This is a genomic window from Methylobacterium sp. Leaf104, from assembly GCF_001422885.1.
GTDB lineage: Bacteria > Pseudomonadota > Alphaproteobacteria > Rhizobiales > Beijerinckiaceae > Methylobacterium.
Window position 1 is genome coordinate 1 of sequence record NZ_LMMZ01000037.1, and the last position, 230,686, is coordinate 230,686.

The window sequence follows — 230,686 nt, forward strand, 5'->3', positions numbered from 1 at the left end:
CGTCTCGCCGGATTGGATGGTCGTCCGGGCCTCCGAGAACGCGTTTCCCTCCGGGCGTGAGGTTGGTTCGGTGTCACGGCAAGAAACCTCGCGAGACAAGGGCTCGCAAGACAAGAGCGTGCAGGACAAGGCCTCGCCGGGCCTGGGGCCGGCGGCGTCGGTGTCGTCCTCGGAGGCGACGGCGATCCTGGACGGTCTGGCGGAGCCTGCGGCGCTGCGGCGGCTGCCCGAGAGCGCGCTGCAGGCGGTGGCGGACGCGGTGCGCACCGAGATGATCGACGCGGTCTCGGTCACGGGCGGGCATCTGGGCTCGGGCCTGGGCGTGGTCGAGCTGACCGTGGCGCTCCACCACGTGTTCGACACCCCCGACGACCGCATCGTCTGGGACGTCGGCCACCAGGCCTACCCGCACAAGATCCTCACCGGCCGGCGCGACCGCATCCGGACCCTGCGCCAGCCCGGCGGGCTGTCGGGCTTCACCAAGCGCTCGGAGAGCGTCTACGACCCCTTCGGGGCGGCCCATTCCTCCACCTCGATCTCGGCGGCGCTGGGCATGGCGGTGGCGCGCGACCTCGACGAGGCGGCGGCCAAGGCGCAGGGCGCGCCGGCGCCCAAGCGGCGCAACATGGTGGCGGTGATCGGCGACGGCTCGATGTCGGCGGGCATGGCCTACGAGGCCATGAACAATGCCGGCGCCCTGCACTCGCGCCTGATCGTCATCCTCAACGACAACGACATGTCGATCGCGCCGCCCGTGGGCGCCATGTCGGCCTACTTCGCGCGGCTGGCCTCGGGGGGCACCTACCAGTCCCTGCGCGAGACCGCCAAGCAGCTGGGCAAGCTCCTGCCCAAGGGCCTCTACCAGCGCGCGGCCGCGGCCGAGGAATACGCCCGCTCCCTGGTGGTGGGCTCGGGCACGATGTTCGAGGAGATGGGCTTCCACTATGTCGGGCCCGTCGACGGGCACAACCTCGACCACCTGCTGCCGGTGCTCAAGAACGTGCGCGACTCCGAGCAGGGTCCGATCCTGCTGCACGTCGTGACCCAGAAGGGCAAGGGCTACGCCCCCGCCGAGGCGAGCGCCGACCGCTACCACGGGGTGGTCAAGTTCGACGTGCTCTCGGGCGTGCAGGCCAAGGCCAAGCCGAACGCGCCGGCCTACACCCGGGTGTTCGGCGAGAGCCTGATCAAGGCGGCGGATGCCGACGACAAGGTGGTGGCGATCACGGCGGCGATGCCGGGGGGCACGGGCATCGACCTGTTCGGCAAGGCGCATCCGGAGCGCACCTTCGACGTGGGCATCGCCGAGCAGCACGCGGTGACCTTCGCGGGCGGGCTGGCGACGGAAGGCTACAGGCCGTTCGTGGCGATCTACTCGACCTTCCTGCAGCGGGCCTACGACCAGGTGGTGCACGACGTGGCGCTGCAGAACCTGCCCGTGCGCTTCTGCATGGACCGGGCCGGGCTGGTGGGGGCGGACGGGGCGACGCATGCGGGCGCCTTCGACCTGGCCTACCTGTGTTGCCTGCCGAACATGACGGTGATGGCGGCGTCCGACGAGGCCGAGCTGGTGCACATGGTGGCCACCGCGCACGCGCACGACAGCGGCCCGATCGCGCTGCGCTACCCGCGCGGCGAGGGCGTGGGGGTGGACCTGCCCGAGCGCGGGGTCGCGCTGGCGATCGGCCGGGGCCGGATGGTGCGCGCGCCGGAAGGCGCGCGGGTGGCGCTGCTGGCGCTGGGCACGCGGCTGTCGGAGGCGCTGAAGGCGGCCGATGCGCTGGAGGCGGAGGGGATCGCCGTGAGCGTGGCGGATGCGCGCTTCGCCAAGCCGCTGGACGAGGCGCTGATCCTGGACCTGGCCGGCCGCCACGAGGTCCTGGTGACGCTGGAGGAGGGCTCGGTGGGGGGCTTCGGGGCGATGGTGCTGCACCTGCTGGCCGAGCGGGGCGCGCTGGATGCGGGCCGGGTCCGGGTGCGCACGCTGACGCTGCCGGACAGCTACCAGGACCACAACACCCCGGACGCCATGTACGCCGAGGCCGGCCTCGACGCCGCCGGCATCCTCAAGACCGTCAAGGCCGCACTCCCCGAACGGAAGGCNCAGGACCACAACACCCCGGACGCCATGTACGCCGAGGCCGGCCTCGACGCCGCCGGCATCCTCAAGACCGTCAAGGCCGCACTCCCCGAACGGAAGGCCGGCCAGTCGGGACGCCTGCGCCTCGCCTGAGCCGCCGTTCGGACGCGCGAGCCATCCGGGCTTTGCAGCCCGGGTGTGGCTCCGCTGCGCTTGTCCGGCGGCGGTTTCGATGACAAAAGCGCGCCATTCATGGGTCCGAAGTCCGCTTCGGGCCCCGCGCGCGCATTCGATCCTCAGACCCTTACGAGAGAAATGCCACAGGCGACCCCTTCCGGCCCGTTCGATGCCGGCCCGGTCCTGATCACGGGCGCGAGCGGTTTCCTGGGAGCGGCCCTGGTCGACGTCTTCCGCAAGGCCGGCTTCCCGGTCCGGATCATGGTCCGGGCCACCTCCCCGCGCACCAACCTGACCTGGACGGACGTCGAGATCGTCGAGGGCGACATGCGCGACCGCGCCGCCGTGGCGCGCGCGCTCCAGGGCCAGCGCTATCTCGTCCATGCCGCCGCGGATTACCGGCTCTGGGCACCGGACCCGGAGGAGATCGTCGCCACGAATCGCGACGGCGCCGTGATCCTGATGGAGGAGGCCCTGCGGGCCGGGATCGAGCGCGTCGTCTATACGTCGAGCGTCGCCACCATCAAGCCGCACGACGACGGCACGCCGGCCGACGAGACCCGGCCCCTCACCCCCGCCACGGCCATCGGCGCCTACAAGCGCAGCAAGGTCGTGTCCGAGCGCGTGGTCGAGGAGATGGCGGCCCGCAACGGCCTGCCCGTCGTCATCGTCAATCCCTCGACGCCGATCGGGCCGCGCGACGTCAAGCCGACCCCGACCGGGCGCATCATCCTGGAGGCCGCGCTCGGCCGGATGCCGGCCTTCGTCGATACCGGCCTCAACCTCGCCCATGTGGACGACGTCGCCGCCGGGCACCTGCTGGCCCTGCGTCACGGCCGCACCGGCGAGCGCTACATCCTCGGCGGCGAGAACGTCCTGCTCTCGCAGATGCTGGCCGACATCGCCGGCATGGTCGGCTGCAAGCCCCCGACGGTGAACCTGCCGCGGGCGGTGGTCTACCCGATCGCCTTCGTCTCCGAGCAGATCGCCCGCTTCACCGGCAAGGCGCCCTTCGCCACGATCGACGGCATCCGCATGTCCCGCTACCGGATGTTCTTCTCCGACGCGAAGGCGCGCGCCGAACTCGGCTACACCGCCCGGCCCTACGCGCAAGGCCTCTCCGACGCGATCGCCTGGTTCCGCCAGGAAGGACGCCTGCGATGAGCACGACGATTCAGACGGCCACCGAGGCGCGCACCGGCAAGGGCTATCGCGACGAGAACTTCCCCGTCGCGTCGCACCTGATCCACCCGAAGCATCGCGGCGCGATCCTGGCGTTCTACGACTTCGTCCGCGCGGGCGACGACGTCGCGGACCATACCGGCCTGGCGCCGGAACGGAAGATCGAGCTCCTCGACGCCCTGGCCGACGACCTGACCGGTAGCAGGCCGACGGATTCGGCCGCCGAGCCCCTGCGCCGGGAGCTGGCGGCGCGCGGGCTCGCGCCGACCCACGCCCTCGAACTCCTCGACGCCTTCCGCCTCGACGCCCGCAAGAGCCGCTACGCCGACTGGGACGAGCTGATCGCCTATTGCCGCCTCTCGGCGATGCCGGTCGGGCGCTACGTCCTCGACGTCCATGGCGAGGACCGCGCTGTGGTCTGGGGGCCGTCGGACGCGATCTGCGCCGCCCTCCAGATCATCAACCACCTTCAGGATTGCGGGAAGGACTTCAAGGCGATCGACCGGGTCTACATCCCGCAGGACGTCCTCGACCGGCACGGCGCCGCAATCTCGGAACTGGGGGCCGACAAGGCCTCGCCGGCCCTGCGCGGCGTGATCGCCGAGCTGGCCGAGCGCACCATGGGACTCCTCGACGAGGGGGCGGTCCTGCCCGACCTCATCGCGGATCTGCGCCTCAGCCTGGAGATCGCCGCCATCCACCGTCTCGCCGTCGTGCTGTGCAAGGGCCTGATGGCGCGCGATCCCTTGAGCGAGAAGGTGCATCACGGCAAGGCCGCCTTCGCCCTCACGGCTTTCGGCGGGATCGCCGCGACCCTGGCCCGCCGGCCCCTGCGCGCCCGGACCCTCCGGGCCCAGGCCTCCAAGGCGGCCTCGAAGGTGGCGCAGGGAGCCCGTCCATGAGCGCCACGATGTCTCCGGCGACCGAGACCGACGCCGCGGCAGTCGATGCGCTGCCGGCCAAGTCATCGTCCTTCTACACCGCGATGCGGCTGCTGCCGCCCGACCGCCGGGCGGCGATGTACGCGGTCTACGCCTTCTGCCGGGCGGTCGACGACGTCGCCGACGATGGCGGCCCAGCCCCCGTGCGGGCGGCCGAACTCGACCGCTGGCGCGCCGACATCGACGAGCTCTATGCCGGCCGCCCCGCGCCGCGGGTGCAGGATCTCGTCGTGCCGATCCGCCGCTACGGCCTCCTGCGCGAGGACTTCCAGGCGGTGATCGACGGCATGGCGATGGATGCCTTCGAGGACATCGTCGCGCCCGACGAGGCCACCCTCGACCTCTACTGCGACCGGGTCGCCAGCGCGGTCGGTCGCCTGTCCGTGCGGATCTTCGGCGTGGCGGAGCAGGAGGGCATCGCCCTCGCCTATCACGAGGGCCGCGCGCTGCAGCTCACCAATATCCTGCGCGACATCGACGAGGATGCCGAGCGCAACCGCCTCTACCTGCCCCGCGAGAAGCTGGCCGCCATCGGGCTGACCGCGCCGACGCCGCAGGCCGCCATCGACCATCCGCGGATCGGCGAGGTCTGCGTCGCCGTGGCCCGCGAGGCCGAGGCCCATTACCGCGCCACCTGGGACATCATCGCCAAGTGCCCGCGCAGGGTGACGAAGGCGCCGCGCCTCATGGCGGCGGCCTACCGGCTCTACCTCGACGCCGTTCTGGCCCGTGGCTGGGAGAAGCCCCGCGTCCGGGTCAAGCCGGGCAAGCTCGCCCTGCTGGGCGTCGTCCTGCGGCACGGGATCGTGTGATGGCCGGAACGGTTCACGTCATCGGCGCCGGCCTCGCCGGGCTGTCCGCCGCCGTCGCGCTGGTGGAGCGCGGCGCGCGCGTCATCGTGCACGAGGCGGCCAAGCAGGCCGGCGGCCGTTGCCGTTCGTACTACGATCCGACCCTCGGGCTCACCATCGACAACGGCAACCACCTGCTGCTCTCGGGGAACACCTCCGCACTCGCGTTCATGCGCACGATCGGTGCGCCCGAGAGTGCGCTGTCCGGACCGGCCGAGGCCGCCTTCCCCTTCGCCGACCTGAAGACCGGCGAGCGCTGGACCCTGCGCCCCAATGCCGGCCGCGTGCCCTGGTGGGTCCTGCAGGCGTCGCGCCGGGTGCCCGGCACCACGGCCCGCGACTACCTCGCGCCCCTGGGCATCCTGAAGGCCGCTGCCGGCAAGGCGCCGGGCCAGGGCGGCACCATCGGCGAGAGCATGGCTTGCGAGGGCACGCTCTACGACCGCCTGTGGCACCCGGTGCTGCTCGCCGCGCTCAACACGGACCCGCGGGAAAGCGACAACGGTCTCGCCGCCACGATTCTGCGCGAGACGCTGGGCGCCGGCGGCAAGGCCTGCCGTCCCCTCGTCGCCGTCGGAGGCCTGTCCGCGGCCTTCGTCGATCCAGCGGTGGATTTCCTCGCGCGCCGCGGCGCGGAGCTGCGCCTCGGCCATAGGCTGCGCAGCCTCACCTTCGGCGACGGCCGCATCGCGGGCCTGGTCTTCGGCGACGAATCGATCGACCTCGCACCGGCGGACGCGGTGGTCCTCGCCCTGCCGCCCTGGGTCGCCTGCGACCTGCTGCCGGGTCTGCCGGCGCCGCAGAGCCATCGCTCCATCGTCAACGCACATTTCGCCGTGATCCCCCCGCCGGGATCGCCGTTACTTCTCGGCGTGGTGAACGGAATGACGGAATGGCTATTTGCCTATCCGGATCGTCTGTCCGTGACCATCAGCGGCGCCGATCGGCTCTTGGATGTGCCGCGTGAAGATTTGGGACGTCAGATCTGGTCCGAGATCGTGACTTTGACCGGACTTGCGCCGGAACTGCCAAGCTGGCAGATCGTCAAGGAGAAGCGGGCGACCTTCGCGGCAACGCCCGCCGAGGCCGCGCGGCGCTCCGGCGCCGTGACGGCCCATGAGAATCTCGTCCTGGCAGGCGACTGGACCGCGACCGGCCTGCCTTCGACGATCGAGGGAGCGATCCGTTCCGGAACGACCGCCGTCCAGGCCCTCGCCAAGAGGACCGGAACGTGCGGACAGGCACGAGCGCGCGGCGCGGCGTGAGGTATGGCGGCCGCCTGCGCGGCCGGTGAGGCGAGGACGATGCGGGAAGCATTCAGGAAGGTCGAGGCGCTGCAGCGCCCCAAGACTCAGGAGATCTCGCTCGAGGACGTCGAGCGTGGCGTCGTGCGCGCGACCCAGGCGCTGACGGCGCTGTCGCATGCCGACGGCCACCTCTGCTTCGAGCTCGAGGCCGACGCGACGATCCCGTCCGAATACATCATGTTCCACCAGTTCCGCGCCACCGAGATCGCGCCGGAGCTGGAGACCAAGATCGGCAACTACCTGCGCCGGACGCAGGGCAAGCACGGCGGCTGGGCGCTCGTCCATGACGGTCCGTTCGACATGAGCGCCAGCGTCAAGGCCTACTTCGCCCTCAAGATGAGCGGCGATTCGATCGAGGCCCCGCACATGCGCCGGGCGCGCGAGGCGATCCTGTCCCGCGGCGGTGCGGCCAACTCGAACGTGTTCACCCGCTTCCTGCTCGCCCTCTTCGGCGAGGTGCCGTGGCGTGCGGTGCCGGTGATGCCGGTCGAGATCATGCACCTGCCGAAGTGGTTCCCCTTCCACCTCGACAAGGTCTCCTACTGGGCGCGCTGCGTGATCGTGCCGATGCTGGTGATCCAGGCGCGGAAGCCGCTCGCCCGCAATCCGCGCGGCATCGGCATCCCGGAGCTGTTCGTGGCGCCGCCCCAGACCGTGCGCACCTGGCCCGGCAGCCCCCACGCGACCTGGCCCTGGACGCCGATCTTCGGCGCCATCGACCGGATGCTGCAGGTCACGCAGGACTATTTCCCGAAGAAGCGCCGCGCGCGGGCGATGGACAAGGCCGTGGCCTGGGTCAGCGAGCGCCTGAACGGCGATGACGGCCTCGGCGCGATCTTCCCCGCCATGGTCAACACCGTGCTGATGTACGACGTGCTCGGCTATCCGCCCGACCATCCCCAGGTACGGATCGCCTGCGAGGCGATCGAGAAGCTCGTGGTGGTCAAGGAGCACGAGGCCTACGTGCAGCCCTGCCTGTCCCCGGTCTGGGACACGGCGCTGGCCGGCCATGCCCTCCTCGAGGCCGGCGGCCCGGAGGCCGAGCATCAGGCCCGGCGCGGTCTCGACTGGCTGAAGCCGCTCCAGGTCCTCGACATCAAGGGCGACTGGGCCGCGGGCCGGCCGAACGTGCGGCCCGGCGGCTGGGCCTTCCAGTACGCCAACCCGCACTTCCCCGACCTCGACGACACCGCCGTGGTGGTGATGGCGATGGACCGGGCCTCGCACCAGCACGGCCTCGTGGCCGACGTGCCGGATTACGGCGCCTCCATCGCCCGGGCCCGCGAATGGGTCGAGGGGCTGCAGTCGAGCGACGGCGGCTGGGCGGCCTTCGATGCCGACAACAACCACCATTACCTGAACCACATCCCGTTCTCGGACCACGGCGCCCTGCTCGATCCGCCGACGGCCGACGTCACCGCCCGCGTCGTCTCGATGCTGGCGCAGCTCGGCGAGACCCGCGAGAGCTCCAAGGCCCTCGACCGCGGCGTCACCTACCTCCTGAACGACCAGGAGGAGGACGGCTCGTGGTACGGCCGCTGGGGCATGAACTTCATCTACGGCACCTGGTCGGTGCTCTGTGCCCTGAACGCGGCCGGCGTCGATCCGGCCTCGCCGGAGATCCGCAAGGCCGTCGCCTGGCTGATCCGCATCCAGAATCCGGATGGCGGCTGGGGCGAGGATGCCTCGTCCTACAAGATCGACCCGGCCTTCGAGCCGGGCTACTCGACTGCCTCGCAGACGGCCTGGTCCCTGCTCGCCCTGATGGCGGCGGGCGAGGCCGACGATCCGGCGGTGACGCGGGGCATCAACTACCTGACCCGCACCCAGGGCGCCGACGGCTTCTGGGCCGAGGAGCGCTACACCGCGACGGGCTTCCCGCGGGTGTTCTACCTCCGGTATCACGGCTACCCGAAGTTCTTCCCGCTCTGGGCGATGGCGCGCTACCGCAACCTCAAGCGCAGCAACACCCGGAAGGTCGCCTTCGGCATGTGATGCGAAGGCGTCGGGTCTCGGTCGATCGAGCGACGACATGAGCACGGTCACCGCGTCCGGCGCCCTCCCCGTCCTGGCCGTCACCGGCCTCGCCAAGGAGGCGCGCCTCGCCTCGGGTCCCGGGGTCCTCGCGGTCGGGGCGGGGGGCGATCCCGAACGCCTGCGCGCCCGGCTGGCGGCGCGGCCCACGCCCGGCTGCCGGGCCGTCGTCAGCATCGGCATCGCCGGCGGGCTCGATCCGGCGCTGGTCCCAGGGGACGTGCTGGTCGCCACGGCCATCGTCACGCCGGCCCGTCGCTACGGGGCGGATCCGTCCATCGCCGCCGCCTGGATGCGCGCCCTCGCCGGTTCGGGGCCGACGATCCGCGAAGGCGCGCTCGCCGGTGTCGATGCGGCCGTCCTCGACGTGGCGGCCAAGGCGGCCCTTCGCGACGCCACCGGCAGCGCCGGGGTCGACATGGAATCGCACGTCGCGGCCGCCTATGCCGAACGGCACGGCCTGCCCTTCGCCGCCCTGCGCATCGTCTGCGATCCGGCCGACCGCGCGATTCCGGCCTTCGCCGCACAGGCGCTGAAGCCCGATGGCGAGCCCGACATCCGGGCGGTGCTCGTCGCGATCGCGCGCCAGCCGAGCCAGATCCCGGCCCTGATCCGCTTGGCGCGGGATTCGGGGCGCGCCTTCCGGAGCCTGACCCGATGCCGGGCTCGGCTCGGAACCGCCCTCGGCGTTCCGGCCCCGTAACCCTCGCCGCGGCGGACCGAGCCGGAGCGGCGCCTCAGCGTCCGCCCGGTCCTCCACCACCTCCCGGTCCACGCCCGGGGCCGCCGCCGAACCCGCCGGGTCCGTCCGGACCGCGTCCGAACCCGCCGGGGCGCTCGAAACCGCCGGGTCCGCCGCCGAACCCGCCGCCCGGCCGGCCGCGCTCGGCACCCGCCGGCGCGCGCGTGTCGATGTCGAAGCGCGGGGCACCGCCGGGCTGCCCTCCGGGCACGCGGCCGTCCAAGCCACGGCTCTCCGAACCCCGTCCTTCGAAGCCACGGCCGTCGAGCCGCGGCAGCGATCCGCGATCGGTCCCGTTCCGAAGGCCCGGGCGCTCGCTGCCGCGCCCGTCGATCCGAAGGCTCTCGACGTTGAGGCGGCCGTCGCGCGACGGCTCGGCGGTGACGACGGCGCGCACGCTGCCGCGGCGCGGCAATCCGGGATCGGGCCGGCCGGCGACGTCGAGGCCCGAACCGAGCTGGAGGCCCCGCGCATTGCGCCCGACATAGGCCTCGATCGAGACCCGGCGCAGGCCCGGGGCGAAGAGGGCATGTGCCTCCTCCTGTCCGGTCACGGTCAGGCCGGTCCCGGTCGGGTCGCCCGAGACGATGACGCGCCGTCCGGCCGGACCGGCATCGGCGCCGAGGAGGCGGAGAGCGCCGATCATCGGCGTGCCGTCCGGGCCGCGCCGGACGAGGCCGGCGACCCGCGCGGGTCCCTCCGGCCGGCGCTCGACGAGGCTCGCGACGACGACGCCGTCGGGGCGGCGCAAGCCGCTCACCGCGACCCGCTCGCCCAGGGTCCAGCCGTCGCGCTGCGCCGTCGGCAGGGCGACGCGCTGGCCGAGCACCGTCAGGCCGCCCGGCCTCACGGCCTCGACGGGTCCGACGACCTCGCTGGTGACATCGATGCGGCGGGTGGAGAGCGCACTGCCGGCCTCCAGGGCGACGACGCGGACCACGTGCCCGATCCGCAGGTCACCGGCCGATGCCGGTCGCCCGTCGATCCGGACGAGGACGTCCTTCGGGTAGGCGATGCGCAGGTCGTTGACGATGATCGATCCGAACTTGCGGATCGTCCCGATCACGCCGGTACCGCCGAGGCCGCGGTCGCCCTCCCCGTCCTGTCCGTCGCCGGGCGGCTGGCTCGGGCGCGCGCCGGTGCCGCCGATGCCCTGGTCGCGGATCGGCGGGAGCGGGTCGGCGCGCGCGGCCAGGGCGAAGGGTGCCGAGGCGAGCAGGCGCAGGGCGTCGCGGCGGTTGGGTGCGCGCATGGAGGCGGCCCTCACGCCTTCGCCGCTGCGGGCGGCGCATCCTCGGCATAGATGTAGACGCCGAAATTCCAGCGATGGGTCCCGCCGGAATCGGTCTCGCAGGCCGCATGGGCCTCGCGGTTGACCTGCTGCAGCGCCTCCATGGCGATCTCGCGGGCGCGGGCCTCCAAGCGCTCGGCCAGATCCTTCGAGAGACCGTCGTAATGGACGGCCCGCTCGAGGAAGCGCGGGCTCGGTTCGGTGATGTTGGCGACGCTGGCGGCGATGTGGTCGTGCAGGTTGCGCCCGAAGTAATAGAGCTGCGATTCCCCGCCGCCCTTCGGCACGTAGGCCGCCTCGGCGAGCACGATGTGGCCGTCGGCATCGGCGACGACGAGCCCGCGGTCGAGCCACTCGTCGAGGACGGCGCGCGGGCGCAGGTCGCGGGTGACCGCGGTGACGAGCTCCTCGAAGGACGGCCCTTTCCCCTCGCCCGCCCGCGCCAGCGGCCGGGGCTGGCCCTGCGCATCCGTGAAGGCCGGGTCGGCCAGCCAGCGCGCGATGATCCGGCTGGTCCGTGACACCGAGGACGGGACGGCGCTGACCGGCGCTCCGGCCCCGCGAAGGCGGCTGACCTCCTTGCGGTGGATGCCCGTCAGGAGACTGACGCGGCTGTCGGTCTGCTCCTTTCCCGGCAGCGCGAAATCGTACTCGGCGACGTTGACGTAGAGTTCGCGCAGGAGGGTCGTGAGGGCCGGAAACGTGATGCCACGCGCCACGAACAGGCGGACGAGCGGCCGCAGGAGACGCGCGACGGGGGCATGCAGGTTCGCACCCTCGGAGGGAGTCTCGAAAGAATCGGCCATCCCGGGAGCATAGCCATCGCCCCGTGGGAGACAATCCCACGCGGTGCGGTCCGACACCCGATCTCGAAGACCTCGGATTGACGTGGGAAAATTGCCCACGTACGAGATCCAGGCCTGTTTCCCCCCCGGAGCACTGCCATGGCCAAGCTGAGGCCCTTTCATCCCGCCGAGCCTCTGCCGCCCCTGAACACGGCCGCCCTGGCTCGACAGCCCGTGCCGCCGAGACGGACCGTTGCGATGATCGCGCGCGGGCTCGTAGTGGTCGCGGGTCTGAGCCTGCCCGCGATCGGGCTGCGCTATGCCGGCCGCGAAGCGCCCATCGACGGGACGATCGTTGCGGATGCCACGAAAGTCGTCGGGATCTCCGCGCCGCGCCTCCGCACCGCCGACCGGATGGCTTCGATTTCCGACGCGTCGAGCACCCGATGAAAGCCGGCAGCGCGACGCGGCCGGCGAACCGCCGCGTGCTCTTTCAGGCCGAGGACCGGCCGGGTCTGCTCATCGACCTGCTCCTCTGTGCCGTCCCGGCGGTCGCCACGGTCGTCCTCCTGATCCTCGCCCTCTGAGGACGATCGGCCCGCCCGGCCGGTGTGCGACGTCTCGGACGGTCGCGCCCCGAACGTCCTCGCCCCTCCTTGAAGCCGCACCCGATGTACAGAGCCGATCCGCGCCTGAGCCCATCCCTGAAAGCCTGTCTGCCCCGTCGCCGCCGCACGCTCCGCCATGCGATCGACGGACTCGGGAAGATGCTCGTCGCCTGGTTGATCGGTGCGGTGCGGAAAGCGGTGCCACGCTCATGAAGCGTTAACCGACGCGGCCCATCCTGTGCGTGGGACAATTACCCACACTCAGGATAGTGGCGATGTCGTCGATCTCAGCCTCGCAGGCCCCGGTCTTTCCGTCCCCCCAAATGCGGGCGCATGACCGCATCGCGGCGCAGACCGCCTCCGGTTCGATCAGCAGCACCGATCAGACCGCGTTGGACACGGCGGTCGATACGATCGACGCCGCTCTGAAAAGCTCGGACGGGGCCGGTGCGGCGGGACAGGCGCGCCTCGCTCCGGAGGACATGAAGACGCGGATCGACGACCTCATCGGCCAGCAGGTCCAGAGCGGGAGCCTGACGAGCGAGCAGGCCAGGACCCTGAAGTCGGTCCTCGGCGGCGAGTCCGGTGGATCGTCCGTCGCGGGCGTCGGGGGCCGAAGCGGCGGCCACCATCACGGTGGTCCGCCGCCGGTCGACGACGATCAAGCCTCGGCCGGTGCCCAGACCGACGCCACCGACGCCTCCGCCCAGAGCACCAACGATCTTCTCACGACCTTCGTGAAGCAGCTCCAGTCGCGCCAGGACCAGACGAGCCCCTACGGCTCCGGCGGCGCCCGCACGAACACGGCCTCCGCCAGCGCATTGCTGATGAACTTCAAGGTCTGAACCGGAGCCCGGAGGCGCCGTGCGCCGGTCCGGGAAGTCGAATTTCGACGCCCGGGACATAGGAGGCCACGGCCGACGGGGATCAGGCTGAACGCTGGGAGCCGTCGAAAAGGTCTCGCCGATGCTATCGGGGGGCAAGGCACCGGCGAGACCCGGTCGCACCGCTGGCGATCCGACCCCGCAGAGCCGTGAAGCAGTCTCGCCTGCCGCGCATTCACACACATCAAGTCTCGAGACAGTCGGCGACGATGCCGTCCATCCTCCGGCACGGTCTCAGCCGACAGGACGGGTTTCGGAGAGTTGCCGGGCGATCCAGGCCTGCGCCTCGTCGAGATCCGCGAAGATCGGCGCATGCGGATCGTCGACACGTCCGAATCCCGCCTCCAGGAACCAATGCCCAGCCTCGGAATCATGCTCGCTGGAGAGTTGGACGAGCACGGCGACGAGCAGACCATCCTCGAACACCAGCCGGCTCTCGCGGTCGCTGCTGCCCGTCGCGACCTGAACGGGCTGTAGTTTCATGATCATGCTGCGGCCCGCGATCCCAGGTGCAGGTATTTCGAGTCGAATTCCGCTATCGATTTCAAACGCTGACGGTCGAGGATCGTCAGGGTCCTGCCCTTGAGTTCAATCACGCCTTGGCGCCTGAGTTCCTGAAGCGACCGATTGACGTGCACGTTCGAGAGGCCGACCGTGTCGGCGAGATCGAGCTGCGTCACCGGAAATTCGTAGGAATTCTCGCTGGCGCATCCGACCACCTGAAGCCGCACCAGGAGCTCGCAGAACAGATGGGCGATGCGCTCGATCGCCGATCGGCAGCCGACGTTGACGAGCCACTCGCGTAGGGTCGCCTCGTCCACGAGCGTGCCGAGGCGCAGGGACCTGGCGATGGCCGGGTGCTCGTCCATGAGCCGCCTGACGACGTCGAAGGGGATGCGCACCACCCGGCAGGCCGACAGGGTGGTGATGGTGTGGTCCATCCGGGCGAGCAGCGCCACGTCGAGATCGCAGGCGTCGCCGGGGACGAGGTAGGCCGTGATCTGCCGCGCCCCGTTGGCGCGGTGCTTCTGCCGACAGGCCAGGCCCTCCATGATCAGGATCACGCCGTCCGGCGGATCTCCTTCACGGACCAGGTCGACGCGCGGCCCGATGAGGTGAGCGTTGGCGCTGATCCGTTGCAGCACCGCCCGATCGGCATCCGACAAGGGATTGAACCCTTCGAGCTTGCGGATCAGCGCATTGGACGGGTCGAAGAGCGGAGTCGGGGAATGAGACGACAAGACGGTGTCCGTGATGCTGGCAACGGTCATCGGATCGCGCTCGCCCTCGCGTCGAGGTGCAGCGATCTGCGGTCAGGCGGCGTGGGGGCGCCGCCTGTCGTCGGGCGACGGCGAGCGGAAGCGCACGCGGCCGGCGGGCAGGCCATCGAAGGTGCCCGTGAGCCGATGCCGGTGGCCCGGATGGAGGCGACTTCCCGGCGTCGCCCGGGATGGAGACCGCGGACGGGCGGCGGGAGCCCCGCCTGTCCAGCAAGATACGTCGGTTCGTCGATCCGACGAGATCATGTCGTTCTGCTCACGATACCTGCACGGGACTGCCAACGGCAAACTGCGTTCGTTTATCCCGACGCTTCAGCAGTTGTAATCACCGCAACCAATTTTGTATGATTTCAAACAGTTAACCTATGTTTATCTGCGGCTACTGCTGCGTCTAGATGGTCGGTGGGCGCATTACCATCTTCGATTGATCGAGTGCTCGACCTTCGTTATGGCCTCGCTCGGGCGGGAGAGTCTTGGTTCTCTGACCCGAGAGAACGAGGCTCGACCACCGCGAATGCAGATCTCGCCGCGTAACCGATTGTTGCGAACGCTGTCGTCCGACGATCTGACGTTGCTTCAGCCACACCTTCGACGCGTGGACCTTCCGGCCCGGCAGGTCCTCATCCATTCCGGTGCGCCGTTGGAGCGGGCCTACTTCGTCGAGTCCGGCCTGGTCTCCCTCATCATGCAGATCGGCGTCACCCGGCTCGAAGTCGGGATGATCGGCCCGGAAGGTTTCGTCGGAGGCTCGACGGTCATTCTCGGATCGCGGAGCTCACCCTACGAGCACGTTGTCCAGATCGGCGGCTCGGCCCTCGCCATCGAGCTTCCGGATCTTCAGGAGGCGATGGAGCACAGTGCGTCCCTGCGGAGGCAGATGCTGCGCTTCATTCAATCCGAACTGTTCCAGGCCCGGCAAACCGCCTTCGTGAATGCCAACTTCGGCATCGAGACGCGCCTCGCGCGCTGGCTGCTGATGTGCCACGACCGGGTCGAGGGCGACGATCTCCTGCTCACCCACGAGGTGCTGGCGGTGATGCTGGGCGTGCAGCGCTCGGGCGTGACCCTCGCGGTCCAGAACCTCGAAGGGGCCGGCTACATCCGCGCCCGCCGCGGCCGGATCACGATCACGGATCGCACTCGGCTGCAGGCGGCGGCCGGCGGAAGCTACGGGGTCGCGGAGGCGGCCTACCGGCACCTGGTCGAGGACGATTGAGCGAGCCGCCTGCGACCCCGCGATCCGGAACGAAGCCCGATCGGCGCGCATCGCTGAACGGAACCGGCCCGCGGCGGCGGAGCGGCGGACGTCAGGCCGAGGGCTCGGCGAGGCGGGTCCGGTGCCGGTCGAGGGCGGCGCGCAGGCTCGGCAGAAACGGGGATTGGCTGTCCCAGCGGTCGACCGCGTCCTGGAGGCGGTCGAGGGCCTCGACCTGGGCGGACAGCCCCGGCGCCTGGGACAGATAGGCCCAGATGGCGTCCTCCGCTTCGCCGATGTCGACCGGCTGTTCGGCCACCAGGAGACCCTGGAAGCGCCGGAGGGTGTGCTCGAGATCGGCCATGACGACTGCTCCGGATCTGTCCTGTTGGCGAACGGCGACGACGGACACGGCCGATCGCGTGCGGGCCGCTGGTCCCGCGCCGGTCCTCGTTGCATCGGCGGCGCGCCCCACCGCCGAGTGGCCTTGCCGCCGCGGGACCGGATCCGGCCACCCTCGTGGCCGTGCCGGTCTCCTGGCCCGACCGGGGAAGCGGCTGTGGGATCGAGGATGCCGGGTCAACCGGTCCGGGCGCCTCCCTGTTCAGCCGGAAAACCGGGGCGCCGTCCGGGCGAGGCTTGACCGGTTCGTGGCTCTTGATCGATTTTTGAGCATCGGGCCGTCCGTTCGATCGGTGGACTCGGGTCCGCGGCATCGAGGTGGACGGCGGCGAGAACGGCGTTCGGGCTTGGCCCGATCCGTGCCAAGGTGGGGCGAGCCGCACGGGAAACGGACGCGAAGAGGATGGGTGCCTTGTTGAAGTCCACGGTCAAAGCGTTCGTCTCGGCCACGGCCCTCGCCGGGCTGATCGGCCTCTCCGGCACGGTGGCGGCCGACGCGGCGAACGTCTTCCGGTTTGCCTTCCAGGGCGACATCAAGTCCCTCGATCCCTACTCTTTAAAGGAGAGCTTCACAATCGGCATGCACGGCGCGGTGTTCGACTCGCTCATCACCCGCGACAAGAACCTGAAGCTCGCGCCGATGCTGGCGGAATCCTGGGAGAATCCGGAGCCGACGCGCTGGCGCTTCCATCTCCGCAAGGGCGTGAAGTTCCACGACGGCTCGGACTTCACCGCCGACGACGTGATCTTCTCGGCCAACCGCGTGCGCGCGCCGGGCTCGAACTTCACCACCAACGTCCCGTCGGATGCCGAATGGGTGAAGGTTGACGACCACACCGTCGACATGAAGCTCAAGAGCCCCAATCCCATCGCCCTGTACCAGTTCTCGACCTGGTACATCATGTCGAAGTCCTGGGCCGAGAAGAACGGCGCCGTCGCCCCGACCCTGCCGAGCGCGACCTCCACCAGCTACGCCGCCCTGCACGAGAACGGCACCGGGCCGTTCGTCGTCACCGAGCACCAACCCGGCGTGCGCACGGTGTTCAAGAAGAACCCCAATTACTGGGGAAAGGTCGAATCCAACCTCGACGAGGCGGTCTTCACCACGATCCAGAACGACGCCACCCGCGTCGCCGCCCTGATCTCCGGCGAGGTCGACTGGATCGACCCCGTGCCCCTGCAGGACGCCCAGCGCGTCAACGGGAGCGGCACCGCCACGGTGATGGCCGGCCCGGAGCTGCGCACCATCTTCCTCGGCATGGACCAGTCCCGCGACGAGCTGAAGGACTCGAACGTCAAGGGCAAGAACCCGTTCAAGGACGTCCGCGTGCGCGAGGCCTTCTACCGGGCCATCGACGAGGAGACGATCGCCAAGCGCGTCATGCGCGGGCAGGCCGTGCCCTCCGCCCTGCTGATCGCGCCGGTGCTGTTCCCCCGCGCCTCCGAGTTCAAGCGCCCCGAATACGATCCGAAGCGCGCCAAGGCGCTCCTCACCGAGGCCGGCTACCCGGACGGCTTCTCGCTGGGCATGGACTGCCCGAACGACCGCTACGTCAACGACGAGGCGATCTGCCAGGCGGTGGTCTCGATGCTGGCCCGGGTCGGCGTGAAGGTGAACCTCAACGCCCAGCCCAAGGCCAAGTACTTCGCCAAGGTGCTGGCGCCGTCCTACGACACCTCCTTCTACCTCGTCGGCTGGACCCCCTCCTCCCAGGATTCGCACAACATCCTGTTCGAGATCGCCGGCTGCCGGAACGGGTCCAAGCCCGGCCGCGGCAACTGGAACCTCGGCAATTACTGCAACCCGAAGGTCGACGCGCTGGCCGATTCCGTCGAGGCCGAGAGCGACCAGACCAAGCGCAACGCCGAGATCAAGGAGGGCTTCGACACCATCCAGGCCGATTGGGGCTTCATCCCGCTCCACCAGCAGGCCCTGGCCTGGGGCGTGTCGAAGAAGGTCACCCTGGTCCAGCGGCCGGACAACATGCTGATGCTGTACTGGGTCTCGAAGCAGCCGTGACACCCATGGCCTGTCGGTTTCAGGACGAAGCACCGACCCCTGCCCCCGCAGGGCGGGGAAAGGGCGATCACAGCCGCTGGTCTGTCCGCCGAGAGGGCTCCTGGAGCACCCCGTCGTCCCGGGACCGCGTCGCGGAGCCCGGGCTCCGGAAACGAAGGTGGTGCAGGACTCTACACCGTCCGCGGATCTGGATGGCACGCCGCTGGCGCGCCTCTGCGGGTCCGGGCTCGCCTGCGGCGCTCCGGAATGACGGCGCGCCACCTTCTACGATCGCTCGGCGTGCCGATCTCGGCGCTGTGCACGATCGGATCGCCCATCCATGATCGCCTTCGTCCTGCAGCGCCTGCTCCAGTCCATCGCGGTGCTGTTCGCGGTCGGGCTGATCGCCTTCTCGATGTTCCGCTTCGCCGGCGATCCGGTGAACCAGATCGTGGGCGTCGACACGCCCTATGCCGAGCGCGTCGCGATCCGGAAGGATCTCGGCCTCGACGATCCCGTGGCCGTCCAGTTCCTGCGCTATGCCGGCAACGTGGTCCGGGGCGAGTTCGGCACCTCCTACCAGTTCCGCCAGCCGGTCTCCGCGCTGCTGGCCGAGCGCATGCCCGCCACCCTCGAACTCGCGCTCTGCGCCACGCTGTTCGCGCTCACCGTCGGCATCCTGATGGGTGTCTACTGCGCCCTGAGGCGGGACACCTGGCTCGCCAAGATCTTCCTCGCCATCTCCCTCGTCGGCATCAGTCTGCCGACCTTCCTGATCGGCATCCTGCTGATCTTCCTGTTCTCGGTGACGCTGGGCTGGCTGCCCTCCTTCGGGCGGGGCGACACCGTGCGGCTGGGCTGGTGGACCACCGGCTTCCTCACCGGCTCCGGCCTGCGTGCGCTGATCCTGCCCTCCGTCACCCTCGGGCTGTTCCAGATGACCCTGATCATGCGCCTGGTGCGCGCCGAGATGCTGGAGGTGCTGCGAACCGACTACATCCGCTTCGCCCGGGCCCGGGGCCTGACCACCCGCTCGATCCATCTCGGCCACGCCCTGAAGAACACGCTGGTGCCGGTCATCACCATCGCGGGCCTCCAGCTCGGCTCGGTCATCGCCTTCTCGATCATCACCGAGACGGTGTTCCAGTGGCCGGGCATGGGCCTGCTCTTCGTCCAGGCCGTGCAGAACGTCGATATCCCGATCATGGCGGCCTACCTGCTGCTAGTCGCCGCCATCTTCGTCGTCATCAACCTCGTGGTGGACGTGCTCTACACCATCGTCGATCCGCGCCTGCGCCTCTCCACGGGGCGGGCCTGATGAGCGCTTCCCTGCCGGACGCTCCCCGCGCTTCGCAGACGCCGGCCGGGCGCTCGACGCTGGCCCGCTTCCTCGATTCCGACGTCTATGCCAGCTTCCGGCGCTCCAAGCTGGCCATGGGGGCCTTCGCGGTGACGCTGGTCTTCGTCGTCCTCGCGGTGGCGGCCCCCTGGATCTCGCCCCAGAATCCCTACGACCCGGCCCAGCTCGAGCTGATGAACTCGAACCTGCCCCCGCTCTGGTACGCCGACGGCGTCGCCCCCTTCACCCTCGGCACCGACGACCAGGGCCGCGACGTGCTCTCGGCGGTGTTCTACGGCCTCCGGCTGTCCCTGGTGGTCGGCCTCCTCGGCGTGCTGGTCTCGGGAACGCTCGGCATCCTGCTCGGCCTGGTGGCGGGCTATTTCGGCGGCTTCGTCGATACGCTGATCATGCGCGTCGCCGACGTGCAGCTCACCTTCCCGGCGATCCTCATCGCCCTGGTGGTGGACGGCGTCGCCAAGGCGGCGCTGGGGAGCCAGATGGACACGAACGCCGCCATCGGGCTCATCGTGCTCTCGATCGGACTGTCGTTCTGGGTGCAGTACGCCCGCACCGTCCGCTCCTCCGTGCTGGTGGAGAAGAACAAGGACTACGTGCAGGCCGGTCGGCTCATCGGGCTGTCCTCGCCGGTGATCATGGTCCGGCACGTCCTGCCCAACGTCCTCGGGCCGGTCTTCGTCATCGCCACCATCAACCTGGCGCTCGCGATCATCACCGAGGCGACGCTCTCCTTCCTGGGCACCGGCCTGCCGGACTCGATGCCGTCCCTCGGCACCCTGATCCGCACGGGCAACCGCTTCCTGTTCTCCGGCGAGTGGTGGATCGTCGCCTTCCCGGGCCTGGCGCTCGCCGGACTCGTCCTGGCGATCAACCTGCTCGGGGACTGGCTGCGCGACGCCCTCAACCCGAAACTCCAGTGATCACGCCGGCATGACAGAGCCCGTCCTCTCGGTCCGCAACCTGCGCGTCGCCTTCGCCGGCCGGCGCGGCACCCTCACGGCCATCGACGACGTCTCCTTCGACATCGCCCGGGGCGAGATCCTCGGCGTCGTCGGCGAATCCGGCGCGGGCAAGTCGGTGACCGGCTCGGCCGTCATCGGCCTCATCGACCCGCCCGGCGCCATCGTCGGCGGGCAGATCCTCCTCCGGGGCGAGCGCATCGACACCCTGTCGCCGGAGGCCATGCGGCGCATCCGGGGCCGGCGCATCGGAATGATCTTCCAGGACCCGCTCACGAGCCTCAACCCGCTCTATCGCGTCGGGCGCCAGATCGTGGAGACCATCCGGACCCATACCGACCTGTCCGAGAGGGCGGCGCGCCGGCGGGCCATCGACCTCCTGGCCGAGGTCGGCATTCCGGCGCCCGAACGGCGGATCGACGGCTATCCGCACGAATTCTCCGGCGGCATGCGCCAGCGCGTGGTGATCGCCCTGGCGCTGGCCGCCGAGCCCGAACTGATCATCGCGGACGAGCCGACGACGGCGCTGGACGTCTCGGTCCAGGCCCAGATCATCGCGCTCCTGAAGCGCCTCGGCACCGAGCGCGGCACCGCCGTGATGCTGGTCACTCATGACATGGGGGTGATCGCGGAGGCCGCCGACCGGGTGGCGGTGATGTATTCCGGCCGGATCGCCGAGATCGGCCCCGTGCGGGACGTGGTGCAGAACCCGCTCCACCCCTATGCCAAGGGCCTGATGGGGGCGATCCCGACGCTGGCCCAGGAGACCGACCGGCTGGCCCAGATCCCCGGCGCGATGCCCCGGCTCTCGAGCATTCCGAAGGGCTGCGCCTTCCATCCGCGCTGCCCCTCCACCTTCACCCGCTGCGTGGTGGAGCGGCCCGACCCGATCCCGGTGGGAGCACACCGGGTCGCCTGCCACCTCTACGATCGGTCCGAGGCCTCCGCCGCATGAATGCGCCCGTGATGCCGCCGCCCGCCCCGAGCGCCCGGACGGAGGCTCCCTACGTGGCGATCGACGGCCTGCGCCGCACCTTCGACGTGTCGCGTCCCTGGCTCGCCCGGATGATCGAGCGCCAGCCGCGGCAGATCCTGCGGGCGGTCGACGGCGTCAGCTTCGAGATCCGCCGCGGCGAGACCTTCGCGCTCGTCGGCGAATCCGGTTCGGGCAAGTCGACGGTCGCCCGCATGGTGGTGGGTCTGCTGCCCCCGAGCGCCGGGGACGTGCGCATCACCGGGATCTCCATGACCGACCCGCGGGAGGCCGCGGCCCGCCGCCGACTGCGCCGGCGCATCCAGATGATCTTCCAGGACCCCTACGCGTCGATGAACCCGCGCTGGCGGGTCCGGCGGATCATCGCCGAGCCGATCCGGGCCTTCAACCTGCTCCGGGGCGAGGCCGCCATCGGCGCCCGCGTCGGCGAACTCCTCGGCCTCGTGGGCCTGCATCCCGACGACGGGGTGAAGTATCCGCACGAATTCTCCGGCGGGCAGCGCCAGCGCATCGCCATCGCCCGGGCGCTGGCCTCGGAGGCGGAGTTCCTGGTGGGCGACGAGCCGACCTCGGCCCTCGACGTCTCGGTCCAGGCCCAGATCCTCAACCTGATGCGCGACCTGCAGGACCGCCTCGGGCTGACCTACCTCTTCATCAGCCACAACCTCGCCGTCGTGCGCCACATGGCGAACCGGATCGGGGTGATGTATCTGGGGCGCGTGGTCGAGATCGCAGACGGACGGGAACTCTTCCGTGCTCCGAAACATCCCTACACGCGCATGCTGCTCGATGCGGTTCCGGATATCGGGCTCACCGGGCGCAGGCGCATCCCCGTCTCGGGCGAGATCCCGAACCCCATCGATCCCCCCTCGGGCTGCGCCTTCAATCCGCGTTGCCCCTTCGCGAACGAGCGCTGTCGCAGCGAGGTCCCGGCCCTGGTCGAGGGTGTGGCCTGCCACGCCTTCCAGGAGCGGCGACTGCCGGGCTGAGGGCCGGGGCCGCCCCGAACGCCGGTGCCGGCCCGGGCGCCGGCGGCCTGCAGGCGCGCGTTCCAGAGCAAGAGCATGAGCACAGACCCATCCATCGCCCCAGCCGAACCGGCGCTCGGCGAGGCTTCGACCGACGACATCCTCAGCCTCGGTGCCGTCGACCTCTCGGCCGCGATCCACGCCCGGCGCGTCTCCTGCGTCGCGGTCATGACCGCCTATCTCGACCAGATCGAGCGGCTGAACCCGACGGTCAACGCCATCGTGGCCCTGCGCGACCGGGGCGAGCTCCTGGCCGCTGCCGAGGAACGCGACGGACAGGCGGCGCGCGGCGAGTTCCTCGGACCGCTGCATGGATTTCCCCACGCGGTGAAGGACATCGATGCGGTCAAGGGGCTGCCCTTCACGCAAGGGTCGCCGATCTTCCGCGATCGCATCGCGGCGGCCGATTCGATCATGGTCAAGCGCCTGCGCAAGGCCGGCGCGATCTTCACGGGCCGGACCAACATGCCGGAATTCGGCCTCGGCTCGCAGACCTTCAATCCGGTCTACGGCGCCACCCGGAACGCCTACGATCCGACCAAGACCTCCGGGGGCTCCAGCGGCGGCGCGGCGGTGGCGGTGGCCCTCCACATGCAGCCCGTCGCCGACGGCAGCGACCATGCCGGCTCCCTGCGCAATCCGCCCGCCTTCAACAACCTCTTCGGCCTGCGCACCGGCTACGGCCGCATCCCGATCGAGACCAAGGACGCCTTCACCCCCGGCTTGGGCGTGGCGGGCGGGATCGGGCGTTCGCCGGCGGATATCGGCCTGCTGCTCTCGGTCCAGGCGGGCTACGACGGGCGGGTGCCCTACTCGAACACGCAGGACCCCGCCATCTTCGCCGGGAGCCTCGAGCGCGACTTCACCGGCACCCGGATCGCGTGGTTCGATGATCTCGGCGGCTACCTGCCCTTCGAGCCGGGCGTGCTCGATCTCGATCGCGGCGCCCTCCCGGCCTTCGAGGCGCTGGGGGCCAAGGTCGAGTGGGACCGTCCGCGCTTCGACATGGGCAAGGTCTGGCGCGACTGGCTCACCCTTCGCGCCTGGATGACCGCCTCGAACCTGCGGCCCCTCTACGACGAGCCAGCCTATCGGGCGCTGCTCAAGCCGGAGGCGGTCTGGGAGGTGGAGCGCGGTCTTTCCCTCTCCGCCGACCAGGTCGCCGCCGCGCAGGAGGGCCGCACCGCCTGGTACGAGGCCGTGCGCCGGTTCCAGGAACGCTACGACTTCCTCCTGATGCCCTCGACCCAGGTCTTCCCCTTCGACGTCGAGGAGCATTGGCCGAAGAGCGTCGGTGGCCGGGCGATGGACACCTATCACCGCTGGATGGAGGCGACGATCCCCGTCACCATGAGCGGTCTGCCCGCGCTCAACGTCCCGGCGGGGTTCGACCCGGCCGGGCGCCCCTCCGGCATCCAGATCGTCGGACCCAACAACGGCGAGCGCGCCTGCCTCCAGCTCGGTGCCGCCTACGATGCCGTGACCCGCTGGGTGGACCGGCGCAAGCCCGCGCTCCTGAACCCGTCCTGACCCGCTTCCGAGACCCACGATGACCGACACGCCCGCGCCGCATCACGGCCGCTACGCCTACAGCGCCCTGCCCGACCGGCCGGTCTACGACTGGCCCGGAGGCAAGCGCCTCGCGGTCTATCTCGGGCTCAACCTCGAGGGCTTCGATTTCGGCCGCGGCCTCGGCGCCGAGCTCGCGCCGGGCGGCCCGCAGCCGGACGTGCTCAACTACGCCTGGCGCGACTGGGGCAACCGGGTCGGAGCCTGGCGGATCCGGGACACCCTCGACGCCCTGAGGATGCCCGCGAGCGTGCTGGTCAACAGCCGCCTCTACGCCGATTGCCCCGGCCTCATCGAGGCCTTCCGGGCGCGCGGCGACGAGATCGTCGGGCACGGCCGCACCAACACCGAGCGCCAGGGCGACCGGGACGAGGCCGAGGAGCGGGCCCTCATCGCCGAGGCCACCGCGATCCTGACCGCCCAGGAGGGTCGGCCGCCGAAGGGCTGGCTCGGACCGTGGATCTCGCAGAGCCACCGGACGCCCGACCTCCTCGCCGAGGCGGGCTACCGCTACCTCCTCGACTGGTGCCACGACGACCAGCCGACCTGGTTCGCCACCCGCGACGGCGGCCGCATCCTGGCGGTGCCCTATCCGCAGGAGCTGAACGACATCCCCGCCATCGTGGCCCGCAAGGAGACCGGTCAGCAATTCGCCGACGCCATCGTCGCGGCCTTCGACGAGATGCTGGAGCAGTCGCGCACCGCCCCCCTGGTGATGGGCATCGCCCTCCACCCCTACATCGTCGGCCAGCCCCACCGCCTGCGCCCCCTGCGCCGGGCGCTCGCCCATGTCGCGACCCGCCGCGACGAGATCTGGCTCACCACCGCCGGCGCCATCGCCGATTTCGCGGTGGAGAGCGGCACCGCCCGTTAGCGGGTCGGCGTCGACCGACCGTTCAGACACCGATCAGACTGGCCCGGATAGACAGGCCCCTCGCGTCCCCGTCGCCCCCCCCGAGTCCACCGATGCATGCCGATGCCTTCCTCGCCGCCGCCGAACGCCTGCCGGTCGCGGATCTCGATGCCCTGACGGCCGGCAAGGGCCTCGTCGTCGTCGCGCCCCATCCCGATGACGAGAGCCTCGGCTGCGGCGGCGTCATGGCCGAGGCCCGCGCCCGCGGTCGCGAGGTCCGCGTCGTCATCGTCAGCGACGGCTGCGGCTCGCACACGCACTCGGCGCTCTATCCGCCGGCAAAACTGCGTGACCTGCGCGAAACGGAGACGGTATACGCCGTTGGTATACTGGGCGTTCCGGCGGACGCCGTGACCTTCCTGCGCCTGCCCGATGCCGGCGTCCCGAGCACCGGCCCGATCGCCGAAGGGGCCGCCGCCCGGATCGCCGCGATCGCCCGCGAGGCCGATGCCGGTGCCGTCTGCGTGACCTGGGGTCACGATCCCCACTGCGACCACCAGGCCACCGCCGCCATCGTCCGACTCGCCCAGGCCCAACTCGGCCCGATCCGCACCTTCGCCTACCCGGTCTGGGGCTGGACCCTGCCCGAGGGCACCGAGGTCGGCGCCGGTCCGACCGGCCTGCGCCTCGATGTCGGCGCCCACCGCGCGGCGAAGACCGCCGCGATCGGCGCCCACCGCTCCCAGACCACCGACCTCATCTCCGACGATCCGTCGGGCTTTCGCCTGGAGCCGGCGATGGTCGCCCGCTTCACCGGCCCCTACGAGATCTTCGTCGCCATGGACGCGTCCGCTCCGTGATCGCCGACACCACCCTCATCACCCTGAACAAGGGCCGCGATGCACATCTCGCCCGCCTCCTCGAAGGTGTCGCGCGCGGTCCCCATCCGGAGGCCTGCGTGATCGTCGAGATGGGGGCCGAGCCCGCACCCCTGCCGGATTACGGCTTCCCGATCCGCCGCGTCGTGCTCGACAGCCCCGGGTTGCCTCTCGGGCGAGCTCGCAATGCCGGACGGCACGCCGCTGCGACCGAGCGCCTGATCTTCCTCGACGTGGACTGCATCCCCTCGGCCGATCTGGTGCCGCGCCTGAGCGCCGATCTGGCGGAAGCCGACGGACTGATCTGCTGCGAGATCCGCTACCTCCCGGCCGGCGCGGTCGCCGATGGCTGGACGGAAGGCGGGCTGCGCGCGGCCGGGCACCCCCATCCCGTCCGCCGCTTTCCCAAGGACGGGCTCGCCCGCTCGGACAATCCCGGACTGTTCTGGTCCCTCGCCTTCGGCGTCCGCGCGACGACCTTCGACCGCCTCGGCGGCTTCGACGAAGGGTTCGACGGCTATGGCGCGGAAGACACCGATCTCGCCTTCCGGGCCGATGCCCTCAGCATCCCGGTGCTGTTCAGCGCCGGCGGCCAGGCTTTTCACCAGCACCACCCCGCCTGCGATCCGCCACTGCAACACTTCGCCGACATCGTCCGGAATGCGACCCGCTTTCAAGAGCGGCATGGGCTCTGGCCCATGGACGGCTGGCTCGACGCCTTCGCCGCGCGCGGGCTGATTAACGCGCAGTGGCGCGATGCGCTCGCGGTCCTGCGCCAGCCTCGCGCCGACGAGATCGCGGCAACCCAGGTACCCGCTGACCGGCCTTTTTGAAACCTGACCCGCTTAGCGACGCCGCGCTTCGGCCCGATCGGCCTCCTCGGCGATCAGGGCACTCGTCCGGGCGATCACGCCCGGCTTCGCCAGACCGCCGATCACGGCCGGGTCGAGCCGTAGGGCTGCCGCGATGATGCCCGGCCAGGCTCCGGGCTCGGGCCAGGATTCGTGATGGATCGCTGCGCCCATCGCCGCGAGCGCCCGGGACTTCTCGACCTGTTCGTCGAAGGCCCGCGGTTCTGGCAGGCACACGAAGCGCTTTCCCGCTGCGGCAACCGCCGAAACCACCCCATCCCCGCCGCCGCCAATCACCAACTCGGCTCGCGCGATATGGGGCGCAGGATCCGCGACCCAGCCGTGCACATGCAGATTGTCCGGTGCCACGATGCCGGAGGCGTCGACCGGGCCGAGGACGTGCCAGTGGCGGTCGGGCACAGAGATCGCAGCAGCGGCGAGATCGGACATTCGGCCTCCGGCTCCGCCGCGTCCATAGATGACGAGGATCGATCCATCCGTCTCCGGCGACGTGTCGGCCACCACGTCAGCCGTCAGGAGCCCGGCATAAGACGTCTTGGCGCGCACCCACGTGGGGGTTGCCGCCGAGTCGATTTCGGGCGGGAAGAAGGCGAGCAGGCGTTCGGCACTTCGGAACGCCTCGAGATGCGGAAGATCCGTGCGTGTCCCGGCCAAGCGGACGACCAGGGTCGGCACCGACATCAGCCGCGCAAAGAGTGCGATCTCCACCGAAACGTCGACGACAATCAGCGCCGGGTCCGCCTCGACGATCCAGGCGGCGAGCCGGCCCATCCGAGCGCGAACGTTGTCCGCTCCCAAGGGCGCGTAATGCAGACCCTGTGGGCGCTCCGCCGACCCGTCCTGACCATCGAAACCGGCGCCGACTCGATCATCGGGCAGGGCGAGGATCGATCCGGGCGCCGCGCGCGTATCGAGATCCGAGAGCGTTCCGATCAGCGTCATCGGACGGTTTAGGGCCCGCGCGATCAGGCAGGCTCGCTGCCAGTGACCGGCCCCCTGGTGATGGACGTAGTAGCCGACCGGACGCCGGCTCATGCGACCCGCGCGGCGGGTATGCCTTGGGCCTCGGCAACCATCGCATGGAGCCCCGCGAGGGCCTCGTCGAGAGGGACCGGAACCGCCTCTGGAATCCCCTCACCGACCTGTGCCTCGACCCGCTCGACCAGAGCGATCGCATTCGGGCACGTCTCGAGATCGATCGCGGCAAGATCAAATTCCGAGATGCCGAAATCCCGCAGGGACGCAGCGACGCCGGCCGGATCGGCAAAGCAACTCGCCAAGACCCGACGCCGCTCGATCAGCGCACGCCAATGGGTCGCCGAGGGAAGGGCATAGCTCTCGAGTCCCTTCACCACGCGGGCTCGGCGAAGCATCTCCGTCGCCATCCCACCCGTGACCCGGCCGGTGCCGCGGTCGGAGACCGCGATCGAGACGCGCGGGCAGTGCCGTACGCGCCCACCATGCCAGCGCACCCGCGCGACCAGGGCATTGTCCTCGCCGCAGGGCAGCACCGGAAGCCCTCCCACGCGGCGATAGAGGTCCACATGCAGGGCTAGGCTCGCGGCAACATGATCGCCGTGGCGCGGCGCCGGGTCGTGAGCCGGCGGATCGAAAACCTCTTCGAGGCGGCGCACCGCGACCCAGTACTGCTCGATCCGGGCATGAAGCGCGGCAAGGCGCGGGTCACCCGCCGGCTGTTCACCGTGGAGCACGAGGCGCCCACCGACGATTTCAGCATTTCGCAGTGCCCGGAGGTTCGCCGCTACCCAATCCGGCGGCGCGACCGCATCGGCGTCCGTGCTCAGGAGAACGCCGTCCGCGATCCCATCCTGCTCCAGCCATGCCACTCCCGCGTCGAGGGCACGACGCCGGGCCGTACCGACATGAGCATGGGGGGGTGCAATCTCCGCCTCGATGATCCGGAGCGCGAGGTTCTTAATCTGAGCATTCGACTCCATCGCCCGCAATCTCGCGACCGTCTCGTCGGTGCAGTTGTTGGCGAGCACGACGACGCGCAGTCGGGCGCCATCGTGGATCCCTTCCTGGCGGTCAAGAGACTGGAGCAGGCGCGGTAGCGCATCGGCCTCGTTGCGTGCGGGCACACAGACGACGGCGCGACCGAGGGAGAGATTGGTTTCAGGCATTGCTGACGCGGGCGGCGATCGCGGAGCTGGCGGCGCGCTGCAATTCGAGCGCATAGAGCGCCTCGTATTGATCGGTCATCGCCTCCGCGTTGAACAGGTGCTCGGCCCGGCGCCGGCAATCTGCGCGAGACAGACCGATGGCCTTCGCGACCGCGCGACCGAGATCGGCAACGTCGTCCGCCTCGGCCAGAACGCCGCAGGAGGCATCGAGGATATCGGGGATCGCCCCGCGCCGGAACGCGGCAACCGGCGTTCCGCAGGCTAGAAATTCCGCCAGCACGAGTCCGAACGGCTCCTCCCAGCGCGGCGTGCACAGGGCGACGTGTGCCTCACCGACTTGGCGGGCGAGAGCGTCGTGCCCGAGATGGCCGAGATAGGTGACGTCGGTACCGAGCCGCGGCGCGATCTCGCTGTCCCAATAGGCCGGATTCGAGCGGGGGCCCGCAAACTTGAGCGGTAGGCCGGCGGCCCGGGCTGCGTCGATGGCAAGGTGCGGTCCCTTCTCGGGAACGAGCCGGCCCATCCAGATCGCGTGCGGCTCACCCTTGGGGCTCGCTGCGTACGCGAAGGCCCCGAGGTCGATCCCGTTGCCGATCACCTGCGGATCGCCGATCAGATCGTGCCATTCCCGAGCGAGCGAGGGCGAGACGGCGGCGAAGGTCATATCCCGAGCGCGTGCCCGCACACCTCGTACGAACGGTTCGAAGGGTGGTGTGTGGAGGGCCGTCACCATCGGAACGGCAAGTTCACCGGCACGCAGCAGCGGCAGGAAGTGAAGGCTGTTGTTGTGGACGAAATCGTAGCCGCCGGCCGCAACCGAATCCATGATCCGGACGTAGGCCGCGTGTTCCGCGGCATCGATCCGGGCCTCGGAAACATCGTCGAAGGCGCATCCCGTGGGTGCGCAGACGGTCACGAGCCCGAAGTCGCCGCCGGACCCCTCCGAGGCATAGAGAGTCACGTCATGTCCGCGTGCCTGCAGCGCGGATGCGAGCAGATGCGTGTGCATCTCCAGGCCTCCCGAGTACGGCTGGGCAATCGGGAACTTCAGATGCGCGATGATGGCGATCTTCACAGGATGCAGGACACGAGATTCGAGGGATCGAGGCGTCGGATGGGAAACATCCAAGCCGTGGATTCCTGCATCGCGAGGATGCCGGCACGGGATACATGGCCATCATGAACCACAACGTAGCGTGAACAAACGCCAAGATTCGTATGTGGTGTACCAGACCATTTCACGGCGTTTTGACCGTGAGGTGGCGCGAAGGCGTGCGACAACGCTCTCGCACATGGCCAAAGCCCGCATCAGAGTTTTCCGTTTCTATTAAATTTCCACCGTGCTTAATTCTAAAAATATCAACCCATCGGATACTATAAAGACTCGGAAAATTCGCATTCTATGAGATAATATTCGTATAAAGGCATGTCTTTTCAAATCTATTGCAGACTATAACCTCCTCAAAATGCCTGATTACTGACAGGGGGGGCGTCAATCAAAAATTTTCGTCTATTATGATAAAGTATCGTTATTTCGTAGATAACCCATTACCCGAAGCCCATATATGGACCTGAAAGTATTGCTGTAACTGGATATGAAATCTTCGAAACGGCAATCAAAGGGACATCTTGTGCGTAATCACATCATCTAAAATCATCGCAAGGATTAATTATTGAACAATCGTTGCTCTTTGGCCGGTCATCAGCAAATTTTGGGGCGGCGAGACACACTACCGTAGGGGATTACAAATTCGCGCCAACGCATTATCTCGGAGGATGTCATTCCTGAACGCTTCGCCATAGGGATGGTCAATCTGAAAACTGCGTTTCTCGGGAAATGCATAATTCAGATCGAGTGTTCGACCATCACCCTCAGTCATCCTGACCCAGCCTGCTCTCCACGACTTCGAGCCCATGCTGGTGCGGTGGCAGAGCAGACAGGAGGGCACTCTATGTCCACCGGGCGCGGCCAGAGCGTCGATCTGAAACCGGATATTCCCGTCGCCAAAGTGGTGCAGATCTTTGCAGAAATCGTGTGGCGCAAACGCCCTGTTTGCAATTTGGGCGTAGATTCGAGACTTCGGAGGAAGCCTGCATATCATGGCGCTAGGGGCCGTTTATCTACTGACCGACCGGCCGGACCGCAGCGCGGCCTTGGAGACGCTCATCAAGACGATCGCGCATTGCGAGGTCGTTGCAGCGGGTGATGACGCTTCGCCGAGTGTCCTTCCTCGTGCAATCGTTTCCGATCTCACGTTGAGCCGACGCGAATCTGTGAACCGCCTGCGGAGTTTCCTCCACGTCCGCAAGGCGAGCGATATGCCGGTCGTCTGCCTGCTGCGCTCGACGACCGACCACGACCTACGGCAGGCACGCGATCTCGGCGCCACGATCTGTTTTCCCGCCTACACCGCGCCGCATCTCGTCGTTCAGGCGCTTCAGGCGGAATTGAAGACGGACGAGACGGACGCCATCGCGCAACCTGTCATACGGAACGTGACGCGGGCGAAGGAAGTCCTGAGTGGGCTCTTCGACGGCGTGCGAGGCGGCGGTCCGATCTCCCTGGATCAAGTCGATGCTGGGCTTGATCCGATTCTTGCCGCTGTGAAGGAAGGCGGGCTGACCCAGTGGCTCGAAACTGTCTGGACCCATGACGATGCCACCTACCAGCATTGCCTGCTCGTTGCAGGCGTCGCTGCCCAATTCGTTCTGCATCTCGGTTTTCGTACCGAGGACCGGGAGCATTTCGTGCGCGCCGCCCTGCTGCACGATGTTGGCAAGGCGCAGATCCCGCTCGAGATCCTGAACAAGCCCGGCCGCCTCGATGCCGACGAGATGGTGATCATGCGGCGTCATCCGGTGATTGGTTACGACATCCTCCGCAAAAGTGGTTGCGATACGGCCACCCTCGGTGCCGTGCGTCACCATCACGAAATGCTGGATGGCTCGGGCTATCCGAACGGGCTGGTCGGCGCTGAAATCAGCGACACCGTGCGCCTGCTGACCATTTGCGATATCTACGCCGCTCTCACGGAGCGCCGCTCATACAAGAAGCCGATGCCAGCGCGCGAAGCGATGGCGATCCTCACCGGGATGTCCGGAAAACTCGAGATGAGCCTCGTCCAGCACTTCGGGAACGCGATGCTGGAGCCCAACTCGGCAAGCTGAGACAGTAGAAGCCGGAAGATCCTAAGCGGACCTTCCGGCTCGTAGTCTCGGGGTGAACGCTTTCGCCTACTCCGCTGCGTCGAGGCGTGGACGCTCGATCGCCGAGCGCTCGCGCTTCACGAGCTCCGCCGTGAGGAACGCCACTTCCAGAGCCTGTTCGGCGTTCAGGCGCGGGTCGCAGTAGGTATGGTAGCGGTCCTGCAGGTCCTCAGCCTTCAGGGCACGAGCACCGCCGGTGCACTCGGTGACATCCTTGCCGGTCATCTCCAGGTGAATGCCGCCCGCGACCGTGCCTTCGGCACGATGAACTCCGAAGAATCCCTCGATTTCCTGCATCACGCGCTCGAACGGCCGAGTCTTGTAGCCGCCGGCCGAGATCGTGTTGCCGTGCATCGGGTCACAGACCCAGACCACGTTCCGCCCCTCGCGCTCCACCGCCCGGATCAGGCCAGGCAGGTGGTCGCCCACCTTGTCGGCTCCGAAACGGCAGATCAGCGTCAGACGCCCAGCCTCGTTGGCCGGGTTGAGCTGATCCACAAGGCGGATCAGACCTTCGGCGGTCATGGAGGGACCGCATTTCAGGCCGATCGGATTCTTGATTCCCCGAGCGTATTCCACGTGAGCGTGGTCCGGCTGGCGCGTACGGTCGCCGATCCACAGCATGTGGCCTGATGTGGCGTACCAGTCGCCACTCGTGGAATCGACGCGGGTGAGCGCCTCCTCGTAGCCCAGAAGCAGGGCCTCGTGGCTGGTGTAGAAATCGGTGGTACGGACTTCCTGGTGCGTCTCCGGGTTGATGCCGATGGCACGCATGAAGTCCAGCGTCTCCGTCATCCGCTCGGCACAGTCGGCGTAGCGCGAGGATTGTGGCGAATCCTTCACAAAACCGAGCATCCAGCGATGCGAGTTCTCCAAGTTGGCGTAGCCGCCGGTGGCGAAGGCGCGCAGGAGGTTGAGCGTTGCCGCCGACTGGCGGTACGCCTCGAGCTGGCGGCGCGGATCGGGAACACGCGCCTCTTCGGTGAAGGTGAGGCCGTTGACGATGTCGCCGCGGTAGCTCGGCAGCGTCACGCCCTCCAACGTTTCGGTAGGCGAAGAGCGTGGCTTGGCGAACTGGCCGGCGATGCGACCGACCTTCACCACGGGCGAACCGCCAGCGAAGGTGAGGACCAACGCCATCTGAAGGAAGACGCGGAAGAAATCGCGGATGTTGTCGGCCGAATGCTCGTCGAAGCTCTCGGCGCAGTCGCCGCCCTGGAGCAGGAACGCTTCGCCGGTGGAGACCCGCGCCAGGGCCGATTTCAGCTTGCGCGCCTCACCTGCAAAAACGAGCGGCGGAAAGCTCGTGAGTTGCGACTCGACCAATTCCAGCGCGGCGGCATCCGGATAGGCGGGCACCTGCTGAATCGGCAGATTTCGCCAGGTCTTCGGTGTCCAACGCTCGGCCATAATCGTCTCCGTTCCGCCTTTCGGTCGGCTCCGCGCGGCGGAAAGCCCCACGGAGGAGCGCGGCTTATAGAGCGGTTCTTCGGCGGATGCGAGAGAGGCCGAGGATGTGGCAGGCATACGTGCCATGCTCGGCATATCGGATTGGAAAGTTCGACCGTCGGTCCCAAGAGTAAAGCAGACGCGTTCAGTCTCCGGCCGGGTCTCCGTCCTCGATGGCGATGCCATGCTCCGACAGGATCCAGAAGATCGCCTCCAGATCTTCCGCCGAAACGTCTCGAGGTGGCAGCGCCTCCTCGAGATCCTCGTAGGTTAGACGTCGCTGTCGCTGCGCCTCGGCCTTGGCGAGGAGGACGTCGACCACTCTCCGCATATCTTCCGGCAGTCCATCGTGGCTCGGGCTGCGATCGTTGGAGGCCGGATGCAGCGCCTCGACCAGCATCCGGTCGATGATGGCCTGGCGGCGGTCATGGGCGTCGTCGAAGCGTTCCATGCCTTCGATTATGGGATTTCCGCGCCGGTCGTCGAGGGGATCCGGCGGCGGAAAGCCGAGTTCGTATCAATCGGCAATGGCAATCGGCGTCCCCTTGCGGATCCGCACCGGGATCGCCTTGGCGGCCGGCGTCTTGGCCTGTTCGTCGTAATGCCAGAGTGGAATCAGTGCGTTGAGTTCCGGATAATACCCACCGACGTTGCCCTCCGGAATGCCGTACTTGATCACCCGGAGGCCGTTCACCTCCCGCGAGAATTCATCGTCGGCATCTGCGGAAAGGTCCACGGTTTCGCCATCGGCGATTCCCAGGCGATCCATGTCATTGCCGTTCATGAACAGGATCATTCGAGTGCCCTTCACGCCACGGAAACGGTCGTCATAGCCGTACACGGTCGTGTTGAACTGATCGTTGGAGCGCAGGGTGATCAGGTCGAGCACGTCGCGGCGGTTGCTGCGCATATCGGGATCGGCCTCGAGGCCGCCCGGAACCATGAAGTTGGCCTTGCCGGTTTCCGTCTCCCACTTGCGATCACGGGCGGCGAGCGGCTTGTGCAGGCCGCCGGGCTGGAACATCCGGCCGTTCAAGTCGTGGAACACGTCAGGATAGGTGGCTTCGATGGCGTCGCGGATCCGGGCGTAGTCACCGACCCAACCATCCCAATCGACCCTCGGATTGGACGGCAGCAGGGCTTTCGCCATCTCGGCGACGATCCAAGGCTCGGAGCGCACCTGATCGCTGACGGGTTTGGTCTGTCCACGGGAACCGTGGAAACAGGAGGTCGAATCCTCCATCGAGACAGCCTGCGGTCCGCTCGCTTGGACGTCGACCTCGATGCGACCGAGGCAGGGCAGGATATAGGACACCGCCCCATGCACGAGATGCGACCGATTCAGCTTCGTCGAGATCTGTACCGTGAGGCGCAGGGATCGCCAGGCCTCCTCCACTCGGACGGTATCGGGCACGGCCCTCACGAAATTGCCGCCGAGACCGATGAAGGCTTGGGTCTCTCCGGAAATGATGCCTTCACAGGCCTCGACGGTGTTGCGTCCCTTCGCCCTCGGCGGCTCGAATCCGTAGAGTTCCTTGAGCTTGTCGAGGGGCGCCAGTTCGGGCTTCTCCGTGATGCCGACAGTGCGCTGCCCCTGAACGTTGGAATGCCCCCGCACGGGACAGAGCCCGGCACCGGGGCGACCCACATTGCCGCGCAGCAGCATGAAATTGACGAGCATCTGCACGCCCTCGGTGCCGCGGCGATGCTGGGTGAGGCCCATGCCGTAGACCGCGATCACGGAGCGGGCCCGTGCATAGACCGTCGCGGCCGCTTCCAGCGCTTCGCGGCTCAGTCCCGAACGGGCCTCGATATCCGTCCATTCCTGAGAATCGCAGAATGCGACGAACTCGCGAAATCCGTGGGTGTGCTCCGCGATGAAGTCCACGTCGAGGATGCGCGGACGCCCGACATTCATCGCCTCGCGATCGGCGGCGATCAGCACCTTGCACATGCCGGTGATCGCTGCCAGGTCGCCGCCCGCCCTGACTTGGTGATACTGTGTCGAGATCTCGGTCGAGGTGCGCGTCAGCATCTCGGTGGGCGATTGCGGATTGGTGAAGCGCTCCAGACCTCGCTCCCGCAGGGGGTTGAACGTGATGATCGGAACGCGCCGCTTTCGCGCTTCCTGAAGGGGATGGAGCATGCGGGGTGCGTTCGAGCCGACATTCTGACCGAAGAACAGAATCAGATCAGTCGATTCGAAGTCCTCGAGGATCGTGGTGCCCACTGGCGATCCGATCGACGACTTCAGGCCGACCGAGGTCGGCTCGTGGCACATGTTCGACGAGTCGGGCAGGTTGTTCGTGCCATGCATGCGCGCCATCAGCGCGTAAATGTACGACGTCTCGAGCGAGGCGCGGCCCGAGGTGTAATAGATCACCGCGTTCGGATCGAGGGCGCGCAATTCACGCCCGATCTCCGCGAAGGCATATTCCCACGAAACCGTGACGTAGCGGTCGCTTTCGGCATCGTAACGGAGCGGGTGGGTCAGCCGCCCCTTCTCCTCGAGAGCGTAGTCCGTCCACGTCAGGAGTTCGGTGACGGTGTGGCGCTGAAAGAAATCCGGCCCGACCCGCTTCGCGGTCTGCTCCCAGATCGTGGCCTTGGCGCCGTTTTCACAGTACTCGAACGTATTGGGCTTGGCCGGCTTCGACCACGCACAGGACGTACACATGAAGCCGTCGGGCTTGTTCTGCTTCATGAGCAGCGCCGCGCCGGAGACCGGGATCTGCTCCCGCGTCAGGATCTCCGCAAGAGAGCCCGCCGAACCCCATCCCCCCGCGGGACCGTCATAGGGTTCGATCTTGGGTTCGGCCATCGGCTCGGTCATGCGCGTATCCCGACATCGTGGGTGTCAGGACAGCAATGACGCGCAGAGCCACGGTGTTCCGGACTGCGACCGCGGGACAGCCGCAGTCCGTTTCGCGCGAGCCGATGCGGTAGCCCCTCAGCGCGGAAGGATGCTCGCACCCATCAGGGCCTCGTCGATCGAGCGCGCCGCCTGACGGCCCTCGCGGATCGCCCAGACGACGAGGGATTGTCCGCGGCGCATATCGCCTGCCGCGTAGATCTTCTCGTTCGAAGTCCGATAGTCGAGTTCGTTTGCGGTGACGTTGCCACGCTTGTCCATGGTGACGCCGGATTCCTCGAGCAGGCCCTTGCGGATCGAGCCAGCGAAGCCAATCGCCAGAAAAACGAGGTCGGCAGGCAGCGTGAACTCGCCACCCGGAATCGGCTGGCGCTTCTCGTCGACGCGGGTGCAGACGACACCCGTCAGCTTGCCCTTCTTGCCCTCAAGGCGGAGCGTCGCGGCCTGGAATTCGCGCTCGGCGCCCTCGGCCTGACTGGACGAGGTGCGCATCTTGGTCGGCCAGTAGGGCCAGACCGAGAGCTTGTCCTCGCGCTCCGGGGGACGCGGACGGATATCGAGCTGCGTCACCGACAGGGCGCCCTGACGGAACGAGGTGCCGACGCAATCCGACGCCGTGTCGCCGCCGCCGATGACGACGACGTTCTTGGCGGTGGCCAGAATGGGCGCCTCGCCGTTGCCCGGCATCGGCTCGGCGCCGACGCGGCGGTTGGACTGCACGAGGAACGGCATCGCGTAGTGCACTCCTTCCAGCTCCTGCCCCGGGAGCTGCGGATTGCGCGGATCCTCGGCGCCACCGGCGAACAGCACCGCGTCGAACTCGGCCGTGAGCTCGTCGAGCGGCTTGTTGACCCCGACATTGACGCCGTAGTGGAAGCGGACGCCCTCGCCTTCCATCTGCTTCACGCGCCGATCGATGTGGCGCTTCTCCATCTTGAAGTCAGGGATGCCGTACCGGAGTAGTCCGCCGGCCTTTGGCTCACGCTCGAAGACGTGGACGTCGTGCCCGACCCGGGCAAGCTGCTGCGCCGCCGCCAGTCCGGCCGGCCCGGAGCCGATCACCGCGACCTTCTTGCCTGTCTTGTGTTCGGCCGGCTCGGGCTTGACCCAGCCGTTGTTCCAGGCGCGGTCGGCGATCGCCTGCTCGATGGTCTTGATCGCCACCGGCTGGTTCTCGAGGTTCAGCGTGCAGGCCTCCTCGCAGGGCGCGGGACAGATGCGGCCGGTGAACTCCGGAAAGTTGTTGGTGGAATGGAGGTTGCGGGCCGCCTCCTCCCAGTCGGACTGATAGACGAGCTCGTTCCAGTCCGGGATCTGGTTGTGGACCGGACAGCCGGTCGGACCGTGGCAGAATGGGATGCCGCAATCCATGCAGCGCGCCGCCTGCTTCTTGAGGTCGTGCTCGTCGAGCGGCAACGTGAACTCGCGGAAATGGCGCACACGATCGGCGGCGAGCTGATACTTCTGCTCCTGCCGGTCGAATTCGAGGAAACCCGTGACCTTGCCCATCGTCTGACCGTCTTTCGCGAGTCTGTCTGATCCGTCGCGCGGAAGGCGGCCGGCTCGGCCTGTTCCGCTTCCACCCGTACAGCCCGGCCAATCAGCCGGGCCGCCTCATGCGTCAGCCATTCTGAAATGCTGACCCGTGAAGCGCTTGGATTTTCGAATAATCGGGCGCTGTCACGATAGAATGTCGATCGGCGGCCGCCTACTCGGCCGCCACCGGCATCCGCGCCATCTCCATTTCGCGCAGCGCCCGGCGGTACTCCACCGGCATCACCTTGACGAACTTGGTGCGATAGCCGGCCCAGTCGTCGAGGATCGCCTTGGCACGCGGGGAGCCCGTGTACTTCAGGTGATTGGTGATGAGCTGGGACAGACGCTCCTCGTCGTGGCCCGACATGTCAGCCAGGATGTCGACGCGACCCTTCGTTTCCAAGTCGCCGTCCTGGTGGAAGCGGCGCATGAGGTCGTCCTCCTCCTCGACGGGTTCGAGATCGACCATGGAGAGGTTGCAGCGAGCCGAGAACGAACCGTCCTCGTCGAGGACATAGGCGATGCCGCCCGACATGCCGGCCGCGAAGTTGCGCCCGGTTTCGCCGATCGACACCACCACGCCGCCGGTCATGTACTCGCAGCCATGGTCGCCCATGCCCTCGACCACCGCGATGGCGCCTGAGTTGCGGACGGCGAAACGCTCGCCGGCCGAACCGCGGATGTAGGCCTCGCCCGCGATCGCGCCGTACAGCACGGTGTTGCCGGCCATGATCGTATGCGAGCCGGGGGCCTTCAGCGCGTCCGAGGGACGGATGATCAGCTTGCCTCCCGAGAGCCCCTTGCCGACGTAGTCGTTGGCATGGCCGGTGAGCACCAGGGTCACGCCAGCGGCGAGCCAGGCGCCGAAGCTCTGACCGGCGGTGCCGGACAGCTCCACTCGGATGGTGTCGTCGGGCAGGCCCTCATGGCCGTAACGCTTGGCCACGGCACCGGAGAGCATCGCGCCGGCCGTGCGATCCGAGTTGCGGATCACGTCCCGCACCACCACCGGCTCGCCGCCGTCGAGGGCCGATTGCGCACCTTCGATCAGGCGGCGGTCGAGGACCGTGTCGATCGGGTGCTTCTGCTTCTCGGTGTGACGGATCGCGACGTGCTCGGGCACCTCCGGACGGTGGAAGAGCTTCGAGAAGTCGAGGCCACGTGCCTTCCAGTGGTTGATGACCTCCAGGGTATCGAGAAAGTCGGCCCGGCCGATGAGATCCTCGAGTTTGGTGAAGCCCATCGACGCCATCAACTCGCGCAGTTCCTCTGCCACGAAGAAGAAATAGTTGATCACGTGCTCGGGCGTGCCCTTGAAGCGCTTGCGCAGCACGGGATCCTGCGTCGCGACGCCCACCGGGCAAGTGTTCAGGTGGCACTTGCGCATCATGATGCAGCCGGCCGCGATCAGTGGCGCAGTCGAGAATCCGAACTGGTCGGCGCCGAGCAATGCCGCGATCAGCACGTCGCGGCCCGTGCGGATTCCGCCGTCGGCCTGGAGGACGACGCGCCCGCGCAGGTGGCTCAGCACGAGGGTCTGCTGAGTCTCGGCGAGGCCCGTCTCCCAGGGACCGCCCGCATGCTTGATCGAGGTCAGCGGCGCCGCCCCCGTACCGCCGTCGAAGCCCGAGATCGTGATGTGGTCGGCCCGCGCCTTGGCAACGCCAGTGGCGACGGTGCCGACGCCGACCTCGGAGACGAGCTTCACCGACACGTCGGCGGATGGGTTCACGTTCTTCAGGTCGAAGATCAGCTGCGCCAGATCCTCGATTGAGTAGATGTCGTGGTGCGGCGGTGGCGAGATCAGGCCGACACCGGGGGTCGCGTAGCGAACCTTGGCGATCTTGGCATCGACCTTGTGGCCGGGCAGCTGACCACCCTCGCCGGGCTTGGCGCCCTGCGCGACCTTAATCTGCATCATGTCGGAATTGACGAGATATTCCGTCGTGACGCCGAAGCGGCCCGAGGCGACCTGCTTGATCGCCGAGCGGCGCGAGCGCCCGTCCGCCATCGGCTTGAAGCGCTCCACCTCCTCGCCGCCCTCACCCGAATTGGAGCGGCCGCCGAACGAGTTCACCGCGATGGCGAGTGTCTCGTGCGCCTCTTTCGAGATCGAGCCGTAGGACATCGCGCCGGTCGCGAAACGCTTGACGATGTCCGCGGCCGGCTCGACGGACTCGATGTCCACAGGTGCATGGCCGAGTTCGGCGGCCTGCTTGATGCGGAACAGGCCACGGATCGTCTTGAGGTGGTTCTCCTGCTCGTTCACCAGGCGGGCATATTCCCGGTAGCGCTCGGGCAGGCCGAGACGCACCGCGTGCTGCAGCGTCGCCACCGAATCCGGTGTCCAGGTGTGGCTCTCGCCGCGCAGGCGGTAGGCGTATTCGCCGCCGACATCGAGAGCGGTGCGGTAGATCGGCGAGTCGCCGAAAGCATCCGAATGCCGCCGCGCGGTCTCCTGCGCGACCTCGGCCATGCCGATGCCCTCGATGGTCGTCGCCGTGCCGAAGAAGTCGCGGGCCACGAAGGACGAGTTCAGGCCGATCGCGTCGAAGATCTGAGCACCGCAATAGGACTGGTAGGTCGAAATGCCCATCTTGGACATGACCTTGAGCAGGCCCTTATCGATCGACTTGATGTAGCGGTAGACGATCTCGTCCGGGGTCAGGTCCGGCGGGAATTCGTCCTTCATCGCGATGAGCGTCTCGAAGGCGAGGTACGGATTGATCGCCTCGGCCCCGTAGCCGGCCAGACATGCGAAGTGATGGACCTCGCGCGGCTCGCCCGATTCGACCACGAGGCCGACCGAGGTCCGGAGCCCCTTGCGGATAAGATAATTATGCACGGCAGCGGTCGCGAGAAGCGCGGGGATCGCGATGCGATCAGGTCCGATGCCGCGATCCGACAGGATGATGATGTTGTAGCCGCCGCGCACCGCGACCTCGGCCCGGTCACAGAGTCGGTCGACTGCCCCCTCCATGGCGGCCGCCCCGGTCTCGGCCGGGAAGGTCATGTCGAGGGTCTTGGTGTCGAAGCGGTCCTCGAAATGGGAGATCGAGCGGATCTTCTCGAGGTCGCCGTTCGTCAGGATCGGCTGGCGAACCTCCAGGCGCTTCTTGCGAGAGGCACCTTCCATGTCGAGCAGGTTCGGACGCGGGCCGATGAACGAGACGAGGCTCATCACGGCCTCCTCGCGGATCGGATCGATCGGCGGGTTCGTGACCTGCGCGAAGTTCTGCTTGAAATAGGAATAGAGCGACTTCGGCTTGTCCGAAAGCGCCGAGAGTGGCGTGTCGGTGCCCATGGAGCCGACCGCTTCCTGGCCGGTCACGGCCATGGGCGCCATCAGGAGCTTGAGGTCTTCCTGGCTGTAGCCGAAGGCCTGCTGACGATCGAGAAGTGAGACGTCCGAGCGCGAGGCGCGCGGGATCACCGGCTTCAAATCTTCGAGCACGATCTGCGTGTTCTTGACCCATTCCGCATAGGGATGCGCGGCGGCGAGTTCGCTCTTGATCTCCTCGTCGGAGACGATGCGCCCCTTCTCCAGGTCGATGAGAAGCATCCTGCCCGGCTGAAGGCGCCAGGATTCGACGATCCTCTCGTCCGGGATCGGCAGGACGCCCATCTCGGAAGCCAGCACCACGAGGCCGTCGTCGGTCACGAGGTAGCGCGCAGGGCGCAGGCCGTTCCGGTCGAGGGTGGCGCCGATCTGGCGGCCGTCAGTGAAGCAAACGGCGGCCGGGCCGTCCCACGGCTCCATCAGGGCGGCATGATACTCGTAGAAGGCGCGGCGCTCCTCGCTCATCAGCGGGTTGCCGGCCCAGGCCTCCGGGATGAGCATCATCATCGCGTGAGCGAGCGAGTAGCCGCCCTGAACGAGGAATTCGAGGGCGTTATCGAAGCACGCGGTGTCGGACTGGCCCTCGTAGGAGATTGGCCAGAGCTTGGAGATGTCGTTGCCGAACAGGTCCGAATCGACGCTCGCCTGACGCGCCGCCATCCAGTTGACGTTGCCCCGAAGGGTGTTGATCTCGCCGTTATGCGCAACCATCCGGTAGGGGTGCGACAGGCGCCAGGTCGGGAAGGTGTTGGTGGCGAAGCGCTGGTGAACGAGCGCGAGGCCCGAGACGAAGCGCTCGTCCTGCAGGTCGCGATAGTATTCGCCGAGCTGATCGACCAGAACCATGCCCTTGTAGACGATGGTCCGGGTCGAGAGCGAGACGGGATAGTAGGTGTTCGTGCGCTCGTCCTTCAGCCCGTAGACCTTGTTCGAGATGACCTTGCGGGCAGTGAACAGCCGACGCTCGAAGGCATCCTCGTCCGCCACCGTCGCCGGGCGACCGATGAAGATCTGCCGGTGGCAGGGTTCGGTCTCCTTGACCATCACGCCGAGATCGCTCGGATCCACCGGCACGTCGCGCCAGCCGAGGAACGGCAGGCCCTCGTCGGCGAGCGCCTTCTCGACGATCTCCTCCACGAGCCGGCGTGCCTCTTCGTCCTTCGGCATGAAGAACTGGCCGACGCCGTAATGGCCGGGCTCCGGCAGGGCGATGCCGAGGGCCTCGCACTCGGCCTCGAAGAAGGCGTGCGGGATCTGGACGAGGATGCCGCAGCCGTCGCCCATCTTCGGATCGGCGCCGACGGCGCCGCGATGGTCGAGATTCTTCAGGATCTGCAGGCCCTGCTGGACGATGGCGTGCGTGCGCCGGTCGTGCATGTCGGCGACGAAGCCGACACCGCAGGCGTCGCTCTCACGGGCCGGGTCGTAGAGGCCCTGGGCTTTCGGCAGGGCCGCGTCGCGCACGATCATCGGCGCCGTGCCGTCACGGGTGGCGGGAACCGACGCCTGGAGCGCCCCGAACTCAGACAATGCGACCACGTCCACCATCTCTCGCCTCCGACCTGCCCGCATGCGAGCATGTTTCATGCCCAGGAGCCAAGGGGCCTCCGGGTTTCGCGTCTCTCGACAGCGTCGGCTCTAAGCGGGGACTTCGGTCAGAAGCGCCCGCTCCTCGCGGGCTCGACGCCGGCTTGGTCTCAAGCCGTGCGGGCCCGGATCGCCGTAATGGCGACCGGCTTCGAATCTCGTTTGGTCGCCGGCAACGTCACCTGAGCGAGATCCTCACAGCCATCCACGCAGGCGGCCTGCGGGAAATGGGACAGCCTTGCTGTCCTACCGACGGAAAGTGACAGATTTTAACCGCTCCAGCAAGGGCGTGCCACGACGCACATCGTGGATTTTGCGTTCGATGCGTCTTCCGGTCGACGCCCTGTTGACGCAGAAACTTTCGCGGGCAGCCGTATGGCCTTCGACGCGCCCGCCCATTTCGCCGCATCCGCCCCGCAATCTCGCCCCATTCCCACGCTCTACAAAGCCTCGCCGAGCACAAGCGGCATGCGGGATCTACAAGACCCGGCGGATCGTGACCGGGGGACCTGCGTCAACAGCTGGCCCCCGGACCGACCCCTCATTCGGAACCTGATATCCATGGATCTGTGTCGCAGGACGCTCATGCGCGCATTCCCATCACGCAATGCCTTATCCGCAGGCCCGCTGGCACTGCTGATATCCCTATCGACCTTCGCTTCCAGCCCTGCACAGGCACAATACGCCTACGAAGCGGATCTCTTCATGCCGCCGCGCGCCGTCGTCTGGCGCCTGAACGAGCGCGGCTTCACCGAGGTGACGCGCCCCCGCTTCGATGGGCGGGCGTATGTCGTCGAAGCTTCGAACCCCTACGGTGAGCGCGTGCGCCTGTTTGTGGATGCCCGGGATGGCCGTGTCCTGGGGCGCCAGCGCCTCGAAGGACCGCCTCCGGAGATGCCGGCTCGCGTTGCACGGCGGGCGCCGGGCTATGGTTGGACCGAGGAAGATGCGGTGCCGCGCCGACCGATCCGCGAGGCCGAGCGGATGGTTCCGCCCGCCGACATCCCCTTCCCGCAGGTGCAGTCCCGCCGTGCGTCTCCAAATTTCGGAGGCCAGCCCGAACTCGTTCCGCGACCTGACCCGCGACCGCGTACGACGACAAACCGCACGGAGCCGACCGACCGGAATCCGATGGGCCTTAATCCCGATGCTCGGGGGCCAGAGGCGCGCCCGAAGGCCGAGACACCGCGCAAAATCGTTCGCTTGAACCCGGCGCCGAAGCCGTCGGCTCCATCGGTCACGCCGGATGCCCCTAAGCTCTCCGACGTGCCCGCCGTGGCTGCACAACCGGAGGCAAAGTCGGGGGCAGCCAGCGCCGGGATCGCACCGTCTCAGCCGATGACGCCGGTTACCTCCGGCACAAGTACGACGGCGGCCGCCGTGCAACCGGCGCCGGACAAAGCGGCTCAGAACTGGAAGGATGTTCCCGCGGACGCCAAGCGTTCCGTCCGCGTGATCGGCGGGGCCACGATCGTGCCTGGCACGACCGCGAAGGACGGCGAGAAGAACTGAGCCCAGTCCACCGAGACGGAACTAAGGCTTGGGCGGATCATCCGGCCAGGCCTTTGCCGTTTCCGGCGATCAGCCGGCGTCGCTGGCGCCCGCTCCCTGCAGGTGTGGATCGCGGGTCCCGGCGCGGACGGGGCTGTCGGCCGTCGGCGTGTCCTGCAGCGCCTTGAGCGCGAGGGGGTCAAGACCGCTCTCCGGGCTCGGGCCGTAGGACTCGAGGGCGCTGCGCATCTTCGGCGTCCAGAACGCCACAATGTGCTTGTGGATGCCGGCCACGGCTTCCTCGTCCGGATAGGAGCGGAAGAAGGTGGCGATCTGGTTGGCCATCCGGACCAGTTTCTCGTCGGAGGTGAGGGCGCTCATGGGTGCGAAAACTCTGTCGAGGGAACGGGATATGTGCGCAGCGTCAGGGCTGCGCCGGCAGGTCGAGGCGTTCGCGGCCGGTAAAGACCGTCAGGGTGTCTGAGCGGGCGATGGCGCAGAGTGTCATGCCATGGAGGCGCGCCCGGTCGATGGCGAGAGAGGTCGGGGCGGAGATCGCCACCAGCACCGTGGCGCCGAGGCTCGCCGCCTTCTCGACCATCTCGAACGAGCACCGGCTGGTGATGACCACGAAGCCATCCGCCGGATCGGTTTTGCGCCGGATCAGGGCGCCGATCAGCTTGTCGAGGCCGTTATGGCGTCCGACATCCTCGCGTAGCGCCACGAGAGTGCCGTCGAGGTCTGCCCAGGCCGCAGCATGGACCGCTCGCGTTTCGGCGTTCAGGAGCTGCGCGTCCCCCATGGCGAGCAGCGCCCGCTGGATCGCCGCGATGCCGACTCGTCGAGCCCCGTGCAGCGGCGCTTCCGCCTTCGGCAGGGAGGCGAGGTCGTCGATCCCACAGATGCCGCACCCGGTGCGACCCGATATGGCGCGCTTTCGAGCCAGGTGCTCGCGCAGGCGTCCCGGCACGAGGTCGACCAGCAGTCGCATGCCGCCCTCCGCCGCAGCCGCCTCGACCTGAACCGAGCGGATCTCGTCGGCCGCAGCGATGATGCCCTCGGTGAGGCTGAACCCGTAGGCGAAATCCACGAGGTCAGCGGGCGTCGTCATCATCACGGCATAGGGCACCGTTCCGTAGACGAGGTTGACCGGCATTTCGACCGCGAGGGGCCGTGTGCCGTTGCGCGGCTCCGGATCGTCATAGGCGACGATCAACGTCGGGACGCGCCGGGCGGTCTCGACCGCCGCGTCCCCTTCGGGTCGGCTCAGAACGTCGTGCTCACTCGGCCGCATTCAGCTGGGTCGCAATCCGGGTCAACGAGAAATCTTCCTCGAAGAACCGCGCCTGCCAATCGGAGGGGCGGTTCGTCCGCCGGACCTGCACCGCCGTGACCTTGTACTCGGGACAGTTGGTGGCCCAGTCCGAGTAGTCGGTGGTGATCACGTTGGCGCCGGTCTTGGCGTGGTGGAAGGTCGTATACACCACACCAGGCTGCATGCGCTCGGACACGACGGCCTTCAGAGCGATATCGCCCGAGCGGCTCTCCAGGGCGACGAGATCGCCGTCGACGATGCCGCGCACCTCCGCGTCGAAGGGGTGGATCTCCAGCACGTCTTCCTCGTGCCAGCGCGAATTCTCGGTACGGCGGGTCTGCGCGCCGACATTGTACTGCGACAGGATTCGACCCGTGGTGAGGATGAGCGGGAAGCGTGGTCCCGTACGTTCCTCCGTGGGCACGTACTCCGTGATCATGAACTTGCCGAGGCCGCGCACGAAGCGGTCCACGTGCATCATCGGCGTGCCGGCAGGGGCGGCATCGTTGCACGGCCACTGGATCGAGCCGAGTTCGTCGAGCTTGGCGAAGCTGACGCCGGAGAAGCTCGGAGTCAGCGATGCGATCTCGTCCATGATCTCGCTCGGGTGGCTGTAGTTCATAGCATAGCCGAGTGCGTTGGAGAGCAGCATCGTGCCCTCCCAGTCGCCGACGCCGGAGAGCGGCGGCATGACCTTGCGCACGCGGGAGATGCGGCGCTCCGCGTTGGTGAAGGTGCCGTCCTTCTCCAGGAACGAGGCGCCGGGGAGGAAGACGTGGGCGTACTTGGCCGTCTCGTTCAGGAAGATGTCCTGGATGACGATGCACTCCATCGCCATCAGGCCGGCGGTGACGTGATGCGTATCCGGGTCGGACTGAGCGATGTCCTCGCCCTGAATGTACATGCCCTTGAAGGCGCCATCGACGGCTTCGTCGAGCATATTGGTGATGCGCAGGCCCGGATGCTGATCGAGCGACACGCCCCAGAGCGCCTCGAAGGTCTCGCGGGTGGCATCGTCCGAGACGTGGCGGTAGCCCGGCAGCTCGTGGGGGAACGAGCCCATGTCGCAGGAGCCCTGGACGTTGTTCTGGCCGCGCAGCGGGTTCACGCCGGCGCCCAGCATGCCGATGTTGCCCGTCGCCATGGCGATGTTGGCCATGCCCATCACCATGGTCGAGCCCTGGCTGTGTTCTGTGACGCCGAGTCCGTAATAGATGCCGGCGGCGCCGCCCTTCGCGTAGAGGCGGGCGGCGGCCCGCAATTCGGCCGGATCGATGCCCGTATAGGTCGCTTGCGCCTCCGGCGAATGGCGCTCGTCGGCGACGAAGCGGGCCCAGGCCTCGAAGTCGCCGAGATCACAGCGCTCGCGGACATAGGCCTCGTCGACCAAGCCTTCCGTGACGATGACGTGGGCCATCGAATTGATGAAGGCGACGTTCGAGCCTGGCTTCAGCGGCAGGTGGAAGTCGGCCTTGATATGGGGCGACTTCACGAGGTCGATCTTGCGCGGGTCGGCGACGATGAGCTTGGCGCCCTCGCGTAGGCGCTTCTTCATGCGCGACGCGAAGACCGGGTGGCCATCGGTAGGGTTGGCGCCGATGACGAGGATCACGTCGGAATGCGCCACGGAGGCGAAGTCCTGCGTGCCGGCCGAGGTACCGAGCGTCGACATCAGGCCATAGCCCGTGGGCGAGTGGCAGACGCGAGCGCAGGTGTCGACGTTGTTGTTGCCGAAGGCCGCACGCACCAGCTTCTGGACGAGGTAGGCCTCCTCATTGGTGCAGCGGGACGAGGTGATCCCGCCGACGGAGTCCTTGCCGTACTTCGCCTGGATGCGCTTGAACTCGGAGGCGGCGCGGTCGATCGCCTCCTCCCAGGTCACCTCGCGCCAGGGATCGGTGATCTTTTCACGGATCATCGGCTTGGTGATGCGATCCTTGTGCGTGGCGTAACCATAGGCGAAGCGGCCCTTGACGCAGGAATGGCCCTCGTTCGCCTTGCCTCCCTTGTAGGGCACCATGCGGACGATGCGGGTGCCCTGCATCTCGGCCTTGAATGAGCAGCCCACACCGCAATAGGCGCAGGTGGTGATCTCCGAGTGATCCGGCTGACCGTGCTCGATGATCGATTTCTCCTGGAGGGTCGCGGTCGGGCAGGCCTGCACGCAGGCGCCGCAGGACACGCACTCGGAGTCGAAGAAGTCGGTCGGACCGGCGGCGACGCGGCTGTCGAAGCCGCGGCCCGAGATGGTCAGGGCGAATGTGCCCTGCGTCTCCTCGCAGGCGCGCACGCAGCGATTGCACACGATGCACTTCGACGGATCGTAGGTGAAGTACGGGTTCGAGGTGTCCTTGGGCAGATACTGCTCGGAGGTCGGCTTGACGTGGTTGGCCCCGTCATAGCCGTAGCGGACGTCGCGCAGGCCGACCGCGCCGGCCATGTCCTGCAATTCGCAGTCGCCGTTGGCGGCGCAGGTCAGGCAGTCGAGGGGGTGGTCGGAGATGTAGAGCTCCATCACGCCCTTGCGGAGCTTGGCGAGCTTGTCCGTCTGGGTCGAGACCACCATGCCGTTCTCGGCCGGCGTGGTGCAGGAAGCCGGCGTGCCGCGCCGTCCCTCGATCTCTACGAGGCACAGGCGACAGGAGCCGAAGGCTTCCAACGAGTCGGTCGCGCAGAGCTTGGGGATCTGCGTGCCGGCATGCATCGCCGCGGCCATCACCGAGGTGCCGGCCGGCACCGTCACGCTCATGCCGTCGATCGTGAGCGTCACGGTCTGGTCCGAGACGCGGATCGGGGTGCCGTAGTCGATCTCTTTGATGAGGGCCATGGGTCGCGCCTCCTTACTCAGCCGCGACGGACATCGGCCCGCGCTGCTGGAAATCCTCGGGGAAGTGGGTGATCGCGCTCATGACGGGCATTGGCGTCAGGCCGCCCATCGCGCAGAGCGAGCCGTCCGTCATCACGTCGCAGAGGTCGGCGACCACGGCGAGATTCTCTGTCGGGCGGATGCCGGCGATGACCTTGTCCATGGTCTCGACACCACGGGTCGCGCCGATCCGGCACGGCGTGCACTTGCCGCACGATTCGACCGCGCAGAATTCAAAGGCGAAGCGCGCCTGCTTGGCCATGTCCACGGTGTCGTCGAAGACGACGATTCCACCGTGGCCGACCAAGCCCTTGTTGGCCGCCATCGCCTCGTAATCCAGGGGCGTGTCGAGGAGGTGGTCGGGGAAGTACGCGCCGAGCGGGCCGCCCACCTGCACTGCGCGAACGGGACGGCCGCTCTGTGTGCCACCGCCGAAATCCTCAATGATTTCGCGCAGCGTGATTCCGAAGGCGTACTCGATCAGCCCACCGCGCTTGATGTTGCCGGCGAGCTGGATCGCGAGTGTGCCGAGGGAGCGCCCCATGCCGTACTCAGCATAGGCCTTCGCGCCGTGTTCCAGGATGTAGGGTACCGCCGTGAAGGTCATCACGTTGTTCACCAGCGTCGGCTGCCCCAGAAATCCCTTCAGCGCAGGGATCGGCGGCTTGGCCCGGACGATGCCGCGGCGGCCTTCCAGGCTCTCCAGGAGCGACGTCTCCTCGCCACAGATATAGGCGCCGGCTCCAAGGCGGACTTCGAGATGGAAGGCCCTGCCCGAGCCCATGACGTTGTTGCCGAGGAAACCAGCCTGGGTTCCGTTGGCGATCGCTTCCTTCAGGGTCGCGAACGCTTGCGGGTATTCCGAGCGCAGGTAGATGTAGCCACGCGTGGCACCCGTCGCGATGCCCGCGATGGTCATGCCCTCGATGAGGTTGAAGGGGTCGCCCTCCATCATCATCCGATCGGCGAAGGTGCCGGAATCTCCCTCGTCGGCATTGCAGACCACATATTTCTGCTCCGCCTGCGCGAGCATCACCGTGTTCCACTTGATGCCGGCCGGGAAACCGGCGCCGCCGCGGCCGCGCAGGCCGGATTCGCGGACTTCCGCGACGATGCCGGCGGCATCGAGCTTCAAGGCGGCTTCGAGGCCCTTGTATCCGCCATGCTCCCGGTAATCCTCCACCGAGATCGGATCGACCACGCCGCAGCGCTGGAAGGTCAGTCGATGCTGGCGGGCGAGATAGGGAATTTCCTCCGGACGACCGAGACGGAGGGGATGCGCGCCGCCCTCCACGAGGCCAGCATCGAGCAAGCTGTCGATGGCGGCGGGCGTCACCGGCCCGTAGGCAATGCGACCCTCCGTCGTTGCGACCTCGATCATCGGTTCGAGCCACAGCAGGCCGCGAGAACCGGTGCGCACGATGGTGACGTCGAGGCCGCGGCGCTCGGCGCCGGCAAACAACGCGCGGGCGACCCGGTTCGCGCCAAGCCCAAGGGCGACTGCGTCGCGCGGAACAGTGATCGTGATGCTCACGACTTCATCTCCGTCAGGGCGGCTTCGAGAGAATCGGCGGTGAGCCGCGCCAGCGGCTCGTCGTTGACGAGGGCACCGGGGCCATTGGCACAGAGGCCGAGGCAGTAGACGGGCTCTACGGTGATCTCACCGTCGGGAGTGGTTTCGTGCCAGTCGACTCCGAGGCGCGAGAGAATCTGCGCGTGCAGCGCGTCGGAGCCCATGGCTTGGCACGCCTCGGCCCGGCAGAGCTTCACCTGATGGCGTCCCGAAGGTGAGCGACGGAAGTCGTGGTAGAAGGTGATGCACCCGTGGACTTCGGCACGCGAAAGATTCAGCGCATCGGCGATGAGCGGAACGGCGCCCTCGTCGACATAGCCAAAGGTCTCCTGGAGCGCGTGGAGAATGGGAAGGGTCGCGCCCTCGAGGTGGACGTGTTCGGCGATGATCCCGGCGGCGCGTGGCTCGCTCCAGGGCTCGTTCGGCACCATTGTTCCTACCCGACTAAGATTGTTCTCATTCCAGGGTGGTATATCGCCAACCTCTGATCAATCGCGCTGATCGGTGGAGTGACAGCGCTTTTTTGTTGGAACGACATGCTGCGACGCAAAAAAGCATGGTGACGGTGTCGCGATTTGCCGCGCACCCAAATTTTTCTCAAAGCGCATCGATCGTCTGCGCGATGCTGGCGGCCACGTTCCGTGCCTCAATGATGAGCCCGGCGCACAGCGGCGTCATCGGCTCACGCTCTGGGACCACGAGGCCGACCAGGTGGCTCAGATCCGGCTCGACGATGGGTACAGCACGGACGCGGTCGTTCAGACGGAAGGTGTCGGCGAGGACCGCCGGCATGATGCTCGCCCACTTCGCCGTACGCACATGGGTGAGCAGCACAATCATCGAATTCGATTCGAGTAGCGGTGCGGATATGGTTCCCGCATTGAGCAACTGCCGATCGATGATCCGCCTGTTCTGCATGTCCGGCGTCAGAAGGCAGAGCGGGAGACTCGCGATCTCGTCCCAGGTCACCGCATCCCGCTCGCCGAACACGCCGTCGATCGCCGTCAACAGGCGATACCGCTCCCGATAGAGCGGCACGGCGGTCAGCCGACCGAGGGGCTCGTTCTCCAGGTAGGTGATGCCGGCGTCGATCTCGAGGTCGGTGATGAGCCGCCCGATTTCGCCCGAGGTGGTGGATTGGACGGAGAAACGCACGTTGGGATGACGCGCCCGGAACGGCGTCGTCAGCGCGGCGACGATCGGGGTAGCCGTCGGAATCGCGGCGAGCCGAAGGGTACCGGACAGGCCGCGCCGCAGACTCGAGACCTCTTCCCGCATCGCACGGGCATCTCCGACGATGCGCCGCGCCCAGTCGAGGACGCGTTCGCCCTCAGGCGTGAAGCCCTGGAAACGCGAGCCCCGTTGCACGAGAAGCACACCAAGGCGCTCCTCCAGTTGTTTCACGCCAGCGGACAACGTCTGCTGCGAGACGTTGCAGGCCTGGGCAGCCCGCCCGAAATGTCGCTCGCGCGCGAGAGCCAGGATGAATTCCAGTCGATCGATCACAAGCGGGCCTCCACCAGCGGAGATCCTGTTGGATCGCGCCTTCGCTGGCATTATGAATTCCGACGGATGAATGGGCCCGCCTGCGACATTTCGATAGACGGTCAAATGCCCGAGTCGAGGCCTCGGGCCCGTATGATGCGACGCTGTTGCGGTTGCGCACCTCACGGCCTTGTGGTCTGACACGCCAATCGGCGAGACGTGGGTTCAGCCCCGCGGATGGCCAGCGATCCGCGAAATGCACTTGCGATTTAGAATAAACCCAGCAAGACGCGCGGCATCGGCGATCACAATCACGGGGAGCCACGAGAGGCACATGCGGACGACGCAGGCGCAACACCGGTCATCATGGGGGCTTGCCGCGCTCGGCGCGTTCCTCGTTTCTTCGTCTTCGGCTCTCGCGGCCGGTATCGGTCAGCCCGTGCCGTGGCAGATGGACCGTCAGGTCGCCGTCACGGAAAACGCCCGGGACATCCATTCGTTCGAGCACGGCATGCACTGGCTGTCGTTCGGCATCTCGCTGTTCGTGCTCGGCCTGATCCTCTACTGCGTCTTCCGTTTCAGCGAGAAGGCGAACCCGACGCCCTCGAAGACCACCCACAACACCATGATCGAGGTCGCCTGGACAATCGTCCCGGTGCTGATCCTCGTCGCGGTTGCGATTCCGTCGTTCCGTCTGCTGCGGACGCAGCTCTCCGATCCGAAGGCCGACGTCCTCGTGAAGGTCATCGGCCATGCCTGGTACTGGTCCTATGAGTACCCGGCCGTCGAGAACGGCGGAGGCTTCACCTTCGACGCCAATCTCGACGAGGACAAGCAGCCGAAACTGCTCGGCACCGACAACGACATGGTCGTCCCGGTGAACAAGATCGTGAAGATCCAGGTCACCGCCGCGGACGTCATGCACTCCTGGGCGATGCCGTCCTTCGGCTTCAAGATCGATGCCGTGCCGGGCCGCCTGAACCAGTTCTGGTTCAAGGCTGAGCGCGAGGGCACCTACCATGGCCAGTGCTCCGAGCTCTGCGGCGCCCGTCACGCCTACATGCCGATCACGGTTCAGGTCGTGAGCGAAGTGGCGTACGCCAAGTGGCTCGCGGAAGGTAAGACCAAGTTCGCCCGCATCGACGACCCTTCGAAGTTCGCCGACGCCCGGTAAGGGCGCGGATTCCGGGACCGAGCCCTCGAGCGGCGCTCGATCCCACCATCGAGATGATTACGAGAAACCTGGACTAAGGTCTGCATCCATGGCGAACGCCGCTGCACATACGGGGCACCACGACGCCCACGACCACCACATGCCGTCCTTCTTCTCCCGCTGGTTCCTGTCGACGAACCACAAGGACATCGGCACCCTCTACCTGCTGTTCGCTTTCTGCGCGGGCATCATGGGAGCGTTCCTCTCCTTCGGCATCCGCATGGAGATGGAAGAGCCCGGCCTCCAGTACTTCGCCAATCCCGGCACCTACAACGTGTTCGTCACCGGGCACGGCCTCATCATGGTGTTCTTCATGGTGATGCCCGCCCTGATCGGCGGCTTCGGCAACTGGTTCGTGCCCCTCATGATCGGCGCGCCAGACATGGCGTTCCCGCGCATGAACAACATCTCGTTCTGGCTGACGGTCGCGGGCTTCTTCAGCCTCGTCTGCTCGCTGTTCGTCGAGGGCGCCCCCGGCTCCTCCGGCGCCGGCACCGGCTGGACCGTCTACCCGCCGCTGTCGAGTTCCGGCCACCCGGGCCCGGCCGTGGACTTCGCGATCTTCGCCCTCCACCTCTCCGGAGCGGGCTCGATCCTCGGTGCCATCAACTTCATCACCACCATCCTGAACATGCGCGCGCCGGGCATGACCCTGCACAAGATGCCGCTGTTCGCTTGGTCGATGCTGGTGACCGCGTTCCTTCTGCTCCTGTCTCTCCCGGTGCTCGCCGGCGCAATCACGATGCTGCTGACCGACCGCAACTTCGGCACGACCTTCTTCGATCCGGCTGGCGGCGGCGATCCGGTGCTCTATCAGCACCTGTTCTGGTTCTTCGGTCACCCCGAAGTGTACATCATGATCCTGCCGGCCTTCGGCATCGTCTCGCACATCATCTCGACCTTCTCGCGCAAGCCCGTCTTCGGCTACCTCGCCATGGCCTACGCCATGGTCGCGATCGGCGTCGTCGGCTTCGTCGTGTGGGCTCACCACATGTATACGGTCGGCCTGTCGCTGCAGACGCAATCCTACTTCGTCTTCGCCACGATGGTCATCGCGGTTCCCACCGGCGTGAAGATCTTCTCCTGGATCGCGACGATGTGGGGCGGCTCGATCCGCTTCACCGCCGCCATGCACTGGGCGGTCGGTTTCATCTTCCTGTTCACGGTCGGCGGCGTCACCGGCGTCGTGCTGGCGAACTCGGCGGTCGATAAGTACCTGCACGACACCTACTACGTCGTGGCGCACTTCCACTACGTTCTCTCGCTCGGTGCCGTGTTCATCATCTTCGCCGGTGTCTACTACTGGTTCCCGAAGATGACCGGGCACATCATCCCCGAGTGGGCCGGCAAGCTGCACTTCTGGCTCGCCTTCATCGGTGCGAACGTGTTGTTCTTCCCGATGCACTTCCTCGGCCTTGCCGGCATGCCGCGCCGCTACGCGGATTACCCGGAAGCCTTTGCCGGCTGGCACAAGGTCTCCACCTGGGGCGGACATATCTTCGCCCTCGGCATGGTGGTGTTCTTCATCGGCGTCGTCCTGGCGTTCCGCTCCAGCAAGCGCGCCGCCGACAATCCGTGGGGCGAGGGTGCGACCACCCTGGAATGGACGCTGTCCTCTCCTCCGCCCTTCCACCAGTTCGAGACTCTTCCCCGGATCGTCGACGAACCGGGCCACCACTGAGGCCCACCACAGCTTCGAGGATTGCGAGGACCGCGCGAGCGGTCCTCGCTCTTTCCCGGAAACCTCGGCCAAGCTCATGGGAGCGATGCCGCGGCTTCTCGCAAAGGGCGGCGCCACGCGGCGCGATCCGAAGCCCCATCGGACACGAGAACCGTATCAGGAACCCATGACGAGCCTGTCGAACAGCCTGCCCGCTGGCGCCGAGCCGCAAGTTCTGTCGCCGGTCGGCGGCGAGGTGTCGGACTTCTTCGCCTTGCTGAAGCCACGCGTGATGGTGCTGGTCATCTTCACCGCCCTCGTCGGCATGCTTGTCTCCAACGTTCACATCCAGCCGGTGGTCGGTTCGATCTCCCTGCTGATGATCGCCGTCGGCGCGGGTGCCTCGGGCTGCCTGAACATGTGGTGGGACGCCGACATCGACGCGGTGATGACCCGGACCGCGAAGCGACCGATCCCGGACGGCCGCATCCGCCCGAACGAGGCGCTGGCCTTCGGCATCGTGTTGTCGGTGGGATCGGTCCTGGTGCTCGGCCTCGCCTCGAACTGGCTGGCCGCCGGACTCCTCGCCTTCACCATCGTGTTCTACGCCGTCGTCTATTCGATGTGGCTGAAGCGGGCCACGCCCCAGAACATCGTCATCGGCGGCGCGGCAGGCGCCCTTCCTCCGATGGTGGGCCAGGCCGCCGTCACCGGCACCATCGGCATCGAGTCGCTGGTCCTGTTCCTGATCATCTTCATCTGGACACCGCCGCACTTCTGGGCCCTCGCGCTCATCAAGTCCGCCGACTATGCCAAGGCCGGCATCCCGATGATGCCGAACGTGGCCGGGCCGGATTCGACCCGCCGCCAGATCATCGCCTACTCGATTCTCCTGTTTCCCCTCGGCCTCGCACCCGTCGCCCTCGGTTTCGGCGGCTGGCTCTACGCGGTGACCGCACTCCTCGGCGGCCTCGGCATGCTGGCCTTCAGCGTCCACGTCTTTCGCAATCGCGAGGGCGAGCCCGAGCGCAAGGCGGCCATGGGCATGTTCGGGTTCTCGATCCTGCACCTCTTCCTGATGTTCGCGGCCCTGCTGGCGGAGCAGAGCCTCGGCCTCTTCCGAGCGGTGAACCTGTGAGCGATCGACCCGGCCTGCCTGGAAGCCCGCGTCCGCTGACGCCCGAGGAGTCGCAGCGCCGCCGCAAGCGCTCGATTGCCATCGCAGCCGTCCTGTTCGCGCTCGTGACCATCTTCTACGTGCTGACGATCGCGAAACTCGGGCCCCAGGTCCTCAACCGCCCGATCTGATCGCGCCGGACAACGGAGACGCATCTGATGGCCGACCCCAGACATGCCCAGCGTGGACCCGGACGCCGGGCCGGCGTCACGGCCTTCGCCTGCGCAGGCCTCGCCTTCGGTATGATCGGCCTCGCCTTCGCGTCGGTGCCGCTCTACGACATGTTCTGCAAGGCGACCGGCTACGATGGGACGCCGCGCACCGGCCTCGCTCCGACGGTGGCGGCGATCGACGACAGCATGGTCGTCCATTTCGACACCAATGTCGCGTCGAGCCTGCCTTGGCGCTTCCAGGCGGAGTCGCCGAAGGTCGAGGCCCGCCTTGGCGAGACCAAGACCGTTTTCTTCCGCGTGAAGAACACGGGCACCACACCCTCCACCGGCATCGCCACCTTCAACGTCCAGCCGGGGCTGATGGGCAGTTTCTTCGTCAAAGTGCAGTGCTTCTGCTTTAACGAGCAGACCCTGCAGCCGGGCGAGACCATGGATTTCCCGGTAGTGTTCTACATCGACCCCGAGGTCCGCAAGGATTCGAACACGGCGCACCTGTCGGAGATGACGCTCTCCTACACCTACTTCGCCTCTAAGAACGGCCAGCCCACGGCCGCGCTTGCGACAACGGGCGGCACGGGGACGAAGTCGAATTTTTGATGGCGCAAGCGTGACAACAGCACGTGACCCTGGATAAGGGTTGGCCACAACAATCCGGGGCAACCCGGGCGGAACGATGCATTCAGTGGATCGAAGGCCGGTGACGGTCCGAAGGTCGGGGGTAGGAGAAGAGTTCAATGGCCGAGGCGCACGCCAAAAATCACGACTTCCACATTCTCGCCCCGAGTCCCTGGCCGCTGATCGGCGCCTTTTCGGGGTTCCTGATGGCGTTCGGCGCTGTGTTCTGGATGAAGAGCCTCCAGATCGGCACGCTCACTCCCGGTCCCTACATCTTCGGCGCCGGTCTCCTCGGCGTGCTCTACACCATGTTCGCTTGGTGGAAGGACGTCGTGCACGAGGCCAACACGGGCGACCACACTCGCGTCGTGCAGCTGCATCACCGCTACGGCATGATCATGTTCATCGCCTCCGAGGTGATGTTCTTCGTTGCCTGGTTCTGGGCCTACTTCGAGGCGGCGCTGTACACCGCCGATCCAATCCAGGCCTCGCGCGTCGATTTCACGGGCGGCACTTGGCCGCCGAAGGGCATCGAGGCGTTCGACCCCTGGCACCTGCCGCTCCTCAACACCCTGATCCTGCTCACCTCCGGCACGACGATCACCTGGGCGCACCACGCCCTGCTGCATGACGATCGTAAGGGCCTGAAGTACGGCCTCTGGCTGACGATCATCCTCGGCGCCCTGTTCTCCGCCTGTCAAGCCTACGAGTATGCCCACGCCCATTTTGGATTCTCGGGCAGCATCTACTCGTCGACCTTTTTCATGGCGACCGGCTTCCACGGCTTCCACGTCATCATCGGCACGATCTTCCTCGCGATCTGCCTCTACCGCGCCTATCTCGGTCAGTTCACCACCCGCCAGCACCTCGGCTTCGAGTTCGCTGCCTGGTACTGGCACTTCGTCGATGTGGTGTGGCTGTTCCTGTTCGCGTCGATCTACGTCTGGGGCGCTGGAGCAGGTCACGCGGCCCACTGAGCTCGGCCTTCACCGCATGCCAGGATTGAAGGGGGCGGCGCGAGCCGCCCTTTTTCGTGGGCGCGCCTGAAGAGCGCGTGGGTCATTCCCATATGAAACCGAGCGGCGCGGTGCCGTACGAGGAGTTACAGATCTTGGACGCATCGCGGCCGAAGCCTTCCCCCGTCTCCGCCGGCCTTCGCGGTCGCTGTCCGCGCTGCGGCGAGGGCCATATGTTCGACGGCTTCCTCACCTTCCGGCCGTCCTGCGAGGTCTGTGGCCTCGATTATGGCAGCTTCAATTCCGGTGACGGACCCGCCTTCTTCGTGATGTCGATCGTCGGCATCATCGTGGTCGGGCTCGCCCTGTGGATGGAGATCACCTACGAGCCGCCGATCTGGGTCCACGCCCTCGTGGCTGGCACCCTTTCGATCGGGCTCAGCCTGCTGCTGGTGCGTCCCCTGAAGGGAGTCCTCGCAGCCCTTCAATTCACCAACAAGGCCGAGCAGGGACGCTTCCGGTAGCCATGGCTTCGACCCTTCGCCCCGGCGCCTGGCGCAGCATCCTGGCGCCCGGCCTCGTCTCTCTCGTCTGCCTCGCCATTCTCCTTGGGCTCGGAATCTGGCAGCTCGAGCGCAAGGGTGAGAAGGAGGCGCTGATCGCCCGCATCCTAGCACGCGCGAAGGTCGAGCCGCCGGGCACGCTCCCGGTGCCTCAGAACTGGGACCCGGTCCGGGACGAATTCCGCAGGGTCCGCGTCATTGGCAGCTTCCAGCACGAGAAAGAGACGCTGGTCCATGGCCTCGCCGCTGGGGAAGTGCCGGGGCGGGCACTCCAGGGCTACTACCTCCTGACACCGTTCCAGATCCAGGATGGCGGCACCGTCCTCATCAACCGAGGCTTCGTGCCCACGGAGTTGAAGGCGACTGCGAACCGCTTGGCCGGTCAGGTCGCAGGCCTGACCACGGTCACCGGCATTCTGCGCGGCTCCGAGCCGCGCACGATGTTCGTGCCGGCGCCGGACCCCGTCCGCAACGAGTGGTTCAACCGCGACATCGCCGGTATCAGTGCCTCGCGCGGTATCGCCGCCCCCCTACCCTACCTCGTAGAGGCCGATGGAACTCCTAATCCGGGGGGCTGGCCGAAGGGCGGGCAATTGCGCGTCGACCTGCCGAATAACCACCTGCAATATGCTTTCACCTGGTTCGGCATCGCCGCCTGTCTTCTCGGCGTCTTCGGTGTCTTCGCCTGGCGCCGCCTGCATGAGGATCCGGCCGCTGCGCCCTCGTGACGGGAGCGGCTGAAAACTTGCTTCGCCCGGATTGTGGCCCAGTTAACCTTCCGACTAGCGGTCACGATACGGAGTGGGTCCCATGCGCACCGTTATCCTGCTCCTCGCCCTGCTGACGAGCCCGTCGGTCGCGCTGGCTGTCGACACCGCCGCTAGAGACGCCGCGAGAGCCACGGTCGAGCGGCAGATCGACGCCTTCCAGCGGGACGACGCGGCGACTGCCTACGCCCAGGCTGCGCCTGCCATCCAGAGCATGTTCCCCTCGCCCGAGACCTTCATCGCGATGGTCCGGCAAGGCTACGCCGCCGTCTATCGCGCCCGGCGCTACAGCGTGGATCGTATCGAGGAAGCCGGCGACGACGGCCTCGCCCTCGGCGTCACCCTGCAGGACGCCGAGGGCACCGACTGGGCCGCCCTCTACAGCCTTGAGAAGCAGGCGGACGGGGCCTGGCGGATCACCGGATGCCGGCTGGTGAAGGCACCGGGCAGCAACGCCTAAGCCTGCCCAAGCCTTTCGACACGCCCGCCGACATCGTGTAGACGGGGCGCCTTCCCGGAGGCCCCCTTGCTTCACGTTTCGACCCGCGGCGCCGCGGCGCCCCTCAGCTTTTCCGATGCCCTGCTCGCCGGGCTCGCCCGAGACGGCGGCCTCTACGTGCCCGAGACCTGGCCGCAGATCGCCGCGCCGACGATCGCTGGGCTTGCGGGCCTGCGCTACGCCGACGCCGCCAAGACCGTCCTGCGCCCCCTCATCGATGGAGAGATCGCCGACGCGGACCTCGATCGGATAATCGAAGAGGCCTACGCCACCTTCCGGCACCCGGCCGTCTGTCCGCTCACTCAGCTCGACGACAATCTGTTCCTGCTGGAGCTCTTTCACGGCCCGACGCTCGCGTTCAAGGACGTGGCCATGCAGCTGCTCGGGCGGCTGATGGATCACGTCCTGCGGGCGCGCGGCACGCGGGCCACCATCGTGGGCGCCACCTCCGGCGACACCGGCAGCGCCGCAGTCGAAGCCTTCCGCGGCCTCGATCAGGTCGACATCTTCATCCTGTTCCCGGAAGGGCGGGTCTCCGAGGTCCAGCGTCGTCAGATGACCTCCGTGGGCGCGCACAACGTCCACGCCATCGCCATCGACGGCAACTTCGACGATTGCCAGAACATCGTCAAAGCCCTGTTTCAGCACGCCGATTTCGCCGACGACGTGCGGCTGTCGGGCGTGAATTCGATCAACTGGGCCCGGGTCGCCGCCCAAGCGGTCTACTACTTCACCTCCGCGGTGGCGCTCGGTGCGCCGCACCGCCCGGTATCGTTCGCGGTTCCAACGGGAAATTTCGGCGACATTCTCGCCGGCTGGGTCGCTAAGCGCATGGGCCTGGGCATCGAGCGCCTGATGATCGGGACCAACGCCAACGACATCCTGGCACGGACCCTGGAGCACGGCGCCTACGAGGTGCGCGGCGTACAGCCGACCACCTCCCCTTCCATGGACATTCAGATCTCTTCGAACTTCGAGCGCCTGCTGTTCGAGGCCCTCGGCCGTGACTCTTCCAGCCTCGGGCGGCTCATGTCCGGCCTGAAGCAGTCGGGCGGCTTCCACCTCGATCCGACAGTCCTCGAGACCGTTCGGGCGGAATTTGATGCAGCCGCCGTCTTCGAGCCGGAGGTGATGGCCGAAATCGCCCGGACCCACGCGGAGACCGGGCACGTCATCGATCCGCACAGCGCCATCGGGGTGCACGCGGCGCGCACGCTTCTGCGCCAAGATCCGCACACCCCGGTCGTGGCGCTCGCCACTGCGCACGCGGCCAAGTTTCCCGACGCGGTCGCGAAGGCGATCGGCGGTCGACGGCCCGAATTACCGCCGCATCTCGCCGACCTGATGGACCGCAAGGAGACCTTCTCGCGCGTGGCCAACGATCAGGCTGCGGTCGAGACCTTCATCCGTGAGCGCGCCCGCATCACCAAGGGAGCGTGACCGCTCATGAACCAGCATTTCGCCACGCATGGCGCCTCGCCTGATCTCAAGATCACCAAGCTCGACAACGGGGTCACCGTTGTCACCGAGGCGATGCCGGGCGTGGCGACGGCGACCCTGGGCGTCTGGGTCGGCGCCGGTTCGCGCCACGAGCGCGCCGATGAAGGCGGGCTCAGCCATCTCATCGAGCACATGGCCTTCAAAGGTACGAAGACCCGCTCCGCCCGCCGCATCGCCGAGGACATCGAGAATGTCGGTGGCGACATCAATGCAGCCACGAGCGCCGAGGGCACGAGCTACACCGCGCGCGTGCTGGGCGAAGATGCCGGCGTCGCCCTCGACGTCATCGGCGACATCCTCACCGACTCCGTCTTCGATGCCGGCGAACTCGCCCGCGAGAAGAGCGTGATCCTGCAGGAACATGCGGCGATCGAGGATACCCCCGACGACGTCGTCTACGAGGCCTTCACCGAAGCAGCGTTCCCCGATCAGCCGATGGGACGGCCGATCATCGGCACGCCCGAGACCATCAACAGCTTCGACCGCAAAGCGATCGAGGCCTACATCGCACGGGAATACACCCCCGACCGCATCGTGCTCGCCGCAGCCGGCGCCATCGGGCACGACCGCATCGTCGAGTCGGCAGTGCACTACTTCGGCGCCATGAAGCCGAGCCAGGCGCCGGAGACCGTGCCCGGGATCTACGGCGGTGGCGAGAAGCGGCTGCCGAAGAAGCTGGAGCAGGCCAACGTCGTCCTCGGCCTGCCAGGGCTGTCGTTCCGCGACGACGATTATTACGCCCTGCACATCTTCGCGCAGGTGCTCGGCGGGGGCCTGACCTCGCGCCTGTGGCACGAAGTACGCGAGACCCGCGGCCTCGCCTACGAGATCCAGTCCTTCCACTGGGCGTTCTACGATTGCGGCCTGTTCGGCATCGGCGCCGGCACCTCGGGGGGCGACCTCGCGGAACTGATCGACGTGACGCTGGCGACCACCATCCGCGCCGCGGCGGACGCCGACACCATCGAGATCGCCCGCGCCAAGGCGCAGCTGAAGGTGGCTCTGCTCTCCGCTCTGGAGACGCCCGGCGGCCGCATCGAGCGCAATGCCCGGCAGATCCTGGCTTGGGGACGGGTCATCCCGGCGAGCGAGGTCATCGCGAAAGTGGATGCGGTAACCGTGGACGACGTCCGCCTGGCCGGTCAGCGCCTCCTGAAGGGTGCCCCCACCCTGGCCGCCATCGGCCCCATCAAGAAGCTTCCCACCCTCGATCGCATCAAGGCGACGTTGAAGGCGGCCTGAGCTCGGCCGATGCGGCTTGTTTTGGCCGCAAAGGCGGGCGATCGAAATCGCTCGGCGTCACGGTTCAGAAGCGGTGAACGCCATCGTGCAGGGCGGCCCGTCGCCTTGCTCGCTGCGGCCCTCACCGATACGACTGGATGCACAGCTGAGCCGTATCCCTTCGCCTGCCTCCGTCGATCATGCCTCGTCCGGCCGGAACACTCGCCCGTTGCGTAGAATCGCCCTCGTCCTCGCCGCCGTCGTCCCGGCCCTTGTCGCGGCGCTGCTCTCTGCGCTGATCGTCAGCGGTCCGGCGCATGCCGTCGAGGCCGTGCGCGTCACTCTCGATGCGCCCGCCATCGACTTGACGCCGATGATCGAGCGCTATCGTTCGGACGGCGACCTGATTCAGATTTCCACTGCCCCTGGCAAGGACGGCATCGTCCGTCGCATCGTCGTGAAGGCCCGCGAGACCGGAGCCCGGCCCGATTGGATGGTGTTCGCGCTCACGAACGATACCGACGAGCAGGTCGACCGTGTCCTCGTCGCTCCGCACTTCCGCCTCGTCGGCTCGGGCGTGATCTGGCCGGATCTCGGCGGCTCACGCATCGCGGCCATCACGGCGAGTCAGGGCATCCGGCCAGAGCGGGACGAAAATCCGGAAGCGGATCAGTTCGTCATCACGCTCGATCCCGGCGCGACGGTCACCTACGTGGCCGAGTTGCGCGGCCCCAACATCCCCCAGGTCTATCTCTGGGACCAGGAAGCCTACCGCAAGAAATCGACCGGTCTGACGCTCTACAAGGGCATCATCATCGGCATCGCCGGCCTGCTCGCCCTTTTCCTGACGATCATCTTCGTGGTGAAGGGCGCAATCATCTTCCCCGCCGCCGCATCCCTGGCCTGGGCCGTACTGGCCTATGCCTCCATCGATTTCGGCTTCCTGCAACGCGTCTTTCCCATCACCGAAGTGGCCGAACGGGTCTATCGCGCTTCGACCGAAGCGGTCCTCGGCGCGACGCTGCTGGTCTTTCTGTTCGCCTATCTCAACCTCAGCCGCTGGCACGTTCGCTACAGCCACGTGGCGATCATCTGGCTGCTGTTCCTCGCCTGCCTCGTCGGCCTCGCGGTGTTCGACCCGCCGGTCGCCGCGGGCGTTGCCCGGATCTCGATCGCGGCGGTGGCCGGTGTCGGCCTGCTGCTGATCGTCTATCTCGCGGCCCATAACGGCTACGACCGGGCCATCCTGCTGGTTCCGACCTGGTGCTTGCTCCTCGTCTGGGTCGTGGCCGCGGGCTTTGCGATCACGGGGCAGATCGGCAGCGACCTCGTGCAGCCCGCCCTGATCGGCGGCCTCGTCCTCATCGTCATGCTGATCGGCTTCACGGTCATGCAGCACGCCTTCGCGGGCGGCGGGCTGACCCATGCCCTGGTCTCCGATACCGAGCGCCGCGCCCTCGCCCTTACCGGCGCCGGTGACGTGGTGTTCGACTGGGACGTGCCGGGCGACCGAGTCTTCGCCGGCCAGGAGATCGAGGGACAGCTCGGTCTGAAGCGCGGCGCCCTGGAAGGGCCGGCGGCGAATTGGCTCGCCCTCGTCCATCCCTTCGACGTCGAGCGCTACTCAGCGGCCCTGGATACGGTCATTGAAGAGCGCCGCGGCCGCATCGTCCATGACTTCCGTCTGCGTTCCACCGCCGGCCCGTACTACTGGTACCGCCTCAAGGCGAGGCCGGTGATCGGCTCGGACGGCGAGGTGATCCGCGTCGTCGGCACGATCAGCGACGTCACCGAGGTGAAGACGGCCGAGGAGCGTCTGCTCCACGACGCGGTCCATGACAGCCTCACCGGATTGCCGAACCGCGAACTCTTCTACGATCGCCTCGACGCGGCCCTGGCCTTCGCCAGCCAGGATCCGCGCCTGCGCCCGACGACGATCGTCCTCGACATCGATCGGTTCAAGGCGATCAACGACGCCATCGGGCTGTCGGCCGGCGATTCGATCCTGCTGACGCTCTCACGTCGCCTCGGACGCCTGCTCCGACCGCAGGATACTCTGGCCCGGGTTGCCGGCGACGAGTTCGCGCTGATCCTGTTGTCCGAGCGCGAGCCCGACCGCATCCTCGCCTTCGCGGAGATGATCCGCAAAGCCATCGCGACGCCCATCACCTATGCCGATCGTGAAATCTTCCTGACAGTCTCGGTCGGTCTCGCCCTTCACGAGGGCGCCGCCAACCTGAAGCGCGAGGAGGTGTTCAAGAACGCCGAGATGGCCATGATCCAGGCCAAGCGCGGCGGTGGCGATCGTACGGAGGTCTTCCGCGCCACCATGCGCAACGAGCGCAGCGACCGGCTGATGCTGGAGGTCGACCTACGCCGGTCCCTCGATCGTAACGAGATGAAGGTCCTGTTCCAGCCGATCGTTCGCCTGGAAGATCGCACGGTCGCGGGCTTCGAGACCCTCCTGCGCTGGGATCATCCCAAGCTCGGCCGCATCGGACCCGCCACCTTCCTGCCGATCGCGGAAGAAAGCGGCTTCATCGTCAACCTCGGCATCTTCGCCCTCGAGCGCACGGCCCTGGAACTGGCTGCCTGGCAACGGTCCCTCGACGTGGACCCGCCGATCTTCGCCTCCGTCAACGTTTCCTCGCGCCAGCTTCTGCGCCACGATCTGCTGCACGACGTGAAGACAATCCTCGCCCGCTCCGGTGTGATCCCCGGCTCGCTGAAGCTGGAGATGACCGAGAGCCTGGTCATGGAGAATCCCGAATACGCGGCACAGATGCTCCACCGCATCCACGACCTCGGTGCGGGCCTGTCCCTCGACGATTTCGGCACCGGCTACTCGGCGTTGTCCTACCTGCAGCGCTTCCCCTTCGACACGATCAAGATCGATCAGTCATTCGTGCGTCAGATCGCGACGGGGCAGACGGCGATCCTCCGCTCCATCGTGAAGATGGCTCAGGAGCTTGGATTGTCGATCGTCGCCGAAGGCGCCGAGTCGGAAGTCGACACCCAGATCCTGTTCGAGCTGGGCTGCGACTATGCTCAAGGCTTTGCCTTCGGAGAACCGATGTCGATGCTCCAGGCCAGGCAGTTGCTCGGTGCGGCGCCGGAAGCCGCCTGAGAGAGATCGACGGGATGCTCGCATCCTGCGGCATTCGCTTAAACCTCCCTTAACCATGATCCCCCATTCTCAGCCTCGAGTTGATGTGTGGGCGGCAGGGCGCGATGCGCTGGCCGAGGGAGATGGCGTCATGGCGCAGGCAGCGTTGCGGATCGTGGATGACGAGATCGACACCGGCCTCGTCCGGCGTTTGATGGCGCGCCCGCTCCGCACAGCTCCCGAACCGGCGCCGATCGTTCCGGACGCTCCAGTTCGCCCGGTGCCCGCGACCGAAGCGATGCCGGCATCTGCGTCAGGCGAGGTGTCCCGACTGAAGGCCGAGGTCATGGTGATGAAGGCCGTCCTTGGGGCCGAGCGGCGTGAGTCGGAGCGTCTCCGGGCCTGCATCAGCCGCATCGACGGCGCCGAGCCGCTGTCTCCGGAAGCCCAGGCGGTTCGCGACCGCTGGGCGGCTCTCGTCGACCATCTGCTCAACGAACCGCGCTGAGACGTGAGGGTCGTCGCTCGACCCCGCTGAACGCCGCCCGTCCCTTTCCCCACCACTGAAGGACGACCATGAGCGCCCGCTGCTCGCTCGTCGTCAACGGCAAGTCCGTGCGCGTCTCCACCGGGGATACCCCGATGGAGGCCGCCCTCGCCGATGGGATGATCGCTCCCCTGCCCGGCCCTGGAAGCCAGGGTTCCGGCCCTGCGCCACGCCGAGCGCAGAGCCGTGCTCACCGCGGGGAGTCCATCAAGCTCTCGCTGCCTCGAGCGGCGGCGATCGAGCCGCCCTCGCGCCTCGTGCTGCCGAGCCGTCCGACCGCGGTCCAGAAACGGAGCGGTACGGTCACCGAGTTCATCGCGCTCGGGCCGCACACCTTCCAGGTCGTGGTCACGATCACGCGCCGCCTCGCCCTGGAGCCGGGCCACGGCGTCGACGTGACTTTCGAGAACTTTGCGCCCGTCACCTTGAGCCCGACCCTGCGCGTCGATGGATCTGCGGAACTCAACGAGCTGGTCTTTCATATCCATCAGGACCGCGAAGGCTTCGGTCTCGGCCATGAACTGGTCGAGGCGCTGGAGCTCGATCATCCGGTGAAAGTGAAAGGCCCCGTCGGACGCGGCTTCTATCGAGCCGGTGGCGGACGCCTCGTGCTGGTCGCTTCCGAGACGGGCTTTGCCCCGATCTGGTCGATCGCGCATGCCGCGCGGTACATCGAGCCCGCTCGCGAGATCATCCTCATCGTCGGCGCGCGCAATCCCCTGGACCTCTACATGCGCCCGGCTCTCGACTGGCTGCGCGCGACCGGCGTCACCCGGATCGTCACGGTCTCGGACCGGACCCGCCAGCGTCCACCAGAGGTTCGTCCTGGCCCGCTGACCGCTCACCTTCCGTGCCTGCGCAGCACCGATGTCGTCCACGTCGCCGGCGATGCCTCGACGGTGGGCGCCGTCGAGGTCTTGGCGGCCACGACCGGCGCCCGCTGCCATCCCATTCTGATCGACGCAGGCATCTGAAACTTCCCGCCACCCGGCACAGGTCTCAGAACGAAACGAGGCGCATCCCGGCCGACGGGATGCGCCTCGTTTCGCTTGGGGGTTGCCGGCCTTGAGAGACCGGTCCCCATGGCGGGAGCCGAGCGCTCCTGATCAACCGAGACGGACGCGCCAGATCTCCTCGGCATACTCGCGCATGGAGCGGTCGGAGGAGAACCACGCCATCCGTGCGGTGTTGAGGATCGCTGTCCGCCACCAGGCCTTCGGATCGTTCCAGGCCTGGTCCACGGAACGCTGCACTCGCCAGTAATCGTCGAAATCGACGGTCAGGAGATAGCGGTCGTTGTGGCGCAGATCGTCGACGATCGGCCGGAACCGATCGGGCTGCTCGGGCGAGAAACCACCGACTGCGATGAAGTCGAGGGCGGCCTTCAGGCGCGGCGAGGCCGCGATCGCCGCCTCGGCGTAGTTCGGCTCGGCCATTCGGGCCTGCACCCCGGCCGCATCCAGGCCGAAGATGAAGATGTTGTCGGCGCCGACGTGATCCCGGATCTCGATGTTCGCACCATCGAGGGTGCCGATCGTCAGCGCGCCGTTGAGGGCGAGCTTCATGTTGCCAGTGCCCGAGGCTTCCATCCCGGCGGTCGAGATCTGCTCGGATAGGTCGGCGGCCGGGATGATCGCCTCGGCGAGGCTGACCGAGTAGTTCGGCAGGAAGACCACCTTCAGTCGACCAGCCACGTCGGGATCGGAGTTCACGACCTTGGCGACGTCGCAGGCGAGCTTGATGATGAGCTTGGCCTGTACATAGCTCGGCGCCGCCTTGCCGCCGAAGATCTTCACCCGGGGTGTCCAATTGGCTTTCGGATCAGCCTTGATCGCCTGATAGAGGGCGACGGTTTCGATCACGTTCAGCAGCTGGCGTTTGTATTCATGGATGCGCTTGATCTGCACGTCGAAGAGAGCTGACGGATCGATGCTGATCCCGGTGCGGTCTGCGACGACCTGGGCCAGGGCGACCTTCCGGGCGCGCCGCATGGCGGCATAGCGGGACTGGAAATTCGAATCCGAGGCGACCTCGGCCAGCCCAGTGAGCAGTTCGGGCGTGTCGAGCACTTCCGGTCCGACGGCCTCGATGGCGAGGGCCGTGAGCTCGGGATTGGCGTTGTGGAGCCAGCGCCGAAAAGTGATCCCATTGGTCTTGTTGACGATCTTGTCGGTGTCGAGGGCGTGCAGGTCCTTGAACACGGTCGAGCGCATCAGGTCGGTGTGCAGGGCGGAGACACCGTTCACCCGTCGAGCGCCGAGGAAGGCCAGATGGCCCATGCGAACCCGCTTTCCATGGGTCTCGTCGATGAGCGAGACGGCGGCGAGCTTCTCTGCGGAGCCACGGCCCTGCTTGCCCTGCTCCTCCAAGTGCATCCAGTTGATCAAGTAGATGATCTGCATGTGGCGCGGCAGCACCCGTTCCATCAGCTCGACCGGCCACGTCTCCAGCGCCTCGGGCAGGAGCGTGTGGTTGGTGTAGCCCAGCGTGTGGGTGGTGACGTGCCAGGCATCCTCCCAATTGAAGCCGTGATCCTCGAGGAGGAGCCGCATCAACTCCGGCACCGCGATGGCGGGGTGCGTATCGTTCAATTGAATCGCGGCGTGGTCGGGCAGGGAGCGGAGGTCTCCGCGCTCCGCCACGTGACGGCGCACGAGGTCCTGGAGTGATGCCGAGGTGAAGAAGTATTCCTGCCGGAGGCGCAGTTCCTGGCCTTCCATCGACGAATCGCTCGGATAGAGCACCCGCGAGATCGCCTCGGCGCGCGCCCGGCTTGCCACCGCACCGACATGGTCGCCGCCGTTGAAGCGGGCGAGTTCGATCGGGGCCTCGGCCTCGGCCTTCCAGAGACGCAGCGTGTTCACGTGGCGTCCGCGCCAGCCAACCACGGGCACGTCGTGGGCCACGGCCCGCACCGTCTCGGCCGGGTGCCAGTGCCGACGGATCACACCTTCAGAGATCGACGACATGGTGACGTGACCGCCGAAGCCGATGGTGTAGGTCGCCTCGGGCCTTATGAATTCCCAAGGATTTCCCTCGGCGAGCCAGGTCTCCGGGGCCTCCTTCTGCCATCCATCCTCCAGGGACTGCCGAAACAGGCCATGGTCGTAGCGGATACCGTAGCCGATCGCCGGGATCGATAGGCTCGCCATGCTTTCCATGAAGCAGGCGGCAAGACGGCCGAGGCCCCCATTGCCCAGCGCGGCGTCCGGCTCGGCCGCTTCCACGTCGCCCAGTTCGACGCCGAGTTCGCGCAGGGCCGCACGGGTGGTGTCGACGAGGCCGAGATTGTTCATGGCGTCCGAGAGAAGGCGCCCGATCAGGAATTCGAGGGAGAGGTAATAGACACGCTTGTTCGGGATCGACGCGTCACCGTCGAGGCAGGAATCGACGATCCGGTCGCGCAGGGCGAGCGCCGTCGCGGCGAACCAATCGCGCTCGCGGGCGGTCCGGGGCGTCTTGCCGATGGCGTAGGCGAGCTTCACGAGGATGGCCTCTCGCAGATCGGCCACCGCGTCGCCGGAGGGCCTCGCGACCGGCCGGGTCCGTCCCTGCGTGAGGGGCGCGCCCATCCGCCCCGTCACGTCCGGGCCAGCCATGGACGCGGTGATGTCGGCATTGTCTCGTCCGATGAGTTTGTCGTTCAGCACGTCTCAAGTCCCCCTTCTCGGCCGTGAAACTCGGTAGTCGTGTCCGGAATGACAACCCCGGGGTGGTCGTTCCCGTCGCTACACACGTTCCGCGCACGGCCTCGTCCCCGTCGTCGCGTGTCACGATCCGGCGCTGCTCCGCGAACGCGAGATCTCCATGGCTTGGCGTCCAATCCTGGCGCCGGGGCGGTTACTCCGCACTTCACCAATCCTGAGAAATCTCTACTTCTTCAGAGTGCCGTACCTTGCTTGCCTGAGCATGCCCTCACTGAAGTGAATGTCTCTGCCGCTAGACCTGCGTCCAAGATCGGAGCCGGTCCTGTGCTGCCCGACAGTCCCAGCCAAACCGCGCGGGAATGAGACCACACCACGTTCGAATATTGTCTGAACGACATCGTCCGCCGACGGGTCGCGAAACGTGTCGGCAGTCGCTAGGGTCCGCCCGGGACGCGCCCGGGACGCGTCGCCGGAGGGATGGCATGGCAGACACGGTCTGGTGGAAGCGCGGCACGGTCTATCAGGTGTACCCGCGCTCGTTCCAAGACAGCGACGGCGATGGAATAGGGGATCTGCGTGGGATCACCCGCCGGCTCGACTATCTCGCCTGGCTCGGCGTCGATGCCGTCTGGATCTCGCCATTCTATCCCTCGCCGATGGCCGATTTCGGCTACGACGTCGCCGATTACTGTGGCGTCGATCCCCTGTTCGGAACGCTGGCTGATTTCGAGGCGCTCATCGCCGAGGCACATTTTCGCCGGCTCAAGGTCATCCTCGACTTCGTTCCGAACCACACCTCGATCGCTCATCCCTGGTTCGCGGAGAGCCGGGCGTCGCGCACGAACCCGAAGCGCGATTGGTACATCTGGCGCGATCCGGCCCCCGATGGGGGCCCACCCAACAATTGGATCAGCAATTTCGGCGGCCCCGCATGGACCCGCGACGAGGCCACGGGGCAATATTACTATCACGCCTTCCTGCGCGAGCAGCCGGATCTGAACTGGCGCAACCCGGATGTGCGGGCCGCGATGCACGATGCGCTTCGCTTCTGGCTCGACCGCGACGTCGATGGCTTCCGCGTCGACGTGATCTGGCATCTGATGAAGGATGAGGGATTTCGCGACAATCCGGAGAATCCGGGTTTCGGACCTGGACAGGCGGAGATCAATCGCTTCGCTCAGGTCTATTCGGCCGACCGGCCGGAGGTGTTCGACGTCATCGCGGAGATGCGGGCGGTGCTAGCGCCTTACGGCGAGCGCGTACTCATCGGCGAGATCTATCTCCCCGTCGAACGTCTCGTGGCATATTACGGCGCTGACCTCGCAGGCGTCGACCTGCCCTTCAACTTCCAACTCATCCAGACTCCATGGAACGCCCGCTCGGTGGCCGATCTCGTGGTGTCCTACGAGGAGGCCCTGCCCCCGGGCGGATGGCCCAACTGGGTCCTCGGCAATCACGATCAGCCAAGGATCGCCGCGCGGGTCGGCCCCGACCAGGCCGCCATCGCAGCGATGCTGCTCCTCACCCTGCGCGGCACGCCGACACTCTACTACGGCGATGAACTCGGGCTCGCCCAGGTGAGCATTCCACCGGAGCGCGTCCAGGACCCCTGGGAACACAACGAGCCGGGCCACGGGCGCGATCCGGAACGCACGCCGATGCAGTGGGACGATTCTCTGAATGCCGGCTTCAGCACGGCTGAACCCTGGCTTCCTCAGACCACCGACGCCGCCATCCGCAACGTCGAATATCAGCGCGACGACGCACGGTCGCTGCTCACCCTGTATCGTCGCCTGCTGCGCCTGCGCCGGGATCACACCGCACTCGCGACCGGAACGTTCAGAAGTCTGCCCGCCACGACGGATTTCGTCTTTGCCTACGAACGTCAGGACGGTGCCACAAAGCTGCGCATACTGTTGAACTTCAGTGCATTGCAGCAGGTGATCGTCATCACCGATCCGGAGGAAAACCGCTGGTCCGTTCTGCTCTCGACGCATGCGGCTCGCACGGGCGGCGGGGCCGACGCCACGATCATCCTCGAGGGGAATGAGGGTGTGATCCTCATCCAGGCGGCTTAGAGAGCGAGTTTCCGAGGGCACCGACGTGTGGAAAGCGCGCACTTTTGTCCCGCTTCGAGAAAGTTCCTGAACGTGGCTTGAATTGTGCAACGCAACGGAACAAAAGCCGTCTCGCTGCGTTCACGAGGTCGACGTCGATGCTGGGCTCTCGCACTCCGTTCCCGCCCCTCGCTCGACGTGGGAACGTATTCATGAGCCTGTCGGATCAGCCCGATCACTTAGACCTCCATCACAGCACCCGATCCCGTCAACAGCTTCAACCCCGCATCCTCTTCGCCACCCCCGAGATGGCCGACTTCGTGAAAACGGGCGGCCTCGGCGAAGTGGCCGGTTCGCTTCCCCGGGCCCTGCGCCGGCACTACGACGTCCGTGTCCTCATTCCCGGGTATCGGCAGGTCGTCGAGCAATTCGACCACATCACGGTCGTCGCACAACTGCCCGGACAGGCCAGCATTCCTTCCTGCGACCTCGGCCTCGTGGAGACCGGCGACGGGCTCAAAGTCTATGTCATCCTCAATGCCGATCTCTACCAGCGAGACGGCACGCCCTACGGCAATGCCCAGGGCGATTTCGGTGACAACGACATCCGCTTTGCACGCCTGAGCCTCGCCGCCGCAGAGCTCGCACGTGGCATCGACCCGGCCTGGGCGGCGGACCTCCTCCACCTCAACGACTGGCAGGCCGCCCTCGCCCCCGCCTACCTCGCCTGGAGCGGGCTACGGGTGCCGAGCATCCTCACGGTCCACAACCTCGCCTATCAGGGCGTCTTCCCACGTGAGTCCCTCGGGCGCCTCGGCGTTCCGGAGGACGCGTTCCAGATGGACGGGGTCGAGTTCTACGGCCAGCTCTCCTTCCTCAAGGCCGGGCTCTACTACGCCTCGCACGTGACCACGGTGAGCGAGACCTACGCCCGGGAAATCATCTCGCCGGAATCCGGCTGCGGCCTCGACGGGCTGCTGCGCACGCGCGCGGCGCAGGGGCGCCTTGCCGGCATCCTCAACGGCATCGATGAGAGTTGGGATCCGCGCACCGATGCGCATCTGGCCGCTCGCTTCGAGATCGACGACTGGAAGGGCAAGCGGGCCAATGCCGAGACCGTCCGGCGGCAATTCGGCCTAGCGGTTTCGCGCGGTCCACTCTTCGCCGTCGTGTCCCGCCTCGTCCACCAGAAGGGCATCGACCTGAGCATCGGCGCGGCCGAGTCCATCGTGGCCGAGGGGGGCCAATTGGTGGTGATCGGCCAGGGCGAGGGCCGCTTCGAGGGTGCGCTGCGGGACCTCGCCCGGCGTCATCCCGCCTCGGTCGGCGTCCATGTCGGTTTCGAGGAGCGCGATGCCCGCCGGATGTTCGCCGGCAGCGACTTTCTGCTGATGCCGTCGCGCTTCGAGCCCTGTGGCCTCGCTCAAATGTATGCTCAGCGCTTCGGCTCGCTGCCGATTGTCCACCGTACCGGCGGTCTCGCCGACACGGTCGAGGATGGCGTCACCGGCTTCACCTTCGGCGAAGCGTCGGCGCGGGGCTTCTCCAGCGCCATCCGCCGGGCCTTCGAGACCTTCGCGCAGAAGAAGCGCCTGAACGCCATGCGCCGGCACGCCATGTCGCGCTCGTTCGGTTGGGACCAAGCTGCCACCAACTACGCCTCGCTCTATGCCAGGGCTTTCGGCAATACCGCCGGCCTGCGCCTGCGCGCGGCCTGACTTCAGGGATCACAAACGACCCCAAGACGAAAAAAGCCGGTGAGTCGCCCCACCGGCTTTCTTCGTCTTGGGGCCGCCCTCCTTACCGCAGGAGGGCCTGCAGGAAGGAAGGCTTTTCGGAAAAGCTCAGCCCTCGCGAACGAAGATCGTCGTGGCCAGGGGCGGGATCGTCAGCGACACCGAGTAGGGCTGGCCGTGGCTCGCGACGGCTTCAGCCTGGACGCCGCCCATGTTGCCGACATTGGAGCCGCCGTAACGCTCCGCATCCGAATTGATCGCCTCCCGATAGAACCCGGCCGCCGGAACGCCGATGCGGTAGCCCTCGCGGGGAACCGGCGTAAAGTTCGAGACCACGACCGCGATCTCGTCCAGCTCGCGACCCTTGCGGGCCCAGGCGATGACGCTGTTGTCCTGATCGTCGGCGACGAGCCACTGGAAACCACCGGCCTCGGTGTCCCGACTGTGGAGGGCCGGAGTCGACGCGTAGAGATGATTGAGGTCGCGGATCAGATCCTTGACGCCCTGGTGCATGCCGTCTTCCAGCAAGTGCCAGTCGAGGCTCTGGTTGTGGTTCCACTCCTTTTCCTGGCCGAACTCGCAACCCATGAAGAGGAGCTTCTTGCCCGGATGGCCCCACATGAAGCCGTAATAGGCCCGCAGATTCGCGAACTTCTGCCAGCGGTCGCCCGGCATCTTGCCGAGCAGCGACCCCTTCCCGTGCACCACCTCGTCGTGGGACAGCGGCAGGATGAAATTCTCGGAGAAAGCGTAGAGAAGGCCGAACGTCAGGTCGTGGTGGTGATAGCGCCGATGGATCGACTCTTTCGAGACGAAGTTCAGGGTGTCGTGCATCCACCCCATGTTCCATTTGAAGCCGAAACCGAGGCCACCTGTGTAGGTCGGGTGTGAGACGCCCGGCCAAGAGGTGGACTCTTCCGCCACCGTCAGCGTGCCGGGCGCGTGCGCGTAGGTCGCCTCGTTGGTCTTGCGCAGGAATTCGATGGCATCGAGGTTCTCGTTGCCGCCGTAGCGGTTCGGGATCCACTCACCCTGCCGGCGCGAATAGTCGAGATAGAGCATCGACGCGACCGCATCCACGCGCAGGCCGTCGAGGTGGTAATGCTCGAGCCAGAAGCGCGCATTGGCCGCCAGGAAGCTGGACACTTCGGTGCGGCCGAAATTGTAGATGTAGGTGCCCCAATCCTGGTGGAAGCCCTGGCGCGGATCGGCATGTTCGTAGAGATGCGTGCCGTCGAACTGGCCGAGGCCGTGCGCGTCGAGGGGGAAGTGGCCCGGCACCCAGTCCAGCATGACACCGATCCCGGCGGCATGCGCGGCATCCACGAAGGCAGCGAAGTCGTCGGGCGTGCCGAAGCGGCTGGTCGGCGCGAAGAGCGAGACCGGCTGGTAACCCCACGACCCGTCGAAGGGGAACTCCGTGATCGGCAGCATCTCGATATGGGTGAAGCCCATCTCCTTGACGTAGGGGATCAGGCGCTCGCCCAGTTCCCGGTAGGTCAGGTAGCGGTTTCCTTCTTCGGCGACGCGCGCCCAGGAACCCAGATGCACTTCGTAGATCGAGATCGGGATGTGGCGCGGGTCCTTCGCGCCCCGCGTCGCCATCCACTTCTCGTCGTGCCATTCGGGATCGTTCGTGCCCTGAAGCACCGAGGCGGTTTCCGGCGGCTTCTGAGCCGCGAAGGCGACCGGATCGGCCTTGAGGGGCAGGAGCGATCCGTCGGCGCCGCGGATCTCGTACTTGTAATGCGCGCCTGCCTTCAGGCCGGGGATGAACAGCTCCCAGATCCCGCCATTCTGCCAGAGGCGCATGGGATGGCGGCGGCCATCCCAGTTGTTGAAGTCGCCGACGACGCTTACCCGGCGGGCATTGGGTGCCCAGACCGCGAAGCGGAAGCCGTCGATGCCGTCGACCGGACGATGCTGTGCACCGAGGATGCGATAGGTGACGTTGCTGCCGACCTCGCGCAGGTTGTCGATGTCCTCCTGGCGGAGCGAAGAGCCGAAGCTGTAGGGATCGTGGCGCGAGCGCTCAACACCGTCCCAAGTCTCGACGGACAGCTCGTAGAGCGGGCGCCCGTCGCTCGGCACGCGCGCGATGAAGAAGCCGTCCGGATGCCGGCGTTCGAAGGGAACGCGCTGGCCGCCCACGAGCAGACTCGCGGACTTGGCCTCAGGAAGCACGGCGCGGACCTCCCAATGTCCCGGGCCGACCTGATGCGGACCCAGTACGGAGAAAGGGTCTCCGTGGTTCGCCGCCATGATGGCGGCGATCGCATCCGGGTGGAGGGAACCGGTCTCTGGCACCGCGGCCTGAGGCGCCCGGGTGGCAACGGGCGCAACGTCCGCCGATCTGGAGGTGCCGGATGCCGGGCCGGTCCTGCTCGCGAACGTCTCGTCGATGCCCATCATTCAAACGCCTCTCTTGATTTCATCCAGAATGTTGAGAACCCCACGGGCGGGGATTTCGATCCAGTCGGGACGATTGTTGGCTTCGTAATCGACTTCGTAGAGCGCCTTCGTCAGGAGCGAGAGCTTGAGGAGGCGGCTCTCCGTCTCGGGGTCGGTCACGGCGGCCCGGCTCACGGAGACGGCCTCGCGGTAACCGTCGAGGAAGGCCGCATCGATCATGCCGCGCCAGGCGATCGAGGCCCGGCGGGCACGCTCCTCTGAATCCGAGAAGCGCGCTGCGATCCCGCGGGTCACGGTCTCGGCGCCGTAGGCGAAGGAGCGCAGCATCCCTGCCACGTCGCGCAGCGGCGTCGACTTGATCCTGCGCTCATCGGCCGGCCGCGAGGGCTCGCCCTCGAAGTCGACGATGATGAGATCATCCTCGGCCGCGAGCACCTGCCCAAGATGATAATCCCCGTGGATGCGGGTCTTCATCGCCCCGACGGGTGCCCTGGCCGTCAGCGTCTCGATTGCGGTCTCGACCTCGTGACAGCGGCCGGCCAACTCGGTGCTCGCCGCGTTGGAGGCACGGCCCGCGAGGCCGTCCAGGCCGCGGAACGCCCGCTCGGCCTGGCGACGGGTATCGTCGCCGAGGGCATAGAGGTCGGCATGATCGAACGGCTCGGCCGCAAAGGCCGGGTCGTCAGTCTCCACCGCGAAGGCGTTGTGCATCTCGGCCGTGCGCCGTCCGAGCAGGATCGCCCAGCGCAGATGGGTCTCGAAAGCCTCGGCCGGGGACGGCGCCTCGCTCTCGGGCGCCAGCACCACCGTGTCGAAGTCACGACGCAGACCTTCGAGCATGAGGGTCCAGGCATCACCCTGGTTCGGCACGAAGGCCTGAAGCACCGCGAGCGCGGTGCGGGTCCCCTTGGCGTCGACGTGTTCGAGGACGCCGAGGAGGGCCGGCGTGTTGCTGAAATGCGCCGTCTCGGTGAGGAAGCGCCCGACCTCGATCTCCGGATGGACTCCGGTCTGAAGGCGGCGCAGGAGCTTGAGCATCATCTTCGAGCCGATGGCGATCGATGTGTTGCTCTGCTCAGCGTTCAGCGAGCGGACCTCGCTGGCCTCGAACGTGACCTCGCGGTCGAAGGCGGAGGTGGTGGAGAAGACGAGGCGCCCAGTCTCGGTGGCGATTTCGCGGCCCTCGCGCATGCCCTCGATCATCGAGACAGCGAAGTTCGGCGAAGCGGCGGCGCCCAGGAGCAGGCCGGTGCGCGGACCGCGGCGGACGCGGGCGACGGCGTGCTGGAGCATCGCCTCGTCCTCGCGTCCCTCGTCGACGGCGACCGGGACGAAGTAATCCTGGCGCTCGCCCGTGGAGAGGTGGACCGCGACGCGGGGCAGGAGGAACTTCGCCTCGCCGGTGCCATCCTTGAGAGCCGCGCTGTCGGTGACCTGCACCGATTTGATGCGCGAGCCCTTGGCGGCGAACCAGCGGCGGGTGGCGATGAACCGGGGCGCCACCGTGCGCTCGAAGGCAATGCGCTCGCGCCCCGCCATCAGGGTCTCGATCCCACCGGTGAGCACCAGCGTGAACAGCTCCGGCAGCTCCGGCTGCGGGCCGATGCTGCCGGTGTTCGCGGCACTCAGCGAGAACCAGTAGAAGCCGTAGGACGGCAGCGTGAGCAGGTACGGCAGTTCGCCGATGGCCGGGAACTCCGAACCGCCGGTGAGCTCGATCGGCACCGCGCTGCGCAGTTCCGACAGGTCGAGCTGCACCGCCTGCGGAGCGCGGGACAGGTTGGCGACGCAGAGGACGCGCTCGCCCTCGAACTCGCGAATCCAGGCCAGCACCTTCCGGTTCGACGGATACAGGAACTGCATGCCGCCACGACCCAGTGCGACCGAGTTGTTGCGGATCGCGATCATCCGGCGCGTCCAGTTCAGAAGGCTGGTCTGCGACTGGGTCTGCGCTTCGACGTTGATCGCATCGAAGCCGTAGATCGGGTCCTGCACCGAGGGCAGGAACAGCTTCTGCGGGTTGGCCCGGGAAAAGCCGCCGTTGCGGTCGGGCGACCACTGCATCGGCGTGCGCACGCCGTCGCGATCACCGAGGTAGATGTTGTCGCCCATGCCGATTTCGTCGCCGTAGTACAGCACCGGCGTGCCTGGCATCGACAGGACGAGGGACTTCATGAGTTCGATCTTGCGCCGGTCGTTCTCCAGCAGGGGCGCGAGGCGGCGGCGGATGCCGAGGTTGATGCGGGCGCGGCGCTCGGCCGCGTAGAACGACCAAAGGTAGTCACGCTCCTCGGCGGTGACCATCTCGAGCGTCAGCTCGTCGTGGTTGCGCAGGAAGATCGCCCACTGGCAGCCCTCGGGGATCTCTGGGGTCTGGCGCATGATGTCGGTGATCGGGTGCCGGTCCTCCCGGGCGATCGCCATGTACATGCGCGGCATCAGCGGGAAGTGGAATGCCATGTGGCACTCGTCGCCGTCGCCGAAATACTGCGCGGTCTCCTCGGGCCACTGGTTGGCCTCCGCTAGGAGCATCCGGTCGGGATAGCTCGCGTCGAGGGCCGCGCGGATCGCCTTGATGACCGTGTGGGTCTCCGGAAGGTTCTCGCAGTTCGTCCCGTCGCGCTCGATCAAGTAGGGAATCGCGTCGAGGCGCAGGCCGTCGACCCCCATGTCGAGCCAGTAGCGCATCACCTCGATCACGGCCTCGAGCACGGCCGGATTGTCGAAGTTCAGGTCCGGCTGGTGGCTGTAGAACCGGTGCCAGAAATACTGCTTGGCGACCGGGTCCCAGGTCCAGTTCGAGACCTCGGTGTCGAGGAAGATGATGCGCGTGTCCGAGTAGGGCGTGTCGGTGTCCGACCAGACGTAGAAATCGCGCTCCGGCGACCCGGCCGGGGCCTCGCGGGCCCGCTGGAACCAGGGATGCTGGTCCGAGGTGTGATTGATGACGAGCTCGGTGATGACGCGCAGGCCGCGCTCGTGCGCCGCGTCCACGAACTTCCGGAACTCCTCCATCGTACCGTAGGACGGATTGACGTCGCGATAATCGCCGATGTCGTAGCCGTCGTCACGCAGCGGCGAGGGGTAGAACGGCATCAACCAGATGGCCGTGACGCCGAGGTCGCGGACATAGTCGAGCTTCTGCGTCAGGCCCTCGAAATCGCCGATCCCGTCATTGTTGGAGTCGAAGAACGACTTGACGTGGATCTGGTAGATGATGGCGTCACGGTACCATTGCGGATCGCTGCGATCGATCATCGCGTCGTTGCCTCATGCGTCGAGTTCAAGGGCGTGTCCGGGGCATCCGCACCACTCACAGCGATGAGACTGGGGTGTGCGGCGTCCGTCAGCGGGGTAGGCGCCGACAATCGGGCGACACGACGACGGCCCGCCTGGGCCGCCGGGTTTTTTGCTGACACGGGCACGGGGCTTACGCAACCCGGCTCGGAGCGCGAAGGCGCCAGATCACCGTGGAGCGCTCCGCGGGATCGAGGGCGATGCGGTGCGATTTTCCACGCAGTTCGAACTTGTAGCCGAGGAGCAGGTCCTCCACCTCCACCGCGCCGTCGTCCGGCTGGCCGAGCAGCCAGAGCGGAACCTCGTAGGTGCATTCCTGACGGTTGCGCGGGTCCAGGTTGACCAGCACGAAGATGCAATTGTCTCCGTCCGGCGTCACCTTGGCGTAGCCGACGATCTGGTCATTGTAGGCGCCGGTGAAGACGACGTTCCGGAAGTCCCACAGGGCCGGATTGTCGCGCCGGATCTGGTTCAGCTTGATGATGTGCTCGCGGATATTGCCAGGCCGGTGATAGTCCCAGGCCTTCAACTCGTACTTCTCCGAGTTGAGGTACTCCTCCTTGCCCGGATAGGGCTCGGCTTCGCACATCTCGAATCCGTTGTAGATTCCCCAGACGCTCGACAGCGTGGCGGCCAGGGTCGCGCGCACCACGAAGCCCGCCCGTCCGCTGGTCTGAAGGTAGATGGGATTGATGTCCGGCGTGTTGGCGAAGAAGTTCGGCCGATAGTATTCGCCCATCTCGCCAGCGAGTTCGGTCGAATAGGCAATCAAGTCCGCCTTGGTGTCGCGCCACGTGAAGTAAGTATAGCTCTGCTGGTAGCCGGCCTTGGCGAGCTTCTTCATCATCTTCGGGCGCGTGAAAGCCTCGGCGAGGAAGATCACATCGGGGTAGCGCGCGTTGACCTCGGCGATCATCCATTCCCAGAACGGGATCGGCTTTGTGTGCGGGTTGTCGACCCGGAAGATTCGGGCGCCGAGTTCGGCCCAGCCCATGACGATGTCGCGCAACTCAATCCAAAGGGACGGCAATGCGCCGCCGTAGAAATGGACGTTCGAGATGTCCTCGTACTTCTTGGGCGGGTTCTCGGCGAATTTCAGGGTGCCGTCGGGGCGCCACTCGAACCATTCCGGGTGGTTCTTGATCCAGGGATGGTCCGGCGAGCACTGGATCGCGAAATCGAGCGCGACCTCCATGCCATAGGCGTGGCTCGCCGCCACGAGGCGGCGGAAGTCGTCGAGGGTGCCGAGCTCGGGGTGCACCGCCTCATGGCCACCCTCCTCCGAACCGACCGCGTAGACCGAGCCGACATCGCCCGGCAGGGCCTTGAGGGTGTTGTTCTTGCCCTTGCGGTTGGTCTTTCCGACCGGATGGATCGGCGTGAAGTACAGCACGTCGAACCCGAGCTCGCGGATCTCGGGCAGGCGTCGGATCACGTCATCGAAGGTGCCGTGGCGGTTCACGTCCATCGACTGCGAGCGTGGGAAAATCTCGTACCAGGCCGAGAACCGGGCCGCGAGGCGGTCGGCGATCACCGGCACGTTGACGGGGTAGCGCGAGAGGTTGATGCGCGGCGCGTGCCGACGGATCAGGTGGGCATTGGCCGGCTCCAGCATCAGGTCGAGTTGCGCGGCCGAGCCTGTCCCCGCCGCTTCGAGGTCGCCGACGAGGGCGTTCAGACGGGCGGCATCCGGGCCGGTCGCGTTCTCGGACGCGCCGATGACGAAGGTCACGCCCTCGATGGTCTCCAGCCGGACGTCAACGCCGGCCTGGCGCTTCTTCAGGGTGTCACGGACCCAGGACGAATAGCCGTCGCGCCAGGCCTGTATGGTGAACTCGTAGCGGGCATTGCGCAGGAGCGGGAAGTGTCCGCCCCAGCGGTCGTTGTCGACGAAGACCATCCGGTCGGCGCGCCACGCGGTCTCGCCGACCGCCCGGGACAGGATCTCGGCGTCGATGATCTCGTGGCCGTCGCTGAAGATGTCGGCGGTGACGTGGACGCTCTCGCCGACCACGCGCTTGACGGCGGAGCGACCACCGTCGAGTTCCGGCATCACCGCCTCGATCACGACCCGGCCCTCGCCGGTCGGCGTGCTCGGCTTCGGGGCCTCCTTCGCATCGGCACGCTCCGCGGCGAGGATGCGGAATTCGCCGGACGCCAATGCCAGGGCGATCCCTGGGCGAAAATCGATGGGGTCCGCCTGCGGCGTTCGGTCGATGAAGTCGCCGAGCATGCCGCCGGTCCGGGCAAGCAGGGCACCGGGCTCGACAGGAGCCGGGTGCTCGGTCGGATTATAGAGCACGAGCGTGGCGCTGCGGGCCGAGGCGCCGTGCCCGGTGTCGAAGCGCAGGAGCGCGGTGTAGGGCGCGTCGGGCGCCGAGATGCGCGCCTGCGCACCCTCGACATTGGCCGCCGGCAACTCGGCTCGCAGGGCGTTGATCGCCGCGATGGAGGCGGAAATGTCGATGCCCGTGGCGGATTCGCGCGCCTCTGGCGTCGTCTCGACGACGTGCAGGGCGCGCCGATAGCCCCACTCATAGCCGATCGGCATCAGCACGCCGGCCGAAAAGAAGGCCGACAGGGCGTAGCGCGCCGTCAGGTGACGGGCGATGGCGGTCGGATCGCCATCCAGGTCGGCCGCCAGGCGGGCCATGTCATGATTTTCCGGGAAGGCGATCGAGGGCGCGATGACGCGCAGGCGCTCGTACTGATCGAGAGCCCAGCACGCCTTGAGATCCCACCAGGCGAAGCTGTTGAACAGGTAGTCGAAGCCGGCGCCGGCGGTGGATTGTGCCTCCTCGAAGGTGCAGCCGAGCGTTTCGGCCGCGAACAGGCAATCCGGCTCCAACGCCTTCGCGGCACCGATCAGGTCGCGCCAGACCGTGGCCGGCACCTTGTAGGCGGCGTCGCAGCGGAAGCCCTGCACGCCGAGGTCCTGAAGGCGATTGACGTAGCCCGACCAGAAGGCGGTGAGTTCCCGGCGCGAGCCCTCCGAATGGTAGTCGAGTTCGGCAAGGTCGCCCCAGACCGTGCGGATCGACGGATCATCCGGATCGACGGCGTAGGGGCTCTCGATCCGACCCTCGCTATCCTTCACGAACAGGTCGGGGCGCTGTGCGGCCAGCGGACCGTCCATGGCGGTGTGGTTGATGACGAGGTCCGTCATCACGCTGAGGCCCTGCGCGACCGCCGCGGCGCAGAACCGGCGGATCTGCTCGTCGTCCGATGTGCCGTCGTGGTCGCGAAAACGTTCGTCCATGCGGTCCGGGTCGGCCACGGCGTAGAGACTGCGCGAGCCGCCGGTCTGGTGGAAGGGGTTGAGATAGATCCAGTCGAAGCCGAGGGCGGCGATCCGTGGAAGCTCGGCGGTCCAGGCCGAGACGCGGCCCACGAGGAGCGGGAAGAGATTGTAGATGCGCGGCCCTTCGGCCCTGGGCGCGAGGGCGGCGGGAAGCGGCACCTGACCGGCTGCGGTCCGCTGGGCGGCGGTCGTTGCGGGGCTGGGTGCGTTCATGCGTGCTCCATTCTCATTCGTGCTTGCGCGACCGCTGAACCGACGGTGGATCGCGCGAACCCGCATGCGGCGGGTCCAAGGAGACGCGACCGTGACGGGGAAGGTCGATCCCTCCCCCGCGTCGATCGGGTCGGTGCACTCCACATCTCGGGAGCGCATTCGGTCCACCGTCAGCGAATTCGCTTCAGGACGGCATAGGGCAGACGCGCGAAGGCCCGTCCGAGTTCGATCCGGCCATCCTCGCAGACGAGTTCGTCGCCGCTGACGAGATCGGTCCAGGCCGATCCCGGCGCCACCGCGATCCCCGTCCCGGCGAAGGCCTCGCCCGACCAGATGGCATCTCCGACGAGGCCGGAAACGAGGCGCGGCACCGCGACCACGAGATCGCCGTCGCCCGTCGTCGCATCGGAACGTGTGAATGCGATGACATGGTCGGCCCGGCGGCCAGACGCGGGGAGCGCTTGGTAATCGGCATCGGCGTAGAAGCTCGGGCGCGCGGCGCGGTCGGCGAGCAGCTTGGCCAGGGTCGCCTGCTTCACCCGCCCATCCATCCAATGCTCCAGAAGGTCTGCGGCCGGCCTCCCCTCCTCCAGGGCGCGCGCCAGCGCCGGATAGTCCACGGGACGCCGGTTGTCGGGGTCGACGAACGAGAAGTCCCAGAACTCGGTGCCCTGGTAGGTGTCGGGCAGGCCCGGCAGAGTCACCTTGAGCACGGTCCGGCCGAGGCCGGCGATCATGCCCAGTTGGGCGAGACGCTTCGCGAAGGGACGCAACTGCGCCAGGAACGCGGAACCCGGTGCGATCAACTGGGCGAACAGGTCATGGACCGCGCCCTCGTAGCCTTCGTCGACATTGACCCAGCTCGACCGACGCTTGGATTCGCGCAGGGCCTTCTCGGCATAGGCGTCGAGACGACCGCGGAAATCCTCGATCGCGGTCGCGTCATCCGCCTCCAGCAATTCCAGCGGCCAGGCGCCGAGGATGGCCTGGAAAAACATCCACTGATCGTTGGCGTCCGGCACCGGCTCCTTGTCGATGACCGTGAGGTGGGGCTGGGCGAGATTCGTCCAGGTCTCCCAGGCGACGCTCCAATCCTTCGGAATTTCAGAGAGGGCGAGCAGGCGCGAGCGGGCATCCTCGCCGCGCTTGGTGTCGTGGGTCGCGGTCGTGATCATGGCGTTCGGCCAGTCGCGGGCCCGCGCCGCCTGCAGCATATGGAAATGCTCCGCGTCGATGCCGTACTCACCCGGATCGCCCCCGACCTCATTGAGGGCGAGGAGCTCGGCGAAGCGGTAGAACAGCGTATCCTCGAGGCTCTTGGCCATGACCGGGCCGGTGAGCTGCTGGAAGCGGCGACGGAAACGCAGGATCACCTCCGGGTCCGGCCGACCCGGACCCGTCACGTCGATGCGCCCGAGCATGGCATCGGCGGCGAAGTCGTGCACCGAACGATCCGGCAACGCGCTCCAGCGCTTGGCCTTCTTCACGGCCGTCTCGATGAGGCGGATATCCTCGTCCTCGACGTCGCTCTCGTCCAGGTCCCCCGGTAGGTAGCTCCGATAGGTCGGGAAGCGGGCGATGATCTCGATGAGCGCCCTGCGAATGGCGTTGACCGAGAAATCGCGGGTGCGGCGGTCGGCATCCGCGACCGCCTTGAGGTCGGAGGTCATCACCTCCAGCTCGGAGGCGAAGCTGATCTCGAGGATCTCGGCCTTGGCGGCGCGGAGCATGAACTTGTAGGAGTCGTCGAACTGCGTACGGCTCTCGTAGAGCGCACGGATCTCGGCGCGCTTCCCCTTGTCGACGAGGATACCGTCGAGCTGGTTGAGCACGTCATAGCCGGTCGTACCGGCCACGGGCCAGGGCCGCAGGCGCTCCCCGGGTTCGAGGATCTTCTCCACGACCACGTAGAAGCCCGGACCAATCGCGGCCTGGAGCGCACGCGCATAGCCGAGCGGATCGGCGAGGCCGTCGATGTGGTCGATGCGCAGCCCGTCGATCCGCCCGGCCTCAATGTGGCGGAAGATCGTCTCGTGCGAGCGCTGGAACACGTCGGACTTCTCGACGCGCAGTCCCGCCAGGCCGTTCACGTCGAAGAACCGACGGTAGTTGATGTCGCTCGCGGCGATCCGCCAATGGGCGAGGCGGTAGGATTGCTGCTCGAGCAGGCGGTGCAGCGGGCCGAAGCTGTCCGGGTGGCCCTTGGCGCCGTTCAGCAGTTTCAGCGTCAGCCCGATGGCCGCCGCGATGGCCGGCGACGCCTCGACGGCCTCGACGAGGCGCTCCTTCAGCTCCTCGGCCTCGGCCGGAAAGGCCCGGCGACGCTCGTCATTCGTCTCCTCACCCATCAGGCGCAGGCGCTCGGAGATGCCGAGAACCTCCAGGGCGGCGGCGTCCTCGATGTCCCCCAGGGCCGCGAGCGAGCGATTGAGGATCGTCGGGTATTGCAGCGGACAGATCGGGAATTCGTGCTCGTAGTGCCAGATGCTGAAAGCGCCCTTCTCCGGGTCGAATTTCAGCGCCAGCGTCCCCTTCTCCAGGGCCTCGCCGTAGCGGTCGCCGAGGAAGGGCACGACGAGCTTGTTCTTCGCGCCGAGACGCGACCAGTCGATGTCGAAGGCTTCGGCCGACGGCGAGAGGCCGCCCCATTCGAGCACCGAGAGCCACCACGGATTGTCGGCGCCGCCGACGCCCATGTGGTTCGGCACGATGTCGAGGAGGAGCTTGAGGCCAGCTCCGTGGAGCACGTCCGAGAAACGCACGAAGCCGTCCTCGCCGCCCAGCTCCGGATTGATCGTCGAATGATCGACGATGTCGTAGCCGTGGGTCGAGCCGGGCCGGGCCTTCTGGATCGGAGAGGCGTAGACGTGGCTGATGCCGAGCTTCGCCAGATAGGGAACGATCTTCTCCGCATCCGCGAAGGTAAAGTCCTTGTGGAACTGCAGGCGGTAGGTCGACCGAGGCGGAGCTGAGGCGAGGCGGGCGGCACCCGAGCGTGGACCCCGGTCCTCGGCGGCCAGTGAGGCGGCGAGCTTGGCCAGCGGACCGCCCGGGGCAGCGATGCTTTCCAGGGTGCGATCGAGCTTGCGCCGCCAGTTCGGATAGCCCTCCGTCGAGCCCGGGACGTTGGCTTGAGACAACTCGGAGACGACGTCCTCGTACTGAACGGCCGTCAGCATGGACGGCGCCCGCCCGAGATAGCGGGCGGCGGCCTCGAAGGGCGCCGCCTCGGGCGGATCGTAGCTCGGGAGCAGCTGTTCGCCTGCCAGCGCCTCGGTAAGCCGGGCGCGCTCCTCGACGCGCTCGCGGCGCTCCGCATCGGCCCGCTCGGAATCGTAGAGGCCGAGGGCCTGGCGGGTGTCGGTGTCGACGCCCCGCCACCAGCCGACGAAGGTCGGCAGGTCGTGGGTGGTGATGGCCGTCAAGGCATCGCGGGGATAGGCGGCGGGCGGCTTGAAGCGGGCACCCTGCTCGCGCTCGAAGGCGAGGATGCGGTAGCTGAGGATGCCGGCCTGCATCAGCGCATCGGAGAAGCCCTCCGGTGCGGTCCCGAGATCCTCGGCGATGACGAGGCACTTGGCGCGATGGCTCTCCAGACGCAGCACCGCGAGCATCGGCTCGAACGGCATCGCGACGTAGGCGCCTTCCTTCGCCGAACGCCCTACGGGAATCAGGAAGAGGCGAGCGAGCTGGAAGGCGTGGTCGATCCGGATCGCACCGGCATGGCGCATGTTCGCCACCACGAGGGCGCGGAACGCCGCGAGCCCGTCTCGCTCCATCTCGAGCGGGTGGAAGGCGGGCAGGCCCCAATCCTGCCCCTTCGGAGCCAGCAGGTCCGGCGGCGCACCGATGGAGACGCCGTTGGCGAAGCGCTCGGGATGGGACCAGATCTCGGAGCCGCCGCGGTCGGCGCCCACCGCCAGGTCGCGATAGAGCCCGAGGCGCATTCCGGTGCCGAGGGCGGTGTTCGACGCGTCCTCGAGCTGGCGGTCGGCGAGGTACTGCAGCCAGATGTGGTACGTCACCGCCTCGGCATGGGCCTCGGCGAAGGCGCGCACCGCGGGCGTTCCGTTGCGGCGCATCTCCTCGGGCCAGTCGCCGAGCCATTGGGCGCCCTGCGCCTGGAAATGCTCGGCGAGGGCCTCAAAGGTGCCGTGGGCCTCCAGGTCTTCGCCGCCAGCTGCCCGGAAGGCGGCGAAGCCGGCATCCATCCCGTCACGTGCCGCGGATTCCTGCCACAGCGCCCGCAACACCGGCGAGAGCACCGCCCAGACGCCGGCATGCTCGACGAGCTTGGCCTCCCGCAGGGCCTCGACCCGGTCCGCCATGGAGGCCAGGAGATCGGCGGCCTTCGAGCCGACGAAGCCCGGCAGGGCGCCGGGTTCGATGAAGAGGGTCTCGAGGAAGAGCCGCGAGGACGGCGAGTAGGGCGAGATCTTGGTGCGATCGGTGGCAAACAGCGCATGGACCGGGCTGAGACCCAGGAAGGATGCGCCACGCAGGCCCGCATCCCGTGCCGCGCGGCCCGCATCGGCGTAGGAGCCGATCCCGAGGTTGTCAGGCGAACGCAAACCGTAGAGCTGTGCCGCCAGGCCCCAGTCACGGGCTCCCTCGTCGGCATAGGCCCGCGGACGCCAGCAGCGCTGCGGCGCCGAGATCACCCAGGCCTCCGAACGGTGTTCGCCGAGGGCGACCGACAGGCGGTGATAGCCGGGTGTGAGCGGCGGTAGCTCGAATCTGAAGCCCGTGACCGCGACGCGACCCTCGCGATGATGGCCGCGCTCGTCGACGAGACGCCAGGACAGGGTACCGCCGGCACCCGTCGTGCGGATCGGTACGCTGGTGGCGCGGCGTGCCTCGGCCGGCAGCAGCGGCGGGATCAAGCCGCTGCGGACCGCTTCGACCTCGGCGAGGCTTCTCGCGATATCGTCGTCCGTCTCGGTGGGGAAGCCGAGCGCTGCGATCATCCCGCGCCGGACGTCGAGGGCGGTCTCCACGGGCTGCCCGAAGGCGTCGGTGTAGCCGGCGGCAACGCCGAGGAGGTCGGCGAGGCGTTCGAGGTCGCGGCTCATCACTTCACACCCGTCAGGAGGACACCCGTCCAGGACGGGAGCTCGATCGATCCGTTGCCCGACCCACTCGACCAGATGACCTGCCCGTCACCGCGCTCGACGGTGAAATCATCCGCACCCAAATTGGCCACGAAGCGCAGCCAGCCACCCTGGTAAGTCCAGGTACAGTCGACGACGTCGGCGCGCGGCAGGGTCGCCTTGGCGCCGAGATAGGGGGTCTTCGTCAAAGGAATCACGCTCTGGTGACGGATCTGAAGCAGGTTGCGCGTGTCGGCCAGGACGGCACGGTGAGGCGTCTCCGAGCGCTCGGCCCAATCGATCCGGGAATCCGTGAAGGTCTTCGCCTCCGTGGGATCCGGGATCACCGACGTGCCATCGGCGAACGCCGCGAAGCTCTTGAACTCCCGGCGCCGCCCCTCGCGAACGGCCTTGTTCAGCTCCTCGTCCGGTGTGAAATCGACGAAGAACAGGAACGGCGCGGTCGCCGACCATTCCTCGCCCATCCAGAGCATGGGAATCTGCGGACTGAGGAGCAGACCGGCCCGGGCGAGTGCGAGCTTCCGGGGATCGCACAGGGCGCTGAGGCGCTCTCCGAGAGCGCGATTTCCGACCTGATCGTGGTTCTGCAGGAAGGTGACGAAGGCCGAGGGCGGCAAGTGGGCCGATGGCTCCCCGCGCGGATGATTGTCGAGGGTCGGGAATGGCTCGCCCTGATAGGCGAAGCCCTCCGACAGGCAGCGGGCGAGGTGCTCGACCGGCTTGTCGGCGAAGCTCGCGTAATAGCCGGCATCCTCGCCGGTAAGCAGCACGTGCCAGCAATGATGCAGATCGTCCGCCCACTGCGCGCTGTGTTGGATCGCCTGCCCCTGCCGATCGCGTTCGAGCCATCGGGCCTGGTTCGCCTCGTTCTCGAGGACGAGGTGGATGTGGCGCCCGGGCAGGCGCGCGCGGATGGTCTCGGCGAGCTCGCCGATGAAGTGTTTCTCGGAATCGTCGAGGATCGCATGCACCGCGTCGAAGCGAAGTCCGTCGAAGTGGAATTCCTCGAGCCAATACAGGGAATTCTCGATGAAGAAGTCGCGGACCACGCGTCCGCTGGTCTCACCGTCGAAGTTGATCCCGGCGCCCCAGGGAGTCTGGTGACGTTCGGTGAAGAAGGTCTTGGCGTAGGCGTTGAGGTAGTTCCCAGCCGGGCCGAAGTGATTGTAGACGGCGTCGAGGAAGACCATCAGCCCGAGAGCGTGCGCCTTGTCGATCAGTCGCTTCAGGTCGTCCGGTCGGCCGTAGACGCCGTCCGGGGCATAGGGAAGGACGCCGTCGTAGCCCCAGTTGCGGGTGCCCTTGAAGTCGGCCAGCGGCAGGAGTTCGATGGCGGTGACGCCGAGGTCACGCAGATCCTCGAGCTTGCCTTCCAGGGCGGCATAGGTGCCCTCCGGCGTCGCCGTGCCGACATGGAGTTCGTAGAGAACGACCTCTTCCCACGGCCGCCCGTTCCAGTCGCCGTCCGCCCAATCGTAGGCACGAGGATCGACCACTTCACTCAGACCGGAGACATCGTCCGGCTGGAAGCGGGAGGCCGGGTCCGGCACCACGAGATCGCCGTCGATGCGGTAGCCGTAACGCGCGCCGCCGCGCAGGCCTGGGACGGCCAGCCGTCGCCAGCCCTCACCCGCCTCCGGCATCGGATGATCGGTCCCGTCGAGGACAAGTTTCACATCCTTGGCGGTCGGAGCCCAGAAGGCGAACCTGACCCCGTCCTTCGACACTTCGCTGCCGAAGGCCATGCTGTGGGCGCGCCGCATCAAGCCACCATCTTCCGTTTCTCGCGTTCGCCGCGGTCCGTGAGCGTCCGTCGCACCTTGCAGAAGACGGCGCGCACCGTGTTGTTCCCTGCGGCGTCACCGTCGAGGTAAGGCGTGGCTTGGCTGCGACAACCACCGAGCGAAAGAGTTTTGTGCACCGCACAGGGTTGGCGGATCCATGATCGCCGGCCCGACATTTGCCTCGGGCTCGGAAGCCGCATTCGCCGCACTCCGGGATTTGAAATGACCGAGGCAGACGCGTCCCTCGTCCTGGCCAGGGCCAAGCTGAATTTCGCTCGGAAAGGCCACGGCGAACGTTGCTGGGATGCCGACGGCGCCGACACCCGCTTGACGTCCGACTGCACGCTGCTGCCCCTGTCCGAGACGGAGCGCGAGGAGTTCCTCGAACAGGCGCGCCACGAGCTTCGGCAGGAAGCTTCCGCGTCCTGACTGTGCGCCTCGCTCGCGTTCGGAGGGGGCGTGTGGTCAGGCCCTGTAGGCGGAGGCGGGCCTCGCCCGCAGGACGTAGACGGCCTGCGCGTCGAGGCGCACGCCGGCCCCCGGCGGAAAGAGGGCTTGGCCGGCCGGCACCGCGCCGGTCTGCTTGGTGGTGTCGAAGACCAGGGTCCAGGGACCACCGATGATCGGCGCCAAGGTGAAGTCGCAGGGCTCCTCGGCCGCGTTGACGAGGATCAGCAGGCGGTCGGCCTGCGGCAGGTCGTTGCCGATCTGCATGCCGAAGGCCTGACGCTCGGGATCGGACCAGTCGCCATCCGCCATTTCGGTACCGCCCGGCGCGAGCCAGTGGACATCGCGCAAGGGTCCGTTCTCCACCAGCGCGCCGGTCAGGTAATCGCGCCGGCGCAGGGCGGGCTGCTCGCGGCGCAGGCGCGTCAGATTCCCGACGAAGGTGGTGAGGCTGAGATCGGGATCGTTCTCCCAGTCCATCCAACCCGTGGGATTGTCCTGGGCGTACGCGTTGTTGTTGCCACCCTGGCTGCGCGAGCGCTCGTCGCCCATCAGGAGCATCGGCACACCCTGCGCCAGGAACACCGTCGCCAGCAGGTTGCGTTTCTGGCGGGCACGCAGATTGAGGATGACCGGATCGGTCGTCTCGCCCTCGACGCCGTAATTGCGCGAGAGGTTGTGTCCATGACCGTCGCGATTGTCCTCACCGTTGGCCAGATTGTGCTTTTCCTCGTAGGCCACGACGTCGGCCAGGGTGAAGCCGTCATGCGAGGCGGCGAAGTTGATGCTCGACAGCGGCCAGCGGCTGGACGCCGCGAAGATCTCGCGCGAGCCGGACAGCCCCTGGGTGACCTTGGCGAGCGTCCCCCGGTCGCCCCGCCAGAAGCCCCGGATGCTGTCGCGGAACTGGTCGTTCCATTCGCTCCAGCCGCGGGGATAGCCACCGAGCTGGTAGCCGCCCGGGCCGATGTCCCAGGGTTCCGCGATCATCTTCACGTGGGCGAGGACGGGGTCCTGGGCCACGGCCTGAAAGAAGGCGGCCTTCGGGCTGAAATCGTGCGGATTTCGCCCGAGGCTCGTCGCTAGGTCGAACCGGAAGCCCGCGACGCCGTAGGCCGTCACCCAGTGGCGCAGGGAGTCCAGCACCATCTGCATCACCCGCGGATGGTCGAGGTCAAGGGTGTTGCCGCAGCCGGTGCAGTCGATTTCCTCGCGGCGGTTCTCCGGCTTGAGCTTGTAGTAGCTCGCATTGTCGACACCGCGGAACGACAGGGTCGGGCCGGTGTGATCGGCCTCGGCGGTGTGGTTGTAGACGACATCGAGGATTACCTCGATATCCGCGGCGGCGAGTTCGCGGATGGCCGCGCGGAGGCCCCCGATTCCCGACGGCCCCCGATAGCGTGGATCGGCGGCGAAGTAGTTCAGCGGCGAATAGCCCCAGAAATTGACCAGGCCCTTCTCGACGAGGAAGCGGTCGTCGGCGAAGGATTGGATGGGCAGAAGCTCGATGGCGGTCACGCCGAGCTTCAGGAGGTGTTCGATGATGGCCGGATGAGCGAGGGCCGCATAGGTGCCGCGGGCCGCCTCTGGTACGTCGGGATGCGTCTGGGTGAGCGCCTTGACGTGCGCCTCGTAGATCACGGACTGAGACAGGGGCCGGCGGACCGGGCTCACCGCAAGGTCTGGCACCTCCGGCGGCGTGACGATCCCGCGCGGCATGAATGCAGCGCTATCGCGCCGGTCGATCTGGTCGGCTCTTTGCAGGCCCCGCCGGTGACCGTAGAGCGAATCGTGCCAGCGGATTCGACCTTGGATGTCGCGGGCATAGGGATCGAGCAGGAGCTTGGCGGGATTGAACCGGTGCCCCTGCGCCGGATCCCAGGGCCCATGGACGCGGTAGCCGTAGAGTTGGCCCGGGAAGACTCCGCGGAGATAGCCGTGCCAAACGTCGTCCGTGCGGCACGGCAGGCGGATGCGGCGGGTCTCGTGGCGCTCGCCCGGGTCGAACAGGCACAGGTCGACGGCCGTGGCGTTCTCCGAGAACAGCGCGAAGTTTACCCCGCGTCCATCAAAATGCGCGCCGAGCGGCGCCGGTACGCCGTCATCGACGCCGATCATGTGGTCAGAAGCGATCAAGACGCTGGTGCCGTCCCGAAGTTAGGCGCCGCCTGGCGCCGCCGAAAGATCATTCTGCCGCGGCTGCGGTACGGGGCGGCTCGCGTTCGATCGTCCGGAAATTCTCGAGTTCTGCCATGAAGTTGCGCGCCCACCAGTCGACATCCTCACGCGTCATGCGTTCGACCATGGGCTTCCAGCGCTCGAGGCGCTCTCCGCGCGGCATGTAGAGGGCCGTGCGGATCGCCTCGGCGACCTCGAACCGGTCGTAGGGATTGACCAGGAGCGCCTCAGGCAATTGCCGCGCCGCGCCCGCGAACTTCGATAGGACGAGGACGCCGGGATCTTCCTCGGTTTGCGCGACGACGTACTCCTTGGCGACGAGATTCATGCCGTCGCGCATCGGAGTCACGAGGCCGACCCTGGCGGCCCGGTAGAGCCCGGCCAAGACCGGCCGCGGATAGGCCTTGGTGACGTACTGGATCGGCGTCCAATTTGGCTCCCCGAGGGTGCCATTGATATGACCGACGGTCTCGTTCACTTCGCGACTGAGGTCCTCGTATTCCGGGACCTCCGTCCGCGACTTGGGAGTGATCTGGAGGTAGACGACGTTCCCGCGCTGGTCGGGATTCGACGCAAAGAAGCGGTCCACTGCCTCCATGCGCTCGGGCACACCCTTGGAATAGTCCAGGCGGTCGACACCGATGAGGAGCTTGCGGGTGCGCAGGCCCGCCATGGTCTCGCGGACGGTCCGGTTCGAGCCCGCGTTTTCCGCCGCTTCCTTGAAGCCAGCCACATCGATGCCGATCGGGAAGCTGCGGATGCGCGTGCGGCGCCCGTCCACCATCAGTGACCCGCCACCCAGCGGGATCGCCCGCAGCTCGTCGATGAGATTGCGGGTCAGGTTGTGCACGTCCGGGTCGGTCTGCAGGCCGATCAGGTCGTAATCCGCGATGCCGCGCAGGAGATCGCCACTGGCGGGAAGCGTGTTGAAAACGTCGGCCGCCGGCCACGGGATGTGGTGGAAGTAGCCGATCGGGTTCGCGATTCCGAGACCGCGAAGCTCGGAGGCGAGCGGGAGCAGGTGGTAGTCGTGAACCCAGATGATGTCGTCGGGCTCGACGAGGTTCGCTAGGGCGCGGGCGAAGATGCGGTTCACGCGCTGATAGCCGGCGTAATCGGAACGTGAGAACGCGCCGAGCCCGAGCCGATAATGCATGATCGGCCAGAGCGCCCGATTGGCGAAGCCGCTGTAATATTCCCGGTGATCCTGGGGTGACAGATCGACTACAGCGTAACTGATATGGCCCCGATCGATGAGGGTCGGCTCGCTGGACGGGTTCTCGACGACATTCCCGCTCCAGCCGAACCAGAGCCCTTCATAGGCTGTGAAGGCCTCCTTGACGGCCACCGCGAGGCCGCCTGCTGCGACGGCCTTGCCCCCTTCCTCAGGGATAGCAACGCGGTTCGATACGATGACGAGACGTGCCACGAAGCCGGCTCCGGTCCTCACGGGTCTCGCGCAGACGTGCGCTCGACCAGACTGATACATTGGGTGAACGCGCGGAAGCCGAGCGCGATCCGTCGATGCAGCCAAGCGCGTTCGATGGACCCGGGTCAAGACCTGAATGTCCGGGGTTCACGGCAAACAAAGCTCCGCGGAAACCCATTCCGCCCGGTTCCACCACGCCACAATGCACCTTGCGGACCACGCACGATACCTTCGCCTGAAGCCTCTAAGGTCAAGCTTCGGCGTCCTACGCCACGCCAGGTGAACGGCGGCTGACGCGCGACCGATCGGGCCGTGCCGGATGCGCGGTCGGTGCAGGCGGAACCCTGCCTCTCCCGCTGCTGTTTAACCGTCGCAAACGCCAGATCTTTCAATCTCGTGCCGAGGAGTATCACCGTGACCGCAAATCAATCCCCAGGTCCCACGGGCGCGGAGCCGGCGAACCCAACCGCCGACTGGAAGGCCCTGCGCGGCGACGTCGAGGGGATCGCGGACGTGGCGGCCGAGCGCGGCCGCACATTCGTCGAGGCGGCCCGCTCGCATGCGACCGACTACATCGACCAGCGCAAGGGCGATGCCGCCCGTTCCGTCACCGATCTCGCCAAGTCGGTACGGGAATCGAGCAAGACCTTCGAGGCTCAGCCGAACATCCGCGCGTTCTTCGACAGCGCCGCCGACGGCCTCGAGCATCTCGGGACGTCGATCGAGGAGCGCAGCTTCTCCGAGTTCTACGAGGATGCCGAGGCCTTCGCGCGCCGGGCGCCGGTCGCGGTGGCGGTGGCCACCTTCCTCACCGGTTTCGTCGTGGCCCGCTTCATCAAGTCGACGAGCGCTGCACCCCTGACCGACACCTACCCGACCCACAACCGTCTCTAAGGGCCGCTCGATGACCACCGGTCCGCAATCCAGCATCCAGGGCCTGATCGGCGACGCCCTGCGGGAAACGAACGAACTCGCCCGGAAGGAGATCGCCCTCTTCCGCAACGAGATGACGAGCAACGTCCGCGCGCTCTTCATCGGCCTCGGCCTCCTCGTCGGCGCCGCCGTGTTCGGCGTCGTCGCCCTCTTCGTCCTCGTGGATGCCCTGGTGAAATGGCTCGCCACCGTCGTCCACTCGGAGGCGCTGGCCGCCCTGATCGTCGGCGGCGTTCTCCTCGTCGTCGCCGTGGCCCTGGCCCTCATCGGCCGGAACGCCATGTCGCTCTCGACCCTGGCGCCCGTCCGAACGACCCGACAGGTCCGCGAAGACGCCCGTACATTGTCTGAGAGGGTCTCGGGATGACCGAATCTTTGAACGAACTCGAGAAGGACATCGAGGCGAGCCGTGCCCGCCTCGATCAGACCATCGACCAGATCCAGGAGAGGCTGTCGGTCTCCAGCATCGTCGACGAGATGTTGGGCAATGCCCGCCGAACTCCGCTCAGCGGTGCCTATGACGGAGCCCTGGAAGCCGTCCGGCGCAATCCGGTTCCGGTGCTGCTGATCGCGGCGGGCGTAGGTTGGCTCGTCCATCGCATGTCGACGAACAAGACCAACCCGGCGCTTCGGCGGCGCGCGCGTCTCGCCACCGACGCGCTGCCGGTGACGAAGACGGGTGCCGACCGCGTCTACGACCCGGATCTCCCGACCCAGCACCCCGTCAACCACCTCGCGAGCGAGACCCAGATCTGAGCCGCCACGGCCGATCCCAAGAGACTCGATCCGGCCCGCGCGGCCTTCGCCGACCCTCAGGAGTGTCCCATGAGTTCGACCCAGAAGCCCGGTGACGAGCACCGCTCGCTCCCCGACGACATCGCTCTCGCCGCCGGCATGCCGCGTGGTCACCAGACCGAGGGCTCCCTGCACGACGTGCCCAGCCCGGGTTCGCACCACACCGGCACGCAGACCCACAGCATCTACGCGGAGGGGTCGCACGGCTCCTCCGCGACCGACGCAGTCAAAGCACGGGCCGGCGACGTCCGGGACCGGGCCGCCGAGACCGCGAGCGACGTCCGTGACCAGGTCTCCGGCACCGTCCAGAACCTGCGCGATCGCGCCTCGGACGCCTACGACGATGCCCGGAGTTGGGCATCGGACACGCGCGAGGAAGGGCGCCGCCGCGTCAACGACTTGAGCGAGCGCGGCAGCGCTCGCATTCAGGACGGACGGTCCGCCGTCGAGGACTTCGTGTCCGAGAATCCGCTACTCGTCGGCGTCGTCGGCCTCGCTGCCGGTCTGCTCATCGGGGCGCTGCTTCCCCGGACCCGTACGGAGGACGAGAATGTCGGACCCTGGGCGGACGAGGTCCGGGACCAGGGGCTGCGCTACGCCCGCGATGTCACCCATCGCGGCCGCGAATTCGTCGCCAGTGCCCTCGACCCCGAAAATCTGAACGCCGCCGTCCAGCGGGCCACCGGCAGCGACGAGCCGGTCACGGCTTCGCCGGCTTCGGCTCAGAGCCCCGCCTCGAAGCCGCACTGAGCAGCGACACCATCCGAAGCGCCCGGAATCGAGGGGCGGCACGCAATCCGTGCCGCCCCTTTCGTCGTTCCGACGATGTTGCGTTCGGGAAGGTCCCACCACCCTCGACGATGCAAAGCGGAGCCGTTATCGGGTAAGCCATGAAGATTGCCGATTGCGAAATCCTCATCCTGCCGGGCTATGCCGGGTCCGAAGACGAGCACTGGCAGGCGCGCTGGGCAGAACGGCTTTCGACCGGGCGGATCGTTGTCCAGGATGACTGGCTTCATCCCGATGCGAAGGCTTGGCGGGCGCGAATCGTCGAGGCGGTGAACGCGGCGACCAAGCCCGTCATCCTCATCGCCCACAGCCTCGGCGTGGTGGCCGCCGTCCAGGCAGCTCCGGGCTTCACGCTCGGCGCGGTACGCGGCGCACTCCTCGTCGCCTTTCCGGATGTGGAGACGACGCCGAACCTCCCGGCGAGCGTGACCGCCTTCGCGCCAGTTCCACGTGATCCCCTGCCCTTCCCGTCCCTCGTGGTCGCGAGCCGCAACGATCCTTACTGCAGCTACGCCCGCGCCGAGGACTTCGCCTATGCCTGGGGCGCCGTCGTGGTGGATGCCGGGGAATCCGGCCACATCAACGTGGCGAGCGGGCACGGCCCGTGGCCCGAAGGACTGATGCGCCTCGCCGGCTTCATGAAGACCCTCTAGCGTTCAGCCCTTCGCCTCGTCCGCCACGGGCTTCAGAAACTCGCCAGCCACGTCGGACAGGCGCGGGGGCGCTTCCCGCACGAATGGCAGGGGCCGGCACACCGCCATCGCGGCGAGACCGAATCGCGCGGTCATCAGGCCGTTCAGCACACCTTCGCCGAGCTTGGCAGAAACCCGCGCGGCGATGCCGAGTCCGAGCACCTGCTGAATCATGCTCTCGCCGACGGCCATGCCGCCGGTGACCGTGAGATGGGCGAACGCCGCCCGTGCCAGGCGCACGAAGCCGAGGAAGCCCGGCCGGCCCCCATAGATCGTCGCGATCCGACGCAGCAGGCGCACGGCGGCGAAGATCACGAAGGCGACGTCGACGATGGCGCGCGGACTGAGCGCGGTCACCGCCGAGACCTGCTTGGCCGCTGCCGCGATAGCGTTGCGGACCTGTCGATCGAGAGGCACGAGCAGTTCGTGCTCGGCGAGCCCGATGCGGTCGTCGACATCGAGAATCGCATCGCCCAGGGTCGCGAGGCGGCCGCGGCCCGCCGCCAACGCGGTCCGGTCGGCGTAGAGCCCCGTGAGATCGCGGACCACGGCCTGGGCCGCGGAATGGTCGCGCGTCGCGATCGCCTCCATCGCCTTCGCACGGACCCGCTCGATCTGGCGCTCTCGCCAGGTTCCCGAGAGCTCCCGGGCGACGAGGGCCAGGAAGGCGATGCCGGCGACCGCGAGCAGGACCAGTGCGACGGCGCCGAGCCAGGGCGCCGCGCTGAACAGGTCGGCGATCAGGCGTTCCACCGACAGGCCGACGCCGAGGGAGACGAGGCCTCCGAGAGCGACGAGGAGCAGGCTGAGCCAGGGCGCGCGCGCCTTCGGCGCCACCGGCACCGCCACACCGTCGGCGGCATCGACGATCTCGAAGGGCTCCTCGACGATGCGGACCTGGGACGGAGTGGCCGGGGGTGGCGCGACGCCGTCGGCGACTTCCTCCGGAGGTGCGGAGGGAATGCGGAAGGCGCGCGGGCGGTTGGTGGAGCTCATGGATGGGGTTTCCCGGGACGCCTCAGGCGAGCTTGTCGCCGATGAGGAACTGCATGGCGCGGTCGAGACGAATCTGCGGGAGGGCGCCTGGCCGGCCAAGCGCGTCGGCCTTCACCAGCGGCGGCCGAAATCGCGGAAAGCGCAGGGAGCCGGGCGGCACCGCCCCCTCCAGAACCGATTCCGACCGCTGCGGCAGTTCGCCCGGGAAGATCGCGGCCTCGCTGAGGCCGTCGAAGACCTCGTCGCCGACGCGCTCGCCGGATTCGGGCGTGCCCGACACCGCGCGCAGGATCTCGTCGCCGTCGTGCACGGTGGTTTCGCGGGTCGCCCGGACCGAGGCCAGGGCGACGGTGCCGACCCGCGCGCCGGCCGCCTCGGTGCGCCGCATCGCCCGCGAGACGAGGAGGCGCAGCAGCGCGTCGAGGCGGTCGTGGCTGGTCTGGTGCAGGTGGTCCGCCTTGGTGGCAGCGAACAGGATGCGCTCGGCCCGCGGGGCGAACAGCCGGGACAGGATGGTGTTGCGCCCGATGCGGAAGCTGAGGAGAACCGCATCGAGGGCCTCCTCCAACTCGGCCAGCGCCGCCGGCCCGGCATCCACGGCCGCCAGGACGTCCACGAGCACGATCTGGCGGTCGACCCGCTGGAAATGATTGCGGAAGAACGGCTCGACGACCTTCGCCTTGTAGGCTTCGAAGCGGCGCTCCATGAGCCCGGCCAGGCTGTCGGGAGCCAAGGTCTCGGGCAGGTTGTCGAGGGGCGCGAAGGTCAGGGCCGGCGAGCCCGCGAGGTCGCCGGGCATCAGGAAGCGTCCAGGCGGGGTGGTCGCCACCGCCTCGGGGCCGGCGCGCAGGGCCGAGAGGTAGGTCTTGAAGGCGGTGCTGGCGTGCTCGGCGACCACTTCGTCGAGGGGTGCCAGAGGGTCGAGTCCCTTCAGGGTTTCCAGCCACGGCGCCGCCATCGTGCCGCGGCCGCTTCGGCGGGTTCCCGCGATCGTCGCCCGGGACCAGGCGGTGTAGCTCTGGTCGATCAGCGCGAGGTCGAGCAGCCATTCGCCGGGATAGTCGACGACGTCGAGCATCAGGGTACCCGGCCCGGAGCGCCAGCCGCCGGCGCGCTCGTACTCGATGGCGAGGCGGAACTGGCTGATCCGGTCGGTCGAGCGCGGCCAGAGCCGCTGCTCGGTGAGCGCCGCATAGTGTTCCTCGTAGGGAAAGCGCGGGATGTCGTCGTCGGGCTGGGGTACGAGGCGCGCGCGCCGCAGCCGGCCCTCGTGCGCCGGCGCGAAGGCCGGAAGGGCATGGGCCTCGACGAGGTGGTGGATCAGGGCGGTCGTGAAGACGGTCTTGCCCGAACGCGCCAACCCGGTCACGCCGAGCCTCAGGGTCGGCTGGATCAGAAGGTCGCTCGATGCCTCGGCGAAGGCCTTGACCGCGGAACCCGCACGCGCGGCGAAGCTGTTCATGGCAACCTGTTCATGGGACCGGCGAGAGAGGGCGGTGCGGGCGCGCCGCGACGATGCCGCAGAGGTGGCGCCACCGGGACGCCGCCGCAAGGCTCAGAGGTCGAAGCTGGACGATCAGGGTGTCGTGACCGGGCCGCTCAAGGCGGCCAGGGTCGTGGCGTCCAGGCGTGCGATCGCGGCCTCGACCAGCGCCGGTCCCGCGCGCAGGGCGCCGAGTTCCACGCTGGACATCGCCAGCATCACCGGGCGCAGATTCGGCAATGGACGCCCGTCCGGGTCAAACAGCCTGAGATCGTCCTCGACCTTGAGGCCGACGCTCGCGGCGATCCGGGTGGCGTAGTTGCGGATGCGTGTCTCGTCGTTGCCGCAGAACGGCGCCGGCACGCTGAGGTCGAGAAGCGGCAGGTTGGGCAGACCGGACGCGATGGCCGGCAGCGCCGCGGATTCCGCCACGAAGCGCTCCTGCAGGCTCGCCACGGAGCCGGGTTTGGGGAGCGGCGCGCGCTTCTGCGCCGAGGGCGTAGCGCCCAGGACGGCGTTCGGCTCGACGAGCAGCACGGACGGCTTGGCGATCACCGTCGAGGGTTTGACCAGGATCTCGGACGGGCGGACCAGGAGAGCGGATTTGGATGCCGCGGCCGGCACGGGTCTCGATGGGGGCGCAGCCTTCGCCGTTGCGCGAACGGGGTTCGGACGTCCCCGCATGCGTGCGAGGGGAGACCAAGGTTGGATCCGCAGGGGACCGCCCCGTGCGGCGACTGCCGTGCGCGCGACGCCGCCGCGCGGATGGCGGGCGAGGAAGCGCGCCCGCAGCGTTCCGCCGATGCCGTGCGGTGCGACGGTCGGGGAGATCTTCGCGCCCGTCGCGCGGCGCGCCAGCGGCGGAGCCGCACCGCCGATGCGGCACTCGGCCGGAGCCCAGCGCCGCACGATGGCAAGGGCCGAGCGGCGCCCGAACTCGCGATAGTAGCGCCGCAGGAGCTGGGACGCCGCGTCTGCCCCGTCGGCCGCGGTCGCGAAGCCGGTATGCCCCTCGGCATCGGCGCCGATCTCACCGTTCCAGCGTGCTTTCTTGATGCACCAGTAATTGTTGAGCTTGACGCAACGGGCGATGAAGGCCGGCTCGGCGGCGGTGTAGCGGGCGACGAGAGCCAGCGAAGCGGGCCAGAGACCCGCGGCCGCTTCGTAGCGCCAGTTCGACACGGCCCTGGCCTCCGATTGGAAGACCGGGAACGGCGCCGGCGTGCCTTCGAACGCGGTCAGCACCGCGCTCCACTGCGACATGGCCGGCCAAAGGTCCTCGACCGTCCCCTCGAGGCGCGGCAGCAGCGTCGTGAGGACGATGAGTGTGGTCAGGAGCACGGAATCTGCGAAGCTTGATCAGGACCAGGGCAACGGCGACCGGGCGCGAAGGGTTCAATCCGCGATGTCGAGGTCCTTCGGGGCAACGAAGCGCTCCAGCCGACCGGTGCCGGCGGCGACCGAACTCCAGGCGTCGCCCTCGAAATCCAGGACCACCACGGCGGCGGTGGGGAATTCGAGCGCCAACCGGCGGCGGCCGGCCTTCTCGCCGGAGCCGGCCAGACGCATCGCCAGTTCCTGCAGTCCCGGATTGTGACCGATCATCATGAGGCTGCCCGCACTATCCGGCGTCGACCGCACCACGGCGAGCAGGGCCGTCTCCGGCGCCTCGTAGATCGACGGAACGGTCTCGGCCTCGGGTCCCTTCAGGGCCGCCCGTATCGCCTGCCAGGTCTCCCGGGTGCGCAGGGATGGCGAGACCACGACGGCATCCGGCACCAGGCCCTCGGCCGCCAGATAGGCACCCATCTGCGGCGCGGCGCGCTTGCCGCGATTGTTCAGGGGCCGGTCGAGGTCTGCGATGCCGGCGGGACGGTCGGACTTGGCGTGACGCAGGAGGATCAGGCGGCGCATACGGAAACGGACCTTCAGGAAAAACCGACGACGGGATGCGGGGCGTAGGGAGCTTCGAGGGCACTCATTTCTTCGAGCGAGAGCTCGAGGTCGACGGCTGCGACGGCGTCCGTGAGGTGGCTCGGCTTCGACGCGCCGACGATCGGGGCGGTCACGACCGGTTTCTGCAGGACCCAGGCCAGGGCAACCTGGGCCCGCGGCACGCCCCGGGCCGCGGCGATGGCCGAGACCTGCGCGACGATGGCGCGGTCGGCGGCATCGGCCGAGGCGTAGAGGGTCCGGCCGACCTCGTCGCTGTCCTGGCGCACGCTGCGAACCTCCCAATCGCGGGTCAGGCGCCCACGGGCCAGGGGGCTCCAGGGCAGCACCGCGATGTCCTGGTCGAGGCAGAGGGGCAGCATCTCGCGCTCTTCCTCCCGGTGCAGCAGGTTGTAGTGGTTCTGCATGGTGGCGAAGCGTGTCCAGCCGTAGCGGTCGGCGGTGAAGAGCGCCTTGGCGAACTGCCAAGCGTACATCGACGAGGCGCCGATGTAGCGGGCCTTGCCTGCCTTCACCACGTCGTGGAGCGCCTCCAGAGTCACTTCGATCGGCGTCCCGTAATCCCAGCGGTGGATCTGGAAGAGGTCGACATAGTCGGTGCCGAGGCGCTTCAGGCTCGCGTCGATCGACGAAAAGATCGCCTTGCGTGAGAGGCCGCCGGCATTGGGCTGACTCTTCAGGGGGAAGAAGCACTTGGTGGCGAGCACGATCGCATCGCGGTCGGCGTAGTCGCGCAGGGCGCGTCCGACGATCTCCTCACTGGTGCCGTCCGAGTAGGCGTTGGCCGTGTCGAAGAAGTTGATGCCGAGATCGAGCGCCTGCTTGATCAGTGGCCGGCTCTCGTCCTCGCGTAGGGTCCAGGGGTGAGGCCCACGCTCCGGCACCCCGTAGGTCATGCAGCCGAGGCAGAGGGGCGAGACGTCGAGGCCGGTGCGGCCGAGCTTCTTCAGTTGCATCGGGAGCGTTCCGCTGGAGGGCAGCCTGCGCAGTAGACCCGTCCTATCTGGGTCCCGCAGCCGCTCCGGGCCAGGGGCCGAGGCCCGATCGTGCGGCTCAGCCGCCGCGCTGCTCGCGCCGCATCAGGAAGGCCAACTTCTCGAACAGCCCGACATCCTGCTCGTTCTTCAGGAGCGCACCGTGCAGCGGCGGAATGAGCTTGCGGCCGTCCCGCTCGCGCAGGGTCTCGGGCGCGACGTCCTCCGAGACCAGGAGCTTGAGCCAGTCGAGCAGTTCGGAGGTCGAGGGCTTCTTCTTGAGGCCGGGCACCTCGCGGGTCTCGAGGAAGACCCGCAGGGCCTCCTCGACGAGCCGATGCTTGATGCCGGGATAGTGCACCTCGACGATGGCCTTCAGCGTGTCGGCGTCCGGGAACTTGATGTAGTGGAAGAAGCAACGGCGCAGGAACGCGTCCGGGAGCTCCTTCTCGTTGTTCGATGTGATGATGACGATCGGTCGGCGCTCGGCCTGGACCGTCTCGCCTGTCTCATAGACGTGGAACTCCATCCGATCGAGCTCGGTCAGGAGATCGTTCGGGAACTCGATGTCGGCCTTGTCGATCTCGTCGATGAGCAGAACCGGCCGCTCCGGAGCCGTGAAGGCCTCCCAGAGCTTGCCGCGCCGGATGTAGTTGCCGATGTCGGAGACGCGCGGATCGCCGAGCTGGCTGTCGCGCAGGCGCGAGACCGCGTCGTACTCGTAGAGGCCCTGCTGCGCCTTGGTGGTCGACTTGACGTTCCAGGTCAGCAGCGGCGCCCCGAGCCCCTTGGCGATCTCCTCGGCCAGCACCGTCTTGCCGGTACCCGGCTCGCCCTTCACCAGCAGCGGCCGCTCGAGCACGATGGCGGCGTTCACCGCCGTGGTCAGGTCGGAGGTCGCGACGTAGTCGGCGGTGCCGGTGAAACGCATGATGGTCCTCGCGGGGGATGGAGACGCAGGCGTCCGGGGTTGGAGCGCGGCCGGCATCCCCGCAAGGCACCGACCGCGTCGGACTTCGAGCGCTTCGATTACAGCGTCTTCCCGTCGTGCCAGACGCAGTTCGAGGCCAGGATGCCGAGGTTGACGTCCGATTTCTGCGGCTGCGGCAGGGTCTTTCCGTCCATGGCGAGGTCGATCTTGATCTCGACCTGTCCCTTGGCCTCGTTCTGGCGGCGGGAGAAGTAGCAATATTGCTGGAACGGCTGTTCCTCGTTGGCGCGGAAGTTCCAGCCGGTGACGATCTGGCCGTCCATGTAGGGCACCTGCTTGAACACCGTGAAGGTGGTGTTCACCGGGGCCTTCGAAGCCGGGGCCGCGTCGTTGCCGAGCTGGGCCTTCGTCGGGGTCGGCGCCCCGGCCGCCTTCGGCAAACCACCCTCGAGCTTGAGCACGTTGTCGGTGAGCGTGACCTCGCCCTTGGTCTTCAGGGTCACGTCCGACAGGGCGGCCTGCATGGCGGCGGCGATCTTCTCCGCCGCCGAGTCGAACTGGTTCATGTAGGCGTAGCCGTAGGACGCCGCGCCGACACCCAGGCCGGCGAGGAGCACGAAGGCGCCCGCACCGAGGGAGCGGAAGAGGAAGGCGCGCGCGGCGACGATGCGCGCCTCGGCCCGTAGGCGCCCGTTCACGCTCTGGGCGAGGACGACGTTCTCGGGGGTGCCGGGGGTATGGATACTCACGCGCCGCCCCCCGCACTGGCGGCCTGGGCCGGACCGCGCCGATCGATCGGGATCACCGCGCCGCCGGGAGCGACGGTCACCGGAGCGGTGGCCGTCGCCGCTGCGGTCGCCGGCACCGGCGGGGCGACCGCCGGCTCATCCGGCACGCCCCTCGGCTGGCTCAGAGCCATTTCCTGGCGCAGGGCGTCGGTGATCGAGTCGAGCATGTACGGGGTCGCCGCCGGGTCGACGGTGGCGCCGAGGTCGTCCTCGTCCATGAAGGTCTTGCGCACCGAGACCGCGCAGAGGGCGAGGATCGTCGAGGCGAAGGCGGCGCAGAGCGCCGGCACGAACACGAAGATGCGCAGGAAGGCGTGAACCTGCGCCTCGGACACGTCGATCGGATCGACGCCGTAGACCATCGCGGTGAAGGAATGCAGCTGCGAGCGATTCACCGAGTTGCGATAGGCCTGCTCGGCGTCCGCGACCTTGCGCTCGGCCGCACCGCGGTCGAGGTCAGCGCGGGCCTTCCGGGCCTCCTCCAGCATCTTCGTCACCGCGCCGCGATCCGATCCGGCCTTGGCGACGCTGGCGTTCAGGGTCGCGGTACGCGGGTCGGTGACGCACTTCATGTTGGAATAGCGCTGCCCCTTGCTGTTGGTGCCGTAGACGCGCTCGCAGCGCTGCGCCGGCAACCCGGCCAGCTGGCTCGCATTCTCGGCGGCGCGCTTCTCGATCTGGTCGAGTTCGGTCGTGTACTGCGCCACCCGCGCATCCGCCGCGGCGATGCGGTTGTCGATGGTGCCGCGATCGGCCTGCGCGTCCTTGAGGGCGGTCTTCGCCTTGGCGGCGTCCATCAGGCGGGGATGGAACATCATCTCGCCGAGCTGGGACACCGATTTGGTGGTCACGCCGGCCGCGAAGACGATGCCCACGATCGCCAGCATGCGGATGAAGTAGGAGCGCTGCGTCCGGGCCAGGATGCCCAGCGGCACGCGGCACAGCTCCACCGCGGCATAGACCAGCGGTGCCAGGAGCATGAAGTAGAAGGCCTGGGAGTCGCCGTCGCTGTAGACGCCGGCGAAAAGCCAGGCGCCCCACAGCGACGCGCCGATGACCATGAACTCGACGAGATAGGCGATCGAGACGTAGCCCCACTTGATGCGGTAGCCCTTCTCGATGTGCCGCTCCTGCGTCCAGCGCTCGGATTCCCGGCGCCATTCTCGGGCTTCACGTTGCACGTCGCGGTTGGGCGGCGTCTTTCGCATGGGGCACTCGTATCTCGAAACGCGACGCAGCGCGCTTAACCGTCCGTTAAGGCTTTGCCTTATGCGCATATTGTGCCGTTTTTGCGCCGCATCAGGGGTGCTGACCAGCATGGTCTCCCCATCCGAATGGTCGCAGCTCACCATTTTGTTGTTTCCGGGTGTGTGCGCTGTTGCGCCGGAGTGCCACCGGTGCCCATGGTCCGGGACGGACACACACGGGATTGCGCCGCGGCGCCCCGCCTCCGGTCCGGCGCCAGGAGACATCCCGAACCGATGACGGACGTGCACGCCGGATCCTACAAGGAAGCGATTCTGTTCCTCGTCACCGCGGGCGTGGTGGTGCCGCTGTTCCATCGGCTGCGCATCAGCCCGGTCCTGGGCTTCATCGGCGCGGGCGCGCTTCTAGGTCCCTTCGGCCTCGGGCGCTTCGCCGAGACGCATCACTGGGTCTCGACCTTCACCATCGCGAACCGCGCGGAGATCGCCCACCTCGCCGAGTTCGGCGTCATCTTCCTGATGTTCATGATCGGGGTGGAGCTCTCCTGGGAGCGCCTGCGAACGCTGCGCCGCCTCGTCTTCGGGCTCGGCTCGATCCAGGTCCTCGCCTCCTCCGCCGTCATCGGCGCGATCCTGCTATCCCTCTCGGTGCCCCTCGCCGCCGCGATCATCGTCGGCCTCGCCCTCGCCCTGTCCTCCACGGCGATCGTGCTGCCTGTGCTGGCGGACCAGAAGCGGCTCAACACGCCGGCGGGGCGCGCCAGCTTCGCCGTCCTGCTGTTCCAGGACCTCGCGGTCGCCCCCGTCCTGTTCGCGATCGCGGTGCTCGGCCGCAACGACGGCTCGGATGTGGGCGGCGCCCTGGCCCTCGCCCTCGGCCAGGCAGCCGTCGCCATCGTGGTCATCGTCGTGGTCGGGCGCGTGGCGCTCCGGCCGCTGTTCCAGCTGGTGGCCCGGACGCGCTCGCCCGAGCTGTTCATGGCGGCCTGCCTCCTCGTCATCATCGGCACCGCCGTAACGGCCGCCGCCGCCGGCCTGTCGATGACGCTGGGAGCCTTCGTGGCCGGGTTGCTCCTGGCCGAGACCGAGTATCGCCGCGCCATCGAGGCGACGATCGACCCGTTCAAGGGCCTGCTGCTGGGCGTGTTCTTCGTCTCCGTGGGCATGAACCTCGATCCGGCCCAGCTCATGTCGGCGCCGGGCGCGGTGCTGGGGCTGGCCCTGGCGCTGATCCTGATCAAGGGCACCGTCATCGTGCTCGCGGCGCGCTTCCTCAAGCTCTCACGGGCGGTGGCGATCGAGGCGGCCCTGCTGCTGGGACCCGGCGGGGAGTTCGCTTTCGTTCTGATCGGCGGCGCGCTGGCCGGCGGGCTCGTCCCGGAGGAGGTCGGACAGGCGGCCCTGATCGTCACCACCGTGACCATGATCGCGATTCCGGCGCTCGCGGTCCTGGCCCGCCGCATCGGCAAGCGGCTCACCGTCGCGCAACTCGGCCGCGCCCGGGCAGAGCCGGTGCCGGACCGCCAGCAGAACCGCGTCATCATCGCAGGCTACGGCCGGGTCGGACGCCTGGTGGGCGAGATGCTGGTGCGGCACAAGATCCCCTACCTCGCCCTCGATGCGGACGCGGCCCGGGTCTCGGAACATCGCCGCCTCGGAAATCCGGTCTATTTCGGGGATTCGGCCAATCCCGAATTGCTGCGGCGCTGCGACATCGCCAATGCCCGCGCCCTCGTCGTCACCCTGGACAATCCGCGGGCGGTCGAGGCGGTCGTGGAGGCAGCGCGGGCCGAGCGGCGCGACATCACCATTGTGGCGCGGGCGCGCGACGCCCGCCATGCCACCGCCCTCTATGAGATGGGCGTGGACGATGCCGTTCCGGAGACGATCGAGGCTTCGCTCCAGCTCTCCGAGGCCGTCCTCGTCGATGTCGGGGTCCCGATGGGCCTCGTGATCGCCTCGATCCACGAGCGGCGCGACGAGTACCGGGCGATGCTGAAGAAGAAGGAGACCGAAGTCCGCCCGGCCTTCCGTGCCCGCCGGACCGTCGGCAAGGGCGTCGAGACGCGGGAGCCGCCGGCTGCCGCCGACGAGGGCAAATCGGTGGTCAAGAGCGCCTGAGAGGCGTTCCGAAACGCTTCAGAGCAGCCGACCCTGTCCGCGGGACGGCATCACCGGCGCGGTCAGCGGGGCGGAGCCGGAGGGCGTCTGCGCGCCGGAAGCCTTGCCCGGCCCGGACTTGATGCCGGGCGGCGGTTTCGGCGCGGCCGGCTTCAGGGCATCGGGGGGCTTCTTTGCCCGCGGCTTGGCGCGGCGGACGGTGGGATGCGCGGAGGGCTCCATGCCCGGCGCGTAGCTACAGCGGTAGACGATCTCGTCAGGCGGCCCGAGACCGGTGTCGAGCGGGATCGTCACTGTATCGTCGTTGAAGCGCCATTTGCGTGTGCCCTTATCCCAGTAGAGCCAGATCGTCGTCGGGTGGCCCTGGACCGAGAAAATCGCCGCCTTCTTGGACAACGCCCGGATGGTGCGCGGCTCGTACATCCCCTTCGCGCGGTAGGCGTCCGCGAAGGAGGCGGGCTGACGGTCGATGAAGGTGTTGCGCACCACCTGAATCGTCGCGCCCGGTTCGGAGAGGAACCGCTTGAAATCGCTCAACGAGCGCAACGCGAGCGCCATGTCGGTCACTCCTAACTCTACCCGTAGACCATGCGCCCTGACGACTTGTCCTGACTTGCACGAGACCGTGCGGACAAGATGTTCGATTCAGATGACAAGTCCTGTTCGCCGGAATAACGTCCGCATGGCGCTATCAACAGAAAACCGGGGTTATACCCAGTTTAACGTATGTGAACCGGTCCTGCGCCGGTCGCGGACGGCCCCTTGACCCCGATCGCGGCTTCCCGCGTTGTCGCGCCATGCTGCTCCAGTTCTTCTCCGCTCTGCGCGAGGCCAAGGTCCCCGTCACCCTGCGGGAATTCCTGACGCTCCTCGAGGCGCTCGACCGCGACCTCGCCGAGAAGCGCGTGGAGGAATTCTACCTTCTCGCCCGCACCGCCCTGGTGAAGGACGAGCGAAACCTCGACCGGTTCGACCGTGTGTTCGGCACCGTCTTCGAGGGCATCGAGACCCTGGGCCAAGCGACGGAACCGACGGCGATTCCCGAGGAATGGCTGCGCAAGCTCGCCGAGAAGTATCTCTCCGACACCGAGAAGGCGGAGCTCCAGGCGCTCGGCTGGGACAAGCTGTTCGAGACCCTGAAGCAGCGCCTCGCCGAGCAGCGCGAGCGCCACCAGGGGGGGTCGAAATGGATCGGCACCGGCGGGACTTCGCCGTTCGGCGCCTACGGCTACAACCCCGAGGGCATCCGGATCGGCCAGGACGGCAACCGCAACTTCCGCGCGGTGAAGGTCTGGGACAGGCGCGAGTTCAAGGACCTCGACGATACGGTCGAGCTCGGCACCCGGAACATGCGCGTGGCCCTGCGTCGGCTGCGCCGCTTCGCACGCACCGGGGCGGCGGACGAACTCGACCTCGACGGCACGATCCGGGAGACGGCGGCGAAGGGCTACCTCGACGTGAAGCTCCGGCCCGAACGGCGCAACGCCGTGAAGGTGCTGCTGTTCCTCGATGTCGGCGGCTCGATGGACTGGCACGTGGCGCTCGCCGAGGAGCTGTTCTCAGCCGCCCGCTCGGAGTTCAGGCACTTCGAGCACTTCTACTTTCACAACTGCCCCTATGAGCGCGTCTGGCGCGAGAACCGGCGCCGGCACGACGAGACGCTGCCACTCCTCGACCTGCTGCGCACATACCCGCCGGACTATCGCGTGGTGTTCGTGGGCGACGCCTCCATGAGTCCCTACGAGATCGCCATGGCGGGCGGCTCGGTGGAGCACTGGAACGAGGAGCCGGGCGAGGTCTGGCTGCGCCGCATCCTCGATCGATTCCCGAAGGCCGTCTGGCTCAATCCCGTGCCTGCGGAGCACTGGGCCTACACGCAGTCGATCGGGATGGTCCGCCGCCTGATGGGCGAGCGCATGTTCCCGCTCAACCTCGAGGGCATCGACGGCGCCATGCGCGCGCTCGTTCGCTGACGCGCGAAGCGGGTCTCGATGTCCGGAATGAATGGAGCTTCGATGGCGGATTCGCTGCCGCAGGGCGGGTTCGCGCCGCTCGTTCCCGAACTCGATGTCCGCGACCTGGCGCGGAGCCTGACGTTCTGGTGCGACGGGCTCGGCTTCACGATCGCCTATGAACGGTTCGAGAGGGGCTTCGTCTATCTCGAACGCGAGGCCGCTCAGGTAATGCTGAACGTGGTCAATGGAAATTGGACGACCGCGCCCCTCGAGCCGCCCCTCGGCCGGGGCATCAACCTGCAGATCGCGGTGCGGTCGACGGCCGAAATCATCGCGCGCCTCAACGCCCTCGACTGGCCGCTGTTCAGGCCGTTGCACGACGCCTGGTATCGGGCGGGCCGCGAAGAAGTGGGATGCCGGCAGTTCCTCGTGCAGGATCCGGACGGCTACCTCCTCCGCTTCGGCGAAAGCCTCGGCCGTCGTCCGTTCAGCCCTGACGGGCCGGCGTCGTGACGCTGAGGCCGTCGAGCTCGGGCGTGATCCGGATCTGGCAGCACAGGCGCGAGGTCGCGCGCACATCGGAGGCGAAGTCGAGCATGTCCTGCTCCATCGCCTCGGCGGGGCCCACCACCTCGGCCCAGGCCGCATCGACATAGACATGGCAGGTGGCACAGGCGCAGGCGCCGCCGCATTCCGCATCGATGCCCGGGACATTGTTGCGGATCGCCGCTTCCATCACGGTCGATCCCACGTCGCCCTCCACGGTCCTGGCCGTTCCGGCATGGTCGACGTAGGTGATCTTGGGCATCGGGGGCTCCGGGCTCGGACAACGCGTAGAACGGCCGGTTGTGCGGCGCACCGCCTGCCTTGAAGGGGCAGGCCTCCGAATGCAAGCGCGCTCGCCGACCGGGCAAGGATTCTTGCGCTTACGCCGCAGAGGCTCCGCCGTTCCATCGGGCCGCCGCGACGCGACGTCCGAGCCGGCCCGGTCAGGGCTTCTGCGGGAGGGCCGCGAGGGTCTCGGTCACCGCAGCGGCGAGTTCATCGCAGGCGGCGGCGGTACCGGCGCGGAGCGCGTCCTCGACCGCGGCCGACGACAGGGTGACCCTGTCCGCGCCGATCCCGAGGGCCGATCCCTTCAGGGTATGGGCGAGGTCGGCCCGTTCAGCGGTCGGCGCGCCCGCATCGACAATGCCCGGCAACAGGCGCCGACACTGGGCGGCGAAGAGCACGAGCAGTTCGGCGGCGAGCTCGGCATCGCCGAAGGTCTGCCGCGCGAGGTGTTCGGCGTCGAGGAGCGCCGCCCCGGGCACGTCGCGGGAATTCGGATCTGACAAAGCGTCCCCTCGTTCCGGCGGGGGCCATCCAGGCTATCCACAGCTGAGCCCCGCCGCCGTTCGCTTCCGTTTACGCGTTGAGGCATCATGCAGAAAGACGACGGCGCGGTATCGGCCCCGGGCTTGGTAACCATTCCGTTAAGGTTTTTTGGGCACTGCGGCGGGCTCGGGTATCGGAGCTTCGTGCCGAAGTCTAAAGTTCCTTGGTAAATTGGTAAAAGTAACCTTGATCGACGGGCGCGGCCGTGGATCGGGATACGCGTAACGAGGCGTTGTATGGCCACGGAAAAGAAGCTCAAGGATCCGGCCGAGGCGGCTCTGTCGGCGATCGAGCAGGCTCTCAACCTCGACGCTTTCGCTCAGGGCGACGAGGCATCACGGGTGGAACCCCGCCTTCCGGACGTCGGCGACAGCGACCCTCTTCGCGACCCCAGCGGTCGGCTCGCGCCGCCGCGCCTCGACCTCGACCAGCCGCTCGCCTCGGACCTGCCTCCGCCGGACCGCAACCGTCCGCGCCGGGAAGGCGGTCTGCTGCCGCCCGACCGCTCGATGGTCGCCAACGACGACCGCCAGAACATCGGCATCCTGCAGCAGACCCTCCGCATCCGCCCGTCGCGCACGCCCTACCTCGTCGCCGCCGTCGCCGGTGCCCTCTGGATCGGCGGCCTGCTCGCCCTCGCCTGGGTCCAGTCCTCGGGCGACTTGCGCGGTTTCTTCCAGGGCCTGACCGCGATCCAGGGCGCCGTCGCCGCGACCGCACTGGTCGGACCGGTCGTCCTGTTCGCCATCATGGCGATGCTCGCGGTCCGTGCCCAGGAGATGCGCCTCGTCGCGCGCGCCGTGGGCGAGGTCGCGATCCGTCTGGCCGAGCCGGAGAACTTCTCGACCGACGCGGTGCTCACCATGTCGCAGACCGTCCGGCGCGAAGTCGCGGCGGTCGGCGACGGCGTCGAGCGAGCGCTCGCCCGGGCCGGCGAACTGGAGACCCTGGTGCGCGGCGAGATCGCCACCCTCGAGCGGGCCTATTCCGACAACGAAATCCGCATCCGCTCGCTCGTCGACGAGCTCGTCGCCCAGCGCGAGTCGATCATCGCCAATGCCGAGCGCGTGCGCGGCGCCATCACCGGCAGCCACCAGAGCCTGACCGCCGAACTCGACGGAGCGGCCGAGCGGATCGTCTCCGCGGTCAACGGTGCCGGCGACCGGGTCACCAGCGCCCTCGACGCCCGCAGCGAGGCCATTACGTCCGCCCTCGGAGACCGCGGCGACGCGATCACCGCCGCCCTCGGCGAAGCCGGCGACCGCGTGGTCGAGCTGGTCTCCGGCCGCGGCGACGACCTCGTCCAGCGCCTTGCCTCCACCAGCGAGGGCGTGCGCGGCAGCCTCTCGGAGGTCGGCAACGCGCTCACGCAATCCCTCGAAACGCGGGCCGAGGAGGTCACCCGGGCCTTCGAGCGTACCGGCGGCATCCTCACCACCACCCTGGCCGAGAATGCCGGGCAGGTGGCGCGCACCCTCGCCCAGACCGGCTCCGAGGTCATCGAGGCCCTCAACCGCCAGGGCGGCGAAGTCCGCCAGACCTTCGAGCTCTCCGCACGCGGTCTGGAGGAGACCTTCCTGACCCGCGGTTCCGAACTGACGGCCCAGTTCTCCTCCACGGGCGGCGAGATCACCGCGCGCTTCGCCGAGACGGCCGATGCCCTGCGATCCCACTTCGCGGAGACGGGCGCCGCGCTCACGCACGACATCGCCGCTCGCGGCGATGCCCTGCGCAGCGAGATCGAGATTGCCGGCACCGGCGTGTCCGCCCTCATCGAGGCTCGGGCCCGCGAGGCCCAGACCGGTCTCGCCGCGGCCGCCGGCAGCATCATCGAGACCTTCACGGCCCGCGCCGACGGCGTGCGCGATGATCTGATCCGTTCCGTGGACGGGATCGCCTCCGGCCTCGACAGCCAGGGCGGCGTCCTGGCCGAGCGTATCGAGACCGCCGCTTCCCGTTTGCACGAAACGATCACGGTCCATGGCTCCGAGGTCTCGAACCTGTTCGAGACCCGCGGCCGCGACACGCAGGCGGGCCTCGCGCTCGCCGCAAGCACCATCATCGAGAGCTTCGGCGCTCGCGCGGACGCCCTGCGCGAAACCCTGATCGGCTCCGTCGAGGACGCGACCGCCCGCCTCGACGAACGCGGCGGCACCCTGGCCGAGCGCATCGAGGCCGCGGCCAACCATCTTCGGGAGACGATCGACGCCCATGGCGGATCGGTCTCCGAGCGCATCGACGCGTCCGGCCGCGAGGCCCAGGCCGCCCTCGCGCTCGCTGCCACCGCCATCGTGGAGACTTTCGGCAACCGTGCCGGCGGCGTCCGCGATGATCTCCTGCGCTCGGTGGAAGGCCTCGCCAACGGCCTCGACCAGCATGGCGCGGCTCTGGCCGAGCGCATCGAGACGGTGGCAAGCCAGCTGCACCGGACCGTCACGGTCGAGGGTGCGAACCTCGAGGCGACCCTGGGGGCGACCGGCGACCGCGTCGGAGAGCTCGTGCGCATCAGGACGCAGGAAGCGACCGGGACCCTCGAAGGCGCCCTTTCGGCCCTTGGGCACACCTTCGAGACACGAGCCTCGGAGGCCGTGGACAGCCTGCGCGCGACGGCTGCCCACCTCGACGAGCAGATCGGCAGCCGCACGGCGGAGGCCGCCGACACCTTCCGCCGCAGCGCGGAGGAGACCACCGTCGCCCTCGGCGCCAGCACCACGGAGGCCGCGCAGTCGCTGCGTCGCGCTTCCGCCAGCGCCACGGGCGAGCTCGAAGCCCGCACCGTCGAGGCGGTGCAGATCTTCGAGAAGCGTCTCGCCGCCACCTCCGCCGACCTGGCGGCTCGGACCACCGAGGCGGCCGAACTCCTGCGCAACGCCGCCGACGGACTCGGTGGCACGGTCGGCACCAGGGCCCAGGCGTCGATCGAAGCCCTGCGCGGGACCTTGGACGCCGTCAACGACGAACTCGCCCGTCGCGCCGAGGAAGCGGCCGGCACGATCGCCCGCGCGGCCGACGGCCTCGGCGGCGACCTCATCGCCCGCATCCGCGACATCGAGACCGTCTTCGGCGACCACGGCCGGACCCTCGGCGACCTCATCGCCGCCCAGGCTCAGGAGGCTCAGTCGCAGCTGGCCAATACCGGCCGCGACATCGTCCTCGCCGTCACCGCCCAGGGGGCACGCGTCAACGACGCCCTCAACCAGACCGGCGCGAGCTTCGCCGACACCACCGAGACCCGCGTCCAGGCCATCGACCGCGTGCTCAACGACCGCCTCGCGACCCTGCAGGAGACCATCGCCCGCGGTGACATCCTCGCCGAGCGCATCTCCCGCGACACCGCCGCCCTCACCGAATCCGTGACGGGCCGCCTGGAGGAAATGGACCGCGTCATCACGATCCAGGGCAAGGTGGTGGCCGACAGCATCGCCGAGCGAACCCGCGAAGCCCAGGAAGCCGTCGAGAACCAGCTCGGCGCTCTCGAAGAGCGCTCCGCCCGTCGCTCGACGGAGATCGGCGAAACCTTCGCGAATCTGGTCGCCCAGATCGACGGCCATCTCGGCAGCCGTGCCACAGCCCTGAACGAAGCCCTGATCGTCCGCACCGCCGAGATGGCGCGCGTCATGGCCGAGGGCGGTCGCGACCTCGTGCAGTCCCTCGACACCCGCGCCGACACCATGGCCCTCGACATCGCGCAACGCGGCGCCAGCCTGGGCGACGTCCTCGGCGAGCGCTCGGCCGAGATCGCCCGCCGCCTCGACGAGCAGACCCTCGAACTGTCCCGTCGCCTGGACGAGGGCGCCGGGCGCTTCGACGCTGGCGTGCTCGGCCGCCTCGAGGCGATCGGCACCGCTCTCGAGGAACGCAGCCGCCTGATCGAAGAATCCTTCGGCACCCAGGCCTTCGAGGCGATCCGGCTCATCGAAAGCCGCACCCGCGCTGTCGACGAGGATCTGGCCAACCGCACCCGCGAACTCGTCGACATGATCGTCGAGCGCACCGGGGGCGCCAACCAGGCCCTCGACACCCAGGCCGCGGCGATCCGCGAGGCCTTCTCGCAGCGCGCCGACGAATTGGTGCGCCTCATCGACGCCCGCACCACTGCCATGGGCACGGAGCTCGACGAGAAGGGGCGCGCCGTGTTCGGCGCTCTCGGCGGCCGCATCACCGAGCTGGCGCGCCTGTTCGATCTCGGCAGCAACTCCCTCGGTGCGGTGCTGGAGCAGCGCGGCGAGACGATCCTGGGCCGCCTGCGCGAGATGGTCGCCGAGGCCGACCGTCAGCTCAGCGAGGGCGAGGGCCGCCTCGGCACCACCCTGGACCGCCGGACCTCCGACATCAGCTCGCTCCTCGACGAGGGCGTGCGCACGGTCCACCAGCTGCTCGACGACCGCACGGGCGAGATCCGGGCGCTCCTCGACAATCACGCCAGCTCCCTGGGCTCCAATTTCAGCGACCGTCTCGCGCCGCTGCACGACACGCTCGACCAGCGCGGCCGGGCGTTCGTGGACACCATCGCGGCCAGCCTCGGCAGCGCCGCCGAGGCGGTCGAGGCCCGGACGCGGGCCCTGGCCACCCTGTTCGACGAGCGCATCGAGCAGCTCGATGAGGTGGTCGACCGCCGCGGCGGCAGCCTCGCGGATTCGGTCGAAGCCCGGACCCGCGCCCTCGCGGAGACCTTCGACCAGCGGATCGGTGTCCTCGACGAACTCGTGGACACCCGGGGCAAGCGCCTCGCGGACAACCTCGGCGCCCATGCCCAGACTCTGGTCGAGCAGTTCGAGCAGCGGATCGGTACCCTCGACGAGGTCGTCGAGCGCCGGAGCGGCGAGATGGCCCAGGCCGTCGACGACCGCACCCGCGCGCTGGCCAACCTGTTCGACCATCGCATCAACATTCTCGGCCAGCTCGTCGACCATCGCGGCGCACACCTGACCGAGACCCTCGAGAGCCGCACCGACGCCCTGACGACCCTCCTCGATCAGCGCATCGGAGCCCTCGACGAGATCGTCGACGGCCGCGGCAACCACCTGACCCAGTCCCTCGACGCCCGGGCGCAGGGCCTGCGCAGCCTGTTCGACGAGGTGCTGAGCGCCCTGGACGGCGTGATCGACGGCCGCGCCGAAACTCTGACCGACCGGGTCGAGACCCGGACACGCGGTCTCACCTCGCTGTTCGACGAGCGCCTCGGCGCCCTGGACCGGCTCGTTGAGCACCGGACCGGCACGTTGTCCGACGAGGTCGATGCCCGCGCCCAGGCGCTGGTCTCGCTCATCGACACGCGGGTCGGCGCCCTCGACCAGGTGGTCGATGCCCGGGCCGGAATCCTGCGTGAGCAGGCCGAGGCGGTGGCACAGACCTTCGTCACCCTGTTCGAGGACAGGTCCGCAGGCCTCGCCGCGCAGGCGGACGAGCGCACCCGCGCCCTCGTGGCGATCTTCGACGAGCGCCTGCGTGCCCTCGAAGCGCTGGTCGACGGACGCACCGGTACGCTCGCCGACCGCGTCGAGGAGCGCACCCGCGCCCTCGCATCGGTCTTCGATACCCAGCTGCGGACTCTCGACGAGACGGTCGACCACCGCGCCAACGCCCTGGCCAAACAGACCGAAGACCGCGGCAGCGCGCTGGCGGCGATGTTCGACGAGCGCCTCACGGCCCTCGGCGGCCTCGTCGAGGCCAGTGCGGCCGAGTTCGCCCGCACCATCGACACCCAGGGCCATGCGCTCACCGAGGCCGTGGACAGCCGTTCGGCAGCCTTCACGAGCCGCATCGACAACCGGATGAAGGTGTTCGCCACCCTCGTCGCCTCGCGCGGCGATGCCCTCGCCTCGGCCTTCGACGACCGCCAGGACGCTTACGCGTCGCTGGTCGACGAGCGGACGGCCGCCATGCTGGCGGCCTTCGACGAGCGGGTCGACCGGCACGCAGCCCTGGCGCAGGCGCACAGCCAGGCCCTGGCGGCGGCCCTCGATCAGCGCAACGAGGCCGTCGCGGCTCTGCTCGACAGCGGCACCGGCGCCCTGACCGAGGCGTTCGATCGCCGCTCCGCGGCGCTCGCCGGCCTCGTCGAGGCGCGCGGCCAAGCCCTCGCCCGCCGGCTGGCGGAGAGCGCCGAGACCATCACCCGCGCCATCGAGACGGGCGGCGGTGCCCTGGTCGAGACACTGGACGGACGCGGCAACGCGGTCGTCGCCGGCCTGACGGACCAGTCGGAGCGTCTGCGGGAGATCGTGGACGGTCCGGCGGCCCAGCTCGTCGAGGCCCTGACGCTGCGTGGCGACGCCATCGAGCGGGCCCTGCAGGAGAGCGGCGCGCCGCTGGTCGCCGCCATCCGCGAGCGCACCGAGGCCCTCGCGGCCCAGTCCCGCGCTTCCGCCGAGGCGCTGCTGTCGGCCATCGACGGCGGCGCGGCGCGGGCCATCGCGTCGCTCAACGATGCGAATGATCAGATGCGCGGCGACCTCGCCGCCGTCCTTCAGCGGATCGACGGGGCCAACGACGCCCTGCGCGAGCTGCTGGCCGGAACGGGTGAGAATCTCGGAACCATCGAGGCGAGCCTCTCGCAGCGCATCGCCGACATCCGCGACGGTCTGGCGGCGGTGGCCGGTGAGACCGAGCGGGCCAGTGCCGGCGTGTCCGAGCAGGTTCACCTCCTGCGGAGCGTGGCGGAAGGCGCCCTGCGGGAGGCCAGCGAGCTGGCGATCTCCCTCGACGAGCGTGGCCGCGCCCTCGACGAACTCGGTCGCACCCATGCCGGGACCCTGCGCCAGGCCGTCGGGCACCTCGAAGGCGCCGCCGGTCAGCTGCAAGGGGCCGCCGGCCAGATCCAGGGCGCCGAGGCCCGCCTCGCGGATCGCTTGGGTGAGCGCGAGGCCGCCATCGCCAACGTGCTGTCGCGGATCGAGGAGCGCTCCGGCAACCTCGACACGCAGACCGCGCGCTTCGACGCGATGATCGGCGAGACCCTGCGCGCCGCCGAGGAGCGGGCCCGGGCGCTGGGCAACAGCCTGTCCGAGACCGCCACCGGTGCGGGGACGACCGTCGCCAGGGCTTTCGAGGGTCTGCGCGCCAGCGCCGACAGCGAGAGCGGACGTACCGCCGAGGCCGTGCGCAGCGCGATCGAGGCGGCCTCGCAGCAGATGATGGGCGTGCTCGAGACGGCATCCGGCCGCTTCGGAGAATCCGTCTCCAACCTGCGCGAGATGGCGGCCGAGATCCGGCGCGAGCTGGATGCCACCCGGGCCGATCTTCAGCGCGGCGTGCTGGAGATCCCGCGCGAGACGCAGGACGCCACCGGCGAGATGCGACGGGTCGTCTCCGAGCAGCTCAAGGCCCTGAACGAGCTCTCGAGCCTCGTCCAGAGCTCGGGACGCGCAGTGGATGCGGCGGCCCCGAAGGTCTCGGAGCCGAAGCGTCCGGCCACGCCCGCCCCGGCGCAGGCTCCGGCCGCCGCCGCGCCCGCTCCGGCGGTGCCGGCGAAGGCCGCGCCGGCCAAGCCTGCCGCGGCACCGGCGGCGGCCAAGCCCGCCGCTCCGGCCACCCGCCCCGGCACGTCGATGAACCTGGTCTCGGCTCCGGCGGCCCGGACCAATCCCGCCTCGCGTTCCGACGCGCGCGGCGCCGAAGGCCGCGGCTGGCTCTCGGATCTACTGACGCGGGCTTCCATCGACGACGATGCAGAGCCGGCACCGACCACCGCGGCTCCGGCGACGAAGCAGCAGGCGGAGGCACAGAAGAACGCCGCCGAGCGCGGCCGCACCGCACTCGAGACCATCTCCAGCGACATCGCCAAGATGATCGATCATCAGACCGCGGTGGAGCTGTGGGAGCGTTACCGCCGGGGTGAGCCGAACCTGTTCGACCGCCGCATCTACACGGCGCAGGGCCGGCAGACCTTCGAGGAGGTTCGCCGCCGCTACGCCGCCGATGCCGACTTCCGGCGCACGGTGGATCGCTACGTGGGCGAATTCGAGCGCCTGCTCGGCGATGTCTCGAAGAACGACCGCGACTCCTCGCGGGCGGATGCCTACCTCACCTCGGAAACCGGCAAGGTCTACACCATGTTGGCCCATGCCAGCGGACGCTTCGACGGAGCCTAGGCCCCGGAGGAGACCGACGAAACGAACGGACCCCCGCCCTCCCCTCGGACGGCGGGGTTTCTCGTCTGTGCGCTGTCCGGTCAGATCAGGCCGAGGCCGGCGAGTTCGCGGCGCAGGGCCTCGGGCATCTCGGCGAGCCCGCCGGCGGTGCGGGCGTCGAGGTCGGTCGGCGCATCCTCCGCGTTCAGGTAGCGCCAGCCCTGGAACGGGCGGCACGGACGTGGCGAGACGGCGGTCACGTCGGGTCTCAGGACGAGCCGGCAGCGCCCGATTCCATCCGTGTCGGTGAAGGGCGTGATGGCGGCGATGGATTGGCGGCACAGCAGCGTGCCCTTGATCACCCAGTAGATCGAACCGCGCCCGACGATGTCGGCAGCGCGGGTCGGCACCATGCGGGTGGTGTGGACCGGCGCGGGGTCGCGGCCCTCACGCAAGGCGGCATCGCGGTTGCGGGCGATGCGCTCCTCCAGCTCGCCGATGCTGGCGGGGCCGACACAGAGCTTCAGGAGATGCAGGGTTTGGGCGGCGGGCATGGCTGCGTTGTAGCAGCCGCGTCGCGCCCGCGCGCGCCCGCGATCGGCGGCGCGACCCCGCGCCGCTCATGGCCCGGCCTGTCAGGAAAACAGGGCGCGCTTCTCGTCGTCGGAGAGGGCGTCGATCTCCGCGAAGGCCGTCGCGATATCGGTCTGCGCCCGCTCCGAGACCTGCAGGGTGTTTGCCGTCATCATGGCCGGACGATCGTCGACCGGGTCGGTTGTCTCGGGCGCGACCGCCTCGAAACCTGTTTCGGGGTCGGCTTCGGTCTGCATCCCGGAATCCGCGAGGGCCGCCATATCGGCGAGATCCGGGTCATCCGCAGGCGCGGATTCCGCAGCGGCGGGCGCAGCGGACGGCACGTCGACGTCCAGCGCTACGACCTCCGGCTCGGATTCGTCCGGGAACTCAGGGCTCGGCTCGGCAGCGACAATCCCGACGGCGTCGGTCGCTTCGAGAAAGACGATGTCGTCCTCGGCGGACGGATCGTTCGGCACGGGACGCAGGGTCGGCGACAGCGGCGGCACCGGCTCCGCGGACGAGGCGTCCATGTCGATGTAGCGATCGACGTCGCTCTGGCAGAGATCGGCCGGAACCTCGGGCGTGCCCGGGCCGCCGGGGCCCGCCGGGACCGGGTCGAGGGCATCGCCCCAGATCCCCATCATGGCGGCGAGGCGCTCCTCGAGGTAGCGCAGGGTATGGATGATGCGCGCCGTCCGCTGGGCGGTGAGGTCCTGGAAGGAGCAGGCGGTGTAGATGGCGGTGGCGCGGCGATCGAGCTCGTCGCAGATCGCGGCATCGGAGCCGGACTCGCGCAGCGTCCAGGCGGCTTCCTGCACGCTCTCGGCGGCGCTGAGGATCTCGGAGGTGGCGCGCTCGGTCGAGCGCACGATGGCGTCGAGGGCGGCGGAGGCCCCGCCGAGCCGGCTCTGGTCTTGGTCGGGTGCGTTGATGGCCGCGATCTCGGCCTTGGTCCGGGCGATGGCGTGCGCCATGTCCATCACGTCGCCGCGAACCCGCCCGATCTGGCTGCTCTCGCGGTCATTGGTGACCACGCTCTCCAGCCGCGCGATCGCATCGAGGAGGATCCCGGTATCGCTGGTGCGGTTGCGGCGCAGATAGGCATCGAGGAACCAGCGGCCACGCTCGCTTTCGGTCATCGCCGCTTCGATGCGGTCGTATTCCGAGATGTCGACCGACGTCAGCGAATGGGAACTCGACATCAAGCACGTGTCCTTGGCCGTACAGGGGCCGGCATGCGGTAGCCGGGTCCGAGCTCTCTCAGGTTGACAGGATCGTTTTAACGCCGGCTTTACGCAGCTTCCGCCTGACGCGACGTTCTCACAGGCTCTCCTCGTCCCAGTCCGGTCCTTGTGTCTGACACGCTTCCCGCCGTTCCGGAGCCGAACGCGTTTCGGCTATCGGTGCTCTATGCCGTGGTCTTCGTCGAGATCGGCATCGCGATGCCGTTCATGCCGGTCTGGCTCAACGCCCTCGGCCTCGACGCGGCGGTCATCGGTGGCCTGCTCGCCCTGCCGATCGCGATCCGCATCGTGGCCACCGCACCGCTGGTCGGGCTGATCGATCGGGGCGTCGCCGCCCGTCGCATCCTGCTCGTCGGAAGCCTCGTCCTGGCCGGGACCTATCTGCTGATGCCGACGTGCGCCGCCCTGGGATGGCCGCTGCTCGCCCTCCTCATCGCGCTGAACGCCGTCGCGGCCGCGCCCCTGGTCCCAAGCATCGACTACCTGACGCTCGGCGCCGTGCGGCGAAGCCGGCGCCTCGATTATGCGCGCATCCGGATGGCGGGTTCCATCGGCTTCCTCCTCGCGAACTTTGCCGGCGGAGCCGCCCTCGGCGCCCTAGGTGAGCGGCTTGCCGTTCCCCTCCTGCTCACCGTGCTGGCGCTGATCGCCGCCGCCGTGGTGCTCATGGCCCGGGTCGACGCACCACCGGCCCCGCCGCGCCGTCCCGAGCAAGGTCGGCCGCGCCTGCCCGGCGTCCTGTGGCTCTCGATCGCGGCGGCGGCCCTGATCCAGTCGAGCCACGCGGCGATCTACGCCTTCGGCAGCATCCACTGGAGCACCCACGGGATCGCGACGTCGTGGATCGGTACGCTCTGGGCCATCGGCGTCGCCTCCGAAATCCTGCTGTTCGCACGCATCGGCCGCCTGCCCGCGCGCTGGCGTAACCCGTTCGTGCTGCTCGGCATCGGCGGGGGCGCGGCTCTCCTGCGGGCCGTCGGCATGGCCTCCTTCGGGGACCGCCTCGCACCGGTGATCGCCCTGCAGGTGCTGCACGGCCTCACCTTCGGGGCGACGCAGCTCGGCGCCATGGCGGCGGTGTCGCGCTTCGCGCCCGACGGCGCCCGTGGCCGGGCGCAGGGTACCGTCAGCTCGGCGGGTGCCCTCGCCTCGGCCAGCGCGACGCTGATGACGGGCGCCGCCTATCAGGCCGGCGGCGGGCCCCTCGCCTTCGTGCTGATGGCGCCGCTGGCCGCTCTCGGCCTGTGCCTCGTGGCACGCGCCGCGCAGGCCGCCCGCGCTTTCAGCCTTCACAGCACCACGATTGTGGGTCAGGGGGCAGGACAACCCGATTAACCTTGACCGTCCGGTAACCGTGATCGGTGTTACGTGACCGCGGCATGGAGTGCGGCGTCATTGGCTAGAGCCGAGATCAGGACCAGCCCGGAAGCTGCCGACGCCGCGATCCTCGAAGGCGGGCGCGTCGGCCTGTCCGGACGCTGGACCGCCGACCAGGGCGCATCCGTGGAGGTCGCCGCCGCGCGCATCGCCGACAGCGCCGCGGGCACGTCCCTCCTGGTCGACCTGAGCCGGATCGCCCGCCTCGACACCCTCGGCGCCTGGGTGCTGGAGCGGACCCGTGCCGAGATTGAGGCCGCGGGTGGTCGACTGGCCTATGCGGGCGCGACGCCCGAGCACCGCATCCTCCTGAGCGAGGTGAAGCTGCGCGCCGCCGAGCCGCCACCGCCGCGGCGTGGACGCCTCTTCGGCTTTCTCGACGATCTCGGCCGGAGGGTCGTGGGCGCCAAGTCCGACCTCGTCACGGGCCTCGCCTTCTTCGGCGAGGTCGTGACCGCCTGCATCCGGGTCGCCGCCCGGCCCGGTACCTTCCGGGGCACAGCCCTCGTCAATCAGATCGAACAGGTCGCCTTCCGGGGCGTCCCGATCATCGTCCTGATCTCGTTCCTCGTGGGTGGAATCGTCGCCCAGCAGGGAATTTTCCAGCTCCAGCGCTTCGGCGCCCAGAGCTTCGTCGTGAATCTCATCGGGCTCCTCATCCTGCGCGAGCTCGGGGTGCTGCTCACTTCGATCATGGTGGCGGGTCGCTCGGGCTCTGCCTTCACGGCCGAGATCGGCTCGATGCGGATGCGCGAGGAGGTCGACGCCCTGCGGGTCATGGGCCTCGATCCGATCGAGATCCTGATCGTGCCGCGCATCCTCGCCCTGGTGATCGGCCTGCCGATCCTGACCTTCCTCGCTTCGCTGGCGGCCCTGGCCGGCGGCGGCCTCACCGCCGCGCTCTACGGCGGCATGACCGTCGACGCGTTCCTGGCCCGGCTTCAGGCCGCCGTCTCCCTGCACCACGTGGCTGTCGGTTTGATCAAGGCACCGTTCATGGCGCTGATCATCGGCATCATCGCGACGATCGAGGGCTTCGCCGTGGAGGGCTCGGCCGAGTCCCTGGGCCGCCACGTCACGGCCTCAGTCGTCAAGTCTATCTTCATGGTGATCGTCCTCGACGGTTTGTTCGCCGTCTTCTTCGCCGCGATCGACTTCTGAGGATCGCCAGACCGTGTCCGTCCCGCATCTCCAGACGAGCTTGAATCACCCGGCGCCCTCCGCCGCACCGGAGCCGATCATCCGCGTGCGCGACCTCGTCGTCGGCTTCGGCAGCAAGATCGTGATGAAGGGGCTGAACCTCGACATCCGCCGCGGCGAGATCCTCGGCTTCGTCGGCCCCTCCGGCCAGGGCAAATCGGTGCTGACCCGGACGATCCTCGGCCTCGTCCCGAAGCGGGCCGGCACCATCGAGGTGTTCGGGGAGGACGTGGACGGCCTCACGGTGGCCCGGCGGCGCCGGATCGAGCAGCGCTGGGGCGTTCTCTTTCAGCAGGGCGCGCTGTTCTCGGCGCTCACCGTCAAGCAGAACATCCAGATGCCGATGCGTGAGCATCTCAACCTGTCCGAGCGCCTCCTCGACGAGTTCGCCCGCCTGAAGATCGAGATGGTCGGCCTGAAGCCGGATGCGGCCGACAAGCTGCCTTCGGAATTGTCGGGCGGCATGATCAAGCGCGCGGCCCTCGCCCGCTCCCTCGCCCTCGACCCCGAGATCCTGTTCCTCGACGAGCCGACATCGGGCCTCGACCCGATCGGCGCCGGCGAGTTCGACGAGCTCGTCGCGACCCTGAAGCAGACGCTCGGCCTGACCGTCTTCATGGTCACCCACGACCTCGACAGCCTCTACACCGCCTGCGACCGCATCGCCGCCCTCGGCGACGGCCAGATCATCGCGCAGGGAACCATCGAGGAGATGCTGGAGAGCGACCATCCCTGGCTCCGCTCCTACTTCCACGGCAAGCGCGGACGCGCCGTGGTCCCGCAGGGGACCCATCATGCGCCGGCCTGACGTCCTCCGCCCATTGCGTGCGGTCCCGCACCGCGCCCGCCCCCTTCCGCCAAGGTATTGCTGATCCGATGGAGACCCGCGCGAACTACGCCCTGATCGGCGCCTTCACCCTCGCGGTCGTGGTGGCGGCCTTCGGCTTCGTGTTCTGGCTCCAGGGCGGTTCCCGCAGCCAGGTCCGGCAGGCCGTGCGCATCGTGTTCTCGGGCACCGTCGGCGGCCTCGCCAAGGGATCGACCGTGGCCTTCAACGGCATCAAGGTCGGCGAGGTCATGGACGTTCGCCTGCTGCCGCAGGACCCGCGCCGCGTCGTCGCCATCGTGGAGGTCGAGCGCACCACCCCTCTGCGCGCCGATACCCGGGCCCGCCTCGATTCGGCGATGCTGACCGGCGTCTCGACGATCTCGCTGTCGGGCGGCAACGCCGATGCCCCGGCCCTGACGCCCGGCTCGGGCGACCAGATTCCGACGATCTTCGCCGACAGCTCCGACATCCAGGACATGATGGCGGCGGCCAAGCAGATCGCCCAGCGGGCCGACGATGTCCTCCAGCGCCTCGACAAGGTGGTGGCCGGCAACGAGGGCGCGATCACCCGCACCCTGGCCAATGTGGAAGCCTTCTCGAAGACGCTCGCGGAGGCTGGCCCGGCGGTGAGCGGCCTCGTGAGGGCGATCGATGGCGAGAAGCTGAACCGCGTCATCGACAATGCCGAGAGATTCTCCGGCGCCCTCGCCACCGGGAGCCCGGACATCGAGGGCGCCCTCAAGGACGCGCGCTCCCTGGCGGCCAAGCTCAATGCTTCGGCGGATCGCGTCGACGCGGTCCTGAAGGGAGCCGAGGGATTCCTCGGCTCGGCCTCCGGCTCTGCGGGCAGCAGCACGTTCACCGAGGTGCGCGAGGCGGCGATCTCCGTCCGCGACGCCGGACGGGCCTTCCGGACTCTCTCCGAGAATCTCGACAAGCGCACCTCGAACATCGCCACCAGCTTCAACCGCCTGAGCGGCACCGGACGCCGCGAGGTCGAAGCCTTGTCGACCGATGGCCAGCGCACGCTGAACACCCTGAACCGCACGGTGAAGAGCCTGGAGCGCGACCCCTCGCAGGTCATCTTCGGCGGCAAGCCATCGTTGCCAGAATACAACGGTGGTCGCTGAAGCGACCGCCGCACGGGCCAGGGTGCCGCGGCGCACGGCAACGATCCGGACTTGCGTTAGTTTACCGCCACGCTGCGCGGCAGTGCGGCGACGGGTTTCCAAAATGCGTATGACTCTTCACCGGACGGCTCCCGCGCTCGTCGCGATGCTCCTCGCCACCAGCCTCGGCGGCTGCGGCGGCGGTGCGGTGCCGCTCACCTTCGATCTCGCAGCTCTGCCGCCCACCGGGCGGGCCGTCGGCGCGGCGCGCTCGTTCACCGTGGCCGAACCGGTGGGCATCCAGCCCTTCGAGGCCGACCGCATCATCGTGCGCGAGCCGGGAGGCGCCCTGTCCTTTCTCGGCGGCGGCCAGTGGGCCGACCGCCTGCCGCGCCTGATCCAGACGCGGCTGATCCAGAGTCTCGAGAATTCGGGCCGCCTGAAGTCGGTGAGCCGCCCCGGGGACAAGATCGTTTCGGACTACCAGCTGATCAGCGAGATCCGGGCCTTCGACATCGCGGCCGGTTCCGGCGAGGCAGTGGTCGACATCTCCGCCAAGATCATCACCGAAGGTACCGGGAAGATCGTCGCTGCCCGGATCTTCACCGCGCGCGTGCCGGTGCCGAAGGTCGATGCCGGCAGCGCCGCGGTGGGGCTCGACGCCGCGCTGGCGCGCGTGCTCGGCGAGATGGTCGCCTGGGTGAATTCCGGCCGCTGAGCGGCCGGGGCCTCGGCCCTATCGCCGGCCTCATTCCATCACGGCCGCCTTCATGATCACCACCATGATGGCCTTTGCCGGCTCGGGTCCGATGCAGCGCACCGTGTGCGGCCGGTCGCAGCGGTAGCGCAGGGTCTCGCCGGCCCGCGCTCTCTGGACGGTGCCCGCCACCTCGACCTCGAGCAGACCGGATGTGACGGTGAGCGACTCGACGGAGCCGCGCTGATGCGGATCGGAGTCGAGCAGGCCGCCGGGATCGGCGGTCAGGTCGTACCATTGCAGCCACTCGACCGTCTTGATCCAGCCGATGATGGCGAGCCGGACCTTCCCGTCGTCCGAGACCAGGATCGGCGTGTCCGCGCGCGAAGTCTTCTCGATGAACGGCTCTTCGTCGCTGGTGGCGAGCACCCGCTCGATCGAGACGTCGAGGGCCTGGCTCAGGCGCCAGATCGTGGCCAGGGTCGGATTCGTCTCGTTGCGCTCGATCTGGCTGATGATCGACTTGGCCACCCCCGACTGCTCGGCGAGTTCCGACAAAGACAAGTTGTAGGCCTTGCGCAGGCGCTGGATCGTCTTGCCGAGCTGTCCGGAAAGCACCTGCGCCCCGGTGAGTATGTCCCGCTGCCGCCCGCGATCGGGCGTCGTCAACTGGTCGTCCATCTGATCCGACATCCACGCATCCGTTCCATTAACCGGACGCTTGTGCGTTACTTCAAACGCAAACGGCGGATCGGCGCAAGGCGCGGTCAGACCCAGAGGGCATGGAAATGGTGCACCGGGCCGTGCCCCTGCCCGACCGTGACGCCGTCGGCACCCGCGATCGCGGCCGAGACGTAGCGCTTGGCCTGCGTCACCGCCTCGACCATCGGCAGACCTCGGGCAAGGCCAGCCGCCACCGCCGACGAGAGGGTGCAGCCCGTGCCGTGCGTGTTGCGCGTACGGGTGCGCGGGGCGGCGAAGCGCCGGAGCGTGCCGTCGCTGCCCATCAGGTGGTCGACGCTCTCCTCGCCCTCGCCGTGCCCGCCCTTCACCAGCACGGCCCTGGCGCCGATGGCCAGGAGACGTCGGCCCTGCGCCACGGCGCCATTCTCCGTCTCGGCGGTGGGCTCGCCGATCAGGGTCGCGGTCTCGGGCAGGTTCGGCGTGACGAGGTCGGCAAGCGGCAGGAGGTGTCGGCGCAGGGCGTCCACCGCCGTCTCCGAGATCAGCCGATCGCCGGACGTGGCGACCATCACGGGATCGAGCACGATGGGGATCGAGCCCGCATGGCGCGCCAGCCCCCCCGCCACCGCCTCGATCGTGGCGACCTGCGACAGCATCCCGATCTTCACCGCGCCGACGGCGAGATCGGAGAACACGCTGTCGATCTGCGCCGCCACGAAGTCGGCGGGCACGTCGTGGATGGCCTGAACCCCGCGGGTGTTCTGCGCGGTCAGGGCGGTGATCACGCTCGCCCCGTAGACCCGCAGGGCCGCGAACGTCTTCAGGTCGGCCTGGATGCCGGCGCCGCCGCTCGAATCGGATCCCGCGATGGTGACGGCGATGGGGGTCATGGCGTGGCGGTCCTGTCGCTTCCTCGGTCTTGGGGGAAGCTTAGGCCGCGACACCCCGCGCGGCGAGGGCGGAATCGACGCGGAAACGCAGGTCGCGGGCGCGGCCTTCCACCGACTCGCCGGCGAACAGCGAGGAGATCACCGCGATTCCGTCCGCTCCGACCTTGATGACGGCCGCCGCGTTGCTGGCGTCGATGCCGGCGATCGCCCCGAGGGGGAAGGCGGCGCCGCGGGCGAGGCGTCCGCGGAAGAGGATGCGTGCGAGGCCGTCGAGGCCGACCGGCGGGTCGGGATTGTCCTTGCTGGTCGTCGCGAACACGCCGCCGATACAGGCGTAATCGACCGGCAGGCGGTAGAGCTCGTCGGCCTGGGTGCCGGTCTTGAGGGTCAGGCCGATGATCGCTTCCCGGCCGAGGAGACGGCGCGCGTCGGCGGGGTGGAGGTCGCTCTGGCCGAGATGCACCCCCTCGACGCCGGCTGCCAGGGCCAGGTCGACCCGGTCGTTGATGAGGAGCGGCACGCCGGTGCCCGCGAGCGCGGCCTGGATCGCCCGGATTCGGGCCAGGGCCGCGCGGGCATCCGCGATGGACTTTTCCCGGTACTGCAGGAGGGTGCACCCGCCCCGCACCGCCTCCGCCGCCATCGCGGCGAGTCGCCCACCATCGAAGCCGGACACTCCGGTGTCGAGGAGGCCGTAGAGCCGCAGGTCGACGGGCCGCCCCCGGCCGATGGCTTCGTCCCGTCCGATCACGCTGCACTTCCCCCGGTTCGTCACCGTTCGGTCCCAGTGTAGGACCGCGCTCCCGTCATCGGAAGGCCCGTCGCGCCAGACGGAGCCTTCGGAGATTCCTCGCGTTCTTCCCCGGATCCGAATCCGCACGGGCAGGAGCCTCACCTCGCATGGACTTGACGCAGAAGCAGAAGATGCTCGCCGGCGAGGTCTACAATCCCGACGATCCGGAGCTTCACGCCGACAGCCATGCCTGCAAGGCCTGGATGCAGCGCTACAACGCGGCCCTGGCCGAGACGCCGGCGGTCCGGCGTGCGTTGCTGCGCGAGCGGCTCGCCGCCGTCGGCGAAGGCGCGGTGATCCGGCCGCCGTTCCACTGCGACTACGGGCTGCACATCAGTCTCGGCGCCCACGTCTTCCTCAACTTCGGCTGCGTCATCCTCGATTGTGCCCCGGTGAGCATCGGGGACCGCACCCAGATCGGGCCCGGCGTCCAGATCCTCACCCCCGACCATCCGCGCGAGCCGCGCCCGCGCGAGGCCGGGCTTGAATTCGCCCGGCCGATCCTGATCGGCCGCAATGTCTGGATCGGCGGCGGGGCGATCCTTCTGCCCGGCATCACCGTGGGCGATCACGCCATCATCGGGGCCGGCAGCGTCGTCACCCGCGATGTCGCGGAAGGCACCACGGTCGTGGGCAACCCGGCGCGCGCCCTCCCGCGCAGCCAGGTTTGAGGCACCAGCCGAACCCGGATGTGGGACGAATTCGCCGGCACGGCTTTTCCGCGTTCATCACACCGTCGCGATGTGCCATGAGCAGGTGACAGTCGAACCGGATGAAACGGATAGCGGGCGGGGATCGGGGCGCGTGACCACGGCGGAGGAGATCCAGCGGCATGCGGAGGGTGCGCTCTCCAATCCGTCCGCCGTCGGACTCGTGGCCGTGATCATCGCGGCCACCGACGGCGAGCCGCGGGCGCTGACCGTCCAGGTCGGCAGCCAGGCCAAGGGCCGCTCGGACGGCCTGCCAGCGGGTCCCCTGGTGCCCGAGCACCCGACCCTGGAGCGCGGCCTGCGCGCCTGGGTGGAGCGCCAGACCCACCAGCGCCTGGGCTATGTCGAGCAGCTCTACACCTTCGGCGACCGCGACCGGCAGGGCGACGATGCCGGCGGCCTGCATTCCCTGTCGGTGGCCTATCTCGCCCTGGTGCGCGAGGTGCGCACGGGCGGCCTCGCGGAAGCCTCCTGGCGCAACTGGTACCGCTACCTTCCCTGGGAGGATTGGCGGGAGGGCCGGCCCGAATCGCTCGGCGAGATCGAGACGAAGCTCCTGGCCTGGGCCGAGCAGGCGACCGATCCGAAGCTGCGCCGCCGGCGCGAGGACCGCCTCGGCCTGACCTTCGGGCTATGCGGCGGGGCCTGGAACGAGGAACGGGTGCTGGAGCGCTACGAACTGCTGTTCGAGGCAGGCCTGATACCGGAGGCGCAGGGCCAGTGCGGCGAGGCCAGCGAGTCGGATCTCGCGATCACGGGCCAGCCCATGGCCCTCGATCATCGCCGGGTTCTGGCCACCGCCATCGGTCGCCTGCGCGGCAAGATCAAGTACCGCCCCGTCGTCTTCGAACTGATGCCGCCGACCTTCACGCTGTTCCAGCTCCAGCGCACGGTGGAAGCCCTGTCCGGCACCAACCTGCACAAGCAGAATTTCCGCCGCCTCGTGGCGCAGCAGGGATTGGTGGAGGAAACCGACGACGTGACCAGCGGGGCGACAGGTCGGCCAGCACGCCTCGTGCGTTTCCGGCGGGAGGTGCTGCTGGAGCGGCCGGCCCCGGGCTTCCGCCTGCGACCCGCTCGCCGGCCGGCCTGACGCCACCGCCTGGGGCGAATGACGTTTGCGCCGCAGCGTAATTTTCGCATCGCAAAAACGTTATGCTCAAACCCTGCATATCTGGACAAGGCGATCCGGGCCGCCTACGTTAGTCGGCACAATGCTCAGATTGAGCATAAGTGAGGACGCGTCAATGTCGGCGACCAGTCTCCCGATCGGCCCGGCTTTCCGGGGGCTTCCCGCGGGCTTTCCCCTTCCCGAGATCTACGAGCGCGTGAGCCGTCACGTGCCGGCGATCGAGTGGCCGGCCCTGGCCGAGGATGTCGCTGCCATCCTCGCGCTGAAGAAGGCGCGCAATGCCGTCATCCTGGCCCACAATTACCAGGCACCGGAGATCTTCCACACGGTGGCCGACATCGTCGGAGACAGCCTCGCGCTGGCTCGCGAGGCGGTGACGGTCGATGCCGACGTGATCGTGCTCGCCGGCGTCCACTTCATGGCCGAGACGGCCAAGCTCCTGAACCCCGGCAAGACCGTGCTGATCCCGGACAGCCGGGCCGGCTGCTCGCTCGCCGACTCGATCACCGCAGCGGACGTGCGCGGCCTGCGGGAGACGTATCCGGGCGTTCCGATCGTGACCTACGTCAACACCTCCGCGGCGGTGAAGGCGGAATCGGACCTGTGCTGCACCTCCGGCAATGCCGTCGAGGTCGTGCGCTCGCTGAACGCGCCGCGCGTACTGATGATCCCGGACGAGTTCCTGGCTCAGAACGTCCAGGCGATGGTGCCGGAGGTCGAGATCCTCACCTGGGCCGGGCACTGCGAGGTCCACGAGCAGTTCACCCCAGCCGACATTCGCGACGTCCGGGAGAGCTATCCGGGCGTCACCGTCATCACCCACCCGGAATGCCCCCCCGAGGTCGTCGCCGAGGCCGATTTCTCGGGCTCGACCGCGATGATGATGAACTTCGTCCTGGAGAAGCGTCCCAAGCAGGTGGTGCTCGTGACCGAGTGCTCCATGGGCGACAACATCGCGGCGGCCAACCCCGACATCGAGTTCATCAAGCCCTGCAACCTGTGCCCGCACATGAAGCGCATGAGCCTGAAGAACATCCGTCGCGCCCTGGAGACCATGACCCAGGAGGTCACGGTGGAGCCGGAACTCGCCGAGCGCGCCCGGATGGCGGTGGAACGCATGCTCGCGGTACGCACCCGATGAACGCGCACGCTCCGTTCTCCTTCGCGCTTCCGGGGTCGGACCGGATCATCGTGATCGGCGCCGGCATCGCCGGCCTCGCCACGGCCCTGCGCCTCGCGCCGCGTCCCGTCACCCTGGTCACGGCCTCCCCCCTCGGGGTCGGCACGGCGACCGGCTGGGCACAAGGGGGCATCGCCGCCGCCATGGCACACGACGACGCCCCGGCCCTGCACGCCGCCGACACGGTGGCGGCCGGCGCGGGCCTGACCGAGGCCGACGTCGCCCTGCGCGTCTCCACGGCCGGACCTGGCCTGATCGACTGGCTCGTCGGCCTCGCGGCGCCCTTCGACCGGGATGCCGCCGGTGCCCTCGCCCTCGGCCTCGAAGCGGCCCACTCGCGCCGCCGGATCGTCCGGGCCGGGGGGGATTCCACCGGGCGGATGGTGCTGGAGACCCTGGTCCGGGTCGTGGAGCGGACGCCGTCCGTCACGGTCCTCGTCGCCTCGGCCCGCGACCTGATGCGGGACGCCCGCGGCGCCGTGGCCGGCGTGGTCTGCGAGCACGACGGAGCCCGCTTCGCCCTGCCGGGCCGGGCCGTGGTGCTCGCCACCGGCGGGGTCGGAGCGCTCTATGCCTCGACCACCAATCCGCGCGGGGCGACCGGGCGCGGCCTCGCCCTGGCCGCCCGGGCCGGCGCGGTGCTGCGCGACATGGAATTCGTGCAGTTCCACCCCACCGCCATCGCCACGGGCGCCGATCCGATGCCCCTGGCCACCGAGGCCCTGCGCGGCGAGGGGGCACGGCTGATCGACGAGACCGGCGCCCCGGTAATGGCCGGAATCGCCGGCGGCGACCTCGCCCCGCGGGACGTGGTGGCACGCGGCATCTTCCAGGCGCAGGCGCGCGGCGCCCGGGTGTTCCTGGATTGCCGGGGCGAGCTCGGAGCCCGCATGGCCACGCGGTTTCCGACCGTGGCCGGCCTCTGCGCCGGCGGCGGCATCGACCCGAGGATCCAGGCGATTCCGGTCCGGCCGGCGGCGCACTATCACATGGGTGGCGTGAAGGTGGATGGGACCGGCGCCAGCACGGTGCCGGGTTTGTTCGCCTGCGGCGAGGTCGCCTCGACCGGGTTGCACGGCGCCAACCGTCTCGCCAGCAACTCGCTCCTGGAGGCCATGGCCTTCGCGCCGTGGATCGCCGAGGCCGTGTCCGCGGTGCCGGCTCCAGGCTATGCCCGGGCCGAGGCCGCTTCGTCCCGCATCGACGCCGACCGGGAGACCCTGCGGGCCGTGATGGAGCGGCAGGTCGGCGTGGTGCGCGAGGCGGAGGGGCTCGCGGAGGCGGTGCGCCACCTCGCTCCGGCGGCGCGGAGCGGCTGCGACGCCGCACTCACCGGCCTCGCCATCGCGGCCTCGGCGCTGTCGCGACGGGAGAGCCGGGGCGCGCACTGGCGCAGCGACCATCCCGCCCAGGACGTGCCGGCCCACACGGAAGTGGCTTTGTCCGATCTCTGGGCGATGGCCGCGGCGGTCGAACCCGATCAGGCCGTCGCCGCCGCCTGAGTCCAGCGTCTCCGGTCCCGCCCCGAGGGGCGGTACCGGCTCCTCCTCCTCCGCACCGGAAGCTGGACCATGTCCGATCCCTCAGAGCTGCCTCCCCTGCCCCGCCTGATGGTGGAACCGATCGTCCGCGCGGCGCTGCTGGAAGATCTCGGCCGGGCCGGCGACATCACCACCGACGCCATCGTGCCGGCCCGCGCCCGCCTGGAGGGCGTCATCGCCGCCCGTCAGGATGGGGTGATCTCCGGGGTCGACACGGCGGTGATCGCCTTCGGGCTGATCGATCCGAGCGTCGCCGTGACGGTGGAGCGCGGCGATGGCACCCGGGTGAAGCCGGGCGACGTGGTGATCCGCCTCGCCGGGCCGGCCCGGGCCATCCTCACCGCCGAGCGCGTCGCCCTCAACCTCTTGTGCCGCATGTCCGGGGTCGCCACCGCGACCGCTTCCCTCGTCGAGGCGGCTCGGCCCCACGGCAAGGCCCGCATCGTCTGCACCCGCAAGACCACGCCGGGCCTGCGCGCCCTGGAGAAGCACGCGGTGCGCGCCGGGGGCGGCTCGAACCACCGCTACGGTCTCGACGACGCCGTGCTGATCAAGGACAACCACGTCGCCGTGGCCGGCGGTATCGTGCCGGCGATCGAACGGGCACGGGTCTATGCCGGCCACCTCGTGAAGATCGAGGTGGAGGTCGACACACTGGCCCAGCTCGAGCAGGCCCTCTCGGTGAACGCCGACGCCGTGCTCCTCGACAACATGTCCCCGCAACAGCTCGCCGAGGCTGTGGCGATGATCGACGGGCGGGCCATCGCGGAGGCATCGGGACGGATCAACCGCGAAACCGTGGGGGCCGTGGCGGCCTCCGGCGTCGACCTGATCTCGTGCGGCTGGATCACCCATAGTGCGCCGATCATCGACCTCGGCCTCGACGCGGTCTGAGAGCCACCCGAACGGCCAAGGTGACACGGTGTTGCCACGAAATCACGACGCTGCGGCAAGCGTCGTTGCGGTGCGAATTCGGCTTGGCTTTGGAGCGTGAGCGTTTACGTCTTGGGCACACTTCGCACCGTAACGTGCGTCAAGTTTTCCAAGCCGTTTCCACAGAATACGTTCGCCTTTGAGAGGCTCCGATGCGCCGTTTCGCCCCCGCCCTGACCGGGCTCGTCTGCGCGCTGGGCGCGTGGGCTTCGCCCGCCGCCGCCTACGAGATCGACCCACTGACCCGTCAGCCGCTCGATAACGCCCTGGTCATCCGGGTGCGGCCACAGAACGAGCCCGTCGCGCTCCCCACCGCCAACGCCTCCCTGCCTGCCGCCGACCCGATGGCGCCGTCCGCCGCCGTGCCGCAGATGTCGGCGATCCAGCGCGAGGAAGTCGCCTATGCCGGCGGCTATGCCCCGGGCACCATCGTTGTCTCCACCGGCGAACGGCGCCTCTACTACGTGCTCGGCGACGGCAAGGCCCTGCGCTACGGCGTCGGCGTCGGCCGGCCCGGGTTCACCTGGGGTGGCGTGCAGACCATCACCATGAAGCGCGAGTGGCCCGATTGGCGTCCGCCGGCCGAGATGCTGCGCCGCCGTCCCGACCTGCCGCGCTTCATGAAGGGCGGCATCGAGAACCCGCTCGGCGCCCGCGCCATGTACCTCGGCAACTCGATCTACCGCATCCACGGCTCGAACGAGCCGGAGACGATCGGCACCGCCGTGTCCTCGGGCTGTATCCGCATGACCAACGACGACGTGGCCGATCTCTACACCCGCGCCAAGGTCGGTGCGAAGGTCATCGTCCAGCGCTGAACGCGCTCTACGCGTCCTGACTGTTCTCAAGGGGCCGGTGGAAACACCGGCCCCTTTTCGTCTGTGACGTCGGGTCCCGTTACTTCGACACGGCGAAGAAGCGCGACAGGAGCCAGAGCGGCACCACCACGACCGCGCCGGCCAGGATCCAGCGGCCGAAATCGTGGAAGGTGGCGAGGCCGAGGTCGATCAGGGTTCGGACCGCGTCGTAGGCGTGCCAGAACAGCAGACCGGGCGTGAGGCCGAGGGTCGCCATCACGGCACCGACCAGCACCGACAGGAACAGCAGCTTCATGAACACGGTGGTGGGCGAGCCGCCGAGGAAGCGACGCAGGGCCGAGCGCCGGCCCTGGTCGGGGAACGGCGCGCCGGCATAGGGTTGGCCCCCATAGGGCGGCGGGCGGCGCGGGTCGTGGTCGAGCGTCATGGGGGTCCCGGGGCGTGTCCTGAGGTCGTGCAATGCTCGCCTCTCAACCCCGTGAACCCGGCGGAACCGTGACGCAAGCGACACAGTTTGCACGAAAGCCGACACATGCGGGAGCGTTAGGCGTTTTCACCCAGCGGACGGATGGCCCCGTTGCCTGGACCGGCCCATCTTAGGGACGCGATCCCTTCCCCGGACCGACTCGCGCCCCGCAGACTGACCCGTTGATGAAACGAACCGTTCCATGATCGACCACGCCCTGTTCGATCCGGCGATGATCGATCCCGACACGAAGCGCTTGAACGCCGAGATCGTGGCCGCGCACGCCGCACAGGTCGACCCGTGGTCGATCCCGATGACCGAGGTTCGGGCGCGCCGCCGCCAGGGCACGCAGGCCTCGCCGGCCATGCCACGCAGCGCCCGCGCCGAAACCCTCACGATCGACGGCCCCGGCGGCCCTCTGCAGTTGCGCGTGATCCGGCCCGACGCGCGGAAATGGGTCAAGCTGCGCGGCGCCTACCTCCATATCCATCGCGGCGGCTGGGTCTGGGGATCGGCCGACGAGCAGGACCCGTGGCTGGAGCGGATCGCCGACGCCTGCGGCTTCGTGTGCCTGTCGGTGGAGTACCGCCTGGCCCCCGAGCATCCCTACCCGGCCGCCCTCGAGGATTGCGAGGCCGCGGCCCTCTGGCTCGCCGGTCCCGGCCGGGCCGAATTCGGCATCTCGGCCCTGACCATCGGGGGCGAATCGGCCGGCGCGCAGCTCGCCGTGATGGTGCTGCTGCGCCTGCGCGACAGGCACGCCCTGCCCCGCGCTTTCCGGGGCGCAAATCTGAATGCCGGCTTCTTCGACCTGGGCCTGACCCCCAGCGTGCGCAACTGGGGCACCGACCGCCTGGTGGTGAACACCCAGGACCTCACCAACTTCGCCAACGTCTATGTCCGCGAGGGCATCGACCGCCGCCGGCCCGACGTCTCGCCTGTCTATGCCGACCTCAAGGGCCTGCCCCCGGCGCTGTTCACGGTTGGCACCCACGATCCGCTTCTCGACGACACGCTCTACATGTCGGCCCGCTGGGCGGCGGCCGGAAACGGTGGCCACACGGCGATCTATCCGGGCGGCTGCCACATCTTCGTGCGCTATCCCGGGGCGATGTCCGAGCGCGCGCTGGAGCTCATCGACCGCTTCCTGATGGCCCTGGCCTGAGCAAGCGCGCCACCGCATCGCCGCTGCCCGAGCGCTTCGCCGCGTGGTTCTCCGCGCGCGGCTGGGCACCCCGTCCCCACCAGCTCGAGCTTCTCGACATCGTCGGACGCGGAAGCTCGGCCCTCCTCGTAGCGCCCACGGGCGCCGGCAAGACGCTGGCGGGCTTCCTGCCGAGCCTGACCGCCCTGGCGGCGCGGCCTGCCTCGGCGAAGCCGCGCGGATTGCACACGCTCTACGTCTCACCCCTGAAGGCGCTCGCCGTCGACATCGCCCGCAACCTCGACGCACCCATCGCCGAGATGGGCTTGAGCGTGCGCGTCGAGACCCGCACCGGCGACACACCCTCGCACAAGCGCACCCGGCAGATCGCGCGCCCGCCCGACATCCTGCTGACCACGCCGGAACAGCTCGCCCTGCTCATCGCCCATCGCGAGGCGGCGGAGCTCTTCGCCGACCTGTCCTGCGTCGTCCTCGACGAGTTGCACGCCCTCGTCACCTCGAAACGCGGCGACCTCCTCTCCCTGGCGCTCACGCGCCTGCACCGCCTCAGCCCGGGCCTCACGGCGATCGGCCTCTCCGCCACCGTGCGCGAGCCGGACGAGCTGCGCCGGTATCTGGTGCCGCAGCGCGCGAGCCCGGGTCCATCCACGAAGGGATCGACGGTCGCCATGGCGGAGCTCGTCGTGGTCAAGGGCGGCGCGGCGCCCGACCTCCACATGCTCGATACCGGGCTGACCCTGCCGCTGGCCGGTCACACGGCCTGGCAGGCGATGCCAGCGATCTACGACCTGATCGGGCAGCACCGCACGGTGCTGGTCTTCGTCAACACCCGTCTTCAGGCGGAGTACACCTTCCAGGAGCTCTGGCGGATCAACGACGCCAACTATTCCATTGCCCTGCATCACGGCTCGCTCGACGCCACGCAGCGTCGTCGGGTCGAGGCCGCCATGGCGGCGGGCCGGCTGCGGGCGATCGTTTGTACCGCCACCCTGGACCTCGGCATCGACTGGGGCGACGTCGACCTCGTCGTCAATATCGGGGCGCCGAAGGGGGCGAGCCGGATCATGCAGCGCATCGGCCGCGCCAACCACCGCATGGACGAGCCGTCGAAGGCCTACCTGGTCCCGGCCAACCGGTTCGAGATGCTCGAGTGTCAGGCCGCCCTCGACGCCGTCGAGGCCGCCGCTCAGGACACGCCCGATGCACGCCTCGGCGCCCCCGACGTGCTGGCCCAGCATGTCCTCGGCATGGCCTGCGCCGACGCCTTCGATCCGGTTCAGCTCTACGAGGAGATCGTCTCGGCGGCGCCCTACGCGGGGCTGTCCTGGGAGGATTTCGAGGCGGTGGTCGATTACGTCGCCACCGGCGGCTACGCGCTGCGCGCCTACGAACGCTTCGCGAAGATTCTCCGCGGACCGGACGGCCTGTGGCGGGTGCGCGACGCCCGCATCGCCCAGCAATACCGAATGAATGTCGGCACCATCGTGGAATCCGCCAAGGTGAAAGTCCGCCTCGCCCGCGGCGTGCGCGGCAAGCCCGGTGCGATCCTGCCCAAGGGCGGGCGGGTGCTCGGCGAGATCGAGGAGGATTTCGCCGATACCCTGACGCCCGGCGACACCTTCCTGTTCGCCGGCGAAGTCCTGCGCTTCGAGGGCCTGTCCGAGGACGAAGCGCTGGCGACCCGGGCCGGGCCGGGCACCGACCCGGCGATTCCCTCCTATGCGGGCGCCAAGTTCCCACTCTCGACCTTCCTCGCCGCGCGGGTCCGTGCGCTGATCGCCGACCCGTTCGAGTGGGACCGCCTGCCGAAGCAGGTGGCCTCCTACCTCCTGCAGCAGCGCAGCCGCTCGCTCCTGCCGGGCGAGCGCGACCTCCTGGTGGAGACCTTCCCGCGGGCGGGGCGTTACTACATCACCGCCTTCCCCTTCGAGGGGCGGCTCGCGCATCAGACCCTCGGCATGCTGCTCACCCGACGCCTCGAACGGGCTCGGATGCGGCCCCTGGGCTTCGCCGCCAACGATTACGGCATCGCCATCTGGCTCAACCGGGACGTCGGCGAGCGGATCGGCCGCGAGCCGGACTTCCTCGAGACGCTGTTCGCCGAGGACATGCTCGGCGACGACCTCGAGGCTTGGCTGGACGAATCCGCCATGATGAAGCGCACCTTCCGGCAATGCGCCGTGATCGCCGGTCTGATCGAGCGACGCTATCCCGGGCAGGCCAAGACCGGGCGCCAGGTCACGATCTCGACCGATCTGGTCTACGACGTGCTGCGCAAGCACCAACCCGATCACCTCCTCCTGAAGGCGGCGCGCCAGGATGCGGCAACCGGACTCCTCGACGTGAAGCGCCTCGGTATGATGTTGAGGCGCATCCAGGGGCGAATCACCCACAAGGCGCTCGATCGCGTCTCGCCGCTCTCCGTCTCCGTCATGCTCGAGATCGGGCGCGAACGGGTCTACGGCGAGGGCGCCGACGAGATTCTGGCCGAAGCCGAGGCCCAGCTGCTCGAAGAAGCGCTGGCCTGACCGCGTGGTGAAACGCCCTGCCCCGAACGCAGAGGATGCGGTTTTGGCGCTCGGCCAGAGACTTGAGAAATCCACCCGGGCCCCCGGCCTGACCCTTGCCGGCGAAACCCTCGCCCTCGACCTCTGCGGTGGCCTCTGGCTCGCGCAGCACCGCACCCTGATCGTGTCCGACCTCCACCTGGAGAAGGGCTCGGCCTTTGCGGCCCGGTCCGGTCAGTTCCTGCCACCCTACGACACCCGCGAGACCCTGGCCTGCCTGCACGAAGTGATCGCCCGTCTGGACCCGGCCTGCGTGGTCGCGCTGGGCGATTCCTTCCACGATTCGCGCGCCCCCGAGCGCATGGAGCCCGGCGACCGCGCCATGGTGGCTGCCCTGCAGGAGGGGCGCGACTGGGTCTGGATCGCCGGCAACCACGACCACGCGGTGAGCGAGGGCGTCGGCGGACGCTACGCCGAGACCCTGATGGTCGGCGGCCTGACCCTGCGACACGAGCCGACCGTCGACGCCCCCGAGGGCGAGGTCGCCGGTCACCTGCATCCCTGCGGCAAGGTCGCCATGCGGGGCCGCGCGGTGCGCCGGCGCTGCTTCGTCACCGACGGGCGCCGCCTGATCATGCCGGCCTTCGGCGCCTATGCGGGAGGACTCAACGTCCGCAACGCCGCCTTCGAGCCGCTGTTTCCGGCCGGCTTCACGGCCCATCTCCTCGGGGACGGCCGCGTCTTCGCCATCGGAAAGGCGATGCTGAGCAAGGATTGAGGCGGGGCCGGCTCAGGCCGCGATCAGCAGCGAGGCCCCCGCGACCCCGGACAGGGCCAGCCGCAGGCGCCCGAGCCAGACCGGGACGAGGCCGCGCCGCGGCAGATCCTGGTCGACGAGGCCCCAGGCGAGCACGAGAACGCCGAGGATGCGCAGATCCCACGGCATCGGCGCGGCGAGCGCCGCCCAGGCGATCAACGAGGGCAGGATCGCGATGGCGTAGTCGGCTCCCCCAGAATTGCGGGCGGCGGCCGCACCCCAGCGGATCCCGCCGAGGAACGATGCGATGACGGCGCCGTAGGTCGAGAGCACCAGGCGTGGGCTGAGGCCGATGGTGCCGAGGCCGCCATCGGAGCCGCTATAGGCGAGCAGGGCGAAGCCCAGGAACGGAATCAGCCCGGCGACGCCCAGGATCAGGGCGGCCGGTGGAACCGTCGTCACGCGCGCCATCGGCTCTCCGCTCCTCCGGGCCGCCCCGCGGAGGCCGCCTCCGCTTCGGAATGGGTCACCCGACCCGTATGATCCGGGATCCATCCCCCGGACAACGCCGGGACGCCGGGTTCGCTGCACCGCGGAGCGGCGGCAGAAGCTCGCATCTCCGAAGTGCGCGTCCGTCAGATCCGCCGCGCCGGCGGAATGTTGCCCGAGGGCGCCGGTGCCCCGAGCAGGCTCATGGTGTTCTCGGTCGGCAGGGGCGCCGGGATCTCATTGGATGCCGGCTCCGGAACCTTGGGCTTGAACGCCGCGACCTGGGCGCGCGCGGCGGCCAGGGCCTTCACATCGAGCTTGGCGGCCACGTCGTCGCGCTTCTTCGCGGCGTCCTCGTCGCCCTGCGCCGCGGCGGCGGAGAACCAGAGGAAGGACTGTGCGAGATCCTGCTGGACGCCCATGCCGCGGGCGTAGAGCACCGCGAGATTGTACTGGCTGTCGCGGAGGCCGAATTCGGCGGCGCGCTTGAACCAGAGCGAGGCGGTGGCGAAATCGGCCTTGCCGCCGGCAGCCGGATTTTCGGCGTAGATCACCGCGAGGTTGTGCATGGCCCGGGCGTTACCAAGCTCGGCGGCGCGCCCGTACCAGAGCTTGGCCTGGTTCAGGTCGCGGGCGACGCCGACGCCCTTCTCGTAGAGGCTGCCGAGCTTGTACTGCGCCGGCGCGAAGCCGCTCGCCGCGATCTGCTCGAAGATCTTGACCGCCAGCGCGGGATCACGGGCCATTCCGCGGCCTTCGGCGGCCCGCATGCCGAGGTCGTAGGCGGCCGCACCGTCGCCGTCGAGGGCGGCCTGGCGCAGCTTGACCAGGGCGGGCGGCACCACCGCGAGGTCGGCGGAGATGCCGGCCATCGTGGTCACCCGCGGCACCGCGGAGCGGGACGCAGGGGATCCCGCCGCCTTGGCGGGCGCGCTCTCGGCGAGGCTCTGCGTCGTCTGCGGATCGGCGACGGGCGGGGCCGCGGCCTTGCCGTTTTCCGACTGGCTCTCCTGGGACTTGCTCGCGGCATCGGTCCCGGCGGCGACAGGTCCGGCGGGGGTCGAGACGGCGGCGACCGGCTCGGCCGCAGGCGTCTCGGTGCCGGCGCTCCGACGGGCGTTCAGGGCCTGCAGCGCGCCGAGGAGGAGGACCACCGCGGCGAGGCCGAGGAGGAGTGGCTTCCGGCGGCGATCGACGCCGCTCCGGAAGCGCGCGAGGCGACCGGCGCGCCGGCCAGCATCGGCGCCGTCGCGGTTGCCCTCTGCGTCGGAGGCGCCGGTCTGGCCTGCGGCCTCGGCCTGGGCCGCCTGGGCCGCGCGCCGGGCGGCCGCGATGAAGCTGGTCTTGATGTCGCTGTCGGCTGCGCCGGCGTCGCTCGGCTCGATCCGACCCGCGGCGCGATCGCGGCCCGGTCGCCCGGCGCCCGGCTCCAGCGGCAGGTCGGGACCCGAGACCTGGGGGCGCTCGGCCCGCATCGCGTCCGGACGGCGCGAGGGTGCTGTTCCGGCGGGATGCTCGGCACTCGGCTCCCTGGACAGCTCCCGGACGAGATCCTTGTCCCGGACCAGGTCCTTGGCGACATCCCGTTGCATCCGGGGCGTGAGGACGAGCGGAGCATCCGGATCGGTCGGGCCGATGCGTCCCACCAGCCGCTCGAGGGCGGAATAGACGCCCGTCAGCGTCGACTGCATCCGCTGCTCGGAGGCGACCTGATGGGCGCGCAGGTCCGCGAGGCTCGCCCGAAGAAGCGCGACTTCGCCGGTTTCGGCGGCCGCACCCATGGTCTCCGCGACCGCGTTGCGGGCCGCGCGCTCGACGGCGGCCTCCATCGGCGCCTCCGCCCGCAGGGCCGAGACCTGGTCGAGGAGGTCGGTCATGGTGCGCTCGAGCCCGGCCAGCGCCGGGTCGGCATCGCGGGTGTCGATGCGCTCGGCCAGGGCCAGCACCTGCTGCTCCAGGGCGTCGAGACCTTCGTCGCGCGGACCCTCGCCCGTGCCGATCCGGTCGAGCTTGACCGTCAGTTCGTGCAGCATGCCGTGAATGGAGGCGAGGTTCTCGTCTGGCTGCGCCGGCCGGCGCAGGGTCGCGCCGATATCCTCGAGGCGTCCGATCAGGTCTCCGACGGGATTGATGCTGACCCGGTCGACCTTCTCGGACAGGGCATCGATCCGGTGGAGGATGATGTCGGAATCCTGGTGGGCGGCCATCGGCCCTACCCCGCGAAGGGCGTCGAGCTTGGCATCCATCTGCTGGATCTGCTCGCCGATGCCGGCATCGGTGCTCGACCGCAATCCGATCCGGATCTCCTCCAGCAAGGGGCGCAACTCCGCCATGCCCTCACCGGGCATGCCGGTCTGGATCTGCGAGACCTGGTTGCTGATGGCCTGGATGCCGGCGGCGAGGCTCTGGATCCGCTCCGGTCCGGCGAGCGCACCGATCAGGCGACGGATCTCGTCGAGTTCCCGGAACAGGCCGGCCACGACGTCCTGCTCGGCGAGGCCGGACGGCACGCCCTGGAGCGTGCCGTTCATCCTGGCGGCGAGGCGCTCGACATCGGCGGCGACGCGGGCATGCACGTTCTCGGCGACGTCCTCGGCCAGGCGCTCCACCTGGGCCCGGATCGCCTCGATCGGGGCGGCGATGGCCGCGAGGTCGGCCGGGGCCTGCGCCTTCTGGACGCCGGCCGCGAGGGTCTGCATCGCTTTCTCCAGCGCGCCAACGTCGCGGCCGCTGGCGAGGCTGCCGATCGATTCGCGCAGGCGTGTTGTCTCGTTCTGGAGTTCGGCGATGGCGGGCGCGTCGACGGGGCGCGCCGGCGGGGCAGGCTGAGCCGGTGCGGAGGCCGCCGGAGCACCGGCCAGCTCGCGCTGGCGCTGGCGGATCTCGGTGACCGCATCGCGGATCTCGGTGACGGCGGGCCGGCCGCGGCGGCCGAGGGGACGCGGCGTGGCGAGCTGCTCGCCGATCTCCGTCATGCGGCGCTCGATCTCGGCGAGGCGCTGCGCCATCTCGGAGGCCGATTCGGCCTGCGGGAGCGCGGGCGCCGCCGGGACGGGCGCCTCGGACCCGATGCGCTGGTCGATTCCGTCCAGCCGGCGCATCATCTCGGTGAGGGCGGCGTTCTTGCCGGGGCGGACACCGGCGGTCGGCGCGGCGGACCTGACCTCGACCGGGCTCGACGGCGCGGCGGTCTGGGCTGCCTCGGCTGCCGGCGGCCGCGAGGGCGCCGGCGCGGTGGGGGCCTTGTCTCCGCGGGCGTCGGGCTCGACGATCGACGCGATCCAGGTCTCAACCGGAATACCGGCGCGGCGCGCCATGTCCCGCGCCGCTTCGAGCACGTCGGGATCGAAGCCTTCGAGGTCGAGGGTCGCGTTGCGTGTCATCGTCAAACCTGACTCGGCGAAGTCCATGGCTCGATCCGCGCGTGGCCCCGCCACGCGAAAACGAGGGAGGGGTTAACGACGGACCCGTGCTCCCCGACATTTGGTAGTCTTGGTAAACAGGCGGTTAAGGCGCGACCGATTGATGGCTCGTGCATGATTCGCGTGGGGCGCGCCGCGCCCCCCCCTTTCGCCCCTCGCAAAATAGTTTATATGTGAACCATCAGATGCGCCGGCGGTCGGAAGGCCGTCCAGGAACGCAGCCGTTTCCGGGAGATGATGCGCGATGCCAAGCTACAAGGCACCGGTCGAGGACGTCCTGTTCCTGCTGAACGACGTGCTCGGATTCCACCGCTACGACAACCTGCGCGGTTTCTCGGATGCGTCGCCGGACGTGATGGAGGCGGTTCTCAACGAAGGCGCCAAGCTCGCCGAGACCGTGCTCGCGCCGCTCAACCCGGTCGGCGATCGGGAAGGCTGCACCCGGCATCCCGACGGCAGCGTCACGACCCCGAAGGGCTTCAAGGCCGCCTACGACGCCTATGCGGGCGGCGGCTGGATGGGGCTCTCGATGCCCGAGGAATATGGCGGGCAGGCCCTGCCCCACACCCTGAACACGGCGATCCAGGAATTCGCCTCCGGGGCCAACCTCGCGCTCGGCATGTATCCGGGCCTGACCCAGGGGGCGATGGCGGCCCTCGTGGTGCATGGGTCGGACGAGCAGAAGGCCCTTTACCTGCCGAAGATGGTGGAGGGTGCCTGGACCGGCACCATGAACCTCACCGAGCCGCATTGCGGCACGGATCTCGGGCTCCTCAAGACGAAGGCCGTGCCGAACGGCGACGGCTCCTACAGCCTCACCGGCACCAAGATCTTCATCTCGGCCGGCGAGCACGACCTGTCGGAGAACATTATCCATCTGGTGATCGCCCGCATCGAGGGCGCGCCGGCCGGCACCAAGGGCATCTCGCTCTTCGTGGTTCCGAAGTTCCTGGTGAACGCGGACGGCTCGGTCGGCGAGCGCAACCCGGTCTCCTGCGGCTCCCTCGAGCACAAGATGGGCATCCACGGCAACTCGACCTGCGTCATGAACTACGACGGGGCGAAGGGCTGGCTCGTCGGACAGGAGAATCGCGGCCTGAACGCGATGTTCGTGATGATGAACGAGGCCCGCCTCGCGGTCGGCGTTCAGGGTCTCGGCCAGTCCGAGGTCGCCTATCAGAACGCGGTCGCCTACGCCAAGGACCGGCTCCAGGGCCGCGCCCTGACCGGCGCCAAGGCGCCCGAGAAGGCTGCCGACCCGATCATCGTCCATCCCGACGTGCGCCGGACCCTGATGGGCATCCGCGCCTTCAACGAGGCCGCCCGCGCCCTCGTGCTCTGGACCGCGCTCCAGGCCGATATCGGACACCGGTCCGACGATGCGACCGAACGGCAGAATGCCGAGGACCACATGGGCCTGATGACCCCGGTGGTGAAGGGCGTGCTGACCGACCGGGGCTTCGCCAACGCGGTCGAGGCCCAGCAGATGTTCGGCGGCCACGGCTACATCGAGGAATGGGGCATGTCGCAGTTCGTGCGCGATGCCCGCATCGCGATGATCTACGAGGGCGCCAACGGCATCCAGGCCATGGACCTCATCGGCCGCAAGCTGCCCAAGGACGGCGGGCGGGCGATGATGACCTTCCTCGGCGAGGTGCAGACCTTCATCAAGGACCACGGCGAGGACGCGGCGATGAAGCCCTACGTCGCGCCCCTCCAGGCTGGCCTCAACGACCTGCAGGGCGCCACCATGTGGTTCATGCAGAACGCCTTCACGAAGCCCGACAATGCCGGCGCCGGTGCCACCGACTACATGCACCTGCTCGGACTCGTGGCCATGGGCTACATGTGGGCGCGCATCGCCAAGGCCGCCCTGGCGCGGCAGGCGGAAAGCCCGTCCGAGGCGATGGCCGCCAAGCTGGTGGTGGGCCGCTTCTACATGGAGCGCCTCCTGCCCGAGACCGCGACCCGGCTGGTGCGGATCAAGGCCGGATCGGAAACCACGATGGCGCTGAGCGCCGAGGCGTTTTAGACCGTCGCGACGCCCCCTCCTCCCCCTTGCGGGGAGGAGCCGGAGGTGGGGGTGGTCGGGCGACCCTCCGTCGGCCGAGGCTGGCGGCGCCACCCCCACCCCTAACCCCTCCCCGCAACGGGGAGGGGGACTGCCCGCGCCGCCAGGGTCAAGAGAACGAGGACACGCATGCCCGAGGCCTTCATCTACGACCATGTCCGCACCCCGCGGGGCCGCGGCAAGCCCGATGGCTCGCTCCACGAGGTGACGGCCCTGCGCCTCGCCGAGGTGGCGCTCCGCGCCCTCAAGGAGCGCAACGACCTCGACACGCGCCGCGTCGACGACGTGGTCCTCGGCTGCGTCGATCCGGTGGGCGAGGCCGGCGGCGACATCGCCCGGGCGGCGGCCCTGGTGGCCGATTACGGCACGCACGTGCCGGGCGTGCAGATCAACCGCTTCTGCGCCTCGGGCCTCGACGCGGTGAACTTCGCCGCCGCGCAGGTGATGGCCGGCCAGCACGACCTGACGGTGGGCGGCGGCGTCGAATCCATGAGCCGCGTTGGCCTCGGCGCCTCGGGCGGCGCCTGGCCGGTGGATCCGGCCATCGCGATCAAGTCCTACTTCATGCCCCAGGGCGTGTCGGCCGACCTCATCGCCTCGAAATACGGCTTCAGCCGCGACGATTGTGACGCCTACGCCGTCCAGTCGCAGAAGCGCTCGGCCGCCTCCTGGGCCGAGGGCCGCTTCGCCAACGCGGTCGTGCCGGTGCGCGACATCAACGGCATCACGCTGCTGGCCAATGACGAGCACATGCGGCCGTCCACCGACATGCAGTCGCTGGGACAGCTCAAGGCCTCCTTCGTCCAGATGGGCCAGATGGGCGGGTTCGACGCCGTGGCCATCGACGCCCATCCGGACGTGGAGACCGTCAACCACGTCCACCATGCCGGCAACTCGTCGGGCATCGTCGACGGCGCCGCCGCGGTGCTGATCGGCTCGGCCGAGGCTGGCAACGCCGCGGGCCTGAAGCCCCGCGCCCGCATCCGCGCCTTCGCGAATATCGGCTCGGACCCGGCCCTCATGCTCACCGGCCCGGTGGACGTGACGAAGAAGGTCCTGGCGCGGGCCGGCATGAGCCTGGCCGACATCGACCTGTTCGAGGTCAACGAGGCCTTCGCCGCGGTGGTGCTGCGCTTCCAGCAGGCCTTCGACGTCGACCCGGCCAAGATCAACGTCTGCGGCGGCGCCATCGCCATGGGCCATCCGCTGGGCGCCACCGGCGCGATGATCCTCGGCACGGTGCTCGACGAGCTGGAGCGCACCGGCAAGGAGCGCGCCCTGGTCACCCTCTGCATCGGTGCCGGCATGGGCACCGCCACCATCATCGAGCGGGTGTGAGCCTGCGCCGCCTCCCAAACCCCGCGCAAGTGGGGTAGAGGGCGGCGCCCGCCGCCGCCCGGCGCCGGGCTCACAACAAGAATCTCCGAGGACACGCCACGATGACGCGCCTGCTCGCCACCCTCTGCCTGACCACCGCCCTGTGCCTGCCGATCGCCGCCCGCGCCGACGAGGCCGCCGAGCGCATCGCCGTCGCCAAGGATCTGGTGCAGAAGACCACGATCAAGAACCTGGAGGTCGGCTTCACGGGCGCCCTCGAGAAGACCGTGGCGCCGATGAAGGAGGACAAGGCCGAGGCCGTGCGCAAAGAGATCCGCGCCGAGTTCGACAAGCAGCGCGAGACCATGCTCGACGGCCTGTCGAAGGCCTATGCCGAGAAGTTCAGCCTCGACGAGCTGAAGCACCTCTCCGAGATCTACGGCGACAAGACCTACCAGAAGTTCCAGGCGGTCAATGCCGACCCGGCCTCCACCGTGACCACGATCTCGCAGGCCTCCGTGACCAAGCTCCTGAACATGCTGGCCATCGCCTCGGCCGGTGACTCGGCGGCCAATGCGGCCCCGGGCGCACCCGGCGCCCCGATGCCGATGCCGGCGCGCTGAAGCGGACCGGCGGGGATCCCGATGGCCGGCTCAAGCCACATGCGCGCGGGCGTACCCGCCCGCCGGAGAGCCGGTCACCGGGAAGCCGTTCACGTTGGGCAGCGCTTCGAGGTGGGGTTTGGCGAAGTGGTAGCCCTGGAAGAGGGTCGCGCCGAGGCCGCGCAGGGTGTCGAGCTCGGACGCCGTCTCGACGCCCTCGGCGATGACCGCGATGTCCAGGGAGCGGGCGATGCCGATGATGCCCGCGACGATGATCTGGCGGCGCCGGTCGGTGTCGATGCCGCGCAGCAGGTCCATGTCGATCTTGATGAGGTCGGGCTGGAAGTTCGCCAGCAGGCTCAGGCCGGCGAAGCCCGCGCCGAAATCGTCGAGGGCCGTCAGGAAGCCCTGGCGCCGGTACTCGGCGACGATGCGCGAGACGTGGGCGGTGTCGCGGAACTTCTCGTTCTCGGTGAATTCGAACATGATCCGGTCGTGGGCGAAGCCGGCCTTGCGGGCCGCCTCCAGGGACGAGCGGATGCAGGCCGCCGGTTCGTAGACGGCGTTCGGCATGAAGTTGATCGACAGGCGGGTCGCGTCGTCCGTCGGGAACAGGCGTCCGGCGAGTTCGATCGCCTTCACCCGCGCGGCCTGGTCGAAGCGGTAGACGGTTTCCGGCGTCACGCGGCCGAGAATCGAGGCGGCCGATTCGCCACCCGTGCCGCGCACCAGTGCCTCGTAGCCCCAGACACGGTTCGCCGCGAGGTCGAGAATGGGCTGGAACGCCATCGTGAAGGTGAAGTCGAGTTCGGCTCCATCGCGGCAACCCTGGCAGCCGGTCCGTGCGGTCATGGTCGTGTCCTGTCGCAGCAAGGTGCCCCCCGGCATGCCTTGATGCATTCGCAAGGTTTGAGATTGGCTTAACCACGCCAGCCGAAGCCGCCCACCCGCCGCTTATTCGAGGATCAGCGATGAATCTCACCAACTTCCGACTCGAAACCGACGCCGACGGGATTGCGCTGGCGACCTGGGACATGCCCGGCCGCTCCATGAACGTCTTCACCGATGCGGTGATGGACGAACTGAGCCAGGTGGTCGACGCCGTGGTGGCGGACCCCGCCATCAAGGGCTGCGTCATCGTCTCGGGCAAGGACAACTTCTCGGGCGGCGCCGACCTGACCATGCTCCAGGGTCTCGGCCGCGCGTTCGAGGCCCTCAAAGCCGAGCGCGGCGAGGAGGAAGCGATGCGCCACTTCTTCGAGGAGTCGCGCAAGCTCAGCCTCGTCTTCCGCAAGCTCGAGACCTGCGGCAAGCCCTTCGCGGCGGCGGTGAACGGCATCTGCCTCGGCGGGGCGTTCGAGCTCGCCCTCTCTTGCCACTACCGGGTGCTGTCCGACGATCCGAAGACCCGCGTCGGCCTCCCCGAGATCAAGGTCGGCCTGTTCCCGGGCGGTGGCGGCACCCAGCGCGTCGCCCGCCTGATGCAGACTGGCGACGCCCTGCAGATGCTGTTCAAGGGCGAGCAGATCCGTCCGCTGATGGCCAGGAACATGGGCCTCGCCCAGGAGGTCGCCGCCAAGGACGAGATCGTCGCCAAGGCCAAGGCCTGGATCGCGGGCGGCGGCTCGGCCGTGGCACCCTGGGACCAGCCGAAGTTCAAGTCGCCGTCCGGCAAGGTCTACTCGCCCGCCGGCATGATGATCTGGCCGCCGGCCAACGCCATCTACCGGCGCGAGACGCACGACAACTACCCGGCCGCCAAGGCGATCCTGGCCTCCGTCTACGAGGGCCTGCAGCTGCCGATGGACCAGGCCCTTCGGGTCGAGAGCCGGTACTTCGCGCACATCCTGCGGACCAAGGAGGCGGCGGCGATGATCCGCACGCTGTTCCTGTCGATGGGAGAACTTAATAAGGGCGCGCGCCGTCCGAAGGACGTGCCGGCCACCAAGGTCCAGCGGGTCGGCGTCGTCGGCGCCGGCTTCATGGGCGCGGGCGTCGCCTACGTCACGGCCAATGCGGGCATGGATGTCGTGCTCGTCGACCAATCGGTCGAGGCGGCCGAGAAGGGCAAGGCCTACGCCCACAAGCTCGTCACCGACCAGATCAACAAGGGTCGCGCGAAGACCGCCGACCGCGACGCGCTGCTCGGCCGCATCAGCGCGAGTGCCGACTACGCCGACCTCGCCACCTGCGACCTCGTCATCGAGGCGGTATTCGAGGATCCGAAGGTCAAGGCCGAGGTCATCGCCAAGGTCGAGGCCGTGATCCGGCCGGAGACGATCTTCGCCTCCAACACCTCGACCCTGCCGATCACGGGCCTCGCCAAGACCTCGGCCCGGCCGGAGCAGTTCGTCGGCATCCACTTCTTCTCGCCGGTCGAAAAGATGATGCTCGTCGAGATCATCAAGGGCGACCAGACCGGCGACGCGGCGCTGGCCACCGCCCTCGACTATGTCCGCGCGATCAAGAAGACCCCGATCGTCGTCAACGATGCGCGCGGCTTCTTCGCCAACCGCTGTGTCGGCGCCTACCTGCTCGAGGGCCACAAGATGCTCAACGAGGGCATCCCGGCAGCGATGATCGAGAATGCCGGCCGTCAGGCGGGCATGCCGGTCGGCCCCCTCTCGCTGACCGACGAGGTCGCCGTCGATCTCGCCCTGAAGATCGTCAAGGCGACGGAGGCGCAACTCGGGGCCGAGAGCATCGACCCGGCCCAGAAGGCGCTCCTCTCCACCCTCGTCGAGGGCGAGGGCCGGCTCGGCCGCAAGAACAAGCGCGGCTTCTACGACTATCCGGAGGGGGCACCCAAGCGACTGTGGCCCGGCCTCGCCGGCCTCCAGGCGACCAAGGTCGACCCGGACGAAGTGGACTTCGCGGAGCTGAAGCAGCGTCTCCTGGTGGTGCAGGCGCTGGAAGCCGCGCGGACCGTCGGCGAGGGCGTCGTGACCGATCCGCGCGAGGCGGATGTCGGCTCGATCCTCGGCTTCGGCTTCGCGCCCTTCACCGGCGGCGCCCTGTCCTACATCGACTTCATGGGCGTCCAGGCGTTCGTGACGCTGGCGCAGGGCCTGGAAGCCAAGCACGGCCCGCGCTTCGCCGTACCGCAGAACCTCCTCGACATGGCCGCCCGCGGCGGCACGTTCTACGGCGACGCAGCGGTGAAGAAGGCGGCGTAGGGCACGGGTACCGCCCGGCTTTCCCCGGGCGGATCCCATGACGGGTGAGGCGGCGACCGCCTCACCCCACCGATGCCGCAGTCATCCGGGCGCGCAGGACCTCGACATCGTCGTGGTTGCTCGACAGCAGGTCGGTGATGTCACCGGCGAGCAACGCCTTCACGTGGCGGCAGCGGGTGCCGTAGCGGCCCGCCATGCAGGTGCAGCGCAGGTGCGGGCCGCCGGTGCGGTCTTCCAGGGTCACGGCGTAGCGGTTGCCGCTGCTGCCGCGGACCGCGAAGTGCAGGCCCGCCGAAGAGGCTGGGCGTGCGCCCGCGGCGAGACGGGCCCGCTCCGTGAGGGAGCCCGGGCGGCTCCGCGGAGGCATGGCGAGGTCGGGTCCCGCCGGGACCGTGGTGATCGGCAGGTGAAGCGCCCGCGACAGGGCCGGCACGTCCGGCGCACCGGTCTCCCGTACCGCCGCGAGAGCGATCTCCGCGCAGGCATAGGCGTCCTCGCCCGCATCGTGGTGCTCGAAGCGGATCCCGAGCCGCGCCGCGACCTTGCCGAGGCCGCAGCCCTCCTCCGCCGGAAACACCCGCCGGGCGATCTGCAGCGTGCAGAGATAGGAGAAGGCCGGGGGTCGAACCCCGTACGCGGCCAGGGAGGCGCGCAGCACGCCGAGGTCGAAGCCGGCATTGTGCGCCAGGATCAGACCGGAGGCGAGCTCGGGCAGGAACTCCGCCATCACGGCGGAAAAGTCCGGCTGGTTACGCACGTCCGCCGGGAGGATGCCGTGGACCCGGATGTTGCCCGGCGAGAAGCGCAGCTCCGGCGGCCGGATCAGCCGGGATTCCCGCCGGACCACCCGGCCGCCGGCGATCCAGGCGAGCCCGACGGCACAGGCGCTGTCACGCCGCTCGTTGGCGGTCTCGAAATCGAGGGCGATGACGGTCATGCGGGAGTTATGGGCCCTGTCCCGGCCGGACGCGGCCAAGCTCCTGCGGATGCAGAAACCCGACTCTAGGCGTCCGCGAATCCGGGCTCAAGCGCTGGCGACGAGCGCCAGCCATGCCTCCTCGCTGATGACCTCGACGCCGTGCTTCTCCGCGTCCTTCAGCTTGGAGCCCGCACCCGGACCGGCCACGACGAGGTCGGTCTTGACGGAGACCGAGCCGGAGACCTTGGCGCCCAGGCGCTCGGCCGTGGCCTTGGCCTCGGACCGGGTCATCTGTTCGAGGCTGCCGGTGAACACCACGGTCTTTCCCGCGAAGGCCGTGGCGGAGGCCGGCGCCGCCATCGGCTCGGTCTTTACTTCGGCGAGCAGCGCCCGGACCGCGGCGTCGTTGTGCGGCTCGGCGAAGAAGGCGATCAGCGAGTCGGTCGCCACCGGACCGATCTCGCCGTCATCGGCGAAGTGGCGATAGGCGTCGCCCGGCCGCTGCTCGGCCGCCCGCGCGAGACCCGCCGCGATGGCGTCCTCGTCGCCGTAATGGGCGAGCAGGCTGGCGCGCTGGGGCGCCGAGAGGCGCACCCGCCCTTGCTGCGGCTGGGTCTCGCCCTCCTCGTCGTCGCCGGCCTCCGGCTCGCCGCCCGCGCGGGGATAACCGACCGCCAGCAGACGATCGCGGGTGGTCGGACCGATGCGGGACAGCGCGGAGAGTTCGATCCAGTCCGGCCCGGCCTGGTCGCGGGCCGCAGCGGCGACGCCCTCCATCAGGGCGGGCATGTCGGGGAAGCGCTTGGCGAGGGCCTTGGCCGTGGATTCGCCGATCTCCGGGATGCCGAGGGCGAAGAGGAAGCGGTTCAGCGGCAGGCTGCGACGATCCTCCACCGCGGCGAGGAGGTTCTTGATCGCCTTGTCCTCCTCTTCGCCCTTCTTCTTCGTCGGCTTCTTCGGGGCGGGCACGCCCTCGGCCCGCCGCTCGGCGGAGAGCGCCTCGCGCCGCGCCACGATGGCGGCCTTCAGGGGCTCGAACGCGAGGCGGAACAGGTCGGCGGGCTGGCGCACCAGCCCGGCCTCGAACAGCACCTCGATATAGGTCTGGCCAAAGCCCTCCAGGTCGAAGCCGTTGCGCGAGACGAAGTGTTTCAGCCGCTCGACTCCCTGCGCGGGGCAGATCAGGCCGCCGGTGCAGCGGCGCACGGCGTCGGGCGTGCCGGTGCGGGGATTGATCTCGCGCACGGCGCGGCTGCCGCAGGCGGGGCAGTGGGTCGGAAAGGCGTAGGGCTTCGAATCGGCCGGGCGCTTCTCCAGCACCACGTCCATCACCTTCGGGATGACGTCGCCGGCCCGCTGCACCACGACGGTGTCGCCGATCCGGATGTCGCGCCCGTCGCGGATCGGCTCGCCATCGGCCCCGACACCCTGGACGTAGCCCTCGTTGTGCAGGGTCGCGTTCGACACCACGACGCCGCCCACCGTGACCGGACGGAGCCTGGCCAGCGGGTTCAGGGAGCCGGTGCGCCCGACATTGATCTCGATGTCCTCGACGACCGTCAGCGCCTTCTGTGCGGCGAACTTGTGGGCCAGCGCCCAGCGCGGCGAGCGCGAGACGAAGCCGAGGCGGCGCTGCAGCGCCAAGTCGTCGACCTTGTAGACGACGCCGTCGATGTCGTAGCCGAGGTCGGCGCGCTCGGCCTCGATGCTGCGATAATGCGCGATCATCGCCGCGGCGTCGGTGCAGAGCCGGGTGCGGTCGTTGACCGGAAGGCCCCATTCGGAAAACCGCTCCAGCACGCCGTGCTGCGTCCCCTCGAAGGCCGGCACCACCTCACCCCAGGCATAGGCGAAGAACTTGAGCGGCCGCGAGCGGGTGATCTCGGGATCGAGCTGGCGCAGGGAGCCGGCCGCCGCGTTGCGGGGATTGGCGAACAGCGCCTTGCCGGCAGCCTCCTGGCGCGCGTTGATCGCGGCGAAATCCGCGTGGCTGAGGTAGACCTCGCCGCGGACCTCGCAAATCCGAGGTACGTCCGTCCCGGCGAGGCGCTGCGGGATGTCGGACACCGTACGGGCATTGGCGGTGACGTCCTCGCCGACCTCGCCGTCGCCGCGGGTCGCCGCCGTGACGAGGCGCCCATCCTCGTAGCGCAGGGCCAGGGAGAGGCCGTCGATCTTCGGCTCGGCGGTGAAGGCCAGGGGGTCGCCTTCGGGCCGGTTCAGGAAGCGCCGGACGCGGGCGACGAACTCGGCCACCTCGTCGTCCGCGAAGGCGTTGCCCAGCGAGAGCATCGGCACCGCGTGGCGCACCTTGGCGAACTTCTCCGAGGGTTTGGCCCCCACCGAAGCGCTGGCGGCTCCCGTCCCGGCAAGGTCCGGAAACCGCGCCTCGATCTGCTCCAGGCGCCGGCGCAGGGAATCGTACGCCGCATCCGTGATCTCGGGCGCGTCCTCCTGGTGATAGAGCCGGTCGGCCTCGGCGATCCGTTCGGAGAGGTCCGCGTGCTCGGCCCGCGCCGTCTCGGCGGTCATCGTCTCGAGGCTGTCGGCGGTCTCTTCGGGCATGGAGATGCTTCGTGATCGGGGGCGGGCCGGCGTCGGCTTATAGCAATCGAGAACCGTTGCGGCACCGGCCAAGGTTCCGGGCCGCCCGCGGCGCTGCGCGAACCTGTAACCCGCGCGCCGGCCAAGCGAATACACCCCGACACCACGACGCCGCGAAGGCCCCGCGAGTCCGGCTGCGACCCCGCGCCGCCTCACGGATCCGCTCCGGCCCCCATCTTTCGCGACAATCGTCCCACGATCCCGGATCGCCATGCCAGCCCTGCCCGCCTTCTCCGCACCCTGGCGTGACCGCGCCGGACGCGTCTCCGGCCTGAAGCTCGCGACCTTCTTGTTCGCCCTCGCTCCGGGCCTCTGGCTCGCCGGGGCCTACGCGGCCGATGCCCTCGGAGCGAAGCCGATCACGGCGCTGCTGCACGGCACCGGCAAGTGGGCGGTGCGATTCCTGATGCTCTCGCTGGCGGTGACGCCCCTGCGCCGCGTCGCCCATGCGCCGAAGCTCATCCTGGTGCGGCGCATGCTCGGCCTGACGGTTCTGGCCTACGGGCTGATCCACCTGATGCTCTACGTCGTCGACCAGAACTTCGTGCTGACCAAGGTGGTCACCGAGATCGTGTCCCGGATCTATCTCACCATCGGCTTCGTGGCTCTGCTCGGCCTCGTGGTGCTCGGCATCACCTCCACGGACGGGATGATCCGGCGCCTGGGCAAGGCCTGGCCGCGCCTGCATAAGACCGTCTACGTCATCGCGATCCTGGGCCTGATCCACTATTACCTGCAGGCCAAGATCGACGTGTCCGACCCGGTGTTCTGGACCGGCGCCTTCCTGCTGCTGATGGGCCACCGCGCGATGCAGCGCTTCGGCTGGCCGACCAACCCGCTCACCCTGCTGGGCCTCGCGCTTGCCGCCACCCTCCTGACCGCGCTGCTGGAAGCGGCCTGGTACGGCGTCGCGAGCGGCATCCCGGCGAGCCTCGTCCTGTCGGCCAACCTCGATTTTCCGGAGACCATCCGGCCGGCCTGGTGGGTTCTGGCCCTCGGCCTTTCCGTTCCGGTGCTCAATGCCGTCCGGGCCCGGATGGACCGGAGCGGGCGCGGCAAGCCGAAGGGCGCGCCGGCATCGCGCCCCGGCCCGGCAACGGCGCGGGAGGCCGTGGCGGCGCGCTGAGGGCCGGCGCATGCGGGACTTGCTCCGGGCCGCCGGCACGCGCATGAAGCGGCCGGCGTCACGGAGGGGAAAACCCGCATGCGGACACGGATCTCGACGGTGGCAGCCCTCGGCCTCGGCACTCTGGTTTCGGCCGGCGCGGCCCGCGCCGCCTGCACGCTGCCCGAGCCGCCCCCGGCCGCGTCCCGTCCGACCAAGCCGCCGCTCCCGGCCAAGCCCGCCTGCCTCGACGCCAAGGGCGGCTGCCCGGGCTGGGAGGCCTACAGCTACAACGACGCCATCAAGGCCTACAACGAGAAGGCCGCCGCGTTCCGTCCCCTGGCGGAGACCTACGTCAAGGCACTGAATGCCTACGTGAAGGCGAGCAGCGACTACGCGCAATGCGAGGTGAAGACGCTGCAATAGGCAGGCGGCCGGCCGGGTTCGCTTGACCCCTGCCAGGAGCGATGCCACAGCCCGGCGCAGTTTTCCCCACATCGCCAGACTGGACGGCCCGATGCCCGAATCCCTCGACCTCCTCGTTCTCGGCAACGCCATCGTCGACCTCATCGCCCGCACCGAGGAAGAATTCCTGGCGGCGCAGGGCGTGCCGAAGGGGGCGATGCAGCTGATCGACGAGGCGCGGGCCGAGTCGCTCTTCGCCGCCATGGGGCCGGCCACCATCGTGTCAGGCGGTTCCGGTGCCAACACGGCCGTGGGCGCGGCGATGCTCGGCGCGAAGACCGGCTTCGTCGGCAAGGTCCGCGACGACGAGCTCGGCGGCCTCTTCGCCCATGATCTGAAGGCCACCGGCGTCCGCTTCCCGGTCGCCGCCGCGGTCGACGGACCGGCCACCGCCCGCTGCTTCATCCTGGTGACGCCGGACGGCGAGCGCACCATGAACACCTATCTCGGCGCCTGCCAGGGCCTGTCCCCGGCCGATGTCGACGCGGCCACCGTGGCGAGCGCCCGCGTGGTCTACCTCGAAGGCTACCTCTGGGACCCGCCGGCCGCCAAGGACGCGTTCCGCAAGGCCGTGACCATCGCCCACGAGGCCGGCAACGCCGCGGCGCTGACCCTGTCGGACGCGTTCTGCGTCGGACGCTACCGGGACGAGTTCCTCGGCCTGATCCGCGACGGCAGCATCGACATCCTGTTCGCCAACATGGCCGAGTTGCAGAGCCTCTACGAGACCGACGATGCCGAGGCCGCCGTCAAGGCGCTGCGCGACGAGAGCGGGTCCCGCGGCAAGGACCTTCTCGCTCTCGTCACCCGCTCGGCGGACGGCGCCCTCGTGATCCAGGGCGGCGACGTGCAGGCCGTGGCCGCCTCTCCGGTTCACGAACTCGTCGACACCACGGGAGCGGGCGACCTCTTCGCGGCGGGTTTCCTGGCCGGACATGCCCGCGGCCTCGACCACACGGTCAGCGCCCGCCTGGGAGCCCTCGCCGCCGCCGAGGTGATCCAGCACATCGGCGCCCGGCCGCAGCACGATCTCGTGGCCCTCGCCAAGGCGCAGGGCCTGCTCTGACCCCGTCGCCCTGAGCGCCGGTCGTCCGGGCGGCGGATCCCGGACATCCCCGGGATCCGTCCCGCGCACGGACCGGCGATCACAGGCGCAGCAGCACCTTGCCGACGGCCTCGCGCCGCTTGAGGATGCCGAGCGCGGCCTCGTAATCGGCGAGCGGATGGACGCCATGCACCTTCGCGGTCAGGCGGCCCTCCGCCACCCAGGCGAGAAGCTGCTCCTGGTTGGCCCGGTGCGCTTCCGGCTCGCGCTCGACGAACACGCCCCAGTGGACGCCCTGAATGTCAATGCCCTTCAGCAGCGCCAGGTTGAGCGGAATGCGCGGGATGTCGCCGGCCGCGAAACCGATGACGAGGTAGCGCCCCTTCCAGCCCAGGGACCGCAGGGCCGGCTCGGCATAGTCGCCGCCGATCGGATCGTAGATCACGTCGACGCCCTCGCCCTCTGTGAGCGTACGCAGGGCCTCGCGCAGATTCTCCGCGGCGTAGTCCACCGTCATCGTGGCGCCATGGGCCTGCGCCGTCGCCAGCTTCTCGGGTGAGGACGCGCAGGCGATCACGCGGGCCCCCATGATCGCGCCGAGTTCCACGGCCGCGAGACCGACGCCCCCCGAAGCGCCGAGCACCGCCAGGGTCTCGCCGGGCTGCAGCCGGGCCCGGTCGCGCAGGGCGTGCAGCGAGGTGCCGTAGGTGATGGTGAGTCCGGCGGCCTGCTCGTCCGAGACGCCCTCCGGCACGCGGGTCAGGTGCCGGGTGGCGACGGCGATCCGCTCGCGGCAGGTGCCGAACTTCTGGTGGACGATGACGCGGTCTCCGACCGCGAAGCCCTCGGACCCCTCGCCCAGGGCCTCGACCACGCCGCAGGCCTCGCCGCCCGGCGAGAACGGGAGCTCGGGCTTCACCTGGTAGCGACCGGCGATGATCAGGGTGTCGAAGAAGTTGAGGGCCGCGAGCGTGACGCGGACCAGGGCCTCGCCCGGACCGGGCACGGGATCGGGCAGATCCGCGAGTTCGAGATCCTCCGGTCCCCCGAGCCGGGTACACAGCAGCGCCTTCATGCCCAAACCTCCGCCTGATCGTCCTAGCGGCGCTTGCACCGGCCCGGGCGCCCGCGCAAGCGCCGCGGCGTCAGGGACGCTCGTAGAGGCCGGCGAGGCAGCCCTTGGCGCGCACGCGGCCTGACATCGCCTCCAGGAGGGCGCCCCGTCCCGGATGCTCGGGCAGCTCCAGCGCCCGGTCGAGCGCGTAGGCCTGGAACAGGTAGGCGTGCGGGCCGTGACCGGTCGGCGGGTCGGGGGGCAGCCAGCCCGGCTTCAGGAAGCTGTTCTTGCCGAGGTCGAGCCCTGATGCGGCCTGGCTGGCAGCCCCTTCGGCCAGCGGTGCGCCGGGGTCGAGATTCCAGGCGATGAGGTGGACGAGCGGGCTCGGCGTCGGGCTGCCCGCATCCTCGCAGAGGATCACGACCCGCGCCGTGCCGGGCGGCAGGCCGGTCCAGGCCAAGGGCGGCGACGCGCCGGTCCCGTCGGCCGTGAAGCGCGCCGGCATGGGCGTGCCGTCGGTGAAGGCGAGGCTGCTGAGCGAGAGGCCCTCGGGCACCTCGGCGAAGCTGGTCCTGTAAGCGGTCTTTTCGAGCCCGGCCTTCAGGCCGGACAGGGCGGCGCCCACGGCGTGCGGAATCTTTTCGAGCAAGGTCGGTCTCCCACGGGGTACGCCGACCAACCGCGGGCGACCGCGAAGGTTCAGGCCAGCCGCCCGTCGCCGGCCGGGCGCTGCGCCGTGATCATGTAGTTCACCGCGGTGTCGCGGCTCGCTCGCCAGGACCCGTCCAGGGGGTTGAGCACCACCCCGGTCGTGTCGGTGACGGTGAGGCCCCCGGCACTCACCGCGCGGCCGAGTTCGTCGGGGCGCACGAACTTCTCCCAGTCATGGGTGCCCCTGGGCAGCCAGCCGAGGACGTATTCGGCCCCGACGATCGCCAGCGCGAAGGAGCGCAGCGTCCGGTTGAGGGTGGCGGCGAAGAGGAGGCCGCCGGGCTTCACCGCCCGTGCAGCCTGGGCGACGAAGGCCGGCATGTCGACCACGTGCTCCACCACCTCCATGGCGAGCACGATGTCGAAGCGCTCGCCGCCGGCCACGACGTCCTCGATGGTGCGGGCGCGGTAATCCACCGGCACGCCCTCGGCATCGGCATGGGCCTGGGCGACCTCGATGTTGGTCGGCGCCGGGTCGAGTCCGGTCACCCGGGCGCCGAGGCGCGCCAGCGGCTCGGACAGGACGCCGCCGCCGCAGCCGATATCCACCAGGGTCAGGCCCTCCAGGGCGAAGGGCGCGCGGGCGTCCCGCCCGAAATGCCGGCAGGCCGTGTCGCGGATATAGGCGAGGCGGACGGGGTTGAAGCGGTGCAGCACCCGCATCGGCCCGGCCTCGTCCCACCACGTCGCCGCGATGGCCTCGAAGCGGGCGACCTCGTCGCGGTCGATGGAGGCGCCTGTGGGTCCGGTCATCGTCTCGGCATGTCTCGTGCGAAGTTGGCGCGCCCCATTGTTGACACGCCCGGGCGGCCCTTGTACCCGCCGAAGCCCTGTCCGGTACAGCAGCCAAGCGACGCGGACGGCCGTGCGGGCGGGGGAAATCCGTCCGCAGCCCGCCGAATCCCTGGCAAACGCGATGTGTCGCGGACGCGACAGGCTCCGTCTGGTGAGAACATGCCCCGTCTGGTGATGAAGTTCGGCGGTACGTCCGTCGCCAATGTCGAGCGCATCCGCAACGTGGCGGCCCACGTGGCGCGCGAGGTCGCGGCCGGCTACGAGGTGGCCGTCGTGGTCTCGGCCATGTCCGGCAAGACCAACGAACTCGTCGCCTGGGTCAAGGATGCGAACCCGATCTACGACGAGGCCGAGTACGACGCCGTGGTCGCCTCGGGCGAACTCGTCACCGCCGGGCTGCTGGCCATTGCGCTCCAGAAGAACGGCATCAAGGCCCGCTCCTGGCAGGGCTGGCAGATCCCGATCCTGACGTCGGACGCCCATGGCTCCGCCCGCATCGAGGGCATCGACGGCGCCCGCCTCGATGCCGGCTTCCGGCGCGGCGAGGTGGCGGTCATCGCCGGGTTCCAGGGCCTGCACGAGGCCACCGGCCGGGTCACCACCCTGGGCCGCGGCGGCTCGGACACCAGCGCCGTGGCGATCGCGGCCGCCATCGGCGCCGAGCGCTGCGACATCTACACCGACGTCGACGGCGTCTACACCACCGATCCGCGCGTGGTTCAGAAGGCCAAGCGCATGGAGCGCGTGACGTTCGAGGAAATGCTGGAGATGGCGTCCCTGGGCGCCAAGGTCCTGCAGGTCCGCTCGGTCGAGCTCGCCATGGTCCATCGCGTGCCGACCACGGTGCGCTCCTCCTTCGATCCGCCGGACAATGCCCGGCCCGGCACCCTCATCTGCGACGAGGACGACATCGTGGAACAGCAGATCATCACCGGGATCGCCTTCTCCCGGGACGAGGCGCAGATCACGCTTCGTCGCGTGAAGGACAGCCCCGGCATCGCCGCCGCCATCTTCGGCCCCCTGGCGGACGCCAACATCAACGTCGACATGATCATCCAGACCGTGTCGGGCGACCAGTCGACCACCGACATGACCTTCACGGTCCCGTCGGCCGATTACGACCGGGCGCGCAAGATTCTCGACGCGCAGAGCGGCGCGATCGAGTTCGCCCAGATCGAGGGCGCCACCGACGTGGTGAAGGTCTCGGCCATCGGCGTCGGCATGCGCAGCCATGCGGGCGTCGCCGCCAAGGCCTTCCGGGCCCTGGCGCAGAAGGGCATCAACATCCGCGCCATCACCACGTCGGAGATCAAGTTCTCCGTCCTGATCGATGCCGCCTACACGGAGCTTGCCGTTCGCACGCTCCACTCGCTATACGGCCTCGACCAGGCCTGAAGACCCGGAGCGCGCGAACGCCTGCGCGCGAACCGGACACGAGGCCGAAGCCGGATCGAGGAGACCATGCCCGCTGCGCCCGGAGGCCCGCGCCTGCTTCTGCGCCGCCTCCGCGAAGCGATGGCGGAGCCGGTCAGCCCACAGGCCCGTCTCGACCGCATCGTCACGTTGATCGCCGCCAACGTGATCGCCGAGGTGTGCTCGGTCTACGTGCTCAGCGATGACAACATCCTCGAACTGTTTGCAACCGAGGGTCTGAATCGCGAGGCCGTCCACCTGACACGGCTGCGGGCCGACGAGGGCCTCGTCGGTCTCATCGCCAAGACCGCCGAACCGCTGTCGCTCTCCGACGCGCAGTCCCATCCGGCCTTCTCCTATCGCCCGGAGACGGGTGAGGAGGCCTATCACGCATTCCTCGGCGTGCCGCTCCTGCGCGCGGGCAACACCCTCGGCGTGCTGGTCGTCCAGAACAAGACCTACCGGGTCTATTCCGAGGAGGAGATCGAGGCGCTCCAGACCACCGCCATGGTGCTGTCGGAGATGATCGCCTCGGGCGAACTGCAGGCGCTGGCGCCGGGGGCCGGCTCGGCCGCCCGCCGGGCCGTGAGCCAGCGCGGCGTAGCCCTCGCCGACGGCATCGGCCTCGGGCACGTGGTGCTGCACGAGCCGCGCATCGTCATCAAGCAGCTGATCGCCGAGAACGTCGACCGCGAGGTCGAGCGCCTGGAGCAGGCCATCGGCGAGGTCCGCTCGGCCATCGACGACCTCGTCGAGCGCGGCGACAGCATCGGCACGGGCGAATCCCGCGAGGTGCTGGAGACCGTGCGCATGTTCGCGCACGACAAGGGCTGGCTGCGCCGGATGCGCGAGGCCGTGCATTCGGGCCTGACCGCCGAGGCCGCCGTCGAGCGCGTCCAGTCGGACAACCGCGCCCGGATGATGCGCCAGAGCGACCCGTATCTGCGCGACCGCCTGCACGACCTCGACGACCTCGCGAATCGCCTCCTGCGGACGCTGATCGGGGCCGAGGGCAACGGCGCGCAGCGCGTCCTGCCGGAGAACGCGATCCTGGTCGCGCGCTCCATGGGCCCGGCCGCGCTCCTCGATTACGATCGCACGGCGCTCCGCGGCGTCGTGCTGGAGGAAGGTGGTCCGACGAGCCACATCGCCATCGTGGCGCGCGCGCTGGGCATCCCGGCCGTGGGCGAGATCGCCAACGCCACCGCCCTCTGCGATGCCGGGGACGCGATCATCGTCGACGGCGCCACCGGCGAGATCCAGGTCCGGCCCGGCCCGGAGATCGAGGCGGCCTATGCCGAGATGGTGCGCCTGCGCGCCCGGCGGCAGGAGCAGTACCGGGCGCTGCGCGACGTGCCCGCCGTCACCCTCGACGGCACGGCGATCGGCCTCCAGCTCAATGCCGGCCTCCTCATCGACCTGACCCACCTTCACGAGACCGGTGCGGACGGCATCGGCCTGTTCCGCACCGAGCTGCAGTTCATGGTGGCCCAGCGCATGCCCTCGGCCGCCGAGCAGCAGGCGCTCTACGAGGCCGTGTTCGCGGCCACCGGCGACCTGCCCGTCACGATCCGCACCCTCGACATCGGCGGCGACAAGATCCTGCCCTACATGCCGGCCCTCGAGGAGGAGAACCCGGCCCTGGGCTGGCGGGCGATCCGGATCGGCCTCGACCGACCCGCACTCCTGCGCGTGCAGCTGCGCGCGCTGCTCAAGGCGGCCGGCGGGCGCGCCCTGAAGATCATGTTCCCGATGGTGGCGACGGTGGACGAGTTCACGCGCGCCAAGGCCATCGTCGAGCGCGAGAAGGCGCACCTGCGCCGCCACGGCCACGCCCTGCCGAGCGACTGCAAGCTCGGCGTGATGGTCGAGGTGCCCTCGCTCCTGTTCCAGATCGACGAGATCGCCCGGGCCGCCGACTTCCTGTCGGTGGGCTCCAACGACCTGATGCAGTTCCTGTTCGCCGTCGACCGGGAGAACCGCCGCGTCGCCGACCGCTTCGACACCCTGAGCGTGCCGGCCCTGCGCGCCTTCCGCGTCATCGCCGAGCGGGCCGCCGCCGCCGGCTGCCCCGCCACCGTCTGCGGCGAGATCGGCGGGCGCCCATTGGAGGCCATGGCGCTGATCGGCCTCGGATTCCGCCATCTCTCGATGTCGCCGGCCGCCATCGGCCCCGTGAAGGCCATGGTGCTGGGCCTCGATGTCAAGGCGGTGGCGGCGCTGATCGACACCGAACTGGCCCGCGCCGGAGACGGCGCCACCCTCCGCCCGGCCCTCGCGGCCTTCGCGAAGGCCCAGGGTGTGCCAATCTAGATTCGGCATGCCTATCTGAATGGGTCGTGCCGCGGCCCCGTCGTCGACCAGGCCTCCGGCCCGACGAGCCCTTGTTCTGATGAGAGTATCCCACGGGCGATGACCCCAATTCCTGCAGAGCGTCTCGACGCGATCCTGACGCGCCACGACATCGTCACCGCGACGCTGAGCGCCGGCTCGGCCGATTCCGAGACCTTCGTGCAGCTGTCGCGCGAATTGTCGGAGCTGGAGGGGGTCGTCGCCGCGATCCACGCCTACCGCGCGGCGGCGCGGAACCTCGCCGACATCGAGGCGCTGATCGACGAACCGGGCAGCGATTCCGAGATGCGGGCGCTCGCCGCCGACGAGAAGCCGGAGGCCGAGGCCGGGCTGGAGGCGGCCCACCGCGCGCTCCAGCTCATCCTGCTGCCGAAGGATTCCGCCGACGAGAAGAGCGCCATCCTCGAAATCCGCGCCGGAACCGGCGGCGACGAGGCGGCCCTCTTCGCCGGCGACCTCTTCCGCATGTACGGCAAGTACGCCGATACCAAGGGCTGGAAGGTCGAGGTGATCTCCGAGAGCGAGGGCACCGTCGGCGGCTACCGCGAGGTCATCGCCGAGGTGAAGGGCAAGGGCGTGTTCGCCCGCCTCAAGTTCGAGAGCGGCGCCCACCGGGTGCAGCGCGTGCCGGACACCGAGACCCAGGGACGCATCCACACCTCCGCCGCCACCGTGGCGGTGCTGCCGGAGGCGGAGGAGGTCGACATCGTGATCAACGACGCCGACCTGAAGATCGACACGATGCGTTCCCAGGGCGCCGGTGGGCAGCACGTCAACAAGACGGAATCGGCGATCCGCATCACCCACATGCCGAGCGGGATCGTCATCTTCGTCCAGGAGGAGCGCTCACAGCACAAGAACCGCGCCCGGGCGATGTCGCTGCTGCGCTCCAAGCTCTACGACGCAGAGCGCACCGCCAAGGACGCGGTCCGGGCCGCCGACCGCAAGTCGCAGGTCGGCTCCGGCGACCGCTCCGAGCGTATCCGCACCTACAACTTCCCGCAGGCCCGCGTCACCGACCACCGCATCAACCTGACCCTGTACAAGCTCGAGGAGGTCCTGGCCGGCGAGGCTCTGGACGAGCTCGTCGACGCCCTCGTCACCGAGCATCAGGCGGAGCTGCTGGCCGCCGAGGGCATGGCCTGAGCCGGGCGGACGGGCAGGAGCCGATGCGTCTCGACCCGGCGCTCAGCCGCACCGATGCCCTGCGGCGCATCACGGAAGCGCTCGCCGCCCACGGCATTCCGGCGACCGATGCCCGCTTCCTCGTGCTCGACCTCCTGGGGCTCAGCACGACGGACCTGATCCTGCGCGGAAGCACGCCCCTCGGACCGGACGGGGCGGCCCTGCTCGAAGGCGCGGTCGCGCGTCGTATCGCCGGCGAGCCGGTGGCCCGAATCACCGGGGCCTGGGAGTTCTGGGGCCTGCCCTTCGGGCTCGCACCCGAAACCCTGGTCCCGCGCGCCGACACCGAGACCCTGGTGGAGGCCGCCCTCGCCCTCCATCCCGACCGGCGGCACCCGCTGCGGGTGCTCGATCTCGGCACCGGCTCGGGCTGCATCCTCGTGGCGCTGCTGACCGAATTGCCGAACGCCTTCGGCATCGGCCTCGACCGCTCGCACGGCGCCGTCGTGCAGGCCCGCGCCAACGCATCGCGCAACGGCGTCGGGCCGCGGGCTTCCTTCGTCTGTGCGGACTGGACCGCGGGTCTCTCCGGGAGCTTCGACCTCGTGGTCTCGAACCCACCCTACATCGCCAGCGCGACGATCCAGGGTCTCGACGTCGAGGTGCGGGCCCATGACCCGAGGGCGGCCCTCGACGGCGGCGTGGACGGGCTCGATGCCTATCGGCGGATCGTCGAGGCCCTGGCGGACGGGTCCTTTCGCCTCGCCCCGGGCGGTGCCCTCGCCTTCGAGGTCGGGTTCGATCAGGCCGAGGCCGTGGCGCAGCTCGGGTCGCGGGCCGGCCTCGGCTCCTCCGCCATCCATCACGACCTCGCGGGCCATGCCCGTGTGGTGCGCTTCGGCCCGCTCTGAGGGCGGATGGGCGCGAAAATCCCGCGGGAAACCAGAAAAAACCGCGCGCTTCGGATGCAGGCGGACAAAAAAGCGCTTGTTGCCCCCTCGTCGAACCGCTAGTGTCGCAGGCAGATCGCGAACGATCCATTAAGATGGATCGTGGTAAGACGGGTTGCGGCTTTGGTCCGCGACGCTCTTAGACGATCTCCCCACGATCAGGCTGGCGCGCGCGGGCAGAGGCGCAGGAGCTTGGTCAACTTCGTGCCTGAAAACCGAAGGACGCCTGGACGCTCAGAGCGCGCCTTGGTCAACGGACAGAGACGGCAAGCACGGCGAAATCGATCACGGACACACCGGACCCGGATCACGCGGCGCCAGCGACGAGCCTGACTTGAGGCTGCGTCGTGGCCGCCTGGAACCCGCCGCATCATCAGACGCTCCGAGACGAACGAGGGTCAATCGAGACCGATGAGACCAAACCAGAATAGACGGATGCGCGGTCGCAACCGCCCCAAAGGTCCTAATCCGCTCACGCGTTCCTACGAATCCAACGGACCGGACGTCAAGATTCGCGGTACCGCCCAGCACATCGCCGACAAGTATGCCCAGCTCGCGCGCGATGCGCAGGCCAGTGGCGACCCGGTCGCGGCCGAGAACTACTTCCAACACGGCGAGCATTATTTCCGGATCATCTCCGGCGCCCAGGAACAGACCCGTCAGCAGGTCGGGGGCTACGCCCGCGGCTTCGACGACGAGGGTGACGACGACGGCGACGAGGGTCAGAACGCGCCGCAGGGCTACGCCGCCTCGAGCTACGGCGCGAATTCCTACAACGAGGATTACAGCGATCCGGGCCAGCAGCCCCAGCCACCAGCCTACGAGCCCCGGCAGGACGCGCGCCCGGAGGGCCGTCCCGAGGGATACCGCCAGGATTACAATCGCCAGGACGCCAACCGGCAGGATTCGAACCGGCAGGATTCCGGCTCCGACAACAACCGCCAGAACCGCCGCGACCGCTTCGCCAATCGCGGCGACCGCCCGCAGCGCTTCGACAACCCGCGCGACGGCAATCGTCCCGACTACAACAACAACCGTCAGGAGAACCGTCGCGACGACTTCGGTCGCCAAGACGGGAACCGCCAGGACGGAAATCGACAGGACGGAAATCGCCAGGACGCGCCGCGCCAGGACTACAATCGGCAGGATTTCCGGGCGGATCAGAATCGCCAGGACAATTCGCGCCAGGACTATAGCCGGCAAGATCAGCCTCGGCAGGATCAGCCTCGGCAGGACTTCCGTCCGGCTCCGGTCCGCTCCGATGCTCCCCGTTACGAGAACGGACGTGCGGACGGTCCGGCGAACGAGGCGTCGCGGTCCGAGTTCGGCGGTCAGGAAGCCGGCCGCCAGGACGCACCCCGGTCCACCCGCGGGAACGACGCGGCGCCCCGGCGCAGCCGGCGCCGCGACGAGCGGGAAGCGGCTCCGGCCGAGGACGTGGCCGCTCTGCCGGCCTTTCTGATGACGCCGCCGCGTCCGGTCCCGGCGGCCGAGCCGGCCATTCCGTCGGAGCCTCAGGGCGAGACGTCGTCCGCGGCTCAGGACGATGCACCGGCGCCCAAGCCCCGCCGCCGCCGGCGTGCCCGGTTCGAGGGTCCGGAAGGTGCCGTCGGCGCCGATGATCCGACGCCCGTCACCGAGTGAGTTCGGGTTCTCCTCGCGAAACCTCCGGAAGCCGCCCCCAAAGGGCGGCTTCTTCGCGTTTCAGGGTCCGCGCCAGTCGAGGAAGGCTTCGACGCGGTGAACGAGGCGGCGGTGGCGCGCGGCCTCGCCGAAGGGCGCCAGCTCCCAGGTCCAGCACCGGTCGGGCCGCCCGAGGCGGACCCCGTGCAGGAGATCGAGCCGGTCGATCACCTGCCCGCTCCGATCTTCCTCGATCTGCTCCACGTCGGTGAGGAGACAGACGCGGGCGCGCAGGCGCGCGAGGCCGTCGAGATGGGCCTGCACGATCCGGCTTCCGAGATCGGGCGGCACGAAGCCGGGCCGGTCGAGGGGCAGGATGGGCAGTTGCGACAGGAGGTTGGCCGAGACCACGAAGTCGACAGCCTCACCGCCGCACAGGGTCGAGAGCGGATCGCGCCGATCCGGCACGGCCGAGAGGTCGGCGGTGATCAGCCGGACGTTGGCATGCGCCCGGGCCTGGAGCCTGGCCGGCCAGAGATGGACCGCATCCACGAGATGAACCGCTTCGAAGCGCGCCGCGAGCGCGGCGAGCGGGACGTCCTCGAGGAGCCCGGAGCCGAGGACGATCGCGACCCGCCGCCGCCCGAGCCCCTCGCAGGAGGCCAGTATCGCCGCGCGGGCGGCCGCGAGATGCGGCGCCCAGGCGGCGCGGCAGCGCCGCCCCCGGGACATCAGCAGCACGCTCTCGCGCAGGTGGCCGCGGCGGCGATGCGCGAAGGGGACCGGGGTGATGAGGAGGTGCAGGAGTTCGACGAGCATCCGCGTTCCGCACTCAGCGCCGGGGCGGGTTCGGCTCGCCCCCCGGCTGCGCCGACAGGCGCATCACCCGCTGCGCCGTGGTGACGGACAGGGCCTGGAAGGCGGTCTGGATGCCGGCCCACGTCTCTTGCCGGCGCGGGGGTCCGGGCTTCGTCTGCGGGAAGAGCTTCAGGGTTCCGAAGCCGAAACGGATCGCGCGCAGCAGGAACAGGAGCGGATCGTGATCCGCGGCCTCGTAGGCGCGCCGAGCGACCTGCGGCGCCTCCTCCGCGGGGCGTGCGACCTCGGCGAGCGCCGCATCGATCTCGCCGTGCCTGATCAGGCCCTTGATCCGGCGCTCGTCATCCTCGCTCGGGCGCGGCAGCCCCGTCGCGCGTGTCGGAGAGGCCACGACGGCGGAGGTCCTTCCCGCGGGCGCGGCACGCGATTCGAGCATGGCCCTCAGGACCGCATCGACCCGCGCCCGCTCGGCGAGGGCGGAGAAGGATGCTCCGGCATTGCCGGCGACGACCTGCACCGTCTCCGTATCGCCGCGCGCCGCCAGCACGTCGGTGACGAGATCGGATTTGGCGAGGCGCGGGGAGCGCTGCGGTACCGGCCGGGCCACGGCGATGTCCGCGTCGAGGGCCAGATCCCGCACCACGGCGCGCGGCGCGTTGCTCAGGTCCGCCGGGCCGTCCGAGAGGGCGGCCCGCGCCGCGCCGTCGGCCGAACGCGTCAGCGGACGCATCACGGCGTCGAAGGCCTCGACATGCAGTTCGTGCAATCCTTCGGCGCGCTCGGTGAACAGCATCGAGAGACGCCGGAGCATGCGGCCCCCCGGCCCGGACGTGCCGCGCTGCGCCACCTGCTCGATCTCGCGAACGGGACTTTCGATCATCCGCGAGGGGTCCTGCACGAAGCGGCCTGTATCGATGCTGCGGGATACTCTGGGGCGGCAGAATTTAAGAAAAAGCAATCCGCCGGCCGACCGCCGGGAACTCGGCCGCGGCGATCCCGTTGCGGTTGGGCCGTTGCGACCGCAACCCCGCGACCGCAATCCGCCCGGAGCCGCCGTGTCGAACCTCGTCCGCATCATCCTCGCGATCTTCCTGCCGCCGATCGCGGTGCTCCTGACCACCGGGATCGGGCTGCAGTTCCTCCTCAACATCCTGCTGACCCTGATGGGCGTTCTGCCGGGTACCATCCACGCCCTTTGGCTGGTGCTGCGCGATCGCTGAGGGGATGGTAGCCTGCCCCGCGGGTCGATCGTTCATCCCATGATCGCCGCGAGCGGACGGACGGGCACGAGGCCACGATGAGCACACGAGGTTTCACGGGGCGCAAGCCTCCCGAGGCGACCCGCGAGCGCCTGCCCCCGGGCCAGTACCTCACCGAGGACTTTCCCGTTCTCCAGATCGGCCCGAATCCGCGGGTCGACCTCGCGACGTGGTCCTTCACCCTGCGGGAGGGCTCGCGCCCCCTGAAGAGCTGGACCTGGGACGCCTTCAGCGCCCTGCCGCGTACCCGCTGGGGCGGGGACATCCACTGCGTGACGAAGTGGTCGAAGTTCGACACGGCCTGGGAGGGCGTCAGCTTCGACGACCTGCTCGCCGATGCCGGCGTCGCGGCGCCGACCGCGTTTCTCCTCGCCGAGGGCTACGACGACTACACCACCAACGTGCCCGTCGCCGATCTCGCCGGCGGCAAGGGCATGGTCGCGACCCATTACGACGGCGAGCCGATCCCGCCGGACCATGGCGGCCCGGCCCGGCTCCTCGTACCGCCCCTGTATTTCTGGAAGAGCGCCAAGTGGGTGAAGGGTCTGCGCTTCACCCGGCGCGACGAGGGCGGGTTCTGGGAACTGCGCGGCTATCACATGTACGGCGACCCCTGGCGCGAGCAGCGCTTCACCGGTGATTGATCCGGCCGCACGGCCCCTCCCCTGGCAGACGGCCACTCTCACGGCGATCCGGCCGGTGACGAACCGGGTCAAGAGCTACCGCTTCCGGGTCGGCTTCGACCGCCCGGTCCTGGCCGGGCAGCACGTCGACGTCCGGCTCACGGCTCCCGACGGGTATCAGGCCCAGCGCAGCTACTCCATCGCCTCGGCGCCGGACGGCGACGGCACCATCGAGCTGATGATCGAGGGCCTGCCGGACGGGGAGGTCTCGGGCTTCTTCGACGCCGTGGCGGAGGTCGGCGACACGATCGAGTTGCGTGGGCCGATCGGGGGCGCCTTCGTCTGGCGCCCTGAGGATGGCGGTCCCCTGCTCCTGGTCGGCGGCGGTTCGGGCGTGGTGCCCCTCCTGGCGATGCTGCGTCACCGCGCGGCGGCGGCGCCCGGGGTGCCGGCCCTCCTGCTCTACTCGGCGCGCGATCCCGGCGAGACCATCGCCGCCGAGGAGCTGGCCGTGCGCGCCCGGGACGAGCCGAACTTTCAGCTGATTCTGAACTTCACCCGCGCCGGCGGTCGCCGGGTCGATGCGGCGATGATCGCGGAGGCGCTGGAGCGCCTCGGGCCGCCCCGCCATGCCTATCTGTGCGGCGGCAACCCCTTCGTCGGTGCGGTGGCGGACCTGCTCGTCGATGCCGGGCTCGATCCCGCCCGCATCCACACGGAGCGCTTCGGCGGCTGAGCCGTCCCGTCCTTGTCCCGGCATCGGCGTCGGGCCTAGATGGCACGCGCCAGCGGAGGTCGAGAGCGATGGAAGCGAAGTCCAACCGGCATTGCGGGCAATGCCATTGCGGCGGTGTCCGCTTCCGGGCGACGCTGGTCGACGGCCTCGACACGGCGCGCCGCTGCACCTGCTCCTATTGCCGGATGCGCGGCGCCGTCGTCGTGTCGGCCGTGACCGGCGGCGTCGAGATCCTGCAGGGCACCGACCTGTTGACCGGCTATCGCTTCAATACCGGCGTGGCGCAGCACTTCTTCTGCTCGCGCTGCGGGATCTACACCCACCACACGCGCCGCTCGAACCCGAACCAGTACGGCGTCAACGTCGCCTGCCTCGACGGCCTCAGCCCGTTCGATTTCGCCGAGGTCCCGGTGGTCGACGGCGTCAACCACCCGAACGATACGGGCGGATCGAGCCGGCTCGCCGGTACCCTGCGCTTCGTCGCCGAAGGCTAGGGGCGGCCGCATTCCTCAGGCCCCGACCAGGCGGTCGGCGACATCCTCGGCGAGGGACAGGCTGGAGGTCAGGCCCGGGCTCTCGATCCCGAAGAGATGGATCAGGCCGGGAAGCCCGTGCTCGGCCGGGCCGTCGATCCGGAAGTCGGCGGCGGGCTCGCCCGGCCCCGTCAGCTTCGGGCGGATGCCGGCATAATCCGGCGTCAGCACCCCGTCGGGCAGGCCCGGCCAGTAGCGCCGGATCGCGCGGGCGAAATTGTCGGCGCGGGCGGGATCGACCCGATAGTCCAGGGTATCGACCCATTCGACGTCCGGCCCGAAGCGCATCCGGCCGGCGAGATCGAGGGTGAGGTGGATGCCGAGTCCGCCCTCGACCGGTGCCGGATAGATCAGGCGCGAGAAGGCCGGCCGACCGGTGCAGCCGAAATAGCTGCCCTTGGCCAGGACCTGGCGCGGAATGCGCGCGGCGGGATAGCCCTCCACGGCCGCGGCGATGGCCTGGGCTCCGAGGCCGGCGGCGTTGACGACGCCGTCGAAGGGCAGGGCCTCGCCGTTCACCGTGACGCTCCAGCCCTCCCCGGTCCGCGCGATCTCCGTGATCCGGCTGTCGAAGGCGACGGCGCCGCCGGCATCCTCCAGGTCGCCCTGGAGGGCCAGCATCAGGGCATGGCTGTCGACGATGCCGGTGCCGGGCGCGTGCAGGGCGGCGACGCAGGCGAGATGGGGCTCGAGGGCGCGGGCCTCGGCTCCCTCGAGGAGCACCAGGCCCGGGACGCCGTTGGCGTCGCCGCGCACCTTGAGCGCCGCGATGGCTTCGCGCTCGGTTTCGTCGGTGGCGACGATGAGCTTGCCGCAGCGGCGATGGGCGACGCCGTGGCTGTCGCAGAACGCGGCGAGCATCGCCGCCCCCGCGACGCAGTGCCGGGCACGCAGTGAGCCGGCAGGGTAGTACATCCCGCCGTGGATCACCTCGGAATTGCGCGCCGAGATTCCCGTGCCGATGGCGTCCTCGGCCTCGGCCACGACGACCGAGTGGCCGCGGCGCGCGAGCGACCGGGCCACCGCGAGACCGACGATTCCGGCACCGACGACGAGGATGTCCATCACGGGCTGAAGATCAGCACGAGATAGACGAAGAAGACAACCAGGTGGACGGCCCCCTCCAGCACGGTCGTCCGCAGGCCCGAGAAGGTCAGGGTGCTGAGGATGAGGGTGACGACCAGGAGCGTCATCTCGGTCGGAGCGAGGCCGAGCACGACGGTCTGCCCCGAGATCAGCCCGACGGCGAGCACGGCCGGCACCGTGAGGCCGATGGTCGAGGTCGCCGCGCCGAGGCAGAGGTTGATGGCGCGCTGCAGCTCGTTGCGGGCGATGGCCTTCAGGGCGCTGATGCCCTCGGGGGTGAACACGATGGCGGCGATCAGGACGCCGCCCAGTGCGCTCGGCGCCCCCAGGGCCTCGATGCCGTGATCGAGGATCGACGCGAGGCTCTTCGACAGGAGCACGATCGGCAGGATGTTGGCGATGAGGAGGCCGATGTGCTTGAGCACCGTGAGGCCGCGCACGCCGCCCGCTCCCCCGGCCTCGGGTCCGGCGGGCGCGTCGGCATTCGACCGCACCATCTGGCCACCGTCGTGGATGAAGAAGCTGCTGTGCCGGCCCGTCTGGATCATCAGGAAGATCCCGTAGAGCGCCACCGTGAACACCGAGAACGCCACGGCCTGGAGGGTGGTCAGCGTACCGCCGGTGGTCGAGGTGGTAAAGTTCGGGATGATCAGCGCGATGGTGGCCAGGGGGATGATCACCGACAGGAAGGCCGAGGTGCCCTGCAGATTGTAGGATTGCTGGTGGTGCCGCAGCCCGCCGATCAGCAGGCCGAGGCCCACGATCCCGTTGAGGACGATCATCAGGACGGCGAACATCGTGTCGCGCCCGAGGGTCGGCACCGATTTCGGCGAGAGCATCACGGCCGAGACCAGGGCGACCTCGATGAGCACGATCGACAGGGTCAGCACCAGCGTGCCCAGCGGCTCGCCGAGCATGTGCGCCAGTTCCTCCGCCTCGTGGACCACGCCGAAGGCCGCCCACAGGATGACGGAGAACAGCCACAGGAACAGCGCGGTGGCCCAGAGCGGCGAATCGAGGCTTCCGAGCCAGGACGGACCGTAGACGGCGAAGGCGGCGACGCTCGCCCAGGCCACCACAAGACGTAAGATCGCCGCCATCGTTCACCCTGGTTCCGGCCCGAGGGTCACAGCCTCAGCCACCTTCGCTTCTAAGTGGCACAGCCCGTGCGCCCGCACAGTCCAGCAGCGGAACTTAGCTGTGGGAGCCGGCGAGATCGGGGTCGGGCGCCCATCGGTGGACGGGCATGCATCCGCAGTCATGGCGCTGCGCCGCAGTTCCGGCTACAAGAGACACCATCCGTAACCGTTCGAGGCCGGAATCACGTCAGTTCGGAGTTCGTCGCGTCCCGCGCGACACCCTCCCCGGCGGGTCTTCCGCCTGCTTGCCCGCTAAGGCTTCCGTCACAGTGCCCTTCCCCACCCTGCCGGCCCCGCTCGCCCGAGCGCTGACCGCGCGCGACTACGAAGACCCGACGCCCGTCCAGAGCGCCGTCATCGAGGCGGCCGCCCAGGGCCGCGACCTGCTCGTCTCGGCCCAGACCGGCTCGGGCAAGACCGTGGCCTACGGCCTCGCCTTCGCCGAGACCCTGCTCGGCGACGCCGAGCGCTTCGGCCCCGCCGGCGCGCCACTGGCCCTCGTCATCGCCCCGACGCGCGAGCTCGCGCTGCAGGTCGAGCGCGAACTGACCTGGCTCTACGCGGAGACCGGCGCCCGCGTGATCTCCTGCGTCGGCGGCATGGACCCGCGCCGCGAGAGCCGCCAGCTCAACGACGGCGCCCACATCGTCGTCGGGACCCCGGGCCGCCTGCGCGACCACCTGGAGCGGCGCAACCTCGCCACCCAGGACCTGCGCGCCGTCGTCCTCGACGAGGCCGACGAGATGCTCGATCTCGGCTTCCGGGACGACCTCGAATTCATCCTGTCGGTGACCCCGAAGGAGCGGCGCACGCTCCTGTTCTCCGCGACCCTGCCGAAGGCCATCGCGACGCTGGCCGAGCGCTACCAGAACGATGCCCTGCGCATCGCCGTGAAGGGCCAGGAGCGTGGCCACGCCGACATCACCTACAAGGCCATCCGCGTGGTGCCGCGCGAGCTGGAGCACGTGGTGGTCAACACCCTGCGCTTCATGGATGCGCCGACGGCGATCATCTTCTGCAACACCCGCAACGCGGTGCGCCACCTCCAGGCGGTGCTCACCGAGCGCGGCTTCTCGGCCGTGGCGCTCTCGGGCGAGCTCGGCCAGGGCGAGCGCAACGCCGCCCTCCAGGCGCTCCGCGACGGCCGGGCCAAGGTCTGCGTGGCCACCGACGTCGCCGCCCGCGGCATCGACCTGCCCACGGTCAGCCTCGTCATCCATGCCGACCTGCCGCACGATGCCGAAGTGCTGCAGCACCGCTCCGGCCGCACCGGCCGCGCCGGGCGCAAGGGCACCAGCCTCCTGCTGATCCCGGCCTCGAAGCGGCGCCGGGCCGAGCAGATGCTGATGATCGCCAAGGTCTCCTTCGAGTGGGCCGGCCCGCCCACCGCCGACGAGATCCGCCGCCTCGACGGCGAGCGCATGTGGCAGGACCCGATCTTCACCGAGGAGCCGGCCGAGGAAGACGTCGCCATGGCCGAGACCCTGATGGCGCAGCGGACGCCCCAGGAACTCGCCGCGGCCCTGGCCCGGATCTACCGCTCCCGCCTGCCCGCCCCCGAGGACGTCACCGATCCGGGCGCCGGTCCCGAGCGGAAGACGCGCCCGGTCTACGATCCCGCCGACATGGATCGGATCGACGCCCAGGGTCCGGCCGTGTGGTTCCGGCTCAATCTCGGCCGGCGCGACAACGCCGACCCGCGCCGCCTGCTGCCGATGCTGACCCGCCGCGGCAATATCGGTCGCCAGGAGATCGGCGCGATCCGCATCTTCGATCGTGAGACCAAGTTCGAGGTCCGCGGCGGCGCGGCTTCGCGCTTTGCCCAGACCTTCGCCAAGAACGGCTCGCCCGAGATCCAGGTCGAGCCGCTCCTCGACGGGGAGCCGGCGCGCGAGGAGAAGGGACCGAAGGGCCTCAAGAGCCCGCGCGGCGCCCGGCACGAGCGCGAGATTGCCAAGAAGCCGCGCGCCAGCCGGGCGCGCTGAACCGCGGGGAGCGCCCTGCGCGGGCGCTCCTCTCTCAGAAGTGGTCGGGCAGGCTCTTCACCGCGTTGCCGAGCGCCTCGACGCTCTCCGCGATCTTGCGCCCGGCGGGTGCGAAGGACGGCACCTTCACACCGAGGAACTCGGTCTGCTCCGGCTCGGGCTCGGCCTGCGCGACCTGCGCCGCCGCCGCCGCCGCCGCCGGGGGCTTGGCAGCCGCTTTGGCCAAAGCGGGCCTGGCATGGGCCGCGGACACCACGGGCTTGCGCTTCTCGGGCTCGCGCTCCGGCGTCAGGGCGGTGAAGGTGCCGCCGGTGGCCCGAGACCGGGTGGTCTCGTTGGGCAGAGGGGCGATCAGCGCCGCGGTCCGGGTCGCCGGAACCAGCGAGGCCGGACGGGCGGGCGGCAGCACGGACGCGTTCTCGATCTGCGGCAGGCGGGGCGGCTTCGGCGCAGCCGCCAGGACGGCGGGTTTCTGGGCCGGAGTCTCGGCGAGTGTCTCGGTGGGCTTCGCCTCGGGCACCTTCACGTCGGTCGGCGTGGCGGCGGCCCCTCGGGCCACCTGCACCACCGGCGGGGCGATCGCGGCCGGCAGCAGCTCCGCCTTCGCGGCGGCAACCGGAACCGCCGCCCCCTCGGGCGCCGCCGCGACGGTCTTCGGAGCCGCGGGTGCCAGGGCCGGGACACCGTCCCGCAGGTCCGGCCAGTCGGAGGCGCTGTTCCCGAGGCCGGAGCCGGCGGCCGTCGCCTTGGCCAGGGTCGGCCGGGTGAATTGCGGACCCGCGAGGCTGCCGAGGGTCGTCGAGGCGATGGCGGCGAAGCCGGCGAGCCCCAGCACGCCGAGGCCGGAGAGCAGCACCACCCGGAGGTTCACCCGGGACGGGCGCGGAGCCGCCGCCGGGCGCCGGGTCTCGGAGGGATCGATCGTCACGGACATCATGGTCTCAGACATCTCGCACGCTTCTGGAGGTTCGGATTGACCGTTGCCGGTCGATCACGCGGCGCCGGCGGGGCACGACCGGCGCGGCGACGCCGGAGCGGCGCCACCTGCGTGTAACGACAGAGGCGCCGCAATGGGGCATGAAGATGTCCTTGACCCAAGCCTTGAACAGCTTCGGACCAGACACGGCGCGAATCTGAATAAGCCCGACAGGTTTAACGAGGGGTGTCTGGAGACGACTTCGGACTGTCCTGATTCGCCCGCGCCTCGGCCTGGAGCTGGATGACCCGGCCGATCCCGCGCGTGAACCGGGTCGCCCCCTTCGCCGAAGGCGGCGCCCCCGCAACCTGCTGCGCCTTGAGCCGGACGAGGGCGGGATCGCCCCACCGGGCGAGCACGGCCTGGAAGGCGGCATGCGCCGCGGGATCGAAGGGGCGGGCGCGGCCCTCGCGATCCCGGCAGGGATGGGGCGGCACGAACTGCGCCACGGGGACGAGCCCGCGCGGGATCGGAGCGGTGGCCGCATGGGTGCGGCCGAGGGCGAGGATCTTCGGATCGAGGAAGGCGCGCGGGCCGCCCGGCTCGGTTCCGGTCCCCGCAAGGACCTCGATGCGGCCGAGCGGCGTGGTCACGACGACGTCCGCGACGGCGAGAAGGTCGAGGGTGCCGACCGGATCCTCGGTCCAGGCGTGGCCGACCAGCTTCGCGAGGCGCGCCAGCGTGTCCGGATCGGCCGAGCGCAGGAACATCCGGCCCTGCGGCAGGGCCAGGCCGAGGTCGAACCACTTGTCCCCAAGATTTCGCGGGCGAAGCGCCGCTGCGTCGCGGCCCGCCGCGCGGATCGATCCGGGTCCGATCCGGGGGCAGCGCCCCGCCGGCAGGCACAGGGCGACGGCGTGGCTCCAGCCCCCTGCGAAGGCCGTCTCGTAGGCAAGGGGAATCGCGTCGGCCGGATCGAGGGCGATCCCGCCGCGCGGGGTGACCAGCCCGAGGCGTCCGCCCGCCGGAGCGCCCGCCCCCGCGTCGGGATCCCGGCAAAAACGCGCGAGTGCCCCGAACCCGCCCATCGTCCAGGTGGTCTCCGGGTCGGCCAGGGCCGTGGCGATCAACCCTCTGACCGGATCGGAAGGCTGCCATCCGGCTCCGGGTCCGCTACACACGGGGCGACGACCGTTCACGGTGTCCTCGCCGGGCCTCTCCCCAATCGCCATGACTCACGACGCCGCCTCCGCTTCCCGCCTCCGGTCGGACCTGCCTGCCCGGACGGGAGCCCACCCGGCTCCGTCCGGGCGGGTCGGCCGCTGGCCGCGCTGGGCCTCGTGGTCGACGCGCACCCGGATGATCGTCCTGGTCCTCGCCATCGACCTCCTGGCCGCCCTGGTCTCCTGCGCCGTCATCGTGCTGAACGCCCGCTCCGCCGTCGAGGTCGAGATGCAGGCGGCGATGACGAATGTCGAGCTTCTCGTCTCCGACACCATCGACCTCGCCCAGGCCGGCCCGCCCGCCGGCATTCTCCAGACCCTGAACCTGCGCATCCACGACCTGCGCCACGTCCGCGTCACCGTGCTCGATTCCGACGGCAAGGTCGTCACCGGAGGCCTCGGCCGGGTCCGGCGCGACCACCACGCGGCGCCGGCCTGGTTCGCGGCGCTGATCGCCCCGCCGATCCGGGAGCACGACCTGCCCATCGTGGCCCAGGGCCTGCGCATCGGCACCGCCCGCATCACCACCCAGCCCAACGACGAGATCGACGAGGTCTGGGGCTATGCCCTGTCGCTGTCCCTCGCGAGCCTCTGCCTCAGCCTCGGGCTCCTCGCCGCGCTGACAGTGGCCTTCGGCCGGGTGCTGGCGCCCCTGACGCGACTCTCCGACGGCCTGATCCAGCTGGAGCAGCAGGACTACACCGTGCGCCTCGAACCGCCGGCCTCGCGGGAGCTCGCCGCCATCGCCACCCGCTTCAACCGCGTGGCGGAGGCCCTGTCGGACACCCGCGCGGCCAACGGGCGCCTGAATCGCCAGCTGCTCTCGGCCCAGGACGACGAGCGCCGGCGCACGGCCCTGGAGCTTCACGACGAGTTCGGTCCCTGTCTCTTCGCCCTGGAGGCGACCGCCGCCTCGGTCGTCCGCATGGCCGAGGCCGAGGCGCCCCCCGACCGGGCGCGTCTGAAGCAGCGCGCGCAGGACATCGCCAGCATCGTCGGGCAGGTCCAGACCCAGAACCGCGACCTCCTCAACCGCCTGCGCCCGCACGCCCTCGGGCAGGTGCCGCTTCCGGAATGCCTCGACCTGCTGCTGCGGGACTTCCGCCGGCGCCACGCCGGCACGCGCTTCGCCGGCAGCTTCGACGGGCTCGCGCGCGGCTACGGCGACGTCACCGATCTCACGGTCTTCCGCTGCATCCAGGAGAGCATGACCAACGCGGTGCGCCATGGCCGCGCCTCGAACGTCACCGTACAGGCCCTCGACGCGGCGACGCCGGGCGGTCCGGGCGGCCGGGCGCTCCACCTCACCATCCGCGACGACGGCAGCGGCATCGCGCCCGAGCACGGCCTCGGGCTCGGCCTGTCGGGGATGCGCGAGCGCGTGGAGGCCCTCGGCGGCACGTTCCGGCTTGACAATGCACAGCCCGGCGCGGTTGTCCGGATCATGATTCCGCTCGATGATGAGCGCGACGCCGAAACGAGTCCGATTCCCAGCGCATGACCGCGATCGCCACCGCCACCGAGGCCCAGACCCTCGTCATCGACGATCATCCGATCGTGCTCCAGGGGTGCCGGCGGGTGCTCGAGGATGCGGGGATCGAGCGGATCCTGGAGGCCACCAGCGTGGTCGCGGGCTATCGCCGCTTCCTGCGCCGGCGTCCCGCCACGGTGATCTGCGACCTCACCTTCCAGGGCAGCGGGCTGGCCGGCCTCGAGCTGATCCGGCGGATGCGCAGGGCGAGCCCGGCGGTCCGCATCCTCGTCTTCAGCATGCACAACGATCCGGTCATCGTCTCCCGGGCGCTGGAGGCCGGCGCCCTCGGTTACGTGCTCAAGGATCACGCCTCGGGCGAGCTGTTCGAGGCCTTCGATCGGGTCCGGTCCGGCCGGCCCTATCTCGATCCGCGGCTGGCCACCGAGGTCGCGATGCTGCGCAGCGATCCGAGGCGCACGCCAGAGACCCAGCTGACGCCGCGCGAGTTGCAGATCCTGCAGCGCCTGGCGCAGGGCAAGTCCTACGGCGCCATCGCGAGCGACCTCTCGGTCAGCTACAAGACCATCACCAATGCCTGCTCGATGATGCGCCAGAAGCTCGGCCTGCGCACCCTGGCGGAGCTGATCCACGTGGCGGTGACGCAGGCGCAGCGCCAGGGATGAGCCCCGCCGGGAGTCAGCCGAGTCCGCCCATCTCGCGCACCACCGCCCACTCCACCTCGGTGACCGGCTGGACCGAAAGGCGTGAGTTGTTGGCGAGCACCATGGCGGCGAGCCGCGGCTCGGCCTTGATGGCTTCCAGGGTGACGGGGCGCGGCAGCGCCTCCACGGCGCGCAGGTCGACCATGCCGAAGCGGCCGGTCTCGTCGGAATCATCCGGGTAGTAGGGCCGGATCACCGCGACGATCCCCACCACCGCCTTGCCCTCGTTCGAGTGGTAGAAGAACCCGCGCTCGCCCACCTCCATGGCCATGAGGTGCTTCTTGGCGACGTGGTTGCGCACGCCGTTCCAGTGGGTGCCGGCGGCGCCCGCGGCGACCTGCTGCTCCCAGGACCAGGTCGAGGGCTCGGACTTGTAGAGCCAGTAGGCCATGCGCTTCTCCAGAGACGCCGGCTCCATAGCACCGGCCAAGCGTGGCCGTCAGGCCCTTCGGAGCGCGGAGTCCCAGTAGCGGAGGCTCGTGGCGTTGACCGGCGCGCCGGCCTTCCCGTTGCGGGCGGTCACGAAGGCGTGGAACTCGGCCGCCGCCTCGGAGCCCAGGAGATCCGAGACCGCCGAGAGGATGCGGGTGATGCGCAGGTGATTGTGGTCGTGCGAGCGCAGCCAGCCCTCGGTCTCGGCATAGAAGCGGGTCATCCGGCCGAGGGCGGCGCGCAGGCCCGAAAGGGCGGCCGGATCGTTGCGGATCGCCTCGGCCTCGGCCCGGCTCAGCACCGGCGCGCCCGGCACGGCGAGGCTGGCCTCGTGCAGGGGAAAGCACCACTGGATGTAGTCGTGGACGTCCTCGATATGGGCGTCGTCGAAGGCGAGGACGTCCGCGAGGCGCCGGCCGGCGCCGTCGCGGCCGCTGCCGGCCAGGAATCCGCGGACGGGATGCTGACTCACTCGGCTTCTCCTCGCAGCGGCCGCGCCAGCAGAGCGGCGATGACGCCGTCGACGCTGGCCCCGCCCGAGACGATGGCGGCGACCGCCTCGGCCACCGGCATCTCGATGCCCCGCTTGCGCGCGAGGTCGACGAGGGCCGCGGCCGTGAAGGCGCCCTCCGCGAGCTTGCCGCCGGCGGCCGCCTCCGGCGAGGCCCCGGCGCCGAGGCGCTCGCCGAAGGCGAAGTTGCGCGATTGCGGCGAGGAGGCGGTGAGCACGAGGTCGCCGAGGCCGGAGAGGCCCATCAGGGTCTCGGGTCGGCCGCCATAGGCGCGGGCGAAGCGCATGAGCTCGGCGAAGGCCCGGGCGATCAGCGCCGCCCGGGCGCTCTCGCCGAGGCCGCGCCCGGCGACGATGCCCGACGCGATGGCGAGGACGTTCTTGCCGGCCCCGCCGATCTCGACGCCGCGCACGTCGTCGGTGTGGTAGACCCGGAGCGCCGGCCCCGAGAGCGTGCCGGCGAGGCGGGCGGCAAGAGCCGCATCCGCCGCCGCGAGCGTGACCGCGGTGGGCAGGTTGCGGGCGACGTCCGCGGCGAAGCTCGGGCCGGACAGGACCGCCACGGGGGCCGAAGCACCCAGTTGCCCGGCCGCCACCTCGCTCAGGAAGGCGTCGGTGCCGCGCTCGATTCCCTTGGCGCAGAGCACGATGGCGGCCTCCGACGCGAAGGCGGGCGCCAGGTCGGCCAGCACCCCGCGCAGGGTCTGGGCCGGCGTCACCATCAGGACGGTCCCGGCCGTGGCCAGCGCCGACGCTCCGGCCGTGACCGCGATGCGCGCGTGGAGGGGCACGCCCGGCAGGTAGCGGGCGTTCTCGCGGGTGTCCTCCAGCCGTGCGGCCGCCTCCGGATTGCGCAGCCACAGGGTGACGTCGTGCCCCGCCGCGGCGGCCGCGTTGGCGAGGGCCGTGCCCCAGGCGCCGCCGCCGACGACTCCGATCCGTCTCATGCGCGCGTCTCCTGCATCTGGAATGGAGCCCGAGCTTCGAAGGCGCCTGCCTGCAGACGATACAGGAGATGCGGGCGCAGAGGATGCCCCGACGGCAGGGCCGGATGGGGAAAGCCCCCTGCCGGACGCATGCCCAGGCGCTCCATCACCCGGCGCGAGGGCGTGTTCGCCTCGGCGGTGAAGGCGACGATCTCGTGGAGGCCGCAGCGCCCGAACAGGTCGGCGAGGGCGAGGCGTGCGCCCCGCGTGGCGATGCCGAGCCCCCAGGCGCTCCGCGCGAGGCGCCAGCCGATCTCGACGATCCGCCCGGGGCGGTCGCCGCCGGGAAACGGCATCGGGCGCAGGAGGCGCGCGCCGCCGATCATCCCGACGAACCCCCGCCCCTCCATCTCGACGGCCCAGGGACCGAAGCCGTCCACCGCGAAGCGCCGCGCACAGGCCCGTGCCTCGGTCCGGCTGGCGGCCGCGTCCTTCGGAGCGGGGAAGTGGCGCATGACCTCGGGATCGGCATTGAGGGCCGCGAAGGGCGCCTCGTCCTCCGCCTGCCAGGGACGCAGCAGGACGTCACCGTCGCGAAGGCGTTCCGGCGAGGTCGCGGCCTCCGCGTTCCGCAGCTTGCCGCGCAGGGCCAGGGAGCGCCGGTTCAGCGCGAAGAGGTCGGCGCGGCCGGTCAGGACGGCCTCGCCGAGTTCGGTGGCCGCCGCGAGCTGGTCGAGGGGCAGGTTCGCCCAGGCGGGGGCCGGCACGCTCTCGCGCCAGGGTCCGCCGCAGGTGTTGTCGAGGAGGATGCGCGCGAAGCAATGGTCGCGCTGCACGGGCCAGTCCGGGCCGGCGGCCTCGGGCAGGCGCCGCTCCACCAGGGCGCGCCAGCGCAGCCGCGCGGCCTCAGGCAACCGCCTTCGGCTCCGCGAAGGGCCAGCGGGCGCGGGCCGGCGCGGTGAGGTCGTCGACGAGGCCGAGGCGCAGGCGCTCGATCCCGGCCCAGGCGATCATCGCGCCGTTGTCACCGCAGAGGGACAGGGGCGGTGCCACGAAGGCGAGGCCCGCCTCGCCGGCCTGTGTGGTCAGCGCCCGCCGGATCGCGCCGTTGGCCGCGACCCCGCCCGCCGCCACCAGGGCGGTGGGATGGCCGGCGACGGCCGCGAAGTCGCGCATCGCCACCCGCAGGCGGTCGACCACCACGTCGACCACCGCCGCCTGGAAGCTGGCGCAGAGATCGGCGACGTCGACCGAGGAGAGCGGCGCCAGCTTCTCGGCCTCGATCCGCAGGGCGGTCTTCAGGCCGGACAGGGAGAAATTGGCTTCGCGCCGGCCGAGCATCGGCCTGGGCAGGGCGAAGCGCTCCGGATCGCCGGTCTCGGCCATGCGCTCGACCTCGGGGCCGCCCGGGTAGCCGAGGCCGAGGAGCTTGGCGACCTTGTCGAAGGCCTCGCCGATGGCGTCGTCGATGGTGGTGCCGAGGCGGACGTAGTCGCCCACCCCCTTCACCGCCACGAGCTGGGTGTGCCCGCCGGAGGCGAGGAGGAGGAGATAGGGGAAGCCGATGCCGTCGGTGAGCCGCGCCGTCAGCGCATGCGCCTCCAGGTGGTTGACCGCGATCAGGGGCTTGCGCGCCACCAGCGCCAGGGTCTTGGCGGTGACGAGACCGATGAGGACGCCGCCGATCAGGCCCGGCCCCGCCGCCACCGCGATTCCGTCGACCTGGGCCAGGGTCAGGCCGGCGCCGCTCAGCGCCCTCTCGATCAGCCGGTCGAGCACCTCGACATGGGCGCGGGCCGCGATCTCGGGGACGACGCCGCCATAGGCCGCGTGCTCGGCGATCTGGCTCAGCACCTCGTTGGAGAGGATTCGCCCGCGCCCGTTCTCGCCGGGCGCGACCACGGAGGCGGCGGTCTCGTCGCAGGTCGTTTCGATGCCGAGGACGTTCATGGACGGCGGATCATCTCGAAGGAGAGCGGGGTGGCCCGTGGGACGCGCGGCACCCTATCGTCCGCCTCCCCCGGCGGCAACGACGGGTTGCCACCGGCGGCCGGACGGGCATGGATAGGGATCGGCTTCGGGGAGTGCGGGACGGAATGCGGATCTGGGTCGCACGGCCGGAACCGGGAGCGACGCGCACGGGCGCGCGCCTGGCCACCCTCGGGCATCGCCCCCTGGTCGCACCCGTCCTGACCGTGCGGCCCACCGGCGCCCGCCTGCCGGGGGATGCCTTCGCGGGGCTGATCCTCACCAGCGCCAACGCGGTGACGGCCCTGGAACCGGAAGACTGCGCGCGCTTGCGCACCGTTCCGACCTTCGCGGTCGGGAGCCGCACGGCCGCCCTGGCGCGGGCGGCCGGCTTCGCGGATGTCCGCGAAGCGGCGGGTGAGGCGACGTCCCTGGCACGGCTGGTCGCGGCCTCGCTGCCCCCGGGCGCCCGCCTCCTCCACGCCGCCGGGGCCGAGCGCAAGGCGGAGCCCGCCGCCGCCCTGGTCGCGGCCGGATTCCGTCTCACGGTGCAGGACGTCTACGCCGCAACGGCTGCGGCGCGCCTGCCCGGCGCCGTGGCCGAAGGTCTCGGACACGGCGGCCTCGACGCGGCCCTGCACTACTCACGGCGCAGCGCTCAGGTCGCACACGATCTCGCCAGCGCGGAAGGGCTCGGCGGAGCCTTCGCGGCACTGACGCATTACTGCTTGTCGGCCGATGTCGCCGTGCCCCTGGTCGCCGCCGGGGTCGCGGTCCATTTCGTGGCCGAACGCCCCGGGGAGGACGCGCTCTTCGCGGGATTGCCGGCCCCCGGGCCAACAGGATTGCGATAAGGGCCTCGCTCCGGCGGCGGCCCTGGTGCTAGGACGAGCGCAAGAAGCTGCGCCGCCAGCCTCGACCCACCGGGCGCCGGATGCGCCGAACGGGCCGGGCTGCGGGAGACGGGAAGGGAGCCTTGAACCGTGAAACCACCCAACAGCGACGCCAACCGCCCGGGTTCTCCCACGGGTGGCCGGCCGCCCGAGCCCGGCAAGCCCGCCCCGCAGGGCGGCTCCGTTCCGCCGAAGGTCGAGGCATCGGCCAAGCCGGGTCAGCCCGGCGGCACGCCGGGCACCGCTGAGCCGGTCAAGGAAGGCACGAAGACGGACGCCGTGAAGACGGAAGCCGCCAAGGCCGCGATCCTCGCGCCCGATGCCGCCAAAGCCGACACCAGCAAGTCCGATGCCGTGAAGCCGGATGCCTCCAAGCCGGACCTGACCAAGCCCGATCCGCTGGCCGTCGGGTCGGCGAAGACCGATGCGATCAAGGCCGACGCGCCGAAGCCGGATGCCCTCAAGCCCGATCCGCTGAAGACCGACGCACCGAAGGCCGAGGCACCGAGGGCCGAGCCGTTCAAGGCGGATGCCGCGAAATCCGAGCCGCCCCGCTCCGGCGGTTTCGGCGGAACGCAGCCCGGCGCTCGTCCGGGTCAGGCCGTGACCGATGGTCCGATCATCGACCTCAAGGCCAAGCGCATGCCGGACCCGGTGCCGCCGGCGAAACCGGCCGGTGCTGCCGGTGCTGCCGGTGCTGCCGGTGCTGCCGGTGCTGCCGGTGCTGCCGCCGGGATGTCGGGCAAGCCGGTGGACGGCAAGACGCCTGACGGCAAGAGTCTGGACGGCAAGCCCTCTGATCAGAAGGGCGCCTCGGAGCCGCCCAAGGCCGGTGGTCCGACGACGCCGCGCATCACCCCGGCTGCCGCGACGGCCCCCGCCGCTTCGTCCGGGGCCGGATTCGGCTCTCTCGTCACGGCCGGCCTCCTCGGCGGCGTGGTCGGCGCCGGGTTGCTGTTCGGCGTCGCCCGCAGCGGCCTGATGGCGCCGGGCGAGGATGCGCGCATCACCGCCCTCGACCAGCGGATCGCGGCGCTCGCCCCCAAGGATGCGCTGGCGGGCCTCGACAAGCGGGTCGCCGCCAACGAGGCCGCCCTCAAGACCGTGCCCGAGGCGGTCTCGACCGCGCGTCAGGCCCTCGAGAAGGCGAATGCGGCCCAGGGCGGCGCTCCGGCTCCCGCCGAGGGCGCACCGGCCGCCGCGGCTTCGTCCGCCGTCCCGGCGGATCTGGTCGCGCGCCTCGACGCCCTCGACCAGCGCGTCTCGGCCCTGCAGGAGGAGCCGGGGCGCGACCAGGGCGGCGACGCCCGCATGGCGGTGTCGCAGGCGCCCGCGCCGCAGCTCGCCGAGTTCGATCGGCGCCTGAAGGCGATCGAGGGCAAGGTCGATTCCGCACCGAAGCCCCCCGCGCAGCCCGACCTCGCCCCGAAGATCGCCGCCCTCCAGGGTGACGTCGAGGCCAGGACCAAGGCGAATGCCGAGGCGGCTCAGGCGCTGAGCCAGAAGGTGGCCGCCCTCCAGCAATCGCTGGAGGCGCGCGTCCAGGCCGCCACCGAAGCGGTCCAGAGCGCGACGCAGGCGAGCGAGAAGGTCGCCGACGCGAGCAAGGTGCAGGCGGCCGAGGCCGCAAAGGCCGTGGAGCGCCAGCTCCAGGCCCAGGCCGACAAGATCGCCGGCCTCGACAAGGCGGTGTCGGAGCGCGCCGAGACCGCGACGCTGCAGGCGGCCCTGCGCGTCGTCTCGGCCGACCGGATCGTCACCGCCCTCGACACCGGGGCGCCCTACGCCGACGCCCTCTCGGCCCTTCGCGGGCTGGAGCCGGGCGACCCGGCACGGCTCAGCGCGGTCGCGGCCTTCGCCGACAAGGGCGCGCCGACGGCCCGGTCCCTCGCGGCCGAGTTCCGGCCCATCGCCGAGAAGATCGCGGCCAAGCGCCGGGCCGCCCAGAGCAAGGCCGTGGCCGAGACCGGCGACATCGGCACCAAGCTGATGAGCATGGCCGAGTCGATCGTCCAAGTCCGCCGCGTCGAGGCCCCGGCCGGCGGGAGCGGCGCCAGCGCGCCGGCCCCCGACACCGCGCCGAAGGTGCAGGATGCCCTCGACCGCGGCGCGATCAAGGAGGCGGCCGAGGCTTTCGCGGCCTTGCCCGAGGCGGCACGGGCCGAAGCGGGCGAGTTCGGCACCAAGCTGGCCTCCCGCGCCGCCGCCGGCGACGCGGCCCAGGGCCTGCTCGCCGACGCGTTCAAGGGCCTGCCCGCCACCGGCGCCTCCCGTTGAGCGCGCGGCCGCGCGCCCTACTCTGCGACGGGATGCGCGGCGCCCCGGATTTCGCGCGGGAGCACCGAGTGCTTCCGCCCCCGACTCTCGGTGTCGCCGGACCGGCCGACGCCACTCCCAGGAGTTTCTGATCTCATGTGGCGCGCCCTCGCCTTCCTGGCCCTTCTCGCGGTCGCCGCCTACGGCGCGACCTGGGTCGCCGACCATCCCGGCACCGTCACCATCGTGTGGAACGGCTACGAGGTGGCCACCAGCCTCGCCATCGGGCTGATCGGCGTCCTGATCGCCGCCATCCTGGTCGGCTTCATCTGGGCCATCGTGCGGGGCTTCATCACCCTGCCGGAGACCCTGGTGCGCGGGTCGCGCGACCGGCGCCGGGCCAAGGGCTTCTCCGCCCTGTCCCGCGGCATGGTCGCGGTCGGGTCGGGCGATCCCCTCGCCGCCCGCCGCCACGCCAACGATGCCGAGCGCCTGCTCGGCGCCGAGCCGCTGACGCTGCTGCTCAAGGCCCAGGCCGCGCAGATCTCCGGTGACCGCGAGGCCGCCGAGCAGGCCTTCCAGCGCATGGTCAACGACCCCGAGACCCGCGTGCTCGGCCTGCGCGGCCTGTTCGTCGAGGCCCGCCGCCGCGAGGACGATGCCTCCGCCCGCGCCTACGCCGCCGAGGCCGCCCGCCTGGCGCCCAGCGTCACCTGGGCCAACGAGGCCGTGCTCGAGGCGCAATGCGCCGACGGCGACTGGAGCGGCGCCAACGAGACCGTGGAGCGCCGCGCCTCCCTCGGCCTCATCGACAAGGCCTCGGCCCGGCGCCAGCGCGCCGTCCTGCTCACCGCCGCCGCGCAGGAGCGCGAGGCCGGCGAGCCGGAGGCCGCCACCGAGCGCGTCCTCAAGGCCGTCAAGCTCGCCCCCGACCTCGTTCCGGCGGCCGTGCTCGCCGCGCGCCTGATGGTGCGCCGGGGCGACCTGCGGAAGGGCGCCAAGATCATCGAGGCCGCCTGGCGCGCCGGGCCGCATCCCGATCTCGCCAAGACCTACCTCAACCTGCGCACCGGCGACTCCGTGCGCGACCGCATGGCCCGGGCCGAGACCTTGGCCAAGATCTCGTCCTGGCATCCCGAGGCACGGCTCGCCATGGCGCAGGCGGCCTACGAGGCGCGCGAGTTCGGCCAGGCCCGCGAAGCCCTGGCACCGCTCCTCGCCGACCGTCCCACCGTGCGCGCCTGCCTGACCATGGCCCGCATCGAGGAGGCCGAGCACGGTGCCGGCTCGGGCCGCGCCCGCGAGTGGCTGTCGCGGGCCGCCCACGCCCCGCGCGACCCGCTCTGGGTGGCCGACGGCATCGCCTCCGAGCACTGGGCGCCGGTTTCGCCGGTGAGCGGCCGCCTCGACGCCTTCGTGTGGAAGACCCCGACCGAGCTCATCGCCGGTCCCGAGGAGGCGCATGTCGAGGACGAGACTGCGCCCGAGAGCGTGCTCCCGGCCCCGATGCCGCAATCCGCGCCGGCCCCCGCCGCCGCGCCGAAGGGGAACGCGCCGACCGAGACCAAGGCCACCACGGTGCTGTTTCCCTCCGGCGGCAACGGGACAGGATCCAAGGACGGCGTGACCAGGGATCCGGCGCATGCCGGCACGGCTCCGGTGGCCGCCGGCATGGCCGCGGCCGCGGCGAACCCCGCCTCGGCTCCGGTCTCGGGACCGGCCGCGGCGCGCGGCCCCATGGCCGCCAACACCCCCACCCCGGTGGTCTTCCCCCCGCCGAAATCCGGCGAGGACGCCAAGCCGCGCCGCGCGGGCTGAAGGGAGATTCCCGTCCTGATCTGAAGCCCTCGGGCCGACGATCATGACCGGCATGGCGCAAGCAGGGACGGTCCGGTCGGACCGTCCTTAAAGGTCGGTTCACGCAATTCCGCTAATCCCTGCGATCAGCGAGTTCTGCGTAACCGAAGTGCCATGTCCCCATCATTCGACGATGCGCCGGACCTCTCCGGCCTGATCGAATTGTCGCGTCTCGACAATCTCGACCTGAAACCCGTCATCCTCCGGGTGCAGACGGATCTCTTCCTCTCGGCCACGGTCCGGGACCGCAAGACCGTGTCGGCCTTCGCTTCCCTGGCCGGCGGACTGATCCCGATCGTCGACGACGAGACGGCCGAGATCGTCGCCCGTAAGCTCGCGCCCTTCCCCGACACGCCGCCCGCCCTGCTGGCCGCCCTGGTGGAGCGCGGCGGCGGTGCCCGGGACGCCGTACTCGCGCAGGCGCCGATCCTCACCCCGTCGATGATCCAGGCCGCCCTGACGGAGGATTCCGAGCTCGGCCCCGCCATCGCCAGCCGGCACGATCTCGGCCGCTCCACCCTCGCGGACCTGATCGCGCGCGAGGACGCCACCATCGACCGGTCCCTCGCCGCCAATCCCGCCGTCAACCTCCAGGGCGAGATGCTGGCGCGCCTCGTCGCCCGCGCCCGAAAGGCGCCCGATCTCGCCCGCACGCTCCTCGCCCGCCAGGATCTGGCCCATTCCGACGTGGCGCCGCTCTTCCTCCTGGCCGACGAGACCCGCCGCGAGGCCATCGGCCATGCGATGATGGCGACGGCGGCCTTGCGGCCGAGCCCGCCCGCGCCGCGCGAGGCCGGGGCGGTGCTCACCGGGTTCTCGGCCCGGGGCGACGTCGCCGGCTTCGTGGCCGCGCTGACCGAGATGCTCGGCCTGCCCAAGGGATTCCTCGCCGCGACGCCCGATCCGTCCCTGCGCTACGAACTGCTCACCGTCGCCCTGCGCGCCGCCGGCCTGCACGAGGAGGAGGCGGTCTACATCTACCTGACCCTGAACGAGGCCGTCGCCCGCTCGGTCGACCGGGTCTTCGACCTGGTCAAACTGTTCCGGACCCTGCCGCGGGCCGCCGCGCGCGACCTCCTGGCGGCGATCCTCGACTGGACCCCGCAGGATCGCGCCGCCGCGACGGCCCACCAGCCTTATCACGCCCCCGACGCACCACGTCCGCGGGTCCAGGCTTCGGCGTCCGAGCGCCCGCCCCTGCGCACGCCCCTGCCGAGCCGGCAGCGCCAGACCACCTGAAGGCGGCGCCGGCCGGCAACCGGCCGGCATGGCCTATTCGGCGAGGTCGAGGCGATGGCGCCCGGCGCGGTCGTCGATCTCGACGATCCAGAGGTCGTCGTCGAAGCGCAGCTCCTTGCCGAGCCTGATCTCCACGTCGGCGGGCGAGGCCTCGCTGAGGAGGGCCACGAAGCGGCGGTCGCCGTCGCCTTCGGAATCGACCAGCGATTGCGGGGCCGGCCCGTAGAGATCGGCGCGGCCGTCGAGGCGATCCACCTTCACGAAGATCGCCCCCGCCTCGGGGGAGCCGCGCCGGCGCTGGACCGCGGCGATGCCCTCGATGTCGAGGCGGCGAAGATGGGCGGAGACCCAGAAATCCGAGCGCAGGCGTGCCATGCGCGGGTCTATAGCACGCCGCCCCGCCGGATCAGCCCCGCGTCACCCCCGCCCGGGTGGCGAGCTCGCGGAAGGTCCGCTGCGAGGGCTCGCCCTTCACCGGCAGCTTGCGGTCCCGCTCGAACTTCTCGATCGCCGCCCGGGTGCTCGCGCCCATCAGGCCGTCGGCCTTGAGCGGCCCGTAGCCGAGCTTGACCAGGGCGCGCTGCGCCTGGGCGATCGACAATCCGCCGAGGCTCGCGACCGAGGCGGTGGTCTCGGCGCCCGCCGACTCGCCGGATCTGATGAGCTCGCCGATGCCGTCCCGCGGCGCCTTGGCCGCACCTTCGGACCCGGCCGGCTCGTCCCTCGCCTCGGACCTGGCCACTTCGGACCTGGTCGCGTCCGCCTTGGCGACCTCCCCCTTGGCCACCTCCCCCTTGGCGACTGCGGAAGCCGGCGGCTTCGGCCCTTCGGCCGCGCGGGAGACCGTCGCATTCGGAGGAAGCTTCGGGAAGATCGGCGCGGGGTGGCGGCCCATCTGATAGCCCAGCGCGTTCAGGCAGATCATCGATACCGCGCCGAGGACGGCGGCGACCCCGAGCACCTCGCCGGGATGGCGCAGGACGGCGCGGCCGGCGCCTCCAGCCAGCGCGCTCAGTCCCGCCAGGCGGCCGGGGGGCGGGCGGCGCCGGGCCACGGGCCGCGCCTCGCGGGTGCGGGTCGGAACCACGATCTCTCGCTGGTCGCGGCGTGCGTGCGGCTCGCGCATCGGATCTCCTCAGGGCTGGTCGCAACGGCGTCCGGGCCTCGCGCGATGCGAGGCCCGGGCCGCCCGGTGCTGGCAGGATTCCGGCGCGCTCATCCGACGCGCCGCAAGGGAACGTAGCTCTCGCGCACCGGCTCGGGGCTCGATTCGAACAGGCCCATCGGCCGGCGCATCGGCACGGGACCGTCCTTGGCGGCGGCGACGAGGCTGCCGCCGGCGATCGGCGAGCGCAGGCGGGTGCGGATGGTCGCGGCCGGGATGGCACCGGTGGTGGCCCGGCACTCGCGCGGGAGGGTGACGGTGATCGTGGTGCCCTCGCCGCGGGTGCTCTCGATGAGGATGGCGCCGCCATGCAGGCCGACGAGGCCCTGCACCACGGAGAGACCGAGGCCGGTCCCCTCGTGGGTGCGCTCGTAGCCGCCGGCACATTGGTAGAAGGGGCTTCCGACGCGGGGCAGGTCGGCCTCGCTGATGCCGATGCCCGTATCGGCGACGATGAGGTCGAGGTGCTTGCCCGAGCCGCGCAGGCCGACCTCCACCCGCCCGCCGCGCGGGGTGAACTTCAGCGCGTTCGACAGGAGGTTGATGAACATCTGCCGGCAGGCGCGCATGTCGGCGGTGATCTCCACCGGGGCGGCGCTGGCGTCGCGCACCAGGGTGATGCCGGCCTGGTCGAACTTGAGCTGCATGAGGGTGCAGCAGGTCTGGACCAGGGCCGAGAGGTCGAAGGGCTCCGGGGCGTAGTCGAAGTGGCCGCTCTGGATGCGCGACATGTCGAGGAGCGTGTTCACCACTTCCAGCAGGTGCTGGCCGGAATTGCGGATGATGCCGGCATATTCGCGGGTGCGCTCGGGATCGGTGGCGATGCCGCCCTCCCCCGACAGCACCTCGGAGAACCCGATGATGGCGTTCAGCGGCGTGCGCAGCTCGTGGCTGACATTGGCGAGGAAGCGGCTCTTCACCTCGTCGGCGCGCTCGGCCTCGGCGCGGGCCTGCTCCAGCTCCTCCGCGTGGCGGCGATGCTCGGTCACGTCGCGCGTCACCGCGACGACGCTCGACTGCAAGCGGCCGGGCACGGCCGTCTCCGCCGCCTGCTCGTCGATCCGGTGGATGCGCATCTCGGCGAAGATGACCCGGGACGCGCCTTCGGCGCGGGCGGTCGCGAAGTCGAGGTGCAGGCGGAACTGCACCCGCGCCGGACGGCCATGGGCGGCGACGTCGCTCAAAGCCTGCAGCAGGAGGGGGCGGTCACCGACATGGACCCGTTCGAGCAGGCCGTGGCCGTGCAGGGCCGTCGGCTCGGCGCCGAGGAAGCGGCTGGCCGAGGCGCTGGCGTCGAGGACGCGGCCGTTGTGGTCGTGCCACGTCACGAGGTCGTCGATCGCCGAGAGCAGCATGCGGTCGCGGCGCTCGTTGTCGCGCAGGCGGGCGAGCCAGCGGCCTTCGTGCCGGAAATGTTCGAGGGCCTGGGCCGCGATGTGCCCGATCGCCGTGATCGCGAAGACCGGCATCGCCAAGGCCCGCGACCATTCGGGCAGAGGCGTGCCCTCGGTGAGGGGCGGCAGCACGGCCACGGCCAGCGCGCCCAAGGCCGCGACGATGGCGGCCGCCAGGGTGGCGCGCCGCGAGCCCGAGACCACGGCCTCCAGGGGAATCGCCACCAGCCAGATCGCGGCGGCGGAATTGGCGCCTCCGGTCATCATCGCGAGGCAGACCACCACGCCGGTGAGGCCGGCCGAGGAGATGGCGTGGGCGAGCCAGAGAATGCCGGTGCGGGAGAGGAGGACGGCGGCGAAGACCGGCAGCATCAGGCTGGCGATCGCCAGGGCCTCGACGCCGGTCGGAACCCCGCGCAAGACGAGGTAGGGCGGCAGCCCCAGCATCATCATCAGGCCGGTGGCGAGGCGGGAGACGAGGAAGCGCTCGTGCCGGAAGCGCACGCCGCCATCCTCTGTCACCGACTCATGGACGAGCCCGGTGAGGCGGACATCGATGAGGGAAGCCAGGGCACCGTAGATACGCAATACCGACACGCACAGCGCGGACGATGACCCGACGGCCACCCCGACGCCCCTTGGCTCGACGAACACTCGACTGAGGCGAACGTCGCAGAGCCGACTTAAGCGAGTCTTGCGCTAGACAGTCCGATTGTCTCCGCATGCTTTCCGGGACGTAACCGTGACCGGTCGCCGAGACAGACCTTTTCGGGGCATGACACGAAAAAGCCTCGAAATGCATCGCGCTAAGCTTGTGTTCACCATTCCGGCGCTTTGCGGGCGACGGGTCAAGCGGTCTTTACCGGTCGCCCGCGACGGTCGGCGCGCCTCCCGCAGGGGCGCGTCCGGGCCAGACCCATGTCATTCCTCATCCGTGCCGGCCTGGTGATCGGCGCCCTGTCCTGGCTGGCACTCCAGCGCCAGGGCGAGTCTCTGCCGGCGGGGCCGGCCGCCGCCGGCGCGGCCGCGGCGGCCTGGGACGCCCTTCCCGCCGAAATGCGTGACGCGGCCTTGCGCGAGGGCGCCGCCGAGATCGGGCGGCGGGCCGGCCAGACGCTCGCCGCGTCCGCGATTTCCCGTGACACCTTGTCGGAGAGTGACAGGAAAGTTCCCTGGCGGGGCGCGCAAAGCCACGCTGATCGCGCTAGGCATGCGGAGCGCGGGGAACGCACGGCCCCGTGATGCGGTAGGCGATTCGCAGCGCGGACGAGGGACGTAGCGGATGTTCGGCTTTGGAATGGAATACGAGGGCGCGGCCTTCTGGCTGCCACTCGTCTGGGCCGCGCTGCTCGCGGTCGCGGTGGCGATGTACGTCGTCATCGACGGGTTCGACCTCGGGGTCGGCATCCTGTTCACGGCGGCGCGGAAGGGCAACTGGCGCGACCGCATGATGCTCTCGGTCGCCCCGATCTGGGACGGCAACGAGACCTGGCTGGTCCTCGGCGGCGGCGGGCTGTTCGCGGTGTTCACCGTCGCCTACGCCATCCTGCTGCCGGCCCTCTACATCCCAATCATCCTGATGCTGATCGCCCTGATCTTCCGCGGCGTCGCCTTCGAGTTCCGATTCAAGGCCAACCGCTCGCAGTTCGTCTGGGACTACGCCTTCCATTACGGCTCCCTGGTGGCGACCTTCGCGCAAGGCATGGTGCTCGGGGCCTTCGTCCAGGGCTTCAAGGTCGAGGGTCGCGGCTTCTCCGGCGGCACCATGGACTGGCTCACCCCCTTCAGCGTGCTGACCGGAATCGGCCTCGTCTGCGGCTACGGCCTGCTCGGCGCGACCTGGTGCGTGATGAAGACCTCGGGCGAGCTCGAGATCTGGGCCCGGCGCAAGAGCCTGCAGTTCCTGGCCGCCACCATCGTGTCGATGGCGGTGGTGAGCGCCTGGGTGCCGTTCCTCGGGCTCGACATCCAGTGGCGCTGGATCTCCTGGCCGAACATCCTCTACGTGGCGCCCGTGCCGATGGTGACGGCCCTCGTCGCCTGGGGCATCTTCCAGGGCATCCGCGACGGTCGCCACGTGGCGCCCTTCCTCCTCACCATCGCGCTGTTCCTGCTGGGCTTCCTCGGCCTCGCCATCAGCCTGTTCCCCTACATCGTGCCGCCGCACTACACGATCTGGCAGGCGGCCAACGCGGTCAGCGCCCTGCAATTCGCCCTCGTCGGCTACGCCGTGGTGATGCCCCTGACCCTCGCCTATACCGGCTACGCCTACTGGGTCTTCCGGGGTAAGGTGGCGGAGGACATCGAATCCGGGGGCTACGGGCATTGAGCGGGCGCTCGTCCGCCGCCAAGGGCCGCCGGCTGCTCTGGTTCGTCGCGTTCTATGCCGCCAGCCTCGTGACCTTCACGGCGCTGGTCTACTTCCTGCGCGCCATCGTGAAGGGGTGACCGGCGCCCCGGTTCCCGGTGAAGGCGCCGCCCGGACGCCCCATTCCGGCAGGCGCGGGATGGGGTGAGGCCTGTGGGCTCACCCCCACAATGCGGGCTCGGGCGGGTGGATCAGGCTGCCCTCGAAGCGCAGGGCCGGCTCCCGGTCGCGGGCCAGCAGGAGCGGGCCGTCGAGGTCGACGTACTCCGCGTGGTGGGCGAGCAGCATGGCGGGCGCCATGGCGAGGGACGTGCCGACCATGCAGCCGATCATCAGGGAGAAGCCGCGCGCCCGCGCCTCGTGGGCCAGCATCACTGCCTCGGTCAGGCCACCGGCCTTGTCGAGCTTGATGTTGATGGCGTCGTAGCGCCGGCTGAGGGCGTCGAGGCCGGCGCGGTCGTGCAGGCTCTCGTCGGCGCAGATCGGGATCGGCCGGCCGATCTCGGCGAGGAGCGCGTCCTCCCCGGCGGGCAGGGGCTGCTCGATCAGCCGGACATCGGCGGCGACGCAGGCCGCGAGGTTGGCCTCGATCGTGTCCGGGCGCCAGGCCTCGTTGGCATCCACGATAAGACGGGACTCGGGCGCGCCGCGCCGCACGGCGGCGATCCGCTCGGGGTCGCCGGCGCCGCCGAGCTTCACCTTGAGGAGCGGCCGGTGGGCGGCCTTGCGCGCGGCCGCCTCCATGCTCTCGGGATCGCCGAGGCTGAGGGTGTAGGCGGTGGTGGCCACCTGCGGCGCGGACAGGCCGGCGATGGCGAAGGCGGGGCGCCCGAGCTGCTTGGCCTCCAGGTCGAACAGGGCGCAGTCGAGGGCGTTGCGCGCGGCCCCGGCCTTCATCCCGACCTGCAGGTCGGCCCGGGTCGCCCCCATGGCGATCGCCTCGGCATGATCCTGAATCAGCGCGACGACGCTCTCCACGGTCTCGCCGTAGCGGGCATAGGGCACGCACTCGCCGCGCCCGGCCCGGCCCTCCGCGTCGGTGACGGTGGCGACGACCACCACCGCCTCGGTGCGGCTGCCCCGCGCGATGGTGAAGGCGCCCGCGATCGGGAAGCGCTCGACCGCGACGTCGAGGCGCCGGGTCACGCGCTCGCCCCCGTGGTCGCGGGCGGGAATTCGGCGACGATCCGGTCGACGATCTCCTCCACGCCGAAGCGGACCGGGTCTGTGGCCGGCAGGTCGTGCGCGCGGGCGAGGTCGGCGAGGAGCGTCCGGGCCGCCCCCTCCTCCAGGTCCTGGGTGTTGACGGCGATGCCCACCGGACGGATGTCCGGGTTGGTCAGGCGTCCGAGCTGGACCGTGAGATCGATCACCTGCCGGATGCTGGGCAGCGGGTGCTGGACGCCGCGCATGGTCGTCCGGGTCGGCTCGTGGCAGACCACGAAGGCATCGGCCTGCGCCCCGTGCAGCAGCCCGAGGCTGACGCCGGCGAAGGAGGGGTGGAACAGCGAACCCTGGCCCTCGAGCAGGTCCCAGTGGTCCGGAGCGGCCGCGGGCGCGATCCACTCGACGGCGCCGGAGATGAAATCGGCCACCACCGCGTCGATGGCGACGCCGCGCCCCGAGATGAAGACGCCGGTCTGGCCGGTGGCGCGGAAATCCGCGTCGAGCCCGCGCTCGCGCATGCCGCGCTCCAGGGCGAGCACGGTGTACTTCTTGCCCACCGAGCAGTCGGTGCCGACGCTGAGCAGGCGGCGGCCGGGCCGCCGGCTGCCCTTGCCGGTGGCGAAGGTCTCGGAGGTGTGGCGCACGTCGTGGAGCCGGCGGCCGTTCCGCTCGGCGGCCTCGGAGATCGCCGGCACCGCCCCGAGGCGCGCATGCAGCCCGCTGGCGATGTCGAGTCCCGCCTCCAGGGCCGAGACGACCTCGGCGATCCAGTGCTCCGGCAGGACGCCGCCGGCATTGGCGACGCCGATCACCATCGTGCGGCAGCCCTTCGCGACGGCCTCGGCCAGGGTGAGGTCCGGGATCCCGAGATCGGCGGCGCAGCCCGGCAGGCGCAGCTGGCCGACGCACCACTCGGGACGCCAGTCCTTGATGCCGTAGGCCGTCTTGGCGGCGAGGCGATCGGGCACGTCGCCGAGGAACATCAGGTAGGGCGTCTCGATCTGCATCGCGTCACTCATCGGCCGAGGATGGACCCCTCGCCTCCTCCTATGCGCGATGATCACGGCGCTGCCAAATCGTGCAATCCGCCGGCATTCGCCGGCAGAACGGGCTTGCGGGCCGGCGCGATGTCGGGTGTGGTCGCCGGACGATAAGAGACGGATAAGATTCCGCGAAGAGGAAACGTTGCGCGCATGAAGATGTACGGCAATTGGCGCTCGGCCGCGGCCTTCCGGGTCCGGGTCGCGCTCAATCTCAAGGGCATCGCCTACGAGGAAGTCTTTCTCGACCTCGACGCCGGCGAGCAGTTCAACCCGGACTTCCTCGCGATCAACCCGCAGGGCGCGGTGCCGGCCTTCTTCGATGGCGACGGTCCGCCGCTGATCCAGTCGCTGGCGATCCTCGACTATCTCGAGGACATCCATCCGGCCACGCCACTCCTGCCGAGCCAGCCCCGCGAACGCGCCCGCGCCCGCTCCCTGGCCCAGGTCGTGGCCTGCGACACCCATCCGCTCTACGTGCCGCGGGTGCGCAACTTCCTGATGGAGACCTACGACCTGCCGCGCGAGCGCATGCTCGGCTTCGTGCGCCACTGGATGGCGAGCGGTCTGAAGACCCTGGAGACCCGCCTCACCGGGGAGCCCGGCACCGGGCGCTACGCGCAAGGGGACGCCGTCAGCCACGCCGATCTCTGCCTGGTCAGCCTCTGGGTCGGCACCGGCATCTTCGGTGTCGACACCGCGCCGTTCCCGACCGTGCGCCGGATCGCCGAGGATTGCCTCGCCCAGGACGCCTTCGCCCGGGCGCATCCCCTGCGCCAGCCGGGCGCACCGGCGTGACGGGAATAGCGGTCGTTTTCTAATCCTTCTAAGCTCCAACGCGGGATGAACATGCGTCGCCCGTCGTGGGGGCACGTATCCGCGGCACACGAGGACCTCAGAGACATGGTACCGGGCGAAACCGAGGACACATTACACCGCATCGTAGTCGTTGGCGGCGGCGCGGCGGGCCTGCAGCTCGCCACGAAGCTGGGAGACAAGCTCGGTCGCACGCAGAAGGCCCACGTCACCCTGGTCGACCGGGCCCGGACCCACATCTGGAAGCCGCTGCTGCACGAGGTCGCCGCCGGCAGCCTCGATGTCGGACACCACGCGGTCGACTACCTGCACCATGCCCACCGGCACCATTTCCGCTACCGCATCGGCGAGATGACCGGCCTCGACCGCGCCAAGCGCGTGATCCACCTCGCGGCCAGCCACGACACCGAGGGGCGCGAGGTCACGCCCGTGCGCGAGATCCCCTACGACACGCTGGTGATGGCGGTGGGCTCCACCACCAACGACTTCGGCACGCCCGGCGTGCAGGAGAACGCCATCGCCCTCGACACCCAGGGCCAGGCGGTGCGCTTCCACCAGCGCCTGATCAACGGCATGCTGCGCGCCCACACCCAGCCGGGTCCGGTGCGGCCGGGCCAGCTCCACGTCACGGTGATCGGCGCCGGCGCGACCGGCACCGAGCTCGCCGCCGAGCTCCACCGCACCACCCGCGACGTGGCCGCCACCGGCCTCGACCGCATCGACCCGGCCAAGGATCTGAAGATCACCCTGGTCGAGGCGGCGAGCCGCATCCTGCCGGCGGTGCCGGAGCGGATGTCCCGGGACGTCATGGTGCTGCTCGACAAGATCGGCGTCGAGGTCCGCACCGGGGCGCGGGTCACGGAAGTCCGGCCCGACGGCGTCCAGCTCGCCGATGGCGGCTTCATCCCCTCCGAGCTCGTGGTCTGGGCGGCCGGCGTGAAGGCGCCGCAGTTCCTGCACGAGATCGGCGGCCTCGAGACCACGCGCAACAACCAGCTCGTGGTGACGCCGACCCTGCAGACCACCCGCGACCCGGACATCTTCGCGATGGGCGACTGCGCCTACCTGGTGGAGAAGGGCTCCGACACGCCGATCCCGCCCCGCGCCCAGGCCGCGCACCAGCAGGCCTCGCACCTCATCAAGATCATCCCCGACAAGATGGCCGGCAGGCCCCTGAAGGCCTTCAAGTACCGCGACTTCGGCTCGCTGGTCTCGCTGGGCGAATACTCCACCGTCGGCAGCCTGATGGGATTCATCAAGGGCAAGAACATGTTCATCGCCGGGCTGTTCGCCCGGATGATGTACCGTTCGCTCTACAAGATGCACGAGCAGGCCCTGCACGGCACGGTGAAGACGACCCTCGACGCGGTCGCCCGGGCGCTGACCCGGCGCACCGAGTCACGCGTGAAGCTGCACTGAGCACAGCTGGGAAGCGATCGGCATGTTTCTCGACATCGTCAAAGCGGTGCAGCAGCGCAATCCGGCGCTCGGCTCCTACGTCCTCGTCCTGCGCGGCGACTCCCGGGCGCGCGACGCGGCCGATCCGAGCCGCCTCACGGCCGAGGCGGAGGCCTGGCTCGCCGAGCACGCGCCGGGGGCGAAACTGTCCGAGGAGAAGATCCTGCTGTCGCCCTATCCCGGCGGAATGCCGGCGGACCGGGCCGTCACCGTCCTGGCCTTCGCGGATGCCCGCCACCTGGCCGCCTTCGCCACGACCTGGACGGCCGATCCGGAGCCGGAGGAGGCAGAGGCGCCGATGCCGGATTAGGCATCGCCTCCGGATCCGGCATCGCCCGGTGCGTGCGCCGCCCCTCCCCCCAGGCGGGCCGGGAGACCCGCCTGCGGAGGGACACGCCTCAAGGGTACGAGCGTCCGTGCCACCCTCGCCCGGCGGTCAGCCAGCGCAGCCGTGCCGCCTCCAGGCCCCAGATCATGCCCAGCATCATGTAGACGTGACGCCACTTCTCGATATCGATCTGGAAGGCCTGCAGGAAGAACATCAGCAGGGCCGGGAAGACGATCTGGGCGTGCCGGCGATAGGGCGTGTCGCGGCGCATCAGGCGGAAGCCGACGACGCTCGTCGTCAGGACGAGGCCGATGAAGGTGACGCCGGCCAGCCAGCCGCCATTGGCGAAGCTGCCGATGAAGGTGTTGTGCGGCTCCAGGGCGAAGATCAGGCGCCAGCGCAGGGGGCCCATGCCGAGGGGCTCGTCGACCAGCATGCCGAGGCCGCGCATCTGGTTGCCGAAGCGGCCGGTCTCGCCGGTGTCGTAGTCCTGCGTGACCGCGGCGCGCTTGGAGAACATCTCCGCGGTGTCGCCGATCGACAGCAGGCCGACGATGGCGACCGCGGTGGCGACGAGGGCCAGCACCGTCAGGGTGACGATGCGCCGGCGCAGGCGCGCCGAGGGCGTCGTGGCGTAGACGCTGCCGACCATCACGGCGACGGCGATCAGCGTGCCCGCCCAGGATCCGCGCGAGAACGACAGGAAGATACCCGCCACGATCACCATCAGGATCGCCGAGGCGAGAATCGGCCGCCGGCTCGTGCCGAGGAGCAGGCCGTGCATGAGGTAGAGGGCGCCCAGCGTCAGGAACGAGCCGAAGACGTTCGGGTCCTGGAAGGTGCCCGAGGCGCGGCCGTACTTGTAGAACAGGTCCTCCGTCGGGATGTAGCCGAAATAGCCGACGATGCCGAAGGCGCTCGACAGGAGACAGCTCGCCACGAAGGTCTTGAGGGCGAGCTCCATCCGCGTCTGCGTGTCGTCGGAGAACAGCATCGCGAAGAACACGCCGGTGATCGCGAGGTAGGCGAGCTGGATCGTCCAGGTCACCGGCAGCGGCTGGTCGACATAGGGCAGCAGCGCCACCGTGATCGCACTGACGTAGAGGATCAGCAGCCAGAGCAGCGGCACCATGCCCCGGTGCAGGCGCAGGCCGAGGCAGAGCCAGAGCACGATGGTGGGGATCGCCACCACGTCGTAGGGCGAGGTGTCCGAGAAGGCGAAGCAGGCGAAGAAGATGAAGGCGACGAGGAGCAGCGTCGCGAGGCGCCGGAGCACGTGTAGGACGGGGATCTGGGCCCAGGCTCCCGCCTGCCAGCGCGCGGCGCCGGGTGCCATCGTGAACGCCATGCACTCAACCCATCACCGCGCCGCCGACAGGGCGGGACCGCGCTACACGCGATCGATGGGAGGCGAGAATGATTGAGAATTTGGATGGCGATTCGCGTGGCGCAGGCCTTCAGGGCAGCGCGCGCACCAGATTCCGGAATTGATCCCCACGATCCTCGAAGCTCCGGAACTGGTCGTAGGAGGCGCAGGCCGGCGAGAGCAGGACCACGGGCTCCTGCGCCCCCGACGCGGCGGCCGCCTCGGCGGCCTTCGCGGTGGCGACCGCGAGCGTCCCGCAGGCCGTGCAGGGCACCCGGCCCTCGAGGGTGGCGGCGAAGGCCTCGCTCGCCGCGCCGATGAGGTAGGCGTGCGCCACGCGCCCGAAGAGCGGCGCCAGGGGCGCGATGCCGCCCTCCTTGGCCTTGCCGCCGAGGATCCAGTGGATGTCGTGGAAGGCGGTCAGCGCCTTCTCAGTGGAATCCGCGTTGGTGGCCTTCGAGTCGTTGACGAAGAGCACGCGCCCGCGCCGGCCGACCTCCTCCATGCGGTGGGGCAGGCCGGGGAAGCTGCGCAGGCCGGCGACGAGTTCGGCGTCGCCGATCCCCAGGGCACGGACGCAGGCGGCGGCCACGGCCGCGTTCTGCCAGTTATGGGCGCCCCGCAGGGAGCCGATCCCGGTCAGATCGACGATCGGCGTGCCGTCGACGTCGAACACCCTTCCGTCGCGGGCCGACAGGCCGTCGAAGCCCGTCTCCGGCGTCCCGACATGGATGCGCACGGTCGGCCCCGTCCGCGCATCGGCGATGGCCCGGCTGAGCGCGTCGTCGACGCCGACGATGGCGCGGTCCGCGCCCGCCACCAGCCGCTGCTTGATGGCGGCGTAGTCGGCCAGGGTGCCGTGGCGGTCGAGATGGTCCGGCGTGATGTTGAGGAGGATGCCGAGGCTCGGGTCGAGGCTCGGCGTCAGGTCGATCTGGAACGAGGACATCTCGATCACGTGGATCCGGTCCGGCGCGGGCGGCGCCAGGGACAGGATCGCGGTGCCGATGTTGCCGCCCATCTGCACGTCGCGGCCCGCCGAGGCCAGGATGTGGGCGATCAGCGCCGTGGTGGTCGACTTGCCGTTGGTGCCCGTGATGGCGACGAAGGGCGCGCCCGGCGCCAGCGCGCGGCGTTCCTGGCAGAACAGTTCGATATCGCCGATGACCGGGATGCCGGCCTCCGCGGCCTTCTCCACGGTCCAGTGCGGGGCGGGGTGCGTCAGGGGCACGCCGGGGGCGAGGACGAGGGCCGAGAACCCGGTCCAGTCGGCCTCGCGCAGGTCGAAGACGGTGATGCCCTGGTCACGGGCACGGCCGGTGCTCTCCGGGCTGTCGTCCCAGGCGAGCACGTCGGCGCCGCCGGCGATCAGGGCACGGACGGTGGCGAGGCCGGAACCGCCGAGGCCGAACAGGGCGACCTTCTGGCCGGCGAAGCTGGTGACGGGCGTCATGGGAACGGGCTCAGCGCAGCTTCAGGGTGGCGAGGCCGGCCAGCGCCAGGATCACGGCGATGATCCAGAACCGGATCACGACCTGCGGCTCCTTCCAGCCCTTCTGCTCGAAATGGTGGTGAATGGGCGCCATGCGGAAGACCCGCTTGCCCGTCAGCTTGAACGAGGCGACCTGGATGATCACCGACATCATCTCCAGCACGAACAGGCCGCCGACGATCGCGAGAACGATCTCGTGCTTGGTCGCCACCGCGATGGTTCCGAGAAGGCCGCCGAGCGCGAGGGACCCGGTATCGCCCATGAAGACCTGGGCGGGGGGCGCGTTGAACCAGAGGAAGCCGAGCCCCGCCCCGATCACCGCGCCGCAGACCACCGCGAGCTCGCCGGTGTCGCGGACGTAGTTCACCTGCAGGTAGCCCGCCGTGAAGACGTTGCCGACGAGGTAGGCGATGACGCCGAAGGTGCCGCAGGCGATCATCACCGGCACGATGGCGAGGCCGTCGAGGCCGTCGGTCATGTTCACCGAGTTGCCGGCGCCGACGATCACGAAGGCGGCGAACAGCACGTAGAACCAGCCGAGGTTCAGGAGGGCGTCCTTGAAGATCGGGAAGGCGAGCTGGTTCTGCAGGGTGGGCGCCGAGTAGACCGAGATCAGCACGCAGGCCGCGATGGCGATGCAGGCCTCGAGCACCAGGCGGAACTTGCCCGAGAAGCCCTTGTGCGACTGCTTCGTCACCTTGAGGTAGTCGTCGTAGAAGCCGATCGCGCCGAAGCCGAGCGTCACCGCCAGGGTGACCCAGACGTAGTGGTTGCGCGGGTTGGCCCAGAGCAGGATCGCCACCACGCAGCCGGCCAGGATCATCAGGCCGCCCATGGTCGGCGTGCCGCGCTTCGTCAGCAGGTGCGATTGCGGGCCGTCCTCGCGGATCGGCTGGCCCTTGCCCTGGCGCAGGCGCAGCAGGGAGATGATCAGCGGCCCGAACCAGAACACGAACAGGCCCGCCGTGAACAGCGCGCCGCCGGTGCGGAAGGTGATGTAGCGGAAGACGTTGAGGGCGGAGACGGTGCCGCTCAGGTCCGACAGGAGATACAGCATCCAGCACCTGGCCGTGGTTCAGTTCGGAACTCGGCCGGAGGCTCAGGGGCGCGCGTCGCCCCTCCCCGGCCGTGATGAAGGTCGCCTCAGCGCGCGGCGGCGTGCGGCGGTTCGGCTTGGGCGTTCGCGTAACGGGCTTTGAGCGCTTCGACAATCCGGCCCATACGGATGCTGTTCGAACCCTTCACCATCACGGCGTCCCCGGGACGCAGGACCGAGAGCACGGGTTCGAGCAGATCGGCGGAGGTCGCCGCCGAGGCGCCGCGGCGGCTCACCGGCAGGGCTTCGAAGAGGTTGCGCATCAGCGGCCCGGCCGTGAAGACGAGATCGACCTTGGCGGCCTCCACCGGCCCGGCGAGGTCGCGGTGGTGGGCCTCGCCCTCGGGTCCGAGCTCCAGCATGTCGCCCAGCACCGCGATGCGGCGCCCGCGCGGGCCGGTCTCGATGCCGGCCAGGGTCGCCAGGGCGGCGCGGATCGAGGCCGGGTTGGCGTTGTAGCTCTCGTCCACCAGGAAGGCCTCGCCCTCCCCGACCGCCAGGGCCGTGCGCTCGCCGCGGCCGACCGGCGGCCGCAGGGCCGCCAGCGACAGGGCCGCGCGGGCGAGGTCCGCCCCGAGGGCATGCACCACCGCCATCACGCCCAGCGAGTTCATGGCCGTGTGCCGGCCCGGCGTGCCGAGCTGGTAGGTCACCGGGATGCCCATCACCACGGCATCGACCACCGAGAGGTCGGGCCGCAGCACGATGCGCTGGGCGCGCACATCCGCCTCCGGATGCTCGCCGAAGGTGACGACCCGGCCGGCCCGGGAGGCCTGGGCGTGGGCGAGGAGGCGCGCGTAGTTCGGGTTGTCGCGGTTGATGATGGCGGTTCCGCCCACCTTCACCCCCGAGAAGATCTCGCCCTTGGCGTCGGCGATGGCCGGGAGCGAGGCGAAGTGCTCGATGTGCACGGGCTCGACGGTGGTGATCAGGGCGATGTCGGGCTGCACCATCGCGGTGAGCGGCACGATCTCGCGCGGGTGGTTCATGCCGATCTCGAACACGCCGAACTGCGTCTCGGCGGGCATGCGCGCCAGGGTCAGGGGCACGCCCCAATGGTTGTTGTAGGAGGCGATGGAGGCGTGGGTCGCCCCCTGCGCCGAGAGCACGTGGCGCAGGGCCTCCTTGGTCCCGGTCTTGCCGACCGAGCCCGTCACCGCGACGATGCCGGCCTCCGTGCGCGCCCGGGCCGCGGCGCCGAGCGCCCGCATGGCGTCGAGGACCGGATCCTCGCCCGCACCCGAGACGGCCAGGACCGGCCCGGCGCCCGCGAAGTCCCGTGCCCTGTCCGCCGCGACGACGGCCGCGCCGGCCCCGCGCTCCAGGGCGGCGGCGACGAAGTCGTGCCCGTCCCGGGCCTCGCCGCGAATGGCGAAGAACAGGTCGCCCGGCTCCAGCGTGCGCGTGTCGATCGAGGCGCCGGCGATCGGCCTGGCCTCGCCCAGCAGCCTGCCGCCGGTGGCGGCCTCCAGGGCGTCGGGCGTCCAGAGCGGGGTCGTCCAGAGCGGGGTCGTGGCGGGCGGGGTGTTGTCGGTCATGCTGAGCGTTCCGCGATCGCAGCCCGGAGGACGTCGTGGTCCGAGAAGGGCAGGACCTGTGACCCCACGATCTGGCCGGTTTCATGGCCCTTGCCGGCCACCACCAGCACGTCGCCGGGCTCCAGCGCCCGCACGGCGGTGCGGATCGCCTCGGCCCGGTCGCCGATCTCCACGGCGCCCAGCGCGGCGGCCAGGATCGCGGCCCGGATCGCGGCGGGATCCTCGCTGCGGGGATTGTCGTCGGTGACGATGACGGCGTCGGCCTTCCCGGCCGCGATGGCGCCCATGATCGGGCGCTTGCCCGTGTCGCGGTCGCCGCCGCAGCCGAAGACGAGGCGCAGGCGGCCCGTCGCGAAGGGGCGCAGGGCCGTCAGCACGCCGTCGAGGGCCTCAGGCTTGTGGGCGTAGTCGACGAGGCAGAGGCCGCCATTGGCCTCGCCGATGCGCTCCATCCGGCCCGGAACCCCGGTGAGGTGTTCGAGGGCGGCGATCACGCCCGGGCGGTCGGCCCGGCCCGCGGGCGTCGCCAGCACGAGGCCGGCGGCCAGCAGCGCGTTCTCGACCTGGAAGCCGCCGACCAGCGGCAGGCGCACGGTGTAGTCCTGCAGCCGGCCCGATGGACCGGGCGCCTGGAGCGCGAGGTGCTGGTGGAAGCCCTCGGTCCGCGCCGAGATCAGCCGCACCGTGTCGCCCTTCGACCCCGTGGTGTGGACGTCGAGGCCGCGGGCCGAGGCGGCCGCCACGACGATGTCGGCATAGGCGCCGTCGAGGTTGACGACCGCCGGGATGCCGGGCTGCGCCAGGGTCGTGAACAGCCGCAGCTTGGCCGCCAGGTAGTCGTCCATGGTGGCGTGGTAGTCGAGATGGTCGCGCCCGAGATTGGTGTAGCCCACCGCGGCGAGGGCCACCCCGTCGAGGCGGCGCTGCTCGATCCCGTGGGAGGAGGCCTCCATCGCCAGGTAGTCGATGCCGTCCTCGGCGAGCCGCGCCAGGGTGGCATGCAGGGTCACGGGGTCGGGGGTGGTCAGGGAGCCGTAGCTGGCGCCCCGGTTGGTGACGATGCCCACCGTGCCGAGGCTCGCCGCCTCGGCGCCGAGGCGCGCCAGGATCTGGCGCACGAAATCCGTGACGGAGCTCTTCCCGCTCGTCCCCGTCACCGCCACGACCTCGGTCGGCTGCCGGCCCGAGAAGGACCGCGCCGCGAGGGCGAGGCTGCGGCGCACATCCGCCACGGCGATGTAGGGCACGCTCGCGTCGAGCCCCGCCGGCCGTTCGCCCTCGCCCACCACCGCGACGGCGCCGGCCGCCGCGGCCTTGCCGGCGAAGCGGCGGCCGTCGGCGGCGGTGCCCGGCACGGCGACGAAGACGAAGCCCGGCGCGACGGTTCGCGAATCCGCCGTGAGGCCCGAGACCGGCAGGCCAGCGCTGGCCTCCGCCTCGGGGAAGAGTCCGCCGAGGGTCGGCCCGCTCATCGCCCGTCCACCTGCGTGGCGTGGTAGGCGCCGAGCTTCACCATCAGGGGGAAGGGCTTCACCGGCGGATCGAATTGCGGCGGCAGGCCGAGGACGGGGGCGACGCGCTCGATCACCCGGCCGGTGACGACGCCGGAATTCCAGGCCGCGGTGGCGTAGCCGCCGGATTCCGGCAGGCCCTGGGGCTCGTCCATGATGGTGACGAAGAGGTATTTCGGATTGTTCATCGGGGCCGCGGCCATGAAGGTCGTGAACAGGCGGTTCTTCACGTAGCGCCCGTGGATCACCTTCTCGGCGGTGCCGGTCTTGCCGCCGACGTAGTAGTACGGGATCGCGGCCTTCTTGGCCGAACCCTCGACGGCGTTGAGGCGCATGATGAAGCGCATCGCCTCGCTGGTCTCGGGCTTGAGCACGCGGGTGGCCTTGGCCATCGCCTCCTCGGCGGTGGTCTTGAGGAAGGTGGGCGTCATCAGGAAGCCGCCATTGGCGATGGCCGCCACCGCCGCCGTCGCCTGGATCGGCGCCACCGCGAGGCCGTGGCCGAACGCGATGGTGATGGTGTTGATCTCGGTCCAGCGCGCCGGGACGATGGGCTCGGCGCTCTCGGGCAGCTCCGTGCGCATCCGGTCGGTCAGGCCCATCTTCTTGAGGAAGGCCTTGTGGCCCGGCACGCCGATGCCGAGGGCCATCTTGGCCGAGCCGATGTTCGACGAGTGGGTGAACACCTCCGGCATGGTGATGACGCGGTTGGTGCCGTGGTACTCGTGGATCTTCTGCCGGCCCCAGTTCAGCACGCCGCCGCGGGTGTCGAAGGTCGAGTTCACGTTGAACTTGCCGGAATCGAGGGCCATCGCGAGGGTCATCGCCTTGAAGGTCGAGCCCATCTCGTAGACGCCGACATTCATGCGGTTGATGCGGTCGGGGTTGAGCGCGTCGGCCGGATCGTTCGGGTCGAAGTCCGGCAGCGAGGCGAGCGCGATCACCTCGCCGGTCTGGACGTCGAGGATCATGCCGGCGGCGGCCTTGGCCTTGAAGTGGTCGAGGCCCCAGGCGAGCTCGTCCCGCACGGCGAACTGCGCCCGCAGGTCGATGGAGAGCTGGATCGGCTTGAGGTCGGTCTGCTTGGCCACGAGGCCGAAATCGTTGAGCGCCTTGTTGCCCTGGTTGTCGATGTACTTCTCGATGCCGGCGATGCCGATGTTGTCGAGGTTGGTCACGCCGAGGATGTGCGCGGCCGCGACCCCGTTCGGGTAGACGCGCTTGTGGTCGGGCAGGAAGCCGACGCCCGGGATGCCGAGGCGATGGACCTCGGCCTGCTGCTTCGGGGTGATCTCGCGCTTGACCCAGACGAAGCCCTTCTTGGTGGAGAGCTTGGCGCGCAGTTCGGTGGCGTTGATCTGCGGCAGCACGGCGGTGAGGAGTTCGACCGCCTCGTCCTTGTCGTAGATGTTGCGCGGCTCGGCGAAGATCGAGACCGTGCGGATGTCGGTGGCCAGGATCTCGCCGTTGCGGTCGACGATGTCCGGGCGGATCGCCGTGGTGGCGGCGGCCGCGATCCGGCGGTCGCCGTTATCCGCCTCCGGAAAGGCGGCGCCCAGGATCAGGCGCCCACCGATGGTGGCGAAGACCAGCGTGAAGGCGAGGCCCACGAGGCCGACGCGGGTATAGGAGCGCTCGATGGCGAGGTGGAACATCGCCCGGACGTTGCGGACGATCCACTGGCGCTTCGACGTCGGCGGCGGCGCGAGGCCCTCGACCGACGGCTCCAGCCTGGTCCGCTCGACCCGGATCGCCTCGGGCGTCGCGGCCTCGGCGGACACGGCCTCGTGCGGCGCGCCGGCCTCGGCGGCCGGGTCGGAGGCATGGGTCGGCTCGGCCGGAGGATGGGAATCGGCGGACTGGATCGAGCCCTGGCCGGGCGGCGGGACTTCGGACACGGGCACTACCTCGAAGTCGTGGTCGGGGTTCTGGTCGTGGTGGTGCGCGGCGTGACGCTGCCGGTGGTGCGCGGCTCGTCGCCGCCGCGGCCCGCCGTCGGCTTCTCCTTCGGCGTCGCGGTGGCGGCCAGAAGCCGGCCGATCTCGTCGCCGCGGTCCGGGCGCGCCGGCAGGTCGGCGAGGCGCCCGAGATGGGCGGTGCCGATGGGCTCCAGGGCGAGGTAGCGCTCCACCGCCGCCTGGAGCCGGTCCGGCCGGGTCAGGAGCTGCCACTCGGCGCGCAGCACCGCGATGGCCTGGCGCTCCTTCTTGAGCTGGGTCTGGGCCTTCGAGACCTGCCCGGCCTGGTAGAGCGTGTCGTACTTGATCGAGTAGGCGTAGATCGCCGAGCCGATCAGGCCGAGCACCGCGATCAGGTTGAGCAAACGGATCACCGGCGCGCTCCTCCGCTCCGACCTGTCCGCGCCGGCAGCGCGGCCAGGGTCTCGATGGCGGCCAGGGGGGCGGGCACGGGGGCGTCCGTGCGTTCCACCGCGCGCAGCTTGGCCGAGCGGGCGCGGGGATTGGCGGCGGTCTCGGCCTCGGTCGGCAGCACCGGACCCTTGGTCACGGCCGCGAAGCTGCGCGGCGCCGGCGCCTCCAGGCTCGGCAGGTGGCGGGAGGCCTGGGCCGCCCGGCCGCTGCGGGCCGAGAAGAACTGCTTCACGATCCGGTCCTCCAGCGAATGGAAGGTGACCACCGCGAGGCGGCCGCCGGGCTTGAGGATCTGCTCGGCGGCGTGGAGCGCCTGCACGAGCTCGCCGAGCTCGTCGTTCACCGCGATGCGAAGGCCCTGGAAGGTCCGGGTCGCCGGATGGATGCCGCTGGCCGGATCGGCCCAGACCACGCTGGCGACGATCTCGGCGAGGGCCGCGGTGGTCTCGATGCGGCCTTTCCGGCGCGCCTCGATGATCGCCCGGGCGACGGCGCGGGAGCGGCGCTCCTCGCCGTAGTGGAAGATGACGTCGGCGAGGTCGGCTTCCTCGGAGTCGTTGACGAGGTCCGCGGCACTCGGCCCGGCGCGTTCCATGCGCATGTCGAGGGGGCCGTCGTTGCGGAAGGAGAAACCGCGCTCGGGCTGGTCGATCTGCATCGACGAGACGCCGATATCGAGCACCACCGCGTCGGCCGAAGCGTGACCCGCCGCGCGGACGCAGGCGTCGAGGCTGCCGAACCGGCCCGGCACCAGGGTCAGACGGCCGCCGGCCTCGGCCACCAGGGGCGCGCCGCCCGCGATGGCGCCGGGGTCGCGGTCGATCGCCAGAACGTGAACGGCCGGGTCGGCGCCGAGCATCGCCCGGGTGTAGCCGCCGGCCCCGAAGGTGCCGTCGACGGCAAGCGCCCGACCCGGCAGGTCGAGGGCGTCGAGGACCTCCGCGAGAAGGACGGGAACGTGCGGTGCCCCGTCGACGGATCGGCTCACCCGCGCCTCGCGGGGGGCGCGCGTCACCGGGCGATTCCGGCGCGCGGCGGTCGCGCGGTCGAGGGAGCGGCGGGAATGAGCGAGGGTTCGACCGGATCGAAGCGGCGCATGCGTCCCTTCCACGGGGCTGGAGCACGCGAGCGCGGCTCGGAGAGACGGGGCGTCTCCGGGTCGACGCGTGACGCGACCGCGCATGCGGACACCGGCCTGCCTGGGACAGGCTGCGTCCGTCGATCCGAAAATCGCCGTTGACGGGATGAATCGGGGTACCATGGGCCTCTGAGCGCCGTCAACGAACCTGGCCGAGGGGGAGCGGCTCCCGAGGATCAGACCTCAGCAAGGTTAACCGAGCGTAAGTTTTCGCTCTCAAAGCGGTTTCCCGATGCGCGACGGCGCCTCCGCGACCCTGCGACACCGAAGGGGCCACGGGGGGCGCTCCGGCACCTGCGATGCGCTGCCGCCGCGGGGGCGGGCGGCCCGGTCGGAGACCCGGCGCCCGCGGGGGAGCCGTGGAGGATCAGTCGGCCTGTAAGCCGGGTTCTGTAGGGCCCGGGGACCTCGCGGCCCCCTGACGTGGCGGCCATTCCTCTGGGACGATCGTTGCCGACCGCCTCGAGCAACCAACCCGGGCGACGGGCCTGGAGAGAGGGCCTGAAGGGGCCGCGAGGCCCCCCGTGTCGCCCCTATTCGGTTTTGCTCCCGGTGGGGTTTGCCGTGCCGTCCGCGTTGCCGCGTCCGCGGTGCGCTCTTACCGCACCCTTTCACCCTTACCACGGACCGGCCGAAGCCGGTCCGTGGCGGTCTGCTCTCTGTGGCACTGTCCCTGGGGTCGCCCCCGCCGGACGTTATCCGGCACCGTCTCTCCATGGAGCCCGGACTTTCCTCCCCGGGCATGACGCCCGGAGCGGCCGCCCGGCCGACTGATCCGGCGCGGATGTGCGCCGCGCGCGGGCCGGGGGTCAAGGCCCATTCCCCGCGGGGCCTGCCCGCCGGAGCGGCATGGCGAGATTTTGGCCTCGCGCCTTGCGGGCGGCACGCCTCGCGCCAGGTCTCCCAGGCCGGCGCCGGGCGAGCCCGGCGTCACCGTCTGCGAAGGATCAGGAGGAAGCGATGGCGACGAACGACACGGCCTGGACGCTCGAATCCGTCCAGCAACTCACCGAGATGGCCCGCGAGGGCATCCCGGTCTCGGTCATGAGCCTCAAGCTGCGCCGGCCGATCGAGATCGTGGCGGCCAAGCTGAGCCAGCTCGGCATCACGCCCGCGCCCGAGACCGGCGCCTGAGGCGACCGGACGGGCGGCCCCGCGCGGGGCCGCCCGTCCGCTCCGGGGGACTGAGTCCCCGGGAGCCTACCAGGAGCCGGTGTTCTCCATCGAGGACCAGGGCTCCTGCGGCGGCTTGGCCGGCCCCTTCTGCAGCAGCTCGATCGAGATGCCGTCGGGGGACTTCACGAAAGCCATGTTGCCGTCGCGCGGCGGGCGGTTGATCGTGATCCCGGCCGCCTGCAGCTTCGCGCAGAAGGCGTAGATGTCGTCGACCTCGTAGGCGAGGTGGCCGAAGTTGCGCCCGCCCGAATAGGTCTCCGGGTCCCAGTTGTGGGTCAGCTCGATCACGGGGGCCTGGGTCTCCCGGGCGGTGCCGGCATCGTCGGGAGCGGCCAGGAACACCAGGGTGAAGCGGCCCTTCTCGTTGTCGGTGCGGCGCACCTCCTGCAGGCCGAAGGTGTTCACGTAGAAGTCGAGGGCACGGTCGAGATCCGCGACGCGGACCATGGTGTGTAGGAAGCGCATGGGCTGGGGCTCTCCGAGGGATCAGCGCCTATCTGGTCCGGCGCGGCCACGCGTCAACGAGCCTGGGGTCGCGCGCGTTGCGCCGCCGCCGCGCACCCCGCACAGTGACGCCCTGACCTCGAGGAGCCCGCATGCGCACCGAAACCCCGATCGCGATCCGCCTGGAGGATTACCGCCCCAGCGACTACCGGATCGGCACGGTGGCCCTCGACGTCGCGCTCCATCCCACCGCCACCCGGGTCCGGGCCACCCTGAGCCTGGCGCCGAATCCGGTCGGACGCCCGGGTGCGCCCCTCGTCCTCGACGGCGAGGACCTCGTGCTGGAGCGCCTCAGCCTCGACGGCGCCGTCATCGATGCGGACGCCTACGCCGTCTCTCCCTCCGGCCTGACCCTGCACCGGCCTCCGGCGGGACCCTTCACCCTGGAGATCGAGACCCGGATCGACCCCAGCGCCAACACCAAGCTGATGGGGCTCTACCGCTCGAACGGGGTCTACTGCACCCAGTGCGAGGCCGACGGCTTCCGGCGGATCACCTATTTCCTCGACCGGCCGGACGTGATGGCGGTCTACACCACGCGGATCGAGGCCGATCGCGACGCGGCGCCGGTGCTGCTCGGCAACGGCAACCTCGCGGAATCCGGCGGGGCCGGCCCCGGGCGGCACTACGCGATCTGGCACGACCCCCACCCGAAGCCCGCCTACCTCTTCGCCCTGGTGGGCGGGCGCCTCGATGCCGTCCGGCGCCCCTTCACCACCAGCGAGGGCCGCACGGTGGAGCTCGCCGTCTACGTCGAGCCGGGCAAGGCGGCGCGGGCCGACTACGCCCTCGACGCGGTGGCGCGCTCGATGACCTGGGACGAGACCGCCTTCGGCCGCGCCTACGACCTCGACGTCTTCAACGTGGTCGCGGTCTCCGACTTCAACATGGGCGCGATGGAGAACAAGGGCCTCAACATCTTCAACGACCGCTACGTCCTCGCCTCGCCCGAGACCGCCACCGACGCGGACTACGCCGCCATCGAGGCGATCATCGCGCACGAGTACTTCCACAACTGGACCGGCAACCGCATCACCTGCCGCGACTGGTTCCAGCTCTGCCTCAAGGAGGGCCTGACGGTCTTTCGCGACCAGGAATTCTCCTCCGACATGCGCTCGCGCGCCGTGCACCGCATCGGCGAGGTCCGCACCCTGCGGGCGCGGCAATTCCCCGAGGATGCCGGGCCGCTGGCCCACCCGGTGCGGCCGCGCCAATACACCGAGATCAACAACTTCTACACGGCCACCGTCTACGAGAAGGGCGCCGAGATCGTGCGGATGCTGCGCACGCTCCTCGGCGCGGAGGCCTTCCGGGCCGGGATGGACCGGTACTTCACCGACAATGACGGCCGCGCCGCCACGGTGGAGGATTTCCTCGCCGCCTTCGCGGCCAGTTCGGGCCGCGACCTGTCCGCCTTCGCGCGCTGGTACGAGCGCCCGGGCACGCCGCGGGTGGCGGTGCAGGGCAGCTACGATCCGGAGGCGCGGACCTACCGCCTCGCCCTCCGCCAGAGCCTGCCCGGCGCCCCCGACGCCCCGCCCCTGGTGATCCCCGTCCGCCTCGGCCTCGTCGGTCCGGACGGCCCCCTCGATACGCCGGCGAACGACCGGGTCCGGGACGGCGTGTTCGTGCTCGACCGGGCGAGCGACGGCCTCACCTTCACCGACGTCCCCGTCCGCCCCGTGCCCTCGCTGTTCCGCGGCTTCTCCGCCCCGGTGCGGGTCGAGATCGAGATGACGGATGCCGACACGCTGACGCTGCTGCGCCACGACATCGACCCGTTCAACCGCTGGCAGGCGGCCCAGAGCGTCGCCATGCGCCTGCTCGTGCAGGGGACGCGCTCCGGCACCCTGGCGGATGCCGGCGCCGCCGGCTTCGGCCAGGCGCTCGCCGGGTTCCTGGAGGCCGAGGCCCTCGCCGACCCGGCCTTCGCCGCCCTGATCCTCGTCCTGCCGAGCGAGGCCGACGCGGCCAACGAGATCGCCAGCGAGATCGACCCGGACGCGATCCACCGCGCCCGGCACGCCCTGCGCCGCGCCCTCGGCACCCGCCTGGAGCCGCAGCTCCTCGGCCTGCGCGACGCCCTCGCGGAGGCCCCGGGCACGCCGTTCAGCCCCGATGCCGCAGCCGCCGGCCGGCGCGCCTTCCGCAACGCGGCCCTCGACCTCGTGGCGGCGGCCGATCCGGAAGCCGCGACGCGGCTCGCCCTCCACCAGATGGAGACGGCGACGACGATGACCGACCGGCTCGCCGCCCTCGCGGTCCTGTCCCAGGTGCCCGGCGCCGAGCGCGAATCGGCGCTCGCGCGATTCGCCGAGGCCTACCGGGCCGAACCCCTCGTCCTCGACAAGTGGCTGGCGATCCAGGCCGGGATTCCCGAGGCCGGAACGCCGGACCGCATCCGCGCCCTGCAGAATCACCCCGCCTTCTCGATGACCAATCCCAACCGGGTCCGGGCGCTGATCGGCAGCTTCAGCCTGGGCAATCCGACCCAGTTCAACCGACCGGACGGCGCCGGCTATGCCCTTGTGGCGGAGGCGGTTCTGGCCCTCGACAGGACCAACCCGCAGGTGGCCGCACGCCTGCTCACGGCCTTCGGATCGTGGCGGATGATGGAGCCGGGGCGCCGCGAGGCGGCCGAGTCCACATTGCTGAAAATTCGCGCTGTTGCCGGACTGTCACGGGACGTCGGCGACATCCTCGACCGGACGCTTGCCGGCTAGCAAGTCCCTGAAGGGAATCGGCTTTTCACCGGCCCGAGGCGTCGAATCCGCGCCTCGGATTCGCGCCGGGAGTCAAGCGTGGCCGGAAAAAACGCGTGGACAAAACCCCGGCGGAAATGTTGAATCGTATACGATTCGAAACGCGGATCGGCCCGCGTTCCCGGTGCCAAAATCCCAACGGCGGAGTAAGTCCATGCTGGAGGCGGATTCCGCTTCCCTCTCCGCGCGCGCGGATACGATTCTTGGCATCCACCGGCCCCAACACGCCGCTCATGTCCGTTTCGTGCGCGCCGAGACCTGGTTGCGCTTCGCCCTGCCGGCGCTGTTCGCGACGTTCCTGATCTGCCTCGGGGCCGTGGCGGCGATGCTGCTGCAGGCCCAGCGCGAGGAGGTGATCCGGGCGGCGACCACCGACGTGGAGGCCGTCACCCGCCTCGCCGCGGCGGCCTTCACCGGGATCGACATCGACGGCGAGGCCAGGGGCGAGGCCGCCCACCGCAATCTCGGTGCCCTGCTGCCGCCGGGCCTGCTCCATGCCGGACGGCAGATCCTGCTGATCTCCCCCAACGACGTCATCGTGGCGGCCAATCCGCCGCTCCCCGGTCCCCGCCGGACCCTGACCCAGCATCTCGGGGAGATGCAGGCGCTCTCCACCCTCGGCGAGAGCGCGGGCGTGATGACCGTGACCCTGGCGGACGGCTCCGTGGTGATCGCGGCCCTGCGCAACCTGCCCGGCGGGCGGGGCCAGGTCGCGGTGCTCCAGCCGCTCGTCGACATCACCGCCGCCTGGACCACGCGGATGCGCAACCAGGCGATCCTCCTCGGGGCCGCCGCCCTCGTGATCATCGGCACCGGCATCGCCTATGCCCTCCAGACCCGCCGGGCCTACGCGGTCGACCGCGTCTGCGAGGAGATCAAGCAGCGCCTCGACACCGCCCTCGGCCGCGGGCGCTGCGGCCTCTGGGACTGGGACATCCCGCGCGGCCGGATCTACTGGTCGGATTCGATGTACGCGCTCCTCGGCTATCACCGCGAGCGCGAATTCCTGTCCTTCGGCGACGTCAACGCCCTCGTGCATCCCGACGACGGCGACCTCTACAGCCTGGCCCGCCACCTCGCCGCCAGCCAATCCACCGTCGACCACGAGTTCCGGGTGCGGGGCGCCACCGGCAACTGGGTCTGGATGCGCATGCGCGCCGAGATCGTGCCCGACACGATCGACGGCGGGCGCCACCTCGTCGGCATCGCCCTCGACGTCACCGAGCAGCGCAACCTGGCCGAGCTCAACGCCACCGCCGACATGCGCCTGCGCGACGCGGTCGAGGCCATCTCCGAGGCCTTCGTCCTCTGGGACACCGGCAACCGCCTCGTCCTGTGCAACTCGAAGTTCCGCCACCTCCACGCCCTCAGCCCCGAGGACGCGATCCCGGGCCGGCGCTACGCCGAGATCATGGGCCGGGGCGTGCTGCCGCCGGTCCGGCGCGAGCTGCGCGACATCGAGCCGAGCGGGGCCACCGCCCGCACCTTCGAGGCCGAGCTCACCGATGGGCGCTGGCTCCAGATCAGCGAGCGGCGCACCAAGGACGGCGGCTACGTCTCGGTGGGCACCGACATCACCAGCCTGAAGCGCCACCAGGAGCAGCTGGTCCAGTCCGAGCGCGAGCTGATTGAGACGGTGCGCGACCTCAAGCGCTCCCGCCGCACCCTGGAGCTCCAGACCCAGCAGCTCGCCGACCTGGCCGAACGCTACCTCGACCAGAAGGCGCAGGCCGAGGGCGCCAACCAGGCCAAGTCCGAGTTCCTCGCCAACATGAGCCACGAGCTGCGCACGCCGCTCAACGCGATCATGGGCTTCGCGGAACTGATGGAGAGCGAGGTCTACGGCACCCTCGGCTCGCCCCGCTACACGGATTATTGCCGGGACATCCGCTCCAGCGGCGACTACCTGCTCTCGGTCATCGACGACATCCTCAACATGTCGCGCATCGAGGCCCAGACGGTGAAGCTGGCACCGCGCGAACTCGCGGTCGCCGCGGCCATCGAGGGCACCCTGAAGCTCGTCGGCGAATCCGCGCGCGCGAAGTCCCTCACCGTCAACGTGGACGTCGTCGAGGCGCTGACGGTGCTGGCCGACGAGCGCGCCCTGCACCAGATCCTGACCAACCTCGTCCAGAACTCGGTGAAGTTCACGCCGCCCGGCGATGGCCGCATCATCATCAAGGCGCGCCCGGCCGGCGACCACGTCCACATCTTCGTCGAGGATACCGGCATCGGCATCCCGAAATCGGCCCTGCGCCGCCTCGGCGCCCCCTTCCAGCAGGTCGAGACCAACCTCACCCGCAGCCACAAGGGTTCCGGCCTCGGCCTCGCCATCGCGCGCTCGATGGCCGAGCTCCACGGCGGGGGCCTGCGCATCCGCTCCCAGGAGGGCCTCGGCACCATCGTGATGGTGCGCCTGCCGATCCCGACCCCGGAGAACCGCCGCAACCTGGTGCCCGACGCCGCCCAGGAGACCGTCGCCTCCCTCCGCGACGCCGCCGGCGCCACGCCGCGCCCGCCGGAGGCGGTGGCGGAGACGGTCTGAGATCGCGGGGCCGAATCGATCGCCCGCATCGGATGCGATCCGGTCCTCTCAACGGTGATCCCGTTTCGCAGGGACGCTCGACCCAGCCCTTCTCTCCCTTGCCGGGAGGAGTTGGGGGCGGCTGGGCGATTCGCGACCAGCGGAGGCCGGCGGAACCACCTCCATTCCCGATCTCTCCCCACAAGGCGAGTGGAACCCGCCTCGACTTCGCGCGCATCGTCGTGAAGGCCTGGACGGCGTTCGGCGAGGCGCTCGGACAGCCATGCTGCATCTCCTCGGAGGTCACACACCCGACCCTGTCCCACTCCGTCCAGGAAAGGGGACCCGCGCTGCGAGCGCGATACCGGCATCCGGGCTTCCTCGGCTGTCATCAACGGCGATGTTCGATGTGCAAGGTGGGCTGTGCCGAGACGCGACGGCGCTCCCTCTCTTGGAAGGAGAGGAGTCCCGCGCTCGACCCTTCCGCCTTCGATGGGCGGGTTCGGCCTCGGCATCTCATCCCGGCAACGCATCCGCGCGGCGTGGCGGTTGACGGGATGAGCCGGTCGAAGGACCGGAATCGGATGTCGGCGCCCAGGGCTGAACCGCGACCGGCCCCCGCTCCTGGAAGGAGAGGGCCGGGGCGAGGTGTGAGACCCCTCCGAACGATCCCCCGGCCCGGCCCCCCTCAGCCCGCCATCGCCCGCTCGAACAGCGCCCGGATCCCGGTGCGCGTCTCGTCCAGCTGGGCGATGAGGCGGTTCGAATCCGGGGCGCCCATGGCGACGGCGAGGCGGGACAGGGCCACCGGCGAAGCCTCGGCCGGGTCGCCCTCCACCATCAGGCGCTGCCAGTGCAGCACGTCGTCGAACTGGCGATAGGCTTCGACCAGGCGCTCCGCGTCAGGCCGGGCGAGGTCGCCGTGCTCGGCGGCCTCGGCGAACACCGCGCAGGCGCCGAAGCCGACGAGGCCGGGCCGGCGATGGGCCTGCCCGAGCACCAGGGCCTGGGCCAGGAAGTCGAGGTCGAGGAGGCCGCCGGGGGCGAGCTTGAGGTCGAGGGGGCCGCGATGGCCCTTCTCCCGCTCGACGAGGCCGCGCATCTCCCGCACCGCGCGCCGGACCTCGCCGGGCGCGCGCGCGCGACCCACCACCGCGCGGATCTCGGCCGCGAGCTCGGCGCCGAGGCCGGGATCGCCGGCGATCACCCGGGCGCGGGTCAGGGCCATGTGCTCCCAGAGCTCGGCCTCCTCCGCGTGGTAGCTGCGGAAGCTGCGCCACTGCACGGCCACCGGTCCCTGGCCGCCGCCGGGGCGCAGGCGCAGGTCGACCTCGTAGAGGTGCCCACGCCGGGTCGGCACCGTCAGGGCGGCGACGATGCGCTGGGCGAGCCGGTTGTAGGCCACCGCCGCGTCGAGGGCTTTCGGGCCGGCACTGGTGCGGTCCTCCGGGTCGAAATCGTAGATCAGCACGAGGTCGAGGTCGGAATCCGCGGTGAGCTGGCGCGAGCCGAGCCGGCCGAGGCCGAGCACCGCGAGGCGCCCCTTCGGCACCGCCCCGTGCTCGGCGAAGAAGCTCTCCGAGACCCGCTCGACGGTCACCGCGATCACCGCGTCGGCGATGCCCGCGAAGGCGCGGCCGGCCTCCTCGGGCGAGAGGATGCCGGAGAGGAGGCGGGCGCCCGTGAGGAAGCGCAGCTGGCGGGCGGCGTCGCGCGCGCGGTCGAGGAAGTCCTCGTGGTCGCTCGCCTGGCCGAGGCGGGCGCGGACCTGCAGCGCCAGGGCCTCGGCGTCGGTGCTGGGATCGGCGAAATCCCGGTCGATCACCGCGTCGAGGACGTGCGGGCTGAACGCGACGGTCTCGGCGAGCCGCGGCGCGGTGCCCAGGAGGTCGGCGAAGAGCAGGCGCAGGCGCTCGTTCGAGCGCAGGATCGTCAGGAGTTCCAGGGCCGCCGGCATCCGAGCGAAGGCCCGGTCCAGGGTGTCGAGGGCCGCGTCCGGGTGGGCGGTGCCGCCCAGCGCCTGCATCAGCACCGGCACCAGCTCGGTCAGGACCTCGCGGGCGCGGGGCGTCCGCACCGCGGGGCGCCGGCCGAAATGCCAGCCGCGCACCGTCTCCACCGCCCGCTCGGGCTCGCGGAAGCCGAGCTTGGCCAGGGTCGCCAGGGTGCCCGGGTCGTCGCCGGTGCCGCTGAACACGAGGTCGCCGACCTCCGAGGACAGGTCGGGCTCGGCCTCGAACAGCAGGGCGTAGTGGCCCTGCACCCGGCGGGCGTGGTGGAACAGGGCCGCCTCGAAGGCCGCCCGCGTCGGAAAGCCCGCGAAGCGCGCGAAGCGGTCGAGCTCGTCGGCCTCGCTCGGCAGGCGCTGGGTCTGCTCGTCGCGCAGCATCTGGAGGCGGTGCTCGATGGTGCGCAGGAAGCCGTAGGCCGCCGTGAGGTCGTCGCGGGCGGTGGCGTCGATCCAGCCGTCGCGGGTCAGGCCGTCGAGCATCGCCACGGTGCCGCGCCCGCGCAGCTCCGGTCGGCGCCCGCCGAAGACGAGCTGCTGGGTCTGGACGAAGAACTCGATCTCGCGGATGCCGCCGCGCCCGAGCTTGATGTCGTGGCCCGCCACCGCGATCGTGTCGTGGCCGCGCACGGCATGGATCTGGCGCTTCATCGCGTGCACGTCGGCGATGGAGGCGAAGTCGAAGTATTTCCGCCAGACGAAGGGGCGCAGATTCGCCAGGAAGGTCTCCCCGGCCGGGATGTCGCCGGCGATCGCGCGCGCCTTGATGTAGGCCGCCCGCTCCCAGTTCTGGCCGAGGTTCTCGTAATAGAGGTAGGCCGCGTTCAGCGAGAGCGCCGCCGGGGTCGAGCCCGGGTCCGGGCGCAGGCGGTAATCGACCCGGTGGACGTAGCCGTCGGCGGTGCGCTCCTGCAGCAGCTTGGCCATGCCCTGCGCCAGCTTGGTGAAGAACGGCGTCGCCGGCAGGTCGGGCTTCAGGGGCGCGGTCTCGGGATCGAAGAAGACCACGAGGTCGATGTCGCTGGAATAGTTCAGCTCGCCGGCCCCGTGCTTGCCCAGCGCCAGCACGATCAGGCCCGAGCCGGCCTGCGGCGCGTCCGCGTCGCGGGGCAGGAAGCGCCCCGCCGCGGCGGCCTGGAGCAGCATGGCGTCGGCGGCCGCCCGCACCGAGGCGTCGGCGAAGTCGGAGAGCGCCCGGGTCACCGTGGCGAGCGGCCAGAGCCCGCCGATATCGGCCAGGGCCACGAGGAGGGCGTGCTCCGCCCGGTTCAGCCGGAGGTGCCGCGCCGCGGCGTCGAGATCGGGCTCGCGCCCCGCCGCGAGCTGCCGGGCGATCAGCGCCGCCAGGGCCGCTTCCGGCTCGGCCTCGGCGAGGGCGACGAGGCGCTCGGGCGCCCGCGCGACCAGCTGCCAGAGGAACGGCGAATGGTCGGCGAGGCCGAGGAGCAGCGCCCGCAGGGGGGCGTCGAGGAAGCCGGGGGGCAGCGCGGGCTCGATCTCGGCGAGGCGCGCCGCGGCGGCCCCGGGATCGGACAGGACGGGCGCGGCGGACAGGCGCGCGCGAAGGCTGCGGCGCGGCGCGTCGTCGGCGGCCTGGTTCATGCCCTACCCTCCCGTCGGATCTCCGGCCGGCAGGGTTATCACGACGGCGAGCCCGGGGGCATGGTCTTCCAGCGCCAGCGTGCCCTGGTGCAGGCGCACCACCGCGTTGACGAGGCTGAGGCCGAGGCCGAAGCCGGGCCGCGAGCGCGCCTCTTCCAGCCGGACGAAGCGGTCGAGCACCCGACCCCGCGCCTCGCTGGGGATGCCGGGGCCGGAATCGGCCACGCAGAGGCGCAGGGCCTCGCCCGCCCGCGCGGCGCTGAGCCGGATCTCGCCGCTCGGCCCGCCATACTTGACCGCGTTGTCCACGAGGTTCGCCAGCGCCTGCCCGATCAGCTCGCGGCTGCCGCGCAGGATCAGCGGCGCGCCCTCCGTCTCGACGTGCAGCGTCAGGCCCTGCTCGGAGGCCAGGGGCTCGTAGAGCTCGGCCACGGCCTGGACCACGGCGGCGACGTCGAAGGTCTGGAAGTCCTCGCGGGCGTTCACGCCCTCCAGCCGGGCGATCATCAGGAGGGCGTTGAAGATCCGGATCAGCCCGTCGCTCTCCTCGATCACCCCCTCCATCGCCGTGCGCAGGGCGTCCGGCGTCTCGGCGGTGCGCAGGGCCTCCTCGGCCCGGTTGCGCAGGCGGGTCAGGGGCGTCTTGAGGTCGTGGGCGATGTTGTCGGAGACGTCGCGCAGGCCGCGCATCAGCTCGCCGATCCGCTCCAGCATGGCGTTGAGGTTGCGCGCCAGCCGGTCGAGCTCGTCGCCGGTCCCCGCCACCGCGAGGCGTCCGTCGAGGTCGCCGGCCATGATCCGGCGGGTGGTCTCGGTCATGGCGTCGACGCGCTTCAGCACCCGGCTGGCGATGAACCAGGCGCCGAACACGCCGAGGAGCACCACGAGTCCCACCGACGAGCCGAAGGTCCGCACGATCACCGCGCGCAGCCGGTCGCGCTCGGCCACGTCCCGCCCGACGAGGAGCCGGAAGCCCCCGGGCAGGACGAAGATCTGCATGATCGCCCGGTGCTCGAGGGTCTGGGTCCCGCCGATGCGGGCGTAGTTCGCCTCGGTCTGGCCCGGGTCGACGATGAGCCCGGTGGGCAGGGCGTCGATGTTGCCGACGATGCGCTCGCCGGCCGCGTTGGTGACGAGGTAGAGCGAGGCCCCCGGCTCGCCGGCCCGCCGCTCCACCGCCGAGATCAGCCGCCGCAGGCCGCCGAGCTTGTACTGCTCGGACAGGCCGTTGATCTCGGCCTCGATGGTGGAGACCATCTGGTCGTCCAGCGCCCGGCTGGCGTTCCAGGCGACGTAGCCCAGCGCCAGCAGCGCGAAGGTCGCGAACACCACCAGATAGGCGAAGGACAGCTTGAAGGCCGTCGTGCGGAACAGATTGCCGAGGCGCCCGGCCGGGGCGTCGTCGAGGGGCGTCACGAGGCCGTGCCGGGGCCGCGCGCCTCGTCGACCCGCAGCACGTAGCCGGTGCCGCGCACGGTGTGGATGATCGGGTGCTCGAAATCCTTGTCCACCTTGGCCCGCAGGCGCGAGACGTGGACGTCGATGACGTTGGTCTGCGGGTCGAAATGGTAGTCCCAGACATGCTCCAGCAGCATCGTCCGGGTCACGACCTGGCCGGCATGGCGCATTAGGTACTCGAGCAGGCGGAATTCGCGGGGCTGCAGCACGATCTCGTGGCCGGCGCGGGTGACGCGGTGGGACAGGCGGTCGAGTTCGAGGTCGCCGACCCGGTAGGCCGTGGCCTCTACGACCGCCCCCGGCCCGGCCCGGCGGCGGGCCAGCACCTCGGCCCGGGCGAGCAGTTCGGAGAAGGCGTAGGGTTTGGGCAGGTAGTCGTCGCCCCCGGCCCGCAGGCCCTTCACCCGGTCGTCCACCTGGCCCAGCGCCGAGAGGATCAGCACCGGCGTGGTCACGCCCTGCTCGCGCAGCGAGCGGATCAGGGATAGCCCGTCGAGCTTGGGCAGCATCCGGTCGACGATGAGCACGTCGTAATCGCCCTCCTGCGCCAGGGCGTAGCCGTCGAGGCCGTCCGAGGCCTGGTCCGGCACGTGACCGGCCTCGCGGAAGGCCTTGACCAGATACGCGACCGCCTCGCGGTCGTCCTCAATGATGAGCAGACGCATGGGACGGAGTGATAGGGTCTCGCCCGTCCGCGGGAAACCGCCTTGTCCGGCAACGCCCATGCCGCATCCCTCCGCGCTGGATCGATGGCCGGAAGAGTGGGGCGCCGCGCCTTGCACGACGCTGGCGGAAACATGACGCTTTGGTCATGTCTCGGGTCGCCGGAAGCGGGTCCTGAGAGGCGGGCCTAGTCCGGGCGCGGCCCCGCGCCGCCGGCCCGGGCGGAGAGCCGGGTGCGGGCCCAGTCGCGCAGCAGGGCCTCCTCGTAGCCGAAGCTCCCGCTGGCGGCCGCGGCGCGGGCGCCGAACAGGAAGTTGATGTCGGTCAGGCGCTCCTCGCCCGCGGCGAGGCGGCGGCCCCCGCGCCGCAGATCGTAGCGCAGGCGGATCGCCGGCGGGGTGGCGTCGCTGACGATGCGCAGACCCGAGGGGATGTTCAGGTCCGGGCGCACGAAGCCGGCCCGGTCGATGTCGAGGACGTCCACGGAGAGGGTCTCGTCCGGTCCCATCACGCGCAGGGCGGAGGCCTCGATGATCCGCCGGATCTCGGCCAGCGTGCCGCGCAGGCCGGGACCCGCGCCGAACCGGTCGTCGGCATCGGTGTAGCGCTCGGGCGCCACGAAGCGGACGGCGACCCGGGCGGGTTCCGCCGCGCCGTCTTGCGCCCAAGCGGCATTCCCCAGCCCCGCGCCGATCAGCAGCGCGAGCCCCGCGCGGCGGAAACGGCTCACCTCAATAGCCCTTCTTCACCTGCGCCAGGGCGCGGGTGAGGCCGTCGGCGATGACCTCGCGCTCGGGCGGCGAGGCGTCGCGGGCGACCACCACGAATTGCCGGCGGGATTCGAGGGTCAGCGTCTGCATGCCGTACTCGTCGTCCTCGACCCGGGTGAGCTTGGTCCAGAGCGGGTTGAAGCGCCATTCCCGGCGCTCGCCGCGATGGGTCACCCGGGCGAGCATCACCTCGATCGGGGTGATCACCACCTCCTCGAAGGAGCGCCCGCGCCGGAAGCTCGCCTTCAGGGCCACGTAGAGGGCGATCATGTCGAGGCCGAAGAAGCCCGCCACCGGCCAGAAGCCGGCCCGCACGCAGGCGACCGAGGTGACGAGGGAGACGACGCAGCACCCGATCATCACGTTGCGGAAGCCGTCGGGGCTCAGGGATTGGTGCGGCCGGATGGTGGCCTGGAACACAGGCCGGTCCATGCTGTCGGGATCGAGGCCGTCCGGATGCCGGCCGATCGGAGGGACGTGGTCATTGCCGCTCGCCATGCGAGGAATATAACGCAGGGATGCCGAGCCGACAGCCGACCAGAACACGGAAATCGCCGATCTCCGCGCGGCTCGCCGCGCCGATCGTCGCAGCGGCGCCCGCCACGCCGGACCCCGTGGGCCCGGACACCGTCGCGGAGATCTTCGCGCGGCTCAGCGCGGCCAACCCGGAGCCGCGCGCCGAGCTCGAATTCCAGAACCCCTTCACCCTGCTGGTGGCGGTGGTTCTGTCGGCCCAGGCCACCGACCGCAGCGTCAACCTCGCCACGGCCCCGCTCTTCGCCATCGCGGACACGCCGGCGGCGATGCTGGCCCTCGGGGAGGAGCGGGTGCGCGACTTCATCCGCACCATCGGGCTGTTCAACACCAAGGCGAAGAACGTCGTCGCCCTGTCGCGGATCCTGGTGGAGCAGCACGGCGGCGAGGTGCCCCGCGCCCGCGAGGCCCTGGAGGTGCTGCCCGGAGTCGGCACCAAGACCGCGAGCGTGGTCCGCAACGTCGCCTTCGGCGAGGAGACCATCGCGGTCGACACCCACATCTTCCGGGTCTCCAACCGGATTCCCCTCGTGGTCGCCCCCACCACCGACAAGGTCCAGGCCGGGCTCGAGGCCATCGTGCCCGCCCCCTACCGGCTCAACGCCCATCACTGGCTGATCCTGTTCGGCCGCTACATCTGCAAGGCCCGCAAGCCCGAATGCTACCGCTGCCCGATCGCCGACCTGTGCCGCTTCCCGGCCAAGACTTCTGCTCCATGAGCAAGACGCCGGCTCCGTGAGCAAGGCTTCTGCCCCATAAGACTTCTGCCCCATGACCGAGACTGCGGCTCCGTGAGCGAGACGCCGGCCCCATGAGGACGACCTGTCCTTAGTGAGCGCGTCCCGCGCCCGCCGAGCCGGGCGGCGCGGCCTCACCCGGCCCCGTCGCCCTTGCGTCCGGAGCCGGCTCCGAATTATCACCCGGCTTCCCTCAGGGCGGCATGGGTCCCATCCGGCCAGCGCGTTGTGCTGCCAGCCGCCTTCGGGTAGTTTGCGCCACGGTCGGGGAGGCTTTCGACGTACGACGTGTCTCTCGGCCCGGCCCCACAGATGGGCCGCCACGCCGCGGATTCCGCATCGTTCGCTCGCAAGGAGTCACGGCCCATGGACTTCCTCAAACCACGGTACACGCCTATGAACCGCCGCCGTCGCATCTACGAGGGCAAGGCGAAGGTCCTCTACGAGGGTCCGGAGCCGGGAACGCTCATCCAGCACTTCAAGGATGATGCCACCGCCTTCAACGCGCAGAAGCATGATGTCATCGACGGCAAGGGCGTGCTGAACAACCGGATCTCCGAGTTCGTCTTCCAGCACCTCAACGACATCGGCGTGCCCACGCACTTCATCCGCCGCCTCAACATGCGCGAGCAGCTGATCCGCGAAGTCGAGATCATTCCGCTCGAAGTGGTGGTGCGCAACGTCGCCGCCGGCTCGCTCGCCACCCGCCTCGGCCTTGAGGAAGGCACGCAGCTGCCGCGCTCGATCATCGAGTTCTACTACAAGAACGACGCGCTCAACGACCCGATGGTGTCGGAAGAGCACATCACCGCCTTCGGCTGGGCGACGCCGCAGGAGATCGACGACATCATGGCTCTGGCCATCCGGGTCAACGACTTCCTGTCCGGGCTCTTCCTCGGCGTCGGCATCCGCCTCGTCGACTTCAAGATCGAGACCGGCCGCCTCTGGGAAGGCGACATGATGCGCATCGTCGTCGCCGACGAGATCTCCCCGGATTCCTGCCGCCTGTGGGACATCAAGTCGTCGGACAAGCTCGACAAGGACCGCTTCCGCAAGGATCTCGGCGGCCTGATCGAGGCCTATACCGAGGTCGCCAAGCGCCTCGGCATCATGTCCGAGAACGAGAAGGTCCAGACGGGCGGTCCGCGCCTCGTGCAGTAGGGGGCCTCAGCGCAGCTCGACCGGGCCGGCCTCGGGCCAGCCGGGACGCAGCCGCGCATAGGTGCCGAGATGGGGGTCGAACCCCGGGTGATAATGGGGGTCCTGCGCCAGCAGCGGCCCCCATCGCTCTTTGAAGGCCCTGACCTCGCGCCCGTGGCGCTCCCGCGCGGCGGGCGTCCAGCGCCGGCTCGCGGCCTCGTCGTGGCGCAGCACCGCCCCCGGAACGAACAGCGTGCGGTAGCCCGCCGCCCCGAGGCGCAGGCACAGGTCGACGTCGTTGAAGTCGACCGCGAAGGCCCCCGCATCGAAGCCCGCCACCGCAGCGAACTTGCGCGCCTCCACCACGAGGCAGGCCGCCGTGACCGCCGCGACCTCGCGGGTCGCCCGCAGGCCGGCGAGGTAGCCCGGTGCGTCCCCGGGAAAGAATCGGTGCGCATGGGTGACGAGCCCGCCCGGCCCGAGCAGCACGCCACCGTGCTGGATGCGGCCGCGCCCGTCCAGGAGCTTGGCCCCGACCGCTCCCACATCCGGCCGCAGGGCCTCGCGCACCAGGCGCTCCAGCCAGTCCGGATGCAGGGCCGCGACGTCGTTGTTGACGAAGGCCAGGACCTGCCCCCGCGCCTCCGCGGCGGCCCGGTTGTTCATGCCGGCAAAGTCGAAGGGGCCGGGACAGGGCACGATCCGCGCGAGGCCGCGTGCCGCCAGGTCCCGGAAATACGCCAGGGTCTCGGGTTCGCGACTATCGTTGTCGCAGATCAGAATCTCGCGATCCGGCCAGTCCGTCTGCTCGACGAGGCTGGTGACGCAGGTCCGCAGGAGATCGACCCGGTCCCGCGTCGGCACGATGAGGCTGACGCGGGGGCACCTGTCGGGGAGCGGATGCGCCAGATTCAGCACGCCGTCGGGCTCGACCCGGATGGCGACGGCGCGACCGCCGCTGCGGTCGAGACTCCGGCGCAGGGTGGCGGCGCGTCGCTCCGGCGTGTCCGGCGAGGCCGCCGCGCTACGCGACAGGACGCGCGGCAGGTGCCCGATCGCCCCGCGCCCGAAATGCCCGGTGACCCGCAGGGTCAGGTCGAGGGCGTCGGTGACCGGCCCCTCCGCGGCGGTGATCGCGGCGAGGGCCGAGGCCCGGACCGCCAGCACCGGGCCGATGTAATCCACCGCCTGCGCGTAGTCCGGATCGAAGGCCGGGCGCAGCAGGGGCATCGCCATCCCGCTCTCAAGTTCCAGCAGCGCGTCGCCGTAGACGAGCTGGTGCGCCGGGTTCCGCGCGAAGGCCTCGGCGAGGCGCGCGGTCGCGCCCGGCACCACGGCATGTCCCGGCGCCGTGAGGACGAGGATGTCGGCGCCGGTCGTTCGATTCGCCGCCAGTTCCGCGATCGACGGGACCAGGGCGGTCTCGCCCGGACCCGCCTCGCCCGCGACGGCGGTCGCCCGCAGGAGCCGGCCTTGCGCCGCCGGACCGCAGAGGAGCCCCGCATGGTCGAGGCCGAACAGGGCGGCGCCGGCCTGGGCGGCCCGGACGCGCTTGCCCGCCAGCCGCGCCCGCAGGATCGCCATCCCCTCCGCCGGATGGCGGAGCAGGAGCGCGGCGGCCCGCCGCCAGCGCGTCCGGGCCGGGCTTGCCGCCGCGCCCGCGAAGGCGAGCGCCGGGTCGCCCTTCCTATTCAAGGTCTTCCCCGAACGTCGTCAGGGTCAGCGCCGGATGGTAGTAGGGATCGTGCCGGATGGTGTCGCGCCAGCGTTCCACGAAGCGGTCGGCCTCCTGCTCGAAGCGCTGCCGCGCCGCGCCCACCGCCGGCCCGCGGCTGGTCGATTCGAGATGGGCCATCACCGCCCGCGGCGTCCAGATCGTCCGGTAGCCGGCCGCCGCGAGGCGCAGGCAGAAGTCGACGTCGTTGAAGTCGACGGCGAAGGCCTCCGCGTCGAGCCCCCCGACCGAATCGAACTTGGCCCGCCCGACGGCGAGGCACGCCGCGGTGACGGCCGACACCTCGTGGGCGACCCGCATCCGGCCGAGCATCCCGGGCGTGTCGGCCGGGCGCCGGCGCAGGATGTGGCCCGCCCGTCCGCCGAGCCCGACCACCACGCCGGCATGCTGCAGGGTCCCGTCGGCGTAGAGGAGCTTCGCCCCGACCGCTCCGATCTCCGGCCGGCAGGCCTGGCGCACCAGCGCCTCCAGCCAATCCTCGCGCAGCACCGCGACGTCGTTGTTCAGGAGGACCAATACGTCGCCCCGGGACCCGGCGACCCCCGCATTGATCATCGCCGAGAAGTTGAACGGCCCCGGACAGGACAGGATGCGGACCCGTGGATCCCGCCGCAGATCCTCGTAATGGGCCAGCACCGCCGGATCGGTCGAGCCGTTGTCGACGATGACGAGTTCGATCGCCGGATAGGCCGTTCCGTTCAAGACCCCGTCGGCGGCCACCCGGATCAGCTCCAGGCGATCCCGGGACGGGATGACGACGCTGACCAGGGGCGGTGGCTCGGGCAGGTCCCAGAGCAGGTCGGAGCCGGACGGGTGCGCCTCGACCCGGGCCGGGATGCGGGTCTCGGCGAGGTGAGCCTGGAGAATCGCGGCGTGACGCTCGGCCGAATCCGGCGACGGGGGCGCCGCGCGGGAGAGAAGGCGGGGCACATGCGCGACCTCGTCGCGACCCACATGGTATACCGCCGCGAGCACGAGGCGGGTCGCGAGCGTATCCGGCTCCCCGAGCGGCGTGGTCCGGAGGCGCTCGAGCAGGCCTCCGGCATAGAGGGTCGGTGTGCCGGAATAGGCCGTGACGAGCGCCAGATCGGGGCTCCAGTCCGGCTTCAGGGCCGCCTTCGCTCCCGCGCCCTCCATCCAGGCATCCGCGTAGACCATCTGCGGCCGGCCCGGCTCCGCCAACGTCCGCACCAGGATCGCCAGGGCATCCGGATCGAGTCCGTCACCCGGCGTGAGCAGCGCCAAAGCGTTGTCTCCGTTCAGGAAATCACCGACGCGGCCGAAGGCCGGCCAGGTGGTCTGCTCGATCCGCGCATCGTCCGAGGCGACGGCGCATCCCGGTTCCGACCAGCCGACGACGAGGCTCCAGGCCGTGAAGCTCTGCGCCTCCAGGCCGCGGATCGTCGCCGCGACCCGCTCCGCCGCCTCCACCCGCGCCGGCATCACCAGCCGGATTGACGGCCCCGACGGTATCGGAGCGCGATCGCGGCGGGCGCGCGCGGCCATCCAGGCCTCGGCCTTCGCCATCGGCGTCACGGCGCAGCTCCCCCGGAGGATGTCGCGCATCCGCCGCTCGTTGCCCCTAAGCCTCTGATATCCCGCGGAGATCGCTCGAAGGGGCCGCTCGCGCAGACACTCCGCGAAGACGCTTGCCTCCGACCGAAGGCCGACCCGCTCCAGCACGAACCCGCCGCGTTCCGCGACGGCGAGATCGATCGCGGCGGTATCGGGCGGCAGGTAGCCGAGCCAGGTCCCCGTCCCCTGCCCCGCCCCCGGTAGGACGAAGACCTCGCGCCGTCCGTCGTCGCGGGTCAGCCGCAGCAGCGGCCGCAGCGCATCGGCCACCGGATCTCCTTGGTAGATCAGGACAATCCAGCATCCACGCGCGGTCTCGGCCAGCCGCAGCCGCCGGTCGAACAGCGGATCGTCGGTCGCTTCGAGGGCGAAGGCGACGGCGCGTCCGGATGCGGTCAGGACGTCACCCGCACAGGCTCAACGTTCACTCGGCCGCATCCGTGACCGGTGCCGCGACGCGGTCCTCCGAGGTGTTGGCCAGTGCGGGCTTCTTCTTGCGCGGCGCGGCCTTCGGTGGCGCCCCCCCGAGCCGGACCTCGATGTCGTAGTCTCGGGACATTGCCGCCGGGACGAGGAGATTGTCCTCGACGAAGGAGAACAGGCCCTGGGCCGCTCCCGACGCCACCGCGACCGACACCCGGTGAACGCGCGACACGACGACCTTGTCCCCCGCCTTGATGCTGATCGTGACCGGCGCATCGAAGCGGCCCGCCTTGCCGGCCGGCCCAAGCAGAACCTGTCCTTCGACGCCGACCTTCACCGACACGGAGCCGTCCTGAATCTTGGCGCATTCCCTGGCGAGGCGCCCGATGGTGACCTGATGGCGGAGGCTGGTGCTGTCGCCGGCCCGGCCCGCATAGGACTGGATCGCCGCGCCGCCTTCGGGCACCGCCACGGTCGGGCAGTAGGGCGGATCGGTGTCGGCGGGCTGCGAGGGCGGCACAGTGGTACCGCCGTATTTCAGCATGTTCGTGAAAAAGTTGCCCTCTTCCGCAAAGGTGCCGCCGGTCCCGAGAGCGCTCGCCGCGAGGGCCGTCGCCAGCACCAATCCGAACCGCCGCCACCCCTTCACCTTGCCCAGATCCATGCCGAGATCCCGCTCTCTTCGCATCATCGGTCCCATCCGCGTCCTGCGGCGCCCGTCACTTCAGGCTGTCGAATCCCTGCCCGAATCCCTTCATCGACAGCGGAATGCCGACGCCTTCCTCCGGTGTCTGGAAGACGATGAAGGTCGCCTGGGCGCCGCCGCTGAACTGCTTGATGAGCCCCTCATCCATCACGACCTCGGCAACGCAGCCCGTCGTGAGGCAGCGGACGAAGCCGGCCCGGCCGACATCGGTCTTGTCGATCTTGAGGCCGAGGCCCGAGGGCAGCAGGACGCCGAGGGGCGCGACCACGCGCAGGAGATAGCCGCGATTGTCGGCCGTCTTCAGCACGATGACGACCAGGGTGAGGTTCGGCCGGTCTTCGGCCGCGAGGTACTGCACCAGGGCGCACTGCTCGGCCTTGGCGCCCGCCGGGGTCTCGCAGCGGAGCTGCCAGTCGCCAAAGGTGTTGCGAACCATGCCCTGAGCCGCTGCCTCGTCGGGACCCAGGCCGGCGAACAGGATCGCTCCACCGAGCAGGCCCGCCGCGACACCCCGGGCGACCAGGCCGCGTGCACGCTGCACCATTCCTCGAAACCCCACGCGACGACCCTTTCGCATGGCTCGCCGCCCCGCGAACCGTTAACGGAAAACTCGGGTGTTCCGACCATGCTGGGCCATCGAATGTCAAGCGAAGGCCGGCCTTCGGGAACCGACTATCGCGCCGCGCGTACAGCCTCTAGTGCTGACCGCCACGCTTGCCCGCCAACGGACCGATCCATGCGACTGCGCGCCCCACTCCTCATCGCTACCCTCGTCATCGCGGGACCGGTTGCCGCCGAACCCCTGCCGGTGGGCGAGACGACCTACATCGAGCGCTCCCTCAACCGGGACGGCCCCCTCGTTGTCGAGCATCGACCCATAGCGCACACACCCGGCGGCCGCCGTGGCGGAAGCTCTGCCGAACTCGCAGGTTTCTGCCGCGACGGCGGCATCATTCGCCGCCGCGACGAGTTCGGCCAGCCGGTGATCCTGCGCCAGCGCGAGATCTGTGACAGCGTCGCGCCGCGCACGCTGAACCCAGGCGACGTCGACCCGCGTCCGACTTGGCCGGCGGAGCAGGTCGAGCGCAGCCGGGCTCTTCGCGTCCGCGGCTAAGGGACCGTCAGCCGTACCTGTGTAGGCTGGCGCCGTTGCGTTTCAGCCACCGCTCGGCCTCGTCCACGTGCGGGCAGAGCGAGCCGACAAGGGACCAGAACCGTGACGAGTGGTTCATCTCGCGAAGATGGCCCATCTCGTGAGCGACGAGGTAGTCGAGCACCAGCGATGGGGCGAGGATCAGCCGCCAGGAGAAGTTTAGCTCGCCACGAACCGTGCAGGAGCCCCAGCGACTCCGGGTGTCGCGTAAAGTGATGCGGGTCGGCCCCTGGCCCAACTTCTCGGTGTAGCGGGCTACGGCCTCGGTCAGATCGCGTCGCGCCTCGCGCTGAAGGAACTCTGTCACCCGTCGGGCGATGTGCGGTGCGTCACAGGCGACCGACAGAACGGGCTCGTCTGCCAGGATCTCGAGCCGGGCGATCCCGCTGCGGCGCTCGCGATGCACGATTCTGTGCGGAACGCCTCGGATCGGGAGCAGGGCATCAGCCACGAACAGCACGCGCTCGGGCATCCGCGCCAGGCGCGCCGCGATCCAACCACCGTGGCTGATTGCGAACGTCCGGGCGACGCCGACCGAAGTCCGTGTCGGAAGGGTCATCACCACGTCGCCGGTGGCGCTGGAGACGCGAAGGGTCAGGCGGCGCGCGGCCGGCCGGCGACGCAACAGGACGCGAAGAGTCTCGCCCTCATGCACGATGTCGAGGTGATCCGGGTCCGCCCCGCGCAGCAATGCCAAACGCATGAGACCAGC

183 protein-coding genes, 1 other RNA gene and 1 pseudogene are annotated in these 230,686 nt (G+C 69.6%); 97 read left to right on the forward strand and 88 right to left on the reverse strand.

What is annotated here, in order from left to right; translation table 11 throughout:
• Positions 1-187 precede the first annotated feature (187 nt).
• The 7 genes from dxs to ASF49_RS17135 form a co-directional block, all read left to right on the forward strand.
• Positions 188-2,103 (forward strand): 1-deoxy-D-xylulose-5-phosphate synthase (gene dxs / locus ASF49_RS17105; RefSeq protein ID WP_243214925.1); only part of this gene is annotated, 1,916 nt, incomplete at its 3' end.
• Positions 2,104-2,395: 292 nt separating this feature from the next.
• Complete coding sequence (gene hpnA / locus ASF49_RS17110; protein WP_056475620.1) at positions 2,396-3,421, forward strand: hopanoid-associated sugar epimerase; 1,026 nt, start codon at positions 2,396-2,398, stop codon at positions 3,419-3,421.
• The gene (gene hpnC / locus ASF49_RS17115; RefSeq protein ID WP_056475622.1) at positions 3,418-4,341 is read left to right on the forward strand and encodes a squalene synthase HpnC; all 924 of its coding nucleotides are present in this window, start codon (positions 3,418-3,420) and stop codon (positions 4,339-4,341) included. Before hpnA ends, hpnC begins: the two co-directional genes overlap by 4 nt.
• Entirely contained in the window at positions 4,338-5,192 is an 855-nt protein-coding gene (hpnD, locus tag ASF49_RS17120; protein WP_056475627.1) for a presqualene diphosphate synthase HpnD, read from the forward strand. Before hpnC ends, hpnD begins: the two co-directional genes overlap by 4 nt.
• On the forward strand, positions 5,192-6,496 hold the full coding sequence (hpnE, locus tag ASF49_RS17125; RefSeq protein ID WP_056475630.1) for a hydroxysqualene dehydroxylase HpnE: 1,305 nt from the start codon (positions 5,192-5,194) through the stop codon (positions 6,494-6,496). The genes hpnD and hpnE overlap by 1 nt, the downstream gene beginning before the upstream one ends.
• 39 nt (positions 6,497-6,535) lie before the next feature.
• Entirely contained in the window at positions 6,536-8,533 is a 1,998-nt protein-coding gene (gene shc / locus ASF49_RS17130) for a squalene--hopene cyclase (RefSeq protein WP_056476365.1), read from the forward strand.
• Between the two features lie 37 nt (positions 8,534-8,570).
• Entirely contained in the window at positions 8,571-9,275 is a 705-nt protein-coding gene (locus ASF49_RS17135) for a phosphorylase (protein WP_056475633.1), read from the forward strand.
• 34 nt (positions 9,276-9,309) lie between these two features.
• Here the strand turns inward: ASF49_RS17135 and ASF49_RS17140 are convergent, their stop codons facing one another.
• Both ASF49_RS17140 and ASF49_RS17145 read right to left on the reverse strand, forming a co-directional pair.
• A complete protein-coding gene (locus ASF49_RS17140) occupies positions 9,310-10,566 on the reverse strand; it encodes a DUF5666 domain-containing protein (protein WP_056475636.1) in 1,257 nt (418 codons plus the stop codon).
• A gap of 11 nt (positions 10,567-10,577) precedes the next feature.
• Positions 10,578-11,411 carry a DUF6502 family protein gene (locus ASF49_RS17145; protein ID WP_056475638.1) on the reverse strand — a complete coding sequence of 278 codons (834 nt, stop codon included), beginning with the start codon at positions 11,409-11,411 and terminating at the stop codon, positions 10,578-10,580.
• A gap of 138 nt (positions 11,412-11,549) precedes the next feature.
• On the opposite strand from ASF49_RS17145, the gene ASF49_RS17150 reads away from it, so the two are divergent.
• The 3 genes from ASF49_RS17150 to ASF49_RS17155 all read left to right on the forward strand — a co-directional run bounded on the left by ASF49_RS17150 (position 11,550) and on the right by ASF49_RS17155 (position 12,843).
• A complete protein-coding gene (locus ASF49_RS17150; protein ID WP_056475641.1) occupies positions 11,550-11,840 on the forward strand; it encodes a hypothetical protein in 291 nt (96 codons plus the stop codon).
• Positions 11,837-11,977 carry a hypothetical protein gene (locus ASF49_RS23845; RefSeq protein ID WP_156653068.1) on the forward strand — a complete coding sequence of 47 codons (141 nt, stop codon included), beginning with the start codon at positions 11,837-11,839 and terminating at the stop codon, positions 11,975-11,977. Before ASF49_RS17150 ends, ASF49_RS23845 begins: the two co-directional genes overlap by 4 nt.
• Before the next feature lie 296 nt (positions 11,978-12,273).
• Positions 12,274-12,843, forward strand: coding sequence for a hypothetical protein (locus tag ASF49_RS17155; RefSeq protein WP_056475646.1), 570 nt, complete (start codon positions 12,274-12,276; stop codon positions 12,841-12,843).
• Between the two features lie 273 nt (positions 12,844-13,116).
• Here the strand turns inward: ASF49_RS17155 and ASF49_RS17160 are convergent, their stop codons facing one another.
• On the reverse strand, positions 13,117-13,371 hold the full coding sequence (locus ASF49_RS17160) for a hypothetical protein (RefSeq protein WP_056475649.1): 255 nt from the start codon (positions 13,369-13,371) through the stop codon (positions 13,117-13,119).
• A complete protein-coding gene (locus tag ASF49_RS17165; RefSeq protein ID WP_243214651.1) occupies positions 13,368-14,123 on the reverse strand; it encodes a Crp/Fnr family transcriptional regulator in 756 nt (251 codons plus the stop codon). The genes ASF49_RS17160 and ASF49_RS17165 overlap by 4 nt, the downstream gene beginning before the upstream one ends.
• 610 nt (positions 14,124-14,733) lie before the next feature.
• Here ASF49_RS17165 and ASF49_RS17170 point away from each other — a divergent pair.
• Positions 14,734-15,378, forward strand: a complete 645-nt coding sequence (locus tag ASF49_RS17170) for a Crp/Fnr family transcriptional regulator (protein WP_243214654.1) — start codon at positions 14,734-14,736, stop codon at positions 15,376-15,378.
• Between the two features lie 91 nt (positions 15,379-15,469).
• Here the strand turns inward: ASF49_RS17170 and ASF49_RS17175 are convergent, their stop codons facing one another.
• Positions 15,470-15,721, reverse strand: coding sequence for a hypothetical protein (locus ASF49_RS17175; protein ID WP_056475657.1), 252 nt, complete (start codon positions 15,719-15,721; stop codon positions 15,470-15,472).
• Between the two features lie 441 nt (positions 15,722-16,162).
• Here ASF49_RS17175 and ASF49_RS17180 point away from each other — a divergent pair, with 441 nt between their 5' ends.
• The 9 genes from ASF49_RS17180 (at position 16,163) to ASF49_RS17220 (ending at position 26,232) form a co-directional block, all read left to right on the forward strand.
• Positions 16,163-17,779, forward strand: coding sequence for an ABC transporter substrate-binding protein (locus ASF49_RS17180; protein WP_056475660.1), 1,617 nt, complete (start codon positions 16,163-16,165; stop codon positions 17,777-17,779).
• A 319-nt stretch (positions 17,780-18,098) separates the two neighbouring features.
• Positions 18,099-19,076 carry an ABC transporter permease gene (locus ASF49_RS17185; protein ID WP_056475663.1) on the forward strand — a complete coding sequence of 326 codons (978 nt, stop codon included), beginning with the start codon at positions 18,099-18,101 and terminating at the stop codon, positions 19,074-19,076.
• The gene (locus ASF49_RS17190; RefSeq protein WP_056475666.1) at positions 19,076-20,038 is read left to right on the forward strand and encodes an ABC transporter permease; all 963 of its coding nucleotides are present in this window, start codon (positions 19,076-19,078) and stop codon (positions 20,036-20,038) included. The genes ASF49_RS17185 and ASF49_RS17190 overlap by 1 nt, the downstream gene beginning before the upstream one ends.
• A 10-nt stretch (positions 20,039-20,048) precedes the next feature.
• Entirely contained in the window at positions 20,049-21,032 is a 984-nt protein-coding gene (locus ASF49_RS17195; protein ID WP_056475669.1) for an ABC transporter ATP-binding protein, read from the forward strand.
• Positions 21,033-21,043: 11 nt separating this feature from the next.
• Positions 21,044-22,060 (forward strand): ABC transporter ATP-binding protein, encoded by a 1,017-nt coding sequence (locus ASF49_RS17200; protein ID WP_056476368.1) that lies wholly within the window; start codon positions 21,044-21,046, stop codon positions 22,058-22,060.
• A gap of 75 nt (positions 22,061-22,135) precedes the next feature.
• The gene (locus ASF49_RS17205; RefSeq protein WP_056476371.1) at positions 22,136-23,629 is read left to right on the forward strand and encodes an amidase; all 1,494 of its coding nucleotides are present in this window, start codon (positions 22,136-22,138) and stop codon (positions 23,627-23,629) included.
• Positions 23,630-23,648: 19 nt separating this feature from the next.
• Positions 23,649-24,542: a polysaccharide deacetylase family protein gene (locus tag ASF49_RS17210; RefSeq protein ID WP_056475671.1), complete on the forward strand. Its 894-nt coding sequence runs from the start codon at positions 23,649-23,651 to the stop codon at positions 24,540-24,542.
• Between the two features lie 92 nt (positions 24,543-24,634).
• Positions 24,635-25,381, forward strand: a complete 747-nt coding sequence (locus ASF49_RS17215; protein ID WP_056475675.1) for a PIG-L deacetylase family protein — start codon at positions 24,635-24,637, stop codon at positions 25,379-25,381.
• Positions 25,381-26,232, forward strand: a complete 852-nt coding sequence (locus ASF49_RS17220) for a glycosyltransferase family 2 protein (RefSeq protein WP_056476374.1) — start codon at positions 25,381-25,383, stop codon at positions 26,230-26,232. The genes ASF49_RS17215 and ASF49_RS17220 overlap by 1 nt, the downstream gene beginning before the upstream one ends.
• Positions 26,233-26,244: 12 nt before the next feature.
• Here ASF49_RS17220 and ASF49_RS17225 read toward each other — a convergent pair whose 3' ends face one another.
• From ASF49_RS17225 to ASF49_RS17235, 3 genes are read right to left on the reverse strand one after another with little or no spacing between them, the layout of a single operon-like run.
• The gene (locus tag ASF49_RS17225) at positions 26,245-27,306 is read right to left on the reverse strand and encodes a glycosyl transferase (protein ID WP_056475678.1); all 1,062 of its coding nucleotides are present in this window, start codon (positions 27,304-27,306) and stop codon (positions 26,245-26,247) included.
• A complete protein-coding gene (locus ASF49_RS17230; protein WP_056475682.1) occupies positions 27,303-28,415 on the reverse strand; it encodes a glycosyltransferase in 1,113 nt (370 codons plus the stop codon). The genes ASF49_RS17225 and ASF49_RS17230 overlap by 4 nt, the downstream gene beginning before the upstream one ends.
• Complete coding sequence (locus ASF49_RS17235) at positions 28,408-29,490, reverse strand: glycosyltransferase family 4 protein (RefSeq protein WP_056475684.1); 1,083 nt, start codon at positions 29,488-29,490, stop codon at positions 28,408-28,410. The genes ASF49_RS17230 and ASF49_RS17235 overlap by 8 nt, the downstream gene beginning before the upstream one ends.
• Positions 29,491-30,515: 1,025 nt before the next feature.
• Here ASF49_RS17235 and ASF49_RS17240 point away from each other — a divergent pair.
• Positions 30,516-31,583 carry an HD-GYP domain-containing protein gene (locus ASF49_RS17240; RefSeq protein ID WP_056475687.1) on the forward strand — a complete coding sequence of 356 codons (1,068 nt, stop codon included), beginning with the start codon at positions 30,516-30,518 and terminating at the stop codon, positions 31,581-31,583.
• Between the two features lie 66 nt (positions 31,584-31,649).
• Here the strand turns inward: ASF49_RS17240 and ASF49_RS17245 are convergent, their stop codons facing one another.
• The 5 genes from ASF49_RS17245 to gltB form a co-directional block, all read right to left on the reverse strand.
• Entirely contained in the window at positions 31,650-33,032 is a 1,383-nt protein-coding gene (locus tag ASF49_RS17245) for a class II 3-deoxy-7-phosphoheptulonate synthase (protein ID WP_056475690.1), read from the reverse strand.
• A gap of 184 nt (positions 33,033-33,216) precedes the next feature.
• On the reverse strand, positions 33,217-33,522 hold the full coding sequence (locus tag ASF49_RS17250) for an RNA polymerase sigma factor region1.1 domain-containing protein (protein WP_056475693.1): 306 nt from the start codon (positions 33,520-33,522) through the stop codon (positions 33,217-33,219).
• A gap of 66 nt (positions 33,523-33,588) precedes the next feature.
• Positions 33,589-35,892: an FdhF/YdeP family oxidoreductase gene (locus tag ASF49_RS17255; RefSeq protein ID WP_056476376.1), complete on the reverse strand. Its 2,304-nt coding sequence runs from the start codon at positions 35,890-35,892 to the stop codon at positions 33,589-33,591.
• A 129-nt stretch (positions 35,893-36,021) separates the two neighbouring features.
• A complete protein-coding gene (locus ASF49_RS17260) occupies positions 36,022-37,452 on the reverse strand; it encodes a glutamate synthase subunit beta (protein WP_056475696.1) in 1,431 nt (476 codons plus the stop codon).
• 199 nt (positions 37,453-37,651) lie between these two features.
• Positions 37,652-42,367, reverse strand: a complete 4,716-nt coding sequence (gltB, locus tag ASF49_RS17265; protein ID WP_056475698.1) for a glutamate synthase large subunit — start codon at positions 42,365-42,367, stop codon at positions 37,652-37,654.
• A 600-nt stretch (positions 42,368-42,967) separates the two neighbouring features.
• Here gltB and ASF49_RS17270 point away from each other — a divergent pair.
• Complete coding sequence (locus ASF49_RS17270; RefSeq protein WP_056475701.1) at positions 42,968-43,918, forward strand: hypothetical protein; 951 nt, start codon at positions 42,968-42,970, stop codon at positions 43,916-43,918.
• A 69-nt stretch (positions 43,919-43,987) separates the two neighbouring features.
• On the opposite strand, the gene ASF49_RS17275 is transcribed toward ASF49_RS17270, so the two are convergent.
• The 6 genes from ASF49_RS17275 to ASF49_RS17300 form a co-directional block, all read right to left on the reverse strand.
• Positions 43,988-44,278 (reverse strand): formate dehydrogenase subunit delta, encoded by a 291-nt coding sequence (locus tag ASF49_RS17275; protein ID WP_056475704.1) that lies wholly within the window; start codon positions 44,276-44,278, stop codon positions 43,988-43,990.
• Between the two features lie 43 nt (positions 44,279-44,321).
• Complete coding sequence (gene fdhD / locus ASF49_RS17280) at positions 44,322-45,191, reverse strand: formate dehydrogenase accessory sulfurtransferase FdhD (RefSeq protein ID WP_056475707.1); 870 nt, start codon at positions 45,189-45,191, stop codon at positions 44,322-44,324.
• Positions 45,178-48,039, reverse strand: coding sequence for a formate dehydrogenase subunit alpha (fdhF, locus tag ASF49_RS17285; RefSeq protein ID WP_056475711.1), 2,862 nt, complete (start codon positions 48,037-48,039; stop codon positions 45,178-45,180). The genes fdhD and fdhF overlap by 14 nt, the downstream gene beginning before the upstream one ends.
• Before the next feature lie 13 nt (positions 48,040-48,052).
• On the reverse strand, positions 48,053-49,612 hold the full coding sequence (locus tag ASF49_RS17290; protein WP_056475715.1) for a formate dehydrogenase beta subunit: 1,560 nt from the start codon (positions 49,610-49,612) through the stop codon (positions 48,053-48,055).
• Positions 49,609-50,082 carry a formate dehydrogenase subunit gamma gene (locus tag ASF49_RS17295; RefSeq protein WP_056475718.1) on the reverse strand — a complete coding sequence of 158 codons (474 nt, stop codon included), beginning with the start codon at positions 50,080-50,082 and terminating at the stop codon, positions 49,609-49,611. Before ASF49_RS17295 ends, ASF49_RS17290 begins: the two co-directional genes overlap by 4 nt.
• Positions 50,083-50,248: 166 nt before the next feature.
• Positions 50,249-51,157: a LysR family transcriptional regulator gene (locus ASF49_RS17300; protein WP_056475721.1), complete on the reverse strand. Its 909-nt coding sequence runs from the start codon at positions 51,155-51,157 to the stop codon at positions 50,249-50,251.
• Positions 51,158-51,470: 313 nt separating this feature from the next.
• Here ASF49_RS17300 and coxB point away from each other — a divergent pair, with 313 nt between their 5' ends.
• From coxB to ASF49_RS17370, 14 genes are all read left to right on the forward strand, one after another.
• On the forward strand, positions 51,471-52,310 hold the full coding sequence (gene coxB, locus ASF49_RS17305; RefSeq protein WP_056475723.1) for a cytochrome c oxidase subunit II: 840 nt from the start codon (positions 51,471-51,473) through the stop codon (positions 52,308-52,310).
• Positions 52,311-52,398: 88 nt separating this feature from the next.
• Complete coding sequence (ctaD, locus tag ASF49_RS17310; RefSeq protein WP_056475726.1) at positions 52,399-54,030, forward strand: cytochrome c oxidase subunit I; 1,632 nt, start codon at positions 52,399-52,401, stop codon at positions 54,028-54,030.
• 166 nt (positions 54,031-54,196) lie between these two features.
• Positions 54,197-55,147 carry a heme o synthase gene (locus tag ASF49_RS17315; RefSeq protein WP_056475730.1) on the forward strand — a complete coding sequence of 317 codons (951 nt, stop codon included), beginning with the start codon at positions 54,197-54,199 and terminating at the stop codon, positions 55,145-55,147.
• Positions 55,144-55,317: a hypothetical protein gene (locus ASF49_RS24275; RefSeq protein WP_056475733.1), complete on the forward strand. Its 174-nt coding sequence runs from the start codon at positions 55,144-55,146 to the stop codon at positions 55,315-55,317. Before ASF49_RS17315 ends, ASF49_RS24275 begins: the two co-directional genes overlap by 4 nt.
• A gap of 27 nt (positions 55,318-55,344) precedes the next feature.
• Entirely contained in the window at positions 55,345-55,956 is a 612-nt protein-coding gene (locus ASF49_RS17325; protein ID WP_056475736.1) for a cytochrome c oxidase assembly protein, read from the forward strand.
• Between the two features lie 137 nt (positions 55,957-56,093).
• Positions 56,094-56,951 carry a cytochrome c oxidase subunit 3 gene (locus tag ASF49_RS17330; RefSeq protein ID WP_056475738.1) on the forward strand — a complete coding sequence of 286 codons (858 nt, stop codon included), beginning with the start codon at positions 56,094-56,096 and terminating at the stop codon, positions 56,949-56,951.
• Positions 56,952-57,043: 92 nt separating this feature from the next.
• A complete protein-coding gene (locus ASF49_RS17335) occupies positions 57,044-57,454 on the forward strand; it encodes a DUF983 domain-containing protein (protein WP_056475741.1) in 411 nt (136 codons plus the stop codon).
• A gap of 2 nt (positions 57,455-57,456) precedes the next feature.
• Positions 57,457-58,221, forward strand: coding sequence for an SURF1 family protein (locus tag ASF49_RS17340; RefSeq protein ID WP_056475744.1), 765 nt, complete (start codon positions 57,457-57,459; stop codon positions 58,219-58,221).
• Positions 58,222-58,303: 82 nt separating this feature from the next.
• Complete coding sequence (locus ASF49_RS17345; protein WP_056475746.1) at positions 58,304-58,720, forward strand: DUF4864 domain-containing protein; 417 nt, start codon at positions 58,304-58,306, stop codon at positions 58,718-58,720.
• Between the two features lie 66 nt (positions 58,721-58,786).
• Positions 58,787-60,199, forward strand: a complete 1,413-nt coding sequence (thrC, locus tag ASF49_RS17350) for a threonine synthase (RefSeq protein ID WP_056475751.1) — start codon at positions 58,787-58,789, stop codon at positions 60,197-60,199.
• Positions 60,200-60,205: 6 nt separating this feature from the next.
• Positions 60,206-61,501: a M16 family metallopeptidase gene (locus ASF49_RS17355; RefSeq protein ID WP_056475754.1), complete on the forward strand. Its 1,296-nt coding sequence runs from the start codon at positions 60,206-60,208 to the stop codon at positions 61,499-61,501.
• 208 nt (positions 61,502-61,709) lie between these two features.
• Positions 61,710-64,607, forward strand: a complete 2,898-nt coding sequence (locus ASF49_RS17360; protein WP_056475757.1) for an EAL domain-containing protein — start codon at positions 61,710-61,712, stop codon at positions 64,605-64,607.
• 130 nt (positions 64,608-64,737) lie between these two features.
• Positions 64,738-65,094 (forward strand): hypothetical protein, encoded by a 357-nt coding sequence (locus ASF49_RS17365; RefSeq protein WP_056475760.1) that lies wholly within the window; start codon positions 64,738-64,740, stop codon positions 65,092-65,094.
• A gap of 68 nt (positions 65,095-65,162) precedes the next feature.
• The gene (locus tag ASF49_RS17370; protein WP_056475763.1) at positions 65,163-66,107 is read left to right on the forward strand and encodes a ferredoxin--NAD(+) reductase; all 945 of its coding nucleotides are present in this window, start codon (positions 65,163-65,165) and stop codon (positions 66,105-66,107) included.
• Positions 66,108-66,239: 132 nt separating this feature from the next.
• Here the strand turns inward: ASF49_RS17370 and ASF49_RS17375 are convergent, their stop codons facing one another.
• A complete protein-coding gene (locus ASF49_RS17375) occupies positions 66,240-68,705 on the reverse strand; it encodes a glycogen/starch/alpha-glucan phosphorylase (protein WP_243214681.1) in 2,466 nt (821 codons plus the stop codon).
• Between the two features lie 557 nt (positions 68,706-69,262).
• On the opposite strand from ASF49_RS17375, the gene ASF49_RS17380 reads away from it, so the two are divergent.
• Both ASF49_RS17380 and glgA read left to right on the forward strand, forming a co-directional pair.
• Positions 69,263-70,858 carry an alpha-amylase family glycosyl hydrolase gene (locus ASF49_RS17380; RefSeq protein WP_056475771.1) on the forward strand — a complete coding sequence of 532 codons (1,596 nt, stop codon included), beginning with the start codon at positions 69,263-69,265 and terminating at the stop codon, positions 70,856-70,858.
• A gap of 239 nt (positions 70,859-71,097) precedes the next feature.
• A pseudogene (glgA, locus tag ASF49_RS17385) lies at positions 71,098-72,555 on the forward strand (glycogen synthase GlgA); the annotation flags it as partial.
• A gap of 126 nt (positions 72,556-72,681) precedes the next feature.
• Here glgA and glgB read toward each other — a convergent pair.
• From glgB to treZ, 5 genes are all read right to left on the reverse strand, one after another.
• Entirely contained in the window at positions 72,682-74,985 is a 2,304-nt protein-coding gene (gene glgB / locus ASF49_RS17390) for a 1,4-alpha-glucan branching protein GlgB (RefSeq protein WP_056475776.1), read from the reverse strand.
• The gene (treS, locus tag ASF49_RS17395) at positions 74,986-78,243 is read right to left on the reverse strand and encodes a maltose alpha-D-glucosyltransferase (RefSeq protein ID WP_056475779.1); all 3,258 of its coding nucleotides are present in this window, start codon (positions 78,241-78,243) and stop codon (positions 74,986-74,988) included. It abuts the gene before it with no gap.
• Between the two features lie 172 nt (positions 78,244-78,415).
• Positions 78,416-81,796, reverse strand: coding sequence for a maltotransferase domain-containing protein (locus ASF49_RS17400; protein ID WP_056475782.1), 3,381 nt, complete (start codon positions 81,794-81,796; stop codon positions 78,416-78,418).
• Positions 81,797-81,966: 170 nt separating this feature from the next.
• Positions 81,967-86,868, reverse strand: coding sequence for a malto-oligosyltrehalose synthase (locus tag ASF49_RS17405; RefSeq protein WP_056475786.1), 4,902 nt, complete (start codon positions 86,866-86,868; stop codon positions 81,967-81,969).
• The gene (treZ, locus tag ASF49_RS17410) at positions 86,868-88,670 is read right to left on the reverse strand and encodes a malto-oligosyltrehalose trehalohydrolase (RefSeq protein WP_056475789.1); all 1,803 of its coding nucleotides are present in this window, start codon (positions 88,668-88,670) and stop codon (positions 86,868-86,870) included. Before treZ ends, ASF49_RS17405 begins: the two co-directional genes overlap by 1 nt.
• Before the next feature lie 243 nt (positions 88,671-88,913).
• On the opposite strand from treZ, the gene ASF49_RS17415 reads away from it, so the two are divergent.
• Complete coding sequence (locus tag ASF49_RS17415; RefSeq protein WP_056475792.1) at positions 88,914-89,120, forward strand: hypothetical protein; 207 nt, start codon at positions 88,914-88,916, stop codon at positions 89,118-89,120.
• A gap of 36 nt (positions 89,121-89,156) precedes the next feature.
• On the opposite strand, the gene glgX is transcribed toward ASF49_RS17415, so the two are convergent.
• Both glgX and ASF49_RS17425 read right to left on the reverse strand, forming a co-directional pair.
• Positions 89,157-91,256, reverse strand: coding sequence for a glycogen debranching protein GlgX (gene glgX / locus ASF49_RS17420; protein ID WP_056475796.1), 2,100 nt, complete (start codon positions 91,254-91,256; stop codon positions 89,157-89,159).
• Positions 91,257-91,323: 67 nt separating this feature from the next.
• The gene (locus ASF49_RS17425) at positions 91,324-92,745 is read right to left on the reverse strand and encodes an alpha,alpha-trehalose-phosphate synthase (UDP-forming) (protein WP_056475799.1); all 1,422 of its coding nucleotides are present in this window, start codon (positions 92,743-92,745) and stop codon (positions 91,324-91,326) included.
• A gap of 414 nt (positions 92,746-93,159) precedes the next feature.
• Here ASF49_RS17425 and ASF49_RS17430 point away from each other — a divergent pair, with 414 nt between their 5' ends.
• The 5 genes from ASF49_RS17430 to ASF49_RS17450 all read left to right on the forward strand — a co-directional run bounded on the left by ASF49_RS17430 (position 93,160) and on the right by ASF49_RS17450 (position 95,915).
• Entirely contained in the window at positions 93,160-93,639 is a 480-nt protein-coding gene (locus tag ASF49_RS17430; RefSeq protein WP_056475802.1) for a hypothetical protein, read from the forward strand.
• Positions 93,640-93,649: 10 nt separating this feature from the next.
• Positions 93,650-94,045: a phage holin family protein gene (locus tag ASF49_RS17435; protein ID WP_056475805.1), complete on the forward strand. Its 396-nt coding sequence runs from the start codon at positions 93,650-93,652 to the stop codon at positions 94,043-94,045.
• Entirely contained in the window at positions 94,042-94,434 is a 393-nt protein-coding gene (locus ASF49_RS17440) for a DUF3618 domain-containing protein (RefSeq protein ID WP_056475807.1), read from the forward strand. The genes ASF49_RS17435 and ASF49_RS17440 overlap by 4 nt, the downstream gene beginning before the upstream one ends.
• Positions 94,435-94,503: 69 nt before the next feature.
• A complete protein-coding gene (locus tag ASF49_RS17445) occupies positions 94,504-95,223 on the forward strand; it encodes a DUF883 family protein (RefSeq protein WP_200930082.1) in 720 nt (239 codons plus the stop codon).
• A gap of 140 nt (positions 95,224-95,363) precedes the next feature.
• On the forward strand, positions 95,364-95,915 hold the full coding sequence (locus ASF49_RS17450; protein WP_056475811.1) for an RBBP9/YdeN family alpha/beta hydrolase: 552 nt from the start codon (positions 95,364-95,366) through the stop codon (positions 95,913-95,915).
• A 3-nt stretch (positions 95,916-95,918) separates the two neighbouring features.
• Here ASF49_RS17450 and ASF49_RS17455 read toward each other — a convergent pair whose 3' ends face one another.
• The 8 genes from ASF49_RS17455 to ASF49_RS17490 all read right to left on the reverse strand — a co-directional run bounded on the left by ASF49_RS17455 (position 95,919) and on the right by ASF49_RS17490 (position 104,287).
• Positions 95,919-96,950, reverse strand: a complete 1,032-nt coding sequence (locus ASF49_RS17455; protein WP_056475816.1) for a YcjF family protein — start codon at positions 96,948-96,950, stop codon at positions 95,919-95,921.
• Between the two features lie 22 nt (positions 96,951-96,972).
• Positions 96,973-98,412 carry a YcjX family protein gene (locus ASF49_RS17460; protein WP_056475820.1) on the reverse strand — a complete coding sequence of 480 codons (1,440 nt, stop codon included), beginning with the start codon at positions 98,410-98,412 and terminating at the stop codon, positions 96,973-96,975.
• A 114-nt stretch (positions 98,413-98,526) separates the two neighbouring features.
• Entirely contained in the window at positions 98,527-99,774 is a 1,248-nt protein-coding gene (locus tag ASF49_RS17465; RefSeq protein ID WP_056475823.1) for a hypothetical protein, read from the reverse strand.
• Between the two features lie 54 nt (positions 99,775-99,828).
• Complete coding sequence (locus tag ASF49_RS17470; protein WP_056475827.1) at positions 99,829-100,347, reverse strand: SixA phosphatase family protein; 519 nt, start codon at positions 100,345-100,347, stop codon at positions 99,829-99,831.
• 14 nt (positions 100,348-100,361) lie between these two features.
• Positions 100,362-101,342: an aldo/keto reductase gene (locus ASF49_RS17475; protein WP_056475829.1), complete on the reverse strand. Its 981-nt coding sequence runs from the start codon at positions 101,340-101,342 to the stop codon at positions 100,362-100,364.
• 97 nt (positions 101,343-101,439) lie between these two features.
• On the reverse strand, positions 101,440-102,291 hold the full coding sequence (locus ASF49_RS17480) for an AAA family ATPase (RefSeq protein ID WP_056475831.1): 852 nt from the start codon (positions 102,289-102,291) through the stop codon (positions 101,440-101,442).
• Positions 102,292-102,389: 98 nt separating this feature from the next.
• Positions 102,390-103,040: a hypothetical protein gene (locus ASF49_RS17485; RefSeq protein WP_056475835.1), complete on the reverse strand. Its 651-nt coding sequence runs from the start codon at positions 103,038-103,040 to the stop codon at positions 102,390-102,392.
• The gene (locus tag ASF49_RS17490) at positions 103,037-104,287 is read right to left on the reverse strand and encodes a hypothetical protein (protein ID WP_056475839.1); all 1,251 of its coding nucleotides are present in this window, start codon (positions 104,285-104,287) and stop codon (positions 103,037-103,039) included. Before ASF49_RS17490 ends, ASF49_RS17485 begins: the two co-directional genes overlap by 4 nt.
• A gap of 273 nt (positions 104,288-104,560) precedes the next feature.
• Between ASF49_RS17490 and ASF49_RS17495 the strand changes: the two genes are divergently transcribed.
• Positions 104,561-106,405, forward strand: a complete 1,845-nt coding sequence (locus ASF49_RS17495; RefSeq protein WP_056475842.1) for a cation:proton antiporter domain-containing protein — start codon at positions 104,561-104,563, stop codon at positions 106,403-106,405.
• 18 nt (positions 106,406-106,423) lie between these two features.
• On the opposite strand, the gene ASF49_RS24875 is transcribed toward ASF49_RS17495, so the two are convergent.
• On the reverse strand, positions 106,424-106,963 hold the full coding sequence (locus ASF49_RS24875; protein WP_243214659.1) for a hypothetical protein: 540 nt from the start codon (positions 106,961-106,963) through the stop codon (positions 106,424-106,426).
• A gap of 239 nt (positions 106,964-107,202) precedes the next feature.
• On the opposite strand from ASF49_RS24875, the gene ASF49_RS17505 reads away from it, so the two are divergent.
• Positions 107,203-108,378: a vWA domain-containing protein gene (locus ASF49_RS17505; RefSeq protein ID WP_056475844.1), complete on the forward strand. Its 1,176-nt coding sequence runs from the start codon at positions 107,203-107,205 to the stop codon at positions 108,376-108,378.
• A gap of 42 nt (positions 108,379-108,420) precedes the next feature.
• A complete protein-coding gene (locus tag ASF49_RS17510; protein WP_056475847.1) occupies positions 108,421-108,873 on the forward strand; it encodes a bleomycin resistance protein in 453 nt (150 codons plus the stop codon).
• On the opposite strand, the gene ASF49_RS17515 is transcribed toward ASF49_RS17510, so the two are convergent.
• The gene (locus ASF49_RS17515; protein ID WP_055954982.1) at positions 108,848-109,168 is read right to left on the reverse strand and encodes a 2Fe-2S iron-sulfur cluster-binding protein; all 321 of its coding nucleotides are present in this window, start codon (positions 109,166-109,168) and stop codon (positions 108,848-108,850) included. The genes ASF49_RS17510 and ASF49_RS17515 overlap by 26 nt on opposite strands.
• A gap of 181 nt (positions 109,169-109,349) precedes the next feature.
• The gene (locus ASF49_RS17520; RefSeq protein WP_243214662.1) at positions 109,350-109,697 is read right to left on the reverse strand and encodes an Hpt domain-containing protein; all 348 of its coding nucleotides are present in this window, start codon (positions 109,695-109,697) and stop codon (positions 109,350-109,352) included.
• 276 nt (positions 109,698-109,973) lie between these two features.
• Here ASF49_RS17520 and ASF49_RS17525 point away from each other — a divergent pair, with 276 nt between their 5' ends.
• On the forward strand, positions 109,974-117,830 hold the full coding sequence (locus ASF49_RS17525; RefSeq protein WP_056475850.1) for a hypothetical protein: 7,857 nt from the start codon (positions 109,974-109,976) through the stop codon (positions 117,828-117,830).
• Positions 117,831-117,910: 80 nt separating this feature from the next.
• Here ASF49_RS17525 and ASF49_RS17530 read toward each other — a convergent pair whose 3' ends face one another.
• Together ASF49_RS17530 and ASF49_RS17535 are read right to left on the reverse strand one after the other, a co-directional pair.
• Entirely contained in the window at positions 117,911-118,363 is a 453-nt protein-coding gene (locus ASF49_RS17530) for a DUF1489 family protein (protein ID WP_056475853.1), read from the reverse strand.
• An 81-nt stretch (positions 118,364-118,444) separates the two neighbouring features.
• Positions 118,445-119,587, reverse strand: coding sequence for a hypothetical protein (locus ASF49_RS17535; protein WP_056475856.1), 1,143 nt, complete (start codon positions 119,585-119,587; stop codon positions 118,445-118,447).
• A 150-nt stretch (positions 119,588-119,737) separates the two neighbouring features.
• Between ASF49_RS17535 and ASF49_RS17540 the strand changes: the two genes are divergently transcribed.
• The 5 genes from ASF49_RS17540 (at position 119,738) to ASF49_RS17560 (ending at position 124,862) form a co-directional block, all read left to right on the forward strand.
• On the forward strand, positions 119,738-120,964 hold the full coding sequence (locus ASF49_RS17540; RefSeq protein WP_082511387.1) for an MFS transporter: 1,227 nt from the start codon (positions 119,738-119,740) through the stop codon (positions 120,962-120,964).
• A 60-nt stretch (positions 120,965-121,024) separates the two neighbouring features.
• Entirely contained in the window at positions 121,025-122,167 is a 1,143-nt protein-coding gene (locus tag ASF49_RS17545) for an ABC transporter permease (protein WP_056475859.1), read from the forward strand.
• Positions 122,168-122,180: 13 nt separating this feature from the next.
• Positions 122,181-123,014, forward strand: a complete 834-nt coding sequence (locus ASF49_RS17550; protein ID WP_056475864.1) for an ABC transporter ATP-binding protein — start codon at positions 122,181-122,183, stop codon at positions 123,012-123,014.
• Positions 123,015-123,082: 68 nt separating this feature from the next.
• On the forward strand, positions 123,083-124,165 hold the full coding sequence (locus ASF49_RS17555; protein ID WP_056475867.1) for an MlaD family protein: 1,083 nt from the start codon (positions 123,083-123,085) through the stop codon (positions 124,163-124,165).
• Positions 124,166-124,268: 103 nt separating this feature from the next.
• Entirely contained in the window at positions 124,269-124,862 is a 594-nt protein-coding gene (locus tag ASF49_RS17560) for an ABC-type transport auxiliary lipoprotein family protein (RefSeq protein ID WP_056475870.1), read from the forward strand.
• 30 nt (positions 124,863-124,892) lie between these two features.
• On the opposite strand, the gene ASF49_RS17565 is transcribed toward ASF49_RS17560, so the two are convergent.
• The 3 genes from ASF49_RS17565 to thiE form a co-directional block, all read right to left on the reverse strand.
• Entirely contained in the window at positions 124,893-125,522 is a 630-nt protein-coding gene (locus tag ASF49_RS17565; protein ID WP_056476384.1) for a helix-turn-helix domain-containing protein, read from the reverse strand.
• An 86-nt stretch (positions 125,523-125,608) separates the two neighbouring features.
• Positions 125,609-126,415: a bifunctional hydroxymethylpyrimidine kinase/phosphomethylpyrimidine kinase gene (gene thiD, locus ASF49_RS17570; RefSeq protein ID WP_056475873.1), complete on the reverse strand. Its 807-nt coding sequence runs from the start codon at positions 126,413-126,415 to the stop codon at positions 125,609-125,611.
• Positions 126,416-126,455: 40 nt separating this feature from the next.
• Entirely contained in the window at positions 126,456-127,166 is a 711-nt protein-coding gene (gene thiE / locus ASF49_RS17575) for a thiamine phosphate synthase (protein ID WP_056475876.1), read from the reverse strand.
• A 149-nt stretch (positions 127,167-127,315) separates the two neighbouring features.
• On the opposite strand from thiE, the gene ASF49_RS17580 reads away from it, so the two are divergent.
• From ASF49_RS17580 to ASF49_RS17605, 6 genes are all read left to right on the forward strand, one after another.
• Entirely contained in the window at positions 127,316-127,879 is a 564-nt protein-coding gene (locus ASF49_RS17580) for a sugar O-acetyltransferase (protein ID WP_056475879.1), read from the forward strand.
• Between the two features lie 133 nt (positions 127,880-128,012).
• A complete protein-coding gene (locus ASF49_RS17585; protein WP_243214664.1) occupies positions 128,013-129,011 on the forward strand; it encodes an NUDIX hydrolase in 999 nt (332 codons plus the stop codon).
• Positions 129,012-129,165: 154 nt separating this feature from the next.
• Positions 129,166-130,191, forward strand: coding sequence for a quinolinate synthase NadA (gene nadA / locus ASF49_RS17590; RefSeq protein ID WP_056475882.1), 1,026 nt, complete (start codon positions 129,166-129,168; stop codon positions 130,189-130,191).
• Positions 130,188-131,732 carry an L-aspartate oxidase gene (locus ASF49_RS17595; protein ID WP_056475886.1) on the forward strand — a complete coding sequence of 515 codons (1,545 nt, stop codon included), beginning with the start codon at positions 130,188-130,190 and terminating at the stop codon, positions 131,730-131,732. Before nadA ends, ASF49_RS17595 begins: the two co-directional genes overlap by 4 nt.
• Before the next feature lie 69 nt (positions 131,733-131,801).
• Positions 131,802-132,665: a carboxylating nicotinate-nucleotide diphosphorylase gene (nadC, locus tag ASF49_RS17600; protein WP_056475888.1), complete on the forward strand. Its 864-nt coding sequence runs from the start codon at positions 131,802-131,804 to the stop codon at positions 132,663-132,665.
• A 191-nt stretch (positions 132,666-132,856) separates the two neighbouring features.
• Positions 132,857-133,522 (forward strand): L,D-transpeptidase, encoded by a 666-nt coding sequence (locus tag ASF49_RS17605; protein WP_056475891.1) that lies wholly within the window; start codon positions 132,857-132,859, stop codon positions 133,520-133,522.
• A 79-nt stretch (positions 133,523-133,601) separates the two neighbouring features.
• On the opposite strand, the gene ASF49_RS17610 is transcribed toward ASF49_RS17605, so the two are convergent.
• Positions 133,602-133,949 (reverse strand): DUF6460 domain-containing protein, encoded by a 348-nt coding sequence (locus ASF49_RS17610; protein ID WP_056475894.1) that lies wholly within the window; start codon positions 133,947-133,949, stop codon positions 133,602-133,604.
• A 241-nt stretch (positions 133,950-134,190) separates the two neighbouring features.
• On the opposite strand from ASF49_RS17610, the gene ASF49_RS17615 reads away from it, so the two are divergent.
• Genes ASF49_RS17615 through pdeM form a run of 3 tightly spaced genes read left to right on the forward strand, consistent with a single transcriptional unit; the run spans position 134,191 to position 138,438 of the window.
• Positions 134,191-135,153, forward strand: coding sequence for an alpha/beta hydrolase (locus ASF49_RS17615; protein ID WP_056475897.1), 963 nt, complete (start codon positions 134,191-134,193; stop codon positions 135,151-135,153).
• On the forward strand, positions 135,150-137,681 hold the full coding sequence (locus ASF49_RS17620; RefSeq protein WP_056476390.1) for a ligase-associated DNA damage response DEXH box helicase: 2,532 nt from the start codon (positions 135,150-135,152) through the stop codon (positions 137,679-137,681). Before ASF49_RS17615 ends, ASF49_RS17620 begins: the two co-directional genes overlap by 4 nt.
• Before the next feature lie 43 nt (positions 137,682-137,724).
• The gene (pdeM, locus tag ASF49_RS17625; protein WP_056475900.1) at positions 137,725-138,438 is read left to right on the forward strand and encodes a ligase-associated DNA damage response endonuclease PdeM; all 714 of its coding nucleotides are present in this window, start codon (positions 137,725-137,727) and stop codon (positions 138,436-138,438) included.
• A 12-nt stretch (positions 138,439-138,450) separates the two neighbouring features.
• Here pdeM and ASF49_RS17630 read toward each other — a convergent pair whose 3' ends face one another.
• A complete protein-coding gene (locus ASF49_RS17630; RefSeq protein ID WP_056475905.1) occupies positions 138,451-138,888 on the reverse strand; it encodes a DUF3429 domain-containing protein in 438 nt (145 codons plus the stop codon).
• A 164-nt stretch (positions 138,889-139,052) separates the two neighbouring features.
• Complete coding sequence (locus tag ASF49_RS17635; protein WP_056476393.1) at positions 139,053-142,289, reverse strand: tetratricopeptide repeat protein; 3,237 nt, start codon at positions 142,287-142,289, stop codon at positions 139,053-139,055.
• 283 nt (positions 142,290-142,572) lie between these two features.
• Between ASF49_RS17635 and ASF49_RS17640 the strand changes: the two genes are divergently transcribed.
• The 3 genes from ASF49_RS17640 (at position 142,573) to ASF49_RS17650 (ending at position 146,339) form a co-directional block, all read left to right on the forward strand.
• On the forward strand, positions 142,573-144,360 hold the full coding sequence (locus tag ASF49_RS17640) for an acyl-CoA dehydrogenase C-terminal domain-containing protein (protein WP_056475908.1): 1,788 nt from the start codon (positions 142,573-142,575) through the stop codon (positions 144,358-144,360).
• A gap of 168 nt (positions 144,361-144,528) precedes the next feature.
• A complete protein-coding gene (locus ASF49_RS17645) occupies positions 144,529-145,737 on the forward strand; it encodes an acetyl-CoA C-acetyltransferase (protein ID WP_056475911.1) in 1,209 nt (402 codons plus the stop codon).
• 101 nt (positions 145,738-145,838) lie between these two features.
• Positions 145,839-146,339: a hypothetical protein gene (locus ASF49_RS17650; RefSeq protein ID WP_056475914.1), complete on the forward strand. Its 501-nt coding sequence runs from the start codon at positions 145,839-145,841 to the stop codon at positions 146,337-146,339.
• Between the two features lie 30 nt (positions 146,340-146,369).
• Here the strand turns inward: ASF49_RS17650 and ASF49_RS17655 are convergent, their stop codons facing one another.
• A complete protein-coding gene (locus tag ASF49_RS17655; protein ID WP_056475917.1) occupies positions 146,370-147,170 on the reverse strand; it encodes an EAL domain-containing protein in 801 nt (266 codons plus the stop codon).
• Between the two features lie 119 nt (positions 147,171-147,289).
• On the opposite strand from ASF49_RS17655, the gene ASF49_RS17660 reads away from it, so the two are divergent.
• Positions 147,290-149,494: a 3-hydroxyacyl-CoA dehydrogenase NAD-binding domain-containing protein gene (locus tag ASF49_RS17660; protein ID WP_056475921.1), complete on the forward strand. Its 2,205-nt coding sequence runs from the start codon at positions 147,290-147,292 to the stop codon at positions 149,492-149,494.
• 61 nt (positions 149,495-149,555) lie between these two features.
• Here ASF49_RS17660 and ASF49_RS17665 read toward each other — a convergent pair whose 3' ends face one another.
• Positions 149,556-150,431: a 3'-5' exonuclease gene (locus ASF49_RS17665; protein ID WP_056475923.1), complete on the reverse strand. Its 876-nt coding sequence runs from the start codon at positions 150,429-150,431 to the stop codon at positions 149,556-149,558.
• An 87-nt stretch (positions 150,432-150,518) separates the two neighbouring features.
• Positions 150,519-152,978, reverse strand: coding sequence for an NAD-dependent DNA ligase LigA (gene ligA / locus ASF49_RS17670; RefSeq protein ID WP_056475927.1), 2,460 nt, complete (start codon positions 152,976-152,978; stop codon positions 150,519-150,521).
• A 250-nt stretch (positions 152,979-153,228) separates the two neighbouring features.
• Between ligA and ASF49_RS17675 the strand changes: the two genes are divergently transcribed.
• From ASF49_RS17675 to ASF49_RS17685, 3 genes are all read left to right on the forward strand, one after another.
• Positions 153,229-154,143: a sulfite oxidase heme-binding subunit YedZ gene (locus ASF49_RS17675; RefSeq protein ID WP_056475930.1), complete on the forward strand. Its 915-nt coding sequence runs from the start codon at positions 153,229-153,231 to the stop codon at positions 154,141-154,143.
• 78 nt (positions 154,144-154,221) lie between these two features.
• Positions 154,222-154,548 (forward strand): hypothetical protein, encoded by a 327-nt coding sequence (locus ASF49_RS17680; protein WP_056475933.1) that lies wholly within the window; start codon positions 154,222-154,224, stop codon positions 154,546-154,548.
• 91 nt (positions 154,549-154,639) lie between these two features.
• Entirely contained in the window at positions 154,640-155,653 is a 1,014-nt protein-coding gene (locus tag ASF49_RS17685) for an adenosine kinase (protein ID WP_056475936.1), read from the forward strand.
• A gap of 79 nt (positions 155,654-155,732) precedes the next feature.
• Here ASF49_RS17685 and ASF49_RS17690 read toward each other — a convergent pair whose 3' ends face one another.
• The 3 genes from ASF49_RS17690 to ubiG all read right to left on the reverse strand — a co-directional run bounded on the left by ASF49_RS17690 (position 155,733) and on the right by ubiG (position 158,153).
• On the reverse strand, positions 155,733-156,707 hold the full coding sequence (locus tag ASF49_RS17690; RefSeq protein ID WP_056475938.1) for an NADPH:quinone oxidoreductase family protein: 975 nt from the start codon (positions 156,705-156,707) through the stop codon (positions 155,733-155,735).
• Positions 156,708-156,777: 70 nt separating this feature from the next.
• Positions 156,778-157,338: a YbhB/YbcL family Raf kinase inhibitor-like protein gene (locus tag ASF49_RS17695; RefSeq protein WP_056475940.1), complete on the reverse strand. Its 561-nt coding sequence runs from the start codon at positions 157,336-157,338 to the stop codon at positions 156,778-156,780.
• 50 nt (positions 157,339-157,388) lie between these two features.
• A complete protein-coding gene (ubiG, locus tag ASF49_RS17700; RefSeq protein WP_056475944.1) occupies positions 157,389-158,153 on the reverse strand; it encodes a bifunctional 2-polyprenyl-6-hydroxyphenol methylase/3-demethylubiquinol 3-O-methyltransferase UbiG in 765 nt (254 codons plus the stop codon).
• Positions 158,154-158,354: 201 nt separating this feature from the next.
• On the opposite strand from ubiG, the gene ASF49_RS17705 reads away from it, so the two are divergent.
• The 5 genes from ASF49_RS17705 to ASF49_RS17725 all read left to right on the forward strand — a co-directional run bounded on the left by ASF49_RS17705 (position 158,355) and on the right by ASF49_RS17725 (position 165,679).
• Complete coding sequence (locus ASF49_RS17705) at positions 158,355-159,590, forward strand: aspartate kinase (protein ID WP_056475947.1); 1,236 nt, start codon at positions 158,355-158,357, stop codon at positions 159,588-159,590.
• A gap of 66 nt (positions 159,591-159,656) precedes the next feature.
• Positions 159,657-161,921: a phosphoenolpyruvate--protein phosphotransferase gene (gene ptsP / locus ASF49_RS17710; protein WP_056475950.1), complete on the forward strand. Its 2,265-nt coding sequence runs from the start codon at positions 159,657-159,659 to the stop codon at positions 161,919-161,921.
• A gap of 99 nt (positions 161,922-162,020) precedes the next feature.
• Entirely contained in the window at positions 162,021-163,106 is a 1,086-nt protein-coding gene (gene prfA, locus ASF49_RS17715; protein WP_056475953.1) for a peptide chain release factor 1, read from the forward strand.
• A 23-nt stretch (positions 163,107-163,129) separates the two neighbouring features.
• Complete coding sequence (gene prmC / locus ASF49_RS17720; protein WP_056475956.1) at positions 163,130-163,996, forward strand: peptide chain release factor N(5)-glutamine methyltransferase; 867 nt, start codon at positions 163,130-163,132, stop codon at positions 163,994-163,996.
• 474 nt (positions 163,997-164,470) lie between these two features.
• Positions 164,471-165,679: a DUF4167 domain-containing protein gene (locus ASF49_RS17725; RefSeq protein ID WP_056475959.1), complete on the forward strand. Its 1,209-nt coding sequence runs from the start codon at positions 164,471-164,473 to the stop codon at positions 165,677-165,679.
• 60 nt (positions 165,680-165,739) lie between these two features.
• Here the strand turns inward: ASF49_RS17725 and ASF49_RS17730 are convergent, their stop codons facing one another.
• Positions 165,740-166,477, reverse strand: coding sequence for a hypothetical protein (locus tag ASF49_RS17730; RefSeq protein WP_056475962.1), 738 nt, complete (start codon positions 166,475-166,477; stop codon positions 165,740-165,742).
• Positions 166,478-166,490: 13 nt separating this feature from the next.
• Positions 166,491-167,357 (reverse strand): hypothetical protein, encoded by an 867-nt coding sequence (locus ASF49_RS17735; protein WP_056475965.1) that lies wholly within the window; start codon positions 167,355-167,357, stop codon positions 166,491-166,493.
• Positions 167,358-167,532: 175 nt separating this feature from the next.
• Between ASF49_RS17735 and ASF49_RS23265 the strand changes: the two genes are divergently transcribed.
• The 4 genes from ASF49_RS23265 to ASF49_RS17750 all read left to right on the forward strand — a co-directional run bounded on the left by ASF49_RS23265 (position 167,533) and on the right by ASF49_RS17750 (position 169,589).
• Positions 167,533-167,697, forward strand: a complete 165-nt coding sequence (locus ASF49_RS23265) for a YqaE/Pmp3 family membrane protein (protein WP_082511389.1) — start codon at positions 167,533-167,535, stop codon at positions 167,695-167,697.
• A 77-nt stretch (positions 167,698-167,774) separates the two neighbouring features.
• On the forward strand, positions 167,775-168,380 hold the full coding sequence (locus tag ASF49_RS17740) for a sulfite oxidase-like oxidoreductase (RefSeq protein WP_056475968.1): 606 nt from the start codon (positions 167,775-167,777) through the stop codon (positions 168,378-168,380).
• Entirely contained in the window at positions 168,373-169,095 is a 723-nt protein-coding gene (locus ASF49_RS17745) for an FAD-binding oxidoreductase (RefSeq protein ID WP_056475971.1), read from the forward strand. The genes ASF49_RS17740 and ASF49_RS17745 overlap by 8 nt, the downstream gene beginning before the upstream one ends.
• A gap of 68 nt (positions 169,096-169,163) precedes the next feature.
• A complete protein-coding gene (locus ASF49_RS17750) occupies positions 169,164-169,589 on the forward strand; it encodes a GFA family protein (protein ID WP_056475974.1) in 426 nt (141 codons plus the stop codon).
• A gap of 15 nt (positions 169,590-169,604) precedes the next feature.
• On the opposite strand, the gene ASF49_RS17755 is transcribed toward ASF49_RS17750, so the two are convergent.
• Together ASF49_RS17755 and ASF49_RS17760 are read right to left on the reverse strand one after the other, a co-directional pair.
• On the reverse strand, positions 169,605-170,693 hold the full coding sequence (locus ASF49_RS17755; RefSeq protein ID WP_056475979.1) for an NAD(P)/FAD-dependent oxidoreductase: 1,089 nt from the start codon (positions 170,691-170,693) through the stop codon (positions 169,605-169,607).
• The gene (locus ASF49_RS17760; RefSeq protein WP_056475982.1) at positions 170,693-171,814 is read right to left on the reverse strand and encodes a calcium:proton antiporter; all 1,122 of its coding nucleotides are present in this window, start codon (positions 171,812-171,814) and stop codon (positions 170,693-170,695) included. Before ASF49_RS17760 ends, ASF49_RS17755 begins: the two co-directional genes overlap by 1 nt.
• A 308-nt stretch (positions 171,815-172,122) precedes the next feature.
• On the opposite strand from ASF49_RS17760, the gene ASF49_RS17765 reads away from it, so the two are divergent.
• Positions 172,123-173,838, forward strand: a complete 1,716-nt coding sequence (locus tag ASF49_RS17765) for a DEAD/DEAH box helicase (protein WP_056475985.1) — start codon at positions 172,123-172,125, stop codon at positions 173,836-173,838.
• A 34-nt stretch (positions 173,839-173,872) separates the two neighbouring features.
• Here the strand turns inward: ASF49_RS17765 and ASF49_RS17770 are convergent, their stop codons facing one another.
• Positions 173,873-174,787 carry a hypothetical protein gene (locus tag ASF49_RS17770; RefSeq protein ID WP_156653070.1) on the reverse strand — a complete coding sequence of 305 codons (915 nt, stop codon included), beginning with the start codon at positions 174,785-174,787 and terminating at the stop codon, positions 173,873-173,875.
• Between the two features lie 203 nt (positions 174,788-174,990).
• Positions 174,991-175,884, reverse strand: coding sequence for a DUF6925 family protein (locus tag ASF49_RS17775; RefSeq protein WP_056475992.1), 894 nt, complete (start codon positions 175,882-175,884; stop codon positions 174,991-174,993).
• Between the two features lie 100 nt (positions 175,885-175,984).
• On the opposite strand from ASF49_RS17775, the gene ASF49_RS17780 reads away from it, so the two are divergent.
• Both ASF49_RS17780 and ASF49_RS17785 read left to right on the forward strand, forming a co-directional pair.
• Positions 175,985-177,478: an ATP-binding protein gene (locus ASF49_RS17780; RefSeq protein ID WP_056475995.1), complete on the forward strand. Its 1,494-nt coding sequence runs from the start codon at positions 175,985-175,987 to the stop codon at positions 177,476-177,478.
• Positions 177,475-178,134, forward strand: a complete 660-nt coding sequence (locus ASF49_RS17785; protein ID WP_056475998.1) for a response regulator — start codon at positions 177,475-177,477, stop codon at positions 178,132-178,134. The genes ASF49_RS17780 and ASF49_RS17785 overlap by 4 nt, the downstream gene beginning before the upstream one ends.
• 13 nt (positions 178,135-178,147) lie before the next feature.
• On the opposite strand, the gene ASF49_RS17790 is transcribed toward ASF49_RS17785, so the two are convergent.
• Genes ASF49_RS17790 through tsaD form a run of 5 tightly spaced genes read right to left on the reverse strand, consistent with a single transcriptional unit; the run spans position 178,148 to position 181,992 of the window.
• A complete protein-coding gene (locus ASF49_RS17790; protein ID WP_056476396.1) occupies positions 178,148-178,564 on the reverse strand; it encodes an EVE domain-containing protein in 417 nt (138 codons plus the stop codon).
• Positions 178,565-178,612: 48 nt separating this feature from the next.
• Positions 178,613-179,077, reverse strand: coding sequence for an opioid growth factor receptor-related protein (locus ASF49_RS17795; RefSeq protein ID WP_056476001.1), 465 nt, complete (start codon positions 179,075-179,077; stop codon positions 178,613-178,615).
• Positions 179,074-180,063 carry an NAD(P)H-dependent glycerol-3-phosphate dehydrogenase gene (locus ASF49_RS17800; RefSeq protein ID WP_056476004.1) on the reverse strand — a complete coding sequence of 330 codons (990 nt, stop codon included), beginning with the start codon at positions 180,061-180,063 and terminating at the stop codon, positions 179,074-179,076. Before ASF49_RS17800 ends, ASF49_RS17795 begins: the two co-directional genes overlap by 4 nt.
• A complete protein-coding gene (locus ASF49_RS17805; protein ID WP_056476007.1) occupies positions 180,060-180,956 on the reverse strand; it encodes a GNAT family N-acetyltransferase in 897 nt (298 codons plus the stop codon). Before ASF49_RS17805 ends, ASF49_RS17800 begins: the two co-directional genes overlap by 4 nt.
• A complete protein-coding gene (gene tsaD / locus ASF49_RS17810; protein WP_056476010.1) occupies positions 180,949-181,992 on the reverse strand; it encodes a tRNA (adenosine(37)-N6)-threonylcarbamoyltransferase complex transferase subunit TsaD in 1,044 nt (347 codons plus the stop codon). The genes ASF49_RS17805 and tsaD overlap by 8 nt, the downstream gene beginning before the upstream one ends.
• Positions 181,993-182,138: 146 nt before the next feature.
• On the opposite strand from tsaD, the gene ASF49_RS17815 reads away from it, so the two are divergent.
• The 4 genes from ASF49_RS17815 (at position 182,139) to ASF49_RS17830 (ending at position 188,255) form a co-directional block, all read left to right on the forward strand.
• Entirely contained in the window at positions 182,139-182,864 is a 726-nt protein-coding gene (locus ASF49_RS17815; RefSeq protein WP_056476012.1) for a uroporphyrinogen-III synthase, read from the forward strand.
• 129 nt (positions 182,865-182,993) lie between these two features.
• Positions 182,994-185,180, forward strand: a complete 2,187-nt coding sequence (locus ASF49_RS17820; protein WP_056476015.1) for a hypothetical protein — start codon at positions 182,994-182,996, stop codon at positions 185,178-185,180.
• 135 nt (positions 185,181-185,315) lie between these two features.
• Positions 185,316-186,977, forward strand: coding sequence for a heme biosynthesis protein HemY (locus ASF49_RS17825; protein ID WP_056476019.1), 1,662 nt, complete (start codon positions 185,316-185,318; stop codon positions 186,975-186,977).
• A 153-nt stretch (positions 186,978-187,130) separates the two neighbouring features.
• Positions 187,131-188,255, forward strand: a complete 1,125-nt coding sequence (locus ASF49_RS17830) for a DUF2336 domain-containing protein (protein ID WP_056476022.1) — start codon at positions 187,131-187,133, stop codon at positions 188,253-188,255.
• A 33-nt stretch (positions 188,256-188,288) separates the two neighbouring features.
• On the opposite strand, the gene ASF49_RS17835 is transcribed toward ASF49_RS17830, so the two are convergent.
• The 3 genes from ASF49_RS17835 to ASF49_RS17845 all read right to left on the reverse strand — a co-directional run bounded on the left by ASF49_RS17835 (position 188,289) and on the right by ASF49_RS17845 (position 191,411).
• The gene (locus tag ASF49_RS17835; RefSeq protein WP_056476025.1) at positions 188,289-188,630 is read right to left on the reverse strand and encodes a DUF1491 family protein; all 342 of its coding nucleotides are present in this window, start codon (positions 188,628-188,630) and stop codon (positions 188,289-188,291) included.
• A gap of 31 nt (positions 188,631-188,661) precedes the next feature.
• Complete coding sequence (locus ASF49_RS17840; RefSeq protein WP_056476029.1) at positions 188,662-189,381, reverse strand: peptidoglycan-binding domain-containing protein; 720 nt, start codon at positions 189,379-189,381, stop codon at positions 188,662-188,664.
• Between the two features lie 89 nt (positions 189,382-189,470).
• Positions 189,471-191,411, reverse strand: coding sequence for a sensor histidine kinase (locus ASF49_RS17845; RefSeq protein ID WP_056476398.1), 1,941 nt, complete (start codon positions 191,409-191,411; stop codon positions 189,471-189,473).
• Between the two features lie 321 nt (positions 191,412-191,732).
• Here ASF49_RS17845 and ASF49_RS17850 point away from each other — a divergent pair, with 321 nt between their 5' ends.
• From ASF49_RS17850 to ASF49_RS24755, 3 genes are read left to right on the forward strand one after another with little or no spacing between them, the layout of a single operon-like run.
• Positions 191,733-192,056 carry a hypothetical protein gene (locus ASF49_RS17850; RefSeq protein WP_056476032.1) on the forward strand — a complete coding sequence of 108 codons (324 nt, stop codon included), beginning with the start codon at positions 191,733-191,735 and terminating at the stop codon, positions 192,054-192,056.
• Between the two features lie 40 nt (positions 192,057-192,096).
• Positions 192,097-193,143 carry a cytochrome d ubiquinol oxidase subunit II gene (cydB, locus tag ASF49_RS17855; protein ID WP_056476035.1) on the forward strand — a complete coding sequence of 349 codons (1,047 nt, stop codon included), beginning with the start codon at positions 192,097-192,099 and terminating at the stop codon, positions 193,141-193,143.
• Positions 193,140-193,262: a hypothetical protein gene (locus ASF49_RS24755; protein WP_272481512.1), complete on the forward strand. Its 123-nt coding sequence runs from the start codon at positions 193,140-193,142 to the stop codon at positions 193,260-193,262. The genes cydB and ASF49_RS24755 overlap by 4 nt, the downstream gene beginning before the upstream one ends.
• A gap of 79 nt (positions 193,263-193,341) precedes the next feature.
• Here ASF49_RS24755 and dgcA read toward each other — a convergent pair whose 3' ends face one another.
• Positions 193,342-194,328: an N-acetyl-D-Glu racemase DgcA gene (gene dgcA / locus ASF49_RS17860; protein WP_056476044.1), complete on the reverse strand. Its 987-nt coding sequence runs from the start codon at positions 194,326-194,328 to the stop codon at positions 193,342-193,344.
• Positions 194,325-195,356 carry an N-acetyltransferase DgcN gene (dgcN, locus tag ASF49_RS17865; RefSeq protein ID WP_056476046.1) on the reverse strand — a complete coding sequence of 344 codons (1,032 nt, stop codon included), beginning with the start codon at positions 195,354-195,356 and terminating at the stop codon, positions 194,325-194,327. Before dgcN ends, dgcA begins: the two co-directional genes overlap by 4 nt.
• 186 nt (positions 195,357-195,542) lie before the next feature.
• Between dgcN and maiA the strand changes: the two genes are divergently transcribed.
• The 3 genes from maiA (at position 195,543) to ASF49_RS17880 (ending at position 197,973) form a co-directional block, all read left to right on the forward strand.
• A complete protein-coding gene (maiA, locus tag ASF49_RS17870; RefSeq protein ID WP_056476049.1) occupies positions 195,543-196,187 on the forward strand; it encodes a maleylacetoacetate isomerase in 645 nt (214 codons plus the stop codon).
• A gap of 105 nt (positions 196,188-196,292) precedes the next feature.
• A complete protein-coding gene (locus tag ASF49_RS17875) occupies positions 196,293-197,624 on the forward strand; it encodes an NAD(P)/FAD-dependent oxidoreductase (RefSeq protein ID WP_056476054.1) in 1,332 nt (443 codons plus the stop codon).
• Between the two features lie 22 nt (positions 197,625-197,646).
• Positions 197,647-197,973 (forward strand): hypothetical protein, encoded by a 327-nt coding sequence (locus ASF49_RS17880; protein WP_056476058.1) that lies wholly within the window; start codon positions 197,647-197,649, stop codon positions 197,971-197,973.
• An 88-nt stretch (positions 197,974-198,061) separates the two neighbouring features.
• Here the strand turns inward: ASF49_RS17880 and ASF49_RS17885 are convergent, their stop codons facing one another.
• The 9 genes from ASF49_RS17885 to rnpB form a co-directional block, all read right to left on the reverse strand.
• Entirely contained in the window at positions 198,062-199,339 is a 1,278-nt protein-coding gene (locus tag ASF49_RS17885; RefSeq protein WP_056476061.1) for an O-antigen ligase family protein, read from the reverse strand.
• A gap of 109 nt (positions 199,340-199,448) precedes the next feature.
• Entirely contained in the window at positions 199,449-200,810 is a 1,362-nt protein-coding gene (gene murD, locus ASF49_RS17890; protein WP_056476064.1) for a UDP-N-acetylmuramoyl-L-alanine--D-glutamate ligase, read from the reverse strand.
• A gap of 10 nt (positions 200,811-200,820) precedes the next feature.
• Entirely contained in the window at positions 200,821-201,906 is a 1,086-nt protein-coding gene (mraY, locus tag ASF49_RS17895) for a phospho-N-acetylmuramoyl-pentapeptide-transferase (protein ID WP_056476067.1), read from the reverse strand.
• Between the two features lie 86 nt (positions 201,907-201,992).
• Complete coding sequence (locus tag ASF49_RS17900) at positions 201,993-203,483, reverse strand: UDP-N-acetylmuramoylalanyl-D-glutamyl-2,6-diaminopimelate--D-alanyl-D-alanine ligase (RefSeq protein ID WP_056476070.1); 1,491 nt, start codon at positions 203,481-203,483, stop codon at positions 201,993-201,995.
• Positions 203,480-204,955 carry a UDP-N-acetylmuramoyl-L-alanyl-D-glutamate--2,6-diaminopimelate ligase gene (locus tag ASF49_RS17905; RefSeq protein ID WP_056476073.1) on the reverse strand — a complete coding sequence of 492 codons (1,476 nt, stop codon included), beginning with the start codon at positions 204,953-204,955 and terminating at the stop codon, positions 203,480-203,482. Before ASF49_RS17905 ends, ASF49_RS17900 begins: the two co-directional genes overlap by 4 nt.
• Positions 204,952-206,859, reverse strand: coding sequence for a peptidoglycan D,D-transpeptidase FtsI family protein (locus ASF49_RS17910; RefSeq protein ID WP_056476401.1), 1,908 nt, complete (start codon positions 206,857-206,859; stop codon positions 204,952-204,954). The genes ASF49_RS17905 and ASF49_RS17910 overlap by 4 nt, the downstream gene beginning before the upstream one ends.
• A gap of 38 nt (positions 206,860-206,897) precedes the next feature.
• Positions 206,898-207,326 carry a cell division protein FtsL gene (gene ftsL, locus ASF49_RS17915; protein ID WP_056476075.1) on the reverse strand — a complete coding sequence of 143 codons (429 nt, stop codon included), beginning with the start codon at positions 207,324-207,326 and terminating at the stop codon, positions 206,898-206,900.
• A complete protein-coding gene (rsmH, locus tag ASF49_RS17920; protein ID WP_056476079.1) occupies positions 207,323-208,381 on the reverse strand; it encodes a 16S rRNA (cytosine(1402)-N(4))-methyltransferase RsmH in 1,059 nt (352 codons plus the stop codon). Before rsmH ends, ftsL begins: the two co-directional genes overlap by 4 nt.
• 486 nt (positions 208,382-208,867) lie before the next feature.
• Positions 208,868-209,278: RNase P RNA component class A (gene rnpB, locus ASF49_RS18525), an RNA gene on the reverse strand.
• Between the two features lie 186 nt (positions 209,279-209,464).
• Between rnpB and ASF49_RS24280 the strand changes: the two genes are divergently transcribed.
• Positions 209,465-209,638 carry a hypothetical protein gene (locus tag ASF49_RS24280; RefSeq protein ID WP_200930083.1) on the forward strand — a complete coding sequence of 58 codons (174 nt, stop codon included), beginning with the start codon at positions 209,465-209,467 and terminating at the stop codon, positions 209,636-209,638.
• A 66-nt stretch (positions 209,639-209,704) separates the two neighbouring features.
• On the opposite strand, the gene gloA is transcribed toward ASF49_RS24280, so the two are convergent.
• Positions 209,705-210,145, reverse strand: a complete 441-nt coding sequence (gene gloA / locus ASF49_RS17925) for a lactoylglutathione lyase (RefSeq protein WP_056476082.1) — start codon at positions 210,143-210,145, stop codon at positions 209,705-209,707.
• A 131-nt stretch (positions 210,146-210,276) separates the two neighbouring features.
• Between gloA and pepN the strand changes: the two genes are divergently transcribed.
• Together pepN and ASF49_RS17935 are read left to right on the forward strand one after the other, a co-directional pair.
• A complete protein-coding gene (pepN, locus tag ASF49_RS17930; protein WP_056476085.1) occupies positions 210,277-212,907 on the forward strand; it encodes an aminopeptidase N in 2,631 nt (876 codons plus the stop codon).
• A 193-nt stretch (positions 212,908-213,100) separates the two neighbouring features.
• Complete coding sequence (locus tag ASF49_RS17935) at positions 213,101-215,491, forward strand: PAS domain-containing sensor histidine kinase (protein WP_056476088.1); 2,391 nt, start codon at positions 213,101-213,103, stop codon at positions 215,489-215,491.
• Positions 215,492-216,158: 667 nt separating this feature from the next.
• On the opposite strand, the gene ASF49_RS17940 is transcribed toward ASF49_RS17935, so the two are convergent.
• From ASF49_RS17940 to ASF49_RS17960, 5 genes are all read right to left on the reverse strand, one after another.
• Positions 216,159-219,080 carry a bifunctional [glutamine synthetase] adenylyltransferase/[glutamine synthetase]-adenylyl-L-tyrosine phosphorylase gene (locus ASF49_RS17940; protein ID WP_056476091.1) on the reverse strand — a complete coding sequence of 974 codons (2,922 nt, stop codon included), beginning with the start codon at positions 219,078-219,080 and terminating at the stop codon, positions 216,159-216,161.
• A 3-nt stretch (positions 219,081-219,083) separates the two neighbouring features.
• Complete coding sequence (locus ASF49_RS17945) at positions 219,084-220,496, reverse strand: sensor histidine kinase (RefSeq protein WP_056476094.1); 1,413 nt, start codon at positions 220,494-220,496, stop codon at positions 219,084-219,086.
• On the reverse strand, positions 220,493-221,203 hold the full coding sequence (locus tag ASF49_RS17950; RefSeq protein ID WP_056476096.1) for a response regulator transcription factor: 711 nt from the start codon (positions 221,201-221,203) through the stop codon (positions 220,493-220,495). The genes ASF49_RS17945 and ASF49_RS17950 overlap by 4 nt, the downstream gene beginning before the upstream one ends.
• A 185-nt stretch (positions 221,204-221,388) precedes the next feature.
• Positions 221,389-221,931, reverse strand: a complete 543-nt coding sequence (locus tag ASF49_RS17955; RefSeq protein WP_162240980.1) for a DUF3016 domain-containing protein — start codon at positions 221,929-221,931, stop codon at positions 221,389-221,391.
• 1 nt (position 221,932) lies between these two features.
• Positions 221,933-222,469, reverse strand: coding sequence for a DUF2244 domain-containing protein (locus ASF49_RS17960; protein ID WP_056476099.1), 537 nt, complete (start codon positions 222,467-222,469; stop codon positions 221,933-221,935).
• Between the two features lie 20 nt (positions 222,470-222,489).
• On the opposite strand from ASF49_RS17960, the gene nth reads away from it, so the two are divergent.
• On the forward strand, positions 222,490-223,224 hold the full coding sequence (nth, locus tag ASF49_RS17965; protein WP_056476102.1) for an endonuclease III: 735 nt from the start codon (positions 222,490-222,492) through the stop codon (positions 223,222-223,224).
• Positions 223,225-223,608: 384 nt separating this feature from the next.
• Positions 223,609-224,403, forward strand: a complete 795-nt coding sequence (gene purC / locus ASF49_RS17970; RefSeq protein ID WP_055955211.1) for a phosphoribosylaminoimidazolesuccinocarboxamide synthase — start codon at positions 223,609-223,611, stop codon at positions 224,401-224,403.
• Between the two features lie 6 nt (positions 224,404-224,409).
• Here the strand turns inward: purC and ASF49_RS17975 are convergent, their stop codons facing one another.
• The 4 genes from ASF49_RS17975 to ASF49_RS17990 all read right to left on the reverse strand — a co-directional run bounded on the left by ASF49_RS17975 (position 224,410) and on the right by ASF49_RS17990 (position 229,365).
• Positions 224,410-226,077, reverse strand: coding sequence for a glycosyltransferase family 2 protein (locus ASF49_RS17975; protein ID WP_056476104.1), 1,668 nt, complete (start codon positions 226,075-226,077; stop codon positions 224,410-224,412).
• Complete coding sequence (locus ASF49_RS17980; RefSeq protein WP_243214666.1) at positions 226,070-227,962, reverse strand: glycosyltransferase family 2 protein; 1,893 nt, start codon at positions 227,960-227,962, stop codon at positions 226,070-226,072. Before ASF49_RS17980 ends, ASF49_RS17975 begins: the two co-directional genes overlap by 8 nt.
• A gap of 154 nt (positions 227,963-228,116) precedes the next feature.
• The gene (locus ASF49_RS17985) at positions 228,117-228,779 is read right to left on the reverse strand and encodes a hypothetical protein (protein ID WP_243214668.1); all 663 of its coding nucleotides are present in this window, start codon (positions 228,777-228,779) and stop codon (positions 228,117-228,119) included.
• 55 nt (positions 228,780-228,834) lie between these two features.
• Positions 228,835-229,365 (reverse strand): invasion associated locus B family protein, encoded by a 531-nt coding sequence (locus ASF49_RS17990; protein WP_243214670.1) that lies wholly within the window; start codon positions 229,363-229,365, stop codon positions 228,835-228,837.
• Between the two features lie 192 nt (positions 229,366-229,557).
• On the opposite strand from ASF49_RS17990, the gene ASF49_RS17995 reads away from it, so the two are divergent.
• Positions 229,558-229,935, forward strand: a complete 378-nt coding sequence (locus ASF49_RS17995) for a hypothetical protein (protein ID WP_056476110.1) — start codon at positions 229,558-229,560, stop codon at positions 229,933-229,935.
• A 7-nt stretch (positions 229,936-229,942) separates the two neighbouring features.
• Here the strand turns inward: ASF49_RS17995 and ASF49_RS18000 are convergent, their stop codons facing one another.
• A complete protein-coding gene (locus tag ASF49_RS18000) occupies positions 229,943-230,677 on the reverse strand; it encodes a M48 family metallopeptidase (RefSeq protein ID WP_056476112.1) in 735 nt (244 codons plus the stop codon).
• Positions 230,678-230,686 lie beyond the last annotated feature (9 nt).

Bases quoted from the DNA above. Each gene is read 5' to 3' on its own strand.
- hpnA (WP_056475620.1), top strand. From the start codon at position 2,396: ATGCCACAGGCGACCCCTTCCGGCCCGTTCGATGCCGGCCCGGTCCTG.
- hpnC (WP_056475622.1), top strand. From the start codon at position 3,418: ATGAGCACGACGATTCAGACGGCCACCGAGGCGCGCACCGGCAAGGGC.
- hpnD (WP_056475627.1), top strand. From the start codon at position 4,338: ATGAGCGCCACGATGTCTCCGGCGACCGAGACCGACGCCGCGGCAGTC.
- hpnE (WP_056475630.1), top strand. From the start codon at position 5,192: ATGGCCGGAACGGTTCACGTCATCGGCGCCGGCCTCGCCGGGCTGTCC.
- shc (WP_056476365.1), top strand. From the start codon at position 6,536: ATGCGGGAAGCATTCAGGAAGGTCGAGGCGCTGCAGCGCCCCAAGACT.
- ASF49_RS17135 (WP_056475633.1), top strand. From the start codon at position 8,571: ATGAGCACGGTCACCGCGTCCGGCGCCCTCCCCGTCCTGGCCGTCACC.
- ASF49_RS17140 (WP_056475636.1), bottom strand. From the start codon at position 10,566: ATGCGCGCACCCAACCGCCGCGACGCCCTGCGCCTGCTCGCCTCGGCA.
- ASF49_RS17145 (WP_056475638.1), bottom strand. From the start codon at position 11,411: ATGGCCGATTCTTTCGAGACTCCCTCCGAGGGTGCGAACCTGCATGCC.
- ASF49_RS17150 (WP_056475641.1), top strand. From the start codon at position 11,550: ATGGCCAAGCTGAGGCCCTTTCATCCCGCCGAGCCTCTGCCGCCCCTG.
- ASF49_RS23845 (WP_156653068.1), top strand. From the start codon at position 11,837: ATGAAAGCCGGCAGCGCGACGCGGCCGGCGAACCGCCGCGTGCTCTTT.
- ASF49_RS17155 (WP_056475646.1), top strand. From the start codon at position 12,274: ATGTCGTCGATCTCAGCCTCGCAGGCCCCGGTCTTTCCGTCCCCCCAA.
- ASF49_RS17160 (WP_056475649.1), bottom strand. From the start codon at position 13,371: ATGATCATGAAACTACAGCCCGTTCAGGTCGCGACGGGCAGCAGCGAC.
- ASF49_RS17175 (WP_056475657.1), bottom strand. From the start codon at position 15,721: ATGGCCGATCTCGAGCACACCCTCCGGCGCTTCCAGGGTCTCCTGGTG.
- ASF49_RS17180 (WP_056475660.1), top strand. From the start codon at position 16,163: ATGGGTGCCTTGTTGAAGTCCACGGTCAAAGCGTTCGTCTCGGCCACG.
- ASF49_RS17185 (WP_056475663.1), top strand. From the start codon at position 18,099: ATGATCGCCTTCGTCCTGCAGCGCCTGCTCCAGTCCATCGCGGTGCTG.
- ASF49_RS17190 (WP_056475666.1), top strand. From the start codon at position 19,076: ATGAGCGCTTCCCTGCCGGACGCTCCCCGCGCTTCGCAGACGCCGGCC.
- ASF49_RS17195 (WP_056475669.1), top strand. From the start codon at position 20,049: ATGACAGAGCCCGTCCTCTCGGTCCGCAACCTGCGCGTCGCCTTCGCC.
- ASF49_RS17200 (WP_056476368.1), top strand. From the start codon at position 21,044: ATGCCGCCGCCCGCCCCGAGCGCCCGGACGGAGGCTCCCTACGTGGCG.
- ASF49_RS17205 (WP_056476371.1), top strand. From the start codon at position 22,136: ATGAGCACAGACCCATCCATCGCCCCAGCCGAACCGGCGCTCGGCGAG.
- ASF49_RS17210 (WP_056475671.1), top strand. From the start codon at position 23,649: ATGACCGACACGCCCGCGCCGCATCACGGCCGCTACGCCTACAGCGCC.
- ASF49_RS17215 (WP_056475675.1), top strand. From the start codon at position 24,635: ATGCATGCCGATGCCTTCCTCGCCGCCGCCGAACGCCTGCCGGTCGCG.
- ASF49_RS17225 (WP_056475678.1), bottom strand. From the start codon at position 27,306: ATGAGCCGGCGTCCGGTCGGCTACTACGTCCATCACCAGGGGGCCGGT.
- ASF49_RS17230 (WP_056475682.1), bottom strand. From the start codon at position 28,415: ATGCCTGAAACCAATCTCTCCCTCGGTCGCGCCGTCGTCTGTGTGCCC.
- ASF49_RS17240 (WP_056475687.1), top strand. From the start codon at position 30,516: ATGGCGCTAGGGGCCGTTTATCTACTGACCGACCGGCCGGACCGCAGC.
- ASF49_RS17245 (WP_056475690.1), bottom strand. From the start codon at position 33,032: ATGGCCGAGCGTTGGACACCGAAGACCTGGCGAAATCTGCCGATTCAG.
- ASF49_RS17250 (WP_056475693.1), bottom strand. From the start codon at position 33,522: ATGGAACGCTTCGACGACGCCCATGACCGCCGCCAGGCCATCATCGAC.
- ASF49_RS17255 (WP_056476376.1), bottom strand. From the start codon at position 35,892: ATGGCCGAACCCAAGATCGAACCCTATGACGGTCCCGCGGGGGGATGG.
- ASF49_RS17260 (WP_056475696.1), bottom strand. From the start codon at position 37,452: ATGGGCAAGGTCACGGGTTTCCTCGAATTCGACCGGCAGGAGCAGAAG.
- gltB (WP_056475698.1), bottom strand. From the start codon at position 42,367: ATGGTGGACGTGGTCGCATTGTCTGAGTTCGGGGCGCTCCAGGCGTCG.
- ASF49_RS17270 (WP_056475701.1), top strand. From the start codon at position 42,968: ATGGATCTGTGTCGCAGGACGCTCATGCGCGCATTCCCATCACGCAAT.
- ASF49_RS17275 (WP_056475704.1), bottom strand. From the start codon at position 44,278: ATGAGCGCCCTCACCTCCGACGAGAAACTGGTCCGGATGGCCAACCAG.
- fdhD (WP_056475707.1), bottom strand. From the start codon at position 45,191: ATGCGGCCGAGTGAGCACGACGTTCTGAGCCGACCCGAAGGGGACGCG.
- fdhF (WP_056475711.1), bottom strand. From the start codon at position 48,039: ATGGCCCTCATCAAAGAGATCGACTACGGCACCCCGATCCGCGTCTCG.
- ASF49_RS17295 (WP_056475718.1), bottom strand. From the start codon at position 50,082: ATGGTGCCGAACGAGCCCTGGAGCGAGCCACGCGCCGCCGGGATCATC.
- coxB (WP_056475723.1), top strand. From the start codon at position 51,471: ATGCGGACGACGCAGGCGCAACACCGGTCATCATGGGGGCTTGCCGCG.
- ctaD (WP_056475726.1), top strand. From the start codon at position 52,399: ATGGCGAACGCCGCTGCACATACGGGGCACCACGACGCCCACGACCAC.
- ASF49_RS17315 (WP_056475730.1), top strand. From the start codon at position 54,197: ATGACGAGCCTGTCGAACAGCCTGCCCGCTGGCGCCGAGCCGCAAGTT.
- ASF49_RS17325 (WP_056475736.1), top strand. From the start codon at position 55,345: ATGGCCGACCCCAGACATGCCCAGCGTGGACCCGGACGCCGGGCCGGC.
- ASF49_RS17330 (WP_056475738.1), top strand. From the start codon at position 56,094: ATGGCCGAGGCGCACGCCAAAAATCACGACTTCCACATTCTCGCCCCG.
- ASF49_RS17335 (WP_056475741.1), top strand. From the start codon at position 57,044: ATGAAACCGAGCGGCGCGGTGCCGTACGAGGAGTTACAGATCTTGGAC.
- ASF49_RS17340 (WP_056475744.1), top strand. From the start codon at position 57,457: ATGGCTTCGACCCTTCGCCCCGGCGCCTGGCGCAGCATCCTGGCGCCC.
- ASF49_RS17345 (WP_056475746.1), top strand. From the start codon at position 58,304: ATGCGCACCGTTATCCTGCTCCTCGCCCTGCTGACGAGCCCGTCGGTC.
- ASF49_RS17355 (WP_056475754.1), top strand. From the start codon at position 60,206: ATGAACCAGCATTTCGCCACGCATGGCGCCTCGCCTGATCTCAAGATC.
- ASF49_RS17365 (WP_056475760.1), top strand. From the start codon at position 64,738: ATGGCGCAGGCAGCGTTGCGGATCGTGGATGACGAGATCGACACCGGC.
- ASF49_RS17370 (WP_056475763.1), top strand. From the start codon at position 65,163: ATGAGCGCCCGCTGCTCGCTCGTCGTCAACGGCAAGTCCGTGCGCGTC.
- ASF49_RS17375 (WP_243214681.1), bottom strand. From the start codon at position 68,705: ATGGGCGCGCCCCTCACGCAGGGACGGACCCGGCCGGTCGCGAGGCCC.
- ASF49_RS17380 (WP_056475771.1), top strand. From the start codon at position 69,263: ATGGCAGACACGGTCTGGTGGAAGCGCGGCACGGTCTATCAGGTGTAC.
- glgB (WP_056475776.1), bottom strand. From the start codon at position 74,985: ATGATGGGCATCGACGAGACGTTCGCGAGCAGGACCGGCCCGGCATCC.
- treS (WP_056475779.1), bottom strand. From the start codon at position 78,243: ATGATCGATCGCAGCGATCCGCAATGGTACCGTGACGCCATCATCTAC.
- ASF49_RS17400 (WP_056475782.1), bottom strand. From the start codon at position 81,796: ATGAACGCACCCAGCCCCGCAACGACCGCCGCCCAGCGGACCGCAGCC.
- ASF49_RS17405 (WP_056475786.1), bottom strand. From the start codon at position 86,868: ATGAGCCGCGACCTCGAACGCCTCGCCGACCTCCTCGGCGTTGCCGCC.
- treZ (WP_056475789.1), bottom strand. From the start codon at position 88,670: ATGCGGCGCGCCCACAGCATGGCCTTCGGCAGCGAAGTGTCGAAGGAC.
- ASF49_RS17415 (WP_056475792.1), top strand. From the start codon at position 88,914: ATGACCGAGGCAGACGCGTCCCTCGTCCTGGCCAGGGCCAAGCTGAAT.
- glgX (WP_056475796.1), bottom strand. From the start codon at position 91,256: ATGATCGGCGTCGATGACGGCGTACCGGCGCCGCTCGGCGCGCATTTT.
- ASF49_RS17435 (WP_056475805.1), top strand. From the start codon at position 93,650: ATGACCACCGGTCCGCAATCCAGCATCCAGGGCCTGATCGGCGACGCC.
- ASF49_RS17440 (WP_056475807.1), top strand. From the start codon at position 94,042: ATGACCGAATCTTTGAACGAACTCGAGAAGGACATCGAGGCGAGCCGT.
- ASF49_RS17445 (WP_200930082.1), top strand. From the start codon at position 94,504: ATGAGTTCGACCCAGAAGCCCGGTGACGAGCACCGCTCGCTCCCCGAC.
- ASF49_RS17450 (WP_056475811.1), top strand. From the start codon at position 95,364: ATGAAGATTGCCGATTGCGAAATCCTCATCCTGCCGGGCTATGCCGGG.
- ASF49_RS17455 (WP_056475816.1), bottom strand. From the start codon at position 96,950: ATGAGCTCCACCAACCGCCCGCGCGCCTTCCGCATTCCCTCCGCACCT.
- ASF49_RS17460 (WP_056475820.1), bottom strand. From the start codon at position 98,412: ATGAACAGCTTCGCCGCGCGTGCGGGTTCCGCGGTCAAGGCCTTCGCC.
- ASF49_RS17470 (WP_056475827.1), bottom strand. From the start codon at position 100,347: ATGCGCCGCCTGATCCTCCTGCGTCACGCCAAGTCCGACCGTCCCGCC.
- ASF49_RS17475 (WP_056475829.1), bottom strand. From the start codon at position 101,342: ATGCAACTGAAGAAGCTCGGCCGCACCGGCCTCGACGTCTCGCCCCTC.
- ASF49_RS17480 (WP_056475831.1), bottom strand. From the start codon at position 102,291: ATGCGTTTCACCGGCACCGCCGACTACGTCGCGACCTCCGACCTGACC.
- ASF49_RS17490 (WP_056475839.1), bottom strand. From the start codon at position 104,287: ATGCGAAAGACGCCGCCCAACCGCGACGTGCAACGTGAAGCCCGAGAA.
- ASF49_RS17495 (WP_056475842.1), top strand. From the start codon at position 104,561: ATGACGGACGTGCACGCCGGATCCTACAAGGAAGCGATTCTGTTCCTC.
- ASF49_RS24875 (WP_243214659.1), bottom strand. From the start codon at position 106,963: ATGGCGCTCGCGTTGCGCTCGTTGAGCGATTTCAAGCGGTTCCTCTCC.
- ASF49_RS17505 (WP_056475844.1), top strand. From the start codon at position 107,203: ATGCTGCTCCAGTTCTTCTCCGCTCTGCGCGAGGCCAAGGTCCCCGTC.
- ASF49_RS17510 (WP_056475847.1), top strand. From the start codon at position 108,421: ATGGCGGATTCGCTGCCGCAGGGCGGGTTCGCGCCGCTCGTTCCCGAA.
- ASF49_RS17515 (WP_055954982.1), bottom strand. From the start codon at position 109,168: ATGCCCAAGATCACCTACGTCGACCATGCCGGAACGGCCAGGACCGTG.
- ASF49_RS17525 (WP_056475850.1), top strand. From the start codon at position 109,974: ATGGCCACGGAAAAGAAGCTCAAGGATCCGGCCGAGGCGGCTCTGTCG.
- ASF49_RS17530 (WP_056475853.1), bottom strand. From the start codon at position 118,363: ATGCCCGCCGCCCAAACCCTGCATCTCCTGAAGCTCTGTGTCGGCCCC.
- ASF49_RS17535 (WP_056475856.1), bottom strand. From the start codon at position 119,587: ATGTCGAGTTCCCATTCGCTGACGTCGGTCGACATCTCGGAATACGAC.
- ASF49_RS17555 (WP_056475867.1), top strand. From the start codon at position 123,083: ATGGAGACCCGCGCGAACTACGCCCTGATCGGCGCCTTCACCCTCGCG.
- ASF49_RS17560 (WP_056475870.1), top strand. From the start codon at position 124,269: ATGCGTATGACTCTTCACCGGACGGCTCCCGCGCTCGTCGCGATGCTC.
- ASF49_RS17565 (WP_056476384.1), bottom strand. From the start codon at position 125,522: ATGGACGACCAGTTGACGACGCCCGATCGCGGGCGGCAGCGGGACATA.
- thiD (WP_056475873.1), bottom strand. From the start codon at position 126,415: ATGACCCCCATCGCCGTCACCATCGCGGGATCCGATTCGAGCGGCGGC.
- ASF49_RS17580 (WP_056475879.1), top strand. From the start codon at position 127,316: ATGGACTTGACGCAGAAGCAGAAGATGCTCGCCGGCGAGGTCTACAAT.
- nadA (WP_056475882.1), top strand. From the start codon at position 129,166: ATGTCGGCGACCAGTCTCCCGATCGGCCCGGCTTTCCGGGGGCTTCCC.
- ASF49_RS17595 (WP_056475886.1), top strand. From the start codon at position 130,188: ATGAACGCGCACGCTCCGTTCTCCTTCGCGCTTCCGGGGTCGGACCGG.
- nadC (WP_056475888.1), top strand. From the start codon at position 131,802: ATGTCCGATCCCTCAGAGCTGCCTCCCCTGCCCCGCCTGATGGTGGAA.
- ASF49_RS17605 (WP_056475891.1), top strand. From the start codon at position 132,857: ATGCGCCGTTTCGCCCCCGCCCTGACCGGGCTCGTCTGCGCGCTGGGC.
- ASF49_RS17610 (WP_056475894.1), bottom strand. From the start codon at position 133,949: ATGACGCTCGACCACGACCCGCGCCGCCCGCCGCCCTATGGGGGCCAA.
- ASF49_RS17615 (WP_056475897.1), top strand. From the start codon at position 134,191: ATGATCGACCACGCCCTGTTCGATCCGGCGATGATCGATCCCGACACG.
- ASF49_RS17630 (WP_056475905.1), bottom strand. From the start codon at position 138,888: ATGGCGCGCGTGACGACGGTTCCACCGGCCGCCCTGATCCTGGGCGTC.
- ASF49_RS17635 (WP_056476393.1), bottom strand. From the start codon at position 142,289: ATGACACGCAACGCGACCCTCGACCTCGAAGGCTTCGATCCCGACGTG.
- ASF49_RS17640 (WP_056475908.1), top strand. From the start codon at position 142,573: ATGCCAAGCTACAAGGCACCGGTCGAGGACGTCCTGTTCCTGCTGAAC.
- ASF49_RS17645 (WP_056475911.1), top strand. From the start codon at position 144,529: ATGCCCGAGGCCTTCATCTACGACCATGTCCGCACCCCGCGGGGCCGC.
- ASF49_RS17650 (WP_056475914.1), top strand. From the start codon at position 145,839: ATGACGCGCCTGCTCGCCACCCTCTGCCTGACCACCGCCCTGTGCCTG.
- ASF49_RS17655 (WP_056475917.1), bottom strand. From the start codon at position 147,170: ATGACCGCACGGACCGGCTGCCAGGGTTGCCGCGATGGAGCCGAACTC.
- ASF49_RS17660 (WP_056475921.1), top strand. From the start codon at position 147,290: ATGAATCTCACCAACTTCCGACTCGAAACCGACGCCGACGGGATTGCG.
- ASF49_RS17665 (WP_056475923.1), bottom strand. From the start codon at position 150,431: ATGACCGTCATCGCCCTCGATTTCGAGACCGCCAACGAGCGGCGTGAC.
- ligA (WP_056475927.1), bottom strand. From the start codon at position 152,978: ATGCCCGAAGAGACCGCCGACAGCCTCGAGACGATGACCGCCGAGACG.
- ASF49_RS17675 (WP_056475930.1), top strand. From the start codon at position 153,229: ATGCCAGCCCTGCCCGCCTTCTCCGCACCCTGGCGTGACCGCGCCGGA.
- ASF49_RS17680 (WP_056475933.1), top strand. From the start codon at position 154,222: ATGCGGACACGGATCTCGACGGTGGCAGCCCTCGGCCTCGGCACTCTG.
- ASF49_RS17685 (WP_056475936.1), top strand. From the start codon at position 154,640: ATGCCCGAATCCCTCGACCTCCTCGTTCTCGGCAACGCCATCGTCGAC.
- ASF49_RS17690 (WP_056475938.1), bottom strand. From the start codon at position 156,707: ATGAAGGCGCTGCTGTGTACCCGGCTCGGGGGACCGGAGGATCTCGAA.
- ubiG (WP_056475944.1), bottom strand. From the start codon at position 158,153: ATGACCGGACCCACAGGCGCCTCCATCGACCGCGACGAGGTCGCCCGC.
- ASF49_RS17705 (WP_056475947.1), top strand. From the start codon at position 158,355: ATGCCCCGTCTGGTGATGAAGTTCGGCGGTACGTCCGTCGCCAATGTC.
- ptsP (WP_056475950.1), top strand. From the start codon at position 159,657: ATGCCCGCTGCGCCCGGAGGCCCGCGCCTGCTTCTGCGCCGCCTCCGC.
- prfA (WP_056475953.1), top strand. From the start codon at position 162,021: ATGACCCCAATTCCTGCAGAGCGTCTCGACGCGATCCTGACGCGCCAC.
- prmC (WP_056475956.1), top strand. From the start codon at position 163,130: ATGCGTCTCGACCCGGCGCTCAGCCGCACCGATGCCCTGCGGCGCATC.
- ASF49_RS17725 (WP_056475959.1), top strand. From the start codon at position 164,471: ATGCGCGGTCGCAACCGCCCCAAAGGTCCTAATCCGCTCACGCGTTCC.
- ASF49_RS17730 (WP_056475962.1), bottom strand. From the start codon at position 166,477: ATGCTCGTCGAACTCCTGCACCTCCTCATCACCCCGGTCCCCTTCGCG.
- ASF49_RS17735 (WP_056475965.1), bottom strand. From the start codon at position 167,357: ATGATCGAAAGTCCCGTTCGCGAGATCGAGCAGGTGGCGCAGCGCGGC.
- ASF49_RS17740 (WP_056475968.1), top strand. From the start codon at position 167,775: ATGAGCACACGAGGTTTCACGGGGCGCAAGCCTCCCGAGGCGACCCGC.
- ASF49_RS17750 (WP_056475974.1), top strand. From the start codon at position 169,164: ATGGAAGCGAAGTCCAACCGGCATTGCGGGCAATGCCATTGCGGCGGT.
- ASF49_RS17755 (WP_056475979.1), bottom strand. From the start codon at position 170,693: ATGGACATCCTCGTCGTCGGTGCCGGAATCGTCGGTCTCGCGGTGGCC.
- ASF49_RS17760 (WP_056475982.1), bottom strand. From the start codon at position 171,814: ATGGCGGCGATCTTACGTCTTGTGGTGGCCTGGGCGAGCGTCGCCGCC.
- ASF49_RS17770 (WP_156653070.1), bottom strand. From the start codon at position 174,787: ATGTCTGAGACCATGATGTCCGTGACGATCGATCCCTCCGAGACCCGG.
- ASF49_RS17780 (WP_056475995.1), top strand. From the start codon at position 175,985: ATGACTCACGACGCCGCCTCCGCTTCCCGCCTCCGGTCGGACCTGCCT.
- ASF49_RS17785 (WP_056475998.1), top strand. From the start codon at position 177,475: ATGACCGCGATCGCCACCGCCACCGAGGCCCAGACCCTCGTCATCGAC.
- ASF49_RS17790 (WP_056476396.1), bottom strand. From the start codon at position 178,564: ATGGCCTACTGGCTCTACAAGTCCGAGCCCTCGACCTGGTCCTGGGAG.
- ASF49_RS17800 (WP_056476004.1), bottom strand. From the start codon at position 180,063: ATGAGACGGATCGGAGTCGTCGGCGGCGGCGCCTGGGGCACGGCCCTC.
- tsaD (WP_056476010.1), bottom strand. From the start codon at position 181,992: ATGAACGTCCTCGGCATCGAAACGACCTGCGACGAGACCGCCGCCTCC.
- ASF49_RS17815 (WP_056476012.1), top strand. From the start codon at position 182,139: ATGCGGATCTGGGTCGCACGGCCGGAACCGGGAGCGACGCGCACGGGC.
- ASF49_RS17825 (WP_056476019.1), top strand. From the start codon at position 185,316: ATGTGGCGCGCCCTCGCCTTCCTGGCCCTTCTCGCGGTCGCCGCCTAC.
- ASF49_RS17830 (WP_056476022.1), top strand. From the start codon at position 187,131: ATGTCCCCATCATTCGACGATGCGCCGGACCTCTCCGGCCTGATCGAA.
- ASF49_RS17835 (WP_056476025.1), bottom strand. From the start codon at position 188,630: ATGGCACGCCTGCGCTCGGATTTCTGGGTCTCCGCCCATCTTCGCCGC.
- ASF49_RS17840 (WP_056476029.1), bottom strand. From the start codon at position 189,381: ATGCGCGAGCCGCACGCACGCCGCGACCAGCGAGAGATCGTGGTTCCG.
- ASF49_RS17850 (WP_056476032.1), top strand. From the start codon at position 191,733: ATGTCATTCCTCATCCGTGCCGGCCTGGTGATCGGCGCCCTGTCCTGG.
- cydB (WP_056476035.1), top strand. From the start codon at position 192,097: ATGTTCGGCTTTGGAATGGAATACGAGGGCGCGGCCTTCTGGCTGCCA.
- dgcN (WP_056476046.1), bottom strand. From the start codon at position 195,356: ATGCAGATCGAGACGCCCTACCTGATGTTCCTCGGCGACGTGCCCGAT.
- maiA (WP_056476049.1), top strand. From the start codon at position 195,543: ATGAAGATGTACGGCAATTGGCGCTCGGCCGCGGCCTTCCGGGTCCGG.
- ASF49_RS17875 (WP_056476054.1), top strand. From the start codon at position 196,293: ATGGTACCGGGCGAAACCGAGGACACATTACACCGCATCGTAGTCGTT.
- ASF49_RS17880 (WP_056476058.1), top strand. From the start codon at position 197,647: ATGTTTCTCGACATCGTCAAAGCGGTGCAGCAGCGCAATCCGGCGCTC.
- ASF49_RS17885 (WP_056476061.1), bottom strand. From the start codon at position 199,339: ATGGCGTTCACGATGGCACCCGGCGCCGCGCGCTGGCAGGCGGGAGCC.
- murD (WP_056476064.1), bottom strand. From the start codon at position 200,810: ATGACGCCCGTCACCAGCTTCGCCGGCCAGAAGGTCGCCCTGTTCGGC.
- mraY (WP_056476067.1), bottom strand. From the start codon at position 201,906: ATGCTGTATCTCCTGTCGGACCTGAGCGGCACCGTCTCCGCCCTCAAC.
- ASF49_RS17900 (WP_056476070.1), bottom strand. From the start codon at position 203,483: ATGACCGACAACACCCCGCCCGCCACGACCCCGCTCTGGACGACCCCG.
- ASF49_RS17905 (WP_056476073.1), bottom strand. From the start codon at position 204,955: ATGAGCGGGCCGACCCTCGGCGGACTCTTCCCCGAGGCGGAGGCCAGC.
- ASF49_RS24280 (WP_200930083.1), top strand. From the start codon at position 209,465: ATGGCGACGAACGACACGGCCTGGACGCTCGAATCCGTCCAGCAACTC.
- gloA (WP_056476082.1), bottom strand. From the start codon at position 210,145: ATGCGCTTCCTACACACCATGGTCCGCGTCGCGGATCTCGACCGTGCC.
- pepN (WP_056476085.1), top strand. From the start codon at position 210,277: ATGCGCACCGAAACCCCGATCGCGATCCGCCTGGAGGATTACCGCCCC.
- ASF49_RS17935 (WP_056476088.1), top strand. From the start codon at position 213,101: ATGCTGGAGGCGGATTCCGCTTCCCTCTCCGCGCGCGCGGATACGATT.
- ASF49_RS17940 (WP_056476091.1), bottom strand. From the start codon at position 219,080: ATGAACCAGGCCGCCGACGACGCGCCGCGCCGCAGCCTTCGCGCGCGC.
- ASF49_RS17950 (WP_056476096.1), bottom strand. From the start codon at position 221,203: ATGCGTCTGCTCATCATTGAGGACGACCGCGAGGCGGTCGCGTATCTG.
- ASF49_RS17960 (WP_056476099.1), bottom strand. From the start codon at position 222,469: ATGGCGAGCGGCAATGACCACGTCCCTCCGATCGGCCGGCATCCGGAC.
- nth (WP_056476102.1), top strand. From the start codon at position 222,490: ATGCCGAGCCGACAGCCGACCAGAACACGGAAATCGCCGATCTCCGCG.
- purC (WP_055955211.1), top strand. From the start codon at position 223,609: ATGGACTTCCTCAAACCACGGTACACGCCTATGAACCGCCGCCGTCGC.
- ASF49_RS17985 (WP_243214668.1), bottom strand. From the start codon at position 228,779: ATGGATCTGGGCAAGGTGAAGGGGTGGCGGCGGTTCGGATTGGTGCTG.
- ASF49_RS17990 (WP_243214670.1), bottom strand. From the start codon at position 229,365: ATGGTGCAGCGTGCACGCGGCCTGGTCGCCCGGGGTGTCGCGGCGGGC.
- ASF49_RS17995 (WP_056476110.1), top strand. From the start codon at position 229,558: ATGCGACTGCGCGCCCCACTCCTCATCGCTACCCTCGTCATCGCGGGA.
- ASF49_RS18000 (WP_056476112.1), bottom strand. From the start codon at position 230,677: ATGCGTTTGGCATTGCTGCGCGGGGCGGACCCGGATCACCTCGACATC.